The organism is Pseudahrensia aquimaris (genome assembly GCF_042676045.1).
GTDB lineage: Bacteria > Pseudomonadota > Alphaproteobacteria > Rhizobiales > Rhizobiaceae > Pseudahrensia > Pseudahrensia aquimaris.
On record NZ_JBHTJV010000005.1, the window covers coordinates 57,672 to 251,027 of the forward strand.

Here is a 193,356-nt window from a genome sequence, read left to right on the forward strand (position 1 = left end):
TAAGGAGCTTATGCAACGTGTCTATGGTGGAATAGTCTGCAACCCCATCGACTTTCTGTGGCCGAAAATGGCGCTGAAATGCGGCAACAACCGTCTCAGTTCGTTCGTCAAACTGCCCAGAAATCTCGATTCCGTAGCCGTAAAGCGCCAACAGTGTTTGAAGCGCTTCGACCGGCTCGCCCACATCGCCGCGCTGGAAAAAGCTGCCAGTCGCCAGCGCGGTTGGCTCAATCCAGTGGCCAATTCCATTGTTCGCCAACCAAGCCCAATCGAAGTTTTCGCCCGGATCTAGCTTGCGCCCTGGCGCAACATCGGAATGGCCCAAGACGTTTTGCGGCACGATACGATGGCGGGCTACGACCTCTTTCGACAGCGCCAGCACCGCATCCATCTGCGCTTGAGGAAAGTCCGGCAGTGCCACACCCTCGCCTACAGAATGTCCGGCATTGGCAATCTCCACCCCAATGGAGCGCGAATTAATGTCCGTATCACCATGCCACGAACTCACACCAGCATGATGCGCCCGCGCCTCTTCTGGCAACAGCTGAACAGTGCGGCCGTCTTCAAAAACAAAATAGTGGCACGAAACGCCGCTCTCTTCACAACACAACCAATCCAGAGCGCCCTGAGCAGAATCCATCCCGGTATAGTGAAGCAGCAGAATATCAGGCGCAGCGTTGTCACGCCGAACGCCGAAATTAACAGCGGGGCAAACCTCATTCACACACTTTGACTGCGCCTTGAAACTCACCGCCCGGCAACAGCCACAGCTTGAACCGGCCTGTGTAAGGGCTCAATCGCCTCCCAAGCCGCATTAATTGCCGCCAAGCGCTCGTTTGCCAGCACAACAAATTCCGGTGGGACACCACGCGCGATTAGGCGATCAGGATGGTTATCACGAACTTTAGCGCGATACTGCGCTTTAAGGCGCTCATAGTCCCAATCCGATTCAGCTTCCAAAACGCGATAGGAGTCAGCGTCACAATCTCCCAGATGCCGGGCCTTTATGCGCCCAAAGGCCAGTTCATCGAATCCGAACAGCACGGCAAGGTCTTCGAGAAACAGCAATTCGTTTTCATGGATGACATTGTCAGCCTTGGCGATGTGAAACAGCGCGTCCAGCACATCGGTCAACACATCTTCGTCTGCCGGATCATCACCGGGAAACAGCGAGCGCACCTGTTGTCCGTATGCCGTGTAACCAGCAACGTCGCCTTTTGCCAAATTGTAAAGCCGCGAAACGTGGTTCATTTCTTCAGGCGGCACGGCGAAAATTTCTTGAAATGCCTTGACTTCTTCTTCGGTAACAACACCATCAGCCTTAGCCATTTTGGCTGAAAGCGCGATGATTGCTACCGAAAAAGCCACCCTCTTGCGCGTGGAGGCATCGCCACCAAAAACCGTACGGATGCTTTCCACCACGGATGAAAAGGCGTCAGTGGCGGCTTCCTGCAGGAAGCGCCCGATATCGGACCAAATCGACATACACCAGCTTATACGCCCGAACAGCCGCCTTGGCGAGCTACGTTTTTATCACCCGTCAAAAATAAAAATCCGTGGTAGCGTTCAGTATAGCGCTTAGATAACTTGCCCTAATGGAAAAAGCCCAGTCTACCTCTCCCTATAGCGAAGAAACGATTGGACTGTTTTTCGGTCTGATCGGCGTATTGATTTTTTCTGGAACACTTCCCGCAACACGCGTGGCGGTCGCCTTTTTTGACCCGTGGTTCCTAACCTTTGGTCGCGCGGGCATGGCGAGCGCCGCTGCCGCGTTCACGCTTGTCATTCTAAAACGCAATTTTCCGCGCAAACACATTTGGACTTTGCTCATCATCGGGTTGTTTCTCGTCTTCGGATTTCCTGGCGCGATGGGCTTGGCAATGCTCACCGTGCCTTCTGCCCACGGTGGTGTGGTGCTCGGCATCTTACCCCTCGCTACCGCAATTTTCGCAAGCCTGCTGGCTGGTGAACGCCTCAGCCTGCTTTTCTGGCTATGCGGGATCTCCGGCGCAATCGTCATCATTGCCTTCGCATTGCGCGACGGCGCTTGGGGCTTTGAGGTTGGCGACGCATGGCTTGCTGTCGGCTGTGTTTGCGCAGCGGCAGGTTATGTCATGTCCGGCAAGCTGACGAGATTTATGGCAGGATGGGAAGTAATCTGTTGGGCGCTCATCATCACTGCGCCACTTTCCATCGTCGGGTCATTTCTATTCTGGGACAACGCCTACACTGCACCACCGATGCCGCAGGCAACGGCATTCTTATATGTCGGCCTCGGCTCAATGTTCCTTGGTTTCTTCGCCTGGAACAAAGGGCTGCAAATGGGCGGCATGTCCCGCGTCGGCCAATTGCAATTGCTGCAAACATTTTTCACGCTGGCCGTAGCCGCTGTCGTGCTGGGCGAAAGCGTGACATTCGAAACCGTGCTTTTTGCCACCGCCGTCGTTGCCATCGTTTTACTCGGTCGCAAGGCTAAGGTGACACGGTGAGCAGCAAAAAGAACAGCCACGATCATGGCATCGACAAATATCACGATCTACCAGATGACACGGATGCTCTCGCCCGTGTCTATGCCGATTGGGCCAATGCGTACGACCACGACAACGACCACAAACTCGGAACAGTCTCGCAGCCGAATGCAGCAGCCATGCTTGCCCGCCACGTGGAAGACCGAAAGAGTACTATTCTCGATGTCGGCTGCGGCACTGGCTTAGTTGGCCACCACCTCGCGAAACACGGCTTCACCACATTCGACGGCGCAGACCTCTCGGCAGAAATGCTCGCCCATGCCAGGACGCGCGGCTATCGCACACTTTTTACCGCCGATGCCGCCAAGGGATTAGACATTGAAGACGCAACCTACGACGCAACCCTGTGCGTTGGCGTCTTCACCCACGGCCATTTGGGTGCAGAGAGTTTCAAGGAATTGCTGCGACTTACCAGACCAGACGGGATCATCGTCTTCACCGTCAACGAAGGCGTTTGGGAAACGGGCGGCTTCGACCGCGAAGTCACGCGCCTCTCGGAAGAGGGCGCGTGGAGCCTGCTCGAACAAAGTCACCTCGATTATATGATCAAAGAGGGCGTTCGTGCGTGGTATGTTGCAGCACGAAAGACTTAGACCTCTACTGGTGCCCCATCGGTGCCCGCGGATTGTAGGGCGCTTCCAGCCGCTTGCACTCGGCAGAAGACAGTTTCAAATCGACAGCGGCAATCGCCTCTTCCATCTGATGCAGCTTTGTTGATCCAATGATCGGTGACGTCACCGTTTGGTTTTGCAGTACCCAAGCATAAGCAATCTGCGCAGGGCTAACGCTTCGAGCGGCTGCGATTTTCTGGATGCGGTCGAGAATGGCATAGTCCTGTTTGCTGCCAAAAAGCCCTGCATTTTTATCCGTTTTTGCCCGATTGGTCCCCTCGCCGCCTTGCGGTTTGTTGCCAGCCAGAAATCCCCGCGCAATCGGGCTCCACGGCACCATCGCAACACCTTCGGCTGCAAGATACGGCATCATTTCGCGCTCTTCTTCGCGATAGGCCAGATTGTAGAGGTTCTGCATAGCCACAAACGGCACCATACCGTTGGCTTTCTGCATTTCTCGCAGCCGCGCAAACTGCCAAGCCCACATCGAGGATGCTGCCGGATAAATCACCTTCCCCGCCTTTACCACATGATCAAGCGCCTCCAGCATTTCCTCTTCCGGCGTCAGCGGATCGAGGCGGTGAACGTAGAGGAGATCGACATGATCCATTTGCAGCCGCTTTAGCGAACCATCAACCGACTCGATGATGTGCTTGCGCGACAGACCTCGTTTGTTCGGCCCCTCGCCCATAACGAGCCCAACCTTCGTCGCCACAACGATCTCGTCGCGCCGCGCATACTTTTTCAGCATCCGCCCCGTGATCTCTTCGCTCTCGCCGTAATTGTAGTGATCTGCCGTGTCGTAGAAATTGATCCCGCTTTCCACAGCCAGCTTGAAGAACGGCTCACTGTCCGCCTCAGGAATAACCCAAGGATGGGTGGGTCCACCGGGCGTTCCAAACGACATGCAGCCCAGACACAGTTTTGAAACAGTGACGCCCGTTTTCCCCAATTGTGTGAATTCCATGTCGGTATTCCTCCCCAGATGCGGCTGATTATAAAACCAAGGTAGCGCGATAAAACGCGCTATCGTATGCCAATGGCAATAGAAGATTATCGCGGGAGCGCTTCATGGCTGGCAAATGGGATTTCTGGATTGACCGCGGCGGCACATTCACCGACCTCGTAGGCCGTGCGCCCGATGGTTCTCTGCACCCTTACAAGCTGCTGTCAGAAAACCCTGAATCCTACAAAGATGCCGCAATCGAAGGCATCCGTCAGATCATGGGCGTTCCGTCAGGCGCGCCGATTCCCGGCGATCAGGTTGGCGCGGTAAAGATGGGCACAACCGTCGCCACCAACGCTTTGCTGGAACGCAAAGGCGACGCGACCGCCCTGCTCATTTCCAAAGGCTTCGGCGACATGCTGCGCATTGGCTATCAGGCACGGCCCGATATTTTCGCCAAGCAGATCATCAAGCCCGAACAACTCTACCTCGACAGCTACGAGATTTCAGAGCGCGTGCTGCAAGACGGCACCGTGGAATTGGAATTGGACGAGGAACAAGTCCGCTCAACGCTTAAAGACATCAAAGCCACTGGCATCGAGGCCATAGCCATCGTCTTCATGCATGCGTGGAAATTCCCTGCGCACGAACAACGCGCCGCTGCCATTGCCCGCGAAATCGGCTTTGGCCAAGTCTCCGTCAGCCATGAAGTTTCTGCCCTCGCTAAAATCGTCGGACGCGGCGATACAACCGTTGTCGACGCCTACCTCTCCCCCATCCTGTCGCGCTACGTGCAGCAAGTGTCCAGCGAATTGGGCGAAGACGGTGCGGGCAACAAACCTCGCCTGATGTTCATGCAATCCTCCGGCGGCCTTACGGCAGCGGACCTTTTCGCCGGCAAAGACGCCATCCTTTCCGGCCCCGCGGGCGGTGTGGTGGGCGCGGTGGAAACGTCCGCTCTGGCAGGTCACCACAAAGTCATCGGCTTCGACATGGGCGGCACGTCAACAGACGTCTCCCACTATGACGGCGAATACGAACGCGCGTTCGAGACCGAAGTGGCAGGCGTTCGAATGCGTGCGCCGATGATGCGCATACACACGGTCGCCGCTGGCGGCGGCTCGATCCTGTTTTACGAAGACGGACGCTTCCGCGTTGGCCCGGAATCCGCTGGTGCCAACCCCGGCCCCGCGGCCTACCGCCGTGGTGGACCGCTGGCAGTCACCGATGCAAATGTCATGGTCGGCAAATTGAAGGCGGAAAACTTCCCTGCCATATTCGGCCCCAACCAGAACGAGCAGCTCGACACCGAAGTCGTGCGCAAGAAATTCACCGCTTTGGCGGAGGAAATCGGTAAAGGCCAAACGCCGGAAGAAGTGGCCGACGGTTTCCTGCGTATTGCGGTGGAAAACATGGCCAACGCCATCAAGAAAATTTCGGTCCAGCGCGGCTATGATGTGACAGAATACGCGCTCACCTGTTTCGGCGGCGCGGGCGGGCAGCATGCTTGTGCGGTGGCGGATAATCTCGGCATGGAAACGGTCGTCATCCATCCCTTCTCCGGCATCTTGTCCGCTTACGGCATGGGCTTGGCCGATATCCGCGCCAGCCGCTCCCAAGCCATTATCCAACCGCTCGACGCAGACGGTTTGGCGAAGATTGAATCGCTGGAATCTCAACTCGCCAAAGACGTGGCCAACGAAGTCGAAGGCCAAGGCGTGCCTCTATCCGAAATCGACGTCATCACCCGCGTTCACCTGCGCTATGATGGCACCGACACGCCCATTGTGGTGACGCGTGGCACGGAAGCGGAAATGCGCGAGGCCTTTGCCGCCTCTCACAAAAAGCAATTCGGCTTCACCTTCGACAAACCGCTCATCATCGAAGCGCTGGAACTTGAGGCTGTCGGTGGCGGTGCAAAGGTGACCGAGCCGGAAGCGACGCTCGACGAAATCGAGCGCTCCGCCTCCCACAAGACGCCGATCTTCACATCCGGCCAAAGTGTGGAAGCTGGCGTGTTCAGCCGCCGCGACCTCGCGCCCGGCAACCGCATTCTCGGACCCGCTCTGATCATCGAGGACCACCAAACCATCGTCGTTGAACCGGGCTGGGAAGCGGCGATCAACGCCCGCGACCACATCATCCTCACCCGCATCACGCCCCTGCCCCGCATGGCGGCTATCGGCACGGGCGCGGATGGCGAAGGGGCAGACCCCGTGCTGCTGGAAGTGTTCAACAACTTGTTCATGTCGATTGCCGAACAGATGGGCGTGACGCTGCAAAACACATCTTCTTCGGTGAACATGAAAGAGCGCCTCGATTTCTCCTGCGCGGTTTTCAACGCCGAGGGCCAACTCGTCGCCAATGCCCCGCACATGCCGGTGCATCTGGGCTCGATGGACCGCTCGGTCGAAACCATCATTGAACTCAACGAAGGCAACATGAAACCGGGTGACGTGTTCATGCTCAACGCGCCATACAACGGCGGCACGCATTTACCGGATATTACGGTCGTCACACCCGTTTTCGACAACGACGACAAGGAAATCATCTTCTACGTCGCATCGCGTGGTCACCATGCGGACGTTGGCGGCCTCGCCCCCGGCTCCGCCACGCCTCTGGCGACCCATGTGGACGAAGAGGGTGTGTTAATCGACAATTTCAAGATCGTCGATCAGGGTCGCTTTTTGGAAGACGAGGCCTTCCATGTCCTCACCGACCACAAATATCCCTGCCGCAATCCGCAGGAAAATCTGGCCGACCTGCGCGCCCAAGTTGCTGCCAACGAGCGCGGCATTATGGAGTTGCGCAAGATGGTCGATCACTTCGGCCAGGACATCGTGGATGCCTACATGATCCACGTTCAGGACAATGCCGAGGAAAGCGTGCGCCGCGTCATCGACCGCCTGTCTGATTGCTCCCACACCTACACGACCGACAACGACCAGCAGATCGTGGTCAACATCACAGTCGACCGCGAAAAGCGGGAGGCAACGGTTGATTTCACTGGCACATCGGACGTGAAGAAAAACAACTTCAACGCACCCTTCCCTGTCACCCGTGCGGCGGTGCTCTACGTTTTCCGCATCATGGTGGAAAACAACATTCCCATGAACGCGGGCTGCCTGAAGCCCATCAACATCATCGTGCCGGACGGCTGCATGTTGAAACCGCAATATCCCGCAGCCGTGATCGCGGGCAACACCGAGACGTCCCAACACGTCACCAACTGCCTGCTCATGGCGCTTGGCTGCATGGCGGAGGCCCAAGGCACGATGAACAATCTGACCTACGGCAATGCGCGGTATCAGAACTACGAGACGATATGCTCCGGCACGCCCGCTGGCATCATGAACGACGGCACAGCCTTCCCCGGCGCCCATGCCGTCCATGTCCACATGACCAACACGCGGCTAACGGACCCCGAAATTCTGGAAATGCGCTATCCCGTCGTGGTCGAAGAATTTTCAATCCGCAAAGACTCCGGTGGGCGCGGCGCCTACAACGGCGGCGACGGTGTTCGCCGAACCCTACGCTTCACCGAAGACATGACCTGCGCCATTCTAGGCTCCCACCGCCTCCGCCCGCCGTCAGGATTGAACGGCGGCGGAAACGGCGAGGTTGGGCGTGTTGAGGTGCGGCGCACGGGCGGTGAGATCGAAGTGCTCCAGCCATGCGATCAAACCGAAATAGCGGCAGGCGAGGCTGTGACGGTTATTACGCCGACGTCTGGTGGTTATGGGAAGGCGACATGATTTTTCCCGCCGATTGCGCACATATAATTCTCGGCTTTAGCGCCGCAATGTCGGTTCGCAACGCTTTTTCGATCCCCAGACAAGACACGATATCCGCCGAATTTACGCTTCATGAAGGAGCGCCCGGGCAATCAACGCTGCTATCAGACTGGTTCGCCGAGCGGACCCGATGGCAGAACGCCAACTTTTCCAATGCACCGGAAATTGGCTCGCGTGCTCCCGCACACGAGTTTGAAATTCTGACCAATGTGGAAAGACTGAAGACTGCAGAAACAATAGTTCTGTGGCTGGACCGCTTTCTAGATACCCAGATCGTTGCTTGCTTCGTGGCAAGTTTGGTAGAGACCGGCCAACTAGCAGCAACTCAAGTTTATCAGATTCAATACGGGTCCATAGCTGGTCATAATGTCTCCATTCCTACGCTTAGGGAAAGAGAACTGCTCAGCTACAAAACAACACTGGAACACGTATCACTTGAACTCTCTCAGCGTCGCGGGGAGTTTTGGCAGCGGTACGTTGCTGCACAAAATGCAGAGCAACTCGCCCATCTGATAAAACACCCGAACATTTCAACCGTTGCAGACTTGGCGATCCACTCGCTGATGAAGCGCTTTCCTAGCGCGTCGAACGGACTGACCCAGTGGGATACAGAACTGTTAATCTCGGCTTTGAACCACCAACCCAACACCGCCCGTATAATGGCGCATATGCTCGGTGATTTTGTGTTCAACCAACCTGATCAACGCAACGATCTGATATTGCATCATCGCATGATGCAGATGAGCGACCATTTAAAAGGTCCGCCCGTCTTTGAGTTCGTTGGCGACCCCGCTGCAATCCGCAGCCACACTACCCACTGCCTGCCTTTGGCCGAAGAAATTCTCTCAGGCAAAAAGAACTACCTACAGGTCCGCAATGACTACCCTGAAATCGCCAACGTTCGAATGTCGAAGGACAACATCTTTTTCCGCGAGGAATTTGATAAGCTTTGAATTGGACATGCCCCAATCCGCTTGCATCGAAGCATTCTCCATCCGCAAAATCGCAGCTCAGTCTGGGCAACAGTATTAACAATCTCGCAACCGAGGCTAGCTAAGTATATCCCAAAATAAATTGGTGAATACTGCATCAGATTCGCGAAAAAACACAGGCTATCAGCAAGAATAAGCCTGCGGTTAAGCAAAACCACTCCAGTGACGATGGCAATTGGGGCCTTATAATTGCCATAAGCGCTTTGTTGGTGCTGACGCCGGTTTTGACAATTGGCTTGATGGCAGCGCCCTCCTTAGACCTCGGTTTCGGTCAAACAGAAGAAGCTGCGACCACCGACGCGATTGAAGCCGTAACGCAGAAAATGTTGGCGGCCATCGACGGCAACAAAGAAGCCGAGACACGGCGGGAAGATGCAAAAAACGCCATTTTAGGTATGGCAGAAACCAAAGGCATTTCGGAGAGGGATCGGAAGCTTCACATGCAGGGAGCAGCGGTTCAAAATCACCCCTTGATGCGCATGATGGAGAAGAAAAAGCAGAATATGCCGAGCGTGAAGCGCCAACACATTCTGAAAGAGGTTGGAACGCACACAGAAGTCGACCTGAAACGCTTTGAGCGCAAGCTAAATAGTAATGTCAAAAGCGGCACACCAGCGAGCGAAGCAGATGCGCAGCAAGTCAACCACATGCAGGCTTCGATCGGATGTCAGCGCATAATTGCGGATTTTGAGAAACGCATGGATGAAGCTAATGAACGCAACGCGGAGCTGGAAAAGAAGAACAGGCGATGGGCGGAACAGGGCTTGGTTGGCAACAAAATCGGCGAAAACTGAGCGCCCACAGGGCACCTCCTAGATAGACCCAGCTTCCACAAAGAAATTGGCCGCAGAGCACATCGCGGCATCGTCGCTTGTCAGAAACACCACCATCCGTGCCACATAGACCGGGTCGATCAAATCCGGCAGGCACTGGTTGGCGCGATGGGCTTCTATGGCTTCTTCCGTCACCCAGAGTTCTTTCTGCCGATCGGTCATAATCCAGCCCGGCACGACGCAGTTCACCCGGATGCGGTTTGGGCCCAGTTCTTTCGCCATTGAGCGCGTCAGCCCGTGGACCGCCGACTTCGCAGTTGTGTAGGCGGGCATCCCCGTGCCCTTTTCCCACCACGAGTTCGATCCCAAGTTCACAATCGAGCCGCCGCCCGCCTCGATCATTTTCGGCGCGACGGATTGAATGGCAAAGAACATGTGGCGCAGGTTCGTTGCCTGCCGTTCGTCCCAATATTCCGGCGTAACGCTTTCCCATGAATGGCGATCATCCCGCGCCGCGTTGTTGACCAGCGCCCAAGGCGTTCCAAATTTTTCCATTAGAACGGCAAAGCCCGCCTGCATCGCGGGAATGTCCCGCAGATCACACACCGCATGCGCAACGCTCTCGCCCAGCTCCGCGCACAGCGCTTCGGAAGCCGCTGCGTCCATATCAAGAAAGCCCACCTTGCAGCCCTGTTCGGCAAAGGCGCGCACCGTGTCTGCACCGATGCCAGACGCCCCGCCTGTGATTAAGACGGTCTTGCCCGAAAGGCTTGGATAGGTGGCGAATTGTGGTGACATTGGAAAATCCTTCAAACGGGTGAGAACCGCACTTTGGCCCACCACGCACAGCTTTTCCATCGTCCTGCGCTTGTATCCACCCCTCACTGGCGGCACTTTGCGGCCAAAGTGACCTGCAGGATTTAAACCCATGACAAAAGAAACAATCGGCTTTATCGGCGTCGGCCTTATGGGCCATGGCATGGCCGCCAACATTCTGGCGAAGGGCTACCCCCTCCACATCATCGCCCACCGCAACCGCACACCTGTCGATGATTTGGTGTCAAAGGGCGCAGTGGAAGCGCAAAGCCTCACCGATCTCGCAAGCGCCTGCACTATCATCCACATCTGCGCCCCAGGCTCGCCACAGGTGGAAGCCATCGTGGGCGAAATGCTGCCAGCGCTCGCCAGCGGCAGCGTCATCATCGATTGCTCGACTTCTGATCCGACCTCCACGGAAAAACTTGCCACCATGCTGGAGGCAAGAGGCATTGCGCTCGCTGATGCACCGCTCGGTGGCACGCCAGTCCAAGCCGAAGCGGGTGAACTTTCCGCCATGGTCGGCGCGAGCGATGAGACCTTCGCTCGCATTGCACCCATCATCGACACCTGGGCGGCAACGGTCGTTCACCTCGGCCCCACGGGCGACGGCCACAAGATGAAGTTGTTGAATAATTTCCTGTCGCTCGGCTATGGCGCAATCTACGCGGAGGCGCTCGCGCTGGGTAACAAGGTTGGCATCACGCCAGACAAATTCGACAAGGTTATCCGCGGCAGCCGGATGGATTGCGGCTTCTACCAAACCTTCATGGGCTACACGATGGAGGGCAACCGCGAGGCGCACAAGTTCACGCTCAGCAACGCATTTAAAGACCTGCGCTATCTTGAAGCCATGGCAAATGACGCAACCGTACCCAACCCCGTTGGCAATGCTGTGAAAGCCAGCTTTGGCCGCGCATTGGCAATGGGAGGTAACGGGCCAGAGGACTACGTACCCCATTTGGTAGACTTCGTGGGCCGCGCCTGCGGAACTGATCTCGTAAAAGGAATTCCACACAACGAAAAAAAGGGTTGAGCGGCCGCTTTACAATTCTTAACCGCACGCTCGAACAGTCGATACATGCGAGCTTCATGGTGCCTTCATCAACACCCCTTGATGGAGACAACAATGAACACAGATACCCGCAGAATGACAATCATCGGCATCACCGCTGCAGTCTTGATTGGTGGTTCTTTCACCGTCAACGCCATCGCTGACAGTCGCCCCTTTCAACATCTTAAACTAGCCGCCAGCGACACTTCAGCTTACACGGGCTTCACCCACAGCGCATCATGGAGCGACGGCCGTAGAGGCGAAGGCCGTATGGGCAGTCGCTTTGCAAACATGAGCGATGAGGAAATCGAAAAAATGGTCAACCGCGTGGTGCGCCACGCGGCCATTGAGATCGACGCAACCGACGAACAATCACAGAAGATCACAACGATCATTTCGGCAGTTGCCAAAGACATGAAACCCCTGCGCCAGCGCTTCCGCGCAACCGGCAAGGAAATGCACGACCTCCTGCTTCAGCCGACAATCGACCGGGCAAAAATGCAGCAATTGCGCGCCCAGCGTTTCGCAGACGCTGATGCGATGAGCACAAAAATGGTCGATGCACTTGCAGACGTTGCCGAGGTTCTTACCCCCGAGCAGCGCTTGAAAGCCGAAGCCCGCATCGAAGAGTTTCGCGGAAAGCGCCGCTGGTTCCGCGGCTGGCACCGTGGCTAAACACACAATAAGATCGGGGCAGCACGCCTGCCCCGACTTTTTTTCAGTCTATTAATTTGGATAAATCATGAATCCCCGCATCCTCATCATTGAAGACGACGACCGTCTCGCCGCCATGGTTTGCGACTACCTTGGTGATAACGGCTTCGATTGCACCCAAGCCGGCACAGGTGTGCGTGGCATTGACCTTCAAACCGAAGAAGCCTTCGACGCCATCATTCTAGATTTGATGTTACCCGATATCGACGGGCTGGAGGTCTGCCGCACGATCCGCGCCCATTCCCAAATTCCGATCCTGATGCTCACCGCCAAGGGTGACCCGATGGACCGTGTCGTTGGTTTGGAAATCGGTGCGGATGATTATCTGCCGAAGCCTTTTGAGCCGCGCGAATTGCTGGCCCGATTACGCGCCATTTTGCGACGCGGTCGCCCAGCGCAAAACGCTTCACGCATGAGGTTCGGGCGGTTGGAGATCAACGAGGATTCCATGTCCGCAACACTGGACGATGAGAAATGCGATATCACCACACACCAGTTCACCCTGCTCGCAATCTTAGCCAAAGCGCCGGGCCGCGTGCTCAGCCGTGATCAATTGATGGACCAGTTAAAGGGCATCGACTTCGATATTTTCGACCGCTCCATTGATGTCCATATTTCGCGAATCCGCGCAGCTATTGAAGACGACCCCAAAAACCCAAAGCGCATTATTACCGTGCGCGGCGCGGGTTACGTTTTCGCCCGCGAGCAGGATTAAGACATGCGCAGCCGCCTATATCTCCAGATCTATGCAACCGTCTTCGCCTGTCTCCTTGCAGTCGCCCTCGCTTTCTTTGCAGCGGTTGCCATCTTCGATGAAGATGGCCCACCCGAAAGGTGGGAGCGGCTGACCAGCGGCATGTTGGAGCGCGCCCTTCCAAGCGGTAAAGGCAGTGCGGCGGAGCAGCAGGCTGAGCTGGATGAGATAGCCGCGGAACTTGGTATTCCAATGGCGCTGTATACATCCGATGGCACGATCATCGCAGAATCTGGCGACAGAATAGCTATACCGCGCAAGCAATTGTTGGATGATCCGGAAGATCGCTTTCAACGCTACCGCGGCGACTTCATATTTCGCACAACTGATGGACGCATCGCTGTCGCCAGTCCGCCCGTCTTCGAGAGGGACGGATCAGGCCTTGCCAAATTTCTTACCGCCATTGCCCTAATATTCGGTGCGGTTTCCGCGGCGGCTTATCCTTTGGTCCGGCGCATTACCCGCCGCATTGAAACCTTCAACGAAACCGTCACCCGCGCCGGCGAGGGCGATCTTTCTGCCCGTGTTCACATCAAGGGCAAAGACGAGGTCGCCCAGTTAGCCAACGCCTACAACAAGTCTGCAGAACGCATCGAACGGTTGGTGCAAAGCAACAAACTGTTGCTTGCCAACGCCTCCCACGAATTGCGCACACCTCTGTCTCGCATCCGGCTCGGAGTGGAAATGGTGCGCGAAGGCGGCTCACCCAAACGCCTTGAAGCTCTGGAAGCCGACATTGCGGAACTCGACGATCTCATTGACGAAATTTTGCTGATGAGCCGCTTGGAAAACGCAACCGATCGCATGACCTTTGAACCCGTCGATCTGCTGGCCCTGGCCGCAGAAGAATGTGCCCGCTTTGAATCCTGCTCCCTATCCGGACAACCCATTGAGCTTGATGCGGATGCCCGCCTGATGCGCCGGATGATCCGCAACCTCATCGTAAACGCCCACCGCCATGGCAGGCCACCTGTTGACGTCACCATCACCAGCGATGGCCAAAACGCAAAGTTGATGATCACAGATCACGGAAACGGCATATCGGAAGCTGCGCAAGCGCACATCTTTGAGCCCTTCTTTCGTGGTCAAGGAAAGCAGAATGTCGCTGGCTATGGCCTTGGCTTGGCACTCGTTCGCCAAATTGCGCAAAGTCATGGCGGCGCGGTTACACTGCAAGACACCGCCCACGGCGGAGCGTGTTTTGTAATCGAATTACCACTCATTGCCAAAGCGCGGGAAACGGGTGGTGAGGCCGACTGATCCCTGCTACGCGGAGGCATTTGCCGCCCAGAGCAGAACCCATGACGCCTTCCGCCTCGTCGCCAGCCATGAATTTGAAAACCTGGTCTCTGCTTGCTTTGCTAGCGTTCATCTGGGGCGGTTCGTTCCTCTTCGCACGCATCGCTGTTTTAGAAGTGCCGCCACTCACCCTCGTTTTCTTCCGCGTTGCCATCGCCGCTGTCGCGCTCCACATCTATCTCGCCAGCCGAGGACAGCGTCTCTCCGGCAGCGGTGGATTGTGGTTGGCCTTTGCAGGCATGGGCCTGCTCAACAATATCATTCCCTTCTCGCTCATTTTTTACGGCCAGCAGGAAATCGGCGCAGGCTTGGCGGCCATCATCAACGCGATGACGCCCATCTGGACACTACTCATTGCCCATCGATTCACAGCAGATGAGCACCTGTCGACTTCAAAAATTGTCGGCATCGTTCTCGGCTTCACAGGCGTCGCAGCTCTGATCGGACCTGATGCGATTGGCGGGCTGTCCGGCTCAACGCTCGCACAAATCGCTGTATTGGGCGCGACCATTTCCTATGGCTGTGCCGGCGTTTTCGGCAAGCGGTTTGCCGCCGTTTCCCCTGTGCAAACAGCCACGGGCCAACTCACTCTCTCCAGCCTCATCATGCTGCCCATCGCCGCCTTTGCAGATCGCTTCTGGTTTCTCGATTTACCAAGCCTGCCCGCAATTCTTTCCATCTTAGCGCTCGCACTTGTTTGCACAGCATTTGCCTACATCCTCTTCTTCCGCATCCTTGCATCTTCTGGCGCGGTCAACATTTCACTGGTGACGCTTCTGGTGCCCGTTTCCGCCATCATTCTAGGTGCTATCGTTTTGGGCGAGACGCTTAAGCCAATGCAATTTGCCGGGATGGCGTTCATTCTGCTTGGCCTCATCATCATAGACGGAAGAACCATACGCCGTTATACATAAGCGCTTCTCTGATCGACTTCTGAGCCTGAACACAGCCGCACATGATTGAGCAACTGACACATCCGCCTGCTGTCTACAGAGCCGAATCCGAAAATGCCTCCCGCTTCTGGTGGGTGTGGCTGCCTTATCTCACAGCCGTCGTGCTGATAGCTGTCACAGCAGTGAACCCGCAATTCGTCTCGCAACATCTGATGAACGAAACAACGGGTTTGGTTGAAATCCAACACGCGCTATTTCCGGCCATCATCGCCGTTTTGGGCATCTATATGCTCACCCTTCGCTCCACACGGGCAGAGCCTTTGCGCGTTGCGTGGTGTGCGGCCCTTACATTGGGCGCTATATATCTGGCAGGGGAAGAGACCAGTTGGGGCTTCCATCATTTCGGTTGGGAAGCCGATGGTTTTTGGCAGGAGGTCAACGACCAACAGGAAACCAACCTTCACAACATATCGTCCTGGCTCGACCAGAAGCCGCGTTTGATCTTGATCATCGGCATCATCATCACCGGTATTTTTATGCCTTGGGTGCTCATAAACAGACCAGAACTAGCCCCTCGCTTCATGGATTTCACTTACACCCCGATCGCATTGGTGCCTTTGGCGGTTCTTGTTTTCCTATCCTGGTTTTACAAAGATTTGACGAATTTCTTTGGGTTCACAGACATGCAAGCTCTTCGGGGTGGGGAATTTCAAGAAACCTTTATCGTCTGGTATCTTCTAGGCTACACGTTGTTTCTGGTGCGCCGCGCGCGCAAGTCGGAACAGGCACTAAGCCAAGCATGAAACCATTCGCTCCCTTGTCAGCCCTCTCAATCGCCCGCGATCTGGAGGCTGGAACGCTCTCACCTCAAGACGTTTTTGAGCATCAAAACGAACGCATCAAAGCACTCGAGGAAACACTGCAAGTGTTCGCCTCGTCCGTGCCGAAAGCGGCCGCGCATAATGGACCCCTGCGGGGCATCAGCATTGGCGTGAAAGATATCTACGACACATTTGACATGCCGACTGGGCACAACTCACCAATCTACACAGACCATCACCCACGGGCAGACTCATCGCTGGTTGCCATGCTGCGGGAAGCCGGTGCGACGATTGCTGGAAAAACGGTTACAACGGAATTCGCCTTCTTCCATCCCGGCCCCACGCGCAATCCACACAACACCAATCACACGCCCGGCGGCTCGTCTTCCGGTTCGGCGGCGGGTGTTGCAGCAGGCTTTTTCCCCGCCGCTATCGGCAGTCAAACGGGTGGATCTGTCGTGCGACCGGCAGCTTTTTGTGGCGTGAGCGGCTACAAACCCAGTTTTCGATTGTTCCCGACAGTCGGCATGAAATGCTTCTCATGGTTGCTCGACACGGCGGGCTTCTTCGCCGCTAGTGCGGCCGACAACGCTTTTGTTGCCAGCGCCTGTTCGGGCCGCAATCTGCAAGTTCGCGAAGCCGACATCTCAGCGCCGCGCATCGGGGTTTTCAGACAAAAAGCAGACCATCTGCAGAGCGACGCTATGCAGTCCGCAATTGAACAAATGATAAATGCGGCGCAAGCGGCAGGAGCGAGTGTTGTCGAAATCACAGCATCTGAAGAATTTGAAGCCTGCGACGCGGCGCATTCTACGATCCAAGACTATGAAGCCTATCGCGCCCTTGGCTTTGAACGGCAGAATCACGCAAACCTGTTAAGCCCCATGCTGAGCGATCATCTTGCAAAAGCAGCCTTGGTCACATCGGACGCCTACGACAATGCCCGCCGCACGGCCAACCGTGCACGCAAAGCGTCTCATGCATTGTTTGAGAGTTGCGATATTCTCATCGCACCATCCGCACCGGGCGCAGCCCCCGAAGGCTTGGCCTCAACGGGAAATTCCGTCTTCAACCGCCCTTGGACATTGCTCGGCATGCCCTGCGTTAACGTTCCGGGGACATTCGACGCGAACGCAATGCCGCTCGGCGTTCAAGTCATAGCACCATTCGGACAAGACCAAAAAGCGCTGCAGGCCGCTCACTGGTTGGAAAAGCGCGTCTAGAGCTTCCGCGCCAGCCACAGAACAACAGTCAAAGCTCCATCGCCTTCCGCGTCCAGCGTCTTCATGTCTTCGCCCACCAGTCCGGCAGACAGCAGCCAGGAGCTCATCTGTTCAAACGAGATTCCAAGTCGACGATGCGCGTGCTCGTCGCGCAGAAACTCAAGAGTGTGCGGCGCGAAGTCTACCACCAACAGCCGACCATCCGGCGCAAGGTGGTCAGCAGCACGCTGCAAGGCAGTCTCGGCATCCTCAAGGAAGTGCAAAACCTGATGCACGACCACCAAGTCGAAAGCATCCTCAGCTTCCAATTTATAAACATCGCCATGGCGCACCTGTAGGTGCGAAAACTCGGATACGGCCAGCGCCGTTCGCGCAATTGCCAGCATGTCCTGGCTGGCATCCACACCCACACCCCGTGCAACATACGGCGCAAAAAGTTCCAAAATACGCCCGGTGCCTGTACCCAAATCAAGGATGGATTGCGGCTTATGGCGCAGCCCCATCTCCAGCATGTCGCTCTCAACGGCCCCCTCCGGCACGTGCAACGACCGGATCTTGTTCCAGTCTTCCGCATTGCTAGCAAAATAGGTTGCGGCCCGTTGTGCCCGTCGTTCGCGCACAGCATTCAGCTTTGCGATGTCGGTGGCCAAATCGGGATCGTCATCACCAATTCCGCTCAAAGCGACATCAAGAAACGCCCGCGCAGGACCACGGTTAGCTGTGCGAAAATAGGCCCAAGCCCCCTCTTGATAACGCACGGCAAGACCCGCCTCGACCAGCAGTTTCAAGTGCCGCGAAAGCCTTGGCTGGCTTTGGTCGAGAATTTCCACCAACTCGCTGACCGTCAATTCCGCACGCTCCAGAAGCGCCAGCAAACGCATTCGCGTTGCCTCACCAGCTGCCCGCATCCAGGCAACCGTGTCGGAGAGTCCCGCCTCACCCGCTCTGGTGACACCACCGCTTTGGTGATTTTCCCGCATCGCAATATCAGCTTTCAACCCTTCGCCGAACCCATATATCCGTGATACACGAGCGCGGCGCGGCAACCAAATCGAGAAAAGGCGCAACCGCAAAAATCTATGGCGACCCGCAAACAACAAGCCCAACGTGAAGCCTTACGCACGCTCATTCCACTCGCTCCTATGGCAGATTTCGAGCCTGTCTACGAGGCAATGCGCGCACGCCACATGGTCAATCTCGATATCCGCGCTGCCGCTTGGCTGGCCACCGTTGCCCATATCCGCCACCGCCACACGGAATACGATCGCATGCGCGACGAGGGCTACGACCACGAATCAGCACGGCACTTCATACTGGAGGACATCAACGATGTGCTGGAAGACTGGGGAAGCCCCCGCAGGCTTGCGTTTGATGAGGATGACGAGGAACTCTAGAGTCTCCAGCCAGATCAATTGTTAAGCCCGGTATATCCATTGCGGTGGAATCCGGGCCTCGAAGCCCTCGCCCATTTTAATGGTGCCGGGCTTTTCAACCCATGCAACAAGGCCGCGCAATTGTTGGGCGACGCGAGAGAAATTATTCTCGATATCTTGGCGGCCTTCAAACTGCTGAGAGATTGAACGGCCAGACAAGCGACACGGGCCGTTGTCGCCGTCAATCTTGATTGTCACCCCACCTTCAAAAAACAAGAGCGTGCGCGGCGGCAGCATGGTGAAACAGTCGATTCCATCAAGCAGCAAATTGCCGCCAATCCATTCCGGGCGAACTTCCGGCACGTCCAAACGCCGCGCGATGGTGCGCAACTCATCGGGGGCCAACAGCGACAATTGCCGTTCGTTTCGAATAAGTGTGCCACGCGGATACCAAGGCTCTCGCCCGCCGGACTTACGCGTTGCACCCGCATGAAAGTCGCCCGGGATTCCTTCAAAAGTCAGGGGCAATTCGTCGACGGCTGCAGTGATGAAATCCTTACCCTGCGCCTTGAAAAGCCCTGCGACGGTGCCCTTGATTTTCTGCGCACTGTGAACGTCAAACTCCTCACGCTTGCTTGCAAATGGATCTTGCACATTCGTCTCCGTCAATTTCTGAAACCTGATCTTTATCGTGTTATTCCTGCATCATACTGCCAACAAGAGAAAGCAAATGTGCGTGTTCGCCGCATTGAAACCAAAGATATGCGGAACCAATTCTGACTCGATCATCACACCCCTCACGAGGAATCTTATGCGCCCCACCATGTTGAAAGCCACCACCGCTTTTGCGGCACTTGCCTTGTCTCTCACTGCCGTTCCCGCCAGCGCGGAGACATTCACTATCACCGGCACAAAAGGCACAAAGATTACCGCGCAAGCAGTTGCGGATTTCAGCGAGCCTTGGGCCATGACGTTTTTGCCCGATGGCACGATGCTGGTCACGGAAAAGACCGGCGAGCTTTTCCACGTCACCCCAGACGGTAAGAAATTTGAAGTCATGGGCGTGCCAAAGGTGGCCTATGGTGGCCAAGGCGGGTTTGGCGACATTGTTCTGCATCCCGATTTCGCCACCAACCAGATGATCTATATCAGCTATGCAGGCGGACGCGGAGCATCCAGCGGCGCGGAAGTCGATATGGCCAAACTGGAATTAAACACCAAGGGCGGCGGCAAGTTATCTGATATCAAACGGGTGTGGCAGCAGACGCCGAAGGTCACTGGCCGAGGTCATTACAGTCACCGCATCGCGTTTGGCCCGAAAGGCTCCCCCCACGAGGGCAAAATGTTCATCTCTTCCGGCGACCGCCAAAAGCTAACGCCGGCGCAAGACATGCGCTCGGCGTTGGGCAAACTCATCCGCCTCAACCTCGACGGCTCTGTGCCTGACGACAACCCATGGGCCGATGGCTCGCAGGGCGAATTGGCCAAAACATTCTGGTCAATAGGCCACCGCAACATGCTGGGGCTCACCTTCGCGCCAGATGGCACCTTGTGGAGCCATGAAATGGGCCCCCGCCACGGCGATGAACTTAACCTCATCGAAAGGGGCTCAAATTACGGCTGGCCGGAAGTTTCTAACGGCGATCATTATTCAGGCCGCTCGATCCCGGACCACGACACGCGCCCGGAATTCAACGCACCTGAGGCGTGGTGGAGCCGATCCATCGCCCCATCAGGCCTCATCATTTATTCCGGCGACACACTGCCCGGGTGGAAAGGCGATGCGCTCATCGGCGGCCTGCGGGGCCAGGCACTCGTTCATGTGGATATCAACGGCACCAGCGCCAGCGAGGCCGAACGGTTTGAGTGGGGCGAACGCATCCGCGAAGTAGAGCAAGGCCCGCAAGGCAATGTCTGGGTGCTGGAGGACAACGGCAGATTGGTTAAGCTGATGCCCGCCGGATAAACCGCTGAAACAGCTGGTCACAAACGCGAAAAGCCCTGCTTTGCCGCTAGGCATTGCAGGGCTTTTCTATGACCGAGCGGGGTCGTTGACGGTCATTCTTTATGGAAGGCTAGAACGGTCTGGAGATCAAACCCGCTGATTTTTCGCAGGGACCAATCGATCGCCATAACCCTCCAATATTCCCTCAGGCTTGTTACAGCCAGCATCGCTATGAAGACAGGAAGATGGTCCAGCGCCTAGCTGTCTATTTGAACAGGAGGAAACACCCCATAGCCCGTCCCCATACATTAGCCGTTCTCAACAGCACGTTTTTCTGACAAACTTCTGTTTGGCGACGGGAGAATACTGGATGAACAACGATTTTATTGACCTACTTTCGGGGATAGCCAATACGCCCCGAGATCCTTGGACTCCCATAACAACATATTTTGAAAAAATGGGGTTTCCAATTGTTGTCTGGGCGGGGATCAATACTGAAAGTCAGGCGCCCACCGGGTTGATGGCAAATTTTCACGACGAGTGGATCGAGCATTATTTTTCGCAAGAATATATGGACGCCGATCCTTGGTTTGGAAAGCTGGTTAAGGCTGAGAGAACCATCAACTACTCATTTGACCGCCGCCACGAAGTATTTCCAGAAGCGGGCGAGCAGACCTTCAAGATGTTGGGTGAATTGTGGGATATGGGCCTATGCACCTCCCATTTTCCAGACACATCGAAAGAAAATGGGATCGCGAGCGGGTTTAACCTCTGGAGCAATATCCAGGAACAGGAACTTTTGACTTCAATTGGCGAACGCCACGGGGAGTTTAAGGTCGCCTGCGCTTTGGCAAACAACGCCATTTTAAACGCGCCACTGCAAGGCATCGACGAAATGTATGGGGTGACGACTTATCCCATACGTGGCCTCGGCGCCACTTTAAGCACGCGGGAGTTGGAAGCGCTCAAACATCTCAGCGAAGGCTGTCGCAACGACCGGATCGCAGAGAAGATGGGCATTTCATTGCCCACCGTTCGTTTTCATTTTCAGAACATCCGCCTGAAGCTAAAAGCTCAGACCCGCGAGCAGGCCCTTGCCATCGCATTAACCAACGGAATCCTGAAGATCTAGACGCTCTAGCGCCCCAAAGGCTTGAAGTGAATCCGCTTTGGGGTCAGCGCGTTGTCGCCCAATCGAGCCACCTTATCCTTCTCATAATCTTCGAAGTTGCCCTCAAACCACTCAACATGACTATCACCCTCAAACGCCAGCATGTGTGTAGCCAGACGGTCGAGGAACATGCGGTCGTGCGAGATGATAACGGCGCAGCCGCCGAATTCTTCCAGCGCGTCTTCGAGCGCACTCAAAGTTTCGGTGTCGAGGTCGTTGGTCGGCTCATCGAGAAGCAGGACGTTCGCGCCACTCTTGAGCATTTTTGCAAGATGAACACGGTTGCGCTGACCGCCTGAAAGCGTGCCGACCTTCTGCTGCTGGTCACCCTTACGAAAGTTGAACGAACCAACATAAGCGCGGGAATTCACCTCGTGCTTGCCGAGTTTAATGACTTCGGCGCCTTCGGATATTTCTTCCCAAACGGTGGCATCTGCATTCAGGCTGTCACGGCTCTGGTCAACATAACCCAGCTTCACTGTGTCACCGATGCGGATCGTCCCGCTGTCCGGCTTTTCTTGTTCGGTGATCATACGGAACAAGGTCGATTTACCGGCACCGTTGGGGCCAATAATGCCGACAATGCCACCAGCAGGCAGTTTGAATGAAAGGTTTTCGATCAACTGGCGGTCACCGAAGCCTTTCGAGATATTGTCCGCCTCAATGACCACTTGGCCAAGACGCTCGGCAATCGGGATGACGATCTGCGTGTCGGTGGGTTTGCGCTGGTCGGCAGCTTCCACCAATTCCTGATATTTGTTGATGCGTGCCTTGGACTTCGCCTGGCGGGCCTTCGGGCTTTGCCCCATCCACTCCTGTTCACGCTGCAATTGGCGCATACGCGAATCCTGCTCGCGGCCCTCCTGGATCATCCGCTTTTTCTTCTTTTCCAGATAAGCGGAATAATTGCCCTCGTAAGGGATGCCCTGCCCGCGGTCGAGTTCGAGAATCCAGCCGGTCACGTTGTCGAGGAAGTAACGGTCGTGGGTCACGATCATTACGGCACCCTTGAAGTCACGCAGGTGCTTCTCGAGCCATGACACGGTTTCGGCATCGAGGTGGTTGGTCGGTTCGTCGAGCAGCAGCAGGTCCGGCTCGGACAGCAGCAGGCGGCAGAGCGCAACACGGCGGCGCTCACCACCGGATAGCGGCTCAACATCCGCATCACCAGGCGGGCAACGCAGCGCGTCCATTGCCATGTCAATTTTCGCGTCCAGATCCCACAGGCCTTCTGCGTCAATCTGGTCCTGAAGTTTAGCGCCCTCCTCCGCCGTCTCGTCGGAATAGTTCATCATCAACTCGTTATAGCGGTCGATGATCGCGGTCTTCTCTTTCACGCCTTCCATCACATTTTCGCGCACAGTCTTTGCGGGATCGAGATGCGGCTCTTGCTCCAAATAACCAATTTTGCAGCCGTCAGCAGCCCACGCTTCACCCTGCCATTCGGTGTCGATACCGGCCATAATTTTCAGAAGCGTGGATTTACCAGCGCCGTTCGGCCCAAGCACGCCGATTTTGGCATCAGGGTAAAAAGACAGATGCACATTATCAAGCACCTTCTTGCCGCCGGTATAGGTCTTGGTCAGGCCCTGCATGTGATAGATAAATTGACGTGCCATGGGGATCGTCTCCGCGATTGTGAGCGGCGGACAAAAAGTCTGCGCGAACGGGATTGAATGTGTTGCCAGCCATGTAACGGCTGGGCAGTGTGAAAACAAGATGGCGAGAGAAAGCAGAAGCAATATGAGCTGGAAGTCCCACACCCTGCCCCGCTCCGATGACGCGCAAGTGCAAATCTACAGCTTAGCGCCCGCTTCACCTCGCGCTATTGTCCACATCAACCATGGCATGGCCGAACATGCCGACCGCTACGAACAGTTCGCCGAGGCGTTGTCGGCAGCGGGCTATGCGGCAATCGCCCACGACCATCGCGGCCACGGCAACAGCTTTGCGCCGGACACACCCCAGGGCCACTATGGACCGGGCGGGTTTGCGACCGTTATTGAAGAGGTCCAAGTTGTCCAAGCCCACGCGCGGGAAACATGGCCCGGGCTGAAACTAATCTCTTTCGGTCACTCAATGGGGTCGATCATCGCCTTCAACAACGCGCTGCGGCACCCCACCACGATTGACGGGTTGGCCCTGTGGAATTCAGGCGTTGAGACAGGCGCCCTTGGCGCTGTCTTCAAGGCAATCCTCAAAACCGAACGGTTCTTCAAAGGATCCGATGTGCCCAGCCAAATGGCCCAAAAACTCACCTTTCAGGCGTGGAACAAAGCCTTCGTCCCCAACCGCACAGACTTCGACTGGCTGTCGCGCGACGAGATCGAGGTCGACAAATACATCGCCGATCCACTCTGCGGTTTCCCCGTCACAATCGGCTTGTGGCTGGAATTGCTGGACGCGATTTATTTCGCCGCCGACAACCAAAACCTCGCCAATCTGCCAAACACCCTGCCCGTCCATCTGCTCGCAGGGGATCAAGACCCCTGCTCACTCAAAGGCGAAGCCGTGCGCAACATTGAAACGCGGATGAGTCGAGCAGGATTGAACGATGTGACGTTCACCTTGCTCAAGGACACAAGGCACGAAAGTCTGAACGAATTGAACCGAGACGAGACGACAGCAGATTTTATTGCTTGGCTCGACAAACGCTTCGCCTGACACCCCGAAAGGAAATCCCATGAACTTCACCGGAAAATGCTACTGCGGCGAACTCACCTACAAAGCTGAAGGCGAGCCCGTAATGAAAGGCCAGTGCCATTGCCGCGAATGCCAATACATCTCTGGCGGCGGCCCAAACTATTTCCTCATCATGCCCACAGCAGGCTTTGAATACACCAAGGGCGAACCTTCCCAATTCACACGATCAGATATCGAAAACCCGCGCACCCGTGACTTCTGCAAAACCTGCGGAACCCACATCACGACCCGTCTGCCCGGTGGCAAAATGATCGTGGTCAAAGTTGGCACGATGGACGATCCGAGCGAATATGGCGGCCCGAAAGTCGCGATCTTCACCTGCGATATGCCCGACTTTCACACGATAGCCGAAGGCATCCCCACCTTCGACAAACGACCGAGTTAGGCTGCAGTTCTCGCCGCCCGCTTCTTCAACTGCCGTTCACGCAAGACCATATACGTGCCAGAACCGATGATCAGAGCAGCGCCCAAGAACACTGTCGTGCTCGGATTTTCACCGAACACGAACACGCCCAGCAGCAGCAGGAAGATGATGCGGCTGTAGCGGAACGGCGTCACAACTGACACTTCCGCCATGCGGATGGAAGCTATCAGAAGCAGATATCCGGCGGACCCGAGCGCGATCATAAACAGGATCGACAGCCAATCAGCGTTTGCAGGAAACAAGCTTTCGCCGCGCCATAACACCCAGCCGGTCGCAAACGGGATCGTGGCGATCATCGTATAGGTTGCCAGACAGGACGACGGCAGATCGGCTGGCGTCATGCGGGTGGAAAGATCGCGAAACGACAAAGCCAACATAGCGAGCACCGCCCACAAGACGGCGGGGTCAAACCCTTCGGAACCGGGCTGGATAACCAATACAACGCCCAAAAACCCCAAGCCAATCGACGTCCAGCGCCGCCAACTCACCTTCTCTCCCAAAAACAAGACCGCGCCCATGGCCACCAAAATCGGCGTTGCTTGCGTTATCGCGCCCACGATGGACAAATCCACCAGCGAGAGCGCTGACACCATAGCCACCGTGCCGACGATTTCTGACGCGTATCGTGCAATCATGATAGGCTTCAGCGCGCTTACATTGCGCATGCTGTCACCCTGAATGATGGCCATCGCGAGAAAGGTAACCAACCCGCCTGCTGTTAAGAAAAACAGCACCTGTGCCGCAGAAATGATCTGCGAGTTCATCTTCACCAGCGTATCGGCCAAGGCGAAACACGCCATCGACAAAACCATCAGCACAATGCCGCGCGCATTTGAGTTTTCAGATTGAGGCAAATTAGGCTCCGCACCGGACAACCGTGATGGTGCACCGCTTTCCCCTGCCTACGCCTGAAGCCGCAAATCATCAACCGGGGAAAATTTCCACCTTAGTCCGGCACCTCAACCACCGCATTGGGCGCAGGCTCATTGTCCTGAATGATCGTATTGTGCGGGCTCACGGTTTCGATCCGCCAAGGGAAACCGTTTTGAGCATCACGCCAATACGTGCCCTTCATCTTCATGCCCGAGGGGTAGAGTGCATAATCCATCGAAAAGCGGTCCACCGTCTTGCCATCCAAATCAACACCATAGGCGCATTCGATATTGGTGGCCTCCAGAGCTTGCTTCGCCAATCCATCGAGATAAGCCCGCTGCTGTTCCGGGGTGCTTTCGCTCATCAGCTTCCAGTTCTTACCGCCGTCGGACGTGGTGTAGAATTTCCCATCGTTGAACAGGCTCACCGGCACCCCCTGCTCGTTCATCGTCAGGCCGCGTTTGTCCGGCGTCGAAATCACCGTGTTTCGGGTCGTGTTGTTGCCCATCACCATCTGAACGTTTTGGCGCATAGCAACGGGGTGAAACACCTCCGTCATCGCCGCCCGAGCATCAGATTCGCACTTGGCTTGATCGGCGGACGCTGGTGTGGCGAACGCCATGAGGCCAACACCAAAACATATGGTCCTTGTCACTGCTTTCATCACAAGCTCCTTCATTCATTCATTTAGGCTGAAGCAGCCCCATGCGACGGGTCAAGTGACGAATCTCATAGCCCGTCTAGCCTTCCCCCAACCACCGCTCCAAAACAGCGTCAGTATCTTCCCCCAACATCGGCGGAGCCTTCTTGTATTCCACCTGCGTCTTCGAAAATTTCAGCGGGTTCGCAATGCCCGGAACCTTGCCCGCCACCGGATGATCCAGCTCAATCGCCATCCCCCGCGCTTGCACCTGAGGGTCAGCAAAAGTCTGATCCATCGTGTTGATCGGGCATGCTGGCACGTTGTTGGCGGGCAGTGCTTCCAGCCAATGGGCGGAAGGCTGTTTCACCGTCTCCGCGCTCAAGAATTCCACCATCGCCTCACGGTTTTGGTTGCGTGCAGGCATGGTGGAAAACCGTTCATCCTTCGCCACACCTTCTATGCCCAACACATTGCAAAGACTCACAAACTGGGTGTCGTTGCCAACCGCAATGATGAATGAACCATCACTTGAAGGAAACGGCTGATAAGGCGCGAGGTTGGGGTGATAGTCGCCTGTCAGCCCCGGCACATTTCCCGTCAACAAATAGTTGTATCCTTGATTGACCAAGCCGCTCACCTGAACATCCAGCAGCGCCAAATCGATGTGCTGCCCCTCGCCCGTCCTCTCGCGGTGATGCAAAGCGGCCAACACGCCGATCGTTCCCATCAACCCAGATTGAAGATCCGAAGTCGCCACGCCCACCCGCGTTGGGCCAGTCTCCGGCTGCCCCGTTATGCTCATCAAGCCTGACCGCGCTTGAATCAGATAGTCATATCCTGGTTGCGCTGCATCTGGTCCCGTTTGTCCGAAGCCTGTGATGGATAGATAAATCAAGCCCGGATTGGCCTTCGACAAGGTCGCGTAGTCCAACCCGTATTTCGCAAGCCCACCAACCTTGAAATTCTCCACCAGAATGTCGGCTCTCTCGGCCAACCGCGCAACGGTCGCCGCGCCTTCTGGCGTGGCAATATCCACGGCAACAGAATGCTTGCCGCGATTGGCCGACATATAATATCCACTCTCGCGCGTATCGTTGCCATTCATATCCTTCACCCAAGGTGGCCCCCATGTGCGGGTGTCGTCACCGCGTCCCGGTCGTTCAATCTTGACGACCTCGGCCCCGAGATCAGCCAAATGCTGCGTCATCGTTGGTCCTGCCAGAATGCGCGAAAGATCGAGAACTTTTTGGCCGGTCAGCGGTCCACTCATGGTCGATTCCTGTTGGGAAGGGTATTTTCCCATAATTGAACTTCCCCGCTTGGCGGTGCAAGGTGCAGCAGCCTTGAGGAGGGGAGTTTCTGGCAATGACCAAAGAGCACGACGCCGACAAATTGGCCCGCGCCTGTGCCGAGTCCATGTGGGCCAATGATAGCGCTTCCAAAGGTCTTGGCATGGCAATTGAAGAGGTGCGCCTCGGCTACGCTCGCCTATCCATGCCCATCCGCGCCGACATGACCAACGGCCAGAAAATCGCCCATGGCGGCTTCATCTTCACACTGGCTGACAGCGCCTTTGCCTTCGCCTGCAATGGTCGCAATCAATTCACGGTGGCCCAGCACTGCGCCGTTACCTTCCTCGCACCCGGCTTTGAGGGCGACGTCATGACCGCAACTGCCCAAGAGCGCCACTTCGCTGGCCGTTCCGGCATCTACGATGTGACGGTCACCAATCAAAAGAGCGAAACCATCGCCGAATTTCGCGGCCATTCACGCACGGTGAAGGGCCAGCATCTTCCAGACCCAGAGACACCCGATGCTTGATCTAACACCTGACAAATCCGCCTTAGACCCTATCGAAATCGCCTCGCGCGATGAAATCCAGTCTCTGCAATTGGCGCGGATGAAGTGGTCGCTCGCCCACGCTTACGAAAACGTGCCGCATTACAATCGCGCTTTTGATGAGAAGGGCGTTCATCCGTCCGACCTGAAGTCGCTTTCCGACCTCGCCAAATTTCCCTTCACCGTCAAAACCGACCTGCGCGACAACTACCCTTTCGGCATGTTCGCCGTGCCACGCGAGCAGGTGGTCCGCGTTCATGCATCATCAGGCACGACAGGCAAGCCGACCGTTGTGGGCTACACAAAAGACGACATTGAAACATGGGCAACCGTCATGGCCCGCTCCATCCGCGCATCCGGCGGGCGTCCGGGCGATGTGTGTCATGTTTCCTATGGCTACGGCCTGTTCACAGGCGGTCTGGGCGCCCATTACGGGGCCGAGAAACTGGGCTGCACCACCATTCCCGTCTCCGGCGGCATGACCGAACGCCAGGTTACGCTGATCGAGGATTTCGGCGCGTCAATCATCATGATCACGCCTTCCTACATGCTCTCCGTGCTGGACGAATACCGCGCCCAAGGCCTCGACCCGCGCAAATCGCCGCTCAAGGTCGGCATTTTTGGTGCGGAGCCGTGGACAAATGCGATGAGAGGCGAAATCGAGGAAGCCTTCGATATGCACGCTGTCGACATCTACGGCCTGTCGGAAGTCATGGGGCCGGGCGTTGCCAACGAATGTGTGGAGACAAAAGACGGTCTGCACATCTGGGAAGACCACTTTTACCCCGAAATCATCGACCCGGAAACTGGCGAAGTCCTCCCCGATGGCGAGATGGGCGAACTGGTGTTCACGTCGCTGACCAAACAAGCCTTTCCCATCATCCGCTACCGCACCCGCGACCTCACCCGCCTCCTGCCCGGAACGGCGCGCTCCATGCGCCGCATGGAAAAGGTCACGGGCCGCTCAGACGACATGATGATCGTGCGCGGCGTCAACGTCTTCCCCACCCAGATCGAAGAACAGTTGATGAAGGTGCCGGGCCTTGCTCCGCACTACCAGGTGGAACTCACGCGAGAAGGTCGCATGGACGTGATGACCATCATGACTGAAGCTGCCAAAGGCCACGAAGCGGAAGATGCGAAATCAGCTAACGCCAAGGCGCTTGCTGAATACGTTAAAGGCGTCATAGGCGTCACCGCCCACGTCAAAGTCGCAGAAACTGGCGGCGTGGAGCGCAGCCAAGGCAAGGCGCGCCGCGTCGTGGACAAACGAAATCTCTAGGAGACTGAAATGAAAATCATGCCCGTAGGCTCCCGCCCCTCCCGCCCTGGTCCTGAAGAAACCTTTACCGGCTCCGTCCGCGTTGATCCGCTCATCATGGCCGACGAGCCATCCCGCGTGCGGGCTCTATCCGTCACCTTCGAGCCCGGCGCCCGCACCGCATGGCACACCCACCCACTTGGCCAGACGCTCATCGTCACAGCAGGGATGGGGCTTGTGTGCAAACTGGGCGAAGAACCGCAGAAAATTCGCCCCGGCGATGTGGTGTGGTTTGAACCGGGCGAAAAGCATTGGCATGGCGCGGCACCCACCACAGGCATGACGCATATAGCGATCCAGGAAGCGCTTGATGGTTCCAACGTCGACTGGATGGAACATGTCGACGACAAAGACTATCCTGCCGCCTGAAGCCGCGCTCTGACACTTAAGCCAAGGGCGTCTGCGAAAGGAAAGCCCGATGGCCTTGTTGGACCCGCCTCCCTTCTTGCGCTCTTATGCAAACATGTTCCGCCGGATGCGGCTGGAGGAGAAAGCTCTAGCAGACGTAAATCCGCATCTGGCAGAAGCACTCGCGGAAGACAAACTGGAAGGCCAGCGCCTCGCAACCCGCGCCCGTACGATTGCACTCGGAATTATTTTCGTCGTCCTGCCGCTGCTCAACCCGCATCCAAGCGTCATCATCTATTTGGTCGCGATCCTGTTCTTCATCGCCCTCGGCTGGTTGCAATTGCGCTACGCTCGGGTCGGGCAATCGAACGCCGAACTGGCCTTGATCGTACTGGATCTTGTCTTGCTTACTGCAATTTTCACGCTTCCCAACCCGTGGCGAGCCGAACCTTTCCCGCTGCCTTACGCATTCAACTTCGATACATTCCAATATTTCCTGATCATTCTGGCGACCGGCACCCTTGCCTATTCTTGGAGAACCGTCTGGACCATCGGCACCTTCACCGCTGTCCTTTGGCTGGGTGCGACAGCGTTGGTAGCATTCTTCGGCTACCGCAGACCGGAAATGACAGAGGCCATCAACGCCGCACTACCGAATTTCCCCATCGTCGCGTCTGAACTTGATCCAAATTCAGTGCGCTGGCCGATGCGTATTCAGGAGGTCGTGGTTTTTACAATCGTCGCGGGCATTCTTGCTGCGAAGGGGTTCCGCTCGAACCGCTTGCTCATTCGCCAAGGCATCATAGCGGGCGAACGCGCAAACCTCTCGCGCTATTTCCCATCTAGTATGGTCGATACCCTTGCCTCCACCGACCACGACATCGGCGCGGTGCGCAGCCAACAGGTTGCCGTGTTGTTTGCCGACATTGTGGGTTTCACGAAGTTCGCTGAGACAGCAGCACCCACAGAGGTTATGAACCTCTTGCGAAGCTATCATCAACTGGTGGAACGGGCGATCTTCGACAATGGCGGGACGCTAGACAAATATCTAGGCGATGGCGTCATGGCTACTTTCGGCACGCCGAAAACCGGCGAGAAAGACGCGGAGAACGCCTTGAAGGCCGCCCGACAGATCATCGTACTCTCAAAGTCTTTCAGCGAAGCACGCGAGGCCGCCGGCCAATCACCCTTGAAAGTTAGCGTTGGCGTGCATTACGGCCCAGTCATTCTTGGTGATATCGGGCCAGAACGGCGGCTTGAATTTGCAGTTATCGGCGACACCGTGAACGTCGCTGCACGGATCGAAGCAGCTACCCGCGCGCTCGGTTGCTCTATGGCAGTGAGCCATGATCTCATGCAGCAGATTGAGGATGCTCAAACGCTTCAAAAAGACCTCGAGAGACAAAAAGGGGTTGAACTGCGCGGACGGGAAACCCCGATTGATCTCTGGCTGGGTAATTGAACGCAGAACATCGCGAGCAGTGTTTCAACAACGCAAAATCTTACCAGTTTTCAACCCCAATGAATTCTGGTATTTTGTGGTTATGGGAGTATTTCGGAAAATCGCCGCGGCTTCTGCCATCATTGTGTTTTGCACGCCAAGCAAAGCCTTTGCCGACGTCAAAGCGCCGGATGGGCGGGTGATTGAGTGTTATTGCACAGACCGCTATGGCCAGCGCCGCGAGCTTGGTGAAATCATCTGCATCACCGTCAGCGGGCGTTCCTATATGGCTAAGTGTGTGATGGCGCAGAACAATCCGTTTTGGCGCGATCAGAAGCGAGGATGCCTCTCCTCACAGCTTGAAGGGCCGAAAAAAGACGACCAAGCGTTCACGCCCTTTCCGCAACGATTGGCCTTAGACCGCACCAGCGCGAAAATTTGCAGCTAAACAGCCAAACCGCACCCTAGACGCCTGCCTCCATTCACGGCAAGGATGGTGCAATGTCTTTGGATACCGCATCAACCTCTCTTATCGCGCGCCTTCGCGGCAGCAGCGGCACGGTGCAAGGCATTTTGTGGATGATCGGCTCAACCCTTTCATTCGTCGCGGTCACAGGCATCATTCGTTATCTCGGCTCCGAACTGCCAGCAGCGCAATCCGCCTTTATTCGTTATGCGTTTGGCATTTTTCTGGTTCTGCCGGCGCTTATTCGCATTTTCCGCGATAGAATGCCGAAAGACCTGTTCGCAAAATTCGCGTTTCGTGGATTCGTCCACACATTCGGCGTGACACTATGGTTTTTCGCAATGGCCCGCATTCCAATAGCGGAAGTGACTGCCATCGGCTACGTGACGCCGATTTTCGTGACCATCGGTGCTGCCGTTTTCCTTGGTGAAAAGCTGCGTGCCCGTCGATTGTTCGGTGTCTTGATGGGGCTAACGGGCGCGCTCATCATTTTGCGTCCCGGCTTTCAGGAAATCTCCATCGGCCAGTTTGCGCAGCTTGCGGCAGGCCCACTGTTCGCCACGTCCTATCTGATGACCAAGAGCTTTACCGGCAAAACAGATAGCCAAACCATCGTCGCCATGCTCACGGTCTTTTGCACACTGTTTCTGTTCCCGCTGGCGTTGATTGACTGGCAGCCACCAAGCCAACACGAGTTGATTTGGCTGTTTATAACCGCGATTTGCGCAACAATCGGACACTATTGCATGACACGCGCCCTGCAAGCGGCCCCGGTATCGGTGACTCAACCCGTGACATTTCTTCAGCTTGTCTGGGCATCAACCTTGGGCATTGTGGTCTTCAACGAAGCGGTTGATCCGTTCGTCATCCTGGGCGGCATGGTCATTGTTGGCGCCGCAACGTTCATTTCACACCGCGAAGCCAAGGCTGCGCGTGCACCAATCACACCCAGTTCCGTCGAAACGAAATCTCATTAAAACAATGCGCTTATTCATCGCCTTTGCCATCACTCTGATCGCTTCACAAGCTGTCTTCGCCTTTGAATTGAAACCGTACAAAGACAAACTCTTTGCCTATCCCCCTGTGCTGGAGACGAGTGATGGTGGCGATTTTCTGCGCGTTGCTTACGACAAACAGCGCGACATCTACGACCGCGATAGTGTGCCGCTGCGAAGGGTAAAGGACCAATACATCACACCGGGTCTCAGCTTCTCTCGCCGGGTTCGGTCATATGATTCACCCAACGGCACGCAAAAATACTTCACAATCGGAAAGCGCAGAAACGCTCGCGTCACCGTCATTTACCTCTACGGCAAAGGCGGAAACCGCCGCCAGGGCGTGAACGACCGCACGTTCGGCGGTAATTTCAACCGCCTGCAAGTTCTGATGCGCGACAATGACGGTGTGCTCGTCACACCCGACTACACGGATTTCAAGAAACGCGGCACAGCCGATATCGCAAGCCTCATCAACGAATACCGCAGACGGTCGCCCAAGACATTCCTCATCGTTGCCTGCGGCTCGATGGGCGGCGGCGTGTGCTGGAGGTTAGCAAACAGCCCTGCGACCTCAAACAAGATCGACGGCATGTTCCTGCTTGGTTCCCATTGGAGCAACGACTTCCTCGACAGCCTGGTCGTGCGCGAGCGCGGCAAGGAAATCCCGTTGTACTTTGGACACGGTTCGCTCGATACCGTTTTCCAACCGCGCACGCAGCTAGACTTCTTCCGCAGGATAAAAAGCATAAACCCCGGCTATCCCGCCCGTTTCGTGATGTTCGAGACCGGAAAGCACGGCACGCCCATCCGAATGGTAGACTGGCGGCGCGAGATCAATTGGATGTTGTCAGCCAAATGACAAATCCGCACAGGTTACCAAACCGGCTTTGACTTTGAGCCGTATATGTCTCAAACGAACGGCTCTATAGCGCGAAGAAAAGTCTTCATGACACGATTGAATATTGCAGTAGTTGGCTCAGGAATTTCGGGCCTGTCAGCCGCTTGGCTGTTGAGCAAAAAACACCAGGTCACCCTGTTCGAAGCGGACGAACGCATCGGCGGTCATTCCAACACCGTAACGATAGATGTCGATGGCAAGCGCGTTGACGTTGATACCGGCTTCATCTGCTACAACGAGGCCACGTACCCCAATCTGATTGCGTTGTTCGATCACCTCGGCGTACGCTCTCACGATACGTCGATGAGTTTTTCAGCCTCAATGGGCGGTGGCTCATACGAATATTCCGGCGGCACATGGCTTGGCCTCGGCGCGCAGCCGCTCAACATGCTGCGCCCGAGCCATTGGCGCATGATGCGCGATATTGTGCGCTTTTTCCGCGAAGCAGGGCTGAATATTGAGGCGATTGGCGAAGACGAGACAATCGGCGCATGGCTTGAACGTCACAATTACGGCGACGAATTCCGCCACCGCCATCTTATCCCGATGGCGGCGGCAATCTGGTCCAGCTCGACCGGCGATATGATGGCCTATCCCGCCCGAGCGTTCCTGCGCTTCTTTCAAAACCACGGCCTCATCCAGCTCAACCAACGCCCTAAATGGCGCTCGGTTCTGGGCGGCTCAAAGGTCTACGTCGAGCGCTTGATTGAAACGGGCAATTTCGAAACCGTCATCAACCATCCGGTCACCCGTATTGTGCGTGACACCGACGGCGTGACCCTGTTCGGACGAGACGGAATGCCGAAACGCTTTGACCACGTTGTAATCGCTTCGCACGCAGATCAGGCGCTCGCAATGCTAGACCAGCCAGATGCGGAAGAAGCCGAACTGCTGGGTGCGTTCAGCTATTCCAAAAACCATGCCGTCCTACACCGCGACCCGCGCTACATGCCCAAACGCAAGCTGGCTTGGGCGTCTTGGAACTACATCGATTGGGGAACTTCACCGCTTCAGGCCAACCACCGTGCCACGCAGGATGATCTGTGCCTGACATACTGGATGAATTCCTTGCAGAACTTGGCGACCGACGAGGATATTTTCGTCACGCTCAATCCTCCGGCAGACGCCGCAATCGAAAACGCTGCCGCCTCTTTCAACTACACGCATCCCATTTTTGACACTTCAGCCCTCGCTGCCCAGTCGAAACTCTGGTCGCTGCAAGGCAACCGCAACACATGGTATTGCGGCGCTCATTTCGGCGCTGGCTTCCACGAAGACGGCCTGCAATCCGGCCTCGCGGTCGCGGAGCAATTGGGCCAGGTGCGCCGCCCTTGGAATGTCGCAAACGAAAGCTACAGAATAACACTCGGCGACGCGCAGGCCGCAAGCTGGCAGGCGGCGGCAATCGCAGCCGAATAGTCCTCGGACTCAGCGAAAGACGTCCATGACCAAACGGACACCCAAGCCAAAGCTCTACCGCGGCGAAGTCGTGCACAAACGGCTGCGCCCGACGGAGCACAAGCTCTCATACTCCGTGTTTTCACTGCTCGTGGACGTTGACCGCCTTGAGGCACTTGCCAAGACAACGCGCCTCTTTTCCCTAAACCGCTTCAACCTGTTCAGCCTGAAAGAGCGTCAGCACGGCGCACGCGACGGCAGCGCGGTGAAAGACTTCGCCTGGGGCGTGGTGGAGAAAATGGGCTTTGGCGGGCGCGTAACAAACATTCAGATGCTTTTCTATCCGCGCATTCTGGGTTTCGCCTTCAACCCGCTCACGGTCTATTTCTGCTGCGACGAAGACGGCGCACCCGTGCTGATGATCTACGAAGTGCGCAACACATTCGGCGAAGATCTCACCTACGTCCTGCCAGCGGGCGAGGCCCACGGCATCGCTTACGCCCACGCAACCGCGAAGCAATTCTACGTCTCACCTTTCAACAATGTCGAAGGCGAATACACTTTCCACGTCACCCGACCTGACGATGCTGTAACCGTTGGCGTTGCCCTACGCACACAAGGCAAACCACTGCTGCGGACCCACTTCAAAGGCAACGCAGAACCGCTTACAGACACGGCATTATTGCGTGCCTTCTTCGCCTACCCGCTGATGACGCTGAAAATCGTCGCGGGCATTCACTGGGAAGCGCTGAAACTGTGGCGCAAGGGCATGAGCCTGCAAACCCGCCCACCAGCGCCGGAACCGCGCGTGATTTACGGCAGCGAAAAAGCCTAGCCCACCATCTTGCGCGTGATCCAGAAGTAGAGCGGATACGGCAGAATGTTCATGAACTTCAAAATCCATTTCAGTTGCCAGGGGAAGACAACCTCGAATTTCTCCCGCTCCAACCCGCTCACCATCGCTTCCGCCGCATCGTCCGGCTCCATGATGAACGGCATGGGAAAATCGTTTTTGTTCGTCATCGGTGTTTTCACGAAGCCCGGATTGATGAGCGACAGCGTCAGCCCCTTGCGTTCAAGCTCCGGCCGCACGCTTTCCGCCAGATGAATGAGAGCCGCTTTCGTCGAACCATAAGCGGCTGAATTCGGCAAGCCACCGTAGCCGGCCACCGATGACACCCAAGAAATATGTCCACTGCCCCGTTCAATCATCCGGTCCAAGACGGCATCAAGCGCGTAAACAACCCCCATCAGGTTCACATCCACGGTCTTTGCGAAATTCTCAACCTTCATTTTTGTGATGGGAGACGGGAACCACGCTCCCGCGCAAAAGATTGTCAGATCAATCGGCCCGTGCGTCTCTTCGGCCTGCGCCACGATTTCCTTCAGCCGCTCCGGGTCCGTCACATCGCCGGGATAGGAGGTTACATTGCCGAAGTCAGCTGCAATTGCGGCCAGCTTGTCTTCTGATCGGGCGGTGATGGAAACATGGCAACCCTTCTTGGCCAGTATCCGCGCCACGCCTTCGCCAAGACCGGAACTCGCTCCGGTAATCCAAACATGCTTCCATTTCGGCTCGGCCATCATCTTTTCCTCAAATGAATTGTTCGCAAATACTACGACCACAAGGGAACAAAGGTTCCACAGTCCACGTTTCGCAAAACTTGTCACACGCAAATAAGGCGTTAGACAGAACGTCTGCTCCGCGCAATGCGGCGTTCGGCACTAAGCTGAGCGAAAACGACTGAGGGACTTCGACATATGGAACTTTTCACACCCGAAAACCTATTCACTTTGCTTATGCTCGTCATGCTGCAAGCAGTGCTGGGTTTCGACAACCTGCTCTACATTTCCATTGAGTCCAAACGCGTCGCGCCCGAGCACCAAAAGCGCGTGCGCCAGATCGGCATCTTGATGGCAATCGCGCTGCGCATCGTGCTGCTGTTCGTCATCGTGCAGGCGATATCCTATTTCCAGTCAACGCTCTTCACCCTGCCCTATACCGGCATTCTGGAGGGCGATGTCACGGGCCATTCGCTCATCGTTCTCTTCGGCGGCGCGTTCATCATCTACACCGCAATGAAAGAAATCGCTCATATGCTGGCGGTTCATGATCCAGACGTTCACGCCGAACGTGGCATGCGTTCGCCCATGACGGCGATCACATGGATCGTTGTTATGAATTTGGTTTTTTCCTTCGATTCGATTTTATCAGCTTTAGCGCTGACAAAGGTCTTTATCGTCATGGCGACGGCCATCGTGATATCCGGCTTGATGATGCTGCTGCTGGCAGACCGCGTGTCGGAGTTTCTGGAGAAAAACCGGATGTACGAAGTGCTTGGCCTCTTCGTCCTGTTCATCGTCGGCATCATGCTGGTGTCCGAAGGCGGGCACCTCGCGCACATCAAACTCTACGGCTATCCCGTTGAACAAATGGCCAAAAGCACGTTCTACTTCGTGCTGGTGATCATGGTTCTGGTCGATGTTGTGCAGGGACGCTATCAGCGCAAACTGATGGCCCAGCGCAAACGCGAGATCGATGAGCCAACAATCACCACAGCAGCAATCAAAGCAAAAACAATGGATTAGACGAAAGCGCGGATTCTTTCTATCAATCCGCCATCCACCGCAATCTCGCCAGCAGTTTTCGCCCTTGCTCCCACACGACGCGAACCCGGCAGCCGTGCGCCATCCTGATCTGTGATCGCAGCAGCAAGCGCAGACACGCGCTCGCCAAAGCCGCCGCCGGAAAGCGCGTCCGGTTCCACCGCGATGAAACACTGACCAGTATTGGGCGGACCGCCCACCGTTCCAGAAAACGGGCTAGCGTCTTTGCCAAGGACCGCACCGGATAAACAGGCGGCAAAAATCTCCACCATTAATCCAGCACCAAATCCTTTCGCGCCCCCCGAAGGCACCATTGAGCCCTTTAGCGCCTCTGCCGCATCAAGCGTTTCATTGCCCTCCGCATCCAGCGCCCAGCCCGGCTCAATAGCTTCGCCCTCGCGGTTGCGCAGCATGATCTCGCTTTTGGCAATGGCACTGGCCGATTGGTCAATCACAAACACAGGGCCATCGCCACCAGGCACCCCCAGCGCAAACGGGTTAGTGCCAATCACAGGCTTTGAACCACCGATGGGGGCAATTGAAGCAGGCGCATTGGTGAAGCACAGACCCAGCAATCCAGCTTCCGCGATCCGCTCTGCATGATGCCCGAGCACCCCGCAATTATATGAGTTGAACACCGTCATAACGCCGATTCCATTATCCCGTGCCGCGCCTGCAAAAGCGTCAAAGCCGGCATCAATCGCCGGATGGGCAAATCCAGAACCGGCATCGACACGAACCGCGCCAGGCTTTGGTTGTTCCACGAGAGGGGTAGCGTTCCCATTCACTTTCCCGCACTGAACATGCTCCGCATAAATTGGCACGTACATCAGCCCATGGGAGCGCACACCATCGCGCTCGGCCATGCGTGTAGATCGTGCCACGGAAGCGGCAGCTGTCTCGCTCGCGCCTGCGCCGATCAGGCAATCCCGTGCCAGCGTTTCTATCCCGTCCAAAGTCATCATCATGTATGGCATCAATGCGCCCCGCGTTTGTGTGTGTCGATCAGCGCAAACCCTTGCGCCCCTTTCGACCAATTGCAATTGTTGCGACTGAAAACAATTGCGGAGAATTCATCTATGTCCAAAATCGCACTCGTCACCGGCGCGGGCTCCGGCATAGGTCGCGCTACCGCTTTGGCCCTGTCGAAAGCTGGTTTCATCGTCGTCGGCTGTGGCCGCAAGGCAGAGCCGCTCAACGAAACGAAGGACATGGCCGAAGGCAAATTCGTGGCAATAACCTGTGATGTGACCAAAGAAAGCTCCGTCGCCGCAATGTTCGATCAGATCGCCAACACTCAAAAACGCCTCGATGTCGTTTTCAACAATGCCGGCAACAACATCCCTTCCACAAATTTCGGCGATCTCACCTTGGAAGGCTGGAAGCACGTCATCGACGTAAATCTCAACGGCGCGTTCCTCATCGCCAACGGAGCCTACAAGATGATGCGCGATCAAGACCCACAAGGCGGCCGCATCATCAACAACGGCTCGATTTCCGCAACGATGCCCCGCCCCGGCTCCGCCCCCTACACATCGTCCAAACACGCAATTTCCGGCCTCACCCGCTCCATCGCGCTTGATGGCCGTGTCCACAACATCGCCTGTGGTCAGATCGATATCGGCAACGCAGCATCCGACATGACCGACGCCATGCTCAAAGGCGTACCCCAAGCCGATGGCTCCATGAAGCCGGAGCCCGTGATGGATGTGCAGCATGTGGCAGATGCAGTGGTCCACATGGCCAGCCTTCCGTTGGAAGCGAACGTGCTGTTCATGAACGTCATGGCGACAAAAATGCCTTATGTCGGCCGCGGTTAGTGTGCGACGAAAGTTCACGACACAATGTGGCAGGCCCGTTTGACCTGCCACACAATCCACGACTAGGTTGTGTGCCAACGTGTGCTGCATCAGCGGCAGGGAGACACGTTTGGAAAACAACAAGCGAATCCTTGGGAGGATCACCAATATGAAACGCACTTTGCTCGCGGCTTTTGCCAGCGTCGCTTTCCTGACCACGTCCGGCGTGGCGCAGGAAAAACTGGAAATGACATCATCCTTCGGCAAAAACCTGCCGATCCTCGGCACTGCCGGTGTCGACTTTACCAAAAAGATCAACTCGATTTCCGACGAAGTTGAGTTCGAACATTTCGACCCGGGTAAACTCGTTCCAACGCTTGAAGCGCTTGATGCGGTCTCTAACGGCTCGGTCGATTCCGCGTTTGCAACGTCCGGCTATTGGCAGGGCAAGATCAACTCCGCATCGCTTTTCGCCGCCGTGCCTTTCGGCCCGGAAGCTGGCGAGTTCCTCGGCTGGATTCTCTACGATGATGGCGCAAAGCTCTGGCAGGAAATGTACGACCAAGCTGGCTACAACGTGGTTGCAACACCCTGCGGCGTGATCGCGCCGGAAACTTCCGGTTGGTTCAAAAAAGAAATCAACACGCTGGACGACCTTAAAGGTCTGAACATGCGCTTCTTCGGCCTTGGCGCGAAAGTGATGGAACGCCTCGGCGTTTCCACCTCGCTTTTGGGTGCATCAGACATCTTCCCGGCTCTGGAACGCGGCGCAATTGACGCGACTGAATTCTCCATGCCGCGTATTGATGCCCGCCTGGGCTTTCACAAAATTGCCAAGTTCAACTACTTCCCCGGCTGGCACCAGCCATCCACGATGTTTGAACTGCTCGTCAACAAAGACGTGTGGGAAGGCTTGTCGGAGCGCGCACAGGAACAGATCCGCGTTGCATGCCTCGCCAACATCACGACCAACTATGCGGAAGGGGAAGCCACAAACTACGCCGCTATGGTCGAGAACCAAGAGAAAAACGGCGTGACCATCAAACAGTGGTCGCCTGAAATTCTGGCGGCCTTTGAAGAAAACTGGAACGCGGTGGCGGCTGAACTGGCTGCGGAAGACCCATTCTTCAAGAAGGTCTGGGACGATCTGCAGGAATACCGTGCAGGCTACAAAGTCTGGTCCGGCAGCATCTATCTGCCACGCAAGTAAGCAGCATTTAGCTTGAGACACTTGGTGGCCCCTCCACGGGGCCACCATTACTGGTGCGGCTCTACGCACCAAATTATGCGCGTTGTAATGATGCGCAGATCGGGGAGGACAGGCCATGCCGGGCAACGAGATCAAAACCGTCGAAGACGTCATCGCGATCACCGATCCCGGTGAGGTAAATCGCGACGAACACCTTTGGGGCGACCGCCTGATGGTTAATCTCGCCAATGTCGGCGCATGGATCTTCCCGCTTTTGATTGTCGCTATCGTAACGCAGGTCGTTATCCGAAAAATGGGCAACAACCAGGCTTGGCTCGATGATGCGCAGTGGTGGATGTACGGCGTCGCCATGCTGATTGGCTTCGGCTACGCAATCACAACCAACAGCCATGTTCGGGTGGATATTTTCCACCAAAATTACAGCGAAGAACGCAAGTCAAAGATTGAAGTTTTCGCACTTGGTTGGTTGCTGTTGCCCTTCCTCATCCTGATGACGGACATCCTCATCCACTATGCCGGCGCGTCCATTACCGCCCGCGAAGGGTCCGACAGTGCCAACGGGCTTCACATGCTCTATCTGCTGAAAGCCTCGCTGCCGATCCTGTTTACGTGTGCCATCATCGCCAGCATAGCCGCTATGCTCCGCTTCCTAGCCCGCATTGGCAAACTTAGCCTGTTCTCGGTCGTCCTTGGTTCGTTACCCGCCCTGTCATTCGGGCTTGAGCGTGTCGTCTATTACTTCTTGTGGTGGGTCGTGCGTCTAACCAATCCGGACATTGCCGACAGACGCATTAGCCGTGAACCACTTCTCGCGCATACGACCGAAATCGCCTTCGGGCTCACTCTTCTACTGCTTGCGATCGGATATTTCCGCCTGCGAAGCGCCAGCTCGGAGACCGCGTAAATGGAAATCCTCTCGCTGTTTGGCGCTCTGCTGGACTTGAACCAGTGGATGGTGCTGGCAATGTTCGGCATCTTCATCATCATGCTGTTTCGCGGCATCCCCGTTGCTTACGCCCTGGTTGGCGTTAGCCTCGTCTTCATCATTCTGGGCGAGTGGGTGCTGGACCCGAACCGGCGGATAATCTCCGAATACATCAAGTTTGACGGCACGGGCATCAACTACCGCCGACTCAACGCCAACGGCGGTCGATTCTTCGGTGGTATCATCAAGAACCCCGTTCTTGTCGCCCTGCCCATGTTCATCTTCATGGGGCTGATGCTAGATCAATCCGGCGTTGCGCAGCGCATGATGCGCTCCATGCAGGTGCTGTTTGGCGCATTGAGAGGCGGTTTGGCGCTTACCGTCATGTTGATCGGCATAATTCTGGCCGCTTCAACCGGCGTCATCGGCGCTTCTGTCGTGCTGCTCGGCGTCATGGGCATTCCAGCCATGATGCAGCAGAACTATTCCAAGTCGATGGCCACCGGCACAATTGCCGCTTCCGGCACGCTCGGCATCCTTATTCCGCCTTCGATCATGCTGGTCATCATGTCAGACCAACTCGCGGTGTCGCTTGGCGATCTGTTCATGGGCGCGCTGTTCCCGGGCCTCATTCTTGGCTCACTCTACATTGTTTTCATCATTGTCTACGGGCTGATAAATCCCAAAGCCATGCCGTTGCCTAGCGACCGTGAGCCGGTGTCTATGGCCATCGTTTTGGAAGTCTGCCTATCGGTCATTCCACCTATGGCGCTGATCCTGCTTGTTCTCGGCTCCATCTTCTTCGGCCTCGCAACGCCGACGGAAGCCTCCGGTCTCGGCGCTATGGGCGCAACCGTGCTGGCTCTACTGAACAAGCGCCTCAACATGAAAGTGCTTACGGATGTCAGCCGCCAAACGCTGAACACCGCTGGTTATATCGTGGGCATTTTTATCGCAGCCAACTTTTTTGCCTTTATACTGCGCCGTTACGGCGGCGATGAGATCATCGAGAACATGGTGCTCGGTTCATTCTCCGATCCCTACATGGTGGTGCTGTTCATCCTGTTCATCATCTTCCTTCTCGGCTTCCTGCTGGACTGGATTGAGATCACCCTCATCATCATGCCGCTTATGCTGCCAGTCGTGCTGAGCCTCAACATCCCGGTGGAAGGGTATGGCATCGTCGACAATCCATCCGTTGTCTGGTTCGCAATTCTTGTGGCGGTAACTCTACAGACCTCGTTCCTGACGCCACCGGTAGGCTTTGCATTGTTCTATCTCAAAGGTGTCTGCCCACCAGAAATTACGCTCGGCCACATATACAAGGGCATCATTCCATTTGTGCTGGTCCAGCTGTTTGGCCTGTTCATTGTCTTCGAGTTCCCCGAACTAACCACATGGCTGCCGGCCAAGGCTTACGGAAACTGACGGCGCACTGCTAAGGAAAGTCCCAGGCATGACAGACAGTGTGAACAGAGTTTTCGAGTTCACCACCCGAGTGCCAGACACAATCCCTAAGGACGTTCTACGCTTCGCGTCGATCTTGCTCGTTGACACCATCGCCGTGGCCGCTGCGGCAACTGGCATGGAAGCAGGCCGAATTGCCCGCGATATTGCGGTAGAGCAATTCTCAGCACCGCACGACAAAGCCGTGCCAATCATGTTCGACGGACGAATGGCCAGCCCGGTCGGTGCTGCCTTTGCCGCTGCAAGCCAGATCGACAATCTCGACGCCCATGACGGCTACAACCCAACTCTTGGCCACATTGGCTGCGCCGTTGTGCCGGCACTGTTTGCGTGGGCGGCAAAACTGCCAAACCTTTCGGGCCGCGAAGCGCTTACCGCTTTCGTGGTCGGATACGAGGTCGCCACACGCGCCGCCATCGCCTTGCACGCAACTGTATCCGACTATCACACATCCGGCGCTTGGAACGGCCTTGGCGTTGCCGCTATGGGCGTGCGGCTTCACGGCGCATCGCAAGACGTTCTGCGTCAGTCGCTCGGCATTGCCGAATATCATGGCCCCCGCAGCCAGATGATGCGCGAAATTGCAAACCCCACAATGTTGCACGACGGCTCTGGCATGGGCGCGATGACGGGCATGATGGCCTATGAAATGGCCGCGAAGGGCTTCACCGGCGCACCAGCAATTACCCTGGAAAGCGAAGGTGCCCGCACCTATTGGGATGACCTCGGAACCAAATGGACAGTGCCTCTCAACTACATCAAGCCCTACCCGATCTGCCGCTGGGCGCATGGTGCCATCGACGCTGTGCGGCGCCTCAAGCTGGACCATGCAATAAACGCCGCCAACGTTGCCAGCATGGCCGTGCGTACGTTCGACAAATCCGCGAAATTGTTCCCCGGCATGCCGGATACAACATCAAAGGCCCAATACAGCCTGGCTTTTGCGCTTGCCACAATCCTTCGTCATGGCCGCATCGGCGTGGAGCACATTTCCGGCACAGCGCTTACTGATCCAGCAACCGAAGCGCTCCTCAGTTGCATCACAATCGTAGAAGAGCCACGCCACACCGCCCGCTTCCCAGCCGGACGATGGGCAGATGTCACCATCACGTTAAACGACGGAACTGTTCTGGAATCCGGCGATACGAACCCACGCGGCGGCCCGGAAGCGCCAATGAGCGTGGCCGAAATCCGCGAGAAGTTTGACCAGTTCGCAAGCGCGTCGCTGTCTACCAAGCGCGCAAACGCGATCTGGGAAACGGGACTGTCACTCACCAACGACGAGGTCAAATTCTCGGATTTATCGTGCCATGTATTGCAGGCAGTCGACACGGACGCTTAACTGCACCAAGCCAAACCCGCACAGCATAGGCCTCATGAGCACCACCCAATTCGACACCACGCCCAGCCGTTCCGCCTACGACGTGATCATCGTTGGTGGCGCGATTATGGGGTCATCGACAGCATGGTTCCTCACCAACAATCCAGACTTCGACGGCACGGTGCTCGTGGTCGAGCGCGATCCGACCTACGAATTTTGCTCCACCGCCCACACAAATTCCTGCATGCGCCAGCAATTCTCGAACGAATTAAACGTGCGTATTTCTCAATTCGCCGCCAACTTTGTGAAGAATCTTCGCGAGTATATGGGCAACGATGAGCGCGTGCCGCAGCTTTCCATCCGGTCCTTTGGCTACATGTATCTGGCAGACAACGAGGCTTTCGCCTCCGTGCTGCGCGAGAACCTCGCAGTACAAAAAGCCGCCGGTGCAGCAACACAATTGATGACGCCGGATCAAATCGCCGCCGCTTACCCTTTTTACAACGTTTACGATATCGTCCTCGGCTCCATCAATCTGGTTGACGAAGGCTATTGGGATGGCAGCGCTGTTTTCGATTGGTGGCGGCGGCAGGCACAAGAACACGGTGCGGAATACATCGCCAACGAAGTCACTGCCATGACCAGAAATGCAAACGGCACCCGCATCGATAGCGTCACACTAGCATCCGGCGAAACCATCACTTGCGGCCAAGTTGTCAACGCTTCCGGCCCCCGCGCAGCGCGAACCTCTGCCATGGCAGGCATCGACATTCCGGTGGAGCCGCGCAAACGCTATTCGTGGGTTTTCAAAGCCGACACACCTCTCGACCGCGATCTGCCACTCACCATCGACCCATCCGGTGTCCATGTGCGCGAAAACGGCGGCGGCACCTATCAGTGCGGCGGGCACTCAGACATTGACCCCGCCGTCGCCTATGACGATTTCGCTATGGATCAGGACATTTGGGAAAACCATGTCTGGCCCATCCTCGCCACCCGCATCCCCCAATTCGAAGCGATCAAGGTGACGAATGAGTGGGCCGGGCATTATTCGATGAATGTTTTTGACCACAACGCGATCATGGGCCCGCACACGCAGGTGGAGAATTTCCTTTTTCTCAACGGCTTTTCCGGCCACGGCCTCCAGCAATCGCCCGCGATGGGCCGCGGCACGGCGGAGTGGCTCACCTATGGCGAATACCGCAGCCTCGACATGACGCCCTTCAACTATGAACGCATTGAACGCGGCGAACCGTTGATCGAGAAAGCGGTTATCTAAGCTCTGCTGAAGCTGAAAGCCGAGCCGCCTTGCGAGTGGAATAGACAAAGGCCGCGATGAACAAGGCTGTCATCACCAACACAATGGTCGGTGCAGGTGCACTGTCGATGAAGAAGCTGGCATAGACCCCGGCGAAGGTCGAAAACAGCGATGCCGCAGCCGCAACCATCATCATCGTTTCAAACCGCTTCGTCAGCAAAAACGCAATTGCTCCCGGCGCGATCAGCAGCGCGATGGTGAGAATAATTCCCACAGCCTTCAGCGCCGAGACGATGGTGAGCGATAAGATGATCAACAGCGCATAGTGGATTGCCCGCACCGGCAGTCCAGCGACCTTCGCCTGCACCTCGTCAAACGAATGCAACATCAAATCGCGCCACCGAAGCGCGATGGCGACGACCACAATCGCTGCAATCACACCGGTCGTGATCAAATCAGCACGCCCCACGCCCAGCATGTTGCCAAATAGAATGTGGTCCAGATGAACATCCGACTCGATTTTTGTGTAGAGCACGATGCCAAACCCGAACATGCCGGAGAAGACGACACCCATAATCGTGTCGCGCTTCACGCGGCTGTTCTCCTGCAAAAAGCCGGTCGCCAAGGCGCAAAACATGCCCGCGAAGAATGCCCCCACGATAAACGGAATTCCGACGATATAGGCAATCACCACACCGGGAAGCACCGCATGGGCAACCGCGTCGCCCATCAGCGACCAGCCTTTCAACACCAGAAAGCATGACAGCAGCGCTGCCGGCACAGCGATCATGGCAACGATCAAGAACGCGTCCACCATGAAAGGAAAGCGAAAGGGCATCAGCGGATCATCAAAAAAACTCACGCCACGCCCTTCCCGCGCGCCAGCGCTACAGCAGCGCGGCGGCGCGATGCGATCATTCCGTATTTCGGAGCGAAAAAGAACGCAGTCAGAAACAGCAGCGTTTGCAGACACACGATGATGCCGCCCGTCGCGCCATCAAGAAAGAAGCTTGCATAGGCTCCGACAAAACTCGTTGTCGCGCCAATCGCGACACTGATGATGATGAGATGGCCGAACCGGTCGGAAAGCAGATAGGCCGTCGCTCCCGGCGTCACCACCATCGCGATCACCAAGAACGCGCCCACCGTCTGCAAGGCCGCAACCGTCGAGGCGGCGAGAATGGCAAAAAACACAACTCGCAGAATGTCCGGCCGAAGGCCGATGGAGCGGGCATGGTTCTCGTCAAAAAACGAGACCATGAAATCGCGCCATTTCAACAGCAATACCGCGAGAGACACGGTGGAAATGATGACCAATTGCAGCGTGTCTTCCGGCGTAATGGACAGAATGTTGCCGAGCGTAATCGTTTGAATATCCACTGAGGTCGGCGACAGCGACACCATGAACAGTCCAAGTCCAAAGAACGACGTGAAGATCAGCCCGATGATCGCATCTTCCTTCAGCCCGGTGCGCTGGTTCAAGAACAACATCGCACCAGCCGCCAGCCCACCAGAAAGAAACGCTCCAAGCGCAAATGGCAGCCCGAGCATGTAAGCTCCCGCCACGCCTGGCACGATTGAATGGCTCAACGCATCGCCGATCAGCGACCAGCCCTTGAGCATCAAAAACACCGAGAGGAATGCGCAAACAGCGCCCACCAAAGCGCTCACCCACATAGCGTTGACCATGTAGGAATAGCCAAAAGGTGCAAGGAAAGCCTCCATCAGTGGCCCTTATCGGCTTTGTCGTCATAAACGACGAACGGCCGCTCATCATCGGTGATAACGGTAACTTGCCGCGTGTCTTCGTCGTCATGCAGCTCATCGCCACCCAATACGAAGTGCCGCAGTACGCCGCCAAATGCGTGTTCGAGGTTGGTTTGCGTGAACACGCTTTCTGTCGGGCCATAGGCAAGAACAGTGCCCTTGATCAAAATTGTTCGGTCGCAAAATTCCGGCACGCTGCCCAGGTTGTGCGTGGAGACAAGCATTACCCGCCCCTCGTCGCGCAATTCGCGAAGCAGGCCAATGATCGCATCTTCGGTTTTCACATCAACGCCCGTGAATGGCTCGTCGAGCAAAATCACCTGGCCCTCTTGCGCCAGGGCTCGGGCGAGGAACACCCGTTTCTTCTGTCCACCCGATAGTTCACCAATCTGGCGGCGGCGGTATTCGCTCATCCCAACCCGATCCAGCGCATCTGCGACGGCCTTTTTATCAGCAGCGCTGGGGCGGCGCATGAAGCCCATATGGCCGAAGCGCCCCATCATCACCACATCCTCCACCAGCACGGGGAAACTCCAATCCACCTCCTCCGACTGCGGAACATAAGCGATCAAATTATCCTTCAATGCCTCATTCACCGAGCGGCCCAGCACAGAAATGCTGCCACGTGCGACGGGCACAAAGCCCATGATGGACTTGAACAAGGTGGACTTGCCCGACCCGTTAACCCCCACAAGGCCAGCAATCGTGCCGGTTGGAATTTCGAAGCTCGTGTCGCGTAAGGCTGTATGGCCGTTGCGATAGGTGACTGTGATATTTGTAACTTGAAGGCCAGACCCGGCCTCACGTTCGTCCGGTTCCTCATAGGCATCTTGCGGCGTGTCACTTGGCTGGTTTGCGTCCAAAGCCACTGTCATTCTCCCGCTGTCAGACCATTGGCGATGGTCTCGCTCGTCACCCGCAACAGGTCCAGATATGTCGGCACAGGGCCATCCGCTTCGCTCAAAGAATCCACATAGAGAATCCCACCGTAGCGCGCACCCGTCTCCCGTGCGACCTGTTTCGCAGGGCTGTCCGGCACCGTGCTTTCAGAAAAGACGACAGGCACGGAATTGTTTCGCACAGCGTCAATCACCTTGCGCACTTGCTGCGGGGTGCCTTGTTGATCGGCATTGATAGGCCAGAGGTACAATTCTTTCAGCCCGAAATCCCGCGCCAGATAGGAAAATGCGCCCTCGCTGCTCACCAGCCAGCGGCGTTCTTCCGGTATCGCCATGATACGCTCACGCAGCGGTGCAATGGCCTCTCGAATTTGCGCCTTATAGCGCTCCGCGTTGGCCATATAAATTGCAGCATTGGCAGGGTCATATTTCACAAAGGCATTGCGGATGTTGTCGACATAAATCATCGCCGCATCCAGCGACATCCACGCATGGGGGTTAGGCTTGCCCGTATAGGGCCCCTCCGCAATGCCCATGGGTTCCACACCATCGCTCAAGGTGACGCTGGGCACATTGCGCAGGTTGCGAAAGAACTGCTCGAACCACACTTCGAGGTTCAACCCATTCCATAAAATCAAATCAGCGTCTTGGGCACGCAATATATCGCGCGGCGTTGGCTGGTATCCGTGAATTTCAGACCCCGGCTTGGTGATCGATTCCACCACAGCCACATCGCCCGCCACGTTGCGCGCCATATCGGCAATAACGGTGAAGGTTGTCACCGCTTTGAATTTGTCAGCCGCCTGCCCCAGCGGCGCAGCAGCAAGCACCAGCGCTAGCGCCAGCAAAACCCTGTTCCAAACCACTTGCATCATGAAATAAGACCTCGAATTGTTTCTACGATCAGGCCGGAGAACATCTTTATGCGAACCATTCGCAACGGTCAACGAAATTGCGAACGCTTCGCAAAAACGTCGCATCGCTTCAAATACAATCCACCCAATTTCCCTCTTCAAATTATGCGCCCATATGTTAGGAACCGCGTAGTGGGCGTGTAGCCAAGTGGTTAAGGCCATCGGCTCATAACCGATTTATCGTAGGTTCGACCCCTACCACGCCCACCACGGCTCTTCAGCCTTTAGCGCACCGCAGCCTTATTTCGCGCCGAATTTGCGTTCATGGCATTTCCCGCACAATTCAATTTTCGATGCAGGAGCATTTCCTTTGAAACCCATTTCCGTTCTTTCCACTTTTCCAATTGCGCTAGCTTCCACCGCCATTTTTCTCTCCCCAGCCATCGCAGACGAAAAACCACGTCCGGGCGTGATTTCGGTTTCTGCCACCGGCCAGGCATTTGGCGCTCCTGATATGGCAATCCTCAATCTTTCAGTTGTACGAGAAGCGGACACAGCCCGCGAGGCGCTCAACGCCAACACGAAAGCCATGAGCGAAGTGTTGGCTGCCATGAAAGAACGCGGTATCGAAGATCGCGATTTGCGCACCTCCAATTTCAACATTCAGCCACGCTATTTTTATCCCAAGCGCAGTTCCAACGGCGAGCAAAAGCCTCCGACTATCACCGGTTACATCGTCTCCAACTCATTGACAGTTCGGGTTCGCGATCTGACTTCCGTTGGTGCAGTTCTGGATCAATCAGTAACGCTCGGTGTGAACCAAGGTGGCAATCTAGCTTTCACGGTAGACAAGCCCGATGCCTTAATCGAACAGGCCCGAAAGAGCGCTATGGAAAAAGCTATCGCGCAGGCTCGCACTCTGACAGGCGCGGCCGGCGTATCGCTTGGCCGCATCACGCAGATTTCCGAACAAGGGGGCTTTCGCCCACGCCGCCAAAAACAATTTGCTCGCATGGCAGAATCAGCAGTTGCTGATGCCACCCCCGTTCCCGTCGCGGCTGGGGAAAACAGCTATTCGGTGACGGTCAATGTTACCTGGGAAATCGCCCAATAAGAGCGCGTCACACAAAGAAAAACCCCGGCAGGGTGAAGCCTACCGGGGTTTTCTTACTGGAAACTGTCAACGCTTAGTAACGTGCACGGACGAAGCGGATTGGGCAAGAACGGTGCTTGCCGAAGCCCATCACGACCCGCTCACCCCATTTGCGGCCCGAAACAATCACACCACGGTGGCCAATGCGGCGAATATGGGCGCGACGCACACCATTGCGGCGGGCTTTGCGCAACGCTTTGCGCGGTGAACAGGTGCGGTAGTGGCGGTCACGACGGCGATCGCCGCGGAAATACCGGTCACCAATGCCGATGTCAAAACCGGGGCCGCGAAGATCAACACCGATGCGAACATCGCCTGCGCTTGCGGTTGTGGAAGTTGCTGCGAATGCGCCAAGAGCCAGCGTACCGGCAAGCGCGATGGATTTGAGTGATTTAAACATAACACTGTCTCCTCTGTCGTTGCGGAAGCTGCTCATCAGCGACCATGCAACAAACTTAGAGACATGCCCTTGAACCGAAACGGAACGGCCCGTTCATGTGACGTTCAGCGAAACCCGCTCTCATCCGTAGCTGCGCAACACCTCGGTCGGCACGCTGTCAAACACTTCATCCGGCACGAAAAAGTCCCCCGCGAGAGGGCCATCATGGCCGGGCGAGTATTTCGAAAAGTCGGTGATGCCTTCTTCACGCAGCAGCACTTCATCAACAAAGAAATTGCCTGTGCAATTCTTTGCATCCCGCGTCAGGATCACATGCGCAGCATCTGACAATATATCCGGCGTGCGGCTCATCTTCGCCACGCTGTCACCGCCCAGCAGATTGCGCACCGCAGCAGTGTCGATGGCCGTGAGCGGCCACAGCGAATTGACGGCGATGCCTTGCTTGCGAAATTCCTCCGCCATGCCCAGCGTACACATCGACATGCCATACTTCGCCATTGTGTAGGCGACATGCGGGCCAAACCATTTGGGCGACATATCCAGCGGTGGTGCAAGGTTGAGAATGTGCGGATTGTCCGCACCCTTTAGATGCGGATGGCACATTTTGGAGACGAGAAACGTACCCCGCGTGTTGATCTGATGCATCAGATCAAACCGCTTCATGTCTGTCATTGTAGTCGGCGTGAGCGAAATGGCAGACGCGTTGTTAATGCAAATATCAATGCCACCGAATTTCTCCACCGTCGCGTCCACAGCCGCAGCAACCTGCTCCTCCTCGCGGATATCGCAAATCACCGGCAGCGCCTTGCCGCCCGCCGCTTCGATCTCTTCTGCGGCAGTATAGATCGTCCCCGGCAGCTTCGGATGCGGCTCCGCAGTCTTAGCCGCAATCGTAACATTAGCCCCATCCCGCGCCGCCCGCAGTGCAATAGCCAACCCGATACCGCGCGACCCGCCGGACATGAATACGGTTTTGCCTTTGAGATCAGCCATGTTTGTCCCTTTTCAGAATTGAGATGTTTTCAAGCGTCAGTATAGCGGCACGTCGGTGGAATGTTGGTCCAATCGACAGCTTCGGCGTCGCAGGTAAGAAGCTGTCTATCCAACCCCTGTGCCAATTCTCGCACCGAGAGGCGAGCCTTGTCTTCATGCCAAGAACAGGAAACTGCCAAGCGCGAATGCTGAGCGCCCAACGGTGACAACCCATCGTCTATGAAAATCTCACTTGTCCATTGCCCATCCACCGCCGACTGAACAGCAAAAAGATTCACTTTAGTGGCGTCATGAGGCTCCGCCCCCCAGCGCAACGCTATCGGCAGAACAGAGCCACCTCTTGCGAAAATCACCAACTGGTCCAGACGCACAGCAACCTCCACGGTGTTACCCCCTTTAAAGGTATCGCCCACCGTCACGCCATCACGGCAGTCGAGCATCGTCCACCCTTCGGCGCAGTCTGGCAAATAGACGTCCACGCTCGTCGCCCCTTGCTCCACCACGGGCGCGACCAGCACATTTGGCCCCAGCATGAACGTGTCCGCATCAGCGCGGCACTCGGAATCGTCAAACCAATAGAATGTCGGCGCGATAATCGGGTGGCCGGTGCGGTGGCAATCGTGGGCCAGCGAATAGATCAGCGGCAAAAACCGATAGCGCAGTTCCAGTGCGGCCTTGATTTGCGGAAACACGTCTTCATGCATCCACGGCAAGTTCGGAATGTTGTCGAAATCCGCTTTCCACGAATTCATCACGCAACGCGGGTGCAGCGCCATCATCTGAAACCATCGCACCAGCAGTTCACCATCCGGCGGTGGGCCATCAAACCCTCCAATATCATGGCCAACCAAAGGAAAACCCGACAGACTCATGGAGAGCCCCTGCCGCAGGTTCCATTTCAGCGTATGCCAGGACGTGCGGTTGTCGCCGCTCCATGTTTCGCCATAGCGGGCAATGCCGATCGGCCCCGCACGGCTTATCGTATAGGGCCGCACGTTCGGCGCGTGTTCCAGCATCGCAGCGTGGCTTGCCCGCATCATCAGCAGCGCGTGGATAGGTCGGCTCTCCATGCCGGGCAGGTGCGAACCGAAGCCATCAATCCAAGCCGCCTCATCCCAAAGCTCCGCTTCATTGTTGTCGTTCCAGACCGCGTCAAACCCCGCGCCCAGAATTTGATGCTTAATGCCCTCGCTCCACCAAGCTGTCGCCTCGCTGGATGTAAAATCGAGCTGGGCGCCCTGCCCGCCCCAAAACATCTCAATGGCCGGTCCACCATCGTCGCGCTTCACAAACCATCCTTCGCGTGCCGCTTCTTCAAAAGCCTTATGGCCTGTCAGCAAAACCGGTTTCACATTCGCGCATGTGTGCAGGCCCATTGCTTTCATCTCGGCAAAGAATGCGGTGCGATCAGGAAACCGGTTCTCATTCCAGTTAAAAACATAACGCAGCCCATCTGCGCCTGCGGTGTAGCCAGAGCCCAAATGCACAGCGCTTAACGGCAGGCCCCGCGCTGTCGCCTCGCGCGCGAAGTCCAGAATCACCTCTTGAGCGTTTGGCGCGTCCGCATGGTGCATGGAGGTGAACGCAAAACCCATGCTCCAGCGCGATGCGAACGCGGGCATGCCGGTGAGCCTATGCAGCCGAGGCACAACATCGCGCACACGCGGCCCCGCAAGCGCATAAAGCACGCAGCCACGCTCGACCATCTCCACATGACGATAGCGCTCAAAATAGTTGGAATGTTCAGCCCCCAGATCGAACACAGCTTCAGCCATTGTATCGTAAAGCAGTCCAGCCGAACCCACCTCATGAGACACGATCAGCCAAGGAGCATGTTTGTAAAGCGGGTCCGACGTCTCCGCGTTATAGCCTAGCGCGTCGCTTTGCAGACAGCGCAGCCGCCGACCACTTCGGTCCAGAGTTCCGCTCTTATCACCCAGCCCGTAATGCGCCGTGTCGGGTTCGAGCGCATGGAAGTGTTTCAGCTTGTTCCTGCGCTCAAACCAATGCCAAGCGCCGTTTTGGCGATCCTCGAAAACAGTACGCCAAGCATTTTCAATTTTCTGAAACACCGAAATACGCAAAGGAGTGGCTTCGATGCCAATTGCCATGTCACCGCAAACATACCGTCCGTCCATCTGTTCAAACGCAGGGCAAGAAAATCCATCCAAAGCCAATCGATCCCGCCCCTGCAGCGGCACATCGCCATCCGGTGCAATCATCCATGTTCTATCAACGATCAAACCGTCAGCCGGCACCACAGCGATGCGCAGCACGCCCGTCTCCAGCCCATCAATGGCCAGCGAAAAACCTTCGCTCAACTTCCCAAGAAGCCGGTTGCGATCAAGCACGAGATCAGAAGTGAGATGTAAAATTCCCATGAGCTGAGCCAATCATGGCTCGGTCAACGCGGCAATAAAAAACGCGAAGACCTACTGCGCGGTAACAGCTTCGTCTGCCCTATCGGCCTCATCATCGGCCATCAAAGCCGCACCACCTTTGACGACAGCTTTTGTGCCACGGTAAGCGATTTTTCCCGCACCGACTGTCGTCTTGACCGCAACCTTCGTAGCGGTCGCGGCTGTGCCAACGACAGCGCCTGTCACCACGGCTGTTGCACAACCTGACAGGACCAAAGCGGAAACCATGCAAAACAAGCGCAACAAGATCATAACTTCGAAGCCCTTAACTGCCAGCGTCCGGCCCAAACGCCGATAGCATTTAGACGCCTGTGTGAGAAACAACACAGACTAGCGCCCCATGCTTACTCCACCCTTAACCGCGGCGCACGCCCCGCGCCATCCGGTGAACGACCTCGCCGACAAGGCACGATTACCGATCAACCATCGTCGGCAATAAGAAGGAGTATTTGAAATGAGGGCAGCAATAGCAACAGCAATCGTGCTGCAAACACTTGCACTTCCAGCTTTCGCCGACAGCCACAACGTCCTGTACGACTGTACGCGAGACAAAAATATGATTTGCGGCCCGGGCAATGATTCTCCCGCCGCTTCACCAGGTCCCGGCGCTGCAAACGATAGCGAGCCCGATGGCGAACCGGATGGTGATCCAGATCCTGGTTCAGAACCGTCGATCGGCCCTTCGCCTGGCGACCCGACAGACGCCACCGATTAGCCAATCAAAAGGGCGACCGTTCCTTCGCTTCAGCTAAAGAGCCGGTCGCCCTGCTCTTTGATCACCTGCTTGGCCTTGCGAAAGGTGAAAGCGACCGCCTCTTCTTTGTTGGGAAACATGTCCGCGCGGATAAGCTGGTGCGTTTTCACCTCTCCATCGATTTCCTTGGAAATCGTCCCAGCAAGCCGGAACTGTCCACCTTCTGACACAGGAGCAGCAGCAATGGTGTAACCTTCGTGCTCCTCTTGCGCATCAGGTTCTGCCCAAGAACCGGTGGCGCCGGACGATTTCGAGCCACCGAAGAGTTTTTTCAAGAATGACATGTCGCCTAATCCTCATCGCAAAAACGAACACTTAAACCCGCCACACTCAAATCACTGAGATGTCGCCGAATAAAGTGGCCCCTCGCTCTGCCGTTTGGCCTGCTCCTAGCTATCTAGGAACGACCGCAGTTTGCGGCTCCGGCTTGGGTGCTTCAGCTTACGCAACGCCTTCGCCTCAATCTGACGGATACGTTCGCGGGTGACCGAGAACTGCTGACCGACTTCTTCAAGCGTGTGGTCAGTGTTCATGCCGATGCCGAAACGCATGCGCAGCACTCGCTCTTCACGTGGCGTCAATGAGGCAAGGACGCGGGTTGTTGTTTCGCGCAAGTTCGCCTGAATGGCCGCATCGATGGGCAGTATCGCGTTCTTGTCCTCGATGAAATCGCCCAGATGCGAATCTTCCTCATCGCCAATTGGCGTTTCGAGGCTGATCGGCTCCTTGGCGATTTTCAACACCTTGCGCACTTTTTCCAGCGGCATGGCCAGCTTCTCAGAAAGCTCTTCCGGCGTCGGCTCGCGGCCAATTTCATGAAGCATCTGGCGGCTGGTGCGCACGATTTTGTTGATCGTCTCGATCATGTGCACCGGAATACGGATTGTCCGTGCCTGGTCCGCAATCGAGCGGGTGATCGCCTGACGGATCCACCACGTCGCATACGTGGAAAATTTATAACCACGGCGATACTCGAACTTATCGACCGCTTTCATTAGGCCGATATTGCCTTCCTGAATGAGGTCGAGGAATTGCAGGCCACGGTTGGTGTATTTCTTGGCAATCGAAATCACCAGACGCAGGTTAGCTTCCACCATTTCCTTCTTGGCCTGGCGGCTTTCGCGCTCACCTTTTTGAACCATGCCGACGATGCGGCGGAACTCAGCCGTTTCAAGGCCCGTTTCCTGGCTCAACATCTGAATGTCGGCGCGCAATTCCTTGATCGTCTCTTTTTCGTTCTTATTGAACTCTTTCCAGCCCTTAACGGACAGATTGGCGATGCGGCGAATCCAGTTGGGATCGAGTTCGGAACCACGATATTCTTCCAAAAAGTTCTCGCGCGTCACGCCGTGCTTTTCGGCCATACGCATGAGTTTGCCTTCCGACATTACCAAACGCTTGTTGATATCGTAAAGCTGCTCAACGAGGGCTTCGATGCGGTTATTGTTTAGCTCAAGCGATTTAACCGCTTCTACGATCTCTTCCTTCAGCTGCTTTAACCGGCGCTCTTGGCTTGGTGATAGCTTGTCATTCGACATGCGCTTTTCGACATACTGGTCCTGAAGACGTCGCAGCTTTTTGTAGTTGCCTGCGATGGAGTCGAAGATTTCGAGGACCTTCGGCTTCAGCTCCGCTTCCATTGCTGCAAGCGAGAGCGATGCTTCCATGTCATCATCATCCTCGTCATCGTCGTCATCTGTGTTGGAGTCCTCAACCTTTTCGGGTTCCGGCTCATCCAGCCCTTTCAAGGCGCGAACAGCCGCTTCAGGGTCTGTGCCTTCGGCAATGGCCTTACGGCGTGCGATAGCTTCCGGCGAATGTTCACCACCGGAACCTTGGCGCACGGCCTCTGCGATGTTGGCAGGTGCGTTCGGGTTCACAGGAACGTTTTGCTTCGCATCCGGCCCAGCATAGGTTGCTTCAAGGTCGATAATGTCGCGCAGCAGGATGTTCTCTTCCAGCAATTCGTCGCGCCAGATGATGATCGCCTGAAACGTCAGCGGGCTTTCGCACAGGCCCGCAATCATTGTTTCGCGGCCAGCCTCAATGCGCTTGGCAATTGCGATCTCGCCTTCGCGCGACAACAACTCGACAGAACCCATTTCGCGCAAATACATGCGCACAGGGTCGTCGGTGCGGTCGGTAGGTTCTTTCTTCGCGACGGTTGCGACAGCTTTGGCGCCGCCTTCAACGATTTCCGTGGAGACTTCCTCAGCCGCCTCTTCAACTTCGTCTTCTTCCACCACGTTGATGCCCATTTCGGACAGCATCGACATCGTGTCTTCAATCTGGTCAGGCGACACTTCGTCGGAAGGCATCACCTCGTTCAATTCGTCCACCGTGACATAGCCGCGCTTTTTGGCGGCTTTGATCATTTTCTTGACCTTGTCATCGTTCAAATCGAGAAGCGGGCGGTCTGCCGCTGTGGCTTCTTTTTCTTCGGGCGTCTCTTTAGCGGCTGCGGCTTTCGTGGCCATGTATCGATATCTCCTGTGCACTCCGCATTAAACGCGGCGCAAACCTTGGGCTCCCAAACGTGTCACGGCAAAAATAAATGCTACGCGGCCACGAATCAGCTCGAACGTTATTAGAAGCATGGACGCTAGCCCTGCTCCGTTAATGTCTGATTAACCCTGTCTGACTTCTGCAGTCGGCTCGGCGCGCTTGTTTTGGCCCGATAAAATGACAGGTTCCACAGACATATGACTCGATTTGGCGAACCAATCAAGTCACGGCGTTCCAGCAGAAACCTTCACATAAGAACAAATGTTGGAAAAACCAGAGTTTTTGGTGCCAAACAGCAGCCTTGCGTCAAAAACTTCGACTCGGCCTGCCGGACGGTACGCCGAAGCCCTCGATCAACGCTTCCATGCCGCCTTCGCGGGCGATTTCTTCCTTCACCGCCAAAAGCCGTTCCCAAGAAGCCTCATCGCCCGATTCGGCGTGCGCCCGTTCTGCTATTTGTTTGCTTCAAGTCTCACATGGCAAAGTTTGGCTTGCCTGCGTGTGCGCGATACTCAGCGTCCAATTCAGCTTCCAAGAAATCAATTTCACTTCTAAACACCTCTAACTGATTCTTGTGCATAATGAACTCATCAACACCTTCTTCGATACTTAGCTCTAGAAGCTCTTTCTCGAATTTGGACTCAGAGAATTTTTTGAGCAAAAACTGAAAAGTCTTGTCTACTGTGCTAAACGGCGTGTCACTTTTTAGTGCTGGAAAGAACGCTCTTAGTCTATGTCCTCGCTGCTGCGACCAAGGAATAGTTCCATCTTCTTTGACGCCTTTTGGATTTTCAAACCCATGAACCTCAGCCAATACATCGTAGAAGACTGGGCTGATCCTTTTGTATATATCGGCAACACTCAGTTCATCAAATTCTACCAAGAGTCTATTCAATTCTTGTGCAAACTCATTATATTTTGGCTTGTTGAAATCCAAGCGAGAAACATCTTCTAGGTAATTTAACAATAGCTGCGGATACTCGACACAAAATCCCAATATGGCAGAATCGAGCCTAGATGATTGACGGAGAATTTCCGAGGCGGAACCAGATGGTTTTTGGGCAAGATGTTCTGTGCGGCCATAAAACTGAGCGGATAACCGCGTTCTAGCATACGCCCTCAAATGAAACACAAGCGACTTGTCCGCTATTGAATAGATATCCTGATAGATTGATTTTTCGACCCTTGCCTTTCCTTCAGGCGACGACCAGTCAATCTCTGCCATCCTTCTGTGAATCAGAAAATCGCTAAACGGCATAGCGTTATCTACAGCTTGGAGAAAAGCATCTTTGCCGTGTGCCTTGAGAAAGTCGTCAGGGTCTTGGCTATTTGACAGCACGATAAAACTAATGCTGCGTTCGCTGGTGATTTTGGGAACAGCTAAATCCAGTGTTCGGCAAGCTGCCCGATATCCAGCCTCATCGCCATCAAAACAGAGAATTGGAGTTTTTCCGACGCGCCAAGCTAATTCCAGTTGGTTCTCAGTTAGAGCGGTTCCCAATGGTGCGACTGCATTTGTAAAGCCAGCTGCATGAAGCGCAATGACGTCCATGTAGCCTTCGGTAACAATCAAACTCTCATCACGTCCACAAGCCTTACGCGCCTGCGAGTAATTATAGAGGACATTTGACTTCGAAAATAGAATTGTCTCTGGCGAATTAAGATACTTCGCAGGTACATCAGCTGAAAGTGCTCGCCCCCCAAAAGCAATTACGCGTCCTCTAGTGTCCAAAATAGGAAACATGATTCGGTCACGAAATCGATCGTAAGAAACGGGAATATCCGGCCCAAACACAACCAAGCCGCACGCTTCAATCTTGTCTTTCTCAACATTCTTCGACGCCAAAAAACTCTTCAGCGCCGAACGGTCATTGGGCGCATAGCCAAGTCCAAACGTGTTCTGCACAGCAGGCGACAAGCCCCGGTCGCGCAGATATGCCCTTGCCTTCGCACCAGCCGCAGTCTGCAATTGATCGCGGAAAAACTGCGCCGCCAACGCCATCACGTCGTAAAGAGAGGCCTTCTTTTCCTCGCGTTGCGCCGCTTGCGGATCGACAGCAGGCATTGGCAGCCCTGCCTCATCCGCCAACCGCTCCACGGCTTCGGGAAAAGACAGACCATCCAATTCGGTCAAAAATCGAAAGTGATCGCCAGACGCACCGCAACCAAAGCAATGGTATCGTCCCTTTTGGTTCTCGCAGTGGAAGCTCGGCGTCTTTTCGCCGTGAAACGGACAGCAGCCCCAGAAGTCGCCCTTGCCAGGATTGGATTTCTTCCGATCGAACGTCACCCGCCGCCCAACCACATCCGCAATCGGAATACGGTCTCGGATATCTTCGAGAAAGGAATTGGGAAAACGCATTGAAGGCTCCGTGCTTGTCTCTTGATATAGGCCTGTATAACGGCAATGCCAAGACGATAACTATTTGCCAGTCTTCAAAGGCAGAAAGCCCCTATCATGATGGTCCCATCAGCCTATGACGCAACGCTCGCCCAAAAACAGGCCATTGTTGCCGCAAGCCAGGACATGCGCCGCCAACGGCAGACCATGATAGAACATCTCGCACCAAAGGCCGGCGAAGCCATCCTCGAAGTCGGCTGCGGAAACGGTGATCTAACCCGCGAAATCGCAAACCTGATTGGCCCCAACGGTACAATGGTTGCCGTCGATCCATCTTCTGCGATGATTGAACAAGCCAGCAGCGCAGCACCACCCGCCAGATGCATCGAAGCCTCAGCCGTTGAACTGCCGTTTGAAGACAACGCCTTCGACGCTGTGATCGCCGCGCAAGTCTATTGCTTCGTGCCAGACCTTAAGACAGCGGTCGCAGAAGCAATGCGCGTGCTCACACCAGGCGGTCGTCTGGTGATCCTGGACAGCGACTGGCGATCAATGCGCTGGACAACGGGCAGCGAAGCCGCCTTCGCGCGCGCAGACCGGATCGTGCGCGCTCATTACGCCCACAGCGACGTGCCGGAACAATTACCGCACCTGCTGGCAGACCAAGGCTTCGGCAATATCGAGCAAACGGTTTTCACAATCGAAAACCACCGCAGTGATCCAGACACCTATTCCGCCTCTATTAACGACTCCGTTGAAACAGCGTTGGAGACGGTGTCAAAATATCCAGAATATCTTTTGAGCGAATGGCAGGCAGCACGTGCAGAGATTATCGCGGCGGGGAAATTCCATTTCCGCCTAGACCGTATCATCACGAAGGCTGTGAAAACTTAGCTCACAAACCAATCGGTAAAATACCAAGCGCCAGCGACCAGAACGAGCGACACAATCAAAATTCGCAGCGCCCAGTTGTTTTTCGTCTCGCGTCCACCACGGGCTTTGTCGGTTTCGAATTCAGGCATATTTGTTCCTCCGATTTTTCAACAGATAGCGCCTGTCAGACACGTTTAACAGGGGGCACCGCTTCATCGGCCAACGTGGAGACCCGAAACCATAAGAAAACTGTGAGTGCGAGGAACGCGAACAGCAAGATCACACTCACCATCGCCCAGCCAGCGGCAACGCCCTGCCCAATCACTTCGCCAAATCCATAGCCTGCGCCAACCAGCAACAACGTCCATAGCGCGGCAGAGGAGAAGTTCAGCACGGTGAACACGGGCCATAACATCGACGTCAACCCGACAGGCAACGCGCCGATTGTGCGCATGCCCTTTGGATAGCGATAGAGAAAAATGTAGGCGCGTCCATACCGCTCCAACAGCAAGCGCGCCCTGCCCATGAGGTCGGAAAGTCGAGGCTTGTTGGCAAGAAATCCGACCCCATAGCGCCGCGCCACAGCGAACCGCGCTTCATCGCCCAGATACCCGCCTGCAAGCACTGCAGTCGCCACCAGTGAAACATCCAGAGCTCCAAGGTAGGCAGCATAGCCACCGAAAAGCGGCAACGAGCCGCTTTTCAACGCGCAATAGGCAAACAACAAAATGTAAATGGCTGTGCCGTATTGGCCGATCAGAGCGGTGATTTGCTCCATTTCAACCGAGCATTTCTTTCACAACACCGCTGGCTTTGCCAAAGTCGATTTTGCCGGGATAGCGCTCTTTAAGAGCATTCATGCACTTGCCCATATCGCGCAGCGATTCGCCGTTCACGTCTTTGATGACTTCAGCGCACGCCGCCCGCACTTCTTCAGCGTCCAACTGCTTAGGAAGATAATCGCGGATAATCTCAATTTCCTCGCGCTCCTGCTGTGCAAGGTCGAGGCGGCTCTGCTCCTCATAAATGGTTGCAGATTCTTCGCGCTGCTTGATCATTTTGGAGAGTATTTGCAAAATTTCGTCGTCAGACACACGTTCGGTGCCCGAGCCACGAGCGTTGATATCGCGGTCCTTGATCGCAGCAATAATCAACCGAAGCGTGCCAAGACGGCGCTTGTCGCCTGCCTTCATCGCTTCTTTCATGCCATCGTTCAGCAGCGTTCTCATGTCTCGTCTCCTTCGCCCCGAGCGTAACGTAACGTCAACGCCAAAAGGGCTTCAATACGGCGGCGGACACTAGCGATTTTTATGGTCATTGCAATGAACGAAGGCGCGGCGTTCCGCCCCTTTTGTTCACGGCTGCGTCAACAGAATAGAAGCGTCCGCCCCTTTTCACGATGCAATTGGGTGCTATACAGCGCCGGATCAAGCACCGCGCTGCACGTAGAACATATGCCGCACAGCCTGATCGCCCGCGAGAACAGACGCAAAGGTGACTCAGATGGCCACAACTTCCACGCCCACCACTCCTGCCACGCCAAAATGGGCACCCAAGAAAACCACAGCCTTGCTGGTTCTGGCAGACGGAACGGTGATCGAAGGAATTGGAGCCGGCGCGACAGGCGCGATGGAAGCGGAAGTATGCTTCAACACCGCAATCACAGGCTATCAGGAAATCCTCACCGACCCGTCTTATGCTGGCCAGATCGTCACTTTCACCTTCCCCCATATCGGCAATGTGGGCGCAAATGATGAAGACGTTGAAACCGTCGACATGGAAAAAGCCGCAGGCGTTGTTGGCGCGATTTTCAAACAGCCGATCACCAATCCGTCCAACTACCGCTCTGGGGACCATCTCGACGCATGGTTGGAAGCGAGGGGCATCATCGCGCTATGCGACATAGACACCCGCGCCCTCACCGCCCACATTCGCGAAACGGGCCTTGCCAATGCCGTCATCGCCCACGATCCTGACGGCAAGTTTGACGTGGACGCCCTGAAAGCCCGCGCATCCGCTTGGTCGGGCCTTGAGGGCCAAGACCTCGTGCCCGGCGTCACCGCCAAGGGCACTCACGACTGGAAGCAAAAAGCGTGGGTGTGGAACGAGGGCTACGGCGACAACGCGGATGCCGCCCACCACATCGTTGCGATGGATTTTGGCGTTAAGCGCAACATCCTGCGCCTGTTCGCCAATCTCGGTTGCAAGGTCACCGTCGTTCCCGCCACTGCTACGGCTGAAGAAATTCTGGCGCTGAAACCAGATGGTGTTTTTCTGTCCAACGGACCGGGCGACCCCGCAGCAACAGGCAAATATTCCGTGCCGCAAATCAAAGCACTCGTTGAAAGCGGCCTGCCCGTCTTTGGCATCTGCCTTGGCCACCAGATGCTCGCCTTGGCTCTGGGCGCCACCACGATGAAAATGCACCAAGGTCACCACGGCGCGAACCATCCTGTGAAAGATCACACAACGGGCAAGGTTGAGATCGTGTCGATGAACCACGGCTTCGCGGTAGACGGCGAAAGCCTGCCAGCAGGCGTAGAGGAAACGCATGTCTCTCTGTTCGACGGGACCAATTGCGGTTTACGCCTTTCAGGTAAGCCCGTTTTTTCCGTCCAGCACCATCCGGAGGCATCACCCGGCCCGCAGGATAGCCACTACCTGTTCCGCCGCTTTATCAATCTCATCCGCGAGAAAAAAGGCGAAACTGCCCTGCCCGAACGGGCCTAGATCAGACCCATCCGTTAAGCTGCAATTACATAGCAGCGGCTAACGGGTATCTCGGTTCCATCGTCAATAACGAGAACCGGCTGCCCCTTTTCGCGCTTGGGGCGAGCAACACAGTTGTTGCCAACCCAATGCAAGCGATGCACTCGCAAGCCAGATTTTGGGTCCAGCGCAGCGATGTCGATTATATCGACAAGTTGGCGGAAGAAATTGCATCGCTCATTGATGCCAAGCGAAAGCCTGGTCAGAAAGTGGTGCTGGACGGTCATTCCTCCGGCGGCGGACTCACCATTCAATCCGCGCAATGACTGGCAATAAGATGTCCGTGCCTTGCCGCCATTCCTGCTATTGATCGGCTCGCAAGATGAATCCTTCCATGCCGAAAAACACAAGCCCATGCTGGCTCCGCTGAACGTCAAAGGACGCTTCGAAATACTGTCCGACATCAACCACGCAACAATCCTCATCGACGACGGTGCAAAAAGTGCCATAAGCAACTTTTTGTCCAGCCTGAAGGAAGCAAACGAAAGATGGCTTATCTTTATCTTCTCGCCGCAATCGCTCTGGAAATCGCTGGCACGTTTTGCCTGAAGCTATCCAACGGATTTGCAAACCCCGTTCCGACATTCCTTGTTTTCGTCTTCTACGGATTGATGAACGTGCCGTTCATTCTAGCGCTGGCATCGCTGCCACTTTCGGTTGTCTACGCGATCTGGAGTGGGGTCGGTTTGATGGCAGCCGCAGCACTGGGCTTTGCCTATTTCGAAGAACCGATCACAACCGCACGTGTCGTGTTTCTGGGAATAACTTTCACCGGCGTTGTTGGCCTAGCTGTAAGCCTTCAGCACTCCGCCTAAGTCGAGCTGAAAACTGCCGCGTCCATGTCGCCTTCGCGCAGCATGGTCGACAGGGTACTTTCGCTCGCTCGCGCAACAGGCACCTTTTGGCCGTTGCGTAAAACCGCGAACGCCCTGCGCTGCTCACGTCCAACGGACTCCACAGCATCCAGCGCGACCCATGCGGAGCGGTGAACCCGAAGCCCAAGCTGATCGCCAACAAGCGCAATCGCATCACTCAACCGCATCAAAACCAGTTCAGAGCCGCGTTCTGTGACGATTTCAACGTAGTGATCCTGCGCCAGCAGGGCCAGCACAGGTCCACGCTTCGCAAGCGGTAGTTTGTCCATAAGGCCGTTATCAAACGCAGCCACATCCTCTTGCACTTGATCGACAGAACCGACATCCGGCAGCGGCCCTCCAGCGCTTTCACGCGATATCTGCACCATCACAAAAGTGATGATTGATGCGAGTACAAAAAACAGGATCGAATATTCCAAATAGTCGCCAAAAACGAGCGCTTCGTTGATCTGCATCCGCAGGATGAAATCCAAAACGGGCGTGATCGCCAGCCCTGCACACAAACAACCGATCAGCAAAGCAATGATGCGATTGGGATGAATCCGCTGCACCGCCAAACGAACGGGAACGGCAACAACAATCCCGATTAGCCACAGGACGGCATTGGCTTGCAGAGAAAAAATGACACGGTCGAAAAAGCCTAGCTGCTCGCGAACGCCATAAGGACCGATAACAGCGCCAACAAGCACGAATCCCCCAACCAAAGCGTAAAAGATTGGCGAAACAGCAATTTCGCCAAAACGACGCAAACACTGCTGCTTAAATGACAATTTCACGAAATTCCGCGCCATTTCACGCAATCCTCCTTGAGAAACCCTGTCAATTCGCGCCAATAGCGTCAACCCCGCTTCTTCGAAGCAAAGGGCTAGCGCGTTTGGATTTTCCGCCAATCATCCACACTGCGCCTGCGGCACTATACCCTCATTTTGTGCCGCAGCCGATTGCAGTCCTTCCCGGCTGGTCCGCTTTGCGGGCCGGGGCACAAAGGCCGGGAAGGCTGCAGTCTCGGAAAACTCCCTGATCCATAAATCAAATATCTTAACGCCGTCGCGTAGTTGCTCTCGCTCGCCACGCGCCTTAGTCTTTCTCCAACAAAACTCGGCGGCACAAGCCGATAGCATTTGCATTGAAGGAGAGGTCCATGCGCTGGCGCGGTCGCAGAGAAAGCAAAAACATTGAAGACACGCGGAACACCTCTGGCGGAGCGCGTGGTCGTGGCGGCAGCGGCGGCGGTGGTTTTCGTCTGCCCGGTGGCATGGGTGGAGGCAATGCCGGCAGTCGACTACCCCGCAGCCCGGCAAAGCGCGCCGGCGGAGGTGGCATCGGCCTGATTATCGTTTTGGGCATTCTCTTTTTTCTGTTCACCCAATGCAGCGGCGGCGGTAACAATGTAGCCACACGCGACGGCGGTATCATGCCGCAAACCCAACAACAGACCCAGACCCGCACTCAGCCACAAACCCAGACGCCGCCCTCAACGGCCGGTCGCGGCGATCCGAAGACCGAAGCTGAAATGGGTCAATTCGTCGGCGTCGTTCTGGCCGAAACCGAAGACACGTGGCGCGGCATTTTTCAGGCACAAGGCCGCCAGTACCAAGAGCCAAAGCTGCGAATGTTCTCAGATCGGGTGCAATCCGCCTGCGGCAACGCAAGCTCCGCATCCGGCCCGTTCTATTGCCCTGCCGACAGCCGCATTTATCTCGACACAGCCTTTTTCCGCCAGTTGGAACGCCAATTCGGCGCTTCCGGCGATTTCGCCCAGGCCTACGTTATCGCCCATGAGGTCGGCCACCACGTCCAAAACATCATCGGCGTGCTGCCGAAATTCAACCAATTGCGCCAGCGCATGAGCAAGACGGACACCAACCAAATGTCCATCCGAGTTGAATTGCAGGCCGATTGCTTTGCAGGCATCTGGGCGCACTTTGCCAACAAAAAAGGTTTGCTTGAGACGGGCGATATCGACGAAGCGTTGAATGCTGCCACGCAAATTGGCGACGATACAATCCAGAGGCGCACCCAAGGCTATGTCGTTCCGGAGAGTTTCAACCACGGCACATCGAAACAGCGCAAAGCGTGGTTCTACCGCGGCTTTGAGACAGGACGCCTCCGCGATTGCGATACGAAGATCTTCGGCTAGCAAAACCCATGCGACGCCCCGTCACCGCCTTAGTGCTCGCCTTGGCAGGATTGTGGCTGGTGGCGGCCTCGCCAGTCCGCGCGGAAGTCACGTGTGCCGACATTCCCAAAGCCTGCATTGAGACTGTGCTGAAAGACGGCGAGACCGAATTCTTCGCGATCAATAAAACGCCGGGCCTACCGATCAGTTTTCGAATTGAGGTGAAGCGTAACAACCTGAAAATCACAGACGGTTTTAATCTGCCAATAGTTCTCAAAGGCGGCGAACGGCGCAAGCTCTTCACCCTTAAACCCATCGCCGCAGGAAAGGCGTGGTCTTATTCCTACGAGTTCTTCTGGCTACGGGGCGATTACACCGCCCGCCACGACGCATCCCATGTCTACCGCCTGCCCTATGACAGCGGCACGTCATTCAAAATCTCGCAAAGCTGCAACGGAGTGTTCAGCCACACAGGTGCGTATAGCAATGCGCTTGATTTCGATCTTCCCCGTGGCACCCGCATCCTGGCCGCACGCGGAGGAATTGTCGTGGAATCGATTGAAGAATTCGGGCCCGGCGCGCCTCTGCCAAGCTATCTCGAAAAATCCAATTCCGTCATCATTCAGCACGACGACAAAACGCTCGGCATGTATTTCCACTTGCGGCAAAACGGAGCCGAAGTGGAGGTAGGCGATAAGGTTCGTGCCGGCGATTTGATTGGCTATTCTGGCTCATCTGGTTTTTCCCAAGGCCCCCATCTCCACTTTGAAGTCTCGTCAGCGCGTCGGGATTTAGAAAATACCGAGAGTTTTCCCATTCGTCTTCGCGCCTCAACGGGCCTCGTCACCTGCCCCGCTGAAGGCCGCCGACTGACTGCTCCTTAAAGCACTGCCACCCATGAACACTCATTCAGCAGGTTCTGCGTCCCGCCCTTGCACTTTGGCCCGATAGACAAGCCAAACCAACAGCGGCACCGCAAGCCAGATGAAGGGCATAGCCAGCGACAGAGTTTCGCCTCCCATGAACCTCGCCATCAAACGGTTGGGCAAAAAGGTAAAGGCTCCCGCGATGATTAAGGCGGATACAAACAATTGCCGCATCGTATCCTGATGGCTTTTGATGTCGCCTTTTCTGATTGCATAGATCGCAAACGCCAGCGAACCGAGCGTGTAGATCGAAAGCAAGTGGATCGGGCTGAAATTTCCCCACAAGCGAATTTCGTTGATCCCGAACGAACTCACAGAAACAACAACCATCAACGCTACCCAAACTTTACCGAGGCTCTTGTGCAGCCGCCCTCCTTTGCGGCGCCAAAGCACGGCCATGCCAAGGCCGAACGCCAAAACCGCAGTTCCGGCGTGAACCATCACCACCGGCCCGGCCTCTATCATCAAATCCCAACGCATTGGCTTTCTCCCATAAGTGCATCACATAGCCGCCTGAAGAATTTGAGGCTTCAATCTGCGGTTTTCTCGACTACAGTGGAGAGCATGAGTGTCAGCAAGCCGATTTCCACGAACGACGCGACTTCCTTCGCAAACGCCAGTTTTTGGTCGTTGGCGAAGCGTGAAGTGCAGGACACTTTTTCAAAACCGCGCTTTTGGATTGGCTTTGCTGTGGTCGTGCTCATGCTCACCGTCAGCGGCCCCTTCGACACGCAAAACCTGCTCAACATGCCTGCTCGGTTCGGCTATTGGACTTTTGTCTCTGTCACCACTTTCGTGATTGGCATCAGCATATCGCAACCACTCGCGGTGAAGCTCGTCGCCAAAGGCGGCAACGTCTGGGCGATGCAAATGCTCTCGGGGTTAATCGCTGGCATACCCATCACAGTGTGGGTTTGGCTCGTTAATTCATACGGATTCGGCTTCGATATGGGCGGTTGGCCGCAATTGGCACGTCTCGCCGCCTATTGCATGATCATCACAGCAGGCGTCGTGGTTCTGTATTCAATCATCGCTGATGCCACAGACACAACACCGCGGACTGTCCCAAGCGCTACACCAAGGCTGGACACCAGCCCGTTTTTCGACCGTCTGCAAAAGCCTATCGGAACCGACATAATCTCTTTGCAGTCGCGCGACCACTATCTCGAAGTGATCACCAGTGCTGGCAGCGATCTCATCCTCCACCGTCTCCGTGATGCTGAACGCGAATTGGCAGCGATTGGCGGCCTGCGGGTCCACCGCTCGTGGTGGGTCGCTCAGACCCACGCAAAGCAGCTTGTGCGCGAAAACGAACGCACATTTGTAGAATTAAGCGATGGTCGCCAAGTCCCCGTTGGTCGCTCCTATCTCAAAAAAGTGCGTGCAATCCTCGGCTAGGCAAGCAATTCGCCTTTATCGACAGGAATCCACGTCAATGGGGTTACACCGCAATGCCCCTTCCCCTATAGAGGCGCCTTAGCCAAGAGAATCCAGCTTGTCCCCGGCCGCGCAAACGCAGCGCCGTCGATCACAAGCGCATGTGAGAAGCTAAGACGATGCCCAAGCGCCAAGATATCGACTCCATACTCATCATCGGAGCCGGGCCCATCGTCATCGGACAAGCCTGCGAATTCGACTATTCCGGCACGCAAGCCTGCAAAGCACTGCGCGAAGAAGGCTACCGCATCGTGCTGGTCAACTCGAACCCGGCCACGATCATGACCGACCCGGACATGGCCGACGCCACCTACATCGAACCGATCACCCCGGAAATCGTCGCCAAAATCATCAAGCGCGAGCGCGAGATGCACCCGGACGAAAAAATGGTCCTGCTGCCCACCATGGGCGGCCAAACCGCGCTGAACACCGCCCTGTCGCTGGAAAAAATGGGCACGCTGGAAGAATACGATGTCGAAATGATCGGCGCGAAGGCCAAGGCCATCGACATGGCCGAAGATCGCGACCTGTTCCGCGCCGCGATGGACCGCATCGGCCTTGCCACCCCCGCCTCGTCCTTCGTCAACACGACGGAACTGAAGAAGCGTTTCGAGGCCGAGAAGAAGGCCCATTTCAAGCAGAAGGGCAATGCGGCCGCACTTCAAAAAGAATGGGATGAAGGCGAAGAATTCCGCCTCGAAGAACATCGCCTTGAAGCCCAGCGCCAAGCGCTCATGGCCATGAAAAAGACCGGCCTGCCCGCCATCATCCGCCCTTCCTTCACGATGGGTGGCCTTGGCGGCGGCATCGCTTACACGCGTGAAGAGTTGTATTCCATTGTCATGTCCGGCGTCGACGCCTCCCCGACCAACGAAGTGCTGGTGGAAGAAAGCGTGCTCGGCTGGAAGGAATACGAGATGGAAGTCGTCCGCGACCGCGCGGACAATTGCATCATCATCTGCTCCATCGAAAACGTCGATCCCATGGGCGTCCACACGGGCGATTCCATCACCGTCGCCCCCGCGCTCACGCTGACCGACAAAGAATACCAGATCATGCGCAATGCCTCGATCGCGGTGCTGCGCGAGATTGGCGTTGAGACCGGCGGTTCCAACGTACAATTCGCCGTGAACCCCGCCGATGGACGCTTGGTTGTCATCGAAATGAACCCGCGCGTGTCCCGCTCGTCGGCTCTCGCATCGAAAGCAACGGGCTTCCCCATCGCGTCCGTGGCGGCGCGCCTAGCCGTTGGTTACACGCTGGACGAATTGGAGAACGACATCACAGGCGGCGCAACGCCCGCTTCGTTCGAACCCAGCATCGACTACGTCGTCACAAAAATTCCGCGCTTTGCATTCGAGAAATTCGGTGCAGCGTCCGACACGCTCACCACATCCATGAAATCGGTTGGCGAAGTCATGGCCATCGGGCGCACCTTCGCCGAATCCATGCAAAAGGCACTGCGCGGGCTGGAGACCGGCCTCAATGGCTTTGACGAGGTGGAAATCGAAGATTGGTCCGACGAAGACGATTCCGACAACAAAAATGCCATCCGCGCCGCGCTCGGCACGCCCAAGGCCGATCGCATTCTGAAGGTCGCGGAGGCCATGCGGCGCGGAACGGATTTGGCCACCATCCACAAGGCCTGCCGCATCGATATGTGGTTCCTTGAGCAGATCAAGGCCATCGTCGACATGGAAGCCCGCGTGCGCGAACACGGCCTTCCCGAAGACGCAGACAACCTGCGCATGTTGAAGGCCATGGGCTTCTCCGACGCCCGCCTTGCCAAGCTCTCAGGCCAGACCGCAGCGCAGATCAGCGACGCCCGCACCAAGATGGACGTCCATCCAGTGTTCAAACGCATCGACACCTGCGCGGCAGAATTCGCCTCGCCCACGGCCTACATGTATTCCACCTATGAAACGCCCTTCGCTGGCGAGACGCGCGGCGAAGACGGCATTTCCGACCGCCGCAAGGTGATGATCCTCGGCGGCGGCCCAAACCGCATCGGCCAAGGCATCGAGTTCGACTATTGCTGCTGCCACGCCGCCTACGCGCTGGAAGACGCAGGGTTTGAGACCATCATGGTCAATTGCAATCCCGAGACCGTTTCCACAGACTACGACACGTCCGACCGCCTCTATTTCGAGCCGTTGACCACCGAAGACGTGCTGGAAATCGTTCGCCTTGAGCAATCCAAAGGCACATTCGAGGGCGTCATCGTCCAGTTTGGCGGCCAGACTCCGTTGAAACTCGCTAACGATCTGCAAGCCGCAGGCGTGCCCATTCTTGGCACCTCACCGGACGCCATCGACGCCGCCGAAGACCGCGACCGCTTCCAGAAAATGCTGCAGGATGAGAAGCTGACCCAACCCGTCAACGGCATCGCCCGCTCGGTCGACCAAGCCCGCACCATCGTCAAACAGGTCGGCTATCCCGTCGTTATCCGCCCCTCCTACGTGCTAGGTGGCCGCGCCATGGAGATCGTCCGCGATGACCGCCAGTTCGAGCGATATATCAACGAAGCCGTGGTCGTCTCCGGCGACACGCCGGTGCTGATCGACAGCTACTTGACCAACGCCATCGAGGTGGACGTGGACTGCCTGCGCGACAGCACGGGCGACACGTTTGTTGCAGGCATCATGGAACACATCGAAGAAGCCGGCATCCATTCCGGAGATTCCGCCTGTTCCCTGCCGACCCATTCCCTCGACGACGCCATGCTCGACGAGCTTGAACGCCAGACCAAAGCGATGGCCGCCGCGCTCAACGTGGTTGGACTGATGAACGTTCAGTTCGCCATCAAGGACGGCACAATTTACGTGCTGGAAGTGAACCCCCGCGCCAGCCGCACCGTGCCTTTCGTTGCCAAAACCATCGGCGTGCCGATTGCGGGCCTCGCCGCCCGCATCATGGCCGGTGAGACGCTCAACGACCTGCTGCCCGTGCGTCCACGCTACCGCGACCTCAAACACATAGCCGTTAAAGAAGCCGTCTTCCCGTTTGCCCGCTTCCCCGGCGTCGACACGCTACTCGGCCCGGAAATGCGCTCGACCGGCGAAGTTATGGGCCTCGACCGCGACTACGCGCTGGCTTTCGCCAAAGCACAACTCGGCGCGTCGCAAATACTGCCGCTCACCGGCACAGTATTCGTGTCAGTCAAGAAGGGCGACAAAGACCGCATCCTGCCCGGCGTGAAGAAACTCGCAGCCCTCGGCTTCGAAATCATCGCCACCGGCGGCACGCAACGCTTTCTGGAGGAAAACGGCGTCGCCTGTGAACGCATCAACAAAGTGCTGGAGGGCCGCCCCCACATCGTTGACGCCATCCGCAACAAGCAGGTGGAACTGATCTTCAACACCACCGAAGGCGCCAAGGCTCTCTCAGATTCCCGCTCCATCCGCGAAGCCGCGCTGCTCAACAAGGTCCCCTATTTCACGACAGTCGCCGGATGTATCGCCGGCGCAGACGCCATCGAAGCCATGACCAACGGCGAGATCGAAGTCGCACCCTTGCAGAGCTATTTCGACGCAGCGTGAACCCAAAGCCTCTCTGCGTTCTAACCCGCAGGCCGGACTCTTGCGTCGCCCCCGCGTTTTGGTAGCGTGAAATCATGCGCGCAATCGACCAACTGAATCACTGGATGACCACCACCGGACGGTGCTCTGGCGATCCAATCGAGATTGTATCCCACTTCTGCACATCGCTGGTTGAAGCCGGAATTCCGCTTTGGCGGGTCAATATCGGCCAGCGCTTCGCCAATCCACTGCTCATCGCATGGGGCGTGGTTTGGACGCCGGACGGGACAAACGTCTACGACGTCACCCACGCGAGAATGCTCACCGACAGCTATGTCGGCAGTTCATTCGAGTATGTCTTCGAAAACCAAAAGCCTCTGCACAAAAGCCTGCGCAATCTGGACCCGCAAAAGGACCACGCCTCTTACCTTGAATTCGCAGCAGACGGCGGCACCGACTATTACGCTACCTTCCTGCAATATGGCGACGGCTCGCAACACGGTTGCACCTTTGCAACGCGCGCTGAAGAAGGCTTCGCGCCAGAACACTTGAGCATGATCGAAGCGGCGCGGTCGGGTCTATCATCGGCGATGGAGCCTATCACGATGCGCAAATCCACCCGTAGCCTGCTGCGCACCTATCTCGGCGCTGGTCCTGCTGAAGCTGTCTGGAGCGGATCAATCCAGCGCGGCGAACGCACCACGCTGGAAGCCATCATCATCTTTTCAGACCTGCGTGGCTTCACGTCGTTTTCAGAAACCCAAAGCGAGCAAGAGGTCTTTGAAGCGCTTGACGGTTATTTTGAAGTCGTTGTTCAGGCGGTGGAGAAAAACGGCGGCGAAGTCCTCAAATTCATGGGCGACGGCGTGTTGTCCATCTTGCCAATTGCGGAAGCAAACGACTTCGCCCGAAGGTGCCGGGACGCCGCAAATGCTGCCGAACAGATACTCGCCGATCTCTCGACACTGAACCAAAGCCGAAAGGAAGCGGGAAAATCCGAATTGGCAATCGGCATCGGCCTTCATGCCGGTGCCGTCAGCTATGGCAACATCGGTAGCCAAAGCAGATTGGATTTCACAGTCCTCGGACGTGCCGTAAATCTCGCTAGCCGGATCGAAAGCCTGACGAAAACACTGGAAACCAGCGTTTTGGCGACAGCATCCGTCGCCAACCACGCTCCCGAGCTGTTCAGGCAACGGGGCAAGCATAAGGTGCCTGGAGTAAGCGACCCCATCGAAGTCTTCGCGCTGACAAACGCGCCGAACGTGGGCTGAGATCGACCCTGCCAAACATTAACGATCATTAACTTGTCGCAATCTTGGTTCCTCATACTCTCGTTCCGGCCGACCCCAACGCCCAGAGTTTGGAGCCCCCATGACCAAAACCGCACAACGCCTTACCGCCAAAGACTTCGCACCGGAAATCCTCGAACTGTACGATTTCTACGCCCACGGCATGATCACCAAGCGGCAATTTCTCGACCGCGCTGCGAAGTTTACCGTCGCTGGCATGACAGCCGCCACCGTGCTGGGAATGATGTCGCCCGACTATGCGCTTGCGCAGCAAGTGTCCTTCAACGATCCTGAGATCGTACCTGAATACATCGATTACCCCTCCCCCAACGGCCACGGAACGGTGCGCGCCTATCAGGTTCGCCCCGCCAACACGGACGCCAAATTGCCCTCTGTCGTCGTGGTCCACGAAAACCGCGGCCTGAACCCCTATATCGAAGACGTCGCCCGCCGCTTGGCAAAGGCCGGTTTCATGGCCCTCGCCCCCGATGGTCTCACTTCAGTTGGTGGTTATCCCGGCAACGATGCAGAAGGGCGCGAATTGCAAAAGACGGTCGATCGCACAAAACTGCTCAACGACTTTTTCGCCGCTGTTGATTTTTTGATGAAACACGAAGGTTCGACCGGCAATGTCGGCATTACAGGCTTCTGTTATGGCGGGGGCGTATCAAACGCGGCAGCCGTTGCTTTCCCAGAATTGAAGGCGGCTGTCCCATATTATGGGCGTCAAGCCGCCGCCGAAGACGTTCCGAAAATTCAAGCGCCGTTGCTGCTGCACTATGGTGAACTCGACACCCGTATCAATGAAGGCTGGCCTGCCTACGAAGCAGCGTTGAAGGAGCATGCGAAGACTTACGAAGCTCATTTCTACGAAGGCGCTAACCACGGGTTCCACAACGACAGCACACCGCGCTACGACGAAGCGATGGCGAAGCTCTCATGGGAGCGCACGCTGGCCCATTTCCGCAAATACCTCGCTTAGCGAAATGCCAAGCCAACACAATCAGAAAGGGGGATCATCTCCCCCTTTCGTGTGCGCCTCTTGACCGAGCGGCAAGCGGTAGCCTAACTCCGCGCCTGCCAACGATGCACGCCGAGTTTCTGCCGATGACAACAGCCCCGACCCTCACCGAAATAGAAGCAGCAAGCGAGCAACTCGCGGGCCGCATCGTGGCGACACCAACTTTGACGCTCAATTCAGACCGCCTGCGCAGCGCCCTGCCGGATGACGCGTCGGTCGTCATGAAGATGGAACTCTTCCAGCAGGCAGGCTCATTTAAATCCCGTGGCGTGTTGCTGGCCATTGATGCGATGGACGATGCCGCCCGCGCGGCGGGCGTCACTGCTGTAAGCGCCGGCAATCATGCACTGGCAGTTTCGTGGGGCGCCCAAGCGGCGGCTCTCTCCGCCAAAGTCGTCATGCCCAAAACAGCCGATCCCGTGCGTGTGGAGGGCTGCAAAGCGCTCGGTGCGGAAGTGCTGCTGTGCGAGAATGTCGGCGATGCCTTTAAGGAAATGCAGCGATTGGTGGACGAAGAGGGCCGCACGATGCTGCACCCTTTCGAAAGCCCCTACATGACACTCGGAGCAGCGACCTGCGGCCTGGAACTCGCTCGCAGCGTGGCTCATCTCGACATTGCAATTATCCCCGTTGGCGGTGGCGGATTGATCTCCGGCATGGCTCACGCGATCAAACTCATCCACCCGAATTGTGAGATCATCGGTGTCGAACCACTTGGCGCAGACAGCATGTTCCGCTCGTTTGAAAAAGGCGAAGCGGTGCATCTCGATGGCGTGAACACGATGGCCGACAGCTTGGGCGCACCGATGGCCATGCCCGAGACTTTCGCGTTGACCAAAGCCAACGTTGCACGCATTGAGCGACTTGAGGAAAGCGCATTCCCACCCGCCATGCGGCTGCTTTACGATAGCTTGAAAATCGTTGCAGAACCTGCCTGCGCCGCCAGCTTTGCCGCGCTCATGGGCCCACTGAGGGGGGCATTGGAGGGAAAATCAGTTGCAATTATCGCTTGCGGCTCAAATATCGGTCTGGAAAAATACGCCAGACTGAGCGAATTGGGCGTTTGACGACACTTGATATTGCTTGACGCTCAAAATCCGCCCCCCATATACTTTCGCACGACAAGCTGCCAAAGGCGAAAGCCCCGTCAGCGCCCGACAGTCCCCAGAACATGGCCGTATCGCTTGCGGGTCAGATCCGCAGCGAAGAGCGTTTGTGTCAAAATTGAAGATGAAGAGGACCGACCTATGGAAAAGGTTCCGATGACAAAGCCGGGCTATGCCGCCCTGCAAGAAGAATTAAAGCGCCGCGCAGGCGTTGAGCGTCAGGCCATCGTGAAGGCTATTTCCGAAGCCCGCGAACACGGCGATCTGTCGGAAAATGCCGAGTATCATGCCGCAAAAGAACAGCAGAGCCTCAACGAAGGACGGATCAACGAATTGGAAGATGTGATCGCCCGCGCTGATGTGATCGATGTCGCCTCAATGTCCGGCGACACGATTAAATTTGGCGCAACTGTCACGTTGGTCGATGAAGACACAGATGAAGAAAAACACTATCAGATCGTGGGCGATCAGGAAGCGGACGTGTCCTTGGGCAAAATATCAATTTCCTCACCCATTTCCCGGGCCCTCATCGGCAAGGAAGAAGGCGACAGTGTAGAAGTAGCAGCCCCCGGCGGTGCACGCTCCTATGAGATTTTGAAGATTCAATACGTCTGATTCCAAAGGGCCACCCCATGATCGACCTCTACACATTCGGCACTCCGAACGGCAGAAAGGTTTCTATTGCACTTGAGGAGATGGGGCTGGCCTACCAAACGCATGTCATCAACATCACGCGGGACGAGCAGTTCAATCCGGCGTTCTTGAAAATTGCGCCAAACAACAAGATACCGGTAATCGTCGATCATGAAACGAATGTGACGATGATGGAGTCTGGCTCTATCCTTTATTATCTCGCGACCAAGAGCCAACAATTCATGCCGACGGTTCCACATTGGCATTGGGAAGCTATCGAGTGGCTCAACTGGCAAATGGGCGGGTTTGGCCCAATGCTGGGTCAAGCCAATCACTTCTTGCACTTTAATCCGGGCAAAAGTGAATATGCTGAGCAGCGCTATGCAATGGAGGCCCGACGCCTCTATGAAGTGCTCGACAAGCGCCTGGAAGATCGTGCTTATGTCGCAAATGAATACTCTATTGCAGACATGGCAATCTTTCCTTGGGTGGCGCGCTGGAGCTGGCAAAATATTGACATGGGAACCCTGCCCAACATCAAGCGCTGGTACTACGCCATCGCATCTCGCCCGGCGGTAAAGCGCGGCTATAACGTGCCAACCGAAGCCGAAATCCCTCTGCCGTAAAACGAAAGCGGGGCGCACTCTCATGACAAACGGCCCCAAAACCATCTGGCTTTTGACTGACGGCAAAGCCGGTGATCTTGCCCAATGCCAAGGTGTGGCAGCCTATTTCCCCCAATCCACTGTTGAAGAGCGCACGGTCAAACCCACCGGCATAACGACGCTTCCCATTCCCGGCATCAGGGTTCCTATCCGCGACAAGCCAACAACACCTGGCTCGCCCATTGCGCCACCCTTCCCCGACCTCGTAATTGCAACGGGTCGCCGCGTGTTGCCCTACCTCCACTCACTACAAAAAGCCTCGCCACAGACCAAAAGCGTGTTCCTCAAAAACCCTCGTCGTATGGGTGGCCATGTCGCAGATCTGATCTGGGCCCCCACCCACGACAGGATGTCGAAGCGGGGCTGGAAGGTAATCGAGACAGACACGTCCCCGCACCGGTTCACCCCGGATGCCTTGGCGCAAGGCGCTAGATCTGCGGTGCAACGCTTTCAAATTGCCAACCCGCCCGTGATTTCGATTTTCCTCGGCGGCGATAGCAAAGCTGTTCGCTGGACGGATGAGGCCATCAATCGATTCTGCCTCTGCCTTTCCAGCCTTCCAAAAGACAGCACAGTGCTCGTAACCCCTTCCAGGCGTACACCGGAAAAACTGCTGGCGGCCAGCAAGCGGGCGCTGGCCGAATACAATGCATGGTTTTGGGACGAAACCGGTAACAATCCTTATCTGGAAATGATGGCGATTGCCGATCAAATCATCGTCACCGGCGACAGCCACAACATGGTCTCGGAGGCTTTGGCTTCGGGCGCTGGCGTGCATGTTTTTCGACCACCCGACCTGAAACCGAAACTCCATCAATTTCTCGACACCATGACCCACCGGGGGACAATTCAAGATTTCAGCAAAGGCTTCAGCGCCTTTCGCACAAAGCCAATCGATGCCACGCCGGAAATTGCAGCTGCCGTGCAGGCGCTCTTCGACTAGGGTTTATTTCACTTTTGGGGGATGATCGCGCTTCTTGCTTGAAATGTGCACATTTGCATATCTAAATAAAGGTCATTCCTGAGCCCAATACGAGATTAAGTCATGGCGACCCGTCACACCAAAATGCTGATTATCGGCTCCGGCCCCGCCGGCTACACCGCCGCCATCTATGGCGCGCGCGCGTTGATGGAGCCGATCTTGATTTCTGGTGTGCAGCAAGGCGGCCAGCTTACCATCACCACAGATGTAGAGAATTACCCCGGTTATGCCGATCCCGTGCAGGGTCCGTGGATGATGGAGCAGATGTTGCAACAGGCAATCAATGTCGGCACGGAAGTTGTCACAGACACCATCACAAAAGCCGAACTTCGCACCCGTCCTTTCCGCTTTGAAGCCGATTCCGGCGACGTTTACACTGCAGACACGGTCATAATTTGCACCGGCGCACAGGCAAAATGGCTCGGACTGGAGTCAGAGCAAAAATTTCAGGGCTTCGGTGTTTCGGCTTGCGCCACCTGCGACGGCTTTTTCTACAAGGGCAAAGAAGTCATCGTGGTCGGCGGCGGCAACACAGCAGTCGAAGAGGCACTATACCTCTCCGGCCTTGCCGCCAAAGTCACGGTCATTCACCGCCGAGATGAATTCCGCGCCGAACGCATCCTCCAAGAACGTTTGTTCAAAAAGGAGAACGTCGAAATTCTCTGGGACAGCGAATTGGTGGAAGTAACCGGCAAAGACGGTCTGATGAAGTCCGTCACTGGCGCAAGCGTGAAAAACCGCAACACCGGCGAAATCAGCGAAATGCCCATTGACGGCATCTTCATTGCCATCGGCCACGCCCCAGCCGTGGACCTGTTCAAAGACCAATTGAAGCTCAAAACGTCCGGCTATCTTTGGACAGCACCAGACAGCACAGCGACCGAAATTCCCGGCGTTTATGCGGCTGGCGACGTCACAGACGATATTTACCGCCAGGCCGTCACAGCGGCAGGAATGGGCTGCATGGCAGCGCTCGAGGCCGAAAAATTCATCGCGGAGTTGGAAGCCGCCAGCGAAGCTGCGGAATAGTTTCTTTTCGTCCACTTAAAACGACATACCAAATCATCAAGGCACAATAAAAAGGCAGATGCCGATCAAAATCGGAACCTGCCCTGCATCCGCGCGTTGTTAGACCAGATGAATGATCGGATCCTCAAAGAAGCGATCATCCGTCGTCAACTGGAAACACAGACACGAGGATACAATACCATGAAAAAGACATTTATTGCCACAGCGCTCGCAACCGCTATTGCCGCACCATTGATGGCAACAAGCGCATTTACGGCCGCTCACACCGCATCATTCGTGCCATACGAAGCGAAAATGCTGGACGATAAAAAAATGGTCCGCGCATCCGATTTGATCGGCAAGTATGTCTACATTCTCCCAAAAGCTGGCTACGACAGCTGGGACTGGAACCAAATCGCTGAAATCAAAGAAGGCGAATGGAACAATGTCGGCGACGTCAACGATGTGATTTTGGGTCGTGACGGCTCGATCAAAGCAGTTGTTGTAGGAGTCGGTGGCTTTCTGGGAATGGGCGAGAAAGACGTCGCAGTGAAGATGGAAGCAATCAAGCTGCTACGCGAAAAAGGCAATGAGGCTGGATTCTTTGTTGCAATGAATGCCGATAAAGCGACGCTTGAAGCAGCGCCCGCCTTCAAAGGTATGTGATTCCTCAATCCGCAAACTTGTTGAATAGAAAAGGCGCTCTTCGGAGCGCCTTTTTTGGTTGTTTATTCCCTTCGCCCTTGCGCCACACTCGCCACGCCCACAATGTGCAGTTCTTAACTGCATAGGCGGAGGCCCCCATGAGCTTAGACTGGGACAAGTTGCGAATTTTTCACAAGGTCGCAAAGGCCGGCAGCTTCACCCATGCTGCCGACACGCTTAACCTTTCGCAATCTGCAATCAGCCGCCAAATCAGCGGGCTGGAAGAGGAAATCAAGGTTCCCCTCTTCCACCGGCACGCCCGCGGGCTAATTCTCACCGAACAGGGCGAAATTCTGTTCAAGGCGGCCGAAGAAATCACTGAAAAGGTCGAGCAAGCCACCAGCGAATTGACCGATTTTCGCGGAACTCCATCCGGCCCGCTTAAAGTTCACACAACAGTGGGCCTCGGGTCGGCATGGCTGGCAATTCGTCTCGGGCAATTTATCGACCAGTACCCTGAAATCGAAATTGAGCTGATCCTGAACAACCAGGAGCTTGATCTGGGCATGCGCGAGGCTGATTGTTCGCTGCGCCTGCGCCAGCCACAGCAGCCTGACATTATTCAGCGCAAATTGTTCACAGTGCATTTTCACGTTTTTGCCTCGAAAGACTATATTGAACGCTTCGGCGCTCCAAACTCGGTCGATGATCTTGAAAACCACCGCATCATCGTGTGGGGCGGCGAGGCTCCACGCTATCTCGATGATGTAAACTGGTTGCTCCATGCCGGAATGCCGCCGGGCGAAGCACGCAACCCGGTGGCCAAGATCAACTCAATCCTCGCCATCAAACGCGCCGTGCAGCGCGGAGCGGGCATTGCGTTGCTACCCGATTATTCAATCAACGATGCATCGAATCTTGTGCCCGTGATGACCGAAACCGACGTGCCAAGCTTCGACACATATTTCGCTTATTCCTCCGAATTGAGGAACTCGGCACGCCTGCACGCCTTCCGGGACTTCCTTCTGGAAGAAGCCCGCAACTGGAAATTCTAGATTTATCAGAGGTTTGCTTGACTTAGCGACCCATGCAGAGCACGCATAGCTATCATGCATCGATGGCAATTGCGGCACTGCACAAATTTTCCCATATTCACAGCGAGCGATGGAAACAGGCTACCTCCTCCCAGCCAATTCCATCAATCCTAAGCGAGACAACGGTCATTCCTCCCAGACCCCTCGCTATCAAGTTAGGCCGGTTCCGCTCCTCCCGCGGAACCGGCCTTTTGCTTTATAGTGTCTCCAATCGAGCGTATTCACCAAAGCGTGTTATTTGACCAAAACGTCAATTTTGCACTGGAAATCAGCACGATGCTGTCTTACCTAGCGCGTGCTCGGAACGCTTGCCGAGATTCGGGAAGGCCCGAAAAAACAATCGGTTAATAGGGGGCGCCAAGGCAATGCGCCCCACGATTGACGGTGTCAGCCCCGGCACACCTTACAGTTTATGCGATTGCCGGCCATCCGCAGGGGCGTGTGGCGGCCGGCATAGGCGCGCGTCCCAAGCGCAGCGCCTCGGAAGCCGGGAGTCCCTCACTCCCGGCTTCCCAAACTTTCCAAAAAAATTTTCACAAAGTGTCGATTTGGCGTTTTCCCGTTCGTCTCTAAAATGAAGGGGGCGGAATTTCACGACCTCCCAACCGAAGGAGAAGAACGATGCAATACATGCTCTTGATATATTCCAGCGAAGATATCACCCCAAAGCCGGGCACCGAAGAATTTGGCCCATTTATGCAGGGCTACATGGAAATGACCAACGCGGCTCGTGAAGCGGGGGTATTGGTCAACGGGGATGCTCTGCAAGATGTGGCGACCGCAACCACGGTTTCGGTGCGCAATGGCAAGACCCACGTCACCGATGGTCCTTTTGCTGAAACGAAAGAACAGTTGGGCGGCTATTATGTGCTCGACTGCAAGAATCTGGATGAAGCCATCAAGTATGCAGCGATGATCCCCAGTTCACAGCACGGACGTGTCGAAATCCGGCCTGTTGAGACTTTCGATTGAGACATCTTAGAGGAGAATCATGATGGAAAATCTATTCCAAGCCATGCCGCAACTGGCCGCTTACTCACCTTCATTTGTCGCCTGCGCGGTGTTGGTGCTCGCTGTTATCATTCAAGGGTTTCTCACCGGCGCGCTCGCTCTTGCGCCGGGACATCAATTGGCAGGACGGCCGCTAAAAAACGGACAGGAAGATCGCTCGTTCAGGGTCATGCGGACTTACGCCAATTCCACTGAAAACCTGCCCATGCTCACGTTGGCGCTTGTGCTTGCCATAGTGGCCAGCGTCCCTGCGGTCGCGGTCAACTGGATTGTCGGTCTGCATGTTGCAGCACGACTGGCCCATTGGGCGATTTACTACAGCGGCATCGGCAAAGAGGGCGAAGCCGGGCCACGCACCATCGCTTATGTGATCGGACTTTTGCTCAACTTGGCGCTTGCCGTGGCCGCGCTGTTCTATCTGGTCGCCTGATCCCATGCTGCCCCCACTCAAACCAAGCCAATCCATCGAGCGGATCGTGCGGGAAGAGTGGGGGCGCATCCTTGCCTCTTTGGTCAAGACTTTAGGCGGCAATTTCCAACTTGCCGAAGACGCTCTGCAGGACGCAGTGATCGTTGCGCTCGACAAATGGCAAACCGATGGCCTGCCCCGATCGCCCGCCGCGTGGCTCATCACAACCGCCAAGCGAAAAGCGCTGGACAGACTACGCCGCGACAGTAATTTCGCCAGCAAACAGGGCGAAATTTCCTATTTGCTCGATCTCGAAAACGAGGCCCACACGAAAGACGAGGATCACACCATACCCGATCAACGCCTTGAGATGATTTTCACTTGCTGCCATCCGGCGCTCGATGAAAAGACCAGCATTGCGCTGACCCTTCGCACACTCGGCGGGCTTTCAACGGCTGAAATTGCCAGCGCATTCCTCGATAAGCCGGAAGCGATGGCCCAGCGCCTTGTCCGTGCGCGCCATAAAATCACCAAGGCCGGTATTCCCTATCAGGTGCCAGATACCGACGCCCTACCCGAAAGGCTGACCGCAGTGCTTCGGGTGCTGTATCTCATCTTCAACGAGGGCTACGCGGCGCATTCCGGCGACCGCGTGTTTCGAACCGATCTGAGCGAAGAGGCCATTCGTCTGGCTCGGATCATCAGCACGCTGATGCCTAAAGATACCGAGATCGCAGGTCTTCTCGCACTTATGCTGCTACACGACGCCCGCCGCAATGCACGCACCCAAAGCGATGGCACGATGATCCCGCTCGAACACCAAAACCGCAATCGCTGGAATCGTTCGGCTATCAAAGAGGGTCAGGCAATTCTGCATGAAGCGATGGCGCAAAAACGCATCGGACCGTACCAAATCCAGGCCGCAATAAGCGCCCTGCATAACGAAAGCCCGTCGTGGGAACAGACCGATTGGCCACAAATTGAAGCTCTCTACACTACCCTGCAAGCCATCGAGCCGAGCCCCGTGGTGCAGCTCAATCTAGCCTATAGCGCATCGCACAGTCGCCCGCTGGTTCAAGTCCTGCAATTGCTTGACGAGCTTGAAACGCAATTGAAGACTTACCAACCGTTCCACGCCGCCAAGGCAGATATTCTTTCCCGCGCGGGCAAAACCAGCGAGGCAATCCGGTCATATGAAAAAGCCATTGCACTAGCGACCAACGACCGTGACGCCGCCTTCTTGCGCAGCAAATGCGATGCACTCGTCACTCGCCACTGACTTGATAGTTCACCGGCTGGATGAATTTCGGATCCTCGTGCCAATTCCAATAAAGCTGCGAAAGCTGACTGGTGACCGGACCGGCCACGCCGTTGGAAAACACGCGCTCGTTCATCTGCACAACAGCGACGACACCGCCGCCGGTTGTCGTGGCAAACACTTCATCCGCTTCCATCATTTCGGCCAGCAGAACGTCTTCTTCCACGCACTCAATCCCACACGCCGCGCACATTTCAATTGCCGTCCGGCGGGTAATGCCCTCCAACATGCCTCGGCGTGGCGTGCGAACGATACCATCCTTGACCATGAAAATGTTGAAGCCCGGCCCCTCGGTCACATTGCCATTTGTATCGACCAAAACCGTGTTGTCGTAGTGCGCTTGCTTCGCCGCGATCAGCCCTTGGGTGAAATCGCCCCAATGGTAATTCTTTGCAGTCGGGTCGACCGCTTCCGGCGCGATACGTTGCACGAAATCCGGCACCATCAGCTTCACGCCCCGCGCCACCATTTCCTCGGTGAACACCCAGACAAACGGCACGCACCATGCGTAGAAATGGTTGATGCAATCGCGCGGATCGCGGCTGCCGGGAATGCCCGGCACGCCGCGGCTTGCCACCAGCGAAACATAAGAGCGCTGCAAGCCCGACCGGGCGACGATAGCGTGAAGGATCTCCCGCATTTCACTGCGCGTCTGCGGCACATCCAGATGCAATTTGGCTATGCTTTCAAAGAAGCGATCGAGATAATCATCCATGCGGAAGAACACCCCATCCCAAACATGCACCACGTCATAGGTGATGTCGGAATGGGTCAGCCCCCAATCGAGCACCGAGATTTTCGCGTCCGCAATCGGCACGATCTCTCCCGCCATCCAAGCGGCGCCTTTGGAGAAATCGGGACCGACAGCGTCCATCAGTTCAGCTCAGCGAAGCGCAAAAATTCTGAATGCGCTCGCAGGCTTTCGTCAGGCTTTCCGTGTCCGTCGCATAGGAAATGCGGAAGTTCGGCCCCAGCCCGAAAGCCGAACCATGAACCACGGCCACGCCTTCCTGCTCCAGCAGCGCGGTGACGAAATCCTCGTCATTCTCCAGCACTTTGCCATCTTTGGTCTTCTTTCCCATCAGCTTTTCACAAGACGGGAACACGTAGAAAGCGCCATCCGGGCGCGGGCAATCCAGACCCGTGGCTTGGTTCAGCATCGAGACCACCAGATCACGGCGCTCTTCAAAAACCTTGCGCGAATCGTGGACATAATCCTGCGGGCCGTTCAGCGCCTCCACCGCCGCCCATTGCGCAATCGAACAAGCGCCCGATGTCTGCTGCCCCTGAATCATGTCCATCGCCTTGATCAGTTGCAGCGGTCCTGCCGCATAGCCAATGCGCCAGCCCGTCATGGCATAGGCCTTCGACACCCCGTTCATCGTCAGCGTCCGGTCGTATAGCGCAGGCTCTACCTCGACAGGTGTTGCGAATTTGAAATCGCCGTAGACGAGATGCTCATACATATCGTCGGTGAGCACCCAAACGTGCGGATGGCGCATCAGCACATCCGTCAGCGCCTTCAGTTCTTCATGGCTATAAGCCGCGCCGGATGGGTTGGACGGCGAGTTGAACATGAACCATTTGGTTTTCGGCGTGATCGCGGCTTCCAGATCTTCAGGGCGCAGCTTGAATTCGTTTTCGAGCGTGGTTTCCACAAACACGTTCTCGCCACCGCAAATCGCCACCATTTCAGGGTATGAAACCCAGTAAGGCGTCGGAATAATAACCTCATCGCCGGGGTTCAGCGTGGCCGCAAAGGCGTTGAACAAAACCTGCTTGCCGCCCGTACCGACGATCACCTGCGCCGGCTCATAATCCAGCCCGTTCTCGCGCTTGAACTTGTCGGCGATCGCCTTACGCAATTCGGGAATGCCGGAGACGGGCGTGTATTTCGTCTCGCCGCGATCCATCGCCGCTTTTGCCGCGTCCTTGATGTTGTCCGGCGTGTCAAAATCCGGCTCGCCCGCGCCCAGCCCGATCACATCCATCCCCGCCGCCTTCAACTCCCGCGCCTTCTGCGCAACGGCAATCGTGGCAGAGGGTTTTACGCGCGAAAGGCTATCGGCAAGAAATGCCATGGGTCTTCTCCAGATGATTTTTCAAGGGCAAGGCCAGACGGCCAAAAACGACGCGAACCTATGCGGGAATGGGGGCTAGGGCAAGGTGGGAGAAGCTCGAAACCCTTGCTTAAGCGCGTGTTTGCGCCGAGGGTGGATCGGCCCTGCGAAATTTGGAAAGTCTTATGAAAAAAGTCGCATTAGCGCTCATCGCCCTAATTGCTTTGCTGCACTTCTACATCGCTTGGTTTGAAATGTTCGCATGGACAACGCGTGGGCCAAGAGTTTTTGACACGTTTCCGCCAGAACTGTTCGAACAAACTGTCCAGATGGCCGCCAATCAAGGCATCTACAATGCCTTTTTAGCCGTCGGCCTTGTATGGGCGTTGCTGATCAAAGACCTCAAGTGGCAACGCAACGTGGCAACCTGCTTCTTAGGATTCGTCATCACCGCAGGTGTGGTTGCCGCCATAACGGTATCATTTAGGCCCGGTCTGGTTCAGATCGTTCCGGCAACAATCGCGCTCGTCCTTCTTCATCTTTCTTCGAGATCGACCAGCGCAATGCAAAAATCGTGAGAAAGCTCAAACGGTTCAAAACACGTTCGATTAAGTTAAGTTTCCAAAACTTTGAAAACCGACAGACAAACTGCACCTTTGTGTGTGGCTTCATCAATGATCACATGGAACTGTGCTAATACTAGCGCCGCTCAAAACCTCAAGTAGCCGAAAAATATGATTGCATATGTCACAGTTGGAGCGAATGATATGGAGAAGGCAGAGCGCTTTTACTCTGCATTCCTGCTTGGTCTCGGTTACCGTCTCGAACAGTATCATGGTGACTTAAGTTATGTGCTGCCGATGCAGGCAGGCCAGACATCGCCTCAACCAGATTTTTACGTCAAATCACCTTTCAATGGACACTCCGCATCTGCTGGCAATGGCAGCATGGTCGCGTTTGAGGCGCCATCACAGAAACACGTGCGGGAGCTCCATCATGCTGCGCTAACCGCAGGCGGCTCTGACGAAGGACAGCCCGGCTTTCGCAAATCGTATGGGTCCAATTTCTATGTTGGCTACCTTCGCGACCCGGATGGCAATAAAATCGCGCTGTTTTCAAACAATGCTGATGAACCGGGGCGCAACGAACAACGGTAAATCTCGTTCCGACGAGACATAACCGGCAATCCTGATCCAAAAGCAGCCCGATCCAACACCCAAACTCAAATTGCACGAACCCAATGATAGCCCTTCCGAACACTTTGAAAGAGCTTGTCAGAAACAGACATTTATACATAGACTTCCAACGGGGCGTGGATGGAAAAACCACGAAGGGATGGAAGAAATGGAAATCGGAATCAAAATTGTGCGCAGCCACCTTTGGGTGATTGCGCTCACCATAGCGGCCCTCACAGCCCTGCCCGCTCTCACCACATCCGCCTATGCCAGCGCCTGCGTCATCAATGTGGCACGTGGTGATGTTTTGAACATGCGCCAGCGGCCTACGTCCCGCTCACCCATCGTGCGTGCCATTCCACCCCGCGCCTGCAACATCCGCCTACGCGGCCAATATCAAGGCAATTGGGGGCGCGTGACCTATCGCGGACAGACCGGCTGGGTGAACATGCGCTTTATTGACGAAGGCGGCGATGAGGACGGCGCGATCCCCGCTTCTTTCTGCGTGAACACACCGGGCGATACGCTGAACTTCCGCTCCGGCCCCGGCACAGGCTTTCGCGTGGTCGGCGTTGGCACCCATCGTCAATGCGGGTTTACCCGCCTGGCGTGTCAGGGCCGCTGGTGCCAATTGCGCGGCAACGGCTTCACCGGATGGGCCAATATGCGCTTTATGCGGGCACGCTAGAAAAGCTGCCAGATCGACGGAACCAAAAGTTCGGTGCGGCGTCATTTTCGCAAGAACCTGAGCGCTGGCGTTAACCCTTTATTAACCATAAATCACACCGCCGCCGCAATTCGGCCACGCTCTGTGCGCGATTGCGCGGCATTGATAACCATAGGGTAGAAGTGACAAGGGAAAGGGTCGGAATAATGCAACCACTAAGCAATTCAACGACCAACCCACAGGTCGCAGCACGTCGCATGATCGAGGCGTCCCGCCGCACCCGTGCGCGGCTGGCTTCACTTCTCACACTCACGCTGATCAGTGCGTCGGGCGTTTTACTCTGGATCAATCTCGGCGTATTGATCGCATAACAAAACGCCGCGAGCGCCTTTTTCATGATAGTTTTAAGACTTGCCAAACGCATTGCGGTTTGGTCCACCACGGTTGTGGCCGTATTGGCATTGATCGCAGCATTGGGAGTGATGATTATGGGATGGGATAGCATTTGGGAAAAAATGGCCGGCCCTGCCGACCAGGGTCCCGTCAATTTTGCCACGCTGACGAAAACACCCAAGCCCAATCAGGCGCTTATCTGCCCCGAGGGCTTTTGCGCGGCCGCAGAGGCAAAAGGCCAAGTGGACCGCCAAAGTCCCATCTATGCGCTAAGCGCCGACCAGTTGAAGCAAGAATTGTTGAGATCGCTGGAAACGGAAAACGACCTCACCCGTGTCGATGACGAGAGTGAAGAAAACCGTATGCGCTTTGTTCAAAGAACAGCGCGACTGCGTTTTCCAGATTCAATCCGCGTTGAAATTGTGCCGCTCTCCAATGGCCGCTCCAGCATCGCACTTTACAGCCAAAGCCAGATTGGAACGTCCGATCTCGGCGTCAACGCAAAGCGAATGAACCGCTGGCTGAAGCGTCTCGCCCAGTTTGAAGCAAAAGTCTAAGCGGGCAGACGCAACGTTACCCGCAAGCCGCCAAGCGGTGAGTCATCCAGTTCAATCTGCCCGCCATGACGGTGCACAATATCCCGCGCAATCGACAGGCCAAGGCCGGTGCCGGATTCGTCCAGATTACGCGCCTCATCCAGCCGCACAAACGGTCTGAACACGGCCTCGCGGCTGCCTTCGGCAATGCCGGGGCCGTTGTCATCAAAATGCAGGAACAGCCATTTTTTGTTGCGAAAACCATGAACTTTGACCGTGTCGGCATAGCGAAAAGCATTCGACACCACGTTGGACAAGACACGCGAAAAGGCAGTTGGGCGCACATGAATCGTGGGATCACCGCTGAAGTCAGAGGACCATGTTTTGCCAGACGTTTCCGCTTCCCCTTCAAACCGCGCCAGCATTTCTGTCAGCGATACGTCCATCGCTTCTTCGCCCGTGTCGCCGCGTGCGAAGTCTAGATAGCCCTGCAACATGTTCTGCATGTCGTTGACGTCTTCCGTCAGCGCCTCGGTTTCGCGGCTCTGTGGAACAAGCGCCAGTTGCAAGCGAAAGCGCGTCAGCACGGTGCGCAGATCGTGGCTCACCCCGGCAAGCATCGCCGTGCGCTGCTCAATCGAACGCTCCACACGCTCCCGCATTTCCAGAAATGACACCGTCGCGCGGCGAACTTCCGCTGCACCCCGAGGCCGAAAATCCTCCGGCACAGGTTGCCCACGCCCAAATCGATCTGCGGCATCAGCGAGCCGCTGAATGGGCCTGATTTGATTGCGCAAGAACAACACAGCAATGGTCAACAGCACAAAAGCCGCCCCCACCATCCACAACAGAAAGATATGCGTGTTGGAAGCAGAAGCCTGACTTCGGCGGACAAAAAAGCGGATAACGTCATCACCGAGCTTGATGCGAATTTCCAACAATCCCGAGTTGCCCACCGTGTCGATCCAAAAGGGGCGCTTAAGCTGCCGGGTAATCTGCTCGGAAAGCGCGGTATCAAGAATGGAGAAAAACGGTTTCGGCGCCGGCGGCGGCAAATCTTCGTTTGGCAAAATCGTCATTTGCAACGCCAGACGCTCAGACGCGATGCGCCGCACGGTCTCAAGTTCGGTGTCCTGCGGATAGGTCTCAATCACGTCCACAAGCGCCGCAATATCGCGGACAACAGCGGTAGACAATCGGTCGGTCACGGATTGCCAGTGGCGCTCCATAAACACGAAGGTCATAACCGCTTGCAACAGAATCATCGGCGCGACGATGATGATGAGCGAGCGACCAAACAGGCCGGTCGGCATACGGTCCGCAAGCACGCGCGAGAGCCAGCGCCATTGGCGCCGCAGCGGACGGATGATCGTCATGGATATGTCGGTCAATGGCGGCGTGCCCGTGTGCTATTCGATGTGTAGCTTATACCCTATGCCACGCACGGTTTGCAGCCAAGTTGGGTTGCTCGGGTCGCCTTCTATTTTCCGACGCAGCCGATTGATCTGAACGTCGACGGTGCGCTCGTTTGCACCGGAATCCTCACCCGCCAAATCCATCCGCGGAACAACGTCACCCGCATTAGCGGCAAACAGCGACATGATTTCACGTTCGCGGTCGGTTAGCTTGAGGATCTGCCCGTCGCGCTTCAATTCTCGGGTCACTAAGGAAAATGCATAAGGCCCGAACAACACCTGCTCCACGTTCGGTGTCGGGTCTGGCAACACGCGCTTCATAATGGCGTTGATACGAAGCAGCAGTTCACGTGGGTCAAACGGCTTGGGCAGATAATCGTCTGCCCCGGCTTCCAGCCCCTTAATACGCGCTTCTGTTTCGCCCAACGCCGTCAGCATCAGCACCGGAACATCCAATTCTTCGCGGATAGAGCGGGTGAAATCCGTGCCCGATTCGCCGGGCATCATCACATCGACAATCAACAGATCAAACCGAAGCCCCTGTAGCTTGCGCCGAGCCTCGGCGGCATCAGCTGCCGTTGTGATGCGGTAGCCCTGTTCGGCCAAAAAGCGAGAAAGCAGGTCACGGATACGGCGGTCGTCGTCGATGACGAAGAGGTGGGGTGCATCGTCACCAGGAGGGGTTTCGCCTGCAAAAGCGCGCGGTTCGCTGCTTGCCATCGCTTCCATAAATTCTCTCCTCCACCTTGCCCTATGGGCTTTATTCGAGCTGTCCAATCAGCCTGTCGACCAGATGGTGCTCTTCCTCACGGATCATTCCGTATAGAAATCTCTCCACCAAAACCCGCTCTTGCGGCGCAATGTTTGCCAAAGCGTTGTGGATGCGAACAGATTGTCGATGGGTCAAATCAACGGAAAGATTGCGGCCTTTTTCAGTCGGGTGCAGCAATCGCCTGCGGCCATCAGTTGGGCTCGGCAATTGGACGAGAAACCCGCCATCCACCAATTCGCGCAAAACCGGCCCGAGGCTTTGCTTTGTAATGCGCAAAACCTCCAGCAATTCCGCCACCGAAAGCCCCGGCTCACGGTTTACAAAATGAAGTACCCGGTGGTGCGCGCGCCCAAATCCATACTCAGCCAGCATTTCATCAGCATCAGTCACGAAGTCGCGGTAAGCAAAGAAGAACAACTCAATCATCCGCAAATCGACGCCATCTGCAAATTCGAGCGGCTTTACAACCGGTTTTGCGTCTTTTTCGTCGTAAAACGGTTGTCTTGTGGCAAGTTCCGGCACTTTTTCACCTTTCAAAATACGTCAGGTAGGTTGACATATTTTTTCAGCCATTCATAGTCCCCGTCCGATCTTGGATGCGGGCAAACGTTCCCGCAAGTTTGAAAGACTAGAACAATGGCTGGCGTTTCCTTCGACAAACTGGATGGTGTTATCTGGTATAACGGCGAATTTGTGAAATGGGAGGACGCACAAGTCCACGTGCTCACACACGGCTTGCACTATGCATCGTCGGTGTTTGAAGGCGAACGCGCCTATGGTGGCGAGATTTTCGAACTCACCAAACACTCGCAACGCTTACACGACTCCGCCAAAATGATGGGTTTCGAAATCCCCTATTCGGTTCAGGAGCTTGACGACGCCTGTCGCGAAACGCTCAAGCGCCAAGGCTTAACCAACGCCTATGTGCGCCCAATCGCTTGGCGCGGTTCGGAAATGATGGGCGTTTCGGCACAGCACAACTCCATCAACACCGCTATCGCCGTTTGGGACTGGCCCAGCTATTTCGATCCTGAGCAGAAGATGAAGGGCATTCGCCTCGACATCGCAGAATGGAAACGCCCCGATCCGGCGACAATCCCCTGCAAGGCCAAAGCAGCCGGTCTCTACATGATCTGCACGCTCTCCAAACACGCAGCTGAAGCCAAGGGCTATGCCGACGCGCTGATGTTCGACTATCGCGGGCAAATCGCGGAAGCCACGGGCGCGAACGTGTTCTTCACCCAAGGCAACGAAATCCACACGCCAACGCCAGATTGTTTCCTCGACGGCATCACCCGCCAAACAGTGATCGGGCTGGCGAAAAAGCGCCAGTTCAAAGTGATTGAACGCGCCATCATGCCAGACGAAATGGCAACGTTTGAGGAGTGCTTTATCACAGGCTCAGCAGCCGAAGTGACGCCTGTTTCCGAAATCGGCCCTTATAATTTCCAGCCCGGCGCGATCTGCAAACAGATGGTGGAGGACTACACCGCAGCAGTTACACCGAAATAGGCTCAATACCTGCAGCGAGGCTTGGTTAACCAAAGGTAAAGATTTTTGCTAAAATGCCGAAGATCGAAGGTTTTGGCGTTTGACTCTGCCCGTTTGCACAGCTTTATTCCGGCTCGCTGCATTTCGCGGCCTCGATTTCAGAGGGAATTTACAAAATGATGGATCTTCTTATCCAGTACGGCGTGCCGATTATTACAGGCATGATGGGCGGTGGCGCGGCCTCCGGCATGATGAAAAACGTTGCGCTTGGCATGTTGCCCAAGCTCCTGTCCGGTGGCCTCGGCGGTCTGGCTGGCGGCGCGGCAGCGCTTGGCCCACTTGCCGGAATGCTCGGTGGCGCAGCCATGGGTGACGCTGGCGCAGCGGCGGCCCCTGCTGGCCTAGACATCGGCAGCCTCGTCGGCGGCGCAGTTGGCGGTGGTGCCGGTGGCGCGATCCTGACAGGCATCGTCGGCAAGCTGATGGGCGGCGCCAAATAAGGCACGCTTTCAACGATGAATTAGAAAAGGGCGGCTGTTTCAGCCGCCCTTTTTTGTGCAAGATCATGCCAATCAAAACTGAAAGACCGCACCGTATGTCTCAACTCAAAATCGCCATCGTTCCCGTCACCGCCTTTCAGCAAAATTGCACGCTGATTTGGGACGACGAGACAAATGAAGGCGTGGTGATTGATCCGGGCGGTGATTTGGATCGCATTAAAGGAGCCATTGACGAGATCGGCATGAAGGTAACGGCAATCTGGCTCACCCACGGTCATATCGACCACGCGGCTGGAGCGATGGATCTCTCGGAAGCGCTCGGCGTCGACATTATCGGCCCCCACAAAGACGACACGCCTTTGCTGGAAGGTCTGGAACAGCAGGCCAAAATGTTTGGCCTTGATGGCACTGTGCGCAACGTTACCCCGACCCGCTGGCTGGAAGAAGGCGACACGCTCTCCATAGGCGATCACGAATTTGCAGTTTACCATTGCCCCGGCCACGCGCCCGGCCACGTAGTTTTCTACAACGCCAAAGCAGGCTTCGCCCATGTTGGTGATGTGTTGTTTGACGGCTCCATTGGCCGCACAGACCTGCCCGGCGGCGATCATGAAACGCTGATAAAGTCGATCAAAACGAAACTGATGGCATGGCCGGACGAAGTGCAATTCATTTGTGGGCACGGGCCGGCAAGCTCAATCGGAAAAGAAAGAGCGACCAATCCATTCCTGAATTGATCGCTCCGACGGCTCCCTGTCCGCAAGCGGACCTTTGAGCGTCAAGGGCTTATTGGCCCCGACTAATTGACCGCGCGGGCGATCTCTTTTTCCAGCATCGCATACTCGGCGCAGTCTGTGCCGCAACGCTTTTCGATTTCAGCAAGCTGTTCACGCGCCATGTCGACACGGCCAAGCTGGAGATAGGCCTCACCCATGTATTCACGAACCAGCGTGTAATTCGGGTCGATTTTCAAAGCCGCTTGGTAGTAGCGAAGCCCGCCTTCAATATCGCCCATCTTGCGAGTCGTGAAACCTAGATAGTTCAATATACGGGGATCACGTTGGTCCTGCGCTTGCAGCAAAACAAACTTCGCCTCGTCATAACGCTTTTCATAAGCCAAGCCGCGCGCGACTTCGTAGATGTTGTCGTTATCGAGAGAGGACGACTTCTTTGCAGCGACACATTTTTTGTTTCGCTTGTCCCACACCTTGCCTTTTTTGCAGCTTGGCGTGGTTGTAGTCGTGCCGCCACCGCCAGCAGCAAACGAAGGAAGCGGTGCAACAAGCGATAAAGCTATCGCTGCGGCAGAAAGGGTTTTGATTGAACGCAATGACATAATGGCCTCGCTTATTTGATGTTACGGCGGAAGTTACGATCCAACCATGCATTAGGTTTCTCTTAAACCCAAGGCAGACCGCATACCATGTGGCACTGTGACAGCAGCTTGTGGCGGGAAACAGGGCAACCGACAAATTATTTGCTCGTTTCCGCACCCCACTGCATGTAAACAGCGGCGGTGAACAATCCAGAAGCCGTTGCCATGCACCGTTCAATCGCAAACTCATTGCTGTTGCTGGCAGGCCTCGTCTGGGGCCTCGGTTTTGTTGCCCAAGCGTCGGCGATGGACGATATCGGCCCATTCCAGTTCGTCGCTTTCCGGTTTATCTTGGCGACAATCATCGTTGCCCCTTTTGCGTTCATGGAAGGCCGCAAAGAACGAGCCAGAGGCATCGCACAACTCCACACGCGCGACTGGAGCGCGATGGTGACCCTCGGCCTCGTCTTCTTCGCGATGATGATTTTGCAACAGATTGGGCTTCTGGCGACCAGCGTGACCAATGCAGGCATGTTGACCGGCCTCTATGTCATTTTCACCCCGATCCTGGCACTTATGCTTTGGAAACAGGCCCAACCAATCTTCCTGTGGCCCGCCGCATTGTTGGCATTCTTCGGCATATGGCTGCTTGGCGGGGGCGGTATGTCGAATTTCACTTGGGGTGACGCAGTCGTCATCGCCGCGGCTTTATTAGCAGCATTTCAGGTCATTCTGGTCGGAACAATCGGCATGCGCATCGGCCGACCCGTTCTCATTGCCTGCGCACAGTTCGCAGTAACCGGCATCGTGGCATTCGTTGGCTTCTTGCTCGTTCGCGGATTCGATTGGAGTTACGAACCCGCGTTTTCAGTGGCCACACTCATCGCAGCAGGCCCAGAAATCCTCTACGCCGCCGCTTTTGCAGGTGGACTGGCCTTCACACTCCAAGCCATCGCCCAACGCCACACAGGCTCCGGCGATGCAGCGATTCTTCTGTCGTCAGAAGCCTTATTCGCTGCCCTTGGCGGAGCGATCCTGTTGGGCGAGCGATTGGACTGGCTGGGCTATCTCGGTTGCCTATGCCTGTTCACCGCCATCGTCGCAGTATCCTGGCTATCGGCAAAGGCGGAGGAAAAACAACTGGCTGCAAAAACCTAGTCAGCAACCGCAGCGCTCTCCAAAACGCTAGAGCAAGCGTGCGCCATTAGGCACCGGCTTATCACTCGCCGCCAGAACGATAGCACCATCCTCATCGGCAAAACCAAGCGTCAGCACTTCCGACATAAACGGTCCGATCTGGCGTGGCGGAAAATTCACCACTGCCATCACCTGACGACCCACCAAATCCTCCGGCTCATAATGAACCGTTATCTGCGCAGACGACTTCTTGCGTCCGACCTCATCACCGAAATCGATTACCAGCTTGATGGCAGGCTTGTGCGCTTCTGGGAAAGGCATGGCCTCCACCACCGTGCCAACGCGAATATCGACTCGCATATAATCGTCAAACGTGATCGTCTCGCTCACCATGGCAGGCTAGCCCTTCGATAATTCTTCCGACCGCTGCGCTGCAGCCGCAACAGCCCGCTCCATTAGCTTGGGAAATCCATCCGCCGCCATCAAAACTTCAAGTGCGGCTTGCGTAGTGCCATTCGGCGATGTCACATTTTCGCGCAATTGGGTGGGCGACAAATCCGACTGCGCCATCAGCGCCCCTGCACCGCTCACCGTCGCCTGCGCCAATTGCGCAGAGAGTTCCACAGGCAGACCAGCAGACACACCTGCCTGCGCGAGCGCTTCGGCAAGATGAAAAACATAAGCTGGCCCACTGCCAGAAACGCCCGTCACAGCGTCCATAAGTTTTTCATCGTTAATCCAGGCCACCTGCCCGATCGCCGCCAGAAGGTCACTCACTGCATCGCACTGCGCGTTGGAAACACCGCCGTTTGCAACACAAACAGTGATGCCCTGTTGCACTTGCGCAGGTGTGTTGGGCATGGCTCGGATAATGCGCGGGGAGACCCGGGAAAAAGGTGCAGCCAATTGCGCTATCGTCGTGCCAGCCGCCACGGAAACCAACACGTTCTCCGCGTTGACCAGTGAGGTTAGTCCTTCCAGAACTGCACCCATAATCTGGGGTTTAACTGCAACCAAAAGCACATCAGGTGCAGAAACACCTTCTGCGGACACACGCAAATCCACGCCAAATTTTTGCATCATATCCGCCATCGGCTGCGGCGGCTGTGGGTCGATCACGGTGATGGACTTCGGATCACGCCCCGCCTCCAACCATCCGGCCAGCATCGCACCGCCCATGTTACCCACACCAACAAGGCAGAGTTTGAGGGCGCTCATTTCACGCCTCACCGACAGTGTCGAACAGCACATTGTCCAGCGCTTCGCCTGCGCTGCGACCGGCCCACACGACATATTGAAAAGCCTGATAATACCGCTCGCAAGCGTTCAGCGCCGATGCCAACAAGCACTCGATCTGCTGATCGTTCGCTTCAGCACCACCAGCGAGAGGCATCGCATGGCGGAACATCACAGAGCCGTCCTGCAACCAAAGATCAAAATGACCAAACAGCATTTGCTCGTTGATCATCGACATCAGCCGCATGGTCTCGATAAGCCGCGCATCGGGTACACGCATATCAAAAGCGCAAGCGACATGCAGCGCTTCAAACTCGGCCATCCACGAGAACGAGACCGAATAATCGGTCCATACCCCTTGGACCAAAACCGCTAATTCGTCTTCGCCGGGGCGTTCAAACGACCACTCATTAGCGAAAGCAACGCTCTCGACGGCGTCGACTGGATTCACCCCAACATTGATTGAAAAATCTTCCAGGCTCATGCGAGCTCCAGCTCCCGTGTCAAAGCATCCCCGTGTGCAGAATCGATAGTTCAACTCCAACACGCTCAAAATGCGTTTCATTTGCAACTTCATCGAACGGGGCAAACAGCCCAACACATCCGAATCAAACAACTTTTCACGAGATTACCCGTCAGCCGCCGCTGGCAAACCCCGGGCGAACCGCCGTGCACGAAAAAGCGCACAAAGCAGATGAATCAACTCGCCAGCAGCAAGCTGTAAGGGATTCAGAAGACTCGGAATTTCAGCACTTTTCCACACCAAACCGCGCAGGACGTTTTCCTGTGGGCAAAAGCAGCATGGAGGCTGTGGATTAGGAAAGGCTTAGGATTTTTTGGCAGCAGGCTTCTTGGCCGGCGCTTTTTTCGCTCCGCCCATCGCCGCTTTCAGCTCTTCAAGTTCGGCACGAAGCGCTTCATTTTCCATCCGTGCTTTTGAAGCCATTTCCTTCACGGCTTCAAATTCGTCGCGCTGAACCAAATCCATCTGTGACAGAAAACGCTCACCCTGCGATTTGATCGCAGTCTCCACTTCGCGGCGCGCGCCTTGGGCGACGCCCGTGGCGTCCGTCAGCAGCTTGGCGAATTCGTCAAAAATACGGCTTGGTCCTTGGGACATGGTCTAACGGCTTTCAAAACTTCGTTGCGACGAACACATAAGCAGCATTGCGCAATGCTTCAACCGCCACAATGCGTCACGATGAACGCCCGCTTAGCGCGAGCCTTGCGAGGCGTCGCGGAAACGGGCAAGAGCAGACCGCAACCGAAGGAAAGCAGTCGCCCATGCCCCCGCTCGAAATCAACCAACTGGCCATCGTCTTTCCAGCCATTGATCCCGTTGCGCTGCAAATCGGTCCGCTCTCGGTGCACTGGTATGGCATCGGATATGTGGTCTCCATTCTGCTCGGCTGGTGGTTCGCTCGGCTGCTGGTTTCCACGCCGCGCTTATGGCCCGAGGGCGGCGCACCGTTTGGCAAAGAAGACCTTGACGATTTCCTCACATGGGCAGTCATCGGCATCATCGCAGGCGGACGCCTTGGCTACGTGCTGTTTTACAATCTTGGCTACTACCTGTCCAACCCGCTGCAAATTCCTGCCGTCTGGGACGGCGGCATGAGCTTCCACGGCGGTGCGCTGGGCACGATTGTTGCGATGATGTTGTTCGCCAGATCGCGCGGCTTCACCGCGTTTTCGCTGCTGGATGTGATCGCCACCGCTTCGTGCTTTGGCATGTTCCTCGTTCGCATCGCCAATTTCATAAATTCCGAACTCTGGGGTCGCACGACAGATGTGGCCTGGGGCGTCATCTTCCCCAATGGCGGGCCGGAACCACGCCATCCCAGCCAATTGTATGAAAGCTTTCTGGAAGGTGCAGTTCTGTTCGCCGTGCTGAACCTGCTGATCTGGAAATACGGCAAACTGAAATCGCCGGGCTTCATCGGTGGCGCTTGGGTGTTGGGTTACGGCGTGGCCCGCATCATTGTTGAATTCTTTCGCCAGCCGGACGCGCATCTTGGCTATCTCGCAGGCGATTGGCTGACGATGGGCATGGTGCTGTCGATACCCATGCTGCTGATCGGCGTTTGGGGCATGGCAACCGCCAGCCAACGTTCGGTCTGGCGCACGCAGCGCCCCGAGACTTCATGAACAAACTGGAAGAGAACATCCGCCTATTGATCGCGGAAACCGGCCCCCTGTCGGTCGGCGAATACATGACGCTGTGCCTGACCCACCCGACCCACGGCTATTACACAACCGGCAATCCAGTCGGAGGCCGCGCTTCGGCGGAGCGCGAAGGTGGCGATTTCATCACCGCGCCGGAGATCAGCCAGATGTTCGGCGAATTGATCGGCGTGTGGGTGATGGAAGTCTGGCAGGCACTGGGCCGTCCCGACCCGTTCAATCTGGTGGAGCTTGGCCCCGGTCGCGGCACGCTGATGCGCGATCTGCTGAAAGCGGGCCAAGCCATGCCCGGCTTCCTGCCCGCCGCCCGCATCACGCTAGTTGAAGTCTCCCCCACGCTCGGCGAACAGCAATCTCTGACACTCGGCCGCCACAGCGGTCAGATCACGTGGCGGCGCGATCTTTCCGAACTGCCCGATAGGCCCACCATCGTCATCGCCAACGAATTCCTCGACGCCCTGCCCTTTCGCCAATGGATCAAACAAGGCGACGACTGGCTGGAACGCGGCGTCGGCGTGGTCGATGATGCGCTGGCCTTTGTCACCCGTTCGGCAACGTTGCCGAAGTCCGAAGCACCACAAGATGAAAGCCTGCCCGATGGCAGCATATTCGAGACAGCGCCTGCCCGCGAAGGCTTTGTCGCCTCGATTGCCGATACCCTTACGCCAAAAAACGGCGCGGCGCTTTTCATCGACTACGGCCATCTCCGCTCAAAAACCGGCGACACATTTCAAGCCCTGCGAGACCACGCCCATGTCTCAACCCTCGACGCCCCCGGCGAGAGCGATCTGACCAGTCATGTTGATTTTGAGCCACTGGCCGCCATCGCCAAAGCGCGTGGCTGTGTCGTGCCAACACCCGTCACCCAAAGTGAATTCCTGCTCTCGCTCGGTCTGCTGGAACGCGCCGGAACGCTCGGCCATGGCCGCGATTCCCGCGTTCAGGAAATGCTGCAAGCAGCGGTCGAACGTCTCGCGGGGCCAAACCAGATGGGCGACTTGTTCAAAGTCTTCGCTTTCGGCGCACCGGCAAGCCTCGGCGAACGCTGGCCCGGCTTTGTGTGAGGTGCTAGCCTTGCGCCCTTGCACCCCATTCACTGCCGCCCAATGATGTTTTCATGACCGATCAAGCCGAATTCCTCAGCGCCGATGCGCTTGCAGCCATGTCAGGCATATCTCACGCCTTCTTCACCACGCGCGGTGGAGTTTCCGGCGGCATCTACGAAAGCCTCAATGCCGGCCTCGGCTCGGACGATGATCGCGCCAACGTCGTCGAAAACCGCCGCCGCATGGCGGCTGCGCTGGGCAGCGAGCGCGGCGACATAGCCTCGCCCTATCAAGTCCATTCCCCCGATGTGGTTGTGGTGAGCGATCTGTTTACCGACGAGCGCCCGAAGGCCGATGGCATCGTCACCACCACCCCAAACCTGCCTATCGGCATCGTCACCGCCGATTGCGGCCCCGTGCTTTTTGCCGACGAAAAGGCCGGAGTGATCGGCGCTTGCCATGCCGGATGGGGCGGTGCGCTGAAGGGCGTGCTGGAGAACACGATTGAGACGATGGAAGGCCTCGGCGCAAACCGAGCGGACATTCGCACGGTGCTTGGCCCCACCATTTCCCATGCAAATTACGAAGTCGGCCCGAATTTTCCTGCCCCGTTCATTGAGCGCGACGCCAACGCCGCCAAACACTTCACGCCGTCGAAAAACGCCGGCCACCACATGTTTGACCTGCCAGCCTACATCGTCGAACGTTTGAGCGCGGCAGGTGTTGCAGGCTCAGCCCTGCCCGTCTGCACCTATGCGGGCGAAGACCAATTCTATTCATACCGCCGCACCACCCACAAAGGTGGCGGTGATTACGGACGCCAAATGTCAGCCATCATGCTGCGGGGAGACTGATCATGTTGCACTTTTCCGAAGAAGAATTCGCCAACCGCCGCGCCAGCGTTCAATCGAAAATGAAAGAGCGCAGTCTCGACGCCCTGCTGCTTTTTTCGCAGGAAAGCATGTATTGGCTCACGGGCTACGACACGTTCGGCTATTGCTTCTTCCAATGCCTCGTTTTCAAGGCCAACGGCGACATGGCACTGCTCACCCGCTCCGCCGATCTGCGCCAAGCGCGGCACACGTCCAACATTGATACCATCGTGCTTTGGACAGACAGCGCCACCGCCAATCCGTCCCAAGACCTTAAACGCTTGATGGGTGATATGGACCTTCTCGGCGGACGCATCGGCGTTGAATATGACACCCACGGCCTCACAGCCCACGAAGGCCGCAGGTTGGAAGACGCCATGCGCTCCTTCGCTAAGCTCGAAGACGCATCAAAACTCGTCCACGGACTGCGCATTGTAAAAAGCGAAGAGGAAATCGCCCACGTCAAGAAAGCCGCCAAATACGCTGACCTCGCTTTGGACGCCGCATTGAAAACGACAAAGGCAGGCGCAGACGAAGGCAAAATTCTCGCCGCCATGCAGGGCGCGGTGCTGGAAGCGGGCGGCGACTATCCCGGCAATCCGTTCATTCTCGGTTCCGGCGAAGACGCCCTGCTGTGCCGCTACAAATCCGGCCGTCGCAAACTGTCCAAAAACGACCAGATGACCATCGAATGGGCGGGCGTGTCCGCCCAATACCATGTTGCCATGATGCGCACGCTGATCGTCGGCAAGCCAAAAGCAGAACACGAACACCATTTCCAGGCCGCCCACGATGCGCTGAAAGCCGTTGAGGCCGCGATGATCCCCGGCAACACATTTGGCGATATCTACAAGGCCCACGCCGACACGATGGACAATGCGGGCCTCTCCCGCCACCGCCTCAACGCCTGCGGCTACGGCCTCGGCGCGCGGTACGCGCCCTGCTGGATGGACGGGCCAATGTTCTATTCCGGCAATCCCACCAAAGTGGAACCGAACCAAGTGCTATTCGCGCACATGATCATCATGGACAGCGACAGCGAAACGGCCATGTGCCTGGGCCACACGTATTTGACCACAGAAGGCAAACCCAAAGCGCTATCGCGCCACGGTTTAGACTTCATCGCCCTATAGCGATGGTAAGTATGAAACACCTTACTATCGCTGGCCCACTTGCGGCATTGGCCTTGGCCGGAACTTTGGCCAGTTGCACGACAGACAACACGTTGTCGCCAGCGCGTGCGCCGGCTTCGCAAGCCCAAACCGGGGCTCCTGCCACAACTCCCACTGGTCAACCCATTGTTGTACGCATTGGCAGCTTGGCGGGTCCGCCCGCAGGCAAGACGGATGATCTGCGCGAAACGTTGGAAGCAACTGCACCGCAACAAGGCATTGAGGTCGTCAAAGACCAGCGCAAGACGCCACAATACGTGCTGTCTGCTCAACTCAACGCGCTCCCGCAGGGCGATACCACAATCGTGTCCCATGTCTGGACGGTGAGCGATCTCCAAGGCGCCACGCTTCACCAGTTCACCCTGAGCGAAACCCAAGAGGGTTCATCGAATTTCGCATGGGGTGGCGTGAACAAGGAAACCCTCACCCGAATAGCCGAAAGCGCTCTTTCAGCATTTGCGGTGTGGAATGGCTCTCGCTGAGGGAAAAGCACAAATAATCTGTGGCGAGGCCGATAAGCGTTTTGCGCTTTTGCAGACGCGTTGCTAAGACACCGCCACAAACTGTGGCTGCGGCCAGACCAGCGTGATCTTTCCCGATGAAACTTTTCTCCGGCAACGCGAACAAATCGCTCAGCGAAGACATAGCAAAATATCTTGACACAACCTTGGGCAACGCGGTCGTGCGCCGCTTTGCCGATCAGGAAATCTTCGTTGAAATTCGCGAAAATGTGCGCGGCGAAGACGTCTTCATCATCCAGTCCACGTCTTTTCCCGCCAACGATCACCTGATGGAAATGCTCATCATGATCGACGCTGCCCGCCGCTCGTCTGCACGGCGCATAACGGCAGTGCTGCCCTATTTCGGCTATGCCCGCCAGGACCGCAAACCAGGCCCCCGCACGCCCATTTCAGCCAAACTGGTCGCGAATTTGATCACCGAAGCCGGTGCAGACCGCGTTTTGACGCTCGATCTTCACGCAGGGCAAATTCAAGGTTTCTTCGATATTCCGACCGACAACCTCTACGCCGTGCCCGTCATGGCCCGCGACGTGAAGGCAAACTACGACATCGACAATGTCATGGTCGTTTCGCCGGACGTCGGCGGTGTGGTCCGCGCCCGTGCTTTGGCAAGCCGTCTAAACGCGCCGCTAGCCATCGTGGACAAACGACGCGACAAGCCTGGCCAGTCGGAAGTCATGAATGTAATCGGTGACGTGACGGGCAAAGACTGCCTGCTTATCGACGACATTATCGATTCCGGCGGCACCCTTTGCAACGCGGCTGAAGCTCTGCTCGCCAACGGGGCGACATCCGTAACCGCTTATATTTCCCACGGTGTGCTCTCAGGCGGCGCGGTGGCGCGCATCACATCTTCCAAGCTCAAAGAACTGGTCATTACCGATTCAATAGAGCCAACCAGCGCCATTCTGGCCGCTCACAACATCCGCGTGACAACGATTGCAGACCTCTTCGGCGAAGCCATCAACCGCACCGCGCTGGAACAGTCGGTATCAAGCCTGTTCGATTGATATGATGGAGCGCAACGGATACGTAACAAGACGCACAACGGCTGGGCGTGGAAGCTACGCGTGGCATGATTGCGATATTGGAAAAGCTGTTGCTTTGGTGAAGGGAAGATAACGGTTCAATTCGGCGAAAATCTGAAATTTGAACTATCGGTTTACCCCTATCACGGCATCAACATCATGTGCGCTTTGTGCACCAACCCACCATTGCGCCCCTCTTGCCACTTGCCCCCCTCCCCGCTATACGTCCGCCACCGCGCCGACACCCTTGGAGGCAGCGCGGGTCAATTTTACCGATTTTCGGAAATTTGAGCCTCGCGCCGCGGCGCGCAGGCACCTCACACACAGATGCTTAGGAGCATATTATGAGCGACAACACGCTTACGGCCCAAGCTCGCGACCGTGTCGGCAAGGGGGCCGCACGGGAATTGCGACGCAACAATATGGTGCCAGCCGTCATTTATGGCGACAAAAAAGACCCATTCCCCATCGCCCTTCCCATCAAGGAAGTGACGAAAAAAATCCATTCCGGTGGCTTTATGACCAACATTTTGACCATCGAAGTTGATGGCCAAAAACATCAGGCTCTGCCGAAGGATTACCAGCTGCATCCGGTCAAAGACACCGTCATGCACGTCGATCTGCTGCGCGTTTCGCGCAACACGGTTGTGACCGTTGAAGTGCCTGTGCATTTCGAAAACGAAGAAACCTGCCCTGGCCTGAAAGCCGGTGGCGTGTTGAACGTTGTGCGCCACACCGTTGAGGTGAACTGCCCGGCAACCGACATTCCGGAATTCTTCTCCGTCGATCTGAGCGCACTGGAACTGGGCGACAGCGCCAACATTTCCATGGTTGCACTGCCCGAAGGTGTGGTGCCAACGATCACCGACCGCGACTTCACCATTGCCACCATCGCAACGCCTGCTGGCCTGCGCTCTGACGGCACGGAAGACGAGGATGAAGGCGCACCAGAGGCACCGGAAACCGAAGTCATCAACCAGAAGTCCGAAGACGAGGACGGCGAGTAAATCTCGCTTTAGGAGGGCACCAAAATGCGCCTCTTGGTTGGCCTTGGAAATCCAGGGCAGAAATACGAAAAACACCGGCACAATGTCGGCTTCATGGCGGTGGACGCAGTCCATCGCCATGAAAGTTTGAGTTCCTGGAAGCCGAAGTTTCAGGCACTCACTGCCGAAGGCACAATCGGTGGTGAAAAAGTCCTGCTCATCAAACCCACCACATACATGAACGATTCAGGCCGCGCCGTGGCCGAGGCCGCGCGCTTTTACAAGCTGGAACCTGCGGACGTGATCGTCCTATATGACGAACTCGATCTCGCCCCCGGCAAAGTCCGCATCAAAACGGGCGGCGGCGCTGGCGGTCACAACGGCATCCGCTCCATCGACGCTCATTTGGGCAAGGATTACAGCCGTGTCCGCATCGGCATCGGCCATCCCGGCCACAAGGATCGGGTTACGGGCCACGTGCTGGGGGATTTCGCAAAGGCCGATCACGAATGGCTCGACCCGCTGCTAGACGAAATCGGCCGCAATGCCGACCTGCTGGTCAAAGGTGAAGACGCGGCCTTTATGAACAAGCTGGCGCTCACCACTCAATCCAACGAACCATCAGGCGCACGCGGCCAGACCTCCGCCAAAGGCAAAACCGGCGGCGGCAAAAGCCACATCCGCCAAGCCCGCCAGTCCGGCCCGAAACCAAAAGTCCCAAGCTCCGGCCCCATGGCGGACATGCTGAAAAAACTGTTTGGCGACAAAAGCTAACACGCGCCAAAAAGGGTGACATTCGCGCCTTCAATCGCTACCTGTGCGCCACAAGATTCAACAGCCATAGCGCCCCAATCAGGACACTACTTCAATGGGTTTCAAATGCGGCATCGTCGGCCTGCCCAATGTCGGCAAGTCCACACTCTTCAACGCGCTCACCCGCACGGCTGCGGCACAAGCGGCCAACTATCCGTTTTGCACGATTGAGCCGAATACCGGCGAAGTTGCCGTGCCGGACCCGCGCATCTACGACATCGCCAAAATTGCTGAATCGAAAGAGATCATCCCTGCACGCATGAGTTTTGTGGACATTGCAGGCCTCGTGCGCGGCGCGTCCAAAGGCGAAGGCTTGGGCAACCAATTCCTCGCCAACATCCGCGAAGTCGACGCCATCATCCACGTACTACGCTGCTTCGACGATGACGACATCACCCACGTTGAAGGCAAGATTGATCCGATTTCCGACGCCGAAACCATCGAGACCGAATTGATGTTGGCAGATCTCGACAGCCTTGAGCGCCGCGTCGATCAGACCCGCAAAAAGGCCACCGGCAAGGACAAGGAAGCCATCACGGTGTTGCCGATGATGGAAGCCGCCCTTGGCGTTCTCAATGACTCAAAGCCCGTGCGCGTCTTGCTCGACGGCATCGCCGCCGAAGACCTGCGCATTTTGAAAACCCTCAACCTGCTCACGTCAAAACCCGTTCTCTACGTCTGCAACGTGGCCGAAGAAGATGCGGCAAACGGTAACGAGCGGAGCGAGGCCGTCGCCAAAATGGCCGCCCAACAAGGCGCCGCCAGCGTGGTCATTTCCGCTGCCATCGAGGAGGAAATCGCCCAATTGCCGGACGACGAGCAAGCAGATTTTCTGGAGATGAACGGGCTGGAGGAGTCCGGCCTCGATCGCCTCATCCGCGAGGGCTATAAACTGCTCAACCTCGCCACCTATTTCACCGCCGGGCCCAAAGAAACCCGCGCGTGGACAATCCCCCTTGGCGCAAAAGCGCCCCAAGCGGCGGGCGTCATCCATACAGATTTTGAACGTGGCTTCATCCGCGCACAGACGATTGCATACGACGACTACGTCAGCCTTGGCGGCGAAGTGCCAGCCAAGGAAGCGGGCAAAGCGCGCGACGAAGGCAAGGAATATGTTGTGAAAGACGGCGACGTGATGCTGTTCAAGTTCAACACCTAATCCTCATGCCCGCTGCTGCTCGCCGCCCCTATCGACCGGAAGTTGATGGCTTGCGAGCTGTTGCGGTTATGCTCGTGGTGCTGTTTCACCTCGGTTACGAATGGATTCCCGGTGGCTATATCGGCGTCGACATCTTCTTCGTCATTTCAGGTTTCCTGATCACACGCCTGATTTTGGACGAGGTCGAGAACGGCAGCTTTTCGTTCCGGTCCTTTTATTTGCGCCGAATGCGCCGGCTCGCCCCCGCCTTGTTGGCAACCTTGCTCACCACCTGTTTGGTCGCCTTTGTGCTGTTCACACCCACGGATTTCAAAGCCTATGGGCGAGAAATGGCGTGGTCAGCATTGGGCCTGTCAAACTTCTATTTCGCCGAGCGGCTGGATTATTTTGATAACGCCAGCAGCCTTCGCCCTCTACTGCACACGTGGTCCCTTGCGGTGGAGGAGCAATACTACCTTATCGCTCCGCTGTTTATTTTTCTAATCCGCAAGCGCTGGTCACGCACTACTGTAATGTATGCAACGCTCGTAACGCTCGTTTTGTCGTTCGCAGCCGCGGTGATTGCTGTGCGCGCAGACCCTCAGATTGGCTATTTTTGGACCCCGTTTCGGGCATGGCAAATCGCATTGGGCAGCATGGTTGTTTTCCTGCCACGCCATCTGCACCTTGAAGGCGCTCGGGGCGATGTGGCTGCAATCGTCGGCCTCACCGCTATAATTGCAAGCAGCCTACTGCTCAGCGAAAAAAGTGGCGTTCCGGGATGGGCCGCACTTTTGTCTTGTCTCGGCACGGCCCTGATCCTGTCAACCAAATCGGCCCCGCTGACGTTTCGGTGCCTGAGCACGACCCCGATGCTGGCGCTGGGGCGCGCGTCATACTCCTTGTATCTCGTTCATTGGCCGTTGATTGTCATCGTGTCCTATTGGTTTCTTCAGCCCAACCTGCCTGCCAGCGTACGGCTTCCAACTCTGGCAGCCTCTTTTGTTCTGGCATTCGGATTACACCACCTGATCGAAGAGCGTCTGCGAAAGCCTGCCCCAACGAACACTGTTTTCGTGCAAAGCACGATGGCGTTTGTGGTGGCAATCGCAGCAGGTGGTTGGGCCATGTATCACTCAAGCGGCCTTCCCTCGCGCATCAACGCGCCTGTCATCGCTGCGATTTCGCCTTACGAACCATGCCGTGGCGTCACGATTTGTATTTTGGGTGACAAGGAAAAAGATGCGCCAGCTGCTTTGTTTGTCGGTGATTCAAACGCAAGGCATTATGCCAAAGCGATTGACCAATGGGGCCAGAGCAATGGCCAGAAGGTCATCATGGTGGCCTCCGCAGCCTGCAACATCACGGGCGATTTCAAGATAAGAAAGCACCATTTGGCCAATTGCAAAAAGGCCAAGGCAGCGACCTCCAAACTGCTCAACGAGCACGAAAACACGCCGCTTCTAATTGCGCACAACTGGAACAGCTATCGCAAACAAAAGATGACAGAGCGGCTGATAGAGTTCATCGGAAATGTCGGCAAGCGGCCCGTGACGATTGTGGGTCAAACACCCTATGCCCGAAAGCACTATCACCACTGCGGTCAGGTTCAATCATTTCAGCTCTCGCTCAAAGACTGCGAAACGTACAAACCCTACAAACTGGATCAAACAACGACCGCGCAGCTTCGGCGCGAGTTATCCGGTGTGCCAGTGCGCTTCATCGATCCAGCAACCGCCTTGTGTACTGCTGAAAACTGTTCTGTTCACGGTGAAGCGGGTGTATTCTTTTACGACAAGGGCCATTTATCGCTTCAAGGGGCAAAGCGGGTGCTTGATGATCGGTTGGCCGCGCACTTGCTGAAGCCAGAAGACCAGCCGACACTTTCGCAATGACTTTTATGGGAAAAGGCGAAACCGCAAAATGATGAGCCAAACCCACATTCTGCTTTCGTCTGCGCTCTTCTCCAAACCGGGACACAGCCTGCGCAACGCGGCCATTGTCGTTGGTGCCTTTATCCCTGATCTGGCAATTTTCGCGCTCTTCGGCTGGTCGAAAGCGGCGGGCATAGCAGAACAGACGGTGTGGAACGAACTTTACTGGCGCGAGCCGTGGCAAAGCTGGGCGGCAGCGGGTAACTCACTTCCCCTCTACATTACGCTTGGCCTGATCGGCGTCATCCTGCTGCGCATCGCAGGCGGTGTGTGGCGCATTGGCCTTGTCTTGGCGTTCATTGCACTGTCGGCATCGCTTCACATAGCCGGTGATCTGCCGGTCCACGTACAAGACGCCCACCGCCACCTGTGGCCGCTATCGGATTGGAAATTCATCTCGCCTATTTCCTATTGGAACCCGGCCCACCACGGCACGCTTTTCGCAATTTTTGAGATATGCCTTGGCCTGCTGCTTGCCATTGTGCTGTTTCGCCGCTTTCAAACCCCGTGGCTGCGCGTCACATTGGGGCTCGTCATCGCACTCTATATCGCTGTGCCTTTATATTTCACTTTCATGCTAGGGGGCGCTTGATGCTTACCTATGACAATCTGGCAATTGGGCAGGAATTTGCTCTCGGCCCCAAACTCGTCACGGCTGAGGAGATTATCGAATTCGCAAGCGAGTTCGATCCGCAGCCGTTTCATCTGGACCCTGAATCCGATCAAGCTGCTCAAGTTGGCGGCCTCATCGCTTCCGGTTGGCACACCTGTTCCATGTTCATGCGGATGATGTGCGACGGCTTCATTCTGGATTCCACATCGCAGGGGTCGGCCGGTCTAGACGAAGTGCGCTGGCTACTGCCCGTGCGCCCAGGCGACCGGCTTACCGGTACAGCCCGCGTCGTTGAAAAACGCGTGCCCAAGTCGCGACCCGATCTTGGCATGGTGCAGTTCGAATACACGCTCAACAATCAAAACGGCGAGACGGTCATGACCATCAAAGGCAACGGAATGTTGGGCCGCACGCCAGAGGCGGCTTCGGCATGAGCGAATCTTTCTTCGATCTCCTGCAGCCCGGCATGGTGCAGGAGTTGGGCGACCACACCTTTACCCGCGAGGCCATCATCGCCTTTGCTGAAAAATACGATCCGCAACGCTTTCATCTTTCTGACGAGGGTGCCACCAAAAGCCACTTCGGCGCACTGTGCGCCTCCGGCTGGCACACGGCCGCCGCTTGGATGCGGCTGAACGTCGAGCGCGGGCGTGGCGAACTGATACGTCTCACGGGATATGTAGGCCCAGAGCCCGTCATGGGGCCATCCCCCGGCTTGCGCAATCTGAAATGGACCCACCCGGTTTATGCGGGCGACACAATAACCTATCGCACCACTATCACCGGCAAGCGCAAAAATCCGCGACGCGAAGGCTGGGGCTTGCTCACCAGCAACACGCAGGGTTTCAATCAGGATGGGACGTTGGTGATCACGATGGATGGCGCGGTGACGCTGAGGACGGATTAGGCCATGCGCTTGCCACGGAAACGAACGCTCTTCGCAGGCCTCGCCGCAGCCCTCATTCTTCTACCCACTGTTGCTTTTGCCATCTACAAGCCAAGCCGGGTTCTGGCACCCCATCTTTTCGGCGTGACCTGCGTTGAAAACAATATTTGCATTGATGACCCTGCACACCTGAAGCGGGCCAAAAGGCTAAGGGCGGAAGCTATTGACTTTGTCCACTCCAATATCGCCCACATCCGGAACACGCCGCGAATGATCTTTTGCCATTCGCTCGAATGCAGCGACGCTTTCGGTCAATTCCATGCCGCAGCATTCAACGTCGGAACGCACGGTATAGTGGTCCGTATGCGTGGTTGGGAGCGCCACTTCGTGCGCCACGAGTTGATACACCACGTTCAGAACGAGCGCTTCGGCTCCCTCTACGCCTTTGTATTCCTGCCGACTTGGTATCTCGAAGGCATGGCGTACTCATTGAGCCTCGACCCTCGAAAACCCATTCCAGACGAAACGCTCGAAGGTTACCGCGCCCGTTTCGATGCATGGGCGGCGACGCAGGAAAGCATCTGGGATATTTCGCGGCTCGATTAATCGCCCTCAAACTCAACCAAGGTCCGCACCGGCACGCCGAGCGCTTCAATTTTTGCCCGACCGCCCAGATCCGGCAAATCAACCACAAAACAGGCAGCGACCACTTCTGCGCCCATTTCTTGCAGCATCTTGGTGGCCGCTTCCGCCGTCCCGCCCGTGGCGATGAGATCGTCGACCAGCAGAACCTTCTGCCCCGGCACGATGGAATCACGGTGCATTTCCATCTCGTCCACGCCGTATTCCAGACTGTAAGCGATGCTGACGGTATCGGCAGGCAATTTGCCCTTCTTGCGGATCGGGATGAAGCCGATCGTCAATTGGTGGGCAATAGCACCACCCAGAATAAAGCCGCGCGCCTCAATGCCTGCAACGCTTGCAATGCCAATGCCGATATAGGGATGAACCAGCGCATCGACCGAGCGACGGAAAGCGCGGGCATCCTGCAGCAAAGTTGTGATATCGCGAAAAACGATACCTTCTTTGGGGTAATCCGGGATGGCGCGAATGGTCCGCGTCAGTTCTTCAATCAGCGTTTCATGCAAGGCTTAGCCCTCGTCTGCCAGTTCTTTCATTCGGCGCGACAGTCAAACAAAAAGGCTCCGGAGACAAGCGCCGGAGCCTTCTGCAAATCGATCATACGAAGCTAAATTAGTGTTGGACGTTTGCCCAGATCTTTTTCTTCGTGAAGTAAAGCAAACCGGCAAAGATCAGCAGGAACAGCAGGACAACAAAACCCTGACGCTTGCGATCCACGAGACCCGGCTCGGCAGCCCACATCAAAAAATGCGAGACGTCTTTGGAATACTGTTCAACGGTCTGGGGAGTGCCATCGTCATAGTCCACGATGTCATCAGACAGCGGATTGGCCATCGCTAACGCTTTGCCTGCAACGAAGTAGGGATTGTAGTACAGACCGTCGAGAATCTCTTCACCTTCCGGCGCTTCTTTGTAGCCGGTGAGAAGCGAATAGATATAGTCCGGCCCGTTCTCTGCATACATCGTCAAAATGTCGAAGATAAATGTCGGGAAACCGCGCTCAGGGGCGCGGGCCTTGGCGATCAATGAGAGATCCGGCGGATAAGCGCCACCGTTGGCTGCACGGGATTCAGCGACGTTGGAATAAGGGCTTGGAATCCGGTCCGCAGCACGTGCCGGGCGCTCGAACATTTCGCCGTCCTCGTTCGGACCATCCTGCACTTCATATTCGGCAGCAATCGCTTTGATCTGGTCTTCCGAATAACCGAGGTCAGCCAGATCACGGAAGTAAATCAGCTTCATGCCGTGGCAAGCTGAACAAACCTCGCGATAGACTTTAAACCCGCGCTGCAGCGCGCCTTGGTCCCAGGTCCCGAAGGGTCCGGCAAAGCTCCACTCGGCGTTGCGCGGTTTGTTGATCGGATAGCCACTTGCCGCAAAAGATGCGCCCGCCGTCAAGCCGATTGCAACCAGCGCACCAGCGGCAATGCCCATCAGCTTCGAGAACATATTTGTCATTGTTGTCTCTTTCACAAATCGGTGGTCGTCATGACGTGACGACCACCTTTTATACAGTTCATACGCTTGGCGAAGGAACGCTAGGTCGCGTCTCTTGTCAGCCCTTGGTTTCCGGAGCAGCCGCAGCGCCTTCCAACTGGGAAGCGCCTGAGCTGTCTTTCCTCGCACCGAGCACGGCATCTGTGATGCTGGCCGGGCGTGGCAACGGCTTTTCAAGCCAGCCAAGGAGTGGAAGCACCAGCAGGAAGTGCGCAAAGTAGAAGAACGTCCAAGCCTTCGTCAGCGGGATCCAGATGCCCTCAGCAGGACGTGAACCAAGATAACCGAGGAACACGCAGTTGATAGCGAACAGCCAGAAAAAGATTTTGAAGGTTGGGCGGTAACGACCCGAGCGCACATCCGACGTATCCAGCCAAGGCAGGAAGAACAGGATAGCGATTGAGCCGACCATTGCGAGAATGCCACCGAGTTTGGAGTCGATGATCACGATGTCGGTGAACGGAATACCAATGTTGAAATCGACCGCACGCAGGATCGCGTAGAATGGCAGCAGATACCATTCCGGCACAATGTGCGCCGGCGTAACCTGTGGGTCAGCTTCGATGTAGTTGTCCGCATGGCCCAGATAATCGGGCAGATAGAACACGAAGTAGGCCATGACAGCGAAGAAAATCACCAGCGCCAGCGCGTCTTTGACAGTCGCATACGGCGTAAAAGGCACAACGTCTTGCTCGCTTTTGACTTCCACACCTGTCGGGTTGGTTTGACCAGTCACGTGCAGAGCCCAGACATGGAGGATAACCACACCGAGGATCATGAACGGCAGCAGATAGTGCAGCGAGAAGAAGCGGGTTAGCGTTGCGTTGCCGACGGAATAGCCACCCAAAAGATATTCTCTCACGGAATCACCCACCAGCGGGATTACCGAGAAGAAATTGGTGATCACCTGAGCGCCCCAGTAGGACATCTGTCCCCAAGGCAGCACGTAGCCCATGAAGGCGGTTGCCATCATCAGAAGCAGGATCACAACACCCAAAATCCAAAGCACCTCGCGCGGCGCTTTGTAGGAACCGTAATACATGCCTCGGAACATATGGATGTAGACCGCGATGAAGAAGAACGATGCGCCAACGGCATGCCAACTCTGCATCAGGCCACCATATGTGACGTCGCGGCGGATAAGCTGCACGCTCTGAAATGCCAACGCAGCATCAGGCGTGTAGTGCATTGCCAGCACGATGCCTGTGATGATCTGCGAGATCAGCATTACAGCCAAAATACCGCCGAACGTATACCAGTTGTTCAAATTGCGCGGCACCGGATAGGACACGAAGCTGTCGTGAAACAAACGGTAGACCGGAAGGCGCGCGTCAAACCATTTCCCGAAGGAAGACTTTGGTTGATAGGTGGAGTGTCCGCTCATGCTTTGGCTCCTAAACTTTGTCTGTACCGATGACCAAAAGCTCATCGGAAGCGAAAACGAAGGGGGGTTGTGGCAGATTTATAGCTGCCGGACCTTTGGTAACACGGCCCGTGGAGTCGAATTTTGATCCGTGACAGGGGCAAACCCACTGCTCCAGCGCACCATCCACCTCACTCGGGATACAGCCCAAATGCGTGCAGTTGGCAGAATATATAGACCATTCCGCCGAACCTTCAGCAGGGCCAGCAATTCGGTCTGTGGCGGGAACGTAGTCGCGGTAGTTTTCCTGCGGAGCAGAAGATGCAGCGGCAACTTCCTCCTCAGTCAACCTGCGCACGAAATAAGTGGCCCCACGCCACAATACTTTCACAAGGCTACCGGGCTCGATCTCGGAAATGTTCAACTCAACAGGAGCACCAGCCGCAACCTCGCGTGCATTGGGGCCCATCTGGGCGACCAAGGGCCACACAATGCCGCCAACGGCGATGGCACCGGCAGCGCCAGTAGCAATGTAGAGAAAATCGCGACGGTTCGGGTCGCCTTCAGTATGTTCGCTCACGAGCTTTCATCCTGTGCTTCGATATAGGTTTAGGGAGCAGACATCCGATGCCACGTCACACCGTCACATCTGGACGGATTTCGGCTCCTCTTCACGCGATTACCTATGCCCCAACCCCGCCCTTGTCCAGCTTTCGGCGGCCTTTCGGGCAGTTTGTCGCAAATTTGTTGTGTAGCATGGGGTCGCACCCATTTCCCCGCGCCAAAGGAGGCTTATCACTGCTGTAAAGGCCACCAAAAAGGCCGCCGAAGCGCAATCGAAAGGCTCCCATCATGACAAAACCCTCCATCGGCCTGACAGGACTTGGCGTCATGGGTTCCAATCTTGCGCTCAACATCGCCGACAATGGCTTTGATCTCGCCGTCCACAACCGCACAAACGCTGACGTGGACAGGTTTTTGGAAAAATCCGGCGACTTGCGCGCTCGTCTCACCGGACACTATGAAATCGAGGATTTTATTGCAGGCATCGCGACGCCTCGCACCATCATCATGATGGTGAAAGCGGGAAGTGTCGTCGATGCGGTGATCGCCGCCCTTACTCCGCACCTTGAAAAGGGCGACCTGCTCATCGACGCGGGCAATTCCGATTTCAACGACACCGTGCGCCGCACAAAGACGCTGGAAGATCAGGGATTCGGCTTTCTCGGCATCGGCGTTTCCGGCGGCGAAGTCGGCGCGCGATTCGGCCCCTCAACAATGGCGGGCGGCAGTGCTGAAAAATATGCACTGGTCGAAGACATGCTCAACGCCATCGCCGCAAAGCACGAAGGTGAGCCCTGCGCCGCCTGGCTGGGGCCGGACGGTGCGGGCCATTTCGTCAAAACCATGCACAACGGCATCGAATACGGCGACATGCAGATGATCGCCGAAACCTATGGCGTGATGCGCAACGGGTTGGGCATGGAGCCGAAAGCCATCGGCAAAGTTTTTGAGCGCTGGAACGAAGGCGCGCTCGGCTCCTATCTCATCGAAATCACCGCGCAAATTTTGCAAACCGAAGATCCCCAAACTGGCGCTGACATTATAGACGTGATCGTCGACCGTGCAGGCCAGAAGGGTACGGGGCGCTGGTCGGCCATCGAATCGCAGAAGCTCGGCGTTCCCGCCTCAGCCATTGAAGCCGCGGTCACGGCTCGCGCCCTTTCGGCGGGCAAAGACCAGCGCGAAACGATGGAGCGGCTTTACGGCACGCCGGACACAGTGATTTCCAGTGCGTCTATGGAAGCCATCATCACGCAGCTCGAAAACGCCCTGCTGGCAGGCAAGATCATCGCCTATGCCCAAGGCTTCTCGGTCATCCGTGCGGCGTCTGAGGAAAACGGCTGGAACACGCCGCTGGCAAGGGTTGCGGAAATATGGCGAGCGGGCTGTATCATCCGTTCAGTCATGCTCAACGACATCGCCAGCGCCTTTGCTAACAATCCGGCGCTCGAAAGCCTGCTGCTCGCGCCTGCCTTCGCCGACAAGATGAAAGCCACCCACGCCGACCTTCGCACCATCGTGGCGCTGACAGCACAGCACGCCCTGCCCCTGCCCGCGCTATCGGCTGCGCTTTCCTATTTTGACTATGCCCGTCAAGGCCAAAGCACGGCGAACATCCTGCAAGCCCAACGCGATTTTTTCGGCGCCCACGGCTTCGAGCGCACCGACGAAGAAGGAAGCGATCACCACGGACCGTGGGCTATGGGGTGAGCCGACAGCGTGAGTGCCAGCAGCCAGATCATTTCAAACGGAGTTTGAAATGATCTAATGCGCCAGCCGCGTGCGCACGCTGTTCTTCTTGAAGCTCACATCGGGATCGTTCTCGTCCATGTCGAACGACACCATAAGGTGACCGCTGTTCAAATCATCGCCCAAAAAATCGCAGACCGCCCGAAAGATCGACTTCGCCGCCGCCTTTCGCGCTTCAATCGTGCGCCCCGCGCCAATACGCGCGACAATGGCCAGGAAGGCATTTTCCTCGTGCCCGTCGGCAATCTCGTAAATCTTCGCCTCGTATAGCCGCACGCGGATGCCAACCAGCGGGAAGATGCCCGTCTCCACCGCAGCCGCATGAATGACCTTGGCCAATTCCTTCAAATCGTGCCGCTCACTCAGATTAGCGGAATGTTCAACGATAAAATGCGGCATGGCCTGCTCTCATTCAAAGGTTAGATCGACGGAACCGAAAGCACCAAAGTCAGCATGAATTTCGCTGCCTGACGGACATTCAACCGGACGAATGAACGAACCGGACAAGATCACATGCCCCGCTTCGATTGCCTGCCCATACAGCGCCATGCGCCGCGCCAGCCAGACCACGCTTTCCACCGGATCGTTCAACACCCCCGCGCCCAGCCCCGTCTCTTCAACCTCGCCATTGCGCGAAACGATAGCACCCACCCACCGCAAATCGTGAGCATCGACCGCGTGGCGCTGCACCCCCAACACAACGCCCGCATTGGCCGCATTGTCGGAAATCGTGTCAAACACCCGCCGCGCTTGCCCCGTCGTCGCATCCTTGCGCACCACGCGCGTGTCGAGAATTTCCAGCGACGGCGCGACGAAATCGGTGGCCGCTATCACATCTTCACGGGTGACGCTCTCGCCGGAAAGAGGCGCTTTCATCACAAAGGCGATCTCCGCCTCGATGCGCGGCTCGATGAACCGGCCCTTGGGAATGCTCGCCCCGTGGTCGAAAGCCATATCGTCCAGCAGCACACCTGAATCAGGAATGTCGATATTGAGCGCATATTGCATGGCCTTCGACGTCAGCCCGATCTTCCAGCCGATGATCGACCGCCCCGCCGCCTGTTTGCGCGAAACGAAACCCTGCTGGATGTCATAGGCATCATCCATCGTGATGTCGGGATGCTGCACCGACGGTATGGCGATCTGAACGCCCGTGCGCTCGGCCTCAAACAGCGCGTCGGCAATGGCATTGCGGTCGTTGGCGTCCATGTCTCTCCCCTACCGCTTCGCCAGATGGGCAACCACGTTCTCGATCATCCGCATCCCCGCATCGCCGCCAAGGCTCATGATGCTTTCGGGATGGAATTGAACGGCCGCCACCGGCTCGCTCTCATGTTCCAGTCCCATAATGATGCCGTCAGCGGTTTCCGCTGTCACCCGAAATTCTTTCGGAAGGCTGTCCTTCGCCGCGTGCAACGAGTGATAGCGCCCAATTGTGACTTCCGACCCAAGTCCGGAAAACACCAAAGAGTTTTCAGATACCGAGATCCGCGAAGGCTTGCCGTGCATGGGAACCGCCAATTGGTCCAGCGTCCCGCCATAGGCCTCCGCAATCGCCTGCTGGCCGAGGCACACGCCAAACAACGGAATATCCCGCGCCCGCGCCTTGGCGATGGTTGCCGCACAGTCGAAATCCTTCGGGTTGCCCGGCCCCGGCGACAACACCACCAGATGCGGTTTCATTTCATCCAACACGCTCTCAGCAATCGGCGAGCGCAGCGTCGTCACCTCCGCCCCCGTCTGGCGGAAATAGTTCGCCAGTGTGTGGACGAAGCTGTCCTCATGGTCGACCAGCAAGATGCGAACGCCATCGCCCACCTTCGCCGTGCTGCGCCCTGTGCCGGAAGCATTGCCCAGCGTCGTGTCGCGAATGGCACTCAGCATGGCGGAGGCTTTCAATTCCGTCTCCGCCTCTTCCTCTTGTGGGTCACTGTCGTAGAGCAGCGTCGCCCCAGCACGCACCTGCGCGATGCCATCTTTGATACGCACCGTCCGCAGGGTCAGCCCCGTGTTCATGTTGCCGTTGAACCCAACCATGCCCACCGCGCCACCATACCACGCGCGGGGGCTCTTTTCGTTTTCCTCGATGAACCGCATCGCCCAAAGCTTCGGCGCGCCCGTCACCGTCACCGCCCAGGCGTGGGACAGAAAGCCGTCAAAGGCGTCCATGTCCTCGCGCAAACGGCCTTCGATATGATCGACCGTGTGGATCAGCCGCGAATACATTTCGATCTGCCGACGCCCGATCACCTTCACCGAACCCGGCTCGCACACTCGGCTCTTGTCGTTGCGGTCGACGTCCGAACACATCGTAAGTTCGGATTCGTCTTTCTTGGAATTGAGCAGTTTCAAAATCTGCTCGCTGTCCTCAATCGGGTCTTTGCCACGCTTGATCGTGCCGGAAATCGGACACGTCTCGATGCGCCGCCCTTCGACCCGAACAAACATTTCCGGCGACGCACCCACCAGATATTCGCCCTCTCCAAGATTGATAAAAAACGAATAAGGAGAAGGATTTATCTCTTTTAGCTTGCGTGAAATGGCAGAAGGCGGATTGACACACCGCTCGGTGAACACCTGCCCCGGCACGACCTCGAAAAGGTCGCCGCGAACGAATTTCTCCTTGGCCTTTTCCACCAGCCGCGCATATTCACCGGGCGTGTGATCGCCCCGTCCCGGCTCATGATCGGCAGGCACAAACGGCACATCATCGCCGCCCCGCTCCAGCCCTTCGGTCGTCGCGCCATTGATGGAATATTCGTACTGCTCGTGCCAAGCCTGCGCTGCATGATGGTCAACGACGAGAATTTCATCGGGCAAAAACAGCACCATGTCGCGCTGGTCTTCTGGCCGCTTTTGCTTGTAGTCGATGGCGTCAAACTGGAAAGTCAGATCGTAACCAAACGCACCGTAGAGCGCGAGATTGGCATCGGCATCGCTGCGGAAAAGATCAACCACCGCCCTCAAAACCGAAAACACCGTCGGCGCCCGCGAACGCATTTCTTCCGGCACTTGGCCCTCGGGCGTCTTCACGGTCAATCGAATTTCTCGCTCCGCCTGCTCGATTTTGGCGATGTGATCATCGTCTTTCAGCACCGCAAAAATGGCCGGCAAAAGCACCGTGCCGCGCTCGTTATAGGCCTCGATGCGCACGTCACGGTTCTTGGAAACAATTCCCAAAGGCGGGTCGATGATCGCCGTGTCCCACCGCGTATAACGACCGGGATATTCGTAGTTGGACGAGAACACCGCCCCGCGGCGTGTGTCCAGCTTGTCGACATAACTCTGCACCGCATCGCCATAGGGCGTCGCCACCCGTGTGCGGGTCACGTCCACGCCGCCCTTGGTGCGATATTCAAACACCGATCCGTCTTGCGCCATGCTCTCTCTCCAGCCTGTGCCGCCACCAGCACCGGACACAAAAAAACCGCCCGGTCACTGGGGCGGCTTGGTCAATCTGCTTTTTGCAAAACTATCCCGTGGCCGCCTTCTAGCGAACCCACCACCAAGAAATTTTTGCGTTCATATACATGGGAGTTGTCTAGCCAGCCGAAGCCAAAAGCGCAAGCGCAGAGCCACAATGGGCGAAAGGCGGCAATGCCTCCACAAGCATCGCCACCTCTCTTTTTTGACGTCCAAATGGGTCCGGCAGAACAGTGAGGGTAAAAAAAGGCTGCGCCACAGGAGGGTAATCCAAAGCGCAGCCCATAGTTCTGCCGTCCCCAAAAAGACGACCAAGCTGTATCCACGCAAAAGCGCGGTAGGAGAACAAAGGGAAGATCCGGGTCGGGCGGATTGACCCGGATCTTCCAATAACCCGCTTGGCACGGGCACACATATCGGCTGAGGAAAAGCAGGGGGATCAGCCGATATGTTTCTGGAGACTTCCAAACTGCTTCGGTTGTCTTGATCCAGTAAATACACTTATAAGTTGTATGTGTAAACAGTCTCTTAACGCCGCAAGCGCGATCGACAAAAATCACGCCCGTAACGAATAAAATTTTTATCGCATTAAATCAGATGTTTGGAGCGCCCAAAGACTATCGATCGAGAATATCGCGCATCTCGGCCATGTTGGTGCGCACGCGCAGCAGATAAAAACCCATGGTTGCAAGGTGCGACGGCATCATGAACGCCGATTCGGAACCGTTGGAAACGATCAGCGGATCAATCTCCAGCGTTGATCGCAGCTCCGCCTGCATCTTGTTCCACACAGCCGTCAGGTTGCGCTCTTCAATCACGTCGCCAAAGTCTGCCCGTGCAGCCGCCATAATTCCGTTCAGAGCATAAAGCTGGCCGTAGGTGAACCAAAAGCGGTCATCCGCCCGCAAGTCGAACCAACCGGCATTCGATGCTTCCATTTGGTCACCCAGAATGTCTGAAGTTGAGCCCAGCGCATTCGCCATCTGGTCAAGAAAGCGCAGCAGGTTGTCGGCGCGCGGGTCAAACAGTGCATCGCAACTTGCAAGCCGCGTGTTGAACGCCTTTAGATTGTTGATCGAAGAGCGATATTCCGATGGGGTCGGGGTTTTCGGGCCAAAGGGCGAGAGCTCGAAATACCAATAATTCTCGTTGTAGTTCGAATTCTGGTGCGCGTTTTGCAGATTTTGGTCGATCTGGGAGGTTCCCCGCACACGACCCAACCGCTCCTTGGCCTCAAAATTCGAGCGGCGCACCATTTCGTGCACGCCCAGCTGGAAAGCCGCCTTGTTGTCGAAATAAGGAGTGTATTTCCAATCTATGCCGAAGAAACCCAGTTTATAGGGCAGCATGGATGGCACCCAACCGTTCTGGTTGACGTTGAAATCAGTCAGGTCCGCAGCCATTTCCACGATGGCGGACGGCCCGCACTGGCCTTCCGCGCCCGGCGTCGGCTGGCCGGGCTTGGTGGTGCGTTGATCGAAGGCATATGTGGTTGCGTAATCCGGGTTGAAGCCACGCCAGAATTGCGTCTGATAGATCATATAGCCATAGCTGGCCACGATGCCGATAATGATAAGGCTGAAAACGCCTTTGATGATGAAGCCGCGCTTGCGCACCCATGTGGTCAGCGCCACGAAAGGCCACAGGATAGCGGCAACGATATAGCCTATGAAGCGCCCTATCGCGTCGAAGATCCGTTCAAAAAACCGAACCACAGGATCAAGCATATCAAGTCTCCTTGCGCGCTAGCGCGTTGGCGCTTCAGTCGCCGCGATAATCATACAGATGCTGCCTCAGCCCTGCTTTGTCTTTCAGATAGGTCTCGCGCACCGTTTTCACAACATGAGCACGAAGCCCCTCCCCCCACTTTTCATAATCGGCATAGAAAGCAGGCTTGTTGAAAATGTAGCGCGAGAGCCAGTCAAACCGCACCTGATCGGAAATCAGCCGGTTGACCAGCCATTGGTCCGGGTGGGCAGGTTTGGCGCGGGAGAGGATAAACCGCCCGCGCGGGTCAATTTCAGAAAGATCAATCTGCGCCCAGTTTTCAAGCTGCCGCTCCGCCCACATCAGAAAGGGCAGCGTGCCCTCTTTCTCCACGAGTTCCGAATTGCGCGTCACCCAATTCTTGATCCAGCGCCGGTCAGACGTCTTGTGATCGCCCTCCGGCTCCGCGTGATAGGCCAAAACCGTGATCAACGTCTCCAGCCGCAAGTCCAGCCAGCCGGAGCGTTCCATCCACGAGCCGCGCGGCAATTCCAGCCGCCCCGTCTCTACCAGAAACCGATAGATCGTCTCCTGATCTCGCGCATCGATGTAAGCCACCTGCCAGGGCCGCGAGCGGCGGAACCCCGGCGCTTCGGGGTTACCGATCACCGTGGTTTGGTCCGGGTCGATGAAGATGTAGACCCCGCCAAAATGCGAAGACCAGAACGCTTTATGCAGAAAGACGGTCTCGGTCGGCACCAGTTCATTGGTCCGAATATCGCCCGTCACCTTTGCCAGATCGACCATCTCGGTCAGCAATTCGTCGTCCGCCCAGGCCTGCTCTTCTTTCTTCAGCCGATCGATCAACAGCCGCAATTCGGTCGCCTGATCGGCAAGGTTCGTGCCCGTATAGACCTTGAAATTCACCTGCTCGATGGAGAGCAAATCCTCAATATCCCGCGCTTCCAGCACAGGGTCATCGATCTCGCCATAGACCACATCCTTGATCGTCAGCGCGTTGATCGCCTTGGCGTTGTGCTCGAAGAATTCGTGCATCAGCTGGCCGGTATTCGAAAACGCCGTGTGAACCACCGGCAGCGATTGCTGCTCCGGCGACAGGATGATGAAACGGCGGTTGATCTGGTTGGGGTCGAGATAATCCCGGTCGTCCAATTCGTCCGCCACTTCCGGCGAAAAGCCGGTCATGTCGATTCGAAACGACTTTTGTTTTGTAGGCTTAAGACCAAAGCCCTTCAGCGCCACGTTATAGCGCTCAATCAGATGCGGCTCTTCAATGCGCATCATGCGCCCAAAGATCAGTTCTGACTCTTCAAGACGTTTCATAAGCCGCTAGAACCAGATCCCACTGCGCACGACGAAGTAGAGGAAAGCCGGAATGCCCAGTGTGAACAGCACAGCCATTGGCGGACGGATCACGCCCAACATCTGATTCATCCGCGTGGAAAAATCATCCTGCTGCTGCACTTCATCCGCGCTGAACAGGCGGCTCATGTTTCGAAACAACCAACCGAAGCAAAACAAAACCAGCCCCGTTGTCAGAAGCGTAAATATCGTCTGTTCGGTTTCACCCATTTACCATCGTCCTTCTTTTTTCATGGCTTCGATCTCGCCAACCGCTTTTTCGCGCTGCCGTTCGCGGCGGATGATTTCCTCCACGGCGGCGTTGTCGCTCTTGTCCGTATAACGGAACTCGGAGTCTGCGTAGCGGTTGATCTCCTGCATGACCATATCCATCGTGAAGGGAGAGCGCAGTTCGGCTATCATGTCGCGCTTTGTGTCGTAGTCCTTGTGCATGAACGCCTCGGGCGCCTCGAACCACTCGTCCGGCAATTCAATGTCCATCGCCCGCATTTTGATCGCGTCCGTGATGTTCTTGATCGCACGGCCCGTGAAGCGCGGCTCGGCCTCTTTGATCATGTGCAAATACGTGCCGACGTCGGCCATCGTTTTAGGCTCGCCCACCTCGTCCATAAAGCGCACATAGACCTTCTCCAGCCCATCTTCCTGCGGCTTGGAAAGTTGCTCATAGGCTTCGCCCACCGCCTTCTGGATAACCTGCGCTTCAAAAAGCTCATGGTCGCCCAGCGGGATCTTGTGGTTCTTGCCCGCCAGCAGCGCGAAAATGTCGATATAGTCGTCGCGGGTCTGCGGTCCGTCCACCAGCCAGCGAGCGCCTGCCCGTTGGCGCAGCGCGTCGTCGACGTTTTCGGGATAGTTGGAGAACATGCCGAACGAGCAATTGCCGCGCACAACGGTGTTTGCGCCCGCGAAACTTTCCATCAGCACCGCCGTCACCTCCTGCTGACCGGCGCTTGCGCGGTCGTCGGAGCGTTTGGCGGCAATCTGGTCGATATCGTCCACCGTGCCAAAGCCAATCGTCTTCGGGTTCAGCACGTTGTTGATGAACTGCTTACAATTCTGCCCCGACTTGCCCTGATAGGACGAGATATTGTCCACGCCGAAATTCTCATAGTGGAAGCCATAGCCAGCGACCTGACAATAATCGTTGATCATGCCGGCGATCATCTGGATCAGGATCGTCTTACCCGTGCCGGGTGCGCCGTCACCAATGAAGGTAAACAGGAAACCGCCCAGATCGACGAACGGGTTCATTTGCCGCTCGAAATCGTAGGCCATCAACATCTTGGCGAGCTTGATCGCCTGATATTTCGCGATGTGGTTGCCGATGATCTCGTTCGGCTTTTTAAACTGCATCACCAGTTTCGAACGCTTCGCGCCCGGCGCGACGTCAAAGCCGTTCAGCTCAAACCCATCGCTTTCCAGCTTCAGATGCGTCTGCTCGAACGGCCCCAGCGCCGTGAACCGCGCACGGCGTTGCAGCAGTTCATCGATTGCGAGCCGCGCACAGGTCCGCGCCCGCGACGACATCACCTTGTCGTCCGGCGCACCGTCCACACAGGCATCCAGCGCCGCAACCAAGCCTTTCAGCGCGTCCTGCGGCGTGTCGAACAGGAATTCAGGCTCGGGAATATCGCTTGCCGCCTCCGCATCATCGGGCAGCATCTGCACCAGATAGGCGGCGGCTGAAAACGCCGCCACGTAGGCGGAACTCTCCACCAACCCACGAAACCGATCAGCCTCTTCGCCAGCCAAAGCCGCGCCCGAATTCTTTTTCGTCAGCGCGTCCAGCCCGGTCTGCTCACCAAAATGGTCAGCGACCGCCAAAGCCACCGCCACAGCACGACGCGTTTTGTAGACCAGCCCGTGCTGTGCAATCGACAGCATCGCATCGTCCGGGTTCACCGCCGAAATCGTTTTGATCAGTTCCACCTCATTCGTAGACTTCGCTCCCGCAGACGACACTGTCGAAACAAACCGCCGCCTCGTGCCAGCAAGCTCCGTCTTCGATTTATTGTCTCCGATGGTCACATGCACAAACCGCGTGATCAGCGATTGCGCAGTGGGCAAGTGCTTGGCGATATCGTCTTCGCGAAGGGTAGAAAGTGCTGCGTCCATTAGAAGTCCCTCAAAACCTGGTTCCCGCTCACCACATGGGTGTGGTAGCCGTCGAAAATTTCGTCGCGTTTGCCGCTGGCGTAGATCGCTTGATACGCCTCATGCGGCACAAGCGCATGGCGCTCGAAGGATGACACGCCTTGGCGCACACATTCGAGATTATCCGTGTCGATGTGATAGGTCTGCCGCGCGGCCTCGGAACTCCAAATTCCGCGCTTGGCGGGCGTTTCAGAAATTGAGTGCAATTCCTGCACCGTCCATGTCAGCAGCCAAGCGTGGTTAGGATTGCGCACCGTATCGAGAATTTTTTCGACAATCTTGCCGTGGCTCGTCACACCCGCATTGTAAAATGGCCCCATCACGATGCGACGCAATTGCTTGGGGTGTAGCTCCTCGAAATCCTTGTCCATATTGTCGGCAATGGTCGAGAGCGTCAGACCATAGGATGAATTCTTCTCTGCGAAATCGTCAAACTGATGCGCCAAATCCGGGTTCAGCAACCCACCAACGGGGAATTGTATATCAAGATTGTCCGCAATCTTTCCCGAACGGTCGAGCAACAGTTTGCCCATTGTTTTCGAGGAATCCTCCAGCACCGCGACATAGACCATCGGCAAATTTGCCGAGCCATCGAACGCCCCCCAGTGGGTCACGTAATAGGGCCGTGCGGTTTTCGGGTTCATCGAAACCTTAATCGTCTCCGGCAGGATGTTGGGCTGGAACACATCCCCCTGCATCACTTCTTCAAAATACAGACGCTGCGCCAGCGCCTTTTGCAGCGCGGCAGGAAACTGCTTTTTCAGCAGAATGTAGTCCACCATGTCTTCGCGCAGTGTGGCGCCATCGGGCATCCCCGCCAGCTTTTGAGCGGCAGAACGGGCGTCCACATCAAGGTCAAGCACGTTCTGGAACGTCGGGTAGCCGCTCTCCGCCTGATTGATCGCAAAGCGCTCGGCAAACGCGACCTTGTTCTTCCAGGCATCAAACGAATGGCGCAGCCGCAGGATGTATCCTGCCAGCACGCGCCCCGTCATCTCGTGCTGATAAAGCGGCGAGTTCTCCTCACGCAGATAAATATCCAGCGAATAAAGCGCGGAATCGATAGCCTCGAAATACCGCGTGACTGTGTCGTTCTTACTCTTGGTTTTAGCCACCATCGGAGCGCTTAGCCCCGCTTACGATTGAGCCACGTAGTCAGCTTGATTGTGCTTGCGCATCACATCTTCAAAACGGCGGGCGAAGGCTTCGTCGGCCAGTTGCTTGCGGCGCTGAATATCCTTGGTCGAGACCATGTTCTTCTCGTGCATCTCCAGCAGATCGCCGATATGCGACTGCGCGGCGGCACCGATGCCGGCCATTGTCGTTTCGGCCGCTGTATCAACCTTGTTGCCAAGCGTGTTGATCTTGTGCGCCACATCTTGCTGGGCTGCAGTCTTCAACGAGTCTTCCAGTGCCTTATAGAGCACAATCCGCTGTTCGGTATCGATGGTCAGCTTGTTAATCAGCGTTTGCTGTGCGGCCAACTGGTTGTTGAGCGAATCCACAAATGTCTGGAACATCGACGTGTAGCGTTCCAGCGTCTGGCTTTCGGCCAAAAGCTCCTGCTCTTTCGCCTGCATGGCGTTGTATTCGGTGGCCAACTCCGAGCGCTGCGATTCCAGTTCCGCGCGTTTGCTCTGGTTGGTCGCAACCGAAATCTGGTTCTCCAGATCCAGCAGCATCGGGTTCAATTCTTCGATACGCGCCTGCGTCTCTTCCAGCTGCTTGATGGCGCCCTGTCGACGCTCAATCACCTCACGCAAACTGGATTCAGATTTTGCATAGCGCTCGTCGAGCACATCTTTTTGCTCGGTCAAAATACCAGTAATCGTGTCAGACTTCGTCAGCAGTTCCTGCAAATTACCCGCAAGGCTCATGTTACGCACGCGGTCGGTGCGCATGCGTTGTGCACGCTGTTTGGAGAACACGCCAACGATTGATTCCCAAGTCGTATAACTTTTCATGCTCTCAAATTCAGAGCCAAACACGTTGGTCGCGTCTTCCAGCCCAATGATGAGATCGGCAATGTTGCCTTCCATGACCTTTTGCTGGGCCAGCACATCGTTGATGCGGGCATTTTCAATATCAAAGTTTGCATCACCGATGGTTTCGGCGGTTGCCACTTTTTCAATGACGATCTGGCTTTCCTTCAGCCGCTCGCGCATTTCTTCGACGGTTGATTTAGTCTTTTCGATCTCAGCGTCGAATTTGCTCATATTAGCCATTGGAAACCCTCTCCTCGATGCCGCCGCTAAGGCGCGCGGCGCAGCATTGCGTTAAGAGGAATATAAGTGAATGCAGCGGGTTTTCTAGCCGCCAAGCGGAAGGATTGTTATTAAACTCCCATTTCCCGCACAAAGACTTTAAGCACCTGCCGCTTGATACGGGTATAAAAGCTCTCCGCCTCGCCTTGAATGACGGAGATGCCACGAACAGCAGACGCTGGCAGAATCGCTTCATCAGCGCTCGGCACCATGTCGATCGCGTAATTCGCAGCCGTTGGGCGCAGCGCTTTCTTGTCACTTTCATCAACCGCAATGTCGCCTCCATAGCGCATTGCGAGATACGGCTCGTCCAAGCGCTCAACGCTGGCCACCGAAACGGAAGCCACTTGCAGCGGTGTCTTGGCTAGTTCCGGATTATCGGGAATGAAAGTAGCACGGGCACCCTCAGCAAAGCGGAACAGGTTTTGCTCCGACACATAGCCCTTCACCTTAAGCCGCTCACGGTCTTGTATCGTTGCCATTGGCGTTTTCACATTGGTCCAGATACCGACGTGAAGTTCCGGGTCCATATCCGTCACCACGCCAGCGAACGGCGCGCGCATTGTCAGTTGCTCGCGCACACGGTTTAGCCCATCCATCTCTTCTCGCACTTCGTTTAATTCATTTTCCAGAACCACAAGCGAGGCCCGGTCACGGCTGTCGGCACCTGTGCGGTCGATGCGGCTTTCCAATAACCGCGCTCGCTCTTGCGCCTGCTTGAGCTTCTGGTCGATCTCCGGCGACGCCAGAACGGCCAGCACATCGCCCTCTTCGACTTTCATTCCGTCGACAAGTTTCAAGTCCACCACCTGTCCGGCAAATGGCGGGAACAAGGTTTGTTCGTGTTCGGCAGTCATCACCGAAGGCACAACGATGCGTGTGGACCAAGGAATGACAGCAACCGCGACGGCGCCAGCCAGCACGAGTGAAGTTACGAGGAAGCGTTTGGTTTTCATGATCTTATCCCGAATGCTCCACCAATGGCGCATTTCGCGTCCCACCGGCATGAGAATGAACCAGATGATCTCCACCGCAAACAGCAATATGCCGATGATCTTGATGAAGAAGGCATAGACGAGGATCGCAATGCCGAGAAAAAGGAAGAAGCGGTAAATCCACGTCGCCCAAGCGTGGATGATGACGGTGCGCCGCATTTTGCGGGTCAGCAGTTCTGGCGCAGGCTCGCCAAGGCCGAACAGGATTTCCCGCAACCGCCAGCGGGCCATCTCGAACCCGCGGTTCTGCATATTCTGAAAACCCAACGCGTCGGAGAGGATGTAATAGCCGTCAAAGCGCATCAGCGGGTTTAGGTTTACGAAAAGCGACGTGATCCAGGACGTTGTGGCAATAGCGAAAAAGCAAAGCCGCAAGCCACCCTCGGGCAAAAACACCCAAATGAACGTTGCCAGACAAGCCAGCGTCAGTTCAGTGAAAATCCCCGCCCCGTCGATCATCAACCGCTCGCGCCGCGACTTCAGTCTCCACGCGCCGGATGTATCGGTATAAAGCACCGGCATCAGCACCATGAACGCAACGCCAATCGTCGGCACGCGCAATCCGTAGCGCACCGCCATGTAGGCATGCCCCAATTCGTGTAGTGACTTCACCACCACAAGGCTTGCGCCATAAAGCAGCGCCCCCTGCCACGAGAGGAGAAACTGGAACGTGCCCGCAAATTGGTCCCACTGCCGCGAAACCAGATACAGCCCGATCAATCCGATAATCGCATAAATCCAAACCGCCGTGCGGGTGAACAACGGCGAGACGGCAGGCCACGTTCGGCGCAGAAACTTATCCGGCCGCACCAACGGAATGCGGAAGAAAAGATAGGAATGCATCATGGTCGAGAACCAGGATTTCTTCTGGTTCTGCACCGTCTGCGCCATCAATTTGTAATCGTTATTGGGAATATCGCGCACCAGCGCGTTGGAAATCAGAAAGTGGACTGCTTCGGCGATGTCTTCTTCACTTACCACGCGCCCAAATTCTGTTCGAATGGTGCGGATGAGCTTCTTGGCCTCTCCCACACGCCAAACCATCAGCATGTCCAGCAACTCGCGACCGATTTCGAAATAGCGGCCAGCGACAGGATCGAAAATCACCCAAGCGGGTGCGCCGTTGGCCAGCGGTGCGGTTTTGACGATCTCCAGATCATCGCGCAGCACCGGCAGCGGAACAGGTTCATTCCCCTCTTGCTGGCTTAACACCGCGTCCTCCTACCACCCGGTCCATTGCCGGATCGTCGCAAGAGGTTTTCTAAACAGGAAGTAAGCCAGCTTCACCTTCTCGCCGTGCACCTGCGCCGTGCCGCGAAGACCGATGCGCGGCTTCGCAACATCGTCGGCAAAACGTGCCTTCACGCGATAACTCAATGCTCCTGCACCATCAGGCGCAGCGTGGAAACTGGCGGAGGTCAGCACACCATCGATTGGCTGAAGCGGATCAGAATCAAGATAAAGCTGCACATGGGCATCCTTCTCCAACACGATGGCGTCAGCGACCGGAAGGTTGACCGAAATCTCAACATTCGTGGGGTCAGCAATGCGCATAATGCGCTCGCCTGTCGAAACAGGACGACCCGTCCATGTGTCTTTGTCTGCAAAAATCACCAGCCCGCCTACAGCGGCCTTCACCACAGACTTGCCGAGCAATTCCTTGGCGTAGTCGTATTCGCCAGCCTTCAACGTCAACTCGCTCTGAGCGATGGACAGTTCGCGCTTGGCGATTGGGTCTGCAAACGACGTACGCAACGCCTGCGCATAGCGTGCTTCGGCTACGCTGACCGCTTGGCCCGCCAGCTTCACACGGTTGCGCAAGTCTGTGTCCGAATAGGAAAACAGCGCGGTGCCCGCTTCAACCATCGTGTTGGGGTCGACCTTTACAGTCTCGATCACACCATCAATGGGAGCGGCCACGATATTGGCATCTGCCGCCGTCACTTCAGCAGGTGCAAGCACGGTCAGCGGCACGGGAATGAAACCAGCGAGCAAAACCGCAATCGCTCCAAGCCCCATAAACAGCGAGCGCGAGCGCAAACGGCGTTTGGTTTTGCGCGGGCCAGACAGAGCCTCCCACGCGTGGGAATAGGTTTCGCAAAGACGGGCGGCGGCCACGAGGCTGCGCTCATCCCATTCGCTTTCGCGGGTAAAGGCCAGGTGCGCAAAGATCGTGCCGTCGCGCAGCATCAATGGCAGCATTGCCATCTGTCCAAACGGATAGGACTTGGCATCAATGTCGCCCTGCTCCGCCTCGCGGTGGACGTCAAAGGTCACAATCTTGTCAGAATTTTCACCCTTTAGCTTGTTCTTGGCGAGGGACTCAATCCAGCGAATAAATGTTGACGAGCGGTCAACAGCCGAAAGCGATGAGACAGCTTGAACTCGGTGACCCTTTTTGCCGTGGCGCAGCAGCAGCATAGACTGGCGATATTGCAGTGCAGCCCGCGAACCGTTGACCATTAAATAGCCAAGCTCCGCTTCGCTTTCGGCTTTGCGTGCTTCGCGCTCAAGGCTCAACATACCGTTGGCGATGTCACTTTCAGAAGCTGCACGAGGTTTTGCAGTTTTTTCAGGCGCAGGTTTTCCCTGTTGCGGCGCAGATGGTTTTGTCCGCACTTCAACACGATCGGCCGGTTTGGCGCTCAATCGTCCAAGACGCGAAAAAGCAGAACTGCTTTCGCCGCCCTGCCCGTCTGTCTTCGCCGTGTTTTGTGGCATCCCTGCTGTTGCCTTGTTCATTCGGTTTTCCCGCTTTGTCTTAAAGGCTGATAGCCGGCGCGAGCATGTCGCGCCGGCTGAAATGTCATTGACCTCAATTGGTCGGAGGGTTGAACTTTGCAGTCCCGCTCATGCCAGCCAGAACATTCGCAGGACGCTGCACGAACGTGCCCGTCAGCTTGATCGTCTGGCTAACAGCATCAACTTTGGCACCGAGACGCTCAACGCGGGCCTTGAAGCTCTTGCCCAGTTCATCAACCTCGAAATCAAACTCGGACCCTTTGTTCACCCAACGCAACCATGTTGATGGAACGATCAGATCCAGCTCCAGCGCGCTGTCATCAACAACCGTCATGATCGGCGCATTGGCAGCAGGAATTTCGTAAGGCTCGGCATGGCGTTCAACCACACGACCGTTGAACGGAGCTGCTATACGGCAGAGGCTGATTACCTCAGTCAGCGCATCAACAGAAGCCTTGGCTGATGCAACATCAGCGGCAGCTTCGCGCACTTCTTGGGAACCCGCAGCACCACGAGATTTCAAACGGCGCTTGCCCTGATAAAAGGACGAAGCCTTGTTCAAAGATGCGTTCGCACCGCGCAAATCAGCCCGCTGGCGAGCGCAATCAAACAGAACCAGCTCATCACCTTTTTTGAAAGTCTGGCCGTTCTTGAACGGCAACTTTTCGATCTTGGCGGCAACACCAGCACCCAGGGTCACTTCAGCATTTGGCTCAACCACACCACGCGCATCGTATGCACTTGTCTTCGTGTCATTGACCGAAGCCGTGGTCGTTTTGTCGACATTGCCCTTACGAACCTTTTTCATCAATTCTTTGCGCTGCTCTGTGGTCATTTCCTGAACCGCAGTTGAAGCGGATTGTCCGGCATGACCGGGTACCGCCAGCATGGTAGCCAGACCGATGGTCACGGTGGTGGCAAGAATGGTCGTTTTCATGATTGCAACTTCTTTCATCATCACTTGATCGGAGCCGCCCAACACACAATGCTAGGCGGCAACTGGTTATCGATCGTTATTGATTATCTGCGGTGTTTTAGACGTATTGGGCTTACCCAAGCCCATAACGTCGCGCAGGAAATTACCCTTTTTGCGCGTCACAGAACCGGTGCGCAGGTCGCCCCAGTCTTTCGTCTCTTTGACGAAAGGATCTTTGTTGTAGGTAGAAGTCTTGTTTGTGACCGCATGGACATGACCCTGCTGCGCGCGGAAACGTTTGGCAGATGCCATCGCACTGGTGATGCCAGACTTGTCACCACGTTCAATCCACATGCCCTTGAGCGAGGATGCGAGACTGTCGACCGACTGGTTTGTGTCGAATTTGCCGGGATACGGGTCAAGACCCATAGAAGCGAAGATGTTGGCATAGGCGTTTTGCAGATCGGCATATGCGATATCCGCAGCCACCTGAGACGCCAGCGTGTTCATTTCTTCGCGGATGAGCGTCTGTTCGCTTGCCTGACCTTCATCATTGCTGATGCGAATTTGCTTCAAGATGCCCTTCTGCACTTTCAGGTGCTTGCGCGCCGTGTGGTACAGCTTGTGCGAATGTCCGTAGCGTACGCGGCTCACATGAACTTGCGTGATGATTGCCATCGTCACGGCCAGTGCACGAGCGTCCAGCACTTCCTCTTCAGCAGCGATCAAACGCTTTTGAGCGGGATACTTGAACACCTGCATGACGTTCCACGTCGCACGAGCGCCCCAACCAACCCAATTGGAATTGTAGAGGTAGCTGTCGCTGTCCCAGTTGGCCGAGGCAAACAGGTTCACACCAGGAAGCAGTTCAAGCAGCGCCCGCTTGGATTCTTTGGCGTTGATGCGCAACTTGTATTGTATGTCGCGAATTTCCGGGCGGTTTTCCAGAGCAGCAAAAACCATTTCCTCGCCGTCCATATCGAGCGAATTGTCATGCACGCCAGATTTCGGCGCAGCCAATTGGAAGTGTTCGCCGGGACGAATGTTCATGAGAGCAGCTAGCTGCAATTTGGCGAGCGATAGGTCTTTCTGCAGACGCTGGATGCGCTGCTGGATCTCGACCAGTTCACGCTGATATGTCAGCGCGGTCAGCGGCGAGGCTTCGCCGTCCAGTTGCAGTTTTTCTGAGTTCTTCAGCGCACGCTTCGCACGGCCTTCAAGAGCACGAAGCCCTTTCACCAGACGATCAGCCGACACGGCACGCCAATAGGCGGTACGCACGTCTTCAATCACACGGTTGATGATCTTGCGACGGTTCTCTTCGGCAACCAAAACCTGATCGGCTGCTTGTTGAGCACGGACGTAGCTGAGGCCGAAATCAAGAATGTTCCAGGACAGCGAAATATCCTCTTGGAACTTCTCGCGGTCGGGAAACAGAATTGAATTCTTGTTGCCGGAATTGTTATCGCGGCCAGAATAGAGCGCAGACGTTGCCAGCTTCGGTAGCGTATCAAGACGCGCCGTCTCAAGTTTCCGGGCAGCCAGCGATTCATTGAAAATCTCAACATGGAAGTCGAGATTGTATTTCAATGCACGCGCCATCGCTTCATGGATGGTAATGCCCTTTGTGATCGGCTCTTGTTGGGCTGTAACCCGTGCGAGCTTGTCATCTGCAAAACTTTTGACAGAACCTGTCGTCAGCGGCTTCGGAGAAATACTGCAGGCAGAGACTGTCAATGCCAATGCCGTGGTGAGAATTATACGCTTCACTGTTACGCCCTCGTACTACCTTGATTTGCCCAGCATGTCGGCAACGACACTTAGGGCGGTTTCAAGGTCATTTATCGCTTGTTAGGGCTAATGAAGACTTAACGCCGCCATGAATTTTTCCTTTTTCTTCACCATAAATACAATCAACCGAAACAAGAAAAAGGGGAACTTCCAGTTGGAAATTCCCCTTTTTATCAGCGCACTAAATTATTGAGCAGTTACTTTGACCCGCGTATGCGTTCAGGCTCCACCGGTTTTTCAATTACCGGCGCACCCGCTTTCTCATCTTTCCCGTCATCAACAAGCTCAACAACAGAGCCGTCGGCCAGGTCAACGCGCACCATACGCTTGGCTTCTTCACCAATGCTCAATTCCAGCTCCACCGCGATCACATTCGCTGGCGGATTAGCGGAAATAAACCCGGCTCGCAGAACCTTCATCCATGCAGGCAGTTCGTCTCCACCACGAAGTGCAATGGTCAGATCATCCATAAAAGAGCGGTCATCGCCAGGCATCGTAATTTCGATAAACAAGGCTGCTCCGGTGCGGTTGGCCTCGATGGTTAGATTCTCCACGCTTACAGCTTCAGAACTACCCGGCAGGTATGTGTCTTCAGAAACGGCTGCACCGATCCACTCACCAGCAGCATCGAGATCATCGAATGCTTCCTCTGGAATAGCCCCACCCACGATTGAAGCGGACTGCGTTGCGTTCAGCGAGTCCATACCATCAACTGCTGCTGTCAAGATCAGTGAATTGTCGTCCAGCAGATCGATGCCGGACAGGTCTTCTGCTTCATTGAGAGCGTCAAGCAGCGATGAGTTTGAAACTTCTGTTGCACTGACCAAGCGCGACGGTGTCAACGCAAACGCGCTTGCCTCATCGGCAGCCACGCCACCAAACTTGGGCTCTTCAACCGCTGATCCCAAATCGAACACACGCAATGTCAAAGTCTGTGAAACGACACCACCCTGACCATCGTCAGCAGTCATGATCACGTAGTAAGGCTCAACCCGCTGCGTGCCAGCTTCCAGCGTGCCGGAAATCAGGGCAGAATCGGGAGCGAAAGTTAGGCCAGCCGGCAGTCCAGTCACTTGGAAAGTCAGCGGATCGGTATCGTTGCCACCATCGACGAATGCAGCAGAGACATCAAAGAAAACATCCTGCGTCTCTTGAGTGCGTATGATAGGCGCCGGGCCAGTTGGAACAGGCGCCTCATTTTGTGGCACGAACGTTACCACGGTAGCAGCCGTGCCACCTTGGTTATCGTCCGCTGCCAGTGCCACCGTCACGGGGCCAAACAGAGCAGCGTCGCTCGGCACAGTGCCGGTCAGCACTCCATTTGAAACGTCATAGCTCATCCAGACGGGAAGCCCGGTTGCATCAATCGTCAGCACATCGCCATCCGCGTCATTGAACAAATCGCCAACCACATAGGCAAAATCGCTGCCTTCAAACAGTGGCACAGTCTGTGCGGGAGACGCGGTTGGGATCGTGTTGAGCACGTCCATGTTGAACGACACGCTAGCGACCGGGCTGAGACCGTCCGTCGCTTCCACTGTGATCGTATAAGGTCCGCTCTGCGAAGCATCAGAGGCAATCTGGCCGCTGATAATGCCCGTTGAAGCGTTGATCGATAGACCAGCCGGCAAGCCGCTGGCCGCGAACGCAAGCGCGTCGCCATCCACATCAGCGAAGTGTTGGCCCATCGGCAGATTGACAATTTCGCCGTCATTCAAAGTCCGGTTGGAAGGCGTGGAAACCGCCAGCGTCGGATCGTTCACCGGCGTCACGTCGTAGATGATCTCGGCGCTTGCCGTGTCTGTGCCGTCGCTTACCGTATAGCTTACTACGACTTGACCGAAGAAATCCGGGTTTGGCGTGAACAGAAGCGTTTCGCCATCAGCATCGACTACGATTGTGCCGTTATCGACAGGGACGGAACTACCAGCCGAAACCGCGATGCCTTGCACTGCGGTCAACGTCAACGGATCACCTTCCGGATCGCTGTCGTTAGCGGCAATCGGATTGAATGAAACACTGGTATCTTCAGCCAAAATGACCGGGCCATCATCTTGCGGACGTGGCGCATCGTTGACCGGGATCACATCAATGGAAACACTGGACACATCGCTCGCCTGCCCGTCCGTGACGCGGTAAGAGAAACTTATGGCACCGTTGTAATCGGCAGCGGGCACAAATTCGACATCCATACCGTCAGCAGCAAGCGTTACGCTGCCATTGGCAATATTGACCGTCTCGCCGGGCGCAATCGCAACACCGTCAATTTCGATGATCTGCAACACATCGCCATCAAGATCGGTGTCATTGGCCAGTGGCGAAATCGTTATCGTCCCATCTTCCAGCATGGTGAAGCCAGCATCAGCTTGAGCAACGGGAACATCGTTGACTGAGATCACTTCAATGGTGCTCGTCGCGGCAGGGGAATCGTCCGTGCCATCATTGACCGTTACCGAGAACACGCGGTCGTCAGTCGATGGCGATTCAGAATCTGACGAGTAAAGAACGGAAGCGAGAGCCGCTTCGTATTCCGCCAAAGTGGCTGTACCAGTCATCAGCACGGTCACAGGACCAGGCGCGGAAAGCGTCCCGGATGGCGTAACCGAAATCGAGATCGGGCCAACATTTGCCGGCGCCGAGACAATATCGCCTACCTGCCCATTGGTCAGTTGCACCACAGCGCTTTCAATATTCGCGTCGTCAACGTCTCCAACAGCAACCGAAGAACCGATCACTGCAATCGGCGCATCATTCTCGGTGTATTGGGCAACATAATTATCACCGCTACCGCCACCGTTCAGATCAACATCCGGTTCGTCGTTCACGGAAGAAACCAGAACATCGACAAAGGCCGAAGCCGTAGCGCCGTCGCCATCGGTGATCGTGTATTCAAAGCCAGCTGCACCAAAGAAATTTGCATCAGGGGTGAACTCAATCAAACCGGAACCATTAAGCGCAACCGTGCCATTGAGCGGATTGCCGACGCCGGAGAACACCAGTGGTGCCGCCTCAAGATCGGTATCATTGGCCATCAGATCAGCCGGATCGACAGTCAGAACACCGTCCTCATCAATTGATAGAGCCTGATCCGCATTTGCTACCGGCAGATCGTTGACGCTGACGACATTGATCGTCGTTGTCACAACGATTGATGTGTCTTCGCCATCAAATGCAGTCATTTCCAGAACGCGCGGCGTTGTGTCCGGCTCTTCCGTCACATTCGCGTATTCAATCGCGGCAAACGCCGCTTCGTATTCGGCAATAGTTCCCGTTCCAACCAAACTGATCGTCACAGGACCGGGCGCAACCAGCGAGCCGGTGGGAGAGACAAAAATTGAAATTGCACCAAGGCTGCCCGGTGCAGTGAGCCTGTCGCCAATCTGCCCGTTGGTCAGCACGATTTCCGCGCTCTCCAGTTCGGTATCATCTTGGTCGTAGATATCAAAATCAGCTGCGACGATGGAAAGCGGCGCATCGTTTTCAGTATAGGTGATGGTATAATTTACGCCGGAGGCAGCAACGCCATTCGCATCCAGTTCAGGCGCATCATTAATCGGGGTGACATCTATCGCCACCGTCGCTGTTGAGACCGCGCCATCGGGGTCGGTGATTTCGTAGTCAAAACTATCCGAACCAAAATAGGCATTGTCTGGCGTATAGATGATGTTGCCGGAACCGTTGATAACAACGGTGCCATTGGTTGCACCGGAGACGCTGGTGATCGTCAGGTTGGTATCATCAAGATCAATGTCGTTGCCAAGCAGTTCAGCAGGCGTGATCGTCAACGCCTCGTTTTCGCCAGTTGTCAGCGGGCCATCGCCAACGGCCGTCGGCAAATCGTTGACCGCCGTGACAGCGATGCTCGATGTGGCGACCAGTGAAGTCGTCTCGCCATCGTCCGCCTGAATGGTGATCGTGCGCGTTGTCTCGTTCGGATCTTCCGAAACAGACGCATAGCGCACCGCCTGCAATGCAATCTGATAATCCGCCAAAGATGCAGAACCAAACAGTGTCATCGTAATGGTGCCATCGACGACCAGAGCGCTGCTCGGCGTAATGGAAGCGGTGATACCAGAAGGCAGCGCTTCATGGCTCAGCACATCGCCAATACGGCCATTTGTCAGCACAAGCGTCACACCCTCCAATTGCGCGTCGTCCACATCAGCCAGCGTAACCGTACCATCGACAACAGCGATGGGTGGGTCATTTTCAGTGTAGCTCGCCGAGAAATCGATACCGAGTTCGTTGGCATCAAGATCGATGAAAGGCGTATCGTTGACCGGCGTTACATCCAAAGTAACCGTGCCAATAGCCGTCTCGCCATTACCGTCATTGATCACGTAATCGAATTGTGCCGGACCGAAATAGTCGCTGTCCGGTGTGAACTCGATGTCACCGGATCCGGTGATCACAGCAGAACCGTTGGTCACGTTGTCGATGGACATGAAAGTAAGCGCATCGCCGTCAGGGTCGCTGTCATTGGACAACAGTGCAGATGGAGCGATGATCAAAGTGGTATCTTCTGCCAAAACAAACGGGCCGTCATTCACCGCCACTGGCGCATCATTGACGGGCACGATCAAGATTTCGCTGATAGCAATCAGCGAGGTGTCTTCGCCATCATTGGCGACAATCTCAATTTGGCGAGGCGTTACATCTGGCCGGTCGGATGAAGTTTCAAACCGCAAGGTCTGCAAAGCGGAACGATAGTCCGCTAGCGTCGCGTTGCCAGCCAGAGAAAGCTGGATTTCACCATCAACAATCAGATTGCTGCTTGGATTGACCACAAGGGTTATGCCAGCAGGCAGGGTGCCTTCAGAGAAAAGACGGTCGCCTACGAGCCCATTGGTCAGCCGCGCCGTGACAAAAGCCAAGTTGGAATCGTCGCGGTCAGTCAATGTCAGATCGGCACTAACCAGCGCCACACCCGGCCCATTCTCAAAATATGTATCCTGATGGTCGATACCCGATGCGGTGCCATCGAGGTCAAGCTCCGGCACGTCATTCACCGACTGAACGGTCAGTCGAACGGTCGCGATGGAAGTCTCACCATCAGCGTCGGAAATCTCATAATCAAAGGCGGCCGGCCCAAAATAATCAGCGTCTGGCACAAAGCGAATATCGCCATTGCCCATAAAGGTCACGGAACCGTTGATTGGATTGAGAACGTCCGTCACCGTTAGCGGTTCAAGATCAGGGTCCGTATCGTTAGCCAACAGATCAGTGGGCGAAATGACAAAACTGGCGTCTTCCAGCAGAGTAAAGAAACCGTCATCGTTGGCTTGCGGTCCATCGTTTGTTGGCGATACCGAAATTGCAACCGTCGCAGAGTTGGAGTCCAAGCCGTTACCGTTTGCCGAAATCTCAATCATCCGGCCAGACAGGTTTGGAGCATCGCTGATTGTCTCAAACGTAATCGCTTGGAGGGCGGCAGTGTAGTTGGCACTCGTTGTCGGGTTCGACAAAATAATCGTCACGGGACCGTCAGCCGTCAGACCCGTCAAGCCGCTGGAAGGGGTGACATTGGCTGCAATGCCACCGGGCAAGGCACCAATCGAAAAACGATCGCCAACAAAGCCGTTTGTAAGTGTAATAGTCAGAGTGTCGATCGTTCCACCATCGGGGTTGAGCACAAACCCCGTGCTATCAAGCAGCGAAACTGGCGCGCCACCTTCAACATAGTTTGCCGTGTAATCGCGCCCGGGGATAACACCGTTCAAATCAATGCGCGGCGCATCAAGAACCGATGTGACGGTGATGGTCACGGTCGCGTCAGCGGTGGCACCATTGCCATCAGCAATCGTGTAGGTGAACTGAGCGGTGCCGTTGAAGTCTGCATTTGGCGTAAAGACAACATCACCCGAACCGTCAAGCACAGCGTTCCCGTTAGCGCCGCCATCAACGGCAATGATTGTGATGGGATCAAAGTCTGCGTCGCTGTCGTTGAACAGCAATGTCGAGGCCGCAATTGTGATGCTGGAATCTTCCGCAACCGGCGTTGAAAGCACATCATCTTGCGCATCCGGCGCAACGTTAGAGCCCACTACATTGATACGGGCGGTAGCCACCAAACTCGGGTCGATGCCGTCATTGGTCTGGAACTCTATCTGACGCAGCCCGGCAAGATCGGCACTGGACGTGTTCTGGTAGGTTACTTCGCGAAGGATCTCGTTTACCAGCGCGATAGGCATAGCGCCGCCACCGTTGAGAACCACCGAGATATCGGCGGCGCCATCGTAAGTGATGTCCACGCTCTCGCCGGCAAAAGTCACCGTCTGCGTGTCCGCAGTGCCGAATGTCAGCGCATGACCCGCAACGGTAACCACTTCGGAACCAGATTGCAGGAAATCAACCAGCGTCAAATCGAGACGGGTAAAGTCATCGTTATCGCCATCAACCACCTCGGCATCCAGACTGTTGATCCGCAACGGCGGATCGTCAGGACTGAAACTGGAAATTCCTGATGGACCGGAAAGCAGCGGGCCGTTCAAGTCGACTACAGTGATGATGTTGATGCCGTCGATCTGGACGTTGACTGTTGCAATGCTGGACGCTCCGAACTCGTCTTCCACCCGATAGGTGAACGAGTCCGCGCCCAATCCGCCTGGCGGCAGGCTGTTGAACACGCCATTTGGATCGTAGGTGAACACACCGTTGGATTGCATTGTCACAATCGCGCCGGAAGGAATGGTCACGGATTCGCCCACGATCAGTGCAGAACCATTCACCGCATTGGTCGTCAGGCTATGGCCTTCAGCATCAGTATCAGAGCCGAATGGGTTGTTCAGAACATCAATCTGCCCAACCGTGATTTCATCTACGATCACCGTATCATCTTGGGCATTTGGCGCGCTGTTATCGCTCACCTCAATAGTAACTTGCGCCACATCAAGCCCGATGCGCGTGTTAACCGAATTGGAAAGCGACAGAGCAAAGTTTTCACGAATCTCGAAGGTTGGATCATCGACAATGGACAGAGCGACCGTCATCGTCGGAGTGACCGCATTGGGCCGCGAGAACAAAATGCTGGTGCCGTTTGCAATCGTCGGGCTGCCGTCAAAGCTGTAATTGGTAAACAGGCCATTCGGCCCCTCAATGCCGACGGTCGCAGATTGGCCGCCGCTCGCGCCACCACCAAAATCAATGTCCTGATAGTTCATGCGAACCGAGCCATCGGCCTCGCTCAAAATCAATTGGAACGTTCCAGTGCCCGGCCCGCCGCCTTCGCGGCTCACGTCATTCCATTGAATGATAAATTCGCGGATGCCCTCGGGTGCATCCGTTGTTCTCACCAACACGTCGCCAGAGGCTTGCGTGAGATCGTCCCAAAGCGCTGCAATTGCCGGACGGCCACCAAAGGCTGTTCCGTCGAGCGCCACGTTGTTCGACACGCCAATGGGGCTGCCGAAGGTCACATAGCCATCGGAGGAGACAAAGACGCTGTCATAGTCTTCGCCGAAGAAATTGAAATCAAATCCGATACCGGTTGACGCAATGCCGTCATTGCCCAGCGACAACGCCAAGTCAGAATCACCGGGTCCACTAATGTCCACAAATGTGCCGGCAGGGTCGACAACGGCCGGATATGCGGCGAGCGGAGCGGTATATTCCAGCGTATCGCCAACGCGAGAGAAGCCATCGTCAGACGTAAAGGCAACAGCATCGTCCAGCGCGTCATACAAAACCCCGACATCCGCAGCCGATGCGCCCAAATTGGAGAAAGCGAAATCGACACTAACCATCTTGCCGGGCTCTTGAGCGCCAAACAGTTCGATTTCAAAAACAGCGTTGTCACCCTCATTCACAGGGCTTGTCGGGCCGCTGATGTTCCACACCGGCTGCACATCCACCACCACAGTTGCTGAATCTGTCGAGCCATCAAGGTCGCGCATTCCATAGGTGAAGACGGCAAGCCCCGAAAACGTGCCAGACGGTGTGAAAATGATGTTCTCGCTGCTGTCCATGCTCACAACGCCCATACCGTTTGGCAGGGTAACGGGATTGGACGTGTTGATACCTTGGCCATCAACCTCGGTTACAAGACCGCCGCCATCAGGAATAAAGTCGTTGAACAACAGCGGCAGCGTTACAGGAATTCCAGAGCCCGTAATGGCCCTATCGTTGACCGCGGCAACCGGATCATCATTACTGTTAAGATCAATGACGAGCGGCACCGGACCCACAACGTTGGAAACGGAGGTGACATTGTTTTCAGGCGAAACTTCAGTCGTTGTCACAAAGACTTCGAGCGGATAAATCACATCGTTCCCGGTCTGTGGCGGGACGAACAACACGTCGGAAAGGTCCGCCAGCGACAGATTGATCATGCCTGCCGTGACGGTTCTTTCCACGCCACTCACGAATATCTGCGCACCGGTTGGAATGTTTCCGATCATGATATCGGTGATCATCTCTGACCCGTCTTCATCAAACAGTTCCAGCGTGATCGCCGTTCCGATTTGCACCGTTGCATCAACCGGACCACCCACAGCATCAATGGCAATGATGGCAGCGTCCGCAACAGCATTCACTTCGAACGTGACAGAACGGGTGTCCATCATCATCGAGCCATCAGCTTCCTGTGTCGTGGCAACGATGTTGATCGTTATGTCTTCATCGCTGTTTTCAAGCGGCAACACCCGCAATTGCGACAAGTCCCAACCGTCGATTTCGACATTCGCGAAAGGTGTGGGTGAAGTGTAGATGTTCGTGCCATCCGTCAGCACAACACCTGTGGGAATGTTGTTCACCCGTACGGTTTGCGTTTGTGACGGATCGGCAACTGAAAACGAAACCGAAATCGGGTCGGAAGAAGCATCCTCATCCGAAACATTGTCAGGCTGCACCACATCCAGCGTGATCGGATCGACCACAGGTTTGATGTTGAAAGTCGCCCAGCTTGTCGTCAGTTGTGTGCCGTCGCTTATGGTGTAGCGGATGAATTCGGTGCCGCTTTCATTGGATGCGGGGAAATATGAAAATGAGCCATCGCTGTTCAGCAGGAACGTCGCACCGCTTGGCAGATTGGCAGGCGGACCTCCAACGCTGATAGCATCGCCATTGGAATCAAACGCTGCAATAACGTTCAAATTGCCGCCATCCGGGTCTCTGTCATTGGCCAGCAGCCCAGTTGCAGCGGTAGCATTGATCGGCGTGTCTTCGTTTTCCACATAGACATTAGGCACAGCATTCGGCGTGCCATCGACCACACCAAATGTGATCGTCGTTTGCGCACCCGTCGTCGTAATCAGCCCGTCGCGCAGTTCAAACGTAATGATGCGCGGCGTGGTGCGGTCAAAGTTCGCGTCGCTCTCGGTGTTTTCATAAGTGATCGCCTGAAGCGCTGTCTCGTAATTCTCGTTCAAAGAACGGCCAGCCAGCGTCACAACAATTTCGCCCGGCATGGACGTATCAACCGTCGCGTTGATGCCCAAGGCCGTCATGACACCTGTATCAACGTTCAGCACATCGCCGCTGGATGCGTTTGTGAGCGTTACAACTACAGATTCCATAAGGTAGCTGTCGATATCCATGATGGTCACATCTTGGTCGACAATAGGAACGGGCGAATCCGCAATCGGTCCTGCTGGCAGGCCGTTTAGATAAGCCACGGTATAGTTCTGGCCTACGGCAGTTGAATCGTTGCCATCAAGGTCCAATTCCTGTGTCGGCGTGACGACAGGGTTGGAGAAGATCACATCACCGTTGCCGTCCATGTCAAATTCGACGGTTGTGGTGTTGGAGTTGTAGCTGACGAGAAACTGCGAAGAATTGGCCCAATAGGCACCAACTTGCGAAAGCGGATTATTGTTTCCCTGCGTTGTGCCAGCGACCATCAAGTCAAAGTCATCGTCAGAAATATCGAGATCCGTGCCAGCCTCGGTTGTGTAGCCATAGAGGTTGGCAAGATTGATGTTAACGGATTCCTCAATCATCGGAGAGCCGACGCGGCCGTCAATATCACTGAAGGTAATGTTGATTTCAGCCGGATTCGCCAACATGCCCGTGACAGGGTCAATAATTTCCCAGAGCACGCCCGTTGTGCCTGTTGTCAAAACTCGATCGGGACCGTTGGTGCCCACTTCAGCACCGAAATTGGTCAAAACCACCCGCATATCGCCGCCCGGTTGGACGGTTTCAAAGGTGGTGGAAACGGTTTCCGACTGCTGCAAAACCGTTGCCCGCAAGCTAAACGTCTGGGTTGGGTCGCCATTGTCCGGGTCGAAAGTGACAGCGCCATTCCACAGCGCAACCGTGCCCAACATGCCCACAACCCCCCCGCTGGGGTTGGAAATTTCCGGTTGGGCCAAAGCCTCAATGGTGAATTCTGGGCCAAGGATGCCCTGCCATTCAGGTGCAGAGAAAACCGTTGCTTCAACCTCACCCACCTGGACTTCTAGATCCCAGTCGCCAGACAGGCTTTCGTGGCCGGTCAGATCGTCGGAAGCAGCGATGTCAGCGCCTGTTGCTTCAGCCAGCAAAGCTGCCGCGCGCTCTCCAACAGCGCCTTGGCCAAACGAACAGCCGTAAATCAGAATGTCGGCGTCATCGCCAAGCGCCTGGCTCAAGCCACGAAGTGTTTCTCGATACTGACCGGTAATCGTCGCTGCCGTCAGTTCGCCATCACCCAGTTGCAAACTGCCAGCCGAACCGTGGGCAAAAATGTGTACCGCATCATACGACACTGCGCCTTCGAGCGCTTGCGCAATTTGCTCAACGCCATCGCGCCCAGCCTCAATCATAACGACCTGTGCGCCCGGCTCCAGCGCCGAAATCAGATCTTCCTGATCGGGAACGCCTGCGTCGATGAACACGATTTCACGACGCTCGGAAGCAACTGATTCGCCCGAACGCTCAAAATCCTTCACCCCTGCCGCAGCACCATCAGTCTCGTCTTGAACCGCATGACTGGTCGCCATGTAATCGTCGGCCAACTGGCTGTGCGCCGCTTGACCAGCAATATCGAGCGCGGTTTCTACCGTCGCCGCATCCAACAGAATGCGCGGTTCCAGCGCCCGCATGAGCGGTTTTTCCCGTGAAGGGGCAGGCACGTCCTGCCTGTTCTTTCGTCTGAAAATCGATTTGAATCGCCCCGACATATGTCACGCTTTCCTGCCAACGAACACGCGCACTCCGCCTGACGACAGACAGAGTCCGGGCGTTCCACCCAAAACCTTTGGGGGAACAATGGGGTTAACATGGTTAGCATCGCGTTAATGATGAGCGATAACGGCCAAACGGGGTAAGGATTGATGAAAGCATTTTGCAGCAAATTTCATCGCATTTGCATAAAACGTGTCGCCTCAAGGCGCCTCGCGTCCAAGCTGAATGAGCATGTCGCGGAGTTCTGCGGACAAGCAATGCCCGCTTTCCAGCGCAAAAACATAAGCCTGCGTTAGCAAAAACCCGTGCGCCGGCAGGTCGCCTTCGGCAAGTTTCAACAAAGCAGCTTGGTGATATAAGTGCGCAAGGTTTTCCGCGTCTTGCCGCTCATGCGCAGCAAGAATTGCCGCATCCAGCGCGGCTGCATCTTCCATCAGCCAGCAACGCCTTCGCCCGCCTTCAACATCTGGCTGGCGACCCAGTGGTGAAAAACCCATGTCGGCTCATCCATGACAGGAGAAAACTTGCCTCCATCAAAATAGCGCCCGTGCCGCCCCGCCTGCATGCCTTCGACCACGAAAATGTCTTCCTCAAACACTTCCTTCCAAAGTGCCGCATTCTTGGCCCGCAAATCGGCGTATTCATCGCCCGTCATGCTCTCGTCAGCATAGTAAAGCGCAATACGTTCAGTCGTGTTGCCAATATCATCCGGCACCAGAATTATCGCAAAGCGGTGATCGCGGTGAACACCCAGCAGAACGTTTGGAAACAGCGCGATATATTCCGCCGACTTGTCCCATTTTTCAGCCAGCCCATCATAGTTCGCAAACGCCTGATTGTCGGAGAGTTTCGGATCATAAACCACCGTCCCCTGCCCCGCAAAACGCCCTTGCTCCATGATGTGATAATGGTCTTCCAGTCGTGAATAAGAGTTCAATCCCGGATGCACCCAAGGCAGGTGGTAGCTCTCGCAATAGTTCTCTACCGCAAGTTTCCAATTGCATTTCACTTTCAGCTCAAAGGTCGAATCCGCGCCGCCAAAATAGGATGGCTTCTCGAATTCACTCCAGCGCTCCAGCAATTCAGACGCCGCTTCTTCGAATGGCGGCGCATCGCCGGAAATGTTCACAAACACTACATCTTGCCAAACATGGCTACGGATTTCGATCAGGCCCAGCGCATCGCGGTCAATCTCGTGATGCATATTCTGGCCCGGTCCGCCCACATGCGGCGTGGTTTTCAGTGCGCCTTTGAGATCGTAGCACCATGAATGATACGGACAGCGAATGACGCCGCGCATCTTCTTCGGCTCCTCCACCAATATCATGCCGCGGTGCCGACACGTATTTTGGAAAACCCGAACCTGCCCATCCTGCCCGCGCACCATCAAAAGCGGCATCCCCAGGAATGTCACCGGCTTGGCGTTAGCCTGTTCCGGCACATCGGCCGCAAAGCCCATTGCTGCCCAATTGCCAAAGAAGACGTGCTCCCGCTCCGCATCAAATGTCTGCTGGTCGATATAGAATTCATTGGGCAACCCCGTGGCCTTCGACACAGGCTGCAGAACACCGTTCAACACGTTCACATCGAAGCCCATAACACGCTCTCCTCAAACCGGCGGACTGTTAGCAGCTAACCCCAGCGTGGCCTTTGCGCCTATGGAATTTTGCGGCACGAAATGCCTCCTTCTGTTCCCCCTGCGACACGGCACAAAAAAACCGCTGCGGGAGGCTTTCCCGCAGCAGCTTGCACGCCCGAGGGTCTGCTGGTTGGAAAGACTTACTTGGAGTATTTTTCGATCAGCATTTTCGCATCATTGACCATCGCAGCGCCATCACGGCCCTTCTCGGTCATTTCCGCCGCCCAGGCATCGGAGACTTTTTGTCCCGCAGCCTGCCACTTGGCCAATTCTTCGCCTTCAATAGCAACGAACGCATTCTTGCGATCCTCGGCCACCTTGCGAGCGGGAGCATCGGCATCCCACATCACTTGCCCGACCCATTCAGCGGCCATCAGGCCCGAATTGTCGTCGATCACCTTCTTCAGATCATCCGGCATGGCATCGTATTTGGCTTTGTTCATCGCGAAAACAAACACCGCCGTATAAAGCGCCCGGTCGCCGCCAAACTCGGTGTGCGTGTTGGTCAGTTCCGAGACTTTCAGCGCCTTAGTCACTTCCCATGGAATAACCGTACCATCAATTACACCTTTTGAAAGCGCTTCCGGCACAGCGGGAACAGGCATGCCAATCGGCGTTGCGCCCGCTTCGCTGAGCAGATTGTTGATCACCCGCGTTGGTCCGCGCAGCTTTTTGCCAGCCATATCTTCCAGCGAGCGAATGCCGTCGCCTTTGGCATGAATGACACCAGGACCATGAACGTGCATAGCGATGATCTTCACGTCCTTGAACTCGTCAGCCCCGTGTTTTTCGACATAGTCCATCAGCGCTTTAGATGTCGCAGGCGCGTTGGTCATCATAAATGGCAGTTCAAAAGCCTCCACGCTTGGGAAACGACCTGGCGTGTAGCCCGGCAACGTCCAGCCGAGATCGACCACACCGTCTTTCACTTGGTCATACAGCTGTGGCGGCTTGCCGCCCAATTGCATCGTCGGGAAAATATCAATTTCGATGCGACCGCCAGATTCCTTCTCAACCTTTTCCGCCCACGGCGTCAGAAACTTCGCTGGCACGGTGGCAGGCGCAGGCAAAAAGTGCTGCATTTTCAGCGTAACTTCCTGCGCGAAAGCGGATGTTGAGGACATAAGCGCGGCAGCAACAGCACCCGCGACAAGCATTTGACGAAACATGGATTTCCTCCCAGAAAACAGGCCCGGGGTGAGCCCTTCAGTGGCAAATCTATGCAGACCAACCCGCCAAAGCAACATCCAGCCTACAAGAACATCTTAAGTTGACCTTCCGGCCCAATATTGCGGTCGTCCCAGTGGCGTCTGCACAGCGAAACGTAGCTTTCTTCGCCCCCAATAGACACCTGATCGCCGTCTTCCAGCACACGACCATCTTGATCGAGACGCACCACCATCATCGCTTTTCGCCCACACCAGCAAATCGTGCGAATTTCCCGCAACACATCGGCAATCGCCAGCAGGCGAGCGGAACCGGGAAAGAGATTTCCCTGAAAATCCGTGCGCAGGCCATAGCACATGATGGGAATGCCCAAACGGTCCGCCACCCGCGCCAATTGCCAAACTTGCTCATCAGACAAAAACTGCGCCTCATCCACCAGAACACACGTGATCGGCTGTAGCTCGTGGTGCTCGGCAATACGTTCGTACAGATCGTCGCCAGCGCGAAAAGTATCGGCCTTTTCCTCAAGCCCGATACGGGAACCAATTTTGCCAACGCCTATCCGGTCATCCACCGCTGCCGTTAGCAAATACGTGTGCATGCCGCGCTCACGGTAGTTGTGAGACGCCTGCAACAGAACGGTCGACTTACCGGCATTCATCGCCGAATAGCTAAAGTAGAGCTTGGCCAAGACACAGCTTCCCTGCTGGGTGGATGACGCCATGCCTATTCGCTCATTCTTCTCCAGCCAAGCGGGGCCGAGGCGGGCATCCACAGTTGCAAATTCTGGAGCGATCTTAACCTGCCATTGATATTTGCAACCTTAGATTGAACATTGGGAAAAGCAGACAACATGCAGCGCGGGGCACCCATCGCACCGCCAGAGCCAAATAAAGGTGCTTGCCGTGCTTTTTCTGCGCAACAAAAGGTCCGATAAACGAACGAACCGCAGCGAGGATGTGGCGCAGTTTCTGGAAACTTTCCACGCGCTTAAACGCGCCTATTGCCTGTGCGACGGTTTGGAAATTATTTCTGCCAATGCAGCCTTTCTCACACTGTTCGCCATGAACGCAAAACAGGTGGAAAACACCCTGCTCGACCAACTGATCGCTAACCAAAGGGCAACAGAAAACCTGTTTGCCTATTGCGGCGAAACCATCGAACTGACCAACACCAACCACCCCGATGGCCGCAGACGGGACCTTGCCGTCACCCTGCACCGAAGCGCTAAAAACAGCGCAACCGCCATCATCGAATTTGAAGACCGAACCCAACAGGTTGCCCTTGCAAAACACCTGCACAAAACAGAAGCGACCGATCCCCAAAGCGGAGCGTTGCGCGCCGGTGCGTTTGAAAAAGAGGTGCAAAAACGCCTCGCACTATGCGCACCGAAGGGCGAACCTGCGCTGCTGATAAATCTGCGGATGAATGCACAGTCGACAACGGGCATGGGGCTAACATTCGTGCAGCGCGGCGCGTTGCTTCAAACCTTGACCACGCGCCTCCAAGAAGAGTTTGGCGAAGATTGCCCGGTCGGTCGCACCGACGCCCTGTCGCTTTCGTTTCTTACCGACACGTCCGAGGATGCCGACGAACATGCACACATGATCGCCCAAGCCAGACGTATCACCGCTACCGTCATCAAACAGTTCAACGCCCCGCTGGAAATCCAGATTGGCGCTGCGCTTTTCCCCGATCATGGCTTTACGGTTCAAGCTCTACTAAATTGTAGTATTCTCGCACAAGCATCACCATTCATTGATTTTTTCTCCTCTGAACTTCGCGAAAAATCTGACCGACGCGCGGCATTGCTGGACGCGCTTCCCGCTGCGCTGCGTTGCGGTGAAATCGCGCCACACTTCCAACCTGTCATCAACGCTGCCGACAATAAGCTGATCGGTTTTGAAGCCCTCGTGCGCTGGCAACACCCAACGCTGGGGCGCGTCATCCCGCCTGACATTGTGGAGATGGCAACCAGCCTTGGCCTGCTGCACGAGCTCACCGCGAAGATACTCGCATGCGCATTGGACGAGGCGCGCAATTGGCCGGCCGGCGTCCACTTCGCCATCAACGTCACCCCTTCGCAGCTCAACACCAAACTGGTTGATCTGGTGCGCAGCGCTGTGCGCTCATGCGAGATCGAGCCATCGCGCTTGGAAATCGAAGTGACCGAAGAAGCGCTCATCGACAACTTCGACGCCTCCGCCGACATCATCGCACGCCTACGCGCAATCGGTGTTTGCGTAGCAATGGATGACTTCGGTTCGGGCTACACTTCGATTGGCAATCTACGCCGCTTGGCATTCTCGAAAATAAAGATCGACAAATCCATTTCAGATGGTCTGCCTGATGACCCCAAGACAATCGCCATCGTTCGTTCGCTCATGATAATGGCACGTGAACTTGATGTTGAGGTGACAGTTGAAGGCATCGAAACGGAGCCACAATTGGACTTTCTGCGTGCTTTCCATTGCGGCGTTCAGGGCTATGTTTTCAGCCCCCCCTTGCCGCCGGAAAACCTCTCCAAGCTGCGCCCTTTTCTCCATCCGTCCGATCGCAAAAGCAAAGCGCCGAACGTGCTTGCCATCGGCCCAAAGAAACGCGGCGCGTCCAAATCATGAAATGTCTAGCATGCGGCGTGTTAACCTCTTGGTAATATCTGTATTGCAACTTTAAGTTGTATTTGATTTATTGAGCTCGCGATGAATTTCGGAGCTGATAATGTTGGATACAGCCACGCTTGAACACAACAAGCCTAACCAAAGAAGCAAAAAGGCTGTGAAGCCGGGCAGCGATGCTGGCACAGTCACGCTCCATTGGCTCACCGTTATCTCGTTGATCGTTAGCCTGCTTACTGGCCTGCGGATCTCAGCAGATGGCCTCACCAATCATTGGGCAGCAGCGCTGGACCCCATTCTGCCCCAAGGTGAAATCTGGACCTGGCACATCGCCGCAAGCATAACCCTCATTGCAAGCACGGCTGCCTACTTCATCTATGTGCGCCGCGCTGTTTTGGGAGCACGCAACGCACCTTCGCGGTTGAAAACACTAACACCGCCCACCACCAGCCGCCTTCGTTGGCGTGCAATCAATGTCGCACTGCACTGGTTCGCATACGCAGCAATTCTCGCCCTCACGGTGACGGGCATCGCACTCTATCTGGGTTATGCCAGCCTGTTTCTCACCCTGCACACGTGGCTGGCGTGGGCGATGCTGGCCTATATCGCCATCCATTCACTTACCCATTTTCTCTATGGTGGCATCGCGCAACTGCTCCGCCTGTTCCGCCCGGAACCCTTGTTAGAGAGCTTCCAGACAAAAGTTTGGCCGTTCGGCATCGCAATGATCGTCGCCATCACCACAGCAGCTGCAGCCGTTGGCCTGGATTGGACCACACGGCCAACGATCACAGCCTTGGCCATCACCAGCACACCAACTTTGGACGGCGTGCTGGATGAGCCATTTTGGGCAATGGCCGAAACAGCGACAATAGAAACCCATCAAGGCGCTAACCTTGGCGGCACAGGCTCCAGCAGCGTTTCCATAAAGGCCACGGTCAACGAAGACACGATCCATTTCGCATTCCTGTGGCAAGATCCAACCCGCTCCCTCATGCGCTCACCCGTGGTGAAAAGTGACGATGGCTGGCGGGTCATCTCAACAGGCGCAGCGCAGGCAGACGTGAACGATTACTACGAAGACAAATTCGCAGTCCTGTTTTCGCTCAACGACCAATTGGGCGGCGGCGGTTCCACTTATCTGGGAAAAGATCCGCTGCCGAACTACCCCAAATCACCCCACCAGCGCGGCCTGCACTACACAGATGACGGGCGCATTCTCGATCTATGGCAGTGGAAATCATCGCGCGGCGGCATGCTCGGCTATGTTGACGATATGCATTTTGGCCCACCGCTGAAGGCAACACCGGCACAGGAGCAAGGCAAGAAGCGTTACGCCGCGGGCTACACCTCCGATCCCGGCAAGGCGATCTACGAATACAATTACATCGCAGACGGCGCTAACGGCTATGACAGCCCCGTACGTCTGAAACGACTGCCGCGCGATCTCGCTGCCATGCGCCTCGCCCTTGGTCGCTTGCCAAGGGGTGCAGACGGCGACAACGCAGAAGGCTCAAAGTGGTGGATGACGCGAGACGATTCCGTGCCTTACCACCCCGCTCTGGACGCCGCGATACCCATTGGCACCGTCCTGCCCACCACGCTCAACATCCACCAATACAATGGCGACCGCGCAGACCTATCCGGCGGTGCGCGGTGGAGGGATGGGATCTGGACATTGGAAGTCAGCCGCAAGCGCGACACCGGCTCGCCCTACGACATGGCCTTCCACAAGGGCCGCACAATTTATGTCTGGCTGTCGGTTTTCGATCACAACCAGACCCGCCACACCCGTCACCAGCGCCCCGTGACGCTCGTCATTCCAAACTAGCCACAGCACCAGACGAGAGGCACTCATGCACTCAACGCTCAACTTCAACGGTAAAATCGTGCCCGCAGAACGCGGCGAAACGCTGGTAGATGCGGCCTTGTCTGCCGGAATTTTGGTGCCGCACGATTGCGCCACGGGCCAGTGCGAAACCTGCCGTGTGCGCGTAGTCCACGGCGCGGTGGAAGCGAACAATACGAATTACGGCGACACAGTGCTGGCGTGCCAAGCGCGCGTGTCTGGCGATGCCACGATCACGTTCGACGAAGCCCTGCCCGTAGAGCGGCGACACGGACAGATCGAGACAATCCACGCATTGTCTGATGATGTTCTGGAAATCACCACGCGCCTGAACGAACCACTGCTCCACCGCCCCGGCCAATACGCCAAGATTGCCTTTAATGGCTTTCCGCCCCGCGAATATTCTTTCTCCGCACCGGTAGGAGACACAGACCAACCCGACCAGGCGATCTTTCACATCAAGCGATTGGCAAACGGACGCGTGTCTTCGCAATTCGGCAAAGCGATCGAAGTCGGACACGCCCTGCGCATCGAAGGCCCGTATGGCAGCGCCTATTTGCGTGAGGCGGAAGACGGCCCGCTTGTGCTGGCGTCCACAGGCACTGGCTTTGCGCCGATCTGGTCGCTCGCCCGCTCGGTGGTTAAATCGGGTTCTGCACGGCAAGTCTCTTTGATCACAGGCGTCCACAACCCATCATCCATTTACATGATGCCCGCGCTGCGCTGGTTAGCGGAAAACAGCCGAGCCAACATCGTCCTTACCGCCCGTTCGGCAAGCGATGAAAGAACTTTCAGCGGAACTCCGGACCAACATCTCCCAAGTCTCAACAACGAAACCAGCATCCACGTTGCAGGCAATCCTCGAGTCGTCACCAGCACTCAACAGCTTGCCGCGCAGGCCGGCGCGAGGTGCTATGCCGACCCGTTCACAGCGAGCCAGGGCAAGAGCGGCTTGATCGACCGTTTGCGCGGTTGGAGCGGACTGTCAGGCAGGCTCTGATGCCGGCTTGGCAGGCAGACTGGGAACACCTTGCACATCAATGAGGAAGCGTTTCACGGTGCGATCAAGGTCGCTTACATCGCCCAACAGCGCTTCAACTTCGGCACCCATTTCCTTCCCCCCTTCGCCGATCGTGGAAATAGTTTCGCTCAGCCGATCAATCGCATCGCGCACCAGTTTGGCCTGCGAACCGACGGATGAGCCCTCGCTTGCACCGTCATCTATCAGGCGCATTGAAACGAGACGGCTTTCATCAGCCTCGCCTTCCGCCAGACTGGTCAGCGAGGCGATGCGGTCAAGCGAAGTCTGCACCCGCTCGCTTGCATCAGACAGGCGGAACAGCTTTTTGCGAAGCCCCGTTCGGCAATCGTCCAGCATGGTTTGCAGCGCAGCGCGGCTGTTGCGAAGTGCATTCACGTCGGCCACATCGGCCTGCAATTGTTCGCGCTCTTTCACCGATTGCTGCAAAACGGTCACGGCGCGGGCAATCTCGCCGACCTCGTCCGGGCGTGAGCGGCCTGCAACCCGTGCCATCCAGTTTCCCTTGGCAACGGAACGAACCGCATTTGTGATTTGCGCCAACGGTGCCATCACGCGGCGCGTTACACAGCTGGAAAACAAGGCAGCCAGTATCAGCGATGCAGCCGACAAAATCGAGACCCACCGAATGAGCCCGTCACGCTCTTCCGCCAGCGCCTTTGTCAACGCGCCTGTCTCTCTGGTCATCTCGGCACGCGGCGTGTGCACGCAAATCTTCCACACCTCTTCGAATGGAGCGCAATAGGAAATCAACGGCAAAGTCGATGCGCTTTGGGTGCTCAGCCCCGCTTGCATAAGCGTCGCATTATCATCCAAAACCTCGATACCCAGATTGCGGCTGCTGGTGAAACGATCGATCAGAAGATCATCGCCTGAAAGCAGGCGATGTCCGACAACGAGCGCCAACACATCACCGAATTCATCAAAAACAGGATGTATGGAGACCGCGGCCAGCCCTTCGCCCTTCATCCCGATACCCGCACCGTAAACAGCATCAACGGGAAAATACTTGCGCAGGAAAACCGGTTTATCGCGGTTGACTTGATCCAACAGGCCGCGCGCTTTCTCCGCCAAGGGCGAGGAAGCAAATATTTCGTTCACGGTCAGCAGGTTCAGCCCGGGTTGGTGCGAGCCGACCGCCTTCAACGCGCGATCAAAAACCACGACAGAATCCAGATGGTATGACGCCGCCGCCTTGGCAATTGTCATATCGATGGCGACGATATTGCCCCGCTCAATAAGTTCCCGCGTCTCATTGCGTCCCGCCAGCGCGGATACGGAAGCGTGCACGTCATTTTCCGCACGCTGCAAAAACGAAACGGCAAGTTTCCCTTCAAGCTCCAATTGCTGCGAAAATTTCGCCTGCATACGATGTTCAATCGAACGGGCCTGAGCCCGCGTCGCCTGGTTCAGCCGCCAGGCGGTGAGCGACACAAAAACCGCCAGTGCCACCGCAACGGTCAGCGTCACGGTCCAGACGAGTCGGCTCGACAAACTCATTGCGCAACAGTACCCGTCGCATCGGCATCGTCGCCAGCAATCGGCACCGCACCCAGCGCCGACAACAGAGCCTGTGCTTTCGGTGATTGGCCGTAATCGACAAAAGCCTTGGCATCGTCGCGTAAGTCATCACGCCGCCAAACATAAGACACTGTCACCGCGCTGAAATAGCCTTGGTCAGTCGGGTGAAGCCCTTCAATTTTGAGCACGTTGACACTCTCCTCCAGCACCCGCGAGAACGGACCAAAGCCAATCGCGCCCAGCGTACTTTTCACCGATTCAACAGAATCCTGTGTGGTCACCGCGATCTTCGACCGTGTCGTGAGTTCCAAATCGTCCCATCCGGGCATGGAGCGGCGAAGCACAGCGAGCGTGGAATCCGTGTCTTCGCGGCGCACAACCTTGATGCGCAAATCCGGCCCGCCCAGAGCCGCCCAATTGTTGACCGCACCGGAATAGATGCCGATGAGCTGCTCGTGGCTGAGGCTTTCAATCGCCAAGTCCGGATGCGTGTATATGGCGCTCGGCAGACGAAACATCGCCCGCGCCACCAAGCCGCTGGCCTCTTCCGTTGGCTTCAACGGCCGCGCCACCCGTGCCAAAGGTGCCTTGCGCCCGCCCACGGCCGCAATGCCGCCGCCGGAACCGATGCTGGGCGGCACAAGAATGACCGTATCCGGGTTATCAGAAGTGAACGCCGCGCCAAGGGCGCGAACAAGTTCCATCCCATCTCCCGTTCCGACCACCTGGATAGGGCGGGCCTCCACCGCAGCGGTGGCGAGGGACAAGACGATTGATGCCATAACAAGAGCTTTCATAAATCCACCTGACTGGATGCAATTTGGATAATTGCAACCTATTAGTGTTTTATGAACAACATTTAAACCTATGCGATTAAATTTGAACCGCTCCGATCAGCGTGAAAGCCCTTTCTCCTCCAGCGCCCGAAGGTACGCTGCAAAAAGTGTTTCGCCCTCCTTCGCCAGCCGGTGCAAAACCGACCACGAGTAAATGCCGGTGTCATGGCCGTCATCGAAAACCAGCCGCACAGCATAATTGCCCACCGGCTCAATCTGCCGAATGGTCACGCTACTTTTGCCGGGTACGGTTTTCTTGGCACTTGGATCGTGGCCTTGCACTTCAGCAGACGGACTTTCCACACGCAGCAATTCCGCGCTCAATTCATGCCGCTCGGCATCACCAAAGGAGACGGTGAGTGTGCGCTTGTCGGCGGAAAGGCGAATTTCACTGGGGGTAGCAACGGTCATGAAAGATGAACCTCGTAGGGCGCGTTCAAATTACATTCCTCCAAATTATCGCCTGCGCCCGCGCGGTCCATGACGAGAAAATCGCTCACCTCTTCCAGCGAGATCAGCGGGTGGTGCCAAACGTTGCGGCTGTATTGCACACCCTGATCGCCCTGCGCGATAAAGGCATTCGGCTTGCCCGGCGCACCGCCCGCATCTGGCGCGACGACGACAATCCATGGGCGGTTCTGCATCGGCACAAAAGCCTGAGAACCAAGCGGATGGCGTTCCATCATGGTGATTGTCAGCGGCATGGAGAAAGGCTGGCCGCGAAAGATCGACAGGATCACTTCTCCATCCACACTCTCGGCCTGTGCTAAAGCGTGAAATCTCTCGGTCGTGCCGTTGTTGATGGCGAAACTGTCCGCTCCATCAGTCTCGATGACATTCCCGTAGGGCGAGAAAGCCTCGCGGGTCAGCGGCTTTGCCACCAGTCGCGTCAATTCAGCCATGCTTTGCCTTTCCGCATTGAACTCGCACTCATGTTTGGCCACGATAGGGCTTATGAACAAGATCACGTTTCGGGGCTACACCGCGCTTTCGCGGGGCGCAATGGCGGCGCTGGTCGCAGCCCTTCCAGCAACACTGTTGCCCGCTTCGCAAGCGCTCGCGGCAGAAAACGCGATTGCGCGGCTCAACTATGCCGGCTTGTCACGCCGCAGCCATTGCACAGCATCGTTGATCGGCCCGTCGCGCCTGCTCACAGCCCGCCATTGCATAGAGAACCGCCCGCGCAGGGATTTGCGCGTTGTCTTCGGTTATGATCGCGGCGAATGGGTGGAACTGCGCAAGGTCAAAAGCATCCATCCGCACAAAAGCCGCGACATCGCCGTCATCTGCCTCGACAAACGCTCGGCCCAAAAACCCCTGCCGATGGGCGACGTGAAAGGCTTGGCAAAACTGTCCACAGCCGATGTGACAGGCTATCGCCGCTCCAAAGCCCACATCACCACTACGCTAACCTGCGCACTGCAAAAGGGCAGAACGCGGGCGCGGATGGAATGTCCAGTGGAGCCGGGAATGTCCGGCTCGCCCGTTCGTGTGGACGGCAAAATCGTGGGCGTCATGGCATCCACCAGCAAAGCCTTCAGCGTGGCAACACTTGCAGACGATCTGCCGGATGCCCCCTGCAAATAGTGGCTTGATGCCGGTTCGATTTCGCTCCACGCTCATACAAACGCACGGGAGCAAGACGACATGAGCCGCCACGTATCGGAACTCGAAACCCTGATCGCAACGCAGACCAATTCTGCCCACGTCCCGCTCGCATCGTCCATCCAAGAAAATATACCCGTCTACGATTGCGCAAGACTTGCCAGTCATCTCGACGGTGAACTGCGTCAGAATTTAATGAAGGAATTGGCGCAGGTCTTACTCACCGGCGCCGGCGTTTTCGTGCTCAAGAGCGGATACCAAGACACATCAATCATCGATGAAGCGACCGATGCGTTCAACCAGATCATCGCCCGCGAAAAACAAGGTTCGGGTGGTGGCGGCGATCATTTCGCCAAGGCAGGTTCAAACGACCGCATTTGGAACAGCCTGGAAAAACTGTGCCGCGAAGCGCCCGAACTCTATGTGCGCTACCACGCCAACAGATGGCTGGAACTAGCGGCAGAAAGCTGGCTTGGCCCCGCTTTCCAAATGACCGCGCAGGTCAATCTCGTCCACCCCGGCGGCGCGGCGCAAGAGGGCCATTGCGACTATCATCTCGGCTTCATGACGGCAGAACAAGTCGCCAGCTATCCGGCACACATTCACGCCACATCCGCCCAGCTCACTCTGCAAGGTGCCATCGCGCACGGACAAGTGCCCATCGAAAGCGGACCGACGAAACTGCTGCCCCATTCGCAAAAATGGCCGCACAACTATGCGCTATTCCGCGAAAACGAAGTGCGTGCCCTGTTCGAGGCGAATTTCGTGCAATTGCCGCTCGACAAGGGTGATCTCGTCTTCTTCTCCCCCGGCCTTCTGCACGGCGCAGGCGATAACCGCACGCAAGACATCCACCGCCTCGTTAATCTGGTGCAGATTTCGTCTGCATTCGGACGCGCGATGGAAACCATCGACCGCACCGCCATGTGCAAGACGGTTTTTCCGTTCCTGAAATCGGGAACCTTATCGGCAGGCGAAATCCACGCCGTCATCGCCAGCACGGCGGAAGGCTATTCCTTCCCCACCAATCTCGACAACGACCCACCCATCGGCGGCCTCGCGCCGCAAAGCCAGCAGGCGTTGATGCATCAAGCGTTGCGAGAAGACTGGGATCAGGCGGCGCTTGAAAAGGCGCTGGACGAGCGCGACGCCAAACGGCGAGCCTAGGCTCTCTTCATTTGCATGAGTGGAATGAAAGCAAAGATAAGCTGCGCGAGAAGCCCAAGTGCGCCCTCTGCACTGACTAAAGAAGCGAAGTAGTCAGCGAGCGTCAGCCCAAACCCAAACAGACCCAACGAAATCTCCGCTGCCGACAACAGCGCAAAGGCCGCGCCGCCCATCAACAGGCGATCAGCGACGCGATGGGGCACACCAGCCTTGCTAACGATCATTCGGCATAGCACCCAAGAGGCCAGCAGCATGAACGGCAGTTCCACCGCCACAGCCATCAATTCTCCAAGGGCAGGTGCCACCACCAAGACACGTAAAGTTCCAAGTGCGAAGCCAACAGCAAAGACGCAGGCGAAATAGAAGAAGCCGGCTTGCAGATCGCGAACCACCATACCGCTCCCTAGTTTTGCAACCCTTTCACGAAAGTTCGCAGCAGAAATTCCAATTGCGGCGGCACGGCATCAAGCGAAATACCCGACACCCTGCCCTCCATCGACAGGCTAACGACGCCATGGACAGAGGCAAACAGGCTGCGCGCTGTGCGCTGTAACAGAGCGTCATCAGCATCAGGCATATATTTGCGGAGTGGCCGCTCGATATGGCGAAACAGCGTCTTCTGCCCCTCCAGCACCCAATCAGGTAGCGGATAATCGGCGGGAAGATCGTGATCGAAAAGCGCACGCCACAGATTGTAGTTTTCGCGCACAAACGAAAAATACGTCAACGCCAATTGCACCATGCACTCAATAGGTTCGTCTTTTGCACGCAAAGCGCCCGTCTCTTCCATCACAACATCAATGCGCTTGAGCGTGCGAAAACTGACGTGGAGAATGATCGCGTCGAGATCGTCCACCACATTATATATAGCTCCCACAGAGCAGCCAGCGTCTTTCGCCAGATCGCGAGCGCGAAGCTGCGCAACGGTGTCCGATGCGATTCGCTTTTCAGCCGCGTGGATCAGATCCTGATGCAACTGCGCTTTACGCTGAGCGACTTTCGACATTCTCAAACTTTCCTATGCGAATGAAATTCCCGCGGGGAATGTCCCGCGCCACACGAATAAACCATCAATTAACCAAGCGCCACCGAAAAATGAACATTGTTCAAATTAGTTCTTGAACAATGTTCACGAACGTGTATATTCGTCTCATGAACAACGTTCACGAACCCGAAGGAAACAAAATGTTCAAGACAGTCCTCACCCTCTTCCGCGGCCGCAGCGCCGATGCAGCGGAAGCATTCACAGACGCAAACGCCCTGCCCTTGCTGCGCCAACAAATCCGCGATGCGGGTGCGGCGGTCAAAAAATCCCGCCAAGCCGTCGCCATCGCAATGGCCGGTCAGGAACAAGAAGTCGCCCGCCACGCGAAAATCAAAAAGCAGATCGCTGATCTGGAAACCCGCGCCATGGCGGCCATCGAGGCCAACAAAGCCGAACTGGCGCAGGAAGCAGCCGAAGCGATTGCTGGCTTGGAAGACGAAAAAGCCTCATCGGAAAAGGCGCAGGCCCGCTTCAACGCTGAAATCTCTCGCCTGAAAAAGGAAATCCGCACGGCACAACTTAAAATGCGCGATCTGGAGCGCGGTCAACGCCTCGCTGTTGCCACCCAGCACACGCAAAAGCTGGCCGACGAAAGCCCGCTCGACACCAACAGCACCCTGCGGGAAGCCGAAGAGACACTCGCCCGCCTCGAGCAGCGCCAGCAGGCAACAGACCTCACCCGCAAGGCCGAAGCGGAACTGGAGACCTCCACTGCCCCCGCCGACGTCGCAGAACGCATGGCCGAAGCCGGCCTCGGTGCGCCCCTGCGCTCTTCCGCAGACGACGTGCTAGCCCGCCTGAAAGCCAAGGCAGAAAAGCCAACCAAAAAAGCAAGCTAACCCAACTCTAACCCAACCCAACCGCGCCAATCACGGCGCACCCAACCAAAACAGGAACTAAGACCATGAACAACGCAACAAGCATCACAAACAACATCTGGCAGACATTCACCTTCGCAGCTTTCGGCCTCGCAGCCTGCATGATGGCAGGCGGCATCTTCTTCCTCGAAGCATCGTTCTCGGCCAAAGGCTTCTACGCGATGGCGGCCATCATGCTGGTCTACACATCCGTCGCCATGACCAAGACCCTGCGCGACAACGAAGAGACCAAAGCCCTTCACAACCGCATCGAAAGCGCCCGCACCGAAAAGTTGTTGATGGACACCAAAGACAGCGACCTCATCTAAGCGCTGCAAAAACAAGTCAGGGAAGGCCGGAGCGAAAGCTCCGGCCTTTTTGTATGACCCCAAATATCAACCAAAGGCATGATTGCGCTCTCCCTTCCCGCCCAATAAGTTAAACGCCACACGGCGAAAAAGCCGAGCGGAGGGGACACCATGCAAGACATTCTTCAAGAGCTTCAATCGCGCCGCGACGAGGCCATTGCCGGCGGCGGTGAAAAGCGGGTTGCCGCCCAACATTCCAAGGGCAAACTCACCGCCCGCGAGCGCATCGAAGTGCTGCTCGATGAAGGCTCGTTTGAAGAATACGACATGTTCGTCACCCACCGCTGCACCGATTTCGGCATGGCGGACCAGAAAATCCCCGGCGACGGCGTGGTGATCGGCTGGGGCACGATCAACGGCCGTCTGGTCTATGTCTATTCCCAGGATTTTACCGTGCTGGGCGGCTCGCTTTCCGAAACCCACGCCGCGAAAATCTGCAAGATCATGGACATGGCCATGAAAAACGGCGCGCCCGTGATCGGCATGAACGATTCCGGCGGCGCACGCATTCAGGAAGGCGTGGCCTCGCTCGGCGGCTACGCCGATGTGTTCCAGAAAAACGTGCTCGCTTCCGGCGTCGTGCCGCAGATTTCCGTCATCATGGGCCCATGCGCGGGCGGCGCGGTCTATTCCCCCGCCATGACCGATTTCATCTTCATGGTGCGCGATACATCCTACATGTTCGTCACCGGCCCGGACGTAGTGAAAACCGTCACCAACGAAATCGTCACGGCCGAAGAACTGGGCGGCGCAAAGACCCACACGTCGAAATCCTCCGTCGCGGACGGTGCCTTCGACAACGACGTCGAGACGCTTCGCCAGATGCGCCGCCTCTACGATTTCCTGCCGCTCAACAACCGCGAAAGCGCCCCCGTGCGCCCGTTTTTTGACTCGCCGGACCGTATCGAGCCCAGCCTCGACACGATGATCCCCGACAATCCCAACAAGCCCTACGACATCAAGGAACTCATCCATAAGGTCGCCGACGAGGGCGATTTCTTCGAGATCCAGGAAGCCTTCGCCAAGAACATCATCACCGGCTTCATGCGCCTTGAAGGCCAAACCATCGGCGTGGTGGCGAACCAGCCCATGGTGATGGCCGGCGTGCTGGACATCGATTCCAGCCGCAAGGCCGCCCGCTTCGTTCGCTTCTGCGATGCCTTCAACGTGCCCATGCTGACGCTGGTGGACGTCCCCGGCTTCCTGCCCGGCACCTCTCAGGAATACGGCGGCGTCATCAAACACGGCGCAAAACTGCTCTTCGCCTACGGCGAAGCGACCGTGCCCAAAGTCACCCTCATCACCCGCAAAGCCTATGGCGGTGCCTACGACGTGATGGCATCCAAACACCTGCGCGGAGACCTCAACTACGCCTGGCCCACAGCCGAAATCGCCGTCATGGGCGCCAAAGGCGCAGTTGAAATTCTCTACCGAAGCGAACTAGGCGACGCAGACAAAATCGCCGCCCGAACAAAGGACTACGAAGACCGCTTCGCCAACCCCTTCGTAGCCGCCGAACGCGGTTACATCGACGACGTCATCATGCCCAGCCAGACAAGGGTAAGACTGTGCCGGGCTTTTGCGATGTTAAAGGGCAAGAAGTTAGAGAACCCGTGGAAGAAGCACGATAATCTGCCTTTGTGAGGGCAGCGGTGCGAGGGCTGCTATGCGGACGAAGCTGCCAGTTGACATTCAGCCATTAGGCTAGAATGAACCATGCGCGCGATTGGAAAATCGCATTTGCTTTGGACACGATTGTGACTAGCCTACGCTTGAGAAATAATTCGTCAGCATGCTGATTGTGGATACCGCAAAGACGCAATCCACTACTTCACTTGAACAACCCGGCAGAAGTTGATGCCGCTGTAGACCTTTCTGCAGTTCTTGACAGCTTCAGATCGCGCAGCTTTTTTGGTTTTGTGGAGGCCAGACCAGCCGCACGTGTCTCGAACCATATTCATGGAAAAGGCACGATGAAATCCAGGCTTGACCCTTACCCTGTTAAACTCATTCAAGCGTTTTCGACATATAGCGACGTTCTTATCTTCCGCCGCAGCGCTAGAAACGATTATCCCGGCACCCACCGACATACTGTCGATCAAGACTATAGCAGATAGTGACAGTGTCGCAGCCGCGAAGGAAACAAGTCTCATAATTCAGCCTTTGGCGAGATTTAAAATTCTCACTCGCCGCGTAACCAAAGCAAACTTGTTTAATGAAAGCAAGGAAGATGAGTGCACATCGTCTGCCAACAGGCGTTACGCTTTATGCATTGTTCGTCGATGTATACCGCGAAAAAGAGCTGCTTGGCTTTATCGACGCAGCAGTTTGGGAAATCACCCTCAAGCGGCGGGTTCAACTTTGTGGATGGCGGTATGACTATCACGCCCGCCCGGTTACGCCTTATACTGATCGAGAACCGCTTGCCGACATGGCTTCAGTAAAAAGCCGCATGGGAGAGCGATGTAATTGATGGTGTTCGAGGTCTGCGGGACCGACCTGAGTCGATTACATTCGAGGGGTGAATTTAAGGACCTGATATTTGTTCCGAGTGCTTAATAAGCAAATCGTCACTTCTGCTTCGGCCTCAAAGCCGCCATTGAGCACTCACCCTCACCCATCATTCCGCGGCACGCGCAACACCATCCCCGGCACGATCAAATTCGCGTCCGGCACGATGTGCTGGTTGGCCTGCTGGATCACTCCGAACATCGACGCGTCCCCATACTCATCCGCCGCAATGGCCGACAGCGTGTCGCCTGCCACGACAGTCCGCTCGCGATATCCCGTATAGCCCGGCAAAATCAGCGGGCCGTAGAGCACTGAGAGCGTCACCGATGGCGGGGGGCCGCCTTCTCCGCCTGCCGTATCGTCGGCAACCGTCAGAAACAGGCGCGAGAGTTTGAATTCGATGTCGTCGGGCACCGTGACGCTGCCCTGAAACTGCCGCAGCATCAGCGATCCGGCGTTGACGAAACTGTCGAATTGGTCGTGCCCCTCCGTCAGCATCACCGACAGCGTGCCTTCAAAGCCCACCGCGTTTCCCGCGATCAGAATTTCCTGACCCACCAGGTCAAACGGTGCCGGTTGTTGAATGTCGATGTTCATGGGAGCGCTCCTGTTTTCGTGGCTGGAGCCTCACACGATAAGCTATTCCCACCCGCCCATCTGTGCGCATTCCCACAGGCGGGAGACAAGCCCCACCCGCTCCAACATGTCACGCTTGCCCCCTCAATTTCCCCCTGCCAAACTCAGATCATGCCCCACCGCGTCGCCCCAGCACTGGCCCTCGCCACCCTCCTTCTCGCCTCCCCTGCGCACGCGCAAAGTTCTTCTTCGGCCCCCACCCCCGTCGACGTTGAACTCTTTCTCGCCGTCGATGTCTCCCGCTCCATGTCGCCCCGCGAGTTGGAAATCCAGCGGCGCGGTTATGCGGAGGCGCTTGCGTCCGATGAAGTCACCAAGGCCATCACGTCCGGCATTCATGGCAAGGTGGCGATCACCTATGTCGAATGGGCGGGCTTTGCCTCCCAGCGCACCATCGTGCCGTGGACGCTGATCGACAGCGCTGAGGATGCCCGCGCCTTCGCGCTGAAACTCACGGCGCAGTTCAACCCCTCCCTGCGCCGCACATCGCTTTCCGGCGCGATTGATTACGCCACCGCGCAATTTACGAACAACGGCTATCAGGGCCTGCGCCGCGTCATCGATATTTCCGGCGACGGGCCGAACAACGATGGCCGCCCGGTCGTTCCCGCCCGTGACAAGGCGGTCGCCGCGGGCTTCGTCATCAACGGCCTGCCGCTCATGACCCGCGACGGCATGGGCGCGCGCTGGCATCTGGATGATCTCGATGATTACTACCGCGAATGCGTCGTCGGCGGCCCCGCCTCTTTCGTCATCCCCGTGCGCTCGTGGGACCAATTCCCCAGCGCGGTGCGGCAAAAACTGGTGCTGGAACTGGCGGGCAAACCCCCGCCATCCGAACAACCGAAACCCATCCGCGCCTTCTACTCCGGCAAGACACCGGACGGCTATGACTGCATGATCGGCGAAAAAATCTGGCAGCAGATGCGAGATTTATGGAGCGAACCGAACTGGATGCAGCCTTAATAATTCGCTCACGCTGCCGGTCCTTCACACCTTCGCTTCGCGGAAGCGGCGCATGCGCGCCGGGTCGGCACTCGCCTCCCTGGCCGCTCAGCCCCATCAGTGCAGACGAAACTCCCCGTCCACGTTGCGCCATTCGCCGGGGCGGATGAGCTTTTGGTGGGTGTATTGCACCGAATGCAGCCGCCCGTCCAACTCCGCTTTCCAGAAATCGAGAAAGCCGAGCAGTTTGGGAAAGTCCGGCGCGAGATCGTATTCCTGCCAGACGAAATTCTGCAAAACGCTGTCGAAATCCGGCATGTGATAATAGATATTGGCCGTTGTCAGGCCGTGCCCCTCCATCATCAATTCCAACTCGCTGCGCGGCGGTTCAAGCTGGTCCATCGCAAGGCTCCCATTTTGCAAAAAATCACGCAAATGATGCCAAAATGCGAAAATCTTGCAAGTTTTTTCTTCATTAAATCATATTGTTAGCACCAAATTAGCTTGAGTGCTAATTTTTTGACTCCACCCTCTTGAAACGCCCCATAGGCGAAAATAAATCGCGCAATAGCGGAGGCTCGAAGGCGCAAAACGCGCCCAAAAGAGGTCCGCACCGTTCTTCATTTTTTGCTCAAGGAGGAAACCCGAAATGAAGTTCACACCCCTTCACGACCGCATCCTGGTTCGCCGCATTGAGGCGGACGAAAAGACAGCAGGCGGCATCATCATTCCAGACACAGCCAAAGAAAAGCCGATGGAAGGCGAAGTCATCGCTGTCGGTTCCGGCGCGCGCGACGAGACGGGCCACAAAGTGCCGCTCGACGTTCAGGCCGGTGATTTCATTTTGTTTGGCAAGTGGTCAGGAACCGAAGTCACCATAGACGGTGAAGAGCTGCTCATCATGAAAGAAAGCGATGTGATGGGCATCGTCCACCACACCGAAGCTGCCAAGAAAGCCGCCTGATCCTCGTGCGGATCAGGCTTTTTTGTAAAGGAGCAATTCTATGTCTGCAAAAGAAGTGAAGTTTTCCACCGATGCCCGCACGCGCATGCTGCGGGGCGTGGATATTCTGGCCGACGCGGTGAAAGTCACCCTCGGCCCCAAGGGGCGCAACGTCGTCATCGACAAATCCTTCGGCGCACCGCGCATCACGAAAGACGGCGTTTCCGTCGCCAAGGAAATCGAGCTTGAAGACAAGTTCGAAAACATGGGCGCACAGATGGTGCGCGAAGTGGCCTCCAAGACCAACGATCTGGCAGGCGACGGCACCACCACCGCAACTGTGCTGGCCCAAGCCATCGTCCGCGAAGGCGCAAAGGCAGTCGCCGCCGGCATGAATCCGATGGATCTCAAACGCGGCATCGACCTGGCGGTCGACAAAGTCGTCGCGGAGCTGAAAGCCAACGCCAAGGCGATTTCGAAAAACGAAGAGATTGCCCAGGTCGGCACCATTTCCGCCAACGGCGACAACGAGATCGGCGAGTTCCTCTCCCGCGCCATGGAAAAGGTCGGCAACGAGGGCGTCATCACTGTTGAAGAAGCCAAGTCGCTGGAAACCGAGTTGGAAGTCGTCGAAGGCATGCAGTTCGACCGCGGTTACCTCTCCCCGTATTTCGTGACCAATCAGGATAAGATGCGGGTGGAACTGGAAGACCCTTACATTCTGTTGCACGAGAAAAAGCTGTCGAACCTCCAGTCCATCCTGCCGCTGCTTGAAGCTGTCGTTCAGTCAGGCAAGCCGCTGCTCATCATTGCCGAAGACGTGGAAGGCGAAGCGCTGGCGACGCTGGTGGTCAACCGCCTGCGCGGTGGCCTGAAGGTCGCTGCCGTGAAAGCACCGGGCTTCGGCGACCGCCGCAAAGCCATGTTGCAGGATATCGCGGTCCTTACCGGCGGCGAGGTTATTTCCGAAGACCTTGGCATCAAGCTTGAAAACGTCACGCTCGATATGCTGGGCACCGCCCGCAAGGTCGCGATCACCAAGGAAGACACCACCGTGGTCGATGGCGCTGGCGACAAGGCGGCAATCGACGCCCGTGTGGCGCAGATCAAGCAGCAGATCGAGGAAACCACCTCCGACTATGACCGCGAGAAACTGCAAGAGCGTCTGGCGAAACTCGCAGGCGGCGTGGCCGTTCTGCGCGTCGGCGGCGCAACCGAAGTGGAAGTGAAGGAAAAGAAAGACCGCGTCGATGACGCCCTTCACGCCACCCGCGCAGCCGTCGAAGAAGGCATCGTGCCAGGTGGTGGCGTGGCCCTGCTTCGGGCGGCAAAAGCGTTGGAAGGCATGACCGGTGCCAACGAAGACCAGACCCGTGGCATCTCCATCGTCCGTTGGGCGATTGAGGCCCCCGCCCGTCAGATTGCCTCTAATGCGGGGCATGAGGCTTCCGTCATCGTTGGCAAAATCCGCGAGAACGATAAGGCCTCGTGGGGCTGGAACGCACAGACGGACGAATACGGCGATCTGTTCAAAATGGGCGTTATCGACCCCGCCAAGGTGGTTCGCACGGCCCTGCAAGACGCTTCGTCCATCGCGGGCCTGCTCGTCACCACCGAAGCGATGGTGGCTGAGGTGCCGAAGAAGGAGGCCGCACCCGCCATGCCGGCAGGTGCAGGCATGGACTTCTAAGCCGTCAGGCTATCAGGCCAAAAGGAAAGCGGCGCTTCGGGAAACCGGAGCGCCGTTTTTCACATGTGGTCCCGGGCTTCTTTCTCCGCCCGCAGCCAGATGGCAATGCCACCGGCAATGCTGCCGATAAGCGATGCAAAGCTGAACAGAAGCAGGAAAGTGAACAGCAACCACTGATCCGATTTCTCAATCATGGTGCCGATGCGGCGCACGTCGTGGTGGATAATGAGGTAGCCGATCAGAATACCAATCGCCCCACCCCAGGCTGTCTGCACCATAATCATGCGCAGCCACGACCAATGCTCGTCGCGCAAGGCCGCGCGTTGCCGCTCGCTCATCTTACGTTGCGGCGGTGCAGACGTGTCGTCTTCGGGTGTGTCGCCGAAAAACCGTGCCGCTCGGGAGGGATGTTTTCTTCGCATGCCCCCTCCTTTCAGCTTTTCAATGAGGCTTGCTAAGCCAACCCGCGGGGCGGGCGTTGGTTGGCAATGTTAAACTGCATGCCCGCCAGCAAATCAGCGAGATCAGGCCGGGCCGCAGGTCCGTTGCTGATACATGTAATCTGCAAAACGCCCGATGGCGATATGCAAAAGTGTCCCGGTTCGGCGAAGTTGCGGTCGTTCTCCGCCTCCGATAGCGGCGATGAGATGTAAAGCCCCAGCGCCTCCATCTGGCGCTCGCTCAAGCCATAGGCCAGCGGAAACGTCCAGCCAAACTCCTCCAGATCAGCCTTCGCCTTTGTTTCGGGATCGGCGGAGACGACCAGAATATCGAAACCCGCAGCCTCCCAATCCCCCTTCATCGCTTCCAGCTTGTTGAGATAGGTTTTGCATTTTGGGCAGTGCTTACCGCGATACACGATGAACAATGTCCAGCGTTCCCGCGCGCCGCCGATGCTGACCATGGCGCCGCCCACAAGGTGAAAATCCATTTCGGGAAATTGGCTTCCCGCATCCAGTTTCATGGAAGGCATTGGTGGTCCCCTAACGCTCTGTTTTCGCAAAACGCCAGTGTTGCCGAAAAACGGCCCCGCGCCAAACGATCATCTTGGCAAAATAAACCCCTGCCCGCCCCTTGGACCACGGTTGTCGCTCCCCATATCATCGGTTTAGAGATTTTCACACGACACTTTGATCAAGGACACGACCCCATGGCTGACGAAAAACCAGATCCCGCAAACAACTTCCCCGCAGGCTACGAGCCAGCTTCGGTTTGGACATGGGACAAAGGCAATGGCGGGAAATTTGCCAACATCAACCGCCCGATTTCCGGCGCAACGTCCGAAAAAGACCTGCCCGTCGGCAAACATCCCTTGCAGCTCTATTCCCTCGCCACCCCCAACGGCGTGAAAGTCACCGTGATGCTGGAAGAGCTTCTGGCGAAAGGTTTCAGCGAGGCGGAATACGACGCTTGGCTTATCAATATTGGCGAAGGCGACCAATTCGGCTCCGGCTTCGTCGGCGCAAACCCCAATTCCAAAATCCCCGCGCTGATGGACCACAGTGTGCCGGAACCGCGCCGCGTGTTCGAATCCGGCGCGATCCTTCTCTATCTGGCTGAGAAGTTTGGCGCGTTCCTGCCCACCGAACCCAAGGCCCGCACCGAGGCGCTCAACTGGCTATTCTGGCAGATGGGTTCCGCGCCCTATCTCGGTGGCGGCTTCGGCCATTTCTACGCCTATGCGCCGATCAAGATCCAATACGCCATCGACCGTTTCGCGATGGAAACCAAGCGCCAGCTTCACGTGCTCGACACCCATCTGGCCGACAATCAATTCATGGCGGGCAAGGATTATTCCATCGCCGACATGGCCATCTGGCCCTGGTATGGCAACGTCGTCACCGGCACGATCTACGGCGAATCTGGCACGTTCCTGCAGGTGCAGGAATACGAAAACGTCATCCGCTGGCAGAAGGAAATCGCCGAGCGCGAACCCGTCAAGCGCGGCCGCATGGTCAACCGCCCCTTCGGCCCGAAGGAAGAGCAATTGCACGAACGCCACGACGCCTCCGATTTCGAGCTGAAAACGCAGGATAAATTGGAAGCGGCCGAATAACGGTCCCTTAAACCGCTGTCTGTATACTCGGCCTCACCACAAGACCCGAGCAACAGACAGCGACATGAAGGCATTTGCCCCCATTGCTTTGCTAGCCCTGATTTCCGCAGCCCTCGTGGCGGCGGATTTCACGCTGTCTTCTGGACTGGACGCTGAAAAAGCAGCCGCGCCCCAGCGCCAAGCACTCGTCAGCCAAGACAAGCCCACGCAGCCCGCACCCGCCCCGCTGTCGCAGAAGTTGACCGCGCAAATTTGCACGGACATGCCAACGCAGGCAGACCGCCGCAACTGCTTCACCCGGTTTTTCGCCCAGCAACAGCCATTGGAAGAAGCATCAGAAGCGCTGGCAATCAAAGACGCTTGGCGCATCAACACGCGGCGTTTGGAGACCGACAAAACAGGCCGCATCCTCATCCGCAGCGCCAACATCCGCGCAACTGACGCACAGGCCGAAGGTCACGCCATCCAGCACATCTACGCCGCTTGCCGTGCGGGCCGCCACAGCCTTTGGCTCGATCTGGGCGAGGAAATCAGGGGCCGCAACGCCAACATTGCGGTCGAGTTCAGCTTCGACGGCGCGCCCTTCCTCACCACCTTCTTCGACGCATCGCAAAAGCGCACGGCCGTTGGCGTGTGGCAGGACGGTGCAACGCGCGACCTGCTGCAACAACTGGCGCAGGCCAAGTCCGTGCGCGTGCGCCCCATCCACGCGGAAATTTCGCAAGTCCCGGCAGAGTTCGACACCACCGCGCTGGCCCATGCGCTGGAGCCGTTCAAAATCGCCTGCCCCTAAGCCTCACTGCCCAAAACGAGGCTGGAAATCCCGCCCACCCGTGATATATCGGCTCCATGCACAAACACCGCGGCTTTCCATCGCGCCTTCCCGGCACGGATTATCAGTTCACCTTGCGCCGTGAGAACAAAGCGGGCGCCACGAAAATCATCGCCCGTGAGCGCTACGCCGACCGCAACCCGAAGGACCGCACGGCGGACATGAATTTCCTCGCCTGTCTGGTAAAGCATTTCGGCGACCAACCCTTCGAGCGCGGCAATCTCGACGCGGGCCGCATTTCGTGGCTGTTTGGCCGCGAGGTCATTCCCGCCGAAGACCCGTTCGACCCCGAAAGCTACGAAGCCCTGCTCATGGTCAACCGCAAGGTCGCCGAACGCTCCTTCCCCGAGGCTTTCGACGCAGACAACTGGATCGATTGAACAGCCCGTCTCCCCTAAAAACCCCGCCGTGCCGTCCCCATATCGAGGGAGAGGGGCACACCGGCAAGGAGACGCAAACCATGAAAATCGAACGCATCAGCGACAACCGCCTCGACTTCACCCTCACCGGCAAGCTCGACGCCGAGCGCATGAGAAGCCTGCTGGACGAGTTTTTCGAAAAATCCGAAGGCATGGAACACGGCCAGATGCTTTACGTCATCAAGGATTTCGAGTGGCCGTCGCTCTCCGCGCTGGCCGTCGAAATGCGCTACATGCCCCGCCTGTTCGGCCTCATCTCCCGCATAGACCGCGTGGCCGTGCTCACCGACACCGACTGGATCCGCAAAGCCGCCCTCATAGAAGGCAAACTCATCCCCGGCATCACGATCAAGGATTTCGACCTCGACGAGCACGAAAAAGCCGAAAAATGGCTCGCCGCCGGATGATGAAGGGTGGGCGGATATGCTGGCCCTGCACCCTAACCTGGCTCGCCGTGTGCGCGGTGATGCTGGGGGTGGTTTGGGGGCTGGGGTGATGCGGGATGTGGTGGCAAAAAACCAGCCTATTCTGTGCTTCTATGCCGCCTGTTCTGTACTGAAGTAGCTCGTTCCATTGCGATTTTCGATGACAGGGTTTTCGATTCCGAGCACAGACTTCATGTTTTCCAGAATCTCTTCAGAGACATGAAATGCCCCTAGATAGACGGTTGGGCCAAAGCGGTCGGTACGACCCAAAACATCGACCTTGCAGTGAGCGCGTTTGTACAGTTTCAGCATTGCAGGAACGAAATTCCCAACGATTGTCTTAATGCCAGCAGCACAGCCAATTTCTCCGATACCAACCAACAATTCTTCGGAGACGCATGAGATTCGCGCCCTTGAGGCTGGCGTATCAAGCCGCCTTTCGTCCACGCAAAACCTGGTGCACTCCCAGATAGTTGGGGACTCAAACTCCATTCCATCAGGCATGGTGTCGTAAAACACATCCTTGAGAAGTGTCGGACATGTGGTCGGAAGCAGTCTCAGTGAACCCAAAACGGAATCGTTAGTTGGATCCAAATTCAGCAAATACACTGCTTCATTGTGATCATATTCATCAATCTCCAAACCATCGTCGGTAACACTGACATCCCATCCCAAGCGCTCGCCAAATACGAATGCCCTTTGCTTATGCATTTGCTCCAACTGCGATTTATATAGGTGTTTATTGAATTGCTCCACGATGTGAATCACTGCTGCATACCCCGTTTTAGGTCGATCTAGACCAACAGGAAATCCGAGAGACCCACTTTGGTAAACATGCACAATTGTGTGTATCTTACACCTGAGAATCCGGCCGGATGAACCCAAGCTCAATCGCTTTGCTAATGGCTTGAGAGGTGTTGGCAGTGTTGAGCTTGTGTCTGGCTGTTCTCAGATACGCACGAACTGTATTTTCAGATAAATTCAAGATCGTTGCGGTTTCGCTCATGGTTTTCCCTCGGCTCATCCACTCAAGGCATTCTAGAGAGCGTGGAGGTAACCGCGACACTTCGCCGCCAATCACTCGCGAAATCGCTGTTTTATGAACACAATGACCAATTTCCAAAAGATCAGATATTTTTGGACGCCACCACTCAGACCATTCTTGGAACGGCAGGTCGGAGCTGATTGAGAACAAGCCGCGGTGGCCGTACCGTCCGATCAAAGGGATGGATAAGCCATTCACGCCGACTTCGTGTTCGGCCGCATCTTCGAAAAACGCTTTTTCGGCTTCGCTTATGATCTCGATCTCTGTCCAGTCGAACGCTAAAGAGCGTGAAAAGCCCTCTCTGACGACAGGATCGACATCAATATACCCGCGCGTAAGGTAGCGCTTTATCCATGAGGCGGGATAAGTGAGCCGAATGTAGGGATCGACGGATGGCCGTGCTCCCAAGCGAGAGGAGTGGTAGGCTATGAACTTTGCCGCCCCATCCTCTGCCAACACTCTGTTCAGCGCATTGATCGATTGCTCGACAGATTTTTCGGATTCAATCGCTTTGAACGCGCGTTCCCGAAACGTTTGAACATTCTCTTTGAACTTCTCCATTTGAAACTAAATTCCCCCTCGAAATCGAACTTGAAGACGCCCGATCCAATTCAATCAAACCTTGATAAAATGGTTCAAGATCAAGGTTATCGCAGTTGTCTATGGCAAGTGAAATACTGGCTATGTAAAGCGATCTCACAGAAGACATGGCCAACATAAAGTCGCGCCTTTGTCTTGGGCACTCGGTAAACCGTGCAGCTCCCATTGTTACCCCACCAAGTCGAATTGAATTTCTTCCAAACAAGTAGCCTTGCGTTGCGCAAAACGAAACCTGCACAATGGTAGGTAGCTGAAATCAAATTTTTTGTGCTAAGAATCATTTCGGGGAGGCTAGATGCGAAATCGTGTTTGTTGACAGACAGGAGAATTTCTTGCCGAGCCCTTTTCAAAAATTTCTTGAACCCCAATCGCTTGCTGACCCAAGAAGCAGCCCAGTAACAGATGCAGAACGAGAAGCTGCTGACGTGCTTGCAAATTCGCACGGACCGAACAGCGCAGAGGAAGCGTTATTTAGGGCACTTACATCGGAGAAAAACGATGACCTACGGACCAGCTTTTTTTGGATCAACGTGTATGTTGAGCTGAAATCTCGCGAATTTCAGGTGAATGCTTAATTCCCCCCCCAAAAACTTACCCCCGCCTCTCCCCCTTCCCCCACAATCCTCCCCATCCCGTGCGCGGGGAACGGTGGTGCCGGGCCGTCGGATATCATGCGCAAGGGACGGCTGCCGGAATTGCGGATAACGGAACGCTTTCCCGGCACCCTGCCTCGGTCCAGCAACGCGCATTGGGGAAGCCCAACGGTCAGGTTCTGACTCCTGCTTCAGCTTTTAAAAGAAGCGGCAGCAGGGAAAATGGCAGGGTTCAACAGCCGGTGGGGCGGGCGATGGCGCGCACACACACTACCAGATAGGCGCGCTTTCACCCGCTCCACAGTTCCCGCCGCCCGTGCGGTTTGAACCAGCCCAACTCTCGCGGAGAAAACCCTCCGGCGGAGGTTTTTGTGTTGCGTCCAAAGTCGGACGCAAGAACGGTTGCAACGCAAGCCGCTGAACGGCAAGATCGCCCTTCCAAGCCGGAGGGGACACTGCCGAAATGTTCAAAAAGATTCTGATCGCAAACCGCGGCGAAATCGCCTGTCGTGTCATCAAAACCGCCCGCGCCATGGGCATCAAGACCGTAGCCGTTTATTCCGACGCCGATAAGGACGCGCTGCACGTCTCAATGGCTGACGAGGCCATCCATATCGGCCCTCCGGCGGCAAACGAATCCTACATCGTGATCGACAAGATCATGGACGCGATCAAGGCTTCGGGCGCACAGGCCGTCCACCCCGGCTACGGCTTTCTGTCCGAAAATCCGAAATTTGCCGAAGCCCTGAAGAAAGCCAACGTCGCCTTCATAGGTCCGCCCGTCGGCGCGATTGAGGCAATGGGCGACAAGATCACGTCTAAGAAGCTCGCCCAGGAAGCAGGCGTCTCCACCGTGCCGGGCCATATGGGCCTGATCGAAGACGCAGATGAGGCCGTCAAGATCGCCTCGGAAATCGGCTATCCGGTGATGATCAAAGCCTCCGCAGGCGGCGGCGGCAAAGGCATGAGAATCGCATGGGACGACGCAGGCGCGCGCGAAGGGTTCCAGTCGTCAAAGAACGAAGCCGCCAATTCCTTCGGCGACGACCGCATCTTCATCGAGAAGTTCGTCACCCAGCCGCGCCACATCGAAATTCAGGTTCTGGCCGACAGCCACGGAAATTGCATCTATCTCGGCGAGCGCGAATGCTCCATCCAGCGCCGAAACCAAAAGGTAATCGAAGAAGCGCCCTCCCCCTTCCTCGATGAAAAAACCCGCAAGGCAATGGGCGAACAAGCAGTGGCGCTGGCCCAGGCCGTCGATTATTCCAGCGCAGGGACGGTCGAATTCATCGTCGATGGGGACCGCAATTTCTACTTCCTGGAGATGAACACCCGCCTGCAAGTCGAACACCCCGTCACCGAACTCATCACCGGCATCGACCTCGTCGAACAGATGATCCGCGTCGCCTACGGTGAAAAACTCACCATCAAGCAGAGCGATGTAACCTTGAACGGCTGGGCCATAGAGAGCCGTCTCTACGCCGAAGACCCCTATCGCAACTTCCTGCCCTCTATCGGTCGTCTGACAAGATATCGCCCCCCGCAAGAAGGCGAGCAGAACGACGGCACGATCATTCGCAACGATACCGGCGTGTATGAGGGCGGCGAGATATCTATGTTCTACGATCCCATGATCGCCAAACTGTGCACATGGGGCAAAGACCGCATCACCGCCATCGACGCCATGCGCGTCGCGCTCGACACGTTTGAGGTCGATGGCATTGGGCACAACCTGCCTTTCCTGTCTGCCGTGATGGACCACGAGCGCTTCCGCTCCGGCAACATCACCACCGCCTTCATCGAAGAAGAGTATCCTGAGGGTTTCGAAGGCACGCAGCCGGACGCGGAGACAGCCCGCAACCTTGCCGCATGCGCCGCGGCCATGAACATGATCGCGCAACTTCGGCGGACAAGAATTTCCGGCGCAATGACAAACCACAAGCGTCGTGTCGGCAAGGATTGGGTCGTCTCGCTCGATGGAGAGGAATACCCCCTGCGCCTGAAAGCGAAGAATGAAGGTGCCAAGATCAAGTTCGCAGACGGCAGCAAGGTCAAACTGCTGACCGACTGGCGCCCCGGCCAAACCATCATGCGCGCCACTGTCAACGGTGCGCCAATTGCGGTTAAGGTCAAAGCCATCCCTGCCGGTTTCGCCCTCACCTATCGTGGCGCGGACGTCAAAGCCATCGTCCTCTCCCCTCGCATGGCGGAACTCAACCGCCATATGATTGCGAAGGTGGCGCCAGACACGTCCAAGCAACTCTTATGCCCCATGCCCGGCCTTGTGGTAGACATCATGGTCAGCGAAGGCGACGAGGTTCAGGAAGGTCAGGCGTTGGCCACGGTTGAAGCCATGAAGATGGAAAACATCTTGCGGGCTGAGAAGAAAACCAAGGTCACCAAAGTTCATGCCGCTAAAGGCGAAAGCCTAGCGGTGGACGAAGTTATCATGGAATTTGAATAAGGCTGCCTACCAGCTCTGCTCTTCAAGCGGGAATTGACGGATGAACGTCGGATCATCGCTGCAGCGTATGTAAAGCATGCCCGGTGTCGCGGCGCGACCGCCCTCGGTGATGCCGGTGCACTCCCTGTTGGTCAGCAGCATGAGAGCGTGGTGGCGGATAGCGATAACTTCTTCGGCCTTGAACCCACGAGTCTTCCGCCCCGGTAACTTGCTCAGACGTTGATCGTCCAGCGCTTTGATGTAGCTCGTTGGACGTTGTGAAAAATCTATGGTGGAAATTTCACCAAGCGCAGGCGCAGGCTGAACACTCGTCAGTTCAACGGGAGCTTCGAACGATGCAGGCTTAGCCGCAGGCACCGTAACGGTAGCGCCAGTGGAAGCCTTGCCTTCGGGATCGATCATGACAATTTGCGCTTCCGACCCCTCTTCCTTCGGCGCAGCTTCCACGGGAGCAGGCTCGACAACCGCAACTTCCGCCTCGACCTGAACCGGCTCTTCGGTTGTCACTTCTGGTTCAACAGGTTTCGTTTCAACCACTTCAGCTTTTGGAGGCTGCTCGACCTTCACCTCTTTCTCAGGCTTAGCCATAGCAACCACAGCATCCGACCCGACAATCCCAGTTTCTGCAACAGCAGTCTCGCTTTCAGGCGTCATAGGAGGTTTGCTTGCCTCGACGGATTCCTTGGGTGCAACTTCAGGGAGTTTCTCAGCGACCTTCACCTTAACCTCATCAGCAGGCTCTGGCTTTGCGATCGCAACCTCGGGGGTCTCAACCTTGGCTTGCTGCTCAGCGACCGTCTCCGCTGGTGCTTCTGGCGCTTTGTACACAAAACCCGTCTTAGGTTTGTCTGGGGCTTTCTCAACGACTGTCTCAACAGGTTCTTTCACGGCCTCAGCGACATCAGGAGCTTTTTCAACTTTGACAGGTTCTTCGATCCTCGCGACTTCTCGTTCCGCTCGCTCAGCCTCAACCACAGGAGTTGCTGCGATTTCCGGCTTCACAGCAGGTTTGGCACCATCAACGGTCGCAGGGGTTTGCTCAGATTCATTAACCTTCCCAGCCACCACGACATCCGTTCCGGGGCGGAAAGCGGGTAGTGTCACCAGACGGCGCTGGGCGCGGCGTGGAGCTACCCGTTTGCGCACAGGCTTTTTGGCAGCCGGCTTGCTCTTGACAGCTTCCGCTTCTTTCAAAAACGGATCGGTCGCATGTGCAGTTCCGCTCAGGAAAAGCGCAAGCGCAATAGTCAAAGCACCGGATTTAACTCGCATCGCAGTCATCACATTCCATCGTTTCGGGCATTACCATCAGGGCACCTTTTGCAAAAGATGCCGCTTAAGCAACACATTAACCAAACCATTCCCACTTTTACAGAGACCTTCCCTCTCATCGTTAACGCCGCTTAATGCTAAGGGTTAAGTCAGCAGAGCTTGGCCGGGCGCTAGCATCAGTCTACAAAGCAAATTGAAAACAGGGAGCATCCGCAAGTGAGTAAAAACGACCTGCCGAGAGACTGGCTCGACCTCGCATCCAAAGAGATGAAGGGCGGCGACCCGCATGCGCTTGTCTGGGATACGCCGGAAGGCATTGCCGTCAAACCGCTTTACACTGCCCAAGACACTGAGGGGCTGGCACACCTTAATTCCACTCCAGGCATGCCGCCCTACACTCGCGGACCGAAAGCCACTATGTATGCGGGCCGCCCTTGGACAATCCGTCAATATGCGGGTTTTTCCACCGCCGAAGAAAGTAACAAGTTCTACCGCGCAAACTTGGCAGCAGGCCAAAAAGGGCTCTCCGTTGCCTTTGATCTGGCAACCCACCGTGGTTACGATTCAGACCATCCCCGCGTTGTAGGCGATGTCGGGAAAGCGGGCGTGGCTATCGATTCCGTCGAGGACATGAAAATCCTGTTCGACGGCATTCCGCTCGATGAAATGTCGGTTTCTATGACCATGAACGGCGCGGTCATTCCCGTTCTGGCATCGTTCATTGTCGCAGGCGAAGAGCAAGGCGTGGACCGCTCCAAGCTCTCCGGAACGATCCAGAACGACATTCTCAAAGAATTCATGGTGCGCAACACCTACATCTATCCGCCCGAACCCTCTATGCGCATCGTCGCGGACATCATCGAATACACGGCAAGAGAAATGCCGAAATACAATTCGATTTCGATTTCCGGCTATCACATGCAGGAAGCAGGTTCGACGCTGGTGCAGGAACTGGCGTTCACCTTAGCCGACGGACGCGAATATGTTCGCGCCGCCATTGCCAAAGGCATGGATGTTGACGCTTTCGCTGGACGACTTTCATTCTTCTTTTGCATTGGCATGAATTTTTTTATGGAAGCAGCGAAGCTTCGCGCCGCACGCTATCTTTGGGCCAAAATTATGGCAGACTTTGGCGCCAGCGAACGCAGCCAAATGTTGCGCACCCACTGCCAAACGTCTGGTGTCTCGCTGCAGGAACAAGATCCCTACAACAACATTGTGCGCACAGCCTACGAAGCCATGAGTGCGGTGCTCGGCGGCACCCAAAGCCTGCACACCAACTCGTTCGATGAGGCAATTGCGCTGCCGACAGATTTCTCCGCCCGAATAGCACGCAACACACAACTGATGTTGCAACACGAAACGGGCGTCACCAAAGTCGTCGATCCACTTGCGGGTTCATACTACGTAGAGAAACTGACAGGCGACTTGATCGACGAAGCATGGGCTTTGATGGAAGAAATCGAAGCTCTTGGAGGCATGACAGAAGCCATCAACAAAGGCATGCCAAAAGCACGAATCGAAGAGGCAGCCGCCCAGAAGCAAGCGCGTATCGACAAAGGCGACGAGGTCATCGTTGGCGTCAACAAGTTTAAACCAAGTTTCGAAGCCCCCATGGATGTGCGCGATATCGACAACGCTGCCGTGCGCGATGCGCAGATAGCGCGCCTCATGCGTATTCGTAAAACGCGCAACGCCGAGGCACATTCCACAGCTTTGGCGAACCTCGAAGAAGTAGCGCGGTCGGGAAATGGCAATATCCTAGAGGCCGCAGTCGAAGCGGCCCGTGCTCGCGCAACTGTCGGCGAAATTTCATGGGCGATGGAAAACGCTTTTGGCCGCCATGCCGCCGATATCATCACCATTGAGGGTATCTACGGCGAAACGTTCGGTGACGACCCGCTCTACAAGAAAACCCAAGATACAATTTCTGGGTTCGCAGAGAAACTTGGTCGGAAGCCACGGGTGCTCGTGTGCAAAATGGGGCAAGATGGCCATGATCGAGGCGCCAAAGTTATCGCGACAGCGTTCCAAGACCTAGGCTTTGACGTTACCGTAGGCCCCCTGTTTCAAACGCCTGAAGAAGCAGCACAATTGGCTGTTGAAGAAGACGTGGATATCGTCGGCGTCTCATCTCATGCCGCAGGCCATAAGACACTGGCACCATTGCTATTGGAAGAATTGGCAAAGCTAGACGCGGCCGAAAAAATTGTCATTTGCGGCGGCGTCATCCCCAATCAAGACTACGATTTCCTGCACCGGGCCGGTGTTAAACAAGTATTTGGTCCCGGCACAAACATCCCAGAAGCAGCGCTGTCTCTCGTTGATTTGCTTAGCGAACAATTCCGTGGGCGGAACATCTAGACCTTGGAGAGCTTTCTCCCCACTTTGGCCCAATTGGGAACTGCGGTTTTTGCCGTGTCCGGTGCGCTTGCGGGCCTACGGAACCGGTTGGACATAGTCGGCGTAACATTCGTTGCGACGCTCACCGGAATTGGCGGGGGGACAGCACGCGATTTGCTGCTTGGTGACACCCCGCTGGCTTGGATCAAGGATCCGACAGATCTTTTCATATGCATCGCGATCGCCATCTTGGTTGCCACGCTCAACAAGCCTTTGTTGGGTCGCAGGCTTGCAGGCCTCTATTTTGCGGACGCACTGGGCCTCGCGCTTTTCGCCGTCCTTGGAGCGGCAAAGGCCGAAACGCTGAATGCCCATCCCTTCATTTGCGTTCTCCTGGGCGCGATGACGGCGAGCTTTGGTGGCATCATCCGTGATGTCGTTTGCAACGATACGCCCGTCTTTCTACAAGAAGAAATATACATAACAGCAGCCCTAGCAGGAGCCGCATTGTATATAATTCTTCCGCAATCGATCGGCTTTGAACTGCGCGCATCTGCAGGGTTTGTTTTTGCTTTCGCCTTACGCATGCTTGCGATCCGATACAACTGGTCCCTGCCCTTCCCGCGCTACGATGACGAACAACGATGAAATTCCAGCCTGTGGCCTTTGCCTGCGGCCAATACCGCCGCACGCAAAACAATCGCTGCACCACCTTATTCCAAAACTGAAAGGCGGTCGCGGCGGCCCCACGATTCTGCTTCATCACGCCTGCCACAACGAAATTCACGCGACACTGACGGAGGCAGAACTGGCACGAGATTACGACACGCCCGCGAAACTTCGCGCTCATCCCCATCTGGCCGGTTTCATCAAATGGCTCGCCAACAAGCCGCCAGACTTTCACCCCCGCACGCAGAAGAGCCTTCGGCGGCGCAAGCGCTGATTTTGTCTTTTTTTAAACGCCAATCTTGTCTAGGCTGATCGCATGAACCTGCTGAAAAAAACCACAAACCCAATGATCGATCCGTTTGGCAGAACAGTTGATTATCTGCGGGTATCCGTGACGGACCGCTGCGATTTCCGTTGCGTTTATTGCATGGCAGAAGACATGACTTTCCTGCCAAAGCGCGAATTGCTGACACTGGAAGAACTTGATCGGCTTTGCTCTACCTTCATCGAAAAAGGCGTGCGCAAACTGCGTCTCACCGGTGGGGAACCACTGGTGCGCAAGAACATCATGGAACTCATCCGCAATCTTTCGCGTCACCTAAAAACGGGCGCACTTGAAGAGCTAACTCTGACAACCAACGGCTCACAATTGGCGCGATATGCCCAGGAACTTGCCGATTGCGGCGTGCGGCGGATCAACGTTTCAATCGACACGTTGGATCGGGAGAAGTTCCAACAAATCACCCGCTGGGGCCAGCTAGGAAAAGTGATGGAGGGCTTAGCTGCTGCAAATGCAGCCGGTCTTCAAGTGAAGATTAATGCGGTGGCGCTGAAAGGTGTGAACGAATTTGAAATCGAGAACATGATCGAGTGGGCGCATGGCGAAGGCCACGACTTCACCCTGATCGAAACCATGCCTTTGGGCGAGATCGACGAAGACCGCACCGACCAATATTTACCGCTGTCCCTCGTCCGTTCTCGGCTTGAGGAAAAGTGGAACCTCACGTCAATTCCCTATAAGACTGGCGGGCCTGCGCGATACGTTGAAATCGCCGAGACTGGCGGCCGCCTCGGCTTCATCACACCTCTCACACATAATTTCTGCGAAAGCTGCAATAGGGTGCGCCTCACCTGCACAGGCACACTCTACATGTGCCTGGGCCAGGATGACGCGGCCGATCTGCGCGCGCCGCTTCGCGCATCGGAAGGCAATGACTTGCTATCAGATGCGATTGACGAGGCGATCAGCCGTAAACCGAAGGGTCACGATTTCATTATCGAGCGCGAGGGTGAGGCTCCCGCCGTATTACGCCATATGAGCGTAACCGGGGGCTAACCAAAATCCGTGCGTTTGGTTCAGGTGAGGAACCAAACAAGCACTAGCGAATAGAGCATTGCAGCACCGATCAAGAGATACGCTTGAAAATACTTTGGTGTAGCCTTGTTGAGAGCCTCGTTGGCCTGCGCCAAAAGATCGGGCCATGTGTAAGAAACGAAATCGCCCTGGGTCATGATGGCGATCACATCACCGTTTTCGTCAATCACCGGCAAACGTCGGAACCGCTCGTTGGACATAATCCGAAGCCAGTCATGAACGCTGTCTTCAGGTCCAGCAGTGCGCACATCTCGTGTCATCACGTCTGCGATTTTGGTTTTCTTAGCGTCAAGCCCCGCATTGACGATCCGCTTCATCACATCACGCTCGGTGAACAATCCGACCATTTTTCCGTCATCGCCGTTAACGACGACAGAGCCGTAGTTCTTCGCTGACATTTCAGCCACAGCTTCCGAAACCAAAGTGTCCTGATGGGTGGTCAGCGGTTTCGGCTTAGATTTGAATTCAATACGGTCAATAATGCGCATCAGTAACCTCCATCTGCATTAGGTTTGCGTGCAGCAAGCTAACACATGCAGAGGTCAAAATACGGCCTGCAACCTATTGCCACATTCGGCGACCTGTTTAGCCCAATTCCAAGAGCAGTTTTTCCGCACGCCCGGAGACACTTTTTCTAGCATCATGCGAATGCCGCTGAAGGTGAGGCTTCAGCCATGCACCAAGTTCAGGCTGGTCGACACTCCACTTCGCCAACACTTTCATAGAATTGTTGAGGACGATCCAATCATCATGGTTTGCCAAATTTCGCTGCATGATTTCGATAGCCCGAGACTTCTGCTCATCACTCAATAGATCGCGCGTAAGGTCAAACAGCAGCGCTAGCGTCCATTGGGTGGAGGCTTGATCGATAGCGGCTACGTCGCTCTGGAGACCATCCATAAAATCCATCGCCCAATCAGGATGCTCGATGGTCACCCGTTTCATGGCGTTAGAAACTCGCAGTCGCACGACTTCATCCTCACTGAAATAGCACTGATAAAGATCTCGATGCCGGGAGCGATCAGCAAGCACAGCATCAACAACTTCGAGGGTGCGGCCCAATGAATTGGAATGTCCGCCCGTCAACATATCCTCGAATTCCTTCACCTCAGCATTCATTATTCTAACTCTCCAATTCCTCCCGCTTCATCTCCAGCGCAAGCCAGGTTTCTTCAGACTCTGTAAGCTTTGCCTGTCGCTCGGCCAGCGTATCGACCAGCTTGTTGAAACGCGCTGGATTGCTTTCAAACAAGTTCGGCTCACCCAACGCTTTATTTAGCTTTGCAATATCGCCTTCCAATTTTTCCATCTCATGCGGAAGCGTGTCTAGGGCGTGCTGCTCCTTGAAGGTTAATTTAAGGGATGATGCAGTCTTCGGTTTGGCGCGCACCGCTTCTTTCCCGCGTTTTTCGCCACCTGTTTTTTTGTGAGCAAAAGGGTTTTCACCGCGTTGGCTCAGCATATCAGAATAACCGCCGGAATATTCCTGCCATTGCCCCTCACCTTCAGGAACCACGACTGACGTGCAAATCCGATCCAGAAAGTCTCTATCGTGAGACACCACAATGACCGTGCCTTGATAGTCAGAAATCATTTCTTGCAACAAGTCTAGAGTCTCAAGGTCGAGGTCGTTTGTTGGCTCGTCCAAGACTAGAAAATTCGATGGCAGGCGCAATTGCATAGCCAGAACCAGCCGTCCGCGCTCGCCACCGGAAAGAACGTGAACGGGAGTACCAGCCTGTTCCGGCAAGAACAGAAAATCCTTCATATACGCCTGCACGTGTTTCGTGCCATCTCCAACCGAGACGACGTCCGAACCACCACCTGTAAGTGCCTCGCGCACAGTCATGTCTGGGCTCAAGGTTGTTCGCTTTTGATCAACCACCAACATATTCAGATTTGCACCATGAATTACCTTGCCTTCATCCGGTTGCAACTCGCCGATGAGAAGTTTGACAAGCGTGGTTTTGCCAACCCCGTTGGGTCCCACAATGCCGAGCCGTTCCCCGCGGGCGATGCGGGTGGAAAAGTCTCGCACCAGCGTACGATCTTCGAAACTCTTGGAAACACCCTCCACGCGCGCTACCAACTTACCGGAAGTCTCCGCTTCAACGACCGTCATCGAAACTGAGCCTTGCGGTTTCAGTCTTTCGGCCCGTTGTTGACGCAACGCACCCAAGTCGCCAAGCCGCTTCATATTGCGTTTCCGGCGTCCGGAAACGCCGTGAGTTACCCAGTGCTCTTCACGAACAATCTTGCGGTCGAGTTTGTGTGCGTCTAATTCCTCTTGCTCCAAAAGGGTATCGCGCCAGTCCTCGAAAGACGCGAAAGACTTGGCCAAAAGGCGTGTTACGCCTCTGTCCACCCAAAGGGTTTGACGCGAAAGATTTTCAAGAAAACGTCGATCGTGCGAAATCATCACCAACGCAGAGCGGCAAGCCTTCAACGTTTGCTCCAACCATTCAATCGCAGGAAGATCCAGATGATTGGTTGGTTCGTCCAGAAGCAAAACATCCGGATCAGGCGCGAGTGCGCGAGCCAGCGCAGCGCGCCGCGCTTCGCCCCCAGAGAGATTCGTCGTGACCGACGCTCCATCCAATCCCAGCGCCTCCATCATCCGCGCAGCGCGATGGAGATCGTCGCCCTCCTCCAATCCGTCAAGAACATAAGCTTCGATACTATCATAGGGAGTTAGGTCTGGCTCTTGCACCAAGTAGCGTATGGTCGTCCCCGGTTGCACAAACCGCTCGCCGCCATCAGCCTCGACCAATCCGGCCGCGATCTTCAGCAGCGTTGACTTTCCAGATCCATTGCGCCCCACAAGGCACAATCGCTCCCCAGCGTGCACAGCCAAATCCGCACCCGTGAGAAGTGGTGTGGAACCAAATGTCAGTTTTGTGTCACGAAGTGCGAGAAGCGGGGGCGCCATTTATAATACCGTGTCAACGAAACATGCAGTGTTCGCAGAACGAGGCTCAGAAACCGCAATAGAGCGCTCTCGAATCCGTTCAACCAACCGCATTTGTGTCTAATCTGCTAGCGAGTTTCGCTCAGAGACAAACACCATTCACTCGTAGAATGAAAGGGCTTGCTTAGCGGTTATTGCTCGCGGAACGCACGGTGGAAGCTGTCAACCAAAGGCTGCATGACGTAGGCTACAAATGTGCGTGGATTGGAGACAACATACACCTCCGCGGCCATTCCGTTACGCACTTCATCAATACCCGTTTTCTTGCCCGGCGTATCACGCATACGGGCACGAGCGAGAAAGTAGCTCTCTCCTGTCTGCTCATCCGTTATTGAATCAGCGGAAACGAAAGTTACCGTTGCATCAATTGGATCATAAAGACGACGGTTCAAAGTGGTTATAGTCACACGTGCGTCCTGTTCTGGCTGCACTTGCTTGGCCTTATTGAGCGGAACGCGGAATTCGACCAGCAGTTCAGCATCGAGCGGCACGATCTCAGCAATCGGTTGCCCCGCTGGAACGACACCACCGGTTGTATTGGCGCTCAAATTAACGATGGTTCCGGCAACAGGAGCGCGAAGTTCAGTTAGGTCCAACGCCGTCTGTGCTGCTGGAATTTGATCGCGAATTTCCGCCAATTCTCCGATGATTTTAGTCATCTCCTCAGAGCGTTTCTCACGATCATTTTCCTGAATTTCGGTCAGCTTTGACGTAGCTTCAGCAATACGTTGGTTCGTAGCTTCAATTTCAGAGCGGAGGTTCTGGCCGGATGTGATTTGTTCAAGCTGCGTCTTCTCCAAATCCCAGAGACGGGATTTCGGCAAGAAGCCTTCATCAGCCAACGGCCTCACGCGCGATAGTTCACGCTCGGTCAAAGCGAGCAGTCGCTGCCCACCGGCTAAGCGTGCTTCCAGTCCTAGCTTTTGCTCCTTGAAGGTCTCGATTTGACGCCCAATTGTCTCCAATTGCGCTGCAAGACGGTTCCGCGCAGCTTCAAATTCACGCCGCTGTTCTTCCAAAACAGGGCTTGCCTGTTGCTGCGCCTGCACAGCCACTTCATCAATGATGCCTTGCCCGCCACGCAGGTTGGATAACGTGTCATCAGTTGCTGGAACACTAACGGGTCCAATTACGCTCTCGCCACGTTGCTCAGCTTCGTAACGAGCTTTCCGGGCCAGAAGGGTTCGTTGCCGCGCCATCAATCGCGTCAGTTCGGCCTGCTTGGCGCTGCGATCGAGCGTCAAAAGCAGATCACCCGCTTTGACCTGTGATCCATCTCGAACCAAAATTTCGCGCACAACGCCACCATCGGGGTGCTGCACCAGTTTATTGTTGCCAGTAGAAATGATCTTGCCACCTGCAACAACCGCAGACGAAATCGGAGACAAAACAGCCCAAAGACCGAAGATCAGCAAAAAACCGAAAACAAACATCAGCCCTTTTGAGACAATGCTTTTGTGACCCGTGGGAACATTATCGCCCCACGACGCCGTCAATTCGCGTGGTGCGTTTTTGTCAGCGCCTAAAGGTGCGGCAGCCGTTTGAGCAGCATCTGCTGGCACTTCTTTTTTTACGGGGTCAATTTTGCCGAGCGGAACTTTTTCACCCACATTGGCCGAAGCCGCAGCGGCAGCCGTCGCGGCAGCACCGCTGGAAGCTGATTGCTGGGTTGGCCCGGAGTCTGGTGTGTGAGTCTCAGCCGAGGATTCGGGTGTTTCCATATCGGGAACGTCATCAACAACATGCGCAGGCGCATCTTCACCACCACGAGAAGTTCTCAACCCATGGTTTTTGGCGGCCAGCTTTTCGGCCTCTTCTAACATCGCAAGAATATCGTTGGGCTTCATACCGATTCTCCCAATCCCGCAGAACCACCGACACTTTCAGCCGTTGCGGCGGACGCCTTGCTTGAACGCTCGCGCTTTTCGCTGCGTGGAGACTGCACTGGAATGCGTTGGGTTTTCGCCGTCACTGTTTTCGGCCCACTGCGCTGCTTGCCCTGATCATCGAAATTTGCGGCAACATAGGCATCAACCTTGCCATTACGTATCGTCAAGACATAGTCAGCCGCACGCAAAACGGACCTGCGCTGAGTGATGATAATAATGGTGCGGCCCTGCGCTTTGGCCCGTTCCAGTGCCTGAACAAGGCTTTCTTCGCCCTCGGCATCCAAGTGAGCGTTCGGCTCGTCCAGAACCAGAACACGCGGGTTTGTATAGAGCGCACGGGCAAGCGCGATGCGCTGTTTTTGCCCGCCGGACAACATGATTTTACCCGGACCAATCACAGTCCCGTAGCCATCATTCAAGCGTGTGATCATCTCGTGAACACCGGCAGCCTGAGCGGCTGCAACCACGCGACGCTCGTCTGGACGGGTTTCCAGCCGCGCAATATTTTCTGCAAGCGTTGCGGGAAATAGGGTAATTTCCTGGCTAACATAGCCCACGCTTTCTCCCCATTGATCTTCGGGCCACTGGCTGCGCTCAGCACCGTCAAGACGCACCTGGCCTTCGTCCAAATTCAAAGCCCCGACAATGGCCTTGGCGACCGTAGACTTGCCAGCACCGGACGGACCGATGATTGCAAGCGTTTTTCCCGCTTCAAGATCGAATGAAATACCGTCCAAAATTGGAGGACCACTGCCCTCTTCATGGGGATTCCACACCAGATTTTCGACAGAGATATGGCCAGCCGGCTCAGGCAAACGAATTTTGTCTTCGTCGCCATCGCTTTGAGCCAAAAGCTCCTTGATATTCTTATCAGCGTCACGAGCCATCGCAATGCGATCCCAGCCGCCGATCACTTGCTCGATTGGACCGAGCGCACGGCCAGAAATCATTGAGGCGGCGAAGATCACACCACCGGAAATCACGCCATTGATAACCAGATACGCACCCCAAGCCATGATAAGAATCTGCAAGACTTTGCGGACAGCTTTTGACGTTCCGTAAAATGCGGAAGCCTGTGAAGCAGCCTCATCGCTGGCGCGCAGCGACATGCCCATTTGCGTGCCCCAACGCTCCATGATTGATGGCAAAAGCCCCATGGCGCGGATGTCTTCAGAACGCGAAAAAACAGACTGAGCAAAAGTAAGCGCGCCTACATCAAACTGTTTCGCCTGCTCGCTCTTTTCTGCCGTCATGGTTTTGTTGAGCCATGCGACAGCGGCCAGCAAAACCATGCCAACGACCGTAACCACGCCCAACGTCCAGTGCAGCAGGAACATCAGCAGCAAAAAGAACGGCGTAAACGGCAAGTCAAACAGGCCGACAAGCGTGCGTGAAGATATAAAGCTGCGCACATTGTTGAAATCACGCAAATAAGACGAGCTTTGCACCCGCCCATTGCTGGCGGCCAAACGAGAGAACAGCGGATCGGCCACCTCCACGGTGTATTTGGCCGATGCCCGCTGCGCAAGCACGCCTCGGACCGCCTCTGCAATGCCAAACAGGATCATCGCACCGATGGCAATGAGAGAGATATAAATCAATGTTTCCAGAGAGTTGGACGACAAAACGCGGTCGTATATTTGCAACATGTGCAACGCCGGGACGATGACCAACAGATTGACCGCAATCGAGAAGATCGCAATCCATTTCAGGCTACCTTTGAACACCGTCATTCCTCTTTACGCAAAACATACCCGCGGAATCCCACAGAAGTATGATCGTAAAACCCTAACATTTTCTGGATAGGAGCTGTTAACCCAAACGTCGCTCCCCTCCGAGTACATAACTCCAAGATCAAACCGCGTATATCGGCCAGAAACTGGGCGCAAAAATGGAAAAGACCCCATCTCTTGCAAGATGAGGTCTTCTTCCACCTTAGCCCGTTTGGCGGGCTGAGGGTTACCGCCCGTTGGTCAAGAACGGGCGGTAATTTCTTTGTCCGGTCAGATTAGTGATCGACCAGATCTTCGATTTTGAACCACTCTTTGGATTCTTCGAAGTAGACGCTTTCGATATCGATCAGGAGATCGGTACCTGTGTCGCCGACAACCGTTACCGTTCCGTCCGAGTTGGCTTCGAACGTGTAGTCCGAAGATGAGCCGGAACCAAAGGTCACGAGGTCGAAGCCCTTGCCGCCGTCGAGAATATCGTCGCCGTTGGAGACTTCGATACAATCGTGGCCGCCTTTACCAAGGATGAGGTCATCACCATCGGTGCCCTTGATCAACTTATCGTTGCCCTCGGTGCCCATGATCATGTTCGGCTCATCGTCCTCAATCGTCACCTTGACGACCGCCGTGTCCGTTCCACCGTTACCATCGGAGATGGTGTAGGTGAACATATCCATACCAGTAAAGTTCGGATCGTTCGGCGTGTAGGTAACAGTGCCGTCAGCGTTGATCGTAACCGTACCGTTGGTGCCATCCGTGACGTTGATGACTTCGAGCGGATCGCCGTCGGCGTCCGTATCGTTCTCGAGTACATCGATGACGATTGGATCACCAAGATCGACTGTCTTCATGTCATCAACAGCAACCGGATCAACGTTAGGAGCCGGGTCAGGACCAAGATCAACCGTTACGGTTGCAGTGTCTTCGCCACCATTACCGTCCTTGATCGTATAGGTGAAGGTATCCGTTCCCGTAGCACCTGCGTTCGGCGTGTAGAGGATCATGCCATTGGCTTGAACAATGATCGTGCCTTTGCCTGGCTGTGTAGTTCCGATGATCATCAGCGGATCACCATCCGGATCACTATCATTACCGAGCACGTCAATCATGATAGGGGTGCCATCGCTGGCATCCGCCACATCATCCACTGCATCCGGTGGGCGGTTCGGATCAGGGTTGATCGTAACCGTCACGGTCGCCGTATCCGTTCCGCCGTTTCCGTCGGAGATCGTGTAGGTGAACGTGTCCGTTCCAGTGAAGCCAGCGTTCGGTGTGTAGACAGGCTTGCCGTCCGCACCAATCGTGACCATGCCGTTGGAACCGTTGGTCGTTCCAATAATGGTCAGATCCTGACCTTCCGGATCATTGTCGTTCATCAGAACCATGATGGAGACGGGGTCGCCCTCGGTGGTCGTTGCGGTGTCATCCACAGCGTCCGGATCCTGATTTTCTACGGTAACCGTGACCGTGGCCGTATCGGTCTCACCCTCATCATCAGTGATGACGTAGGTGAACGTATCCGTGCCGGTGAAGCCAGCGTTCGGCGTGTAGACCGGGCGGCCATCCGCACCGATTGTGACCGTACCGTTGGCGCCGTTGGTGACAGAAGTCACTGTAACCATTCCACCATCTGGATCGTTGTCGTTGACGAGAACATCAATCGCAACCGGCGTGCCGGATGGCGTTGTTGCCGCATCGTCAACAGCCACAGGTGGCAGATCCGGATCAGCTTCCACCGTCACTTTCACTTCCGCAGTGGAGAAGCCACCGTTTCCGTCCGTGATCGTGTAGGTGAACGTGTCCATGCCAGTGAAGCCCGGGTTCGGCGTGTAGATCGGCTTGCCATTCGGACCGATAGCAACGGTGCCGTTGGCCGGTGTGCCGAGCGACACAATCGAAAGTGGATCACCTTCTGGATCGCTGTCGTTCATGAGAACCATGATCTCAACCGGATCGCCTTCGCCTGTCGTGGCCACATCGTCGACCGCATCAGGTTTCTGGTTGTTGACCGTCACCGTGACAGTCGCCGTATCCGTCGCGCCTTGGTCATCGACAACCACGTAGGTGAACGTATCTGTTCCCGTAAAGCCAGCGGCTGGTGTGTAAACCAATTCGCCGTTAGCACCCTGGGTGACCGTTCCACCATTGGCCGACGTTGGATCGAATGACTGGATCATCTGGGCATCGCCCTGATCGTCCGTGTCGTTCGCCAGAACATCGATGGAGACCGGCGTGCCGGAGTCCGTCGTCGCCACATCGTTGTTGGCTGTGGTGTCATTGGGCGTCGGGTCAACCACGGTGACCGTAACGGTCGCCGTATCGGTTGCGCCTTGGTCATCAACAACCACGTACTCAAACGTGTCCGTGCCGGTGAAGCCCGTTGGCGGGATGTAGACCAGCTGACCGTTTGCGCCCTGCGCAACCGTACCACCATTGGCCGAAGTCGGATCAAACGACTGGATCATCTGGGCATCGCCCTGATCGTCCGTGTCGTTCGCCAGAACATCAATCGTCACAGGCGTGTTGATGTTCGTGGTATCCGCATCGTCGTTAGCGGTCGTGTCGTTCGGCGTTGGGTCAACCACGGTGACCGTAACGGTCGCCGTATCGGTTGCACCTTGGTCGTCAACAACCACGTACTCGAACGTGTCCGTGCCGGTGAAGCCCGTTGGCGGGATGTAGACCAGCTGACCGTTTGCGCCCTGCGCAACCGTACCACCATTGGCAGAAGTCGGATCAAACGACTGGATCATCTGGGCATCGCCCTGATCGTCCGTGTCGTTCGCCAGAACATCAATCGTCACAGGCGTGTTGATGTTCGTGGTATCCGCATCGTCGTTAGCGGTCGTGTCGTTGTCGTCGCCGGTGATCGTTACCGTCGCCGTATCCGTGCCGCCTTTACCGTCAGAGATCGTATAGGTGAACTCGTCCGGACCGGTATAGCCAGGGTTCGGGATGTAGACGATTTGTCCGTCCATCGTCACGATGACCGAGCCATTGGATGGCGGCGTTGTGCCGATGATGGTCAGCGGGTCCATGTCCGGGTCGCTGTCGTTGGTGAGCACGTCGATGAACTGGGGCAGGCCCGTGTTCACTGTCGCATCATCAACCGCATCCGGGTCGTTATTGTCTGGCTCGACATTGACCATCACGTTGACAACATCGCTGCCGCCCTGATCGTCTTTCAGCACATATGTGAAGCTGTCCATACCAGTGAAGCCATCGTTTGGCGTGTAGGTGACAGTTCCGTCATCATTCAGCACAACCGTGCCGTTCTGAGCCGTGCCGACCATCATTACCATGATGGGGTCGCCATCCGGATCGCTGTCGTTTGCAAGAACATCGATGACAACTGGCGTGCCTTGCGGCGTGTCAGCCATATCGTCCTTACCCACTGGCGGATTGTTGGTCGGGGCTTCAACGGTAACCGTGACAGTCGCCGTATCCGTCGCGCCTTGCGCATCGATCACGGTGTACTCGAAAGTATCGGTTCCGGTGAAGCCGGTCGCTGGGATGTAGACCAGCTGTCCGTCACCCGTCTGCAGCACCATGCCACCGTTGGCCGATGTCATGTCGAAGGAGTCAATCGACTGCGCATCGCCTTGATCGTCCGTGTCGTTCGCCAACACATCTATCGTCACAGGCGTGTTGAGGGCGGTCGTGTCCGCATCATCAACAGCGTTGGTGTCATTTATCACGCCAACTGTGACAGTTACAGTCGCCGTATCCGTCTCGCCACGCTCATCAATGACCGTGTACTCGAACGTATCTGTACCGGTGAAGCCTGCTGGCGGGATGTAGACCAGTTCGCCGTTAGCGTTCTGGGCAACCATGCCACCATTGGCAGACGTCATGTCGAATGACTGGATCGTCTGAGCATCGCCCTGATCGTCCGTGTCGTTCGCCAACACATCAATCGTGACAGGCACACCAACCGTTGTCGTAGCGTCGTCATCGACGGCGTTGGTGTCGTTCGGCTCGCCAACAGTGACAGTCACAGTCGCCGTATCCGTTGCGCCGTCATCATCGACAACAGTGTACTCGAATGTATCGGTACCCATGAAGCCTGCTGGCGGGATGTAGACCAGTTCGCCATTGGCGTTCTGGGCAACCATGCCACCGTTGGCCGATGTCATGTCGAATGACTGGATCGACTGGGCATCGCCCTGATCGTCCGTGTCGTTCGCCAGCACATCAATCGTGACGGGCACATCGACCATCGTCTCAGCGGCATCATCAACAGCGTTGGTTGAGTTTGGCTCGCCAACTGTGACAGTCACAGTCGCCGTATCCGTTGCACCACGAGCGTCAGTGATCGTGTAGGTGAATGTGTCTTCACCCTGGAAGCCAGCCGCCGGAATGTAGACCAACTGGCCATCACCCGTGCGCAACACCGTGCCACCGTTAGCCGACGTGCCGTCGAAGCTGGTGATCGTCTGGATATCGCCCTCATCGTCGACATCGTTGGCTAGAACATCGATCATCACCATTGTGCCCGGCGTCGTCGTGGCCGCATCGTCCACCGCGTCGGTGGTGTTAGGCTGCTCAACGGTCACTGTAACGGTCGCCGTATCCGTTGCACCTTCGGCATCAACCACAGTGTATTCGAACGTGTCCGTTCCAACGAAACCTGCTGGTGGGATGTAGACCAACTCACCATTGGCGTTCTGGGCGATCATGCCGCCTTCAGCAGAAGTCATATCGAACGACTGAATAGTCTGAGCATCGCCCTGATCGTCAGTGTCGTTCGCCAGAACATCGATTGTGACCGGAGTATCGACATTCGTCGTTTCCGCATCATCAACAGCGTTCGTATCGTTGTCAGCTGCCACAGTGACCGTAACGGTCGCCGTGTCCGTTGCGCCTTGAGCATCGACCACCGTGTAGGTGAACGTGTCAGTGCCTTCAAAGCCCGCATTCGGAATGTAGACCAACTCGCCAGCAGCGTTTTGAGCGACAGTGCCGTTCGCGCCGTTGGTGAAGGACTGGACACTTTGTGAGTCGCCCTGAGCGTCCACATCGTTAGCCAGAACGTCGATTACAACTGGTGTGCTCGGCGTGGTTTCGGCCGTGTCATCGACAGCGTCGGTGTCATTGGGCTGCTCAACGGTCACCGTCACAGTAGCCGTGTCAGTCACACCGGTCTCATCGGTGATCGTGTATTCGAACGTGTCCGTGCCGATGAAGTCCGCAGCTGGCGTGTATTCCAGCGTGCCGTCAGCGTTCTCGGTGACCGTGCCACCGTTGGCGGTCGTCATATCGAAGTCAGTGACCTCAAACGTGTCGCCATCAGGGTCTGTGTCGTTGCCGAGCACATCGATGGAGACAGGCATGTTGGCATCCGTCGTTGTGTTGTCATCGACAGCATCGACAGTGCTTTCCACCGGCGTAATGACAACAGTCGCAGTTGACGTTAGGCCATCCTCATCGGTGATTGTGTACTCAAAGGTATCACCACCGGTGAAGCCCGGTGCTGGCGTGTATTCCAGCGTACCATCAGCATTCTGCGTAACGGTGCCACCATTCGGCGTTGTCATATCGAAGTCCGTGACCGTCAGGTTCGCATTGTCACCATCTGGGTCATCGTCGTTCGCCAACACATCGATTGTGACAGAACCACCAGTGCCGGGGTTCGCAGCCGTATCGTCTTCCGCAACTGGCGGAACTGGAGCTGCATCGACAACAATGGTCACAGTAGCCGTGTCTGTCAGGCCATCCTCATCCGTAATCGTGTATTCGAACGTGTCTGTGCCTTCAAAGCCCGGTGCACCGGTATATTCCAGCGTACCGTCAGCGTTCTGCGTAACCGTGCCACCGTTTGGTGTGGTTGCGTCAAAGTCGGTCACAGTCAGGTTCGCATTGTTACCATCCGGATCATCGTCGTTCGCGAGAACATCAATCGTGACGGAACCACCCGGCGCATCCAGCGCAGCCTGATCGTCTTCCGCAACTGGCGGAAGCTCAGATTCGCCTACGGTGACAGTCACCGTCGCCGTATCGGTCGCGCCCATCGAGTCCGTGATCGTGTATTCGAACGTATCCGTGCCTTCAAAGCCTGCCGCAGGCGTATACGTCAGCGTGCCGTCGGCATTCTCGGTGATCGTGCCACCGTTCGCTGACGTGGCATCGAAGTCGCTGACCTCAAACGTGTCACCTTCCGGATCGTTGTCATTACCGAGTACATCAATCGTAATTGGCGTGTCGAAGTCGGTTTCCCGCTCATCGTTGACAGCGTTCGTCGTGTTCTCGTCAACGTGGACGGAAACAGTCGCCGTGTCGGTGTTACCCTTGGCATCCGTGATCGTGTATTCGAATGTGTCCGAACCGGAGAAGCCTGGAGCTGGCGTGTAAACCAATTCACCATCGGCATTCTGCGTGACCGTGCCACCATTGGCGGTCGTCGTATCGAAGTCGGTGACTTCAAACGTGTCACCATCCGGATCGACATCGTTGTCCAATACTGGGATCGTGACAGGCGTATCCTGACGCGTACCAATATCATCATCGATCGCATCGACCGTGTTGTCAGAGACAGCAACCGTCACAGAACCTGTGTCCGTCAGGCCGTCTTCGTCCTCAACCGTGTAGTCGAACGTAGCATCGCCCGTGAAGCCGTCTTCC

General features: G+C 56.1%; 179 protein-coding genes and 1 tRNA gene (1 of these 180 cut by a window edge). 101 read left to right on the plus strand and 79 right to left on the minus strand.

Annotated elements, in window-relative coordinates:
• A protein-coding gene (locus ACFQ14_RS07675; protein ID WP_377212140.1) for an N-acetylmuramoyl-L-alanine amidase crosses the window boundary here: on the minus strand, nt 1-724 show its 5' portion. Its footprint begins 26 nt before the window's first position; 724 of the gene's 750 nt are visible here — the first part of the coding sequence; its start codon is at nt 722-724; its stop codon lies off the left edge, out of view.
• A 23-nt stretch (nt 725-747) separates the two neighbouring features.
• On the minus strand, nt 748-1,485 hold the full coding sequence (locus tag ACFQ14_RS07680) for a TerB family tellurite resistance protein (protein WP_377212141.1): 738 nt from the start codon (nt 1,483-1,485) through the stop codon (nt 748-750).
• Nucleotides 1,486-1,595: 110 nt separating this feature from the next.
• Here ACFQ14_RS07680 and ACFQ14_RS07685 point away from each other — a divergent pair, with 110 nt between their 5' ends.
• Nucleotides 1,596-2,489 (plus strand): DMT family transporter, encoded by an 894-nt coding sequence (locus ACFQ14_RS07685; protein WP_377212142.1) that lies wholly within the window; start codon nt 1,596-1,598, stop codon nt 2,487-2,489.
• Nucleotides 2,486-3,121 (plus strand): class I SAM-dependent DNA methyltransferase, encoded by a 636-nt coding sequence (locus tag ACFQ14_RS07690; RefSeq protein WP_377212143.1) that lies wholly within the window; start codon nt 2,486-2,488, stop codon nt 3,119-3,121. Before ACFQ14_RS07685 ends, ACFQ14_RS07690 begins: the two co-directional genes overlap by 4 nt.
• A gap of 4 nt (nt 3,122-3,125) precedes the next feature.
• On the opposite strand, the gene ACFQ14_RS07695 is transcribed toward ACFQ14_RS07690, so the two are convergent.
• Nucleotides 3,126-4,106, minus strand: coding sequence for an aldo/keto reductase (locus tag ACFQ14_RS07695; protein WP_377212144.1), 981 nt, complete (start codon nt 4,104-4,106; stop codon nt 3,126-3,128).
• 104 nt (nt 4,107-4,210) lie between these two features.
• Here ACFQ14_RS07695 and ACFQ14_RS07700 point away from each other — a divergent pair, with 104 nt between their 5' ends.
• The 3 genes from ACFQ14_RS07700 (at nt 4,211) to ACFQ14_RS07710 (ending at nt 9,665) form a co-directional block, all read left to right on the plus strand.
• Nucleotides 4,211-7,840 (plus strand): hydantoinase B/oxoprolinase family protein, encoded by a 3,630-nt coding sequence (locus ACFQ14_RS07700; protein ID WP_377212145.1) that lies wholly within the window; start codon nt 4,211-4,213, stop codon nt 7,838-7,840.
• On the plus strand, nt 7,837-8,832 hold the full coding sequence (locus tag ACFQ14_RS07705; protein ID WP_377212146.1) for a hypothetical protein: 996 nt from the start codon (nt 7,837-7,839) through the stop codon (nt 8,830-8,832). The genes ACFQ14_RS07700 and ACFQ14_RS07705 overlap by 4 nt, the downstream gene beginning before the upstream one ends.
• Before the next feature lie 365 nt (nt 8,833-9,197).
• Entirely contained in the window at nt 9,198-9,665 is a 468-nt protein-coding gene (locus ACFQ14_RS07710) for a hypothetical protein (RefSeq protein ID WP_377212147.1), read from the plus strand.
• A gap of 18 nt (nt 9,666-9,683) precedes the next feature.
• On the opposite strand, the gene ACFQ14_RS07715 is transcribed toward ACFQ14_RS07710, so the two are convergent.
• Nucleotides 9,684-10,442, minus strand: coding sequence for an SDR family NAD(P)-dependent oxidoreductase (locus ACFQ14_RS07715; RefSeq protein WP_377212316.1), 759 nt, complete (start codon nt 10,440-10,442; stop codon nt 9,684-9,686).
• Nucleotides 10,443-10,572: 130 nt separating this feature from the next.
• Here ACFQ14_RS07715 and ACFQ14_RS07720 point away from each other — a divergent pair, with 130 nt between their 5' ends.
• From ACFQ14_RS07720 to ACFQ14_RS07750, 7 genes are all read left to right on the plus strand, one after another.
• Entirely contained in the window at nt 10,573-11,496 is a 924-nt protein-coding gene (locus ACFQ14_RS07720; RefSeq protein ID WP_377212148.1) for an NAD(P)-dependent oxidoreductase, read from the plus strand.
• Nucleotides 11,497-11,589: 93 nt separating this feature from the next.
• On the plus strand, nt 11,590-12,189 hold the full coding sequence (locus tag ACFQ14_RS07725) for a Spy/CpxP family protein refolding chaperone (protein WP_377212149.1): 600 nt from the start codon (nt 11,590-11,592) through the stop codon (nt 12,187-12,189).
• A 67-nt stretch (nt 12,190-12,256) separates the two neighbouring features.
• Nucleotides 12,257-12,943 (plus strand): response regulator, encoded by a 687-nt coding sequence (locus tag ACFQ14_RS07730; protein ID WP_377212150.1) that lies wholly within the window; start codon nt 12,257-12,259, stop codon nt 12,941-12,943.
• A 3-nt stretch (nt 12,944-12,946) separates the two neighbouring features.
• The gene (locus tag ACFQ14_RS07735; protein ID WP_377212151.1) at nt 12,947-14,242 is read left to right on the plus strand and encodes a sensor histidine kinase; all 1,296 of its coding nucleotides are present in this window, start codon (nt 12,947-12,949) and stop codon (nt 14,240-14,242) included.
• A 41-nt stretch (nt 14,243-14,283) separates the two neighbouring features.
• Nucleotides 14,284-15,195 (plus strand): DMT family transporter, encoded by a 912-nt coding sequence (locus tag ACFQ14_RS07740; RefSeq protein WP_377212152.1) that lies wholly within the window; start codon nt 14,284-14,286, stop codon nt 15,193-15,195.
• 41 nt (nt 15,196-15,236) lie between these two features.
• Nucleotides 15,237-15,977, plus strand: coding sequence for a hypothetical protein (locus ACFQ14_RS07745; protein WP_377212153.1), 741 nt, complete (start codon nt 15,237-15,239; stop codon nt 15,975-15,977).
• Nucleotides 15,974-17,218 carry an amidase gene (locus ACFQ14_RS07750; RefSeq protein ID WP_377212154.1) on the plus strand — a complete coding sequence of 415 codons (1,245 nt, stop codon included), beginning with the start codon at nt 15,974-15,976 and terminating at the stop codon, nt 17,216-17,218. Before ACFQ14_RS07745 ends, ACFQ14_RS07750 begins: the two co-directional genes overlap by 4 nt.
• Here the strand turns inward: ACFQ14_RS07750 and ACFQ14_RS07755 are convergent.
• Nucleotides 17,215-18,216 (minus strand): metalloregulator ArsR/SmtB family transcription factor, encoded by a 1,002-nt coding sequence (locus ACFQ14_RS07755; protein ID WP_377212155.1) that lies wholly within the window; start codon nt 18,214-18,216, stop codon nt 17,215-17,217. The genes ACFQ14_RS07750 and ACFQ14_RS07755 overlap by 4 nt on opposite strands.
• A gap of 81 nt (nt 18,217-18,297) precedes the next feature.
• Here ACFQ14_RS07755 and ACFQ14_RS07760 point away from each other — a divergent pair, with 81 nt between their 5' ends.
• Entirely contained in the window at nt 18,298-18,612 is a 315-nt protein-coding gene (locus ACFQ14_RS07760) for a DUF2293 domain-containing protein (protein WP_377212156.1), read from the plus strand.
• 21 nt (nt 18,613-18,633) lie between these two features.
• Here ACFQ14_RS07760 and ACFQ14_RS07765 read toward each other — a convergent pair whose 3' ends face one another.
• Nucleotides 18,634-19,245 carry an MOSC domain-containing protein gene (locus tag ACFQ14_RS07765; RefSeq protein ID WP_377212157.1) on the minus strand — a complete coding sequence of 204 codons (612 nt, stop codon included), beginning with the start codon at nt 19,243-19,245 and terminating at the stop codon, nt 18,634-18,636.
• Nucleotides 19,246-19,414: 169 nt separating this feature from the next.
• On the opposite strand from ACFQ14_RS07765, the gene ACFQ14_RS07770 reads away from it, so the two are divergent.
• Together ACFQ14_RS07770 and ACFQ14_RS07775 are read left to right on the plus strand one after the other, a co-directional pair.
• Nucleotides 19,415-20,557: a PQQ-dependent sugar dehydrogenase gene (locus ACFQ14_RS07770; RefSeq protein WP_377212158.1), complete on the plus strand. Its 1,143-nt coding sequence runs from the start codon at nt 19,415-19,417 to the stop codon at nt 20,555-20,557.
• Nucleotides 20,558-20,906: 349 nt separating this feature from the next.
• Nucleotides 20,907-21,668, plus strand: coding sequence for a response regulator transcription factor (locus tag ACFQ14_RS07775; protein ID WP_377212159.1), 762 nt, complete (start codon nt 20,907-20,909; stop codon nt 21,666-21,668).
• A gap of 5 nt (nt 21,669-21,673) precedes the next feature.
• On the opposite strand, the gene ettA is transcribed toward ACFQ14_RS07775, so the two are convergent.
• Nucleotides 21,674-23,326, minus strand: coding sequence for an energy-dependent translational throttle protein EttA (gene ettA / locus ACFQ14_RS07780; RefSeq protein WP_377212160.1), 1,653 nt, complete (start codon nt 23,324-23,326; stop codon nt 21,674-21,676).
• 124 nt (nt 23,327-23,450) lie between these two features.
• On the opposite strand from ettA, the gene ACFQ14_RS07785 reads away from it, so the two are divergent.
• Nucleotides 23,451-24,371 (plus strand): alpha/beta fold hydrolase, encoded by a 921-nt coding sequence (locus ACFQ14_RS07785; protein ID WP_377212161.1) that lies wholly within the window; start codon nt 23,451-23,453, stop codon nt 24,369-24,371.
• 19 nt (nt 24,372-24,390) lie between these two features.
• Entirely contained in the window at nt 24,391-24,795 is a 405-nt protein-coding gene (locus ACFQ14_RS07790) for a GFA family protein (RefSeq protein ID WP_377212162.1), read from the plus strand.
• Here ACFQ14_RS07790 and ACFQ14_RS07795 read toward each other — a convergent pair.
• From ACFQ14_RS07795 to ACFQ14_RS07805, 3 genes are all read right to left on the minus strand, one after another.
• Entirely contained in the window at nt 24,792-25,688 is an 897-nt protein-coding gene (locus tag ACFQ14_RS07795; RefSeq protein WP_377212163.1) for a DMT family transporter, read from the minus strand. The genes ACFQ14_RS07790 and ACFQ14_RS07795 overlap by 4 nt on opposite strands.
• Before the next feature lie 92 nt (nt 25,689-25,780).
• Nucleotides 25,781-26,371, minus strand: a complete 591-nt coding sequence (locus ACFQ14_RS07800; RefSeq protein ID WP_377212164.1) for a hypothetical protein — start codon at nt 26,369-26,371, stop codon at nt 25,781-25,783.
• A gap of 76 nt (nt 26,372-26,447) precedes the next feature.
• Nucleotides 26,448-27,620: a CaiB/BaiF CoA transferase family protein gene (locus ACFQ14_RS07805; RefSeq protein WP_377212165.1), complete on the minus strand. Its 1,173-nt coding sequence runs from the start codon at nt 27,618-27,620 to the stop codon at nt 26,448-26,450.
• A gap of 95 nt (nt 27,621-27,715) precedes the next feature.
• Between ACFQ14_RS07805 and paaI the strand changes: the two genes are divergently transcribed.
• The 9 genes from paaI (at nt 27,716) to ACFQ14_RS07850 (ending at nt 35,894) form a co-directional block, all read left to right on the plus strand.
• Nucleotides 27,716-28,171 (plus strand): hydroxyphenylacetyl-CoA thioesterase PaaI, encoded by a 456-nt coding sequence (paaI, locus tag ACFQ14_RS07810; protein ID WP_377212166.1) that lies wholly within the window; start codon nt 27,716-27,718, stop codon nt 28,169-28,171.
• Entirely contained in the window at nt 28,164-29,471 is a 1,308-nt protein-coding gene (gene paaK, locus ACFQ14_RS07815; protein ID WP_377212167.1) for a phenylacetate--CoA ligase PaaK, read from the plus strand. The genes paaI and paaK overlap by 8 nt, the downstream gene beginning before the upstream one ends.
• A gap of 9 nt (nt 29,472-29,480) precedes the next feature.
• Nucleotides 29,481-29,879 carry a (R)-mandelonitrile lyase gene (locus ACFQ14_RS07820; protein WP_377212168.1) on the plus strand — a complete coding sequence of 133 codons (399 nt, stop codon included), beginning with the start codon at nt 29,481-29,483 and terminating at the stop codon, nt 29,877-29,879.
• Nucleotides 29,880-29,928: 49 nt separating this feature from the next.
• Complete coding sequence (locus ACFQ14_RS07825; RefSeq protein WP_377212169.1) at nt 29,929-31,320, plus strand: adenylate/guanylate cyclase domain-containing protein; 1,392 nt, start codon at nt 29,929-29,931, stop codon at nt 31,318-31,320.
• Nucleotides 31,321-31,402: 82 nt separating this feature from the next.
• Entirely contained in the window at nt 31,403-31,747 is a 345-nt protein-coding gene (locus tag ACFQ14_RS07830; RefSeq protein WP_377212170.1) for a hypothetical protein, read from the plus strand.
• A 53-nt stretch (nt 31,748-31,800) separates the two neighbouring features.
• Nucleotides 31,801-32,742, plus strand: a complete 942-nt coding sequence (locus ACFQ14_RS07835; RefSeq protein ID WP_377212171.1) for a DMT family transporter — start codon at nt 31,801-31,803, stop codon at nt 32,740-32,742.
• A gap of 4 nt (nt 32,743-32,746) precedes the next feature.
• Nucleotides 32,747-33,622 (plus strand): alpha/beta hydrolase, encoded by an 876-nt coding sequence (locus tag ACFQ14_RS07840; protein WP_377212172.1) that lies wholly within the window; start codon nt 32,747-32,749, stop codon nt 33,620-33,622.
• 87 nt (nt 33,623-33,709) lie between these two features.
• Nucleotides 33,710-35,080 carry an NAD(P)/FAD-dependent oxidoreductase gene (locus ACFQ14_RS07845; RefSeq protein ID WP_377212173.1) on the plus strand — a complete coding sequence of 457 codons (1,371 nt, stop codon included), beginning with the start codon at nt 33,710-33,712 and terminating at the stop codon, nt 35,078-35,080.
• 25 nt (nt 35,081-35,105) lie between these two features.
• Entirely contained in the window at nt 35,106-35,894 is a 789-nt protein-coding gene (locus ACFQ14_RS07850) for a DUF1365 domain-containing protein (RefSeq protein WP_377212174.1), read from the plus strand.
• On the opposite strand, the gene ACFQ14_RS07855 is transcribed toward ACFQ14_RS07850, so the two are convergent.
• A complete protein-coding gene (locus ACFQ14_RS07855; protein ID WP_377212175.1) occupies nt 35,891-36,643 on the minus strand; it encodes an SDR family NAD(P)-dependent oxidoreductase in 753 nt (250 codons plus the stop codon). The two genes, ACFQ14_RS07850 and ACFQ14_RS07855, sit on opposite strands and share 4 nt — an antisense overlap.
• A gap of 177 nt (nt 36,644-36,820) precedes the next feature.
• Between ACFQ14_RS07855 and ACFQ14_RS07860 the strand changes: the two genes are divergently transcribed.
• Nucleotides 36,821-37,648, plus strand: coding sequence for a TerC family protein (locus tag ACFQ14_RS07860; RefSeq protein ID WP_377212176.1), 828 nt, complete (start codon nt 36,821-36,823; stop codon nt 37,646-37,648).
• On the opposite strand, the gene ACFQ14_RS07865 is transcribed toward ACFQ14_RS07860, so the two are convergent.
• Nucleotides 37,645-38,643, minus strand: coding sequence for an Ldh family oxidoreductase (locus tag ACFQ14_RS07865; RefSeq protein ID WP_377212177.1), 999 nt, complete (start codon nt 38,641-38,643; stop codon nt 37,645-37,647). The two genes, ACFQ14_RS07860 and ACFQ14_RS07865, sit on opposite strands and share 4 nt — an antisense overlap.
• A gap of 102 nt (nt 38,644-38,745) precedes the next feature.
• Between ACFQ14_RS07865 and ACFQ14_RS07870 the strand changes: the two genes are divergently transcribed.
• From ACFQ14_RS07870 to ACFQ14_RS07895, 6 genes are all read left to right on the plus strand, one after another.
• The gene (locus ACFQ14_RS07870) at nt 38,746-39,486 is read left to right on the plus strand and encodes an SDR family oxidoreductase (protein ID WP_377212178.1); all 741 of its coding nucleotides are present in this window, start codon (nt 38,746-38,748) and stop codon (nt 39,484-39,486) included.
• A gap of 148 nt (nt 39,487-39,634) precedes the next feature.
• Nucleotides 39,635-40,675: a TRAP transporter substrate-binding protein gene (locus tag ACFQ14_RS07875; protein ID WP_377212179.1), complete on the plus strand. Its 1,041-nt coding sequence runs from the start codon at nt 39,635-39,637 to the stop codon at nt 40,673-40,675.
• Nucleotides 40,676-40,790: 115 nt separating this feature from the next.
• Nucleotides 40,791-41,579 (plus strand): TRAP transporter small permease subunit, encoded by a 789-nt coding sequence (locus tag ACFQ14_RS07880; protein ID WP_377212180.1) that lies wholly within the window; start codon nt 40,791-40,793, stop codon nt 41,577-41,579.
• Nucleotides 41,580-43,028: a TRAP transporter large permease gene (locus ACFQ14_RS07885; protein ID WP_377212181.1), complete on the plus strand. Its 1,449-nt coding sequence runs from the start codon at nt 41,580-41,582 to the stop codon at nt 43,026-43,028.
• Nucleotides 43,029-43,056: 28 nt separating this feature from the next.
• Nucleotides 43,057-44,409 (plus strand): MmgE/PrpD family protein, encoded by a 1,353-nt coding sequence (locus ACFQ14_RS07890; RefSeq protein WP_377212182.1) that lies wholly within the window; start codon nt 43,057-43,059, stop codon nt 44,407-44,409.
• Nucleotides 44,410-44,443: 34 nt separating this feature from the next.
• Nucleotides 44,444-45,667 carry an NAD(P)/FAD-dependent oxidoreductase gene (locus tag ACFQ14_RS07895; protein WP_377212183.1) on the plus strand — a complete coding sequence of 408 codons (1,224 nt, stop codon included), beginning with the start codon at nt 44,444-44,446 and terminating at the stop codon, nt 45,665-45,667.
• Here ACFQ14_RS07895 and ACFQ14_RS07900 read toward each other — a convergent pair.
• From ACFQ14_RS07900 to ACFQ14_RS07915, 4 genes are read right to left on the minus strand one after another with little or no spacing between them, the layout of a single operon-like run.
• On the minus strand, nt 45,660-46,508 hold the full coding sequence (locus ACFQ14_RS07900) for a metal ABC transporter permease (RefSeq protein WP_377212184.1): 849 nt from the start codon (nt 46,506-46,508) through the stop codon (nt 45,660-45,662). The two genes, ACFQ14_RS07895 and ACFQ14_RS07900, sit on opposite strands and share 8 nt — an antisense overlap.
• Nucleotides 46,505-47,371: a metal ABC transporter permease gene (locus ACFQ14_RS07905; protein ID WP_377212185.1), complete on the minus strand. Its 867-nt coding sequence runs from the start codon at nt 47,369-47,371 to the stop codon at nt 46,505-46,507. The genes ACFQ14_RS07900 and ACFQ14_RS07905 overlap by 4 nt, the downstream gene beginning before the upstream one ends.
• Nucleotides 47,371-48,276, minus strand: a complete 906-nt coding sequence (locus ACFQ14_RS07910; protein ID WP_377212317.1) for a manganese/iron ABC transporter ATP-binding protein — start codon at nt 48,274-48,276, stop codon at nt 47,371-47,373. The genes ACFQ14_RS07905 and ACFQ14_RS07910 overlap by 1 nt, the downstream gene beginning before the upstream one ends.
• A gap of 8 nt (nt 48,277-48,284) precedes the next feature.
• Nucleotides 48,285-49,187 (minus strand): metal ABC transporter substrate-binding protein, encoded by a 903-nt coding sequence (locus ACFQ14_RS07915; protein ID WP_377212186.1) that lies wholly within the window; start codon nt 49,185-49,187, stop codon nt 48,285-48,287.
• 173 nt (nt 49,188-49,360) lie between these two features.
• Here ACFQ14_RS07915 and ACFQ14_RS07920 point away from each other — a divergent pair.
• Together ACFQ14_RS07920 and ACFQ14_RS07925 are read left to right on the plus strand one after the other, a co-directional pair.
• Nucleotides 49,361-49,436 (plus strand) — tRNA-Ile (locus ACFQ14_RS07920).
• 109 nt (nt 49,437-49,545) lie between these two features.
• Entirely contained in the window at nt 49,546-50,280 is a 735-nt protein-coding gene (locus tag ACFQ14_RS07925) for an SIMPL domain-containing protein (protein ID WP_377212318.1), read from the plus strand.
• Between the two features lie 73 nt (nt 50,281-50,353).
• Here the strand turns inward: ACFQ14_RS07925 and ACFQ14_RS07930 are convergent, their stop codons facing one another.
• The 4 genes from ACFQ14_RS07930 to ACFQ14_RS07945 form a co-directional block, all read right to left on the minus strand.
• On the minus strand, nt 50,354-50,719 hold the full coding sequence (locus ACFQ14_RS07930) for a hypothetical protein (RefSeq protein WP_377212187.1): 366 nt from the start codon (nt 50,717-50,719) through the stop codon (nt 50,354-50,356).
• A gap of 120 nt (nt 50,720-50,839) precedes the next feature.
• Complete coding sequence (locus ACFQ14_RS07935) at nt 50,840-51,712, minus strand: SDR family oxidoreductase (protein ID WP_377212188.1); 873 nt, start codon at nt 51,710-51,712, stop codon at nt 50,840-50,842.
• A gap of 29 nt (nt 51,713-51,741) precedes the next feature.
• Complete coding sequence (locus ACFQ14_RS07940) at nt 51,742-54,093, minus strand: glycoside hydrolase family 31 protein (protein WP_377212189.1); 2,352 nt, start codon at nt 54,091-54,093, stop codon at nt 51,742-51,744.
• A gap of 51 nt (nt 54,094-54,144) precedes the next feature.
• A complete protein-coding gene (locus ACFQ14_RS07945) occupies nt 54,145-54,459 on the minus strand; it encodes a hypothetical protein (RefSeq protein ID WP_377212190.1) in 315 nt (104 codons plus the stop codon).
• A gap of 127 nt (nt 54,460-54,586) precedes the next feature.
• On the opposite strand from ACFQ14_RS07945, the gene ACFQ14_RS07950 reads away from it, so the two are divergent.
• Entirely contained in the window at nt 54,587-54,847 is a 261-nt protein-coding gene (locus ACFQ14_RS07950; RefSeq protein ID WP_377212191.1) for a hypothetical protein, read from the plus strand.
• A 29-nt stretch (nt 54,848-54,876) separates the two neighbouring features.
• Here the strand turns inward: ACFQ14_RS07950 and ACFQ14_RS07955 are convergent, their stop codons facing one another.
• The 3 genes from ACFQ14_RS07955 to dnaG all read right to left on the minus strand — a co-directional run bounded on the left by ACFQ14_RS07955 (nt 54,877) and on the right by dnaG (nt 59,753).
• Nucleotides 54,877-55,170: an HlyU family transcriptional regulator gene (locus ACFQ14_RS07955; protein ID WP_377212192.1), complete on the minus strand. Its 294-nt coding sequence runs from the start codon at nt 55,168-55,170 to the stop codon at nt 54,877-54,879.
• Nucleotides 55,171-55,275: 105 nt separating this feature from the next.
• Nucleotides 55,276-57,363, minus strand: coding sequence for an RNA polymerase sigma factor RpoD (gene rpoD / locus ACFQ14_RS07960; protein ID WP_377212193.1), 2,088 nt, complete (start codon nt 57,361-57,363; stop codon nt 55,276-55,278).
• 500 nt (nt 57,364-57,863) lie between these two features.
• Nucleotides 57,864-59,753, minus strand: coding sequence for a DNA primase (dnaG, locus tag ACFQ14_RS07965; protein WP_377212194.1), 1,890 nt, complete (start codon nt 59,751-59,753; stop codon nt 57,864-57,866).
• Nucleotides 59,754-59,849: 96 nt separating this feature from the next.
• Between dnaG and ACFQ14_RS07970 the strand changes: the two genes are divergently transcribed.
• Nucleotides 59,850-60,626: a methyltransferase domain-containing protein gene (locus ACFQ14_RS07970; RefSeq protein ID WP_377212195.1), complete on the plus strand. Its 777-nt coding sequence runs from the start codon at nt 59,850-59,852 to the stop codon at nt 60,624-60,626.
• On the opposite strand, the gene ACFQ14_RS07975 is transcribed toward ACFQ14_RS07970, so the two are convergent.
• From ACFQ14_RS07975 to ACFQ14_RS07985, 3 genes are read right to left on the minus strand one after another with little or no spacing between them, the layout of a single operon-like run.
• The gene (locus ACFQ14_RS07975; protein ID WP_377212196.1) at nt 60,623-60,754 is read right to left on the minus strand and encodes a hypothetical protein; all 132 of its coding nucleotides are present in this window, start codon (nt 60,752-60,754) and stop codon (nt 60,623-60,625) included. The genes ACFQ14_RS07970 and ACFQ14_RS07975 overlap by 4 nt on opposite strands.
• A 35-nt stretch (nt 60,755-60,789) precedes the next feature.
• Nucleotides 60,790-61,383 carry a DedA family protein gene (locus ACFQ14_RS07980; RefSeq protein ID WP_377212197.1) on the minus strand — a complete coding sequence of 198 codons (594 nt, stop codon included), beginning with the start codon at nt 61,381-61,383 and terminating at the stop codon, nt 60,790-60,792.
• A 1-nt stretch (nt 61,384) separates the two neighbouring features.
• Nucleotides 61,385-61,834 carry a GatB/YqeY domain-containing protein gene (locus ACFQ14_RS07985; RefSeq protein WP_377212198.1) on the minus strand — a complete coding sequence of 150 codons (450 nt, stop codon included), beginning with the start codon at nt 61,832-61,834 and terminating at the stop codon, nt 61,385-61,387.
• A 274-nt stretch (nt 61,835-62,108) separates the two neighbouring features.
• On the opposite strand from ACFQ14_RS07985, the gene carA reads away from it, so the two are divergent.
• From carA to ACFQ14_RS08000, 3 genes are all read left to right on the plus strand, one after another.
• The gene (gene carA, locus ACFQ14_RS07990) at nt 62,109-63,335 is read left to right on the plus strand and encodes a glutamine-hydrolyzing carbamoyl-phosphate synthase small subunit (RefSeq protein WP_377212199.1); all 1,227 of its coding nucleotides are present in this window, start codon (nt 62,109-62,111) and stop codon (nt 63,333-63,335) included.
• 128 nt (nt 63,336-63,463) lie between these two features.
• The gene (locus ACFQ14_RS07995) at nt 63,464-63,640 is read left to right on the plus strand and encodes a hypothetical protein (protein ID WP_377212200.1); all 177 of its coding nucleotides are present in this window, start codon (nt 63,464-63,466) and stop codon (nt 63,638-63,640) included.
• A 222-nt stretch (nt 63,641-63,862) separates the two neighbouring features.
• Entirely contained in the window at nt 63,863-64,189 is a 327-nt protein-coding gene (locus ACFQ14_RS08000; RefSeq protein ID WP_377212201.1) for a DMT family transporter, read from the plus strand.
• On the opposite strand, the gene ACFQ14_RS08005 is transcribed toward ACFQ14_RS08000, so the two are convergent.
• Nucleotides 64,186-65,040, minus strand: a complete 855-nt coding sequence (locus ACFQ14_RS08005; RefSeq protein ID WP_377212202.1) for a LytTR family DNA-binding domain-containing protein — start codon at nt 65,038-65,040, stop codon at nt 64,186-64,188. The two genes, ACFQ14_RS08000 and ACFQ14_RS08005, sit on opposite strands and share 4 nt — an antisense overlap.
• A 350-nt stretch (nt 65,041-65,390) precedes the next feature.
• Here ACFQ14_RS08005 and ypfJ point away from each other — a divergent pair, with 350 nt between their 5' ends.
• A complete protein-coding gene (ypfJ, locus tag ACFQ14_RS08010; protein ID WP_377212203.1) occupies nt 65,391-66,389 on the plus strand; it encodes a KPN_02809 family neutral zinc metallopeptidase in 999 nt (332 codons plus the stop codon).
• Between the two features lie 8 nt (nt 66,390-66,397).
• Nucleotides 66,398-67,252: a M23 family metallopeptidase gene (locus ACFQ14_RS08015; protein WP_377212204.1), complete on the plus strand. Its 855-nt coding sequence runs from the start codon at nt 66,398-66,400 to the stop codon at nt 67,250-67,252.
• A 21-nt stretch (nt 67,253-67,273) separates the two neighbouring features.
• Here ACFQ14_RS08015 and ACFQ14_RS08020 read toward each other — a convergent pair whose 3' ends face one another.
• Complete coding sequence (locus ACFQ14_RS08020; protein WP_377212205.1) at nt 67,274-67,774, minus strand: DUF2306 domain-containing protein; 501 nt, start codon at nt 67,772-67,774, stop codon at nt 67,274-67,276.
• Nucleotides 67,775-67,858: 84 nt separating this feature from the next.
• Here ACFQ14_RS08020 and ACFQ14_RS08025 point away from each other — a divergent pair, with 84 nt between their 5' ends.
• From ACFQ14_RS08025 to ACFQ14_RS08090, 14 genes are all read left to right on the plus strand, one after another.
• The gene (locus tag ACFQ14_RS08025) at nt 67,859-68,692 is read left to right on the plus strand and encodes a LytTR family DNA-binding domain-containing protein (RefSeq protein WP_377212206.1); all 834 of its coding nucleotides are present in this window, start codon (nt 67,859-67,861) and stop codon (nt 68,690-68,692) included.
• A 158-nt stretch (nt 68,693-68,850) separates the two neighbouring features.
• A complete protein-coding gene (gene carB, locus ACFQ14_RS08030) occupies nt 68,851-72,270 on the plus strand; it encodes a carbamoyl-phosphate synthase large subunit (RefSeq protein ID WP_377212207.1) in 3,420 nt (1,139 codons plus the stop codon).
• A gap of 74 nt (nt 72,271-72,344) precedes the next feature.
• Nucleotides 72,345-73,523, plus strand: coding sequence for an adenylate/guanylate cyclase domain-containing protein (locus ACFQ14_RS08035; RefSeq protein ID WP_377212208.1), 1,179 nt, complete (start codon nt 72,345-72,347; stop codon nt 73,521-73,523).
• Between the two features lie 100 nt (nt 73,524-73,623).
• Nucleotides 73,624-74,523: a YghX family hydrolase gene (gene yghX / locus ACFQ14_RS08040; protein WP_377212209.1), complete on the plus strand. Its 900-nt coding sequence runs from the start codon at nt 73,624-73,626 to the stop codon at nt 74,521-74,523.
• Between the two features lie 125 nt (nt 74,524-74,648).
• The gene (locus ACFQ14_RS08045; protein ID WP_377212210.1) at nt 74,649-75,629 is read left to right on the plus strand and encodes a threonine ammonia-lyase; all 981 of its coding nucleotides are present in this window, start codon (nt 74,649-74,651) and stop codon (nt 75,627-75,629) included.
• 180 nt (nt 75,630-75,809) lie between these two features.
• Nucleotides 75,810-76,283: a transcription elongation factor GreA gene (greA, locus tag ACFQ14_RS08050; protein ID WP_377212211.1), complete on the plus strand. Its 474-nt coding sequence runs from the start codon at nt 75,810-75,812 to the stop codon at nt 76,281-76,283.
• Between the two features lie 17 nt (nt 76,284-76,300).
• Nucleotides 76,301-76,927: a glutathione S-transferase N-terminal domain-containing protein gene (locus tag ACFQ14_RS08055; RefSeq protein ID WP_377212212.1), complete on the plus strand. Its 627-nt coding sequence runs from the start codon at nt 76,301-76,303 to the stop codon at nt 76,925-76,927.
• 22 nt (nt 76,928-76,949) lie between these two features.
• Nucleotides 76,950-77,909, plus strand: coding sequence for a mitochondrial fission ELM1 family protein (locus ACFQ14_RS08060; RefSeq protein WP_377212213.1), 960 nt, complete (start codon nt 76,950-76,952; stop codon nt 77,907-77,909).
• Nucleotides 77,910-78,011: 102 nt separating this feature from the next.
• The gene (gene trxB / locus ACFQ14_RS08065) at nt 78,012-78,977 is read left to right on the plus strand and encodes a thioredoxin-disulfide reductase (RefSeq protein ID WP_377212214.1); all 966 of its coding nucleotides are present in this window, start codon (nt 78,012-78,014) and stop codon (nt 78,975-78,977) included.
• 180 nt (nt 78,978-79,157) lie between these two features.
• The gene (locus ACFQ14_RS08070) at nt 79,158-79,622 is read left to right on the plus strand and encodes a PRC-barrel domain-containing protein (protein WP_377212215.1); all 465 of its coding nucleotides are present in this window, start codon (nt 79,158-79,160) and stop codon (nt 79,620-79,622) included.
• 137 nt (nt 79,623-79,759) lie between these two features.
• Entirely contained in the window at nt 79,760-80,656 is an 897-nt protein-coding gene (locus ACFQ14_RS08075; protein WP_377212216.1) for a LysR family transcriptional regulator, read from the plus strand.
• Between the two features lie 660 nt (nt 80,657-81,316).
• A complete protein-coding gene (locus ACFQ14_RS08080; protein ID WP_377212217.1) occupies nt 81,317-81,667 on the plus strand; it encodes a YciI family protein in 351 nt (116 codons plus the stop codon).
• Nucleotides 81,668-81,689: 22 nt separating this feature from the next.
• Entirely contained in the window at nt 81,690-82,136 is a 447-nt protein-coding gene (locus ACFQ14_RS08085; protein ID WP_377212218.1) for an MAPEG family protein, read from the plus strand.
• A gap of 4 nt (nt 82,137-82,140) precedes the next feature.
• Nucleotides 82,141-83,394 carry an RNA polymerase sigma factor gene (locus ACFQ14_RS08090; RefSeq protein ID WP_377212219.1) on the plus strand — a complete coding sequence of 418 codons (1,254 nt, stop codon included), beginning with the start codon at nt 82,141-82,143 and terminating at the stop codon, nt 83,392-83,394.
• On the opposite strand, the gene ACFQ14_RS08095 is transcribed toward ACFQ14_RS08090, so the two are convergent.
• Both ACFQ14_RS08095 and ACFQ14_RS08100 read right to left on the minus strand, forming a co-directional pair.
• Nucleotides 83,381-84,307 (minus strand): aminotransferase class IV, encoded by a 927-nt coding sequence (locus ACFQ14_RS08095; protein WP_377212220.1) that lies wholly within the window; start codon nt 84,305-84,307, stop codon nt 83,381-83,383. The genes ACFQ14_RS08090 and ACFQ14_RS08095 overlap by 14 nt on opposite strands.
• Before the next feature lie 4 nt (nt 84,308-84,311).
• Nucleotides 84,312-85,514, minus strand: coding sequence for a pyridoxal phosphate-dependent aminotransferase (locus tag ACFQ14_RS08100; RefSeq protein WP_377212221.1), 1,203 nt, complete (start codon nt 85,512-85,514; stop codon nt 84,312-84,314).
• Nucleotides 85,515-85,678: 164 nt separating this feature from the next.
• On the opposite strand from ACFQ14_RS08100, the gene ACFQ14_RS08105 reads away from it, so the two are divergent.
• From ACFQ14_RS08105 to ACFQ14_RS08125, 5 genes are all read left to right on the plus strand, one after another.
• Nucleotides 85,679-86,071, plus strand: coding sequence for a DUF1304 domain-containing protein (locus ACFQ14_RS08105; RefSeq protein WP_377212222.1), 393 nt, complete (start codon nt 85,679-85,681; stop codon nt 86,069-86,071).
• Between the two features lie 156 nt (nt 86,072-86,227).
• A complete protein-coding gene (locus tag ACFQ14_RS08110) occupies nt 86,228-86,650 on the plus strand; it encodes a VOC family protein (protein WP_377212223.1) in 423 nt (140 codons plus the stop codon).
• A 187-nt stretch (nt 86,651-86,837) separates the two neighbouring features.
• Entirely contained in the window at nt 86,838-87,356 is a 519-nt protein-coding gene (locus tag ACFQ14_RS08115) for an SH3 domain-containing protein (protein WP_377212224.1), read from the plus strand.
• 185 nt (nt 87,357-87,541) lie between these two features.
• Nucleotides 87,542-87,706 (plus strand): hypothetical protein, encoded by a 165-nt coding sequence (locus tag ACFQ14_RS08120; protein ID WP_377212225.1) that lies wholly within the window; start codon nt 87,542-87,544, stop codon nt 87,704-87,706.
• A gap of 24 nt (nt 87,707-87,730) precedes the next feature.
• Complete coding sequence (locus tag ACFQ14_RS08125; RefSeq protein ID WP_377212226.1) at nt 87,731-88,285, plus strand: DUF1499 domain-containing protein; 555 nt, start codon at nt 87,731-87,733, stop codon at nt 88,283-88,285.
• Here ACFQ14_RS08125 and ACFQ14_RS08130 read toward each other — a convergent pair.
• Genes ACFQ14_RS08130 through ACFQ14_RS08140 form a run of 3 tightly spaced genes read right to left on the minus strand, consistent with a single transcriptional unit; the run spans nt 88,282 to nt 90,973 of the window.
• A complete protein-coding gene (locus ACFQ14_RS08130; protein WP_377212319.1) occupies nt 88,282-89,640 on the minus strand; it encodes an ATP-binding protein in 1,359 nt (452 codons plus the stop codon). The two genes, ACFQ14_RS08125 and ACFQ14_RS08130, sit on opposite strands and share 4 nt — an antisense overlap.
• 33 nt (nt 89,641-89,673) lie before the next feature.
• Nucleotides 89,674-90,408: a response regulator gene (locus ACFQ14_RS08135; protein ID WP_377212227.1), complete on the minus strand. Its 735-nt coding sequence runs from the start codon at nt 90,406-90,408 to the stop codon at nt 89,674-89,676.
• 31 nt (nt 90,409-90,439) lie between these two features.
• A complete protein-coding gene (locus ACFQ14_RS08140) occupies nt 90,440-90,973 on the minus strand; it encodes a MarR family winged helix-turn-helix transcriptional regulator (RefSeq protein ID WP_377212228.1) in 534 nt (177 codons plus the stop codon).
• A gap of 114 nt (nt 90,974-91,087) precedes the next feature.
• Here ACFQ14_RS08140 and ACFQ14_RS08145 point away from each other — a divergent pair, with 114 nt between their 5' ends.
• The 3 genes from ACFQ14_RS08145 (at nt 91,088) to ACFQ14_RS08155 (ending at nt 93,179) form a co-directional block, all read left to right on the plus strand.
• Entirely contained in the window at nt 91,088-91,963 is an 876-nt protein-coding gene (locus tag ACFQ14_RS08145) for a branched-chain amino acid aminotransferase (protein ID WP_377212229.1), read from the plus strand.
• A gap of 155 nt (nt 91,964-92,118) precedes the next feature.
• The gene (locus ACFQ14_RS08150; protein WP_377212230.1) at nt 92,119-92,442 is read left to right on the plus strand and encodes a hypothetical protein; all 324 of its coding nucleotides are present in this window, start codon (nt 92,119-92,121) and stop codon (nt 92,440-92,442) included.
• 95 nt (nt 92,443-92,537) lie between these two features.
• The gene (locus ACFQ14_RS08155) at nt 92,538-93,179 is read left to right on the plus strand and encodes an MBL fold metallo-hydrolase (protein WP_377212231.1); all 642 of its coding nucleotides are present in this window, start codon (nt 92,538-92,540) and stop codon (nt 93,177-93,179) included.
• A 62-nt stretch (nt 93,180-93,241) separates the two neighbouring features.
• Here the strand turns inward: ACFQ14_RS08155 and ACFQ14_RS08160 are convergent, their stop codons facing one another.
• A complete protein-coding gene (locus ACFQ14_RS08160) occupies nt 93,242-93,778 on the minus strand; it encodes a tetratricopeptide repeat protein (RefSeq protein WP_377212232.1) in 537 nt (178 codons plus the stop codon).
• A 204-nt stretch (nt 93,779-93,982) separates the two neighbouring features.
• Between ACFQ14_RS08160 and ACFQ14_RS08165 the strand changes: the two genes are divergently transcribed.
• Nucleotides 93,983-94,915, plus strand: a complete 933-nt coding sequence (locus tag ACFQ14_RS08165; RefSeq protein WP_377212233.1) for a DMT family transporter — start codon at nt 93,983-93,985, stop codon at nt 94,913-94,915.
• A 27-nt stretch (nt 94,916-94,942) separates the two neighbouring features.
• On the opposite strand, the gene ACFQ14_RS08170 is transcribed toward ACFQ14_RS08165, so the two are convergent.
• The 4 genes from ACFQ14_RS08170 to ACFQ14_RS08185 form a co-directional block, all read right to left on the minus strand.
• Nucleotides 94,943-95,287, minus strand: coding sequence for a tRNA-binding protein (locus ACFQ14_RS08170; protein WP_377212234.1), 345 nt, complete (start codon nt 95,285-95,287; stop codon nt 94,943-94,945).
• 6 nt (nt 95,288-95,293) lie between these two features.
• Nucleotides 95,294-96,112 carry a pyrroline-5-carboxylate reductase gene (proC, locus tag ACFQ14_RS08175; protein ID WP_377212235.1) on the minus strand — a complete coding sequence of 273 codons (819 nt, stop codon included), beginning with the start codon at nt 96,110-96,112 and terminating at the stop codon, nt 95,294-95,296.
• Nucleotide 96,113: 1 nt separating this feature from the next.
• Nucleotides 96,114-96,614 carry a type III secretion system chaperone family protein gene (locus ACFQ14_RS08180; RefSeq protein ID WP_377212236.1) on the minus strand — a complete coding sequence of 167 codons (501 nt, stop codon included), beginning with the start codon at nt 96,612-96,614 and terminating at the stop codon, nt 96,114-96,116.
• 342 nt (nt 96,615-96,956) lie between these two features.
• Nucleotides 96,957-97,250 (minus strand): accessory factor UbiK family protein, encoded by a 294-nt coding sequence (locus ACFQ14_RS08185; protein ID WP_377212237.1) that lies wholly within the window; start codon nt 97,248-97,250, stop codon nt 96,957-96,959.
• 164 nt (nt 97,251-97,414) lie between these two features.
• Here ACFQ14_RS08185 and lgt point away from each other — a divergent pair, with 164 nt between their 5' ends.
• From lgt to ACFQ14_RS08255, 14 genes are all read left to right on the plus strand, one after another.
• Nucleotides 97,415-98,278 (plus strand): prolipoprotein diacylglyceryl transferase, encoded by an 864-nt coding sequence (lgt, locus tag ACFQ14_RS08190; RefSeq protein WP_377212238.1) that lies wholly within the window; start codon nt 97,415-97,417, stop codon nt 98,276-98,278.
• Nucleotides 98,275-99,378 (plus strand): class I SAM-dependent methyltransferase, encoded by a 1,104-nt coding sequence (locus ACFQ14_RS08195; protein ID WP_377212239.1) that lies wholly within the window; start codon nt 98,275-98,277, stop codon nt 99,376-99,378. The genes lgt and ACFQ14_RS08195 overlap by 4 nt, the downstream gene beginning before the upstream one ends.
• Before the next feature lie 53 nt (nt 99,379-99,431).
• On the plus strand, nt 99,432-100,214 hold the full coding sequence (gene pgeF / locus ACFQ14_RS08200) for a peptidoglycan editing factor PgeF (protein ID WP_377212240.1): 783 nt from the start codon (nt 99,432-99,434) through the stop codon (nt 100,212-100,214).
• Nucleotides 100,214-101,365, plus strand: a complete 1,152-nt coding sequence (locus ACFQ14_RS08205) for a M24 family metallopeptidase (RefSeq protein ID WP_377212320.1) — start codon at nt 100,214-100,216, stop codon at nt 101,363-101,365. Before pgeF ends, ACFQ14_RS08205 begins: the two co-directional genes overlap by 1 nt.
• An 11-nt stretch (nt 101,366-101,376) precedes the next feature.
• Nucleotides 101,377-101,886 carry a hypothetical protein gene (locus tag ACFQ14_RS08210; protein WP_377212241.1) on the plus strand — a complete coding sequence of 170 codons (510 nt, stop codon included), beginning with the start codon at nt 101,377-101,379 and terminating at the stop codon, nt 101,884-101,886.
• A gap of 116 nt (nt 101,887-102,002) precedes the next feature.
• Nucleotides 102,003-102,935: a ribose-phosphate pyrophosphokinase gene (locus ACFQ14_RS08215; protein WP_377212242.1), complete on the plus strand. Its 933-nt coding sequence runs from the start codon at nt 102,003-102,005 to the stop codon at nt 102,933-102,935.
• A 362-nt stretch (nt 102,936-103,297) separates the two neighbouring features.
• Entirely contained in the window at nt 103,298-103,960 is a 663-nt protein-coding gene (locus ACFQ14_RS08220) for a 50S ribosomal protein L25/general stress protein Ctc (protein ID WP_377212243.1), read from the plus strand.
• A 24-nt stretch (nt 103,961-103,984) separates the two neighbouring features.
• Nucleotides 103,985-104,713 carry an aminoacyl-tRNA hydrolase gene (pth, locus tag ACFQ14_RS08225; protein WP_377212244.1) on the plus strand — a complete coding sequence of 243 codons (729 nt, stop codon included), beginning with the start codon at nt 103,985-103,987 and terminating at the stop codon, nt 104,711-104,713.
• 94 nt (nt 104,714-104,807) lie between these two features.
• The gene (gene ychF, locus ACFQ14_RS08230; RefSeq protein ID WP_377212245.1) at nt 104,808-105,911 is read left to right on the plus strand and encodes a redox-regulated ATPase YchF; all 1,104 of its coding nucleotides are present in this window, start codon (nt 104,808-104,810) and stop codon (nt 105,909-105,911) included.
• Between the two features lie 5 nt (nt 105,912-105,916).
• Entirely contained in the window at nt 105,917-107,785 is a 1,869-nt protein-coding gene (locus ACFQ14_RS08235) for an acyltransferase family protein (RefSeq protein WP_377212246.1), read from the plus strand.
• A gap of 28 nt (nt 107,786-107,813) precedes the next feature.
• Nucleotides 107,814-108,416, plus strand: coding sequence for a hypothetical protein (locus ACFQ14_RS08240; RefSeq protein WP_377212247.1), 603 nt, complete (start codon nt 107,814-107,816; stop codon nt 108,414-108,416).
• Complete coding sequence (locus ACFQ14_RS08245; RefSeq protein ID WP_377212248.1) at nt 108,416-108,871, plus strand: MaoC family dehydratase; 456 nt, start codon at nt 108,416-108,418, stop codon at nt 108,869-108,871. The genes ACFQ14_RS08240 and ACFQ14_RS08245 overlap by 1 nt, the downstream gene beginning before the upstream one ends.
• Nucleotides 108,868-109,344: a MaoC family dehydratase gene (locus tag ACFQ14_RS08250; protein ID WP_377212249.1), complete on the plus strand. Its 477-nt coding sequence runs from the start codon at nt 108,868-108,870 to the stop codon at nt 109,342-109,344. The genes ACFQ14_RS08245 and ACFQ14_RS08250 overlap by 4 nt, the downstream gene beginning before the upstream one ends.
• 3 nt (nt 109,345-109,347) lie before the next feature.
• Nucleotides 109,348-109,929 (plus strand): hypothetical protein, encoded by a 582-nt coding sequence (locus ACFQ14_RS08255; RefSeq protein ID WP_377212250.1) that lies wholly within the window; start codon nt 109,348-109,350, stop codon nt 109,927-109,929.
• Here the strand turns inward: ACFQ14_RS08255 and ACFQ14_RS08260 are convergent.
• From ACFQ14_RS08260 to petA, 4 genes are all read right to left on the minus strand, one after another.
• Nucleotides 109,926-110,471 carry an adenine phosphoribosyltransferase gene (locus ACFQ14_RS08260; RefSeq protein ID WP_377212251.1) on the minus strand — a complete coding sequence of 182 codons (546 nt, stop codon included), beginning with the start codon at nt 110,469-110,471 and terminating at the stop codon, nt 109,926-109,928. The two genes, ACFQ14_RS08255 and ACFQ14_RS08260, sit on opposite strands and share 4 nt — an antisense overlap.
• A 106-nt stretch (nt 110,472-110,577) precedes the next feature.
• On the minus strand, nt 110,578-111,423 hold the full coding sequence (locus tag ACFQ14_RS08265; RefSeq protein WP_377212252.1) for a cytochrome c1: 846 nt from the start codon (nt 111,421-111,423) through the stop codon (nt 110,578-110,580).
• 97 nt (nt 111,424-111,520) lie between these two features.
• Nucleotides 111,521-112,846, minus strand: coding sequence for a cytochrome b (locus ACFQ14_RS08270; protein WP_377212253.1), 1,326 nt, complete (start codon nt 112,844-112,846; stop codon nt 111,521-111,523).
• Nucleotides 112,847-112,856: 10 nt separating this feature from the next.
• Complete coding sequence (gene petA / locus ACFQ14_RS08275; RefSeq protein WP_377212254.1) at nt 112,857-113,405, minus strand: ubiquinol-cytochrome c reductase iron-sulfur subunit; 549 nt, start codon at nt 113,403-113,405, stop codon at nt 112,857-112,859.
• A 272-nt stretch (nt 113,406-113,677) separates the two neighbouring features.
• On the opposite strand from petA, the gene gndA reads away from it, so the two are divergent.
• Nucleotides 113,678-115,099, plus strand: a complete 1,422-nt coding sequence (gene gndA, locus ACFQ14_RS08280; RefSeq protein WP_377212255.1) for an NADP-dependent phosphogluconate dehydrogenase — start codon at nt 113,678-113,680, stop codon at nt 115,097-115,099.
• A gap of 54 nt (nt 115,100-115,153) precedes the next feature.
• Here gndA and ACFQ14_RS08285 read toward each other — a convergent pair whose 3' ends face one another.
• From ACFQ14_RS08285 to ACFQ14_RS08370, 18 genes are all read right to left on the minus strand, one after another.
• The gene (locus tag ACFQ14_RS08285) at nt 115,154-115,537 is read right to left on the minus strand and encodes a 5-carboxymethyl-2-hydroxymuconate isomerase (protein ID WP_377212256.1); all 384 of its coding nucleotides are present in this window, start codon (nt 115,535-115,537) and stop codon (nt 115,154-115,156) included.
• 9 nt (nt 115,538-115,546) lie between these two features.
• Complete coding sequence (gene hpaH / locus ACFQ14_RS08290) at nt 115,547-116,347, minus strand: 2-oxo-hept-4-ene-1,7-dioate hydratase (RefSeq protein ID WP_377212257.1); 801 nt, start codon at nt 116,345-116,347, stop codon at nt 115,547-115,549.
• 9 nt (nt 116,348-116,356) lie between these two features.
• Nucleotides 116,357-118,519, minus strand: coding sequence for an anthranilate synthase (locus ACFQ14_RS08295; RefSeq protein ID WP_377212258.1), 2,163 nt, complete (start codon nt 118,517-118,519; stop codon nt 116,357-116,359).
• Between the two features lie 659 nt (nt 118,520-119,178).
• Entirely contained in the window at nt 119,179-120,288 is a 1,110-nt protein-coding gene (locus ACFQ14_RS08300) for a DUF2333 family protein (protein WP_377212259.1), read from the minus strand.
• A 34-nt stretch (nt 120,289-120,322) separates the two neighbouring features.
• The gene (locus tag ACFQ14_RS08305) at nt 120,323-121,612 is read right to left on the minus strand and encodes a DUF6638 family protein (protein ID WP_377212260.1); all 1,290 of its coding nucleotides are present in this window, start codon (nt 121,610-121,612) and stop codon (nt 120,323-120,325) included.
• 6 nt (nt 121,613-121,618) lie between these two features.
• Complete coding sequence (locus ACFQ14_RS08310; protein ID WP_377212261.1) at nt 121,619-121,861, minus strand: hypothetical protein; 243 nt, start codon at nt 121,859-121,861, stop codon at nt 121,619-121,621.
• On the minus strand, nt 121,862-123,766 hold the full coding sequence (locus ACFQ14_RS08315) for an AAA family ATPase (protein ID WP_377212262.1): 1,905 nt from the start codon (nt 123,764-123,766) through the stop codon (nt 121,862-121,864).
• Nucleotides 123,766-124,923 carry a hypothetical protein gene (locus tag ACFQ14_RS08320; protein ID WP_377212263.1) on the minus strand — a complete coding sequence of 386 codons (1,158 nt, stop codon included), beginning with the start codon at nt 124,921-124,923 and terminating at the stop codon, nt 123,766-123,768. The genes ACFQ14_RS08315 and ACFQ14_RS08320 overlap by 1 nt, the downstream gene beginning before the upstream one ends.
• 18 nt (nt 124,924-124,941) lie before the next feature.
• Nucleotides 124,942-126,030 (minus strand): hypothetical protein, encoded by a 1,089-nt coding sequence (locus ACFQ14_RS08325; protein WP_377212264.1) that lies wholly within the window; start codon nt 126,028-126,030, stop codon nt 124,942-124,944.
• A 110-nt stretch (nt 126,031-126,140) separates the two neighbouring features.
• On the minus strand, nt 126,141-128,276 hold the full coding sequence (locus ACFQ14_RS08330) for an HlyD family efflux transporter periplasmic adaptor subunit (RefSeq protein WP_377212265.1): 2,136 nt from the start codon (nt 128,274-128,276) through the stop codon (nt 126,141-126,143).
• Between the two features lie 9 nt (nt 128,277-128,285).
• Nucleotides 128,286-129,806: an efflux RND transporter periplasmic adaptor subunit gene (locus ACFQ14_RS08335; RefSeq protein WP_377212266.1), complete on the minus strand. Its 1,521-nt coding sequence runs from the start codon at nt 129,804-129,806 to the stop codon at nt 128,286-128,288.
• A 73-nt stretch (nt 129,807-129,879) separates the two neighbouring features.
• Nucleotides 129,880-130,743 (minus strand): efflux RND transporter periplasmic adaptor subunit, encoded by an 864-nt coding sequence (locus ACFQ14_RS08340; RefSeq protein WP_377212267.1) that lies wholly within the window; start codon nt 130,741-130,743, stop codon nt 129,880-129,882.
• A 66-nt stretch (nt 130,744-130,809) separates the two neighbouring features.
• Complete coding sequence (locus ACFQ14_RS08345) at nt 130,810-132,492, minus strand: TolC family protein (RefSeq protein ID WP_377212268.1); 1,683 nt, start codon at nt 132,490-132,492, stop codon at nt 130,810-130,812.
• A 218-nt stretch (nt 132,493-132,710) separates the two neighbouring features.
• The gene (locus ACFQ14_RS08350; RefSeq protein WP_377212269.1) at nt 132,711-143,564 is read right to left on the minus strand and encodes a tandem-95 repeat protein; all 10,854 of its coding nucleotides are present in this window, start codon (nt 143,562-143,564) and stop codon (nt 132,711-132,713) included.
• A 252-nt stretch (nt 143,565-143,816) separates the two neighbouring features.
• The gene (locus tag ACFQ14_RS08355) at nt 143,817-144,050 is read right to left on the minus strand and encodes a hypothetical protein (protein WP_377212270.1); all 234 of its coding nucleotides are present in this window, start codon (nt 144,048-144,050) and stop codon (nt 143,817-143,819) included.
• Entirely contained in the window at nt 144,050-145,213 is a 1,164-nt protein-coding gene (locus ACFQ14_RS08360; RefSeq protein ID WP_377212271.1) for an aromatic ring-hydroxylating oxygenase subunit alpha, read from the minus strand. Before ACFQ14_RS08360 ends, ACFQ14_RS08355 begins: the two co-directional genes overlap by 1 nt.
• Nucleotides 145,214-145,395: 182 nt before the next feature.
• Entirely contained in the window at nt 145,396-146,424 is a 1,029-nt protein-coding gene (locus ACFQ14_RS08365; protein ID WP_377212272.1) for a TRAP transporter substrate-binding protein, read from the minus strand.
• A gap of 83 nt (nt 146,425-146,507) precedes the next feature.
• A complete protein-coding gene (locus ACFQ14_RS08370; protein ID WP_377212321.1) occupies nt 146,508-147,113 on the minus strand; it encodes a thymidine kinase in 606 nt (201 codons plus the stop codon).
• 268 nt (nt 147,114-147,381) lie between these two features.
• Here ACFQ14_RS08370 and ACFQ14_RS08375 point away from each other — a divergent pair, with 268 nt between their 5' ends.
• From ACFQ14_RS08375 to ACFQ14_RS08385, 3 genes are all read left to right on the plus strand, one after another.
• A complete protein-coding gene (locus ACFQ14_RS08375; protein WP_377212273.1) occupies nt 147,382-149,043 on the plus strand; it encodes an EAL domain-containing protein in 1,662 nt (553 codons plus the stop codon).
• 100 nt (nt 149,044-149,143) lie between these two features.
• The gene (locus tag ACFQ14_RS08380; protein ID WP_377212274.1) at nt 149,144-150,871 is read left to right on the plus strand and encodes an ethylbenzene dehydrogenase-related protein; all 1,728 of its coding nucleotides are present in this window, start codon (nt 149,144-149,146) and stop codon (nt 150,869-150,871) included.
• Between the two features lie 25 nt (nt 150,872-150,896).
• Entirely contained in the window at nt 150,897-151,889 is a 993-nt protein-coding gene (locus ACFQ14_RS08385; protein WP_377212275.1) for a 2Fe-2S iron-sulfur cluster-binding protein, read from the plus strand.
• On the opposite strand, the gene ACFQ14_RS08390 is transcribed toward ACFQ14_RS08385, so the two are convergent.
• The 4 genes from ACFQ14_RS08390 to ACFQ14_RS08405 all read right to left on the minus strand — a co-directional run bounded on the left by ACFQ14_RS08390 (nt 151,875) and on the right by ACFQ14_RS08405 (nt 155,187).
• Entirely contained in the window at nt 151,875-153,428 is a 1,554-nt protein-coding gene (locus ACFQ14_RS08390) for a HAMP domain-containing protein (RefSeq protein WP_377212276.1), read from the minus strand. The two genes, ACFQ14_RS08385 and ACFQ14_RS08390, sit on opposite strands and share 15 nt — an antisense overlap.
• Nucleotides 153,425-154,246 carry a substrate-binding domain-containing protein gene (locus tag ACFQ14_RS08395; RefSeq protein WP_377212277.1) on the minus strand — a complete coding sequence of 274 codons (822 nt, stop codon included), beginning with the start codon at nt 154,244-154,246 and terminating at the stop codon, nt 153,425-153,427. Before ACFQ14_RS08395 ends, ACFQ14_RS08390 begins: the two co-directional genes overlap by 4 nt.
• A gap of 96 nt (nt 154,247-154,342) precedes the next feature.
• The gene (locus ACFQ14_RS08400; RefSeq protein WP_377212278.1) at nt 154,343-154,696 is read right to left on the minus strand and encodes a gamma-butyrobetaine hydroxylase-like domain-containing protein; all 354 of its coding nucleotides are present in this window, start codon (nt 154,694-154,696) and stop codon (nt 154,343-154,345) included.
• Nucleotides 154,693-155,187, minus strand: coding sequence for an ureidoglycolate lyase (locus ACFQ14_RS08405; RefSeq protein ID WP_377212279.1), 495 nt, complete (start codon nt 155,185-155,187; stop codon nt 154,693-154,695). Before ACFQ14_RS08405 ends, ACFQ14_RS08400 begins: the two co-directional genes overlap by 4 nt.
• Nucleotides 155,188-155,239: 52 nt before the next feature.
• On the opposite strand from ACFQ14_RS08405, the gene ACFQ14_RS08410 reads away from it, so the two are divergent.
• Together ACFQ14_RS08410 and ACFQ14_RS08415 are read left to right on the plus strand one after the other, a co-directional pair.
• Nucleotides 155,240-155,872, plus strand: coding sequence for a trypsin-like serine peptidase (locus tag ACFQ14_RS08410; RefSeq protein WP_377212280.1), 633 nt, complete (start codon nt 155,240-155,242; stop codon nt 155,870-155,872).
• Nucleotides 155,873-155,932: 60 nt separating this feature from the next.
• Nucleotides 155,933-157,057 carry a phytanoyl-CoA dioxygenase family protein gene (locus ACFQ14_RS08415; protein WP_377212281.1) on the plus strand — a complete coding sequence of 375 codons (1,125 nt, stop codon included), beginning with the start codon at nt 155,933-155,935 and terminating at the stop codon, nt 157,055-157,057.
• Here ACFQ14_RS08415 and ACFQ14_RS08420 read toward each other — a convergent pair.
• The gene (locus ACFQ14_RS08420) at nt 157,054-157,452 is read right to left on the minus strand and encodes a hypothetical protein (protein WP_377212282.1); all 399 of its coding nucleotides are present in this window, start codon (nt 157,450-157,452) and stop codon (nt 157,054-157,056) included. The genes ACFQ14_RS08415 and ACFQ14_RS08420 overlap by 4 nt on opposite strands.
• Before the next feature lie 8 nt (nt 157,453-157,460).
• The gene (locus ACFQ14_RS08425; protein WP_377212283.1) at nt 157,461-158,063 is read right to left on the minus strand and encodes a TetR/AcrR family transcriptional regulator; all 603 of its coding nucleotides are present in this window, start codon (nt 158,061-158,063) and stop codon (nt 157,461-157,463) included.
• A gap of 179 nt (nt 158,064-158,242) precedes the next feature.
• On the opposite strand from ACFQ14_RS08425, the gene ACFQ14_RS08430 reads away from it, so the two are divergent.
• From ACFQ14_RS08430 to ACFQ14_RS08445, 4 genes are all read left to right on the plus strand, one after another.
• Nucleotides 158,243-158,941: a PspA/IM30 family protein gene (locus ACFQ14_RS08430; protein ID WP_377212284.1), complete on the plus strand. Its 699-nt coding sequence runs from the start codon at nt 158,243-158,245 to the stop codon at nt 158,939-158,941.
• Between the two features lie 65 nt (nt 158,942-159,006).
• Nucleotides 159,007-159,288, plus strand: coding sequence for a YiaA/YiaB family inner membrane protein (locus ACFQ14_RS08435; RefSeq protein WP_377212285.1), 282 nt, complete (start codon nt 159,007-159,009; stop codon nt 159,286-159,288).
• A gap of 150 nt (nt 159,289-159,438) precedes the next feature.
• Nucleotides 159,439-160,971, plus strand: coding sequence for an acyl-CoA carboxylase subunit beta (locus ACFQ14_RS08440; protein ID WP_377212286.1), 1,533 nt, complete (start codon nt 159,439-159,441; stop codon nt 160,969-160,971).
• 586 nt (nt 160,972-161,557) lie between these two features.
• Nucleotides 161,558-161,800 carry a hypothetical protein gene (locus ACFQ14_RS08445; RefSeq protein ID WP_377212287.1) on the plus strand — a complete coding sequence of 81 codons (243 nt, stop codon included), beginning with the start codon at nt 161,558-161,560 and terminating at the stop codon, nt 161,798-161,800.
• Nucleotides 161,801-161,940: 140 nt separating this feature from the next.
• Here ACFQ14_RS08445 and ACFQ14_RS08450 read toward each other — a convergent pair whose 3' ends face one another.
• Nucleotides 161,941-162,435 carry a LysM peptidoglycan-binding domain-containing protein gene (locus ACFQ14_RS08450; protein ID WP_377212288.1) on the minus strand — a complete coding sequence of 165 codons (495 nt, stop codon included), beginning with the start codon at nt 162,433-162,435 and terminating at the stop codon, nt 161,941-161,943.
• A 150-nt stretch (nt 162,436-162,585) separates the two neighbouring features.
• Between ACFQ14_RS08450 and ACFQ14_RS08455 the strand changes: the two genes are divergently transcribed.
• Nucleotides 162,586-163,440, plus strand: a complete 855-nt coding sequence (locus tag ACFQ14_RS08455; RefSeq protein WP_377212289.1) for a DUF1194 domain-containing protein — start codon at nt 162,586-162,588, stop codon at nt 163,438-163,440.
• 96 nt (nt 163,441-163,536) lie between these two features.
• Here the strand turns inward: ACFQ14_RS08455 and ACFQ14_RS08460 are convergent, their stop codons facing one another.
• On the minus strand, nt 163,537-163,821 hold the full coding sequence (locus tag ACFQ14_RS08460) for an usg protein (RefSeq protein WP_377212290.1): 285 nt from the start codon (nt 163,819-163,821) through the stop codon (nt 163,537-163,539).
• Between the two features lie 247 nt (nt 163,822-164,068).
• On the opposite strand from ACFQ14_RS08460, the gene ACFQ14_RS08465 reads away from it, so the two are divergent.
• Together ACFQ14_RS08465 and groL are read left to right on the plus strand one after the other, a co-directional pair.
• Nucleotides 164,069-164,383: a co-chaperone GroES gene (locus tag ACFQ14_RS08465; protein ID WP_377212291.1), complete on the plus strand. Its 315-nt coding sequence runs from the start codon at nt 164,069-164,071 to the stop codon at nt 164,381-164,383.
• A gap of 40 nt (nt 164,384-164,423) precedes the next feature.
• A complete protein-coding gene (gene groL, locus ACFQ14_RS08470; protein WP_377212292.1) occupies nt 164,424-166,052 on the plus strand; it encodes a chaperonin GroEL in 1,629 nt (542 codons plus the stop codon).
• Between the two features lie 59 nt (nt 166,053-166,111).
• Here the strand turns inward: groL and ACFQ14_RS08475 are convergent, their stop codons facing one another.
• Entirely contained in the window at nt 166,112-166,474 is a 363-nt protein-coding gene (locus ACFQ14_RS08475; protein ID WP_377212293.1) for a hypothetical protein, read from the minus strand.
• Nucleotides 166,475-166,506: 32 nt separating this feature from the next.
• Nucleotides 166,507-167,025 carry a redoxin domain-containing protein gene (locus tag ACFQ14_RS08480; RefSeq protein WP_377212294.1) on the minus strand — a complete coding sequence of 173 codons (519 nt, stop codon included), beginning with the start codon at nt 167,023-167,025 and terminating at the stop codon, nt 166,507-166,509.
• A gap of 177 nt (nt 167,026-167,202) precedes the next feature.
• Between ACFQ14_RS08480 and yghU the strand changes: the two genes are divergently transcribed.
• From yghU to ACFQ14_RS08500, 4 genes are all read left to right on the plus strand, one after another.
• Nucleotides 167,203-168,108 carry a glutathione-dependent disulfide-bond oxidoreductase gene (yghU, locus tag ACFQ14_RS08485; RefSeq protein ID WP_377212295.1) on the plus strand — a complete coding sequence of 302 codons (906 nt, stop codon included), beginning with the start codon at nt 167,203-167,205 and terminating at the stop codon, nt 168,106-168,108.
• Nucleotides 168,109-168,172: 64 nt separating this feature from the next.
• Entirely contained in the window at nt 168,173-168,901 is a 729-nt protein-coding gene (locus ACFQ14_RS08490; RefSeq protein ID WP_377212296.1) for a hypothetical protein, read from the plus strand.
• 56 nt (nt 168,902-168,957) lie between these two features.
• Entirely contained in the window at nt 168,958-169,320 is a 363-nt protein-coding gene (locus ACFQ14_RS08495; RefSeq protein WP_377212297.1) for a hypothetical protein, read from the plus strand.
• Between the two features lie 80 nt (nt 169,321-169,400).
• Nucleotides 169,401-169,766: a SpoIIAA family protein gene (locus tag ACFQ14_RS08500; protein ID WP_377212298.1), complete on the plus strand. Its 366-nt coding sequence runs from the start codon at nt 169,401-169,403 to the stop codon at nt 169,764-169,766.
• A gap of 129 nt (nt 169,767-169,895) precedes the next feature.
• Here ACFQ14_RS08500 and ACFQ14_RS08505 read toward each other — a convergent pair whose 3' ends face one another.
• Both ACFQ14_RS08505 and ACFQ14_RS08510 read right to left on the minus strand, forming a co-directional pair.
• Nucleotides 169,896-170,552 (minus strand): acyl-homoserine-lactone synthase, encoded by a 657-nt coding sequence (locus ACFQ14_RS08505; RefSeq protein WP_377212299.1) that lies wholly within the window; start codon nt 170,550-170,552, stop codon nt 169,896-169,898.
• 85 nt (nt 170,553-170,637) lie between these two features.
• The gene (locus tag ACFQ14_RS08510) at nt 170,638-171,390 is read right to left on the minus strand and encodes a helix-turn-helix transcriptional regulator (protein ID WP_377212300.1); all 753 of its coding nucleotides are present in this window, start codon (nt 171,388-171,390) and stop codon (nt 170,638-170,640) included.
• A gap of 1,095 nt (nt 171,391-172,485) precedes the next feature.
• On the opposite strand from ACFQ14_RS08510, the gene ACFQ14_RS08515 reads away from it, so the two are divergent.
• Entirely contained in the window at nt 172,486-174,489 is a 2,004-nt protein-coding gene (locus ACFQ14_RS08515; protein ID WP_377212301.1) for an acetyl-CoA carboxylase biotin carboxylase subunit, read from the plus strand.
• A gap of 6 nt (nt 174,490-174,495) precedes the next feature.
• Here ACFQ14_RS08515 and ACFQ14_RS08520 read toward each other — a convergent pair whose 3' ends face one another.
• Nucleotides 174,496-175,770 (minus strand): hypothetical protein, encoded by a 1,275-nt coding sequence (locus ACFQ14_RS08520; protein ID WP_377212302.1) that lies wholly within the window; start codon nt 175,768-175,770, stop codon nt 174,496-174,498.
• A 207-nt stretch (nt 175,771-175,977) separates the two neighbouring features.
• Between ACFQ14_RS08520 and scpA the strand changes: the two genes are divergently transcribed.
• Genes scpA through moaA form a run of 4 tightly spaced genes read left to right on the plus strand, consistent with a single transcriptional unit; the run spans nt 175,978 to nt 180,109 of the window.
• Nucleotides 175,978-178,125, plus strand: coding sequence for a methylmalonyl-CoA mutase (scpA, locus tag ACFQ14_RS08525; protein ID WP_377212303.1), 2,148 nt, complete (start codon nt 175,978-175,980; stop codon nt 178,123-178,125).
• A gap of 3 nt (nt 178,126-178,128) precedes the next feature.
• Complete coding sequence (locus ACFQ14_RS08530; RefSeq protein ID WP_377212304.1) at nt 178,129-178,752, plus strand: trimeric intracellular cation channel family protein; 624 nt, start codon at nt 178,129-178,131, stop codon at nt 178,750-178,752.
• The gene (locus ACFQ14_RS08535; protein WP_377212305.1) at nt 178,736-179,047 is read left to right on the plus strand and encodes a restriction endonuclease; all 312 of its coding nucleotides are present in this window, start codon (nt 178,736-178,738) and stop codon (nt 179,045-179,047) included. The genes ACFQ14_RS08530 and ACFQ14_RS08535 overlap by 17 nt, the downstream gene beginning before the upstream one ends.
• 42 nt (nt 179,048-179,089) lie before the next feature.
• Nucleotides 179,090-180,109, plus strand: coding sequence for a GTP 3',8-cyclase MoaA (gene moaA / locus ACFQ14_RS08540; protein WP_377212306.1), 1,020 nt, complete (start codon nt 179,090-179,092; stop codon nt 180,107-180,109).
• Nucleotides 180,110-180,129: 20 nt separating this feature from the next.
• On the opposite strand, the gene ACFQ14_RS08545 is transcribed toward moaA, so the two are convergent.
• From ACFQ14_RS08545 to ACFQ14_RS08570, 6 genes are all read right to left on the minus strand, one after another.
• Nucleotides 180,130-180,636: a CBS domain-containing protein gene (locus ACFQ14_RS08545; protein ID WP_377212307.1), complete on the minus strand. Its 507-nt coding sequence runs from the start codon at nt 180,634-180,636 to the stop codon at nt 180,130-180,132.
• Between the two features lie 97 nt (nt 180,637-180,733).
• Nucleotides 180,734-181,267 carry a hypothetical protein gene (locus ACFQ14_RS08550; RefSeq protein WP_377212308.1) on the minus strand — a complete coding sequence of 178 codons (534 nt, stop codon included), beginning with the start codon at nt 181,265-181,267 and terminating at the stop codon, nt 180,734-180,736.
• A 4-nt stretch (nt 181,268-181,271) separates the two neighbouring features.
• Nucleotides 181,272-183,077 carry an ABC-F family ATP-binding cassette domain-containing protein gene (locus ACFQ14_RS08555; RefSeq protein ID WP_377212309.1) on the minus strand — a complete coding sequence of 602 codons (1,806 nt, stop codon included), beginning with the start codon at nt 183,075-183,077 and terminating at the stop codon, nt 181,272-181,274.
• Nucleotides 183,078-183,247: 170 nt separating this feature from the next.
• On the minus strand, nt 183,248-184,963 hold the full coding sequence (locus ACFQ14_RS08560) for an HlyD family type I secretion periplasmic adaptor subunit (protein ID WP_377212310.1): 1,716 nt from the start codon (nt 184,961-184,963) through the stop codon (nt 183,248-183,250).
• Nucleotides 184,960-186,732 (minus strand): type I secretion system permease/ATPase, encoded by a 1,773-nt coding sequence (locus ACFQ14_RS08565; RefSeq protein WP_377212311.1) that lies wholly within the window; start codon nt 186,730-186,732, stop codon nt 184,960-184,962. The genes ACFQ14_RS08560 and ACFQ14_RS08565 overlap by 4 nt, the downstream gene beginning before the upstream one ends.
• 281 nt (nt 186,733-187,013) lie before the next feature.
• On the minus strand, nt 187,014-193,356 hold a 6,343-nt coding region (locus ACFQ14_RS08570; protein ID WP_377212312.1), incomplete at its 5' end, for an Ig-like domain-containing protein.

Excerpts from the sequence above, each read along its gene's own strand:
- ACFQ14_RS07680 (WP_377212141.1), bottom strand. The coding sequence starts at position 1,485 with ATGTCGATTTGGTCCGATATCGGGCGCTTCCTGCAGGAAGCCGCCACT.
- ACFQ14_RS07685 (WP_377212142.1), top strand. The coding sequence starts at position 1,596 with ATGGAAAAAGCCCAGTCTACCTCTCCCTATAGCGAAGAAACGATTGGA.
- ACFQ14_RS07695 (WP_377212144.1), bottom strand. The coding sequence starts at position 4,106 with ATGGAATTCACACAATTGGGGAAAACGGGCGTCACTGTTTCAAAACTG.
- ACFQ14_RS07700 (WP_377212145.1), top strand. The coding sequence starts at position 4,211 with ATGGCTGGCAAATGGGATTTCTGGATTGACCGCGGCGGCACATTCACC.
- ACFQ14_RS07705 (WP_377212146.1), top strand. The coding sequence starts at position 7,837 with ATGATTTTTCCCGCCGATTGCGCACATATAATTCTCGGCTTTAGCGCC.
- ACFQ14_RS07715 (WP_377212316.1), bottom strand. The coding sequence starts at position 10,442 with ATGTCACCACAATTCGCCACCTATCCAAGCCTTTCGGGCAAGACCGTC.
- ACFQ14_RS07720 (WP_377212148.1), top strand. The coding sequence starts at position 10,573 with ATGACAAAAGAAACAATCGGCTTTATCGGCGTCGGCCTTATGGGCCAT.
- ACFQ14_RS07725 (WP_377212149.1), top strand. The coding sequence starts at position 11,590 with ATGAACACAGATACCCGCAGAATGACAATCATCGGCATCACCGCTGCA.
- ACFQ14_RS07730 (WP_377212150.1), top strand. The coding sequence starts at position 12,257 with ATGAATCCCCGCATCCTCATCATTGAAGACGACGACCGTCTCGCCGCC.
- ACFQ14_RS07735 (WP_377212151.1), top strand. The coding sequence starts at position 12,947 with ATGCGCAGCCGCCTATATCTCCAGATCTATGCAACCGTCTTCGCCTGT.
- ACFQ14_RS07740 (WP_377212152.1), top strand. The coding sequence starts at position 14,284 with ATGACGCCTTCCGCCTCGTCGCCAGCCATGAATTTGAAAACCTGGTCT.
- ACFQ14_RS07745 (WP_377212153.1), top strand. The coding sequence starts at position 15,237 with ATGATTGAGCAACTGACACATCCGCCTGCTGTCTACAGAGCCGAATCC.
- ACFQ14_RS07750 (WP_377212154.1), top strand. The coding sequence starts at position 15,974 with ATGAAACCATTCGCTCCCTTGTCAGCCCTCTCAATCGCCCGCGATCTG.
- ACFQ14_RS07760 (WP_377212156.1), top strand. The coding sequence starts at position 18,298 with ATGGCGACCCGCAAACAACAAGCCCAACGTGAAGCCTTACGCACGCTC.
- ACFQ14_RS07770 (WP_377212158.1), top strand. The coding sequence starts at position 19,415 with ATGTTGAAAGCCACCACCGCTTTTGCGGCACTTGCCTTGTCTCTCACT.
- ACFQ14_RS07775 (WP_377212159.1), top strand. The coding sequence starts at position 20,907 with ATGAACAACGATTTTATTGACCTACTTTCGGGGATAGCCAATACGCCC.
- ettA (WP_377212160.1), bottom strand. The coding sequence starts at position 23,326 with ATGGCACGTCAATTTATCTATCACATGCAGGGCCTGACCAAGACCTAT.
- ACFQ14_RS07785 (WP_377212161.1), top strand. The coding sequence starts at position 23,451 with ATGAGCTGGAAGTCCCACACCCTGCCCCGCTCCGATGACGCGCAAGTG.
- ACFQ14_RS07790 (WP_377212162.1), top strand. The coding sequence starts at position 24,391 with ATGAACTTCACCGGAAAATGCTACTGCGGCGAACTCACCTACAAAGCT.
- ACFQ14_RS07800 (WP_377212164.1), bottom strand. The coding sequence starts at position 26,371 with ATGAAAGCAGTGACAAGGACCATATGTTTTGGTGTTGGCCTCATGGCG.
- ACFQ14_RS07805 (WP_377212165.1), bottom strand. The coding sequence starts at position 27,620 with ATGAGTGGACCGCTGACCGGCCAAAAAGTTCTCGATCTTTCGCGCATT.
- paaI (WP_377212166.1), top strand. The coding sequence starts at position 27,716 with ATGACCAAAGAGCACGACGCCGACAAATTGGCCCGCGCCTGTGCCGAG.
- paaK (WP_377212167.1), top strand. The coding sequence starts at position 28,164 with ATGCTTGATCTAACACCTGACAAATCCGCCTTAGACCCTATCGAAATC.
- ACFQ14_RS07820 (WP_377212168.1), top strand. The coding sequence starts at position 29,481 with ATGAAAATCATGCCCGTAGGCTCCCGCCCCTCCCGCCCTGGTCCTGAA.
- ACFQ14_RS07825 (WP_377212169.1), top strand. The coding sequence starts at position 29,929 with ATGGCCTTGTTGGACCCGCCTCCCTTCTTGCGCTCTTATGCAAACATG.
- ACFQ14_RS07830 (WP_377212170.1), top strand. The coding sequence starts at position 31,403 with ATGGGAGTATTTCGGAAAATCGCCGCGGCTTCTGCCATCATTGTGTTT.
- ACFQ14_RS07835 (WP_377212171.1), top strand. The coding sequence starts at position 31,801 with ATGTCTTTGGATACCGCATCAACCTCTCTTATCGCGCGCCTTCGCGGC.
- ACFQ14_RS07840 (WP_377212172.1), top strand. The coding sequence starts at position 32,747 with ATGCGCTTATTCATCGCCTTTGCCATCACTCTGATCGCTTCACAAGCT.
- ACFQ14_RS07845 (WP_377212173.1), top strand. The coding sequence starts at position 33,710 with ATGACACGATTGAATATTGCAGTAGTTGGCTCAGGAATTTCGGGCCTG.
- ACFQ14_RS07850 (WP_377212174.1), top strand. The coding sequence starts at position 35,106 with ATGACCAAACGGACACCCAAGCCAAAGCTCTACCGCGGCGAAGTCGTG.
- ACFQ14_RS07855 (WP_377212175.1), bottom strand. The coding sequence starts at position 36,643 with ATGGCCGAGCCGAAATGGAAGCATGTTTGGATTACCGGAGCGAGTTCC.
- ACFQ14_RS07860 (WP_377212176.1), top strand. The coding sequence starts at position 36,821 with ATGGAACTTTTCACACCCGAAAACCTATTCACTTTGCTTATGCTCGTC.
- ACFQ14_RS07865 (WP_377212177.1), bottom strand. The coding sequence starts at position 38,643 with ATGCCATACATGATGATGACTTTGGACGGGATAGAAACGCTGGCACGG.
- ACFQ14_RS07870 (WP_377212178.1), top strand. The coding sequence starts at position 38,746 with ATGTCCAAAATCGCACTCGTCACCGGCGCGGGCTCCGGCATAGGTCGC.
- ACFQ14_RS07875 (WP_377212179.1), top strand. The coding sequence starts at position 39,635 with ATGAAACGCACTTTGCTCGCGGCTTTTGCCAGCGTCGCTTTCCTGACC.
- ACFQ14_RS07880 (WP_377212180.1), top strand. The coding sequence starts at position 40,791 with ATGCCGGGCAACGAGATCAAAACCGTCGAAGACGTCATCGCGATCACC.
- ACFQ14_RS07885 (WP_377212181.1), top strand. The coding sequence starts at position 41,580 with ATGGAAATCCTCTCGCTGTTTGGCGCTCTGCTGGACTTGAACCAGTGG.
- ACFQ14_RS07890 (WP_377212182.1), top strand. The coding sequence starts at position 43,057 with ATGACAGACAGTGTGAACAGAGTTTTCGAGTTCACCACCCGAGTGCCA.
- ACFQ14_RS07895 (WP_377212183.1), top strand. The coding sequence starts at position 44,444 with ATGAGCACCACCCAATTCGACACCACGCCCAGCCGTTCCGCCTACGAC.
- ACFQ14_RS07905 (WP_377212185.1), bottom strand. The coding sequence starts at position 47,371 with ATGGAGGCTTTCCTTGCACCTTTTGGCTATTCCTACATGGTCAACGCT.
- ACFQ14_RS07915 (WP_377212186.1), bottom strand. The coding sequence starts at position 49,187 with ATGATGCAAGTGGTTTGGAACAGGGTTTTGCTGGCGCTAGCGCTGGTG.
- ACFQ14_RS07930 (WP_377212187.1), bottom strand. The coding sequence starts at position 50,719 with ATGTTTAAATCACTCAAATCCATCGCGCTTGCCGGTACGCTGGCTCTT.
- ACFQ14_RS07935 (WP_377212188.1), bottom strand. The coding sequence starts at position 51,712 with ATGGCTGATCTCAAAGGCAAAACCGTATTCATGTCCGGCGGGTCGCGC.
- ACFQ14_RS07940 (WP_377212189.1), bottom strand. The coding sequence starts at position 54,093 with ATGGGAATTTTACATCTCACTTCTGATCTCGTGCTTGATCGCAACCGG.
- ACFQ14_RS07950 (WP_377212191.1), top strand. The coding sequence starts at position 54,587 with ATGAGGGCAGCAATAGCAACAGCAATCGTGCTGCAAACACTTGCACTT.
- ACFQ14_RS07955 (WP_377212192.1), bottom strand. The coding sequence starts at position 55,170 with ATGTCATTCTTGAAAAAACTCTTCGGTGGCTCGAAATCGTCCGGCGCC.
- rpoD (WP_377212193.1), bottom strand. The coding sequence starts at position 57,363 with ATGGCCACGAAAGCCGCAGCCGCTAAAGAGACGCCCGAAGAAAAAGAA.
- dnaG (WP_377212194.1), bottom strand. The coding sequence starts at position 59,753 with ATGCGTTTTCCCAATTCCTTTCTCGAAGATATCCGAGACCGTATTCCG.
- ACFQ14_RS07970 (WP_377212195.1), top strand. The coding sequence starts at position 59,850 with ATGATGGTCCCATCAGCCTATGACGCAACGCTCGCCCAAAAACAGGCC.
- ACFQ14_RS07975 (WP_377212196.1), bottom strand. The coding sequence starts at position 60,754 with ATGCCTGAATTCGAAACCGACAAAGCCCGTGGTGGACGCGAGACGAAA.
- ACFQ14_RS07980 (WP_377212197.1), bottom strand. The coding sequence starts at position 61,383 with ATGGAGCAAATCACCGCTCTGATCGGCCAATACGGCACAGCCATTTAC.
- ACFQ14_RS07985 (WP_377212198.1), bottom strand. The coding sequence starts at position 61,834 with ATGAGAACGCTGCTGAACGATGGCATGAAAGAAGCGATGAAGGCAGGC.
- carA (WP_377212199.1), top strand. The coding sequence starts at position 62,109 with ATGGCCACAACTTCCACGCCCACCACTCCTGCCACGCCAAAATGGGCA.
- ACFQ14_RS07995 (WP_377212200.1), top strand. The coding sequence starts at position 63,464 with ATGCAAGCGATGCACTCGCAAGCCAGATTTTGGGTCCAGCGCAGCGAT.
- ACFQ14_RS08000 (WP_377212201.1), top strand. The coding sequence starts at position 63,863 with ATGGCTTATCTTTATCTTCTCGCCGCAATCGCTCTGGAAATCGCTGGC.
- ACFQ14_RS08005 (WP_377212202.1), bottom strand. The coding sequence starts at position 65,040 with ATGGCGCGGAATTTCGTGAAATTGTCATTTAAGCAGCAGTGTTTGCGT.
- ypfJ (WP_377212203.1), top strand. The coding sequence starts at position 65,391 with ATGCGCTGGCGCGGTCGCAGAGAAAGCAAAAACATTGAAGACACGCGG.
- ACFQ14_RS08015 (WP_377212204.1), top strand. The coding sequence starts at position 66,398 with ATGCGACGCCCCGTCACCGCCTTAGTGCTCGCCTTGGCAGGATTGTGG.
- ACFQ14_RS08020 (WP_377212205.1), bottom strand. The coding sequence starts at position 67,774 with ATGCGTTGGGATTTGATGATAGAGGCCGGGCCGGTGGTGATGGTTCAC.
- ACFQ14_RS08025 (WP_377212206.1), top strand. The coding sequence starts at position 67,859 with ATGAGTGTCAGCAAGCCGATTTCCACGAACGACGCGACTTCCTTCGCA.
- carB (WP_377212207.1), top strand. The coding sequence starts at position 68,851 with ATGCCCAAGCGCCAAGATATCGACTCCATACTCATCATCGGAGCCGGG.
- ACFQ14_RS08035 (WP_377212208.1), top strand. The coding sequence starts at position 72,345 with ATGCGCGCAATCGACCAACTGAATCACTGGATGACCACCACCGGACGG.
- yghX (WP_377212209.1), top strand. The coding sequence starts at position 73,624 with ATGACCAAAACCGCACAACGCCTTACCGCCAAAGACTTCGCACCGGAA.
- ACFQ14_RS08045 (WP_377212210.1), top strand. The coding sequence starts at position 74,649 with ATGACAACAGCCCCGACCCTCACCGAAATAGAAGCAGCAAGCGAGCAA.
- greA (WP_377212211.1), top strand. The coding sequence starts at position 75,810 with ATGGAAAAGGTTCCGATGACAAAGCCGGGCTATGCCGCCCTGCAAGAA.
- ACFQ14_RS08055 (WP_377212212.1), top strand. The coding sequence starts at position 76,301 with ATGATCGACCTCTACACATTCGGCACTCCGAACGGCAGAAAGGTTTCT.
- ACFQ14_RS08060 (WP_377212213.1), top strand. The coding sequence starts at position 76,950 with ATGACAAACGGCCCCAAAACCATCTGGCTTTTGACTGACGGCAAAGCC.
- trxB (WP_377212214.1), top strand. The coding sequence starts at position 78,012 with ATGGCGACCCGTCACACCAAAATGCTGATTATCGGCTCCGGCCCCGCC.
- ACFQ14_RS08070 (WP_377212215.1), top strand. The coding sequence starts at position 79,158 with ATGAAAAAGACATTTATTGCCACAGCGCTCGCAACCGCTATTGCCGCA.
- ACFQ14_RS08075 (WP_377212216.1), top strand. The coding sequence starts at position 79,760 with ATGAGCTTAGACTGGGACAAGTTGCGAATTTTTCACAAGGTCGCAAAG.
- ACFQ14_RS08080 (WP_377212217.1), top strand. The coding sequence starts at position 81,317 with ATGCAATACATGCTCTTGATATATTCCAGCGAAGATATCACCCCAAAG.
- ACFQ14_RS08085 (WP_377212218.1), top strand. The coding sequence starts at position 81,690 with ATGGAAAATCTATTCCAAGCCATGCCGCAACTGGCCGCTTACTCACCT.
- ACFQ14_RS08090 (WP_377212219.1), top strand. The coding sequence starts at position 82,141 with ATGCTGCCCCCACTCAAACCAAGCCAATCCATCGAGCGGATCGTGCGG.
- ACFQ14_RS08095 (WP_377212220.1), bottom strand. The coding sequence starts at position 84,307 with ATGGACGCTGTCGGTCCCGATTTCTCCAAAGGCGCCGCTTGGATGGCG.
- ACFQ14_RS08100 (WP_377212221.1), bottom strand. The coding sequence starts at position 85,514 with ATGGCATTTCTTGCCGATAGCCTTTCGCGCGTAAAACCCTCTGCCACG.
- ACFQ14_RS08105 (WP_377212222.1), top strand. The coding sequence starts at position 85,679 with ATGAAAAAAGTCGCATTAGCGCTCATCGCCCTAATTGCTTTGCTGCAC.
- ACFQ14_RS08110 (WP_377212223.1), top strand. The coding sequence starts at position 86,228 with ATGATTGCATATGTCACAGTTGGAGCGAATGATATGGAGAAGGCAGAG.
- ACFQ14_RS08115 (WP_377212224.1), top strand. The coding sequence starts at position 86,838 with ATGGAAATCGGAATCAAAATTGTGCGCAGCCACCTTTGGGTGATTGCG.
- ACFQ14_RS08120 (WP_377212225.1), top strand. The coding sequence starts at position 87,542 with ATGCAACCACTAAGCAATTCAACGACCAACCCACAGGTCGCAGCACGT.
- ACFQ14_RS08125 (WP_377212226.1), top strand. The coding sequence starts at position 87,731 with ATGATAGTTTTAAGACTTGCCAAACGCATTGCGGTTTGGTCCACCACG.
- ACFQ14_RS08130 (WP_377212319.1), bottom strand. The coding sequence starts at position 89,640 with ATGACGATCATCCGTCCGCTGCGGCGCCAATGGCGCTGGCTCTCGCGC.
- ACFQ14_RS08135 (WP_377212227.1), bottom strand. The coding sequence starts at position 90,408 with ATGGAAGCGATGGCAAGCAGCGAACCGCGCGCTTTTGCAGGCGAAACC.
- ACFQ14_RS08145 (WP_377212229.1), top strand. The coding sequence starts at position 91,088 with ATGGCTGGCGTTTCCTTCGACAAACTGGATGGTGTTATCTGGTATAAC.
- ACFQ14_RS08150 (WP_377212230.1), top strand. The coding sequence starts at position 92,119 with ATGATGGATCTTCTTATCCAGTACGGCGTGCCGATTATTACAGGCATG.
- ACFQ14_RS08155 (WP_377212231.1), top strand. The coding sequence starts at position 92,538 with ATGTCTCAACTCAAAATCGCCATCGTTCCCGTCACCGCCTTTCAGCAA.
- ACFQ14_RS08160 (WP_377212232.1), bottom strand. The coding sequence starts at position 93,778 with ATGTCATTGCGTTCAATCAAAACCCTTTCTGCCGCAGCGATAGCTTTA.
- ACFQ14_RS08165 (WP_377212233.1), top strand. The coding sequence starts at position 93,983 with ATGCACCGTTCAATCGCAAACTCATTGCTGTTGCTGGCAGGCCTCGTC.
- ACFQ14_RS08170 (WP_377212234.1), bottom strand. The coding sequence starts at position 95,287 with ATGGTGAGCGAGACGATCACGTTTGACGATTATATGCGAGTCGATATT.
- proC (WP_377212235.1), bottom strand. The coding sequence starts at position 96,112 with ATGAGCGCCCTCAAACTCTGCCTTGTTGGTGTGGGTAACATGGGCGGT.
- ACFQ14_RS08180 (WP_377212236.1), bottom strand. The coding sequence starts at position 96,614 with ATGAGCCTGGAAGATTTTTCAATCAATGTTGGGGTGAATCCAGTCGAC.
- ACFQ14_RS08185 (WP_377212237.1), bottom strand. The coding sequence starts at position 97,250 with ATGTCCCAAGGACCAAGCCGTATTTTTGACGAATTCGCCAAGCTGCTG.
- lgt (WP_377212238.1), top strand. The coding sequence starts at position 97,415 with ATGCCCCCGCTCGAAATCAACCAACTGGCCATCGTCTTTCCAGCCATT.
- ACFQ14_RS08195 (WP_377212239.1), top strand. The coding sequence starts at position 98,275 with ATGAACAAACTGGAAGAGAACATCCGCCTATTGATCGCGGAAACCGGC.
- pgeF (WP_377212240.1), top strand. The coding sequence starts at position 99,432 with ATGACCGATCAAGCCGAATTCCTCAGCGCCGATGCGCTTGCAGCCATG.
- ACFQ14_RS08210 (WP_377212241.1), top strand. The coding sequence starts at position 101,377 with ATGAAACACCTTACTATCGCTGGCCCACTTGCGGCATTGGCCTTGGCC.
- ACFQ14_RS08215 (WP_377212242.1), top strand. The coding sequence starts at position 102,003 with ATGAAACTTTTCTCCGGCAACGCGAACAAATCGCTCAGCGAAGACATA.
- ACFQ14_RS08220 (WP_377212243.1), top strand. The coding sequence starts at position 103,298 with ATGAGCGACAACACGCTTACGGCCCAAGCTCGCGACCGTGTCGGCAAG.
- pth (WP_377212244.1), top strand. The coding sequence starts at position 103,985 with ATGCGCCTCTTGGTTGGCCTTGGAAATCCAGGGCAGAAATACGAAAAA.
- ychF (WP_377212245.1), top strand. The coding sequence starts at position 104,808 with ATGGGTTTCAAATGCGGCATCGTCGGCCTGCCCAATGTCGGCAAGTCC.
- ACFQ14_RS08235 (WP_377212246.1), top strand. The coding sequence starts at position 105,917 with ATGCCCGCTGCTGCTCGCCGCCCCTATCGACCGGAAGTTGATGGCTTG.
- ACFQ14_RS08240 (WP_377212247.1), top strand. The coding sequence starts at position 107,814 with ATGATGAGCCAAACCCACATTCTGCTTTCGTCTGCGCTCTTCTCCAAA.
- ACFQ14_RS08245 (WP_377212248.1), top strand. The coding sequence starts at position 108,416 with ATGCTTACCTATGACAATCTGGCAATTGGGCAGGAATTTGCTCTCGGC.
- ACFQ14_RS08250 (WP_377212249.1), top strand. The coding sequence starts at position 108,868 with ATGAGCGAATCTTTCTTCGATCTCCTGCAGCCCGGCATGGTGCAGGAG.
- ACFQ14_RS08255 (WP_377212250.1), top strand. The coding sequence starts at position 109,348 with ATGCGCTTGCCACGGAAACGAACGCTCTTCGCAGGCCTCGCCGCAGCC.
- ACFQ14_RS08265 (WP_377212252.1), bottom strand. The coding sequence starts at position 111,423 with ATGACAAATATGTTCTCGAAGCTGATGGGCATTGCCGCTGGTGCGCTG.
- ACFQ14_RS08270 (WP_377212253.1), bottom strand. The coding sequence starts at position 112,846 with ATGAGCGGACACTCCACCTATCAACCAAAGTCTTCCTTCGGGAAATGG.
- gndA (WP_377212255.1), top strand. The coding sequence starts at position 113,678 with ATGACAAAACCCTCCATCGGCCTGACAGGACTTGGCGTCATGGGTTCC.
- ACFQ14_RS08285 (WP_377212256.1), bottom strand. The coding sequence starts at position 115,537 with ATGCCGCATTTTATCGTTGAACATTCCGCTAATCTGAGTGAGCGGCAC.
- hpaH (WP_377212257.1), bottom strand. The coding sequence starts at position 116,347 with ATGGACGCCAACGACCGCAATGCCATTGCCGACGCGCTGTTTGAGGCC.
- ACFQ14_RS08295 (WP_377212258.1), bottom strand. The coding sequence starts at position 118,519 with ATGGCGCAAGACGGATCGGTGTTTGAATATCGCACCAAGGGCGGCGTG.
- ACFQ14_RS08300 (WP_377212259.1), bottom strand. The coding sequence starts at position 120,288 with ATGCTTGATCCTGTGGTTCGGTTTTTTGAACGGATCTTCGACGCGATA.
- ACFQ14_RS08305 (WP_377212260.1), bottom strand. The coding sequence starts at position 121,612 with ATGAAACGTCTTGAAGAGTCAGAACTGATCTTTGGGCGCATGATGCGC.
- ACFQ14_RS08310 (WP_377212261.1), bottom strand. The coding sequence starts at position 121,861 with ATGGGTGAAACCGAACAGACGATATTTACGCTTCTGACAACGGGGCTG.
- ACFQ14_RS08315 (WP_377212262.1), bottom strand. The coding sequence starts at position 123,766 with ATGGACGCAGCACTTTCTACCCTTCGCGAAGACGATATCGCCAAGCAC.
- ACFQ14_RS08320 (WP_377212263.1), bottom strand. The coding sequence starts at position 124,923 with ATGGTGGCTAAAACCAAGAGTAAGAACGACACAGTCACGCGGTATTTC.
- ACFQ14_RS08325 (WP_377212264.1), bottom strand. The coding sequence starts at position 126,030 with ATGGCTAATATGAGCAAATTCGACGCTGAGATCGAAAAGACTAAATCA.
- ACFQ14_RS08335 (WP_377212266.1), bottom strand. The coding sequence starts at position 129,806 with ATGAACAAGGCAACAGCAGGGATGCCACAAAACACGGCGAAGACAGAC.
- ACFQ14_RS08340 (WP_377212267.1), bottom strand. The coding sequence starts at position 130,743 with ATGAAAACGACCATTCTTGCCACCACCGTGACCATCGGTCTGGCTACC.
- ACFQ14_RS08355 (WP_377212270.1), bottom strand. The coding sequence starts at position 144,050 with ATGGAAGATGCAGCCGCGCTGGATGCGGCAATTCTTGCTGCGCATGAG.
- ACFQ14_RS08360 (WP_377212271.1), bottom strand. The coding sequence starts at position 145,213 with ATGGGCTTCGATGTGAACGTGTTGAACGGTGTTCTGCAGCCTGTGTCG.
- ACFQ14_RS08365 (WP_377212272.1), bottom strand. The coding sequence starts at position 146,424 with ATGTTTCGTCAAATGCTTGTCGCGGGTGCTGTTGCTGCCGCGCTTATG.
- ACFQ14_RS08380 (WP_377212274.1), top strand. The coding sequence starts at position 149,144 with ATGTTGGATACAGCCACGCTTGAACACAACAAGCCTAACCAAAGAAGC.
- ACFQ14_RS08385 (WP_377212275.1), top strand. The coding sequence starts at position 150,897 with ATGCACTCAACGCTCAACTTCAACGGTAAAATCGTGCCCGCAGAACGC.
- ACFQ14_RS08390 (WP_377212276.1), bottom strand. The coding sequence starts at position 153,428 with ATGAGTTTGTCGAGCCGACTCGTCTGGACCGTGACGCTGACCGTTGCG.
- ACFQ14_RS08395 (WP_377212277.1), bottom strand. The coding sequence starts at position 154,246 with ATGAAAGCTCTTGTTATGGCATCAATCGTCTTGTCCCTCGCCACCGCT.
- ACFQ14_RS08400 (WP_377212278.1), bottom strand. The coding sequence starts at position 154,696 with ATGACCGTTGCTACCCCCAGTGAAATTCGCCTTTCCGCCGACAAGCGC.
- ACFQ14_RS08405 (WP_377212279.1), bottom strand. The coding sequence starts at position 155,187 with ATGGCTGAATTGACGCGACTGGTGGCAAAGCCGCTGACCCGCGAGGCT.
- ACFQ14_RS08410 (WP_377212280.1), top strand. The coding sequence starts at position 155,240 with ATGAACAAGATCACGTTTCGGGGCTACACCGCGCTTTCGCGGGGCGCA.
- ACFQ14_RS08415 (WP_377212281.1), top strand. The coding sequence starts at position 155,933 with ATGAGCCGCCACGTATCGGAACTCGAAACCCTGATCGCAACGCAGACC.
- ACFQ14_RS08420 (WP_377212282.1), bottom strand. The coding sequence starts at position 157,452 with ATGGTGGTTCGCGATCTGCAAGCCGGCTTCTTCTATTTCGCCTGCGTC.
- ACFQ14_RS08425 (WP_377212283.1), bottom strand. The coding sequence starts at position 158,063 with ATGTCGAAAGTCGCTCAGCGTAAAGCGCAGTTGCATCAGGATCTGATC.
- ACFQ14_RS08430 (WP_377212284.1), top strand. The coding sequence starts at position 158,243 with ATGTTCAAGACAGTCCTCACCCTCTTCCGCGGCCGCAGCGCCGATGCA.
- ACFQ14_RS08435 (WP_377212285.1), top strand. The coding sequence starts at position 159,007 with ATGAACAACGCAACAAGCATCACAAACAACATCTGGCAGACATTCACC.
- ACFQ14_RS08440 (WP_377212286.1), top strand. The coding sequence starts at position 159,439 with ATGCAAGACATTCTTCAAGAGCTTCAATCGCGCCGCGACGAGGCCATT.
- ACFQ14_RS08445 (WP_377212287.1), top strand. The coding sequence starts at position 161,558 with ATGAGTGCACATCGTCTGCCAACAGGCGTTACGCTTTATGCATTGTTC.
- ACFQ14_RS08450 (WP_377212288.1), bottom strand. The coding sequence starts at position 162,435 with ATGAACATCGACATTCAACAACCGGCACCGTTTGACCTGGTGGGTCAG.
- ACFQ14_RS08455 (WP_377212289.1), top strand. The coding sequence starts at position 162,586 with ATGCCCCACCGCGTCGCCCCAGCACTGGCCCTCGCCACCCTCCTTCTC.
- ACFQ14_RS08460 (WP_377212290.1), bottom strand. The coding sequence starts at position 163,821 with ATGGACCAGCTTGAACCGCCGCGCAGCGAGTTGGAATTGATGATGGAG.
- ACFQ14_RS08465 (WP_377212291.1), top strand. The coding sequence starts at position 164,069 with ATGAAGTTCACACCCCTTCACGACCGCATCCTGGTTCGCCGCATTGAG.
- groL (WP_377212292.1), top strand. The coding sequence starts at position 164,424 with ATGTCTGCAAAAGAAGTGAAGTTTTCCACCGATGCCCGCACGCGCATG.
- ACFQ14_RS08475 (WP_377212293.1), bottom strand. The coding sequence starts at position 166,474 with ATGCGAAGAAAACATCCCTCCCGAGCGGCACGGTTTTTCGGCGACACA.
- ACFQ14_RS08480 (WP_377212294.1), bottom strand. The coding sequence starts at position 167,025 with ATGCCTTCCATGAAACTGGATGCGGGAAGCCAATTTCCCGAAATGGAT.
- yghU (WP_377212295.1), top strand. The coding sequence starts at position 167,203 with ATGGCTGACGAAAAACCAGATCCCGCAAACAACTTCCCCGCAGGCTAC.
- ACFQ14_RS08490 (WP_377212296.1), top strand. The coding sequence starts at position 168,173 with ATGAAGGCATTTGCCCCCATTGCTTTGCTAGCCCTGATTTCCGCAGCC.
- ACFQ14_RS08495 (WP_377212297.1), top strand. The coding sequence starts at position 168,958 with ATGCACAAACACCGCGGCTTTCCATCGCGCCTTCCCGGCACGGATTAT.
- ACFQ14_RS08500 (WP_377212298.1), top strand. The coding sequence starts at position 169,401 with ATGAAAATCGAACGCATCAGCGACAACCGCCTCGACTTCACCCTCACC.
- ACFQ14_RS08510 (WP_377212300.1), bottom strand. The coding sequence starts at position 171,390 with ATGGAGAAGTTCAAAGAGAATGTTCAAACGTTTCGGGAACGCGCGTTC.
- ACFQ14_RS08515 (WP_377212301.1), top strand. The coding sequence starts at position 172,486 with ATGTTCAAAAAGATTCTGATCGCAAACCGCGGCGAAATCGCCTGTCGT.
- ACFQ14_RS08520 (WP_377212302.1), bottom strand. The coding sequence starts at position 175,770 with ATGACTGCGATGCGAGTTAAATCCGGTGCTTTGACTATTGCGCTTGCG.
- ACFQ14_RS08535 (WP_377212305.1), top strand. The coding sequence starts at position 178,736 with ATGACGAACAACGATGAAATTCCAGCCTGTGGCCTTTGCCTGCGGCCA.
- moaA (WP_377212306.1), top strand. The coding sequence starts at position 179,090 with ATGAACCTGCTGAAAAAAACCACAAACCCAATGATCGATCCGTTTGGC.
- ACFQ14_RS08545 (WP_377212307.1), bottom strand. The coding sequence starts at position 180,636 with ATGCGCATTATTGACCGTATTGAATTCAAATCTAAGCCGAAACCGCTG.
- ACFQ14_RS08550 (WP_377212308.1), bottom strand. The coding sequence starts at position 181,267 with ATGAATGCTGAGGTGAAGGAATTCGAGGATATGTTGACGGGCGGACAT.
- ACFQ14_RS08555 (WP_377212309.1), bottom strand. The coding sequence starts at position 183,077 with ATGGCGCCCCCGCTTCTCGCACTTCGTGACACAAAACTGACATTTGGT.
- ACFQ14_RS08560 (WP_377212310.1), bottom strand. The coding sequence starts at position 184,963 with ATGAAGCCCAACGATATTCTTGCGATGTTAGAAGAGGCCGAAAAGCTG.